A 225,685-nucleotide genomic window follows, 5' to 3' on the forward strand; every position below is an offset into this window, starting at 1 on the left:
CAGCTACTGCATGACGTAAAGGTAGCGGCCCGCATTGCCACGGTCAATCCCGAAAATGTACCTGGATCGGCCCCGATGCCGAAAGGCCCCTCAAGCGTCGGCCATTTCCGGTGGCGAATGAACCGCCCTCTGCGGAAGATTGCTGCGAACGCGGTATTTCGAGGAGCACGGCATGTCGGAGATCCAGATCGTCAAGATAGATGAGGGTGGCGTTAACGCCCGTATCCTCGCCAAGGAGGCCAAGGCTGATTTTCGGCGCGTTGAAGCTGCCAGCCTGAAAATGCCTACACGCTTCACCAGCGCCGAGGGCAAACGTTTCTTCGCGCGGCTGTTCAATACCCTGCAACTCAACACGCACTTCATCTCGGTAATTGCTCGTACCCGGCTGGACCATGAGGACGTGGCCAAGATCGAGAACACCATCCGCGCCCAGATGGACACGGTAAGTGAGAATTTGAACAAGGCCATCGATGGAGCCGAAGTGCTCTTCAAGGCGCACGCCATCAACAGCACGGCGACTTACGACACTGTACCGCTGGATGTCGAAGTTCATGTGCTGTCGTCGAGTGGCCGCCGCTTTCTCGAGGTGCTGGGGAAGCTTGACCAGTTGATGCCATTGTTGCAGACCCTGGAAATCCACGAGGTGATCACCACCCAGGCAGTCGATATCCAGCGTGCCAGCCTCAAACGGCAGGTGCGCGACATCGCCAATGGTGCGCGCAATTTCGCCATGGGTCTGCGACGGCGAATGAATGCCATGGGGGGGCGCGATGGCGAGGGCCGAGGCATGGATGTCCGGCAGGAGGCCGTCGCGGTAGATAGCACGGAAAAACCTGGGGAAGAAGGCGGCGGGGAGGTCGAACCGGCAGCGATGAACTCCGACACACGATTATCCGAAGCCTTGGAAAGCGACCAGCCTTCAGTTGGCGAGTAGCAGCGATATCTGCTACTCGTCCCCTTTGCTGTTTCCCCCGAGCCGAAATCAACAACTATGTAGATGCAAATAACAACATAAGACACCCTGTTTTGATACTTCGGAGACCGTCATTCTTGTTGATTAAGAGGACAACATGATGGCGGTAAAGAAAAAAGACTCCGCTGGTCTGGCGAAGCACCTTGGGGGCAACCTATGCGAGCGGCGCAAACAGTTGGGATGGACACAGGAAACAGTCGCGGAGCGGGTCGGCGTGGATGTCGAAACCGTCTCGCGCATTGAACGCGGAGCACATCTGCCATCGCTGCCTACGCTAGACAGGCTTGCGATTGCGCTGCGCTGTTCTGCTGGTGACCTGTTGTCGAAAGAAGGACCCGCCGAGGCCAGCGAAGCTGCGGCCTTTGGCGCATGGATTTTCGAACTGGGTCCCGATGATCGGGCATTCGTTATGTCGGTAGTGCGGAATTGTTGTGAACACTTGAGTAAACGCTCGAAGTAGCAAGTATTCCTGCCGACAGGAGGAATACAGGGTACTCAATGGCGTGTGGGACGCACTTTTACGGGGCTCTGCGAGATGTCGCCAGCACAAGTCATGGCCATTTCCGCCAAGGCAAGCTTGATCCTGGCCGGATTTACCCGCGATCCGGTTTTCGGGTCGCAACCTTGATCGCGGCGAGTCGGAATGGGTTTGCTACCTGTGCCATCTCCAATCGCTGGCTGGCGCGGCCTCTTTAGGCGGGCAGGTTCCGGAGCTTCTTGCGTCTGCCCACGGACGCCCATATTGTGTAGTCAGGTTCTATGTCAGCCTGCCCTGGCGCCATGGGCACCTTTACCGCTCTCGTGGCGGCGTTGCAGTCGATACCTGCCTGTTACCCGACGATCCGCTATCGCGTGTGCCGCGCGGCGCAGTGGCGGATCGGCTGACTTTTCCCGACCCGGACGCCCTTGGCCGTCATGGGATCGAATTCACTTTCTTGCTCATCCTTCCATGCTGTGCGACCGGGGCGCCCGCAGCATGCTGTCGAGTTCAGCGTTCCCTATCGGCTCGCGCCATCCTGACCTAGTGCGGCCACAACAGAGCAGGTCATGTTCGTTAACAGCGTCTGCTGCAACGAGGTCCGATCATGCCCAAAATCCGCTCCAGGGTTTCCGCTACGGCGGCGACTTCCAACACTTTTTCAATTTCGCCCATGACGCCGACTGCGGTCCTGAAGTTGCCCGAGACCGGGTTCCTGCGTCAGCCCCAAGTACTGGCTTTCGTGCCCATTTCAAAATCAACCCTATGGCGGCGCATCCAGGCGCGCACTTTCCCGTGCCCGGTCAAACTCTCGGAACGAGTGACCGTCTGGCGCGCCGAAGATATCCGCCGCTGGATCGCGCAGCAGGGGGCGCCGGTCTGATTCCCGAATCAAGTATGGGAGATTGGCTCGTAGCGGCGTCGTTTGCGCCGCAACCGGGCCGCTACCGATCCACCGCATAACGCATGTATGCCGTCTCCGATCGGGGCGTCTGTCCCGAGCACGGCGCTCTTGATCTGATGACGAAATCCCGCACCTTTCCGGGCGATTCCGCCTGGCAATGGGGGCGTCGGTGCTTGAGTATTCGGAAAGATGTCGGTCGACAGATGATGGGAGAAGCAGGTCATGCAAGACAACCAGGAGGTCAGCAAACACCACGAAAATGCATTGCAATCGGTTGAGATGCTGCGGGCCGTTATCGGCGGCGATACCTACGAGACGGTAGCCGTGCGTTTCGGTATTTCGCGCACGGCGGTGGAGCGGCGCATCAAGTCGGTCGCCGTCCAACTTACCCAGCTAGTGGGCGTGGACGGTCTCAAGGAAGAGGGCGCCGCATTTGTGCGCCGGCTGCGCCTGCGTCGCGAAGCCATCCTGGTTGCGCTGGCGGGATTCGAGCCGCTGCCGCCGGTCGGTGCCCGCCCGGCGCGGGTATTGTCGGCGCCGGAGGTGGCCCAGGGCGCGGTGCGTATCAAGGGCCGTACCAGTCGCACCTGGCACGACCTCGCCCTCTACTACATGCTGTTTGCCACGGGCCTGCGCCCTCTCGAAATCGCCCGGCTTGAGGTGCGCGACTACCTGCATGCCGACGGCAGCGTGTGCCGTGAATCGGAATTGCGTGCCGAGGCGGCAATCAACGGAAAATTGAGGCCACTCTATTTCAGTAGTTGCCGGCTCGATGATGCGCTGACAGCCTATTTCAGGGAGCGCTGCGATTGTGGGCACGGCGTCGGGGTGCCGGACTGCTACCGTGGATTACGTGCGGACAGTCGCTTGTTTTTGTCGCCCTGCGGTGAACCCTACCGAATTGCGCCGAACAACGGCGCACCAGGGCAGAATCGGTTTGTCTGCCGGGCGCTGCTGGAGATTTACCGCAAGTTGTTCCGCTACGCCGAACTCAAGGGCCTGAGCGCCCAGTCGGCACGTCTGACGGTGATGTCGCGGATGTATGAGCGGGGTGCGGACGAAGATCAGGTCGGTGCCATCCTGGGTATCGGTGAGCGCAGCGCGGTGCGGGAACTGCTACCCCGGCCGAAGCCGACGTTGGCGGAATTGCTCGACGAACTGGTTTAAGTAAGGTCTGACCGCCATGGACCTCCAGCGCTTTGCCATCAAGGGCCGCGTAATCGGCGCCGATGATTCACAGTTGCAGGAAGCTTTGGCCCAGGTTCATGACACCCTCGAACGGCCACGCTGTCTGTGCATGCCGGGTGGGGTGGAAATGTACGTGGCGCGCCACAGCCTGTTCGTAGTCAAACGCATGCCGGACAGCGGCAGCGCCCACCATCCGGGTTGCCCGTCTTATGAGCCGGAGAGTCAGCAATCGGGCTTGGGCGAACTGCTGGGCGAAGCGGTGCTGGAAGCTGAACCGGGACGGGTCGAACTGCGCGTGGATTTTCCGTGGACGCGGGTGATCGGGCACAGCGTGCCGCGCGGTGAAGCGCAGGAAGTGGCGGAGGTGGGCGTGCCGCGGCGGCGCATGTCACTGCGCGCCTTGATGCACTTCCTGTTCGAGCGCGCCGGATTCAATCGCTGGAGTCCGGCCATGGCCGGCAAGCGCAACCAGGGAGTGCTGCGTAAATACCTGCTCGATGCAGCCGAGGAAATCACCGTCAAGGGCGTGCCGCTGGCCGAGCGCCTGTATGTCCCCGAGCCCTTCAGCGAATCCGGCAAGGCCGAAGCCGCCCAGCGCCGCCGCGAGAAGTTGGCGGTGCTGGGTCCGCGCGACGGCCAGGTGCCGCTGGCCGTCGTCATCGGAGAATACAAGGCCAGTGAGGCAACAGCCCAGGGACACCGGGTCTGGATTCGCCACATGCCGGATGCGCCCTTGCTGATCGCCGGACGTACTTGGGAACGTATTGAACGGGTCTTCGCACCACTGTTCGAGGCCCGCGATGCCGACATCCGCCACTCGGTGAGGCTGGTCATGGCGGCACTGATCTGTGCCCGCCGTGAACACACCTACGAGATTGATTCGGTAAGCCTGATGCTGACGAGCGAGCAGTGGATACCGATCGAGGGTGTGCATGAACTTCCACTGATTGATGCCCTGGTCGCTCAGCAGCGTCGCTTCGTCAAGCCGCTACGCTACGATGCCCGCAGTGCCGCGCCATTTCCGAATGCGCTACTGCTGGATACCGGGCCATCACCCATGCCGCTGCATGTGCTGAGCGTGTTCATGAACCCCAAGGAGCGGGCGGTGAAGGAGAAAGCAATTGCGAGGGTGGGAGAGATGGCCTGGGTATGGTCGACAGATCAGGTGATGCCATCCTTGAAAAGCATTTCTGATTCACGCTGACGGGTGTCGGCGATTGCGCCATAGGCGGGCTGGTCGATCAGCAAGCGTTGAGGAGAAACTGACGCCATCACTCGTTCACGCAACTCCTTTCCTGCCTTGAAGGCGGGAACCCATTTTGCCGGTACTGCTACTGGCTCACCTGTTTTTGGATTACGTGCCTGGCGGGGTGTGCGGTGGTTCAGGTAGAAAACGCCGAACCCGCGAATCTCAACCCGGTCACCGTGAATCAGCGCCGTATGGATGGCACCGAGAATCTCTGTTACCGCCATTTCAGCATCCTTCTGCACCAGTTGAGGAAAGCGTTCGGCGAGTAGGACAATGAGTTCGGAGCGGGTCATGGCGATATTTTAAGACCGAGGTGACCTTCGGCCAAGGGGATGCTTTTGCCGTAAGTGTTTCCGTAGGGGTTGAAACGGAGGGAAGTCGCGAGAGCATGAATTGTCGAAATATCCCGACCTTCATGGAGGAACGCCGTCATGGCCCATCTCAACCCACACCCAGTGATTGCCATACAGGGTGGCGGCATCACACCCACCCTGCTCGGGCAAAGCCCTGCCCGTATTCCGACCGGCGGTAAAATCCGCGCTGGTATCAAGGTGCTGACGAAGAAAGCTGCCGAGCAGCCCAAGGCCAAGGCGATCTACGACCAGGGCGTAGCCGCTGGCCAGTCCTTCGAGCAGATCGAACGCACTATCTCCGAGGTGCTGCCCGCCCTCAAGACGCCACTGGTGCCGCGCAATGTGCCGTGGTTTACGGTGCGGGGCCAGGATTTCCCTAATCCTGAAATTGCCGCGCAAATTCTGGCGGCTTTTGGCGAGAATCGGGGCGAGGGGATGCACCTGTATCGCTTCCCGGTGGTATTTCCTTCCGACTACTGGCAGACCGTGATGCCGCACGAACTGGCAGCCTGGGGGATGAACGACAAGCACTACTGGTCGCAATACTCGGCCGATGGCCGGGTGCGCCATTGCATGTGCCATGCGCCGGTACCGGTGGACGATACGGGGCGGCGCACGATCCGTCTCTTCGGTGGGCGCAAGACCGTGGTCCGCGAGGAGAATAACGGCCTGTGCGAACCGGAGGCCTGCCGCGAGTACCAATCGCGTCAGTGCAACCTGACCGGGCGATTCCTGTTTTTCATACCTGGCATCCGCTCGATCAGTGCTTTCGAATTGCACACCAACAGCTTTTACGCGATGAATGCGGCGATCCAGAAGTTCGAGACTGTCGGCTTTCTGCGCGGCGGGCGTATCTCCGGTTTTCTCGATCGGCAGCGCACGCCGTTCTATCTGACCAAGAGGTTGATGGATGTCGCCCATATTGACGAGCAGGGCCGAGCCGTGCGCGTACCACAGTGGATCATTGATCTTGAGGCACCGGTGGACGTCACTGCCTTGCTGCGCGATAACGAGGACATCGAGACGGCCCTGCTGCAGGCGCAACTAGCGACGCAGGTGCTGCAAGTCAGTACGGTCGAGGCCTCTGCTGAAATGGCGCAATCTGATGAGGGCGAGGTCCGCTCATCCCCAATGGTCGATGCCTCGCCTGGCGACGAACTGCCGCTCCAGAACGGGCATCCCAGTTTCGAGCAACTGATGGCACGGGTGCTGGCTTATAACATCGTTCCTGAGCAGTTCCGGGCCTATGCCGACCGGCGCTGGGGTCCTGGCTGGAAGATCAACCCGCATGGCCGTGCCCGGGCCTGGAATGAGCTGGAGCGCTACGACAACGATCCACAGGGCTACCGCGACAAGATCGAAAGCGAAATGCAGTTGGCGTCGCGCGGGAGAACAGCATGATCCGCATCGCGCATTTTTCCGATCTGCACTACGGCACCAAAAATCGGGTGGAGGCGGATCACTGCTTCGGCGCCGCCATCGATCGGGCCATTGCACAGGAAGTAGAAGCTGCCGTGCTGTCGGGGGATGCCATTGACCATGCACTGGACTTACACGCGCCGGCCGCCGAACGACTGTTCGCCCAAGTGCGGCGACTGGCCGACCATTGCCCGGTGCTGATGTTGCAAGGCACGTTTTCGCACGAGCCGCCCGGTACCTTGGCGATTTTCAAGCTGCTGGGCGGACGCTATCCGGTGCATGTGGCCGAGCGTATTGAACAAGTGGCACTTACCGCCCAGGGCCAATGGCTTGTTTCGACGGACTGGTGCTTCGAACAACTGCCGGCCGGTACTCGTGCCTTGTTCTCCTGTGTGCCGACGGTGAACAAGGCGGTGGTCGCCGCAACGGTTGGTGCGGCAGACGCGGCGCAGGCCGTTGGCGAGCATCTGGCCGTCCTCATGCGCGGTTTTGTACCGATTAATCGGGCCGCACGGTTGCAAGGTCTGCCCACCATCGGTATCTCGCACGGCACCGTATTCGGCTGCCTGAGCGAGCACGGCGTGCCAATGGCCGGCTTCGATCATGAATTCACCACCGGGGCGCTGTTCGCAGCCGAGGTGCAGGCCTTCATGCTCGGTCATATCCATCGACATCAGTTCTGGGAGCAGGAGGGTAGGGCCGGGCGGCAGTGCATTGCCTATCCCGGTTCTATCGGCCGTTTTCATTATGGCGAGGAAGGCGAGAAGGGATTTCTGGTATGGGAGGTGGATGCCAATCAGGTGCGCTGTGCACTGGAGCCAACGCCAGCGCGACGAACGGTCGACGTTGTGTTCGACGGCAAACCAGACCTCGACGCGCTCCGCGCTGCCGTCGCCCGGCAGGACATAGCCGGTGCGTTCGTGCGCGTGCGTTGGACTGTTGCCGATGAAGATCGTCATGAAGTCGACCGTAGGGCAATTGAGCGCTTGCTGGAGGGGGCCGCTGAAACCAAGTTGGAAGGGCGCATCGTACCGGTGGTACGGACACGGGCAGCCGGTATCTCGCAGTTGGCGCATTTGGCAGACAAGGTGCGGGTATGGGCGCAGGTAACCGAGATCAGAGTGGAGCCACTGCTCGACTGTCTTGAGGCGCTGGCAACCCAGAACCCTGAACAACTTGCTGAACGTTTGCTTGACGGTGGTCGTTGCGCGCCTCCGCTGCATGCCTGTGATGAGGCGAGACCTATGCCAAGTATTCCGCTACTGGATCTCTCACACGGTGACGGGCTTCAGCCGGTAACACTGGAACTGTTTTGAAGTACGAGTATGTGCCCCTGGGGGGTTACGTTGTGGTTGTGGCGTATTCCAGAAACTCCACGAGAGGAGATCGGGCTTCATCCCAACGGCGCCGATATCCTTCCGGCCTTTCCCGATGATTAGCGGCGGTCAGATAGAGTCGGCGTTTGGCTCGTGAAATTCCGACGAAAAATGCCGAGCGCTCATCGGCACGCTTGCCAAAGAAAGTTTGTTCTTCAATGCCCAGCATGATCACGCTATCGAATTCCAGGCCTTTGCTTTTGTGAATGGTCATAATTCGCACAGCGCTATCCTCCGAGAATCGTGACAGGGCACCCGCTGCATCCGTATCGAGGGCAAGAAGGTCGGTGATCCGATCCAAGGTTTGTGCGATGACTTCCTCCAGACGGTTGCCTCGCTCGTAGTCTGCCGATAGTGCTGCTAAGGCTTCCTGTCCTAGAAGTGCGAGGAAACTGTCAGCAAGTTTGAGTAGGGCTGCGGCGTTGTGCGCGACGGGACCCTCTTCGCGAACCTGATTGCGTGCGCCATCGATATGGCGATTCCAGCGTGCTCGCAGGTCGTAGGCGGTGTCCTCGTCCACTCCTGTGGCAAGGAGCACGTCCATCAAGCGACCATAGGCATCCGGCTCTCGCTCGCCCGCCACGACGGACAGGAAGTCGACGATGAGCCGTGCCGCCGGCTCGACGGACAAATCCTGCAAATTTTGTTCGTTACGGAACGGTAGGTGGCGGCTCGCCAACTCCGCCATCAGCCGGTCAGCGTAGAGGTCTGGGAGTTTGGACACCAGCACGGCGATTTCAGAGGGGGGCATGCCTTCGTCGGTGATCCACGCTTGGATCAGGTCGGCCAGTGCCTCGGCTTCCGCTTGGCTATCGGCGAATGCCAGGACATCAACCGAGCCGTCTTTGCCTGCCAACTCGCTATCCGGTATAGCAGCCTTGGGGTCCATTATTTTGACCATCGCATTCTGTATGCGACGCAGACGTGGCTGAGAACGGAAGTTCTGATAAAGGTTGAGGGGGAGGGCCTGAAAGTCTTCGGCGAATGCCTGGAATACGCCTTCGAGCGCGCCAGCCCAGCCCATGATGCGTTGTTTGGTGTCGCCGACAGCAGTCAACGGAATGCCAGTACCGAGAAAGGCGATTCGGATGAGCTGGTATTGCGGATCGGTACAGTCCTGAAATTCGTCGAGGAAGACATGGCTGTAAGTCTGTCGAACGGCATTGCGCGCCACTTCGCTGCTCTGAAGGATTTGCACCGCTAGGGGCACCATGTCCTCGAAGTCGATCTGACGTCCTTGGACTCGTGGTGAGCCGATCGAGTAGTCTGGATCCAGCGCATTCCGACCGGTCAGCACGGGGCGAAAACGATCGATCAGTCGCTTGGCAAATGCATGAAAAGTATGGCTGTCCAAACGCGCAGCAAGTTCAAAGCCACAGCGCCGACGTACTCGATCCTTGAGATTGCGACTGGCGTCGACCTTGAATGAGATGGCGAGGATGCGCTGCGGATAGCGACAGATGCCGGTACGCAGTAGAAAGTCCGCACGCTGCGCGAGCATCTCGGTCTTGCCGGCCCCGGGGCCAGCCGTCAGTGCCAGGCTGCGCTGGGATTCACGTGCTGCGGCCAGCGCATTGGGTTCCAGTTTCAGGCCGTCGGATGGTTGCCAGCGATCAGCTTTGATCACTCCGGGAGTCCCTTGAGGCGTGCCTCGACCGCATCAATTAGTCGGGCGACCCGTGGCGGCATGTGGTCGACCAAGTCTTTGTCACTGAGTTCGGCCATGGCCGCGAGGTGTGCAGCCGGCTTGCTGCCAAGTTTGAACCGCTGGTGATAAGCAGCAAAATGCTTCTGGTGTTCAGTGTTGTATTGCTCTATGCCATGGTGTTTCTTGCCCAGCACTGCAGTCAGCGTAGATGTCTCGGGTTCAGCAAGTTCTGCAGCAGCCAACTCGTACGCCGCGCTGTACCTACGCAGCATCGCAAAGTCTAGGTCGAGCGGGGATGAGAAAAAAATTGATTGTGTTTCGAGCCAACTCAACCATTGTTTTCCAGACTCGGATGTCATCACCTGATCGGTGCCGTTCCATTCGGGGAGGGCTTCGATGCTTGTCTTTGATAGGCCTTTGATCGGTTTGCCCAGCGCAAGGATCTGCTTGGCGGCATAGCGCACGCGGCCCCATCCGCCCTGATAGCGCCCGAGATCGAGATCCAATAGCGTCACGTAGGGAATGTCCAACCCATCAAGAAGTCGCCAGAAATGGTTGACGTGCCGGCCGCCTAGCGGCACGACCGAAATTGAGGTGTCGTCATCGGCAAGCCCCTTGGCCCGCAGCATGCGGGGCAGGACGATCTCTTCGCTGTCACCTTCGCCGAGGACGACCAGCCGAGAAAAATACAACTCAGGGAAGGCTTGCACCGCTTCCCGGACGAATTTGTGGGCTTCGTCTGCGGCGTCCGGCATGATTATCGACTTGACTACGGTCTGGCGGTCCCCATTCAGGCGAAGGTAGCGGATGTTCTCCGGCGCAACGCGCTTGAGTAGCGATGGCGCATGAGTGGCGACGACGGCTTGGGCGTCATGATGCTCGGAGAAGGTGGTCAGCGCCTTGATCACCCGACCCAGATAATGGGGCGACAGACTGTTCTCAGGCTCTTCCATCGCGACTAGGGTGAACACGGCAGGTCTCAGCTTGTCCACATCGAATGCGTCGAGTTTGCCGTCCAGGACTTCGCGACCGATTGCCTGGATGGATAGGACCAGTGACACGTAGAGCAGGGACTGCTGACCGTCGCTCAAGCGCGAGAAGTCGACGATCTGCTCACCATGTCCGGGCGTGAAACCGACTGTCAGGTGACGCAGGAGGTTGTCGATTTCGTTGCGCTCGAACGAAACACTGGGTTTCGTGTAGTAGCTTCCTTTGTGCAAGGTGCTCCAGTGCGCGGACAGGTGTGCGCCGATGCCGCCTACCGCTACGTTTTCTGCCAAAGCTTCGCTGATGTTCTGGGTCAGGCCGGCAATTTCGTCGCGTTCGGCCTGCCAATCGGCGGCACGCAAGGCGCGCCCCAGCAAGGAGTTGGCTGCATAGGAAATATGGTCGCTAGGGTCGCGTCGAGCTGGGAGGTAGTGCACCTGGATCGCATTGCGATCATGCTTTTGCACCGCCACCATCTTGACCGGCTCTCCGTCGGTGTCGACCTGGATCACATAGTGCAGGGTCTCTTCAATGTCGCCATCATCGTCCAGTTCAGCGTTCAGGCGAAACCGTACCCGGGGGACACCGTCGACGGACTCCAACTGCATGTGGGCGAAGTGCCCCGGGATAGTGGCATGTTTGCCCTTGGAATTCTTGAGTTCGGGAAACTCGAACTGTGCTTCGATCCACAGTGTCAGTGGTCCGATATCGCTCTTGGCAAGGTCCGCCGGGGTAACGTGAAAGTCGCTTCTGCGCACCCGCCGCAGCGCCGGATCGAAACCGAATAGACGTGAGAGCGCTTGAAGCACCGCTGTCTTGCCAGTCCCGTTGGGGCCCAGTAGGAAACTCATCGCTGACAAATCAATAATGGTCGAGGTCGGGCCGAAAGATTGGAAATTGTTGATCCGTAGTTGTGTGAGTTTCACGCTGTTCCCAAGTTGAATATTTTGATTGCATTGTAATCAGCGATGGTACAAGGACCAAAGGAGTCTTTGTCGGAACTGGCAGCTGCCAGTCGGGGTTGAAGTCGGGAAGCACTGGCGGATATTGGTTGCTGTCATCTTCCTGGGAAAAGCCGGCATGCAACCGCTTTCACTTACGCTTAAAGGCTTTCGCGGTATCCGCGCCGGTCTGGGACGCGATGTCCTCTCCCTGAATTTCGAGCAACTGGCCGACGGTGCCGAACTGGTCGCCATTGCCGGTCCTAACGGACGCGGCAAGACAACGGTGATGGAGAATATGCACCCCTATCTCACCATGCCCTCGCGTGCGGCGACGGCGGGTCCGGGTAGCTTCTCCTATTACGATCACGTCTGCCTCCCGGAAAACGAGAAGGACTTGGTGTGGTCTCACGCTGGCCGAACCTACCGTTCGCAGGTGGTGATCCGCCTCAACGGCCGGCGCAAGACCGAAGCATTCCTGTTTGCACTTTCTGACGACGGTGCGTGGAAACCCATGGCATTGGAAGATGGCACCGTTGCGGACGGCAAGATGGAGACCTATACCCGCTGTGTCGAGGCGATCTGCGGCAATGCCGACACCTTCTTCACGTCGGTGTTTTCCGCTCAGGGAAAACGGCAGTTGAGTGCCTATCGCACTACCGAGATCAAGACGTTGTTGGCTGATCTGTTGGGGCAGGAGGAAATCCGGGCGCTGGGCCAGAAAGCAGCCGAAACGGCGCGGCTACTCAAACTTGGTCTGGCGGTAATTCGGCAGGAGCAGTCCGGACTGGATGATGATGCGCAACGCATCGCCGGAGATTTGCGACGGCTTGAGGGCGCTACGGGACGCGTCGCCCAGAGTCTGGCGGCACGCCAAGGGGCTCTGGCGACTCTGGAAGCGGCCCGAAGTCAGCATGCGCAATTGGCGGCCGAACGAGAGCAGTCACTGAGTGTTGAGCTGCGTCGGACGCAGCTTCAGGGCGAATGCAGCGCGGTGATTCAGGCTGGTACCGAGGCCATAGAAGCCTTGAAGGGCCAGGAGCAGGGCGAGGCTCAGCGCCTGGAGCGACTGGAGCAGCGTATCGCGCAACGCCTTACCCAGGACCTCAATCGCCGGCAGGCTTTGCACAATCGGCGCCACCAATGCCTCAAGGTGTTGGCCAGTACATCGACCGTGCAGCATGCCAAGGCCCGTCTGCCCATGGCCGAACACGCCCTGTCGCTGCACCGGGCTCAGGTCGCCCACTGGCGCCAGCAGACCCAGCACCTGACCCAGTGCAAAGCTTCCGAGCGCCTGATCCTGCAGAAATTATCAGGGATCGAGCGCGAGGCTGGGCAGGCGGCGCTCAAAGCCGAAGAATTGGCGCGGCGCTTCGGCCTTGCCGGGGTGGTGCCTTGTGCCGGTAGCGACCTACAGGGGCAATGCCAGCTCTTGGCGGATGCGCGGGAAGCACAGGCTCTGATTCCCAGTGCTCAGGCCGCCATCAAGCGCCTGGCAGACCAAAAGGCAGCGGCACAAGGGGAATTGGCGGCGCTTGGCGGGCAGTATGAAGGGATTGCTGCCGCGCCCCAGAAGCTAGCGTGGGCTGAACATCGTGCCGAGGTGGCCGACGTGAGAGGCTCGCGGTATGCGGTACTGGCAGCCATGGCGGGAGAACAGGCCCGGGCGAAGAGCGCACTCGCCGAGATTGAGGCGGAGTTGGCTGCGCAGGACGGCGAAACATCGTTCTGCCAGCAAGAGGCGGAAACACCGGATGAGTTGGCCGAGCGCCAACAAATTGGTGCCGCACGGCAGGCGATTGCAGCCCAACACGAACAACAGGCCAAGCACTACCGCGCCACGCTGGACCGGCTCAAGCAGGTGTTGGCGACCTTGCCTCCATGCTATGACGAGCAGCGTCTGAGCGAGTCGCGCAGGAACATGGAAGAAGCTGCGCAGTTAGTCGCTGCCGCCGAACAGAATTACCTGAGCGCCGTGCGGGACGCCGAAAACTTCGCGGCCTTGGCGCAGCAGGCAGCAGCTTTGGCTACCCGCCGGGCCCAGGTGACGAGCCGTGTCGCCAAGGTCCAATCCGAGTTGGGTAAATGGACCTTGTTTGCCAAGTGCATGAGCAATGATGGCTTGATTGCCCTGGCCATTGATGATGCCGGACCGGCCTTGGCGGGACTGGCCAACGATCTGCTGCTTGCTTCCTACGGTTCCCGTTTCACGCTCTCCATCTTGACGCAGGTGGAGACCGTCAAGGGCGAACAGAAGGAAGGTTTCGATATTCAGGTGCACGACGGCGACACTGGCGAAAGCAAAAGCGTCAGCCTGATGAGCGGTGGCGAACGGGTGTGGATCAATGAGTGCCTGATCCGGGCAGTGGCACTGTATCTCGCCCAGAACACCGGACGCTGTTATGGCACCCTGTTCTCGGACGAAGCCGATGGGCCGCTGGACCCCGAGCACAAGCGAATGTTCATGGCGATGAAGCGGGCGGTGCTTTGTCTGGGGGGCTATCAGCGAGAGTTCTTTGTCTCCCAGACGCCGGAACTGACCGCCATGGCTGATGTCGTGATCAATTTGGAAGTCTGCACACAGATGCCAGCATGAACAATCCTCTCCGCAGTCCAATTTTATCTGTGTGTTCGTTTTAAGCATTTTATCGGCTGGGTGTTAATTCTTCACCAGAATAATCATCAGTTAATCGAAGTTCTGTGAAAGTCAGGAGATATAAGTGTCAGATTGGATCGGGTAAATGTTGGAAAAAGCAGGGCGTCAGCCTGTCGGCCCAACGCCCCCCAATGGAGCTGCTCGATAGTCGCCTCCTCAGTCGGCTCTCTTCTCGTCCGCCGTTTGGTCGACGTGGTGCCCTACTACGATGTTGCCTGCATTGAAACGTTGATCCAAATACACCGCTTCGATCATCTCATTGGGTACACAGATTTCGAGGTTGCCAAGTTTCTCAGTTAGCGTGTCAATGTTTGTCCAGTCGAGGCCTGGCTCATGGAGACTGTCGTAAACAATCTCGTCCTCGCCGGCGAACAAGTTCTCCCGACAGCGAAATACCTGCAGGAATAGTTCGCCTAGGGGCCGGTCATAGCCGGCCACCACCAATACGGCTCGGCCCTCGTGCATGAGCCGGATGTGATGCCGACTCATGAGGCCAGTTCCGGCATTTCGAAAATCGGCAGGCCGTCAATTACGGCTGCTTCGCTGTCGAATTTCAGCCAGACGATGCCGGCCAACTCGGCGACCTCGAAAATCGCGGCCAGGTCGGTTTCGATCGGGATGCTGTGGCGCGGCGCACCGACGTAGAGGATGCCGCCGCAGTCGGTTGGATAGGCGTTGACCGACAGGTCGTTGTCGGCCAGTTTCAGGCGCGTGTTCGAACTCAGATGCAAGAGCGAAATTGCGGCCAGGGGTTCAGCCTGTGTTCTCAGGCATGTCACGGAAGTGTTTTCCATGCGGGTCTCCTCCTTTTTTAGAGCGTGTCGACCTGGTCTTCGAGTGCTGGCCAGTTTGACGGTGGTAAGTCATGCCGCAGTCGCGGCAACGGAACCAACGCAGGTATCCGAGCGTCCCCAGGGGGACGCCATCACCTGCGCAAAGCGGGCAATATGAAGTGGAAGTCATTGATTCTTCCCCTTCACAAAGCAATTATTGAAGTCCGACCCGGTTGCCTCAGAGAAGCACATCCAGATCGGGCTCAGCACGGAAAGCGGGCGACTCATGACGCTAGATCAACCCAAGTTCGGCAAACGAAACGACTTTGTCACCGGCCACGATGAAATGGTCGATGATCCGCACGTCCACCAGGCTCAGTGCCGATTTCAGGGTTTGCGTCAGCAGTTCATCGGCCCGCGAGGGCTCGGCTTCGCCCGAGGGATGATTGTGGGCCAGGGCCAGCGCTGCAGCATTTCGGGTCAGCGCTCCCTTGACCACTTCCCGGGGATAGACGGAGGTCTGGGTCAGGGTTCCCCGGAATAGTTCTTCAGCCTCGATCAGGCGATGGTGGGCATCCAGATAAATCACCAGGAACACCTCATGCTGCAGGCCAGCGCAGTGCAGACGTAACCAGTCGCGCAGAACTTGCGGTGAGGCCATCACCGGGCTGTCGCACATCTGCTCGCGCAAGTCGCGCAACAGCAGTTCGCGCGCCACGTCCAGGCGGTGGGCCAACTCAGTTTCGGGCAGGTTGCCCATGCCCATGTTGGCAACGGCATCGCTGACATGCAAGGGTAGGGCACTCGATGCGCAAACTGTGGGCGCGAGTAATTCGCGGACGAGGTCGGCGCGGGATAGGATAGACATATTCATGGCGTTCTCCTCTACAAATGGGAAAAGCGGGAACGCCGATCCCGACGGGGACGAGGTCCCCGCGTGGGATGATGGTGTGGACTAATGTACAAATGACAGTCGGCAAGACGAATGAGGCAGGTATCGACTGCGACGCCGGCCAAAAACCGGGTGGCATTCCACAATGGAATGTATTTAGGCTTGGCTAGTTTCTCGCATCGGGTTCTGGGCTTCAATGGGCTGGTAGGGACGCCATGCGCAAGCCGGTCGGATTCCGGTCGATTATGTATAGCGTTATCGATGAGGGTGTCGTGCGAAAACTATGCCCCATAGCCTTGCTTTGGCGACGTCAGCGGAAGACGCGCGGCTCGATCGTCGCGCCGCACATGAAGGCGAGGTAGGCGCCGGCCTGGCCGATATCCCGGAAACTGGCGACGACTTCTTCGCGCCGGAGTACGTCCCAGGGACGTTCGGCATTGGCTGATGGCTTGATGCTCAACTCGGCTTCCCGATAAGCGTCATGGCGGTACAGGAAGTTGCCGGATGCCCAGTCAACGATAGCCAGGATGCAAGCACACAGAATGGCGCTGCCGCCCTGTTCGCCAGGCTCAATCAGAAGTGGGACTTTCAGGGTTCCGATCGAGCGGCCAATCCGGCCGACGACATCGTGCTCTTCCAGCCAGGGTTCGCCGGTAAGCGTGTCGCCCAGAATCAGACGGATCTTTCGTTCGTGAGTCCGACAGGACTCGATAACCTTGGCGGCCCGGGCATCGGTGCCTGGATCGAAGTAGGTTGTGCGCGTCAGCGGCGATTCGCTCCAGGCCTGGACGGCATGGCAATACCTCTCGTAGCCAGCGAGGGTGGCATAGTCCTCGTCCGTGAAGGCCAGGTCTGATCGGTTCAGTTTTCTGGCGATCTGATCGGCATGATCGCGGGCGTTGGCAAAGCCGAAGCAGGAGTAGCCCTCGCCGCAATCGATCACATAGAGTTGTTGTTCGGCATTAATGCTGACCTTGTTCATCTCGGGTTCCTTTCAAAAACCCGTGGCGCCCGTTCCCCACAGGGTGTGAGCCCCACGGGGTACTGGGTAGTCGGCTGTCTGTTGAATTGGCAGCCGATACGTCAGCCGCGTCTCAGGCTGCTTGGGCGGCCGGTTGGAAGCGTTCTTCCTGGGCTGCGTCATCGGAAATGACGACCATCTGTTCAGATACCAGACGATCCAACTTCAACAGCAGGGCGTTGGCGTGCTCCTGATCATCAGGGCACAGGGAAGGACGCAGTTGCCGGACTTCTTTTTTCATGCGGAGAAGTTCTTGGGCGATGGCGCATTCGGCATGTGCTTCGATGGCATTCAGGATTTCAGTAATGGTTCTCATCAATGGATTCCTTGCTTAAAAAGGCCGGCATGCAGGGCAAGACGGCGGGCGGGGGGGTGAAAGCGTGGCGAGCAGATTTCGCGGCAGGTGCGTTCGTCTTGCCGGTGCTTACGGGCATTTAATGGATAGGGTGGGATCGGGACGAGCGCTGCACGTGCCGCTCGATGAAGCGGGCGTGGGCGTTCGGCGATCAAGATGCGACTGCAACTGCTATCGCGTTGCAGGCCGGGACGATATGGGTCCAGTGCTTCTCGGGTCAGGCAGCCGTGCGCGTTGTTTTTGCGCTGGGCGCAGCCTGAGTTTCAGTGGATGCGGGTACTTGTTCGGCCGCTGATGCAGCCGTCCGTTGGTTGAAGGCTGTGCGCGCCGTTTGGAACTCGGCTTCCCGAGCCAGGCGGCGAACTTGGGCGATGGCCGGTTCTTTGGCTACCCCGGGCAGGCATTCGGCGGCGATGTCGCTACCGTGAAACCACAACTTCTGCAGACCGCGCAGTGGCTGGATGAACAGCCCGACGCACAGCCAGCGGACGAACTGACCGATCCGTTTGTGGCGCGTTTGGCGGGCCTTGTGCTGGCGCAGGGATTCCCGGCAGCACAGGTAGAGCGCCAGATGGCTGCGCTTCATTTCAGGATCGGACTCCAACTGGGCCAGAACTTCGCTAGCGATGGCCGGATCCCGGCCGACGCGCTGGTAGAAACCAACCCAAGCACGTTCTTCCTCGGATTCGAGGCTGGCGCGCCGCGGACGAGGACGGGACTTCTCGATTGACATGGTGTTATCTCCAAAGGTGAACAGAGGGAACACCTGTCCCCGGTCGGGGAAGCGGTAGACTCCCCGGGGTTGCACGGACATGTGGCGCTGTTAAGCTGAATGCCCACACGAGACAAGAGGTGCCAACACCATGCTGCGTGCAGGCGACGTACTACGGTTCACGCCCGACGAAATCGAGGATTTCCGAAAACTCGGACTCGACTTCGATGGGGCGCGAACACCGGACGACATCGAACAGGCATTGACCCGGTGGGCCGACACGCTGAACGACGAACGTCCGAATCTGCTGGAAAAAATCGCTGCGGAACTGGCTAAGGCCAAAGGCATCCAGTTACCCGCACGCTTGACGCGGGTACGCTGATACAGCCTTGCTGTTCTCCTCGGCAATCTTGATCCAGCGGTCGGCAATCCGGTCCAGATAGACCAGATCGTCGGCTTCGATCTCGCCCGACTCTCGCAAGCGGGCGATGACCTCCTTGACCAGGGATGGATCGTCCTTGGCCAGTTGAATCACGGTGGCGGCAATGCGTCGGCGGTAGAGGCTGATCGGCATGATCAGGCTCCCATCGCATGAGGCTCGGAAGCGCCGCCGGACCGTCCGGGGATGATCGGCAGCGGCTTCAACAACGCCGGGATGGCCGGTGTGCGTATGGCAGGCCGGGCATGCCCGGAACCACCTAACAGCACAGCAACTGGGCGCGACGTTTGGGTCACAGGGGTTGCGAACATGGTGTTCTCCTTCGGGAATGAAAGGGAACACCTGTCCCTGGCGGGGAACTTGGGGTTCCCCGTTCGGGATGCTCCGCCCGGATCGGCAGAGCGGCTCAGGACATGCCTGGTGGCATGTGCAGGATGACGGCCTACGAGTGCCTTGGGTCAATGCAGATCAACCCGAAGGTCGAACGGCGGCGAAACACAACATTCGGCCCGAAGGCTGAACATGACTCTCGGCCAAGTAAACGGCCGGTCCCGACGGTAGTCGGGTATTCAGAAGGCAGGTGACGACTGCGACGCCAGCGAGGCCGGACTTCAGGGCAAGCAGAGTTGCCGATGAAGGCTGTGCAGACACGATGTCCGCAGAAAGCCCTTACAGTATTGCGCTGTTTTCGTCCTTGGCTCAAGCCTGCCTAGCCTTTTGCCACCTGCAAGCGCCCGGCGCTGAGATCGCTTTTACTCGGGATTATCGTTTCCGAACCGTCCAGCCATAGGGGAAAAGGATGCGTTCATGAGCCTGTTTGTCGAACGAAAGGTAATTGATGGTCAGTAAATGGGAAGGAACCACCATTTGTTCGGCCAGTCGCGCCTCAAACTTGGCGATGGTCATCTTTTCGGCATTCGGGATTTCCCCCGGTTCGACTGCGTAGTCCTCATCCTCCAACCACATGATGCTAGTACCGCCGCAATGGATTGACTTAAGTCGATACGTATTGGCAGCACTATCGGGAGTCGTCGCGACATCAACCACCACAGGGTGTTTTCTGCCAGGGGTCGAGTAGAAACGGCCGGCCTCGGGAAGCAGACATTCGGTGATAAAGTCAAAGCTGGACGAGAGGTTTTTATGCTGCTGGAGGGCGAATAGATCCTCGAACCTGCGGGCCTTGAAGTCTTTTCGGAGTTTTGCCTTGGGGTCGAAGAAGACCTCGAACAGCATGCCGTCCAGTAGCGCTTTTCGTTTCTCGGGTTTCGCCGCCTGGGTCCGGGCGGCGAAGTCGCTCAGGTAGGCAATGGCACTGTTCGATCCGCCGCATGCCGCCTGATAGATGTTCCGCCCGAGAACGAAGAGAGAGTCCAGCGACGCCTTGTTGGCGATATCGGACAAGAACCCGTCAATAGCCGGATTCTGCACTGGCCAAGTCAGGCTTTTCAGAGCCTTGATAATCCGATGAGATGCTTTGGCTTCGTCGGGCACGAACAGGCCGTCGCTGAGCGCGCTGTCGGAGTAGTCGTCAATGCGAGCCCCAAGGCTCAGGTTGAAGTAGAACTCGCCGGATAGCGAGGTATGCTCCCAAGAAATCTGTTTTCCATGTGTGGCGGCACTGAGCGTGTTGCGGACCCGCTTGAACATGTTCTCGATCGAACAGTCGGGAGTGGCAATATGTTGAAGTAATGCAGCGGTATACGCCCCATTGCGTCCGTGCCCATCGCTGGCGGTTTGGCCTGGCGAAGTGGCATAGGCGATCAAGGTCCCTTTGGGGGCATACACGGGGGCCAGGCCGCGGGTTGCCGCCGAACGATGCCAGGCCCGTTCGAACGGATTGTCGCGACAGGCATCCAGGATGGTGATGCTGGTCGACGTTGCCGCCTTTTCCATGGTTTCGATGACCCGGTTCAAGGGCAGCGAAGAGTATTTGGCCTCAACTTCCCCGGCGGTATCGGTGTCCACCGCCGCCAGATAGTTCTCGCCTTCGATCTGCATGCCATGCCCGGCAAAGAAGAAAAGGCCGACATCGTTGTCTGGCAGTTCTCCCTTGAATCGCTTGAGGGCTCGGTCCATTGCCGCGGCTGTGCAGTCGATTTCTTTGATCACCGAGAAGCCACAAGCCTCGAGCTTTGCGGCAACATCCTCGGCGTCGTTGACGGGGTTTTCGAGTTCGCTGGCATCCTCGTAGGCGCCGTTGCCGATGACGAGGGCGGTTAGCCGCCGACTCATGAGTTCGCAGTCCGAATTTCCGCCAGATCCAGCAATTCACCGACCGAGATGCTTTGGCTGTAAGCGCAGGGGATCACCCAGGTCCCGGCGAGTGGCAGTTCTTGTACCGTGATCTCGTCCGGCGCATGGAAAGCCTGGTTGAGTAACTGCTTGTGAACGTAGTGGTCCCCGTAGTGGCCGCCACATTCACAAACCGTCATGAAATACGAGTCGCCGGCAGTCATGCTGTGACGAATGACAAAATTCGGATGATGCTTGAGGATTTCACCAAGCAATCCCGCTGGCAGTTCCTCCACGTAGCTCAACAGGAACCCATCTTCCTCCTGCTCTTCCTTGGCGGAAAGATTATTGGTGGCCAAGGCGGCGACCATGTTCTCCTTGCCGCAGAGGTTGCATAGCTGCATGGCGCTGATGAGGAAGAGGGGGGCGCTGACTGAGATTCCGTCGATGGTGTCCATGATTCTGGTCGAGCATGAAAGCGCAGAACTATAGCCCAGCGACATCGGTGAGAGCCAGTCCGATTAAGGGAAATCCGGATTTTGTTACTTCAGTTATTTCATTGAGGTAGGGCGACGAATGCACTGAGGTGACTGGGGCTACCGATATGGCCTGAAGATGTCAACGAGAACCTCATTGGTTACGTTAACGTCATTGGCTCAACGGTCATGCAAATTGAGTTATCAGCTTTCTTTTCAAGCCTTGTGGCGCCGGTAAGAGAAAGAAATTGGTCAACAACATATAGGACTTCGGTTTCACCAAATGACGATCAAACAATTGATGCAGCTTTGCTATGCACAGGGATTGGATGGTAAGCAAACGGATATTTGTGTGAAAGGTATTGCAGTAAATCTGCTGTCACCAAAGATGCCTGTGACGGCCATCGACATGGACTCCCCGGAAGATTTGCTGCGGATGATGAAAGGCGCAGACTCAGCGCATATGTTTGTTGAAGGCGGTACTTGTCATTTCAATGCGCTTTATTCGGTCGCCGAGAATTTTCCGACGCCCAGAATTTACTTCATGAAATCGCACCTTCTCGATGAAATTGGTCGGTTGGGCCTCTTCCTTGAGCGCCATGGATTCAAACTACCTGTTGTCAATACAGCAAAATTCTCGGAACTTATCGAAGATAGGGAGTACGCGAGCCGCTACCACCGTTGGCACGAAAGCTGGGAGGCCAAGAGCAAAGCGTTTCGGGGTCTTGTCGCAGGACGGGTCGAAAATACGGGGGTTGAAAAGGGCATGTGGCTTGCTACGGATGGTTGCTTGATATGCGGAGAGGAAACCGACTATATGTCGACGGGGACGCTTATCGGTGCAAGTGGTTTGATAATCGGACTCCGCTTGTGCAAGCAGCACGAGGATGAAGCCCGAGATCACGCATCGCTCATCGAATACATCGCAAAGAGAATGGGCGTTCCCGCCCCGTTCTTCTCTAACATGAAACTCGTCAAACATACGAACGAGACATTGGCCATGTCTTGCCTTGCGGTTCAAAACGAGCTTGAGTGTGACATCGAGAAGGTCGACGAGAAGACAATTACTGCGGTTCGACGAACCGGGTTTCGCATCATTCTCAGACAGGATGCACTGGATGATTATGCCTACATGATTCAAGATCCAAATGGAAAGCCAATCTCGCGGATTGACTCAGCCAATCACCATGCGGTCGAATATGGTCCCGACCATGTTCATCGGAACCTCAGCAAATCGAAAAAGAATCAGGTCGATTCAAGTTTCACTTATGGGTTTGTATTGGCTGACCTCAAAGCGATCAAGACGTTGGTTGAAGAAGCGGAGTCGCACTCGAAGCCGCATTGATACCCAAAGAAAATCCCCACAGTCTTTCGACCGTGGGGGTAAGGTTAATCAAGCAGTTTGCCGCAGATCTTCGGTGTCGATTTTCCCGATGCCCGCCTCATCTTTGTCCAGGTCGAGTTGCCTGAGCAGTTCGCGCTGCCGAATCAATAGATCGGTCAGGCGGCCTTCATACTCGAAGGGGCGGGTCAGTTCCAACCGAAGATCCTCCAGCCTCTTTTGCCGGGTTGCCAACAGTGTCCCGGCATCGGTGTGGTGCTTGGCTATCGATTCCAAAGCACCAAGCAGGGCGGCGACGAGAGCCGGACCCGTTTGATAGGGATCGGCCTGGTAAAGGCAGTGCCCGGACAAGTAGAGATTGGGCACTTCACCGCTCCGGGTGGCTCGCACACCGAGATCGAAGCCGCCGAAGCGGCCGACGACGCGTTCGATCGGGCGGTTTGCCGTCTGCACTTCGTCCTTCGCGGACTTCACCAGGCCGCGCAGCGCCTCGCCCACGGCATCGGCGCCGACAATCCGCCGGCGGCCGAGTTCCAGGGCGAGGCCCTGGAAGGTTGGGGTTTCAACTCGTTCCAAATCCTGTGCATAGAGCGCGATCTTGTTTTCCAGCGCCTCGATCATAATCGGCAACCGGCTCACCTCGCCCTCATTGGCAAAGCGCTGGTTGCGCCACACCGAGAACAGCGTCGAGAACTTGGCTACCTCCGCGTCTACACCGGCTTTCTCGATCACCAATGGATTGCCCGAGGCCAAGGCTTTCACCTCGGCGTAGGACAGGGCCGTCAGTTCTACATCTTCCAGCGAACGGATTCCCTTGTCGCCGGCCATGACTTGAGCGATGAAGCGTGCCTTGGTTTCCAGCGTCTGCCATGAGTAGCTGTCGAAGCTTTGCTGGGTGACGTAGCGGAAGATTTCCACTTCCTCGCTCAGGTTGCCCTGGCGCAGGATGCGGCCCTCGCGTTGCTCAACATCGCAGGGACGCCACGGGGCATCCAGGTGATGCAGGGCCACGAGGCGCGTCTGCACGTTGGTGCCCACCCCCATCTTGGCGGTGGAGCCCAACAGCACCCGCACCCGGCCTTCCCGGACCGCCTTGAACAGCGCAGCCTTCTGAGCATCGCTCTCGGCGTCATGGACGAAGGCGATTTCCTTCTCGGGAATGCCCGCTGCCATGAGCCGCGCCCGCAAGTCGTCGTAGACGCTGAACGTCTTGCCGCCCTTGGGGGACGACAAGTCGCAGAATACCAACTGCGCACCGCGGAAATCCATCGTGCGCTGCCAGATGGCATGGACTTCCCGCACGCAGGCGGCGACCTTGCCGTTCTCGTCGAAGCGCGCCGTCGGTGCCACCAGCCGGAAATCCAGCGCGGCCTTGCGGCCGTCGGTGGTCACCGCCAGCATGTTGTCGTCCTTCGGATCGACCTCGCCGTTGCGGATCGCCTCGGCGCGCAACACCAGGGTCTGCACGAAGGCCTTCAACGACGGGCTGGCCGGGCAGGCGACGACTCGCGGCTTGCCGCCACGCAACTTTGGCACCGGCAGGTCCAGCATTTCCGCCGTGCGGATGTCGGCCACTTCGCCGAACACCGCCATCAGTTCGGGCACGTTGATAAAACGTGCGAAGCGCGTGTGCATGCGGTAACCGCTACCGTCCGGCGCGATTTCCAGCGCCGTCACGCTCTCCCCGAAGGTCGCCGCCCAGGCATCGAACTGTTGTAGCCCAAGTTCCTCCAGCCGCTTGGGCTGCAGGTAGCGCATCATCGTGTGGACTTCGGCCATGGTGTTGGCCACCGGTGTTGCCGTCGCGAACACCACGCCGCGCTGCGCATTGCCGTGGCGCTGCATGGTGTAGCGCGTCTTCAGGAAGAGGTCGAAGGCGCGCTCCGAACTGGTCAGCGGCAGGCCTGCCACCCGGGTCATCTTGGTGAACCGGTAGAGGTTCTTGTGCAAGTGGGCTTCATCAACGAACAGCCAGTCGATGCCCAGTTGCTCCCAGGTCAGCAGATCGTCCTTCTTGCTGTCGGCGGACAGCTTTTCCAGCCGGACCTGCCAGCTTTTCTTCATCGCCTCGAGTTGCTTGACGATCCGGTTCGACCGGTCGTTGCTCTTCTCGGCGCGTACCGCCATTTCTATTTCATGGATGATCTCCTTGATGTAGCCCTCGGTGAATTGCGGCGACAACTTGATGCGCTCGAAGCTCGAGTGGGTTATGGCCACCGCATCCCAATCGCCCGTGGCGATGCGTGACACCAACTCGCGCCGGCGATCGCCCTCCAGGTCTTCCTTGCTTGCCATCAACACCGAGGCGTTCGGGTAGAGCCGGACGAACTCCGCGGTGTATTGGGCCAGCATGTGATTAGGCACCACATGGCAAGGCTTGTTGGCGAACCCCAGACGGCGCAGTTCCATGCTGGCAATGACGCAGACCGCCGTCTTGCCGGCACCGACCACGTGAAAGAGGCCGGTATTTCCGGACTGCACGATGCGCCAAACGGCATCCGGTTGGTGCGGATGCAGATCGAAGCAGCGGGAGAAACCCGGCAACTTCAGGTGCGAACCTTCGAAGTGGCGCGGCCGCGTCGCATTGAACAGATCGTTGTAGATGCGGCACAAGCGCTCGCGGCGTTCAGTCTCCGAAAAGGCCCAGGTTGCAAAACGTTCTTTGACCAGGCCCAGTTTTTCCCGGGCGGCCAAGGTTTCGTCGGCATTGACGTAGTACTTGTCGGTCTCCGGGTCGCGGTCGCGCACCGTAGGCACCTGGACGTTCAGCGCGCACTGCACCAGTTCGATGGCGTTCATGCGCGAGGTGCCGAATTCCTGGGTTACCTTGACGTTCTGCCGGGCTTCCCACTCGCTGTACTTCACCGACCAGGCACCAGCCTCGGCCGAGTAGCCCACTTGGCAGTCCTTCAGTTCCAGCACTTCCTGGACGAAAGTCTCGACGTCATGGGCCGGAACCCACACCGCGCCCAGGCGCGGCTCGATGGCCGCCGGCGGCAGATCCTCGGGCTGTACCCGTTCCAGCGCCTCGACATTGCGCCGATACGCCGGTCCCGACAGCGCCGCCTGTTTGAGCTTCGTTTTCACGTTTCCCGACAGGTAGTCGTCGGCGGTCTTCCAGTCCCCATCCATCGGGTCCAGGAAAATGTGGCCGGCGCTGGCAAGCATAGCCATGACTTCGGCTTCCGGTGCTTCCAGCAGCCCGGCCATGTAGGCCGGATCGACCCGGCCTCGCCACTGCACCGAGGCGGCCAGTGCCTCGCTCGGTTCGCCTGCACGATCGGGTTCGACTACGCGGCTCAATGTGCGCTGGGAGAACAGCGCCGCCTTGCGCGCCGTGCCCGATTCCTCATCGTAGTGCTCCAGGGACAGCAGCAGCGGATAGTCCGGGTCGCGCCGAAATGCCAGCGCGTTGGCCCGGGCCGTCAGGCAGCCGTACTTGGCGACGAAGCGGTCGTAGGTGCCGTTGAGCATGGCCCGCTGGTGACCCAGACGACCATTGTTCTCGTCCTCCAGTTGCGCATCAAGCAGGGTCCGGGCATGGTCGCGGATCGCGCACATGCCGGTGATCCGGCCCCGCTGCGTGGCATTGAGTTGGTCATGGACATCGACCAGTTCGCCACCTTCGACCCGATGCACCCGCCCTTGATGCAGACGGAAGCTACCGGGACGGGCACCGGCTTCGGCCGGCACCACGACACGTAGCGGTGCCGTTGCGTGCTTAACCGGCTCGAAGACGCCGGTGGGCAGCAAGGCGATGCGCTCGCGCAGGGCCGCTTCCAGGTCGCCCTCGAAAACTGCCATCGGGACTTCCTCGTAGCCGTTGCTCTCGCTACGGATGCGACCGATGCAGAACTCGGGGTGCCGCATGTACCATTCGTTGATCGGCAGGTAGCGATTCGGCGGTGCCAAAGGGTGCCTCAATTCGTTCGGCACCGCGGTGATGTCCAGCCACTCGGCTTCGACCGTCTCCGAGCGTTGCCGCTTGCGCAGGAACAGGATGTCGGTCTGCACCTCGGTGGCGGCGATGCCGGCGAAGGCACCTTTCGGTAACCGGATGGCCCCCAGCAGATGGGCCTGGCTGGCGAGATACTGGCGTACCGTCTCTTGCCGGGACTCCATCGTGTGGCTGCTGGTGATTAGGCAGACCAGCCCACCGGGGCGTACCAGGTCGATAGCGCGCCCGAGAAAATAGTTGTGGATGTTGTAGTGGGCATAGGCCCGGTTGCTCTGGTCGGCGACCTGGTACTTGCCGAAAGGAACGTTGCCGATCACCAGATCAAACCAGTTCTCGGGCAGCGGCGTTTTCTCGAAGGGAGCGATCCGCACGTCCGCGCCGCCGGAGGCATAGAGCGCCTGGAGGATGCGACCCGAAAGGCGGTCGATCTCGATGGCGGTGACGGTGCTGCACCCGGCCAAATCCTCCGGCATGGTGCCGATGAAATGGCCGATGCCGGCAGCGGGTTCGAGCACGCGGCCGCCGCTGAAGCCGAATCGATGTATTGCCTGCCACATGGCCTCGATCACGTGAATCTCGGTGTAGTGGCTGTTGTTCACGGAGGCCCGCCCAGAGGCGTAATCCTCGGCTGGCAGCAGGTCCTGCAACCGTCGGGCGCGTTCGGCCCAAGCGGGCTCGTCCGTATCCAGGTTGAAACTCGCCGGCAGACCGCCCCAGCCGGTGTAGCGCAGGAGGGCCTGGCGCTCTTCCGCACTGTGTATGCGGTTCTCGTTCTCCATCCGTTGCAGGGTGTCGATGGCCACCAGATTGGCCTCGAACTTGGCGACGGCGCCGACCGGATAGAGCCGGCCGGCACTGGTGAGGCGCGGCCACAGGATGCGTGGTGCGGCCTCGACGACCTGGCTGGTCGTGCGCCAACTGGCGCGGGCAACTATGGCAGGTTCGGGCGTCTCGATCTGAGTCGCTTCGATGCATTCCGCCAAGGCCGCGTCCACCGTCGGAATGACGATGGGGATTGCCAGTTTCGGCAGGGTAGGGGGCTCGGGCTCGTCCGGATCGAATCCGGGCAGCCACATGGAAGGCGCAGTGGAACGACGGGCCATGGGTGTTCTCCAAAGAAAAATGAGGAACACACCGCTCCCGGGGGAGGTGTGCTCCCCGGTGGGATGGCAAAGGCATGGCGTTGACCGATGGTTTGGTCACGGACAGGCGCGAGGAAACTGCATCGGACTTCAAGGTGAAGTCGACGGCGTGGGCAAATTGGATGTGCCTGGGTTCAGGGAACCGGTCGACGGGCGTCGGCAGGCATGGGTCTCAGTTCGGGATGAAGTGCGGACCCCGGACAGGGCGGCGGTGAATCGTCATGGCAGGCAGGTAACGACTGCGGCGCCAGCGAGGCTGGCTTCAGGGTGATGGGTTTCGCCGTGAAGGCTGTGCGGACACCATGCCCGCGGATAGCACTTGCAGTTTGGCGGCGAGTAAGTAAGGGCTCAAGAGTGCGGTGAAAGTTGCCAAACTCAAGCGCCTCTAATTGGAGGGGCTTTTCCGTCATAATTCCCGACAAGACAATCCAACAGGGAAATCGGGAGCAACGATGACGATCGTCAGGGAGCACAATTTCACGCTAGCCACTGCGCGCCACGTCTTTTTGCATCCATCTCGTGGCGTAATTTTTACCGCCGACGGTTTACCGCTGGCCGAGGCCGAAAAAGTAGGATTCTCGCCGTTGATTATGTACGGCGTTTCCTTACCAGGATTGCCGGATATTGCCGTCCGATTTGTGCGCCTCGACGCCCCGCGCCCGATCATCGATGTTCTGACCGAGTTCTGGGATTGCCTGCCGGAACTGCGAGGTAAGCCCGAGCGTTTGCGAATCAGCCGCAACTGCGCGGCCGCCGACCAAGGCTTTATCGAGGTGCTTCAGGGCGCGGGCATCGCGATCGATGTCGCCGCGTCAAACGATAAGTCTCATGCTGCGGTACTGCGAAACGCACAGAAGGACGCCAGGCAACTTCAGTTCTACTTGCCGAAATCGCTAGATGAACTCCACCAAACCGCAGACAAGGCTTTCCGTTTTCGTTGCCAGCATTTCAGCAAGGTCGCCCAGCGCGAACTCGCCAACCAGTGGAAAGTACTTCCGTTCGTTGAGCCAAAGGTCGACGTACCCGACAACATGGACTGGATACCGGGGGATTGGCTCTCTGCTTGGCAAATGAACGTCCCGGCAAACCTCCCGCGCTACTGGGACGCATCGAACGATCCAAAACTGAGAAACTGGCTCTTCTCAGGCGATGCGGATGATGCGATGGCCGATCCGAACAGCGGGGATATCCCTGCTAAGGAGCCTACGGAGTATTTCGATAGCACGGCAAGCAAGGAGGTCAGCAGCATGATCCAATGCTGGCCAGGTGGCAAAAAGGCAATCGCCGATTCGATCGAGGTCACCGTCAAGGAGATCAGTTGGATGATCGCCGGGCAGCAGGCTCTGCCGCCGGAAAAATTCGACCGCTTGCTGGATATCCTGGGTTTCCAAGCCAAGCATGAATATTACGAGCCAAGCAAGCCGTGCATTCTGATTGCCGAGATGGGAAAGCACGCACGAGAAGCCTACCTTGCCTTGACACACGGCGGAGACCTGGCGCTTTCCATCGACGCCGTGCCGGATCGAGGCGTACCGGACCCAAGTTGGCAGTACCTGACTTTTGCTGCCCATGGAAACCAGCCGAGCGTCATCATGGTCCCGCGAGGGAGCAGGGTCAGTACACAGATGCCTGACTACTTCATGAACTATACCGGGACACAAACAATTCCCGAGAATGTCTACCGGGACATCGTGGCAACATGCGCGGCCATTGGGCGGAAGCCAGCCCAGAACGTCGCGTTGACGAAAGGCCTTTACCAGCGGCATAGCGAAACCTTCGATGGACTTATGCGATCTTCCCGCTACTACTAATCGGGCTCCGTGATTTTCCGATTGATGCGGTCCTCCTGTCACGTACGCCGGGAAAGCCTATCGTTTCTGATTTTTTCCATATCCGATGAGTTGTTCTGATTCAGACTGGGTCTTGTAAATAAACGATCGGATGAGACGCTGGGGGCATGGATACCTCTGCGACTCGTTTGATCGGCCCGCTCTACCACGGCACCCGCGATACTGCCGCCCGCACCATCTTGCGCGAAGGCTTCCGGCGTTCGCGCTCCCGCAGTTACACCGGCACTGGCATCTGCCTGAGCGAGTCACTTTCCATCGCCTACGAATTCGGGATGTATGAGACGGGCGGTTGCGTACTGGAGGTGCGACTGGCGCCGAATGCCCGCTGGACGGATCAACTGGACAGCAAGGCCACAAGCCGGGATGTGTGGGACGAGTTTTTTTCCGAGTCAGGCATGGATGCGGTGCGCAACTTCGGCGGCAATGTCTGGGTGGTGTGGAACCCGACCGTGCTGGTGTCCATCACCCGCTTGAGCTACCGCGAAGCGATCCGGTGCCTGTGCGCCGAGTTCGATGAGGATGGGCCGCAGTGTGGCTACAACGGCGTCGTTTCCGACTACGCGAACCTCTGGTGGAAGCAGGATGCCACCGACCCGAACCTCACGCGGTTTCCCGATCATCGCCAGCAGTTGATGGGGCGCCTGAAACGCTTTGTTGGCCGCACCCACTCGACGAGCGCCTGATATGCCTCTGGAAAAAAACCTGCGCGATCGGATTACCTTGGAGGAGCGCATGGCGCTGATCGAGGTCCGTCACCTGCTCGACAAGGCACAGCAGGCGTGGAATCGGATTGAGAGCGGCAAGCAGTGCGAATTGAACGCCGTGCACCACGATGAAAACTCGCTGGCCCACTGCCTGCAGTGGGGCACGCAGGCGGTGGAAGAAATGATGGAACTGACCAAGGGCGCAGGCAAGCTAGCCAATACTTGACGGGTGCCCCGAGGGGGCGGGGGGCGTTTTTCGGTCCGGGCATGCCCTTGAAGGCCGCCCATCCCGCGAGAGCATGAAGGTATCCCACCGCAGGAGACCCTCATGGAAACACCCGCCACGCCCACTTTGCCGCTGCGCCTCATTGTTCAGGGCAAGAACCCCCGCGAATACTTCGATCCCATCGAAATGGCCGACCTCGAAGCTGGCCTACGCGCCGCCGGTCGCGTCGTCCAGCCCATCATCGTCCGTCCCATTCCCGGCACCGATCTGTTCGAAATCGTGGCCGGCGAGCGCCGCTGGCGGGCCGCAAAGAACGTCTTCGGCGACGACTACGACATGCCGGTGGTGATCGAAGCCCTCAACGACGAAGAGGCCGAGGCCATCGCCGTCATCGAGAACCACCACCGCGCCCCGATGTCCCATGCCGAGGAAGCGCACGCTGCCAAGCGCCAGTTGATGCGCCACAAGGGCGACAAGGAAGAGGCGGCGGCGAGCCTGGGCTGGAAGCCCGAACTGCTGGAACGTCGGCTGGCGCTGCTGACCTGCACGCCAGCCGTGCTCTCTGCGCTCACCTGCCGCCAGATTCAACTCGGCCACGCCGAACTGCTGGCTGGCGTCCCACCTGACAAGCAGGATGCGGTGCTGACCGGCGTCCTTGCGCACAAGGTACCGGTGGGCGTGCTGAAAGAGCAGTTGGGCTGCTTCGCCCGCCAGTTGTCGGCCGCCATCTTCGACACTGCCCCATGTTCGGCCTGTCCGCACAATTCCGCCCGGCAGGCGGGGCTGTTCGATGAATCCCTCGGCGAAGGCTACTGCCAGCACCCCACCCACTATGACGAACTGACCCTGCTAGCCGTCGAGGCCAAGGTCCAAGGCCTGCGCGACCAGTATCCACTGGTCCACATCGTGAAGGCGACCGATGGCAGCGCCTATCTGCCGGTCGCGGTGGACGGCGAATTGGGTGTCGGCGCTGCGCAGTACACCGCCTGCCAAGGCTGCGCCTCGTTCGGTTGCGCGGTGTCTGCGCTGCCTGGCAGTTACGGCGACGTGACCCACGCGCAATGCTTCTACGCGGCCTGCCACACGACGAAAGTGGCGGCTTGGCGTAAGGCGCAACGCGAGAGCGGGCAAGAAGCCCCTTCAGGAACCGGCAAGACGCCGGCCAAGGGCAAGCCATCCGGCGCGGTGCATCCTGCTGCCACTGTTGCGCAGCCTTCGAACCAGACCCCGCAACGGGTGAAGGACTACCGCGTTGCCCAATGGCGCAAATGGGCGGCGAGAGAACTGATGGCACAACCTGTGCGCAACCGGCGCGTGATGATCGCGCTGGCCCGCGCCGGCCATGCCGGCGATGTCCGCACCGCCGAGTTCGGACAGGTCGCCCAGCGGATCGCCGGGCCGTGGGTAGTCGACCGCCTCGACTTCGCCACCATCCTGCCCGAGGCCGAGGCCATCGACCCGCAGCATCTGGAGCAGTTGATGCTGGCGGTCACCGCCTCGGCGGCGTTCGGCGTCGGTTTGCGCGATCTGGAAGCCTTGCTCAACTACCTGGAGGTCGACGAGGGGCGCCACTTCAAATGGAACACCGAATTCCTCGAACTGTTCACCCTGAGCGAACTGGAGTCCCTGGCCGGCGAGGTCGGCCTGAAAGCCAAGATGGGTGCGGTTTTCAAGCTGGCGCGGGCGAAGAAGAAAGGCGACTTCATCAAATCGCTACTGGCCGTGCCGGGATTCGCCTACGAGGGTACCTTGCCCGTCGTCATGCAGTACCCGCGCCGCGCCGTTTCAGCAGCGTCCATCGTTCAGGCAAACGACGACCTCGCGGTTTCAGCGGTCGAGTCTGCCGAAGAAGCCCTTGCTGCCTGAGCGGCTCAGCCACTGGCAAACCCCCAATGCCTTCGTAGCATGGTCTCGAAGGCATTTCTTTTTTGAAGGAGCGTGACATGACGATGTTCAAAGAGCTTTACGAATTGGCGACCAGCGCTGCGCTGACGATGGTCATCAGCGCCGACGAGAAGAGCGGGCGGATGACGATCAACGTGGTCCCGAAGCCCAAGATGGACGTGGACGAGCCGGCCCTGACCAAGGCATTGAGCCTGACGGCCACGCCGGACGAATTCGATGCGGAGTTCGTCGGGGTGTTGAAGGGCTACCGCGAGGTTCGCCAGAGCCTTGTCGAACAGGCCGAAGCGACACAGGAAGTGCTGCAAGCGGCCAAGGCGGCATCGGCTAAGAAGGCGGGCGAGGCAATGACCAAGGCGGTCAAGCCAGCCCCCCAAGCCGCCGCGCCGAAGGCCCCGGTCAAGGCGCAGACCGACACCGCCGATGACTTGGGCGATGACGACGCCGGGGCCGCTGGCCGCGCACCGCAACCGAGCGCTGCAACTACTGCCGACAGTGCTTCTTACGATCTGTTCGGCTGAGGTCCGGCCTTGAAAACGGGCAAGGAGGCGAGAGACTGATCGCAAGGGCCTCCCGGTGGGAGGCGCCAGACGACAGGAGCCAAACCATGACGATTGCAGTCAATGAAATCCGGCGGGTCTTCCGCTACAACGGTGTGCAGTTGCCCGATGTGCCGGGCATGGAGCCAAAGGAGGTCCGCGACCTCTACAGCGCCCAATACCCCGAACTCATCAGCGCCGAAATCGAGGCGGGAGATGTCGTGAATGGGGTGCAGGAATACACCTTCCGCAAAGCGGTCGGGACCAAGGGCCGGACCGGTGGCGAAGGCGAACGGCTTGCCGCCCTCAAGGCCGCTGTCGCGGTCGAGATTGAGGGCCGCACGGACGCCACCGGCAAGCTCGCTCAAGCCCTGACCCGGCGCGGCACGCAGGAGCGCGGTAGCGCTTGGGGCGCCTTCGTTTTGCGCACCCGGCGCGATGGGAACGAACGCCAGACGGCCCGCATCCTGCCGCCCAGCGACATGCTGGCACCGCTGCCATGATGGCTCTCGTTTTGCCGCGCATCGGCCCGCAGGTGCCGCGCAGCATCGCGCCGGGGCCGCTCTTGGCGGCCAACGCCATGGTATCGCGCTTCCTGATCGAGGCCGAGGCCTTCGACGAGGCCGACATTCCGGTGACCTGGAGCGACTCTCTCGACGCCTGCCGGCAGGCGCTCGATGGCTGGCTCAAATGCCAGATCGGCGCGCTGCATTGCCTCACGCCGCGCTTTGCACTGCATATGGTGTCCCGCGATGGCGAGTCCTACCGCTACTACGGCAGCCAGCCGCCCAAGGACTTCGACTTCAATGCGGTGGAAGCATCGTGGTGCGAATACCACGAGCAGGAATGGCCGGTGGGGGCGGGGCTGGAAGCCTTGAGCGCCCGCCTGCACGGCTTGGGCACGGTCGTTCTGCATGTGTTGTGCCGCCAGAGTGCTTTCGTCTATCCGCTGTTTACGCCCGACATCGCCTGTGACGTGGCGACCTATCTCTACTGGTGCGGCGAGGATGATGAGGAAGCCGCCCTCGATATGAACTGCGGTGAGGACGAAGAAGAACGCGAGGCGATGCGGGCCGAGATGGTCACCAAGTCCATGCTGGAGGCGTCTTTTCCCGCATGGACACGGCGCTGGCCGCGTGGGCTGGAACTGGCGCAGTGCGCCCGCTTCCTGCGCCGGGCGACCAAGCGTCTGTCCGATCCGGGCGCCAAGGCCACTGCCGAGGATGCGCTGGCGCTGGCTACCTTGGAAATCGACGACAGCTTCCGTCCCGACATGGAGGGTGAGTTCGTTGGTTTCGGCGCGGTGCTGTCATGGCGCGACGGGGACGTGACCACCCGTATCTACGACGATCTTCTCGAACTCGCCCATCAAGGCGAATACTACGAGCACATGGGCGAGGTCCAAGTGCCGTTGGACGACCCCGCTGCCTTCGGTGCGTGGCAGCAGGCGATGGCCAGCCGCTTCGCGGCCATTCGGCTGATCGACCGCTTGATTCATCACCTTTCGGCAGGAAACTGATCGTGGAGGTAACGACCATGAACCAAGCCGAGTTTTTCATACAGGCCCCGAGTGCCGGCACCGTGCATCTGCGTCGGGCGGTCCTGATCTACGACGGCCAGCAGGGCAGTGCGCTGGCCACCGTGCATGACATTGAAGAGGTCGATGGCGAACCCGTTATCGGTGCCGGGCAGGCAATGACACCGCGTGCGGCGATGGACCTCGCCAAGGCGCTGCTCAAGCGCGCCGCCCACGGTGGTTTCCTGCCGGAGACGGTGCTCTACATGGATGGCGACCTGATCGTCTGGTGGATGCCGCCGGCCCGCCGCCACATCGCCTTTCGCGTCGACGCGGAACAGGCAGAGGCCTTCGGCGGGCAGGAACGCGGGGAGAGCGTGCCACATCCGGGACTAGTCTTTGCAGCATCCAGTCGTGTCTGGCGGGTCTGGGCGGTGAAGGGGGCAGGGCGCCCGACCCCGGCCACGGCCTTGTTCCAAGTGCCGTACTTCAACGTCAACGTGCAGGGCAACATCTGCCACGGCAACGCGCCGGTGCCCGAGGGCACCACGGTCGAGAAGATCGCCGCGTGGAACGATGCCTTCCTGCGCAGCTATTTCACCCACCCCAACGGCCCCGGCAAGCTGATTCGCTATCGCGGTGGCGCTTACACCTTCTGGCGGGACATGCTCGACGGGCGATTCCAGCGCTTTCCCGAGCGAGTGCTGGTCGATGTCAAAACCACGCTGGGCGGGCTACTCGGCCTCACGGAGGAGGCATGATGGATGTGCGCGACCTCGCCTTGCAAGCGGTCTGCCCCGTCATTGCCGCACCGCGCTTCGGCCCGTTGCCCGACATGGCGAACGGCCAGCGCATCATCCTCGCCGCCAACGGTGTCTTCGTGCAGGTCAAGCTCGACTGGCTGGACTGCATCCAGCGGCTCTCGCCCGCGCTGCCGATCACGCTGCCCTACGGCGGCATCGAGGAGCGGCTTGCTTTCACTTTCGGCGTATTGCCCATCCGGGTGATCGAGGCCTTCATCGAAGCCGCTCGCCGGGGCCTGCCCAACGAAGTGGCGGGAGCGCTGATCTACTCCCGGCGCAACCAAAGTCTGCGGCTCGCGCTGTGCGAACCCATCGAGGTATCGCCTCACCAGATCGATTACCGGGTGCCGACGATGGATGCCGACGAAACGCTGGCCGTGGACCTGCATACCCATGGCTACGGCAGCGCGTTCTGGTCGGCCAAGGACGATGGCGACGATCAGGGCATCAAGGTGGCCGGCGTGTTCGGCTGTCTGCACCAGCCCAAGCCGCAAGCCCTGTTTCGGCTGGTGGTCAACGGCAGGTTTCGCCCTTTGCCCCATCCGTGGCAGGCCGACACCGACACGGCGTGTGACGTGGCGCCTGACCTTGAGTCCGGCCTGCTGCGCCGGATACTGAATTTCTACCAAGGAAGGAGGTTCGGACCGTGGAACACCTGATCGATCCCGCATTGCTCGACCGTCGCGTCAGTATCCATCTGGGCGGCGTCGGCGGCAACGGTGCCCAGATGGCGGCCTGCCTCGCTCGCCTCGACATCGCCATGAAGGCGTTCGGCCATCCCTACGGCCTGCACGTCACCGCTTTCGACGCCGACCGGGTGAGCGAGGCCAATGTGGGCCGGCAACTCTACAGCCCCGCCGACATCGGTAGGCACAAGGCCATCGTAACCATCCACCGCCTGAATCAGTTCTACGGGCTCGACTGGATCGCCCATCCGACGCGCTACGAAGCCTTCGAGACGAACCGCTATTCGCCGCTGAGCGCCGACATTCTGGTGAGTTGCGTGGACAGCCGCTCGGCGCGGCGGATTCTGCATGAGGCTGTATTCGATGGCGGCGGGCGCTATCGCTATTGGCTAGACCTCGGCAACACCGAGGCGAGCGCTCAGGTGGTGTTGGGGCAGGGGCCGCGCCGGGCAAAGGGCGAGGTAAACCTGCGCCTACCCTGTGTCACCGAACTGTTCCCCGAACTGTTGGACGCCTCGGTTCCGGATGACAACCGGCCATCGTGCTCGGTTCGTGTGTCGCTGGTTTCCCAAGGGCTGTTCATCAACGATGTGGCGGTGCGCTTCGCGGCGCAGTTGCTCTATGAACTCTTCTCCAAGGGGCGGCTCGACCAGCATGGCGTGGTGGTCAATCTCGACTCGAAACGGACCGGCCCCATCGAGGTCGATCCGAAGACCTGGGCACGCTTCGGGTGTGTCATGGCGGACGAGCGTCAGGACGAGGAAGAAGCGGTCTGAGTGCAAAGGGTCAGGCATTCAACGATGAATGGACGGGGTGAGGAATTGGTTATAAACTAGTCAGGTGACTAGTTTATTTGGAGGTCGTCATGAATACATGGCCAGTTCAGGATGCAAAAGCGAGATTCAGTGAGTTTCTGGCAGCTTGTTTGTCGGAAGGGCCGCAAATGGTGACCAAACGCGGGACGGAAGCTGCGGTGCTCGTACCGGTTCAGGAATGGAAGCGCCTGCAAGCGGCGGCGCGGCCTAGTTTGAAAGCGCTTTTGCTGTCCGTTCAGGCTCGCGGCGAAATCGGAATACCGCCACGGGGACGAGCCAGGCGTCGCAGTGTTGCCGAGATCGGGTGAGCGGTGTTTCTTCTCGATACCAATGTCGTCTCGGAACTGCGCAAGCCGAAGCCACATGGGGCCGTCGTGGCGTGGCTGGAATCGGTCGACGATGCGCACTTGTTTCTCTCTGCCGTTACCTTGGGTGAAATTCAGGCGGGCATCGAACTGACCCGTGAGCAAGACGCGGCAAAAGCATCGGAAATCGAGGCTTGGCTGGCGCAGGTCGCATCGGCCTACAATATCCTGCCGATGGATGCGGCAGCTTTCCGGTGCTGGGCAAAGCTCATGCACCGCAAATCGGATACGTTGTACGAGGATGCCATGATTGCAGCGACCGCGTTGGTTCATGGCCTTACCGTGGTGACCAGAAATACTGCCGATTACAAGGCGATAGGTATTGAGACCTTCAACCCATTCCAATGTTGGGGGGCTTAGGGTGGCGCGCTGTTTCCTCGATCACATCACCGTTACCGCCTTCTCCCTTGACGCAGGCGCTGCCTTCGTTCTTGAGACCCTTGGTGTTTTCCCGCAGGTCGGCGGCGAGCACCCGCGCATGGCAACCCACAACCTGTTGCTGCGCCTCGGCGACTCCACGTTCCTTGAGGTTATCGCGCCAAATCCTGCGGTCCCTGCGGCTTCGCGGCCTCGCTGGTTTGCCCTTGATAGCATCGGCTCTCAGTCGCCGCCGTCCCTCTCCACGTGGGTGGTTCGCACTTCAGATATCCGTGCCACTGTTGCCGCCTCCTCCGAACCACTTGGAAATGTCGAGCCCATGAGTCGTGGTGCGCTCAACTGGTTCATTACCATTCCCGCTGACGGTTCAGTTCCGCTGGACGGTATTGCGCCGGCGCTAATCGAGTGGCACACCGATGTTCATCCCGCCGCCAAGCTTGAAGATAAGGGGCTCTCTCTTGTCAAACTTGAGATCATGCACCCAAACCCCGACCGTGTCTCTCGGTTGCTTTCATCGCTGGAGCTTGATGCTCCGGTATCCGTGCTGTCGGCGCCGTCTGGTGAATCGGCGCGTTTGGTCGCGCACATCAACACACCCCAGGGGCTTCGTCTCCTGTCTGCCCACCAACCCCTCGTTCCAGGGGACCGCCGGCAAGCTGCGCTTGCCGGTTCGCTCCGGGCTGCGCCCTCCGCCGGCCCCTGAACTCAAACGATGGATGTGCCTTGGGGCAGTTGGGCCTGAATTAAGCAAGCGAGAGGTGATCTGTGATTGACCATCCCATCATCAAGCAGTTTGAAGCGCATGCTGAATTGCTGGACATTAGCGGCAGCGCCGAAGCCATCGACGATGCCGTCGTCCAGTTGGCCATCTGGATGGATACCCTGGAACTTGCCGAGGACGATGAGGCGCTACTTTGTCGCATCGGGGGAATCCTCTACCGGGAGGGATTGCGGCGCCGCATGGAAAGCTGAAGGAACTCCAAAGGCAGGAAAAGCGGGGGCGGGGAAGTTTCCCAGTTCCCCGTTTCGTTTTGAACGGGCCGCATGGCCCCAGTTCAATGCCCTCCGGGTGATTTTTCCGCATCGGATGTGCAGGGCAGGCTGTCTTTTGCCTGGTCCTTCAACGCCGCTTGTCGTGGCAGTAGCCCACCTAAATAAGCGCCTGCCGCCCTAGCGCGATTGTGTCCGGCCAGCCGGGCGGCCGAGAGTCTTGCCGCCGCGTCCTCCTCGGGAGGCACATCACCGCCGCCTCGGACCGGTGGCGTCCCGCCAGCCTTGGTCGTGTAGTGGTCGATCATCGCTTCATGGCGTAGCCCGTGCGCCGTGGCACCCAGGCCGTCCGCCGTGATGCCGAACTTCGCCATCACATAGTCGAAGCGCCGCAGGTTGTGCTTCAGACTGTGGCGAGGATCGCCCAGATGCGCCTCCTCTCCCGGAACGACTGCCTGGGCGAATTCTAAAGCTGCGATGCGTTGCTCTGAATCCAGTGGCACAAAGCGCCGCCTTCCACCCTTCGCGCCTTCCTTGATTCGCATGTAGTTGTCGGCCTGCCTTTCCCCGGGTGGCAGGCCTGTGGCTTCGAAAGGCACCACGCACAGATGCGGGCGGATCATCACTGATTCCTTGCGGCGCAGTCCGAACGTCCGGATCAATCCCAATGAAGCGCCGACGTAGCGGTCGAACGCAATGACCTGTTCAACCACGGCGTCGATATCGATGCTTGCCGCCGTCCAGCTCTTGTCGCGCTGAGCGTTTTCGTCGCGCTGATATTCATTGGGCGAGAGGCCGTAGTAGGCCGGCGACCGGATGAAGCCAGGTTTGCTCAGCCACAGCGCCAGTCCACGTAGGAAGCTCAGATAAGTCTGGATTGTCGCCGGAGCGAGTCTCTCTTCGCGCCAGACGGCGACGATGGCCCGGATGTGCCGGTCACCGAGATTACGGGGATCGGGTACGGTGGCGAAATTGGCCTTCACCTTGAGGTCTCGGAAGAAACGGCGCAGGAAGTCGGCCCGTTCCTGTCGTGTCTTGTGCGAGACCGTCTTGTCGAGCGCGGTGTGCTGCGTGTTGAACAGTTCCAGCAGCACATCGAGCACCTGTAGCGGATCGGCCTTGCCCGGCCGGTAGCGGCTCAGAATCTCGGTGGGCGTGAGTGAAGCCCACTCCTGACGGCGTGCTGGTTGGTGTTGGGCAGCACGGCCCGAGCCAATGGAACCTTGAGCCCGGCGGCGGGAATGGGAAGCGTTAAAAGTAGACATGGCAAATCTCCGAAGCGAGCCGTGCGCTGTCCCGTCAACCCACAGCAGATGTATTGGGTGGAATCCATCGGTTCGTTGCGGGCGCAGATTCCGTCGCGTCCGCAAAACGTGGTCGAGTGCTTCGGCACGGTGTGCGACCACGAGCACGCCACACCTACCCAGGGATTGCCGGTGTCGCGCCTTATGCACGGCCTCCGGCTCGGTCAGTCTTAAAAATGAAACGGTGATCCGTCCGCTTCCGCATTTCTGCGTTCGACGGGATTGGTGATGCAGCCTCGCCTCGAAGGTGGGGACAACATCGGCGCGAAGGTCTGGCCTTGCGCTACAGGGGGATCAGTCCTCGATTCGTAGCGTCATCCATCTGCATGGGTCCGCCCCTGACCGAAAGTCCAGGGCAGTACAGGCGTACGAGCGGCTTCACACGCGGAGCCCAAGAAGGCTTACACGACGTGTGCTGCGCAATGCGCGTGCTCGAACGATGACGGGGAACAGGGGCGTGGCATCGGGTGCCGGCCGTTTGAACCGAACGCAAGACACGCCCTCAAGGAGCATTCGACAGGGAACTGCCGGCAAGGTCTAGCGTTGCACTACGTTTGGAACAGCTTCGGGCAGGGTCTCAGGGACCGTGCCAACCCGACTCAAGGTCGGGGCTGAAGAGGCGGGTAACGACCGCAACGCCTTTTGCTCCGCGATGGAGCAGGCCAGGAGGCCTCGGGAGCCTGTAGTTCACACCTTGAGCGAGAGTAGGTCAATGGGGGAACCAGGTAACGGCCCCCAGATGCAGGGGCTTGCGGATGGCACTTGAAACCGAAACACAGGGTGCGTTTATTTTTCAGGCGAAGACCGGAGCGAGGCCAAATAAGGGCTTGACGGGCGCTAACTCGGCCTCTGGTTACCACCGTGAGCGTTTCGACTTCTTGCCGCAGTTTTCCCTGGGATAGCCGCTGGAAATGTGGCCTTGACGTACCCCGATCCAGTGAGAGCGTAGTGCGACGCGGAAGGCGCTTGGGCACCCGGCGCAGGAACTTGACTTTCATCGCAACTCAGGTCGACTGGACTTCGAATATGGTCGAGGCTGATTGCGATAGCCGGGGTAAGCAGAGCGGGTTTCGCGTGGACGGACCGTATCGGGATGCCGATGCTGGCCGCTCGCAAATCTATAGAGGAGCCTCACATGGACTATATCGTCAGAGCGGTGGATGTCGGTTTCGGCAACACCAAATACGTTAGTAACGTGGTCGGCAGCGATATTCGCTGTACCAACTTCCCCTCAGTCGCTTACCCAAGCATGCGCGAGCCCTCGGGGCAGCCCGGCTACGAGCGGCGCAAGACGGTCGCGATCCCGGTCAATGGTCTCTTCTACGAGGTCGGCCCAGAGGTAGAACTGGCTGCGGACACGTTCCGCGCAACCCAGATGCATGATCGCTACACCGAGACGCCGGAGTACACGGCGCTACTGAGGGGGGCGTTGGCCTTGATGAAGCAGCCTGAGATCGATCTGCTGGTCGTGGGGCTGCCGGTGGCGGCGCTCACGACCAAGAAGACGGCCCTCGAGAAAGCCGTGACCGGGACGCACGATATCGGCAATGGCAAAAACGTGGTGGTTCGCAAGGCGCTGGCCATCGCCCAGCCCCAAGGGGCATTGGTCGACTTTGTCGAACAGCACGGGAAGACGACCACCATCGAGCGGGAACAAAGCCTGATTCTCGATCCGGGTTCGCGCACTTTCGACTGGTTGGTGGCTAGAGGTATGCGCTTGGTGCAGAACAAGAGCCATTCAGTAAACCGAGGAGTCTTCGACATCCTGCAGGCTATTGCGGCTGAGATCGGGCATGACATCGGTACGCCTTACAACGATATCGAGGCCATCGATCTGGCCTTGCGTACCGGAAAGAACCCGGTGATTTACCAGAAGCCCTACGACATCTCGCGGGCCATGCCCATGGCGCATTCGATCGCCCAGCAGGCCGTGGCCTCGATGATGCGCTGGATCGATGCGAGTTACAGCTTCCAGAACATCATTCTGGTGGGCGGTGGCGCCTATCTCTTCAAGAAGGCGGTGAAAGAGGCGTTTCCCAAGCATCGCATCCTCGAAGTGAAGGACCCGCTACACGCCAACGTCCGGGGCTTCCAGATTGCCGGCATGAATCACGTGGACAAACTCTTCAGCGGTACAGCCACTGCGACCCATGGAGGTGCGTGATGAACGAGAAGAAAACGCTGGAGCACGAGACGATCCGCTTGTTGTTCGAGTTGGACCGGGCTGACGACACGCAACTGTACGACGACCTGATCCGCTTCAAGAAGGGAACAAAGCGGATCAACCGGTTGCGGTTGCTGGCGCGTGAAGGGGTGATCGGTCAGTTGAGCCTCTCCGGGGGCGGAATGGTGCCGCGCCTGGTTCAGGTGGCCGGTGCGAACGGTCCAGCCGCAGAGTTGCCGGCGGCACCGGCGATTGCCATGCCGCTCGCCTCGGAGGTGTTCGGCGAACCGATCACCGATCATTGATCGAACTTTGCGGATCAGGAGGATATTCATGAATCAGAAAAACTTTCGGGTCATCCATGGTTGGGTGGACGACATCCTGATGGATCATGCGCCCAGCGGCTATCGGCTGCGAGTTAGACAGGACGGCGGGCAAGTGGCCGATCTCGCTTTGGATCAGCCGGTTGGTTCGGTGAAGATTGAGGACGAGGTGAGCATCGTGGTCGCAAACTCGCGACCGGGCCGGGTGTTGGTTCTTATCGATCACACGACGGGCGATGGGGCGAACTTCCTTCGCGAAGGGAGACGCCGGCGGCCTGGCGAAGGTGAACTGCTGCTAATCTTGGCGACCGCCGGGTCCTTGGCAGTCGCCTTGGGATGGGTGGCCCTGCCAGCCTCGCTGTGCTTCGTGGTGCTTTACTGGCTGGTGACGTACCGAATCCCCGAGGCGAACAGACGGCGCGCTGCGGCACGGATCGATTACCTGATTGACCGGGAGTATTGCCGCTGGCACGCGATGCGGACCCGTAAGGGGAGCGTGCCGTGAGCGCCAATTGCCAGCCACGCTCCGGCCTGCGCGAGAGTGTCAGTGCATCGGAGCTTGCCCAGATGGGTGTCTGCGAGCGCTTGGTGCTATTCGAGCATCGTTATGGTCAGCGGCGCTCAGCTCAACAAAGAAAGGACATGGCTCAAGGGGGGCAAGAGCACCGGCGATTCTTCCGGGAAGGGCGGGTACAGCAGCCGGTACGCAAGGGGCCGTGCTTCATCGCCACCTTGGTGTATGGCGAGGGGTATGAGGTTTCGGTGCTGCGAGCGTTTCGCGACCAGGTGCTGTGTCGCTCAATGCTTGGCCGAGGTGTGATCCTTGCCTGCTACCGTGCGGCTCCGGTCGTGTGCCGGATGCTCGTGGGGCATCCGTGGCTGATTCGGCTGATGCACGCTTTGCTTCGTCCCATGGTCAAGATAGCCGCAAGGCTATACCGGCGGAGGGCAGGCGATGATTGAACAGACGATTGCTGGTGGCATGTTGATCCTCTTGCTAATCTGGGTGCTTCATCGCTTGAAACGCCAAGGGGATCAAGCTTGGTTACCGCGGGAGTTGCGACGGTCGACGCATGTCTATGCAGAGCAGCTATTCCGGGCACGTGGTCCAATAACCCTGACGGCGAAGGTCGACCGTGGATACCGTGATCCTGCCGGGATCATTATCCTTGTCGAACTGAAAAATCGGCAGCGTGACTGCGTATCCCCCGCCGACGTGATCGAACTCTCGGCGCAGCGGGTGGCTGTTATGGCGGAGACAGGAGGGCGGGTGGCCTTGCATGCCTATGTGATTGTGCAAGGACCATCGGGCCGCCGCGTTGCTCACCGAGTCGGATTGCTCGATGTTGGCGAGGTGAAAGCGTTGATCCAACGGAGGGAAGCGATTCTAATCGGAAAAGCAACACCTCGATGTTCGCGCTCAGTTCATTTGTGCAGTGGGTGCGGTTTCCGGCGACGGTGCATGGATCTGCCGTTGTTTAATGGTCCCTGAGGCGGCTTTCTTGCGAGCCGCCAGTGCTTTCTTGGGAGGTGTGTTCTTGGTGTCTGAGTCTGCAGCATTCGTCATATGGAGAGCCGCCAGTCGTGTCAAATGCTTACCAAGAATCTTCCAGGCAGCCTGCATTTCACGTTCGTAAGTATGCCGTTGATAAACGCGCTTCGTACGATTCTCTTCGATATGATTCAGACAATGCTCGACGACATCGGGGAGCACATGTAGCTGAGTCATGATTGTGGCGCCAGTTCTCCTCAAGTCATGGGGTCCCCATTTTCCACCTGGTAGTGTCAAGGCAGAGGTAGATTTGCTGCGCCGTTTCATCGGCTCGCTACTGCGTTGCCTATCCCCTAGCTGCTTGGTAATCGACTTGCTGGAGAGTGCCTTCTTCTTATCTCGGCCCGGGTAGACCCACGCAATATCGGGGTCGCTGACTGCTTTTACTTTGCGGAAGTGTTCTACTGCGAAATCTGACAGGCATACTTCGTGAGGTTTGCCATTCTTGGTTTCGGGGATGCGCCAGCGTCTGTTGTCAAGGTCAATGTCAGACCATTTTGCGCTCGATAGCTCCCCGATTCGGCAGAGCGTTGCAAGGACGATCCAAACTGCAGCCTCTGTTTGCGGCATCAGTCTTGCGGTGGGCAATTGGTGGAACAGTGTTTGAATTTCGGTTCGGCTCAGAACGCGTTCACGTTCAGTGTCCGGGCCGCCGATCTTGACCTTTCGGATACTCGCGGTTGGGTCGGCTTCGATGTAGTCTCGATCAACAGCAAACCGGAACATCTGCCGAACTAAAGAAAATACAAGTTTGGCCATCCGGTTTACGCCTCTTGCTAACAGAGGATCGGTGACCAGTGTGATGTGCCCTTTCTTGACATCCGTGACGAGGAAGGCGCCCAACTTCGGAAGCACATCTTTCTCGAACATCCGCCGGACTTCTTTACCCCCATCTTTGCGACGTATCAGATCGACCTCGGCCCAATGCTCGAATAGCCCTTGGACGGTGAGCCTAGCCTGCTGGGCGACAATTTCGTCAAGCCTCTTCTGTTGTTTTTCTACTTCTTCCAACTGGTCGACTTTGACCTTGAGTCGTTCCGCTTTGCGGCGTTCTGTTGGATCGTATCCACCGTCAACCTCTACTTTTAGCCGGTCTCGTTCGGAGCGGATAGATGCGAGAGACAATTTGGGCCAAGCACCGACAGAGATTTGCTTCACTTTGCCATCGAAGCGATAGCGCCAATCGAAGTAAACCGACGCCCCGTTAGAACCGCAGCGTACCGACCCAATAAGGCCACCATCTTCGCGAAGTTTCTTGCCATGGTCCTTGTTGCCAAGTGCCTCAAGTTCCTTGACGGTCAGCTTACCCATGCTTGCCTCCTTGTCGGGGATGGGTTAGTGGGGTAGAATTCCCCCCACATTTCCCCCCACAGATTTGCCGGATGTGGTTGGATTGTATGGGACGATACTGGAATGGTAAAGGTGTTTTTCTACATACAAAACAATGTGTTGAGATGGTTTCTGGGATGTCGTTGGATGCTCTGGGATACGCTTTTACCCTGATGGGGTGCAAGGGGTCGCGAGTTCGAATCCCGCCGCCCCGACCAAGAGAATCAACGAGTTAGGCCAATCTTCGGATTGGCCTTTTTCGTTTCTGGGGTTTCAAGTGCAAGATCAGGGAACAATCTCCCAAAGTTATGCTTGCCTCATTGAGCTCGTCGCTCCCAGTTTTGGCGAATATTGCCGCATAGCCAAAAAAATCCCGGCCACTTCGCCAAACCTCATGGTTTGGCGAAGTGGCCGGGAAACTTGATCTGCGTGGTATTTGTCAGTTCAGGTCTTTGGCAGGGTGTGGTTCGATACCCCGCTCAGACCGTTTGCGCCGTGATTAAAACTCAAAGTTTCCAGGAGCTGCGACGGCACAGCCCTGGTTTTTGACAAGCACGAGATTCCGGCTGATCGCTGCGGCGCCTGCATCGGGATCGATGCCAATCATCGCATCGGTACCAACGGTTTTGCAGGTGACGTAGCCGCCGGCAATAGGGTTTGCGCTGGTGATGCCGACGGATTGGAGGAGCTGGGTCAGCACGATGCGGTCGATGCCAGGCTGGAAGTCGGTGATGGTGTCGACGCCGTCGCGCAGGCTGGTGAACACGAACTGGTCTGCGCCGGTACCGCCGGTCAGGGAGTCGGCGCCGATGCCGCCGGTGATCACGTCGTCGCCTGCCGTGCCCGTCAGGGTGTCGCGACCTGCAGTGCCGCCGATCTGCTTGAGCAGATTCAGGCCGATGACAACCGGATCATGGTCAGACGAGCGATAGACCGTGTTCGTGTAGTAGTCCGGGCCGCAGGTGGTGCAAGCCGGCTGCTTGTACTCGAGGTTGTAATCAATGATGGCCGGCTCGTCGGCGTTGATACGCCAGTGGGCGGCTCCGGCAATCTGGGCACTCAGGCTGGGGGTGGCCAGGGCGTGATCGAGGTAACCGGCTTCCCCATCGAAGACGTAGGAGTAACCCAGGTTGTTGAAGCGGTCGACCTGATTGACATAGCCGGCAGCGGTGAAGTCCAGAATCGGGTCTTCCTTGCCGTAGGCGTTGAGGTCGCCAATGACGATCACGTCGGCATCGCCGCTGCTTGCCTGGAGGCCGGCAATGTAGGCGCGCAGTGCCTGGGACTGTTCGGTGCGAAGTGCATTCCAGCAACCTTGTCCATCGCCTTGATCGGCATCATCGCCGGAGGTTGGGCAACTGCTCTTCGACTTGAAATGATTTACCACGACGCTGAACTTCTCGCCATTGGCGGCAGAGAAAGTCTGGACCAGTGGCGGGCGGTTGTGGATTGTGTTGCTGTCGCTGACGGCGGCGCCCACGGTGCTGACTTTTCCTGGCTTGTAGATCAGCGCGACGCGGATGGCATCAGTGCCGGTGCCGCCATTGGGCAGGGCGACGCTGGCGTAGGTCCCGGCTGCGGTGGCGGCATTAAGTGCGTTGACCAGGTCGAGCACGGCTCCGTTGCCATTGTTCTGGATTTCCATGAGGCCGACGACATCGGCGTTGAGGGCTTTGATGGCGTTGACGATCTTCGCCTTCTGGCGGGCAAATTCGGCAGCATTGTCGGCGCCGCGGCAGTTGTTAGCGGCTGTAGCACCACCCAGTGCACAACCCAGGCCAGTCAGGCCTTCGGCGTTCTGGCCGTTGGTGAAGGTGGTGAAGTAGTTGAGAACGTTGAAGCTGGCCACCTTGACGTTGCCGCCGACCGCTTCCGGCGCCGTCGTCCGCGGATTGGTCCGGCTGATGACCGGTGCTTCCGTTGGCTGGATGCGGTAGTCGCTGAGGCCGGAACTGGTGCTGGTTGCCAGGCCGTAGTCGATGACGCCGGTCAGGCCATCGATAGTGTCGCCGGCGCGTACGGTGTTGTCGTTGGCCAGGTACGGGGTCGGGTTGACGTTCTGCAGGCTGGAGCCGTCATCAAGCAGGATGCGGCGGCGGGCATTGTCGTCGGCCATCGCCAGGGCTTCGGCGCTGCCGGCCGGGTAGCGGTTGGTCGGCTTTTCCAGGCGGCCATTGGCTGAAACCGTGAGTTGGCCGTAGCGGCCGAGGAAGTAGTTCTGGCCGACGGTGAGTGGGCCTTCGATTTGGACCAGCATGCCTTCGACATGCTCAAGATCGCCTTCGACGACTTCCGGGAAGGTGATGGTGGTCGGCGCGATACTGAGGCCGGAGGCGAGCACGGTAACTGCCGGGCTGGTGAGTTCGGTCAGCGGGTTGGCGACAGCCCCGGCCCCGGTGCCGACGGCGTATTCGGCCACCGTGGCGGCGACGCGGACGCGTTGTCCAGGCAGTACGGTGGGCGCGGAGCCGGTATAGACGTAGATGCCTTCCGAGGTGGTTGGATCGCTGTCTGGCGTTTCGTCCTGCATGAAGAAACCGCTGTTGATGACCTTGGTGACGACGCCTTGGGTTGTCACCTTCTGGCCAACCAGCTGGCTGGTCGTGCCACTGCCCTGGATTGCGTGGATCGCAGTGATGCCGCTGACCGTGACATTGACCGTGCAACTGGCGGTCTGGGCATCATCGTTGCCGAAGTTGACGACGACGGCGTAATTGCCGGCCGCCAGACTGGCGGCAGCATTGAGCGCGACCGAGGCGCTGGCACCGTCGGCTGAAGCGCTGGTCAGGGTTCCGAGCGTGAAGCCGGTCGGGGCGTCGGTGGCGAGGCTGGCAGTATTGACGCGGCTATCGGCGTCGGTGGCGGAAAGCATGATGCTGCCGGCTTCGCCCTGGGCCAGGCTGGCGGCGGGGCAGGTGGTGGTGATGGGCTGGTTAACTTCGCCGCCACCGGTGCCGTCGGCGCTGATCATGATGTCGTCGATGCCGACCCACTCGTCGCTGCCGGCAGCGTTGGTGGTCATGATGCGAAGTTGAAATTGCGCCTGGTCGTTGGCGGCGGCGGGCAACATGACGCTGACCGGGGTGACCTGGGTGGCGCTATTGGCGGTCGTTGCGTCAGCGACGTAAGCGGCCGGGACGTTGATGAAATTTCCGCTGCTGCCTACGCGGTATTGCAGGGCGACTTGCTGGATTGCGTTGTCGGCCGTGCCATCGATATCGCGCAGGTTGAAGGCAACCTGGATGTTCTGGAAACCGGTGGTGTTCAGATGGATCTGGATGAAAGGCGCGTCGGCGGTGCCCGAGCCCTGCAGCGCAATGGTCGGATTGGCGAGTTCAAATTCGGCGACGCCGCCGTTTGAAATGCTGGTCGAAGTCTGGTTGGCGATGACGTCGACGGGCGTGGCGGCGCCGTCGGCCAGAATGCTCTGCGGGTCGGTGCCGGTTGCTCCGGTCAGGCTGTCGCCGCGGTAGCCGATGATGCCGGGTACGCCGTTCCAGTTGCCGTTGGCACTGATCAGGCTGGTATTCGACCAGTTCTGGCTAAAGGGCAGGGATTGGTAGGTGGCATCGGCGAAGGCCGGCGCCATGGCGGCGACCAGACTGGCGGCGATGATGTTGCGGGCGAATTGATGGGGGGCTGAAGGGCGAATTTTCATGGCGTGTCACTCATGGCGAATATTGGATGGGCCGCCTGGGCGGGGAGAAAAGTCAAAAAAATGGCCCCCGCAGGAGCCATTCTCTGAATGCAGTGCTGATCAGGCGGCTTGGGAACGGCGGCGGGCGACCACACCGATCAGGCCAAGACCGGCGAGCAGCATGGCGTAGGACTCGGGTTCGGGAACCGGGAGGTAAACGATGGATCCGTAACCTGACTGATCGTCAACGACGTTTCCACCGCTCAACATGTCGTAGGCAACGTAGGCCTCAGAGGTATCGCTGAAGCCGGGAATGACACTGAACCCCAGCGTGCTGGTTGTGACCGAATACGAGAGGCCAAGAAAGCTCCCGTTCAGAAAGCTCACATCGGGCATCGCGTCGGCATTGCCAAACGTGTAGGTATTGCCGAGGAAGCTCAGGCTCAGGCTGTTCAGGCTGCGAATCTCGAGATTGACACCGGCCAGGCCAAGGTCATCGAAGCTGAAGTTGCCGGTGAAGCTTTCGCCGATCAGCGAGCCGGAATCCATCATTCCGGAAAAGCTGTAGGTAGCGGCCTGGGCTGCCGGCACGGCAGCGCACAGCAGGGTAGCGAGGGCGGTGATGCGAAGTAACTTGGACACAAGAATCTCCTGAGAGCAGAGCGGCGGGGCGGCATTTGAAAATCGGCCAAAATTTCCGGTTGACCGTGGAAGTGGCGGGACTTGGGCAGTTGCCCGGTCCGCGCCGCACGCCGAGGCAAAAAACCGCACGGGCCGGGCAGCCCGTGCGGTTTCACCGTTATGGATCAGCGGCTGCTGCGGCGACGGGCGACGCCGGCGATCAGACCAAGACCGGCCAGCAACATGGCGTACTGTTCCGGCTCGGGAACGGCGGTGACGGTGAATTCACCATTCAGCATGCCGGTCAGGCTGGCATTGATCGGCCCGGTGGCATTCATGTGGGAACCCTGGGATGCGGACAGGGTCAGGATGTCGCCGGCATTAGCCGTGAAGGCAAAGGAGACGTTCTGGTCGGCATACTGGTTGGTGTTGAAGCTGCCCAGCAAGGTGCTGCCGTTCATGACGCGAATACTCGTCTGGAAGGAGCCGGTGGCGCCGGCAAGGCTGTTTACCGATTGGGACAAGCCAGCAAAGCTGACATTGACGATCGAACCGATATCGCTGCTGTCGGCGACCACTTTCAACTGGATGGTTTTTTCCACCGCGACAGCCATGCCGAAGTAGTTGATGGCGTTGGCCGAGTCGAAGCTGACCGAGGTCGATAGATCGAGAGTCTGGCCATTGAAGAAGCTGCCAAAGGCCGAACCGGCATGGGTGTAATCCGTGCTGGCGTCGATCCCGGAAGCCATGGTCAGGACATCGCCGCCACCGGAAAGGTCGTCGCCTTCATATTTGAACGCTTCGAAATTGACCATGCCGCTATAAACGCTGGAAGCGGTGTAGCTCTGGACTTCGAAATGGGCCGCCTGGGCGGAGACGCAGCCTACCAGCAGCAGGGCAGCGACGAGAGGTTTGAGTAGATTGGTTTTCATGATGAGGTTCTCTAAATAGGGTCAGTTGGTCAGTTCTTGACGATGCGGTTCTGCGGGCCGGGGGCAACGCCGCTCGGGTTGGCCTGCAGGTACTTCTCGAAGGCATCGGTATCGACTTCGCCACCAAGGCGGTCGGTGCCGTTCTTGAGGACGATGAAGCCGTCGCCGCCATCAGCCAGGAAGCTGTTGACCGTGACGCGATAGCTGGCAGCGGAATCGACCGGCAGGCCGTTCAGGGTCAGCGAGGTGACGCGGGCGTTACAGGCATTGGCGGCGGTGTAGGCGTAGCTGAAGCCGTTGGAGATCTGAAGGATGCGTTCCTGAGTCTGGCCGTTGCAGCCGACGAACTGGGTTTCCAGTGCCGTCTTGATCTGCGCGCCGGTCAGGGTCAGCGTCACCAGGGAGTTGCCGAAGGGCTGGACGGTGAAGGCGTTGCCGTAGGTCACGGCGCCGTCGTAGGCAAAGCCGGCGGAAGCCAGGTTATACGGCAGATCGGCACGGATGCCGCCCGGGTTCATCATGGCGATGACGGCACCGCCGGTCGCAGCGCTGGCCGTGGCGGCCAGTTGTGCATCAGCAATGACGTCGCCAAGGGCGGATTCGCCGGCGGCGTTGTTCGTCTTGGTAATGCCTGCCGTGATCTTGCCGATAACGCGGCTGGCCGGGACGGCGGCAGCAGCATCGTAGTGGGCGACGAGGTCGGTCAGGGCCGGGTCTTCGGCGGTCGCCACACCGGTGCCGGTGACCAGATTGGTGGCAGCGATGCTCAGGACGTTCTTCGTCTTGGTGTCGATGACCATGTCAATGTCGGTCAGGTTGCGGCCGTACTGGCCGGCCGACGTGACGCGAACCGGCTGGCCGTTGCTGTTGTTGATCAGGCAGTTGTAGGCAGCGTGGGTGTGGCCGGAGATCACCAGGTCGACTTCCGGATGCAGGCGATTGACGATATCGACGATCGGGCCGGAGATGCCGGTGCAATCGTTGATGGTGGACGTGGTATCGAAACCGCCTTCGTGGATCAGCACGACGACGCTCTTGATGCCCTGGGCTTGCAGGGTCGGGATCAGTGCATTGACGGTGTTGGCTTCGTCGCGGAATTCAAGACCGGCAACGCCGGACGGCGAGACGATGGTCGGCGTGGCTTCGAGGGTCATGCCGATGAAGGCGACCTTGTTGCCGAGGAAGTTCTTGACGCCGTAGGCCGGGAAGACGGTGCTGCCGGATTCGGTTTCAACGACGTTGGCCGACAGGAAGTCGAACGTGGCGCCGGCGAATTCGCCGTTCTTGAGGTCTTGCGGCAGGCCAAGGCCCGAGAATGCGTCGGTCGGGTGGTTGCCGCCCTGTTTCATGCGCAGCAGTTCGGTCTTGCCTTCGTCGAACTCGTGGTTGCCCACCGAGTTGAAATCGATGCCGATGCGGTTCATCGCTTCGATGGTCGGCTCGTCCTTGAACAGGGCGGAAGTCAGCGGGCTGGCGCCGATCATGTCGCCGGCCGAAACGACGGCGTTCAGGCTGTTCTGGGCGCGCAGGGCCTTGATCTTGGTGGAGAAGCGGGCGACGCCCGGGTTGCTGGACGAGCCTTCGCCAGCCTTGATGTAGCCGTGGAAATCGTTGAAGCCCATCAGCTTGACCTTGATCGAGTTGCCGATGCCGGAGGCCTGGGCTGCGGCCATCAACTTGTTACGCTCGATGGCGCTGATCTTGCCGGTCTTCAGAAGATTGAAGGTGACCGTCGAAACATGCGAAAGAAAAGTGGCCTGGCTGCCCCACTGTTGTTCGTCGTCGAGAATCTGGTCATCGATAGTGCAGGTACCGGACACGGCGCGATTGGTTACGCCGGAGTTGTAGGTGCCGAAGGTAACACTGGTCGAAGCGTCGGGGCAGGCGGCGAAGGCCGGTGCGGCGAAGGCACTGGCCAGAACGAGGGCCAGGGTGGAAAGTTTGAACATGAAAATCTCCTTGGGGCAGCGGCCAATCATGGATTCAGCCGGCTGTTTCAAATGTGGCCCGACCGAAGCGACAAGCCCCGGTCGGTTGTCGTGGGGCTTAGCGCTTGCTTTGGCGACGGGCGATCACACCCATCAGGCCAAGACCGGCGAGGAACATGGCGTAATTCTTCGGCTCGGGGACGGCGGTGACGCTGAATGCGGTGGTGTTCAACGCTTGCCCGGTGAATTCGCCGCTGCCTGCCATCGTCCAGTTGGCGTTATTGAAAACCAGCGGTGCGTAGGCGCCAAAAGTGGCCAGGCCAGCACGGGTGGCGGCGTATTCACCAAAGTCGGCATCGTTGCTCAGAGCGGTGGCATTGAGGCCGATCGTCAGGCCGGCGTTGGTAATGTTGGCCAGGGCGCTGTTGGCTTCGGTGGTGATCGCCGTCAGAAAGGTAGTCGGTGCAGCAGCGCTGGTGCCGAGGAATGCGTAGAAGGTTTCATCGCTCTTCGACAGACCGAGGTTGGTGCCGGTGCCGGCAGCCACGCTCAAGGTACCAATAGAAGCCGAGATGACGTCAGGCGAGGCGTCGATTTCGAGGAAGCTGACGACGGTGCCGGCGGCGATGGTTTGGGTGCCGGAATTCCACACCAGTGAGTGCTCGTTGGTGTCGTTCCAGGCGGAACCGTTCCACTCGTTGTCGCTGAAGTAGACGGAGGTGTTGGCGGAGATATCCTTGAGGGCAACGATGGCCCAGCTATCTTCGTCGGCGTTGAAAGATGTGAAGGCGATATCACCAGCCGACAGTGCAGCGTGAGCGTTGATGCCGGCCGCAGCCAGCAGAAGAGCGAGAGCAGTCTTGCGAATCATGGCATTCCCCAGAGTTTTGGTTGGTTGACGTATTCCGGATACGAATCCGGATGGGCCAAGAATAGGGAGTCGGCATGACAGGCGTTGATACGCCATGCCTGATAGATATGATCTGAACGGACTAGTAAACGGTCAGCGTTGCAACAAATTGGCGGATGGCGATATGCACGGATGCCAATCGACGTGGCGCTGTTTTGGCTGGCCCGAAATTGTGTGCCTCAGTGGGCCTGCTGACCGTAGCGGGCCATGATTTCACCATGCTGTCGCCATAGGCGACGCAAGCCTTCAACGCCGAGATCTTCGCTGCTGCTCGCTTCGAGGCGAAAGAGCAGAATCATCATGGTGCGCAATTCCTGGCAGATTCGCGGATCGATGCTTTCGTTGCGCCAGGCGGCCTGGTCGCTGTCCAGAAAAAAGCGAATTGACGCGCGATTGCCCAGGTCGACACCACATTGAGGGGCAAGCTGAGCGATCAGCTGGCGCAGGGCCTGCATGTCTTCGGGCGGATACTGGGTGTCGGAAACTGACTGTTGCATCGATATCTCCCTTCGTCGTGGCCGGTGCTGGCGCGATGGCACTGTGTCCAGGGAGTATTGCGACCTCAAGTTTCAGCCGTATGAAGCGCGGAGCGGAATTCAACTGGTATATTTACCTGTCTTTAACACGCCTGTAATGCTGGCTTCCTACGATAATAAGATTTTGTAACGGTTCAAATTGATGCACACCCGATTCGATAGTGCTCTGAAGCAAGGCTCGGTTTTTCTGCTCCTGGCAGTTTTGCTGGGTGGGTGTTCCCATCCGGCCTATCGGGACGGCCTCGATTTCATGGCGGCCGGCAAGAAGGAGGAGGGGGTCGCTTCTCTGGAAAAGGCAGCGCGTGATCGTCCGCGCGATGCCGAGATCAAGGCGGCAATGATTCGCCACAAGGGCGAGTCGGTCGATGCCTATCTCGATGATGCCGATCGTCAGCGCTCGGCCGGCAAGCTAGATGCTGCCGAAGCCGCTTACCGTCGCGCACTGGGTATCGATGGAAGGAATACGCGGGCCATCCAGGGCCTCGAACAACTCGCGGTCGACCGAAAAAATGCCGCCAATCTGGCCCAGGCCGAACAGTTGTTGAAGAAGGGCGACCTGCTCGGTGCCGAGCGCGTGGTGCGTACCGTACGGGCCCAGGACACGCTCAATCCGGTGGCGCGCAAGCTGCAGCAACAGATCGATGTGTTGCGCGAGAAGGAAATGAATCCGTCGGCCAACCCGGCCGTCAAGGCGGCGCTGGCCAAGCCGGTCGTGCTGGAATTCCGCGATGCGACACTGAAATCGGTCTTCGAAGTGCTTGCCCGTTCGTCCGGCCTCAATTTCGTGTTCGACAAGGACGTCAAGGGTGACACCAAGGTGACCTTCTTTGTCCGCAACAGCCCGCTCGAAGACATCCTCAATTTAATCCTGAAAACCAACCAGCTGGAAAAGCGCCAGCTCAATGACAACAGCTTCCTGATCTACCCGAACACGCCGGCCAAGGCCAAGGAGTATCAGGAACTGGTGGTGCGCAGCTTCTATCTGGCCAATGCCGACGTCAAGCAGGCGCAGATACTGGTCAAGACGGTGGCCAAGAGCAAGGACGTCTTTGCCGACGAAAAGCTCAACCTGCTCATCGTCAAGGACACGCCGGACGCCATGCGGCTGGTCGAACGGTTGATCGAGTCACTCGATCTGGCCGAGCCGGAAGTGATGCTGGAGGTCGAGATTCTGGAAGTTACGCGTAGCCGGTTGAACGAGATTGGGGTGGATTGGCCGGATTCGGTTGGTTATGGCGCTCTGCAGCAGACGATCACGACGACGACGAGCACGGCCGCCGGAATTTTGCAGAACGTCGTACCGGGCGGGACGCTGACACCCGGCTATATCAGTCTCAAAAATGCTTCCGGTCTGACCAGCTTCGTCGCCAACCCGGGCTTGACGCTCAATCTCAAGGGCCAGAACAGCGATACCAACGTGTTGGCCAACCCGCGCATTCGCGTCAAGAACCGCGAGAAGGCGAAGATTCACATCGGCGACAAGCTGCCGATATTCACCACCACCTCGACGGCCAACGTCGGCGTTTCGGCGTCGGTCACCTATCTCGATGTTGGCCTCAAGCTCGACGTTGAATCGAATGTCACGCTCGACGACGAAGTGTCGATGAAGGTCGGGCTGGAAGTGAGCAGCATCGTCAAGGAAGTGTCCGGCCCCTCCAGTTCGCTGGCTTATCAGGTCGGCACGCGTAGCGCGAGCACCACGCTGCGTCTGAAAAATGGCGAAACCCAGGTGCTGGCCGGGTTGATCAACGACGAGGAGCGCAAGTCCACCAGCCATATCCCGGGGATTGGCGAAATTCCGGTGGTTGGTCGTCTCTTTGGCAGCCAGCGTGACACCTCGGTCAAGACGGAAATCATCCTGCTCATCACGCCGCGCGTGCTGCGTAACATTCATCGGCCGGACTTCGGTCAGCCGGCCTTGCCGTCGGGTACCGAAGCGGCCGTTGGTTCGGCGCCGATGATCATCAAGTCGCAGGGTCCGAAGTCGCTGGCCGTGGCGCCGCGCGGCGGCGTCGCAGCGGCCGGTGGTGGCGGGCCACGTTTTGGCGCGGAAGTCGTTGATCCTGGGCAGCCGGTGCCGCCGCCCGTTTTCGAGGGGCTCCAACTTGGCGGGCCGGCAGAGGCTATCGCTGGCGCCGAGGTCGATATCAGCGTCATGGCGCCGGGGCAAACCAGTGCCTTGATGGTCGATGTGGCCTACGACTCGACGCTGCTCGAGGTGGTTCAGCCGGCGGCGGTATCGCCCGGACGGATACTGCTGCGCGTTGATCAAGGGCACGGCAGCCTGCGCCTGCGCGTCCTGCCGGGGGCCAAGGGCGATACCCGGATCGACGTGACCGGGGCGACGCTGGAAAGCGGCGAGCCTTACTCCGGGGCTGCCGTTTCGCATGCGCTCAAGCTGAACTAGCCATGATCGGCAAGCCGGGCCGGGGTTTCACGCTGATCGAACTGGTCATCACCGTCGCCATCGTCGGCATTCTGGCGATGACGGCGATGCCGATGATCGAGATGACGGCCAAGCGGCAGAAGGAAGTCGAGTTGCGGGCCGCCTTGCGGGAAATTCGCGGTGGCCTGGACGCCTATCGACGGGCCGTCGACGAGGGCAAGCTGGAGAAAAAGGTCGACGAAAGCGGCTATCCACGTCGTCTCGAAGACCTGGCCAAAGGCGTCGAAAACGTGCAGGACCCGAACAAGGCCAAATTGTATTTTCTGCGCCGCCTGCCGCGCGACCCGTTTGCCGATGATCCGGCACTGCCGGCGGAATTGACCTGGGGCAAGCGCAGCTATGCCAGCCCGCCCGATGCGCCGGTTGAAGGCGCCGATGTTTTTGACGTCTATTCGCTGGCCAAGGGCGTTGGCCTCAATGGCACGCCGTACCGGGAGTGGTGAGGCATGAATTCCCGTAAAAAAGGCTTCACGCTGATCGAACTGCTCGTCGTCATGTCGGTGATCGCCACGCTGCTCACCATCGCCGTGCCACGCTATTTCCAGCATCTCGACCGGGCCAAGGAAGCCTCACTGCGCGAGTCGCTGGCAGTCATGCGCGATGCTGTCGACAAATATCGCGGTGACACCGGGCGCTACCCGGAAACGATTGAAGAGCTGGTCACCAAGCGCTACCTGCGCAAGGTGCCGCCCGACCCGATCACCGAAAGCACCGAAACCTGGGTCATCGTGCCGCCGCCGGACGAGCCGGGCCAGCGCAAAGTCTGGGATATCCGCAGTGGGGCTGAAGGGCAGGGCCTGAACGGCAGCGATTATTCGACATGGTGATCTGCCACGGTCAACCGGAGTTTTTGGCCAAAAATGAAATCGGTCGTCAGGCTGGCTTTACCTTCCTCGGCGTGATGTTTGCCGTCGCCATCGCCGGCATTGCGCTGGCCGGGACCGGCGCACTGTGGCAAATGGAAAGCCGGCGCGAGAAGGAAAAGGAGCTGCTGTTCATCGGCGAGGAATACCGTCGCGCCATCGGCAGCTATTACGGCAAATCGCCCGGCGCCGTAAAACAGTTCCCGAACAAGCTCGAAGACCTGCTGCAGGACAAGCGCTACCCCAACCCGACCCACCACCTGCGCCGCCTCTATCGCGATCCGATGACGGCCGATGGCGAGTGGGAGCTGATCAGGCAGGAAGGCCGCATCATGGGCGTCGCCAGCCGCTCCTCGGACAAGCCGATCAAGGTGGCGGGATTTGCCGCCGATCAGGGTGATTTCGAGGGCGCCGCGAGTTATACCGAATGGCGATTCATCAGTAGCGGCGGGGGGCAGCAAGCGAACGCCAATCCCGAGGCACAAGCGGGGGGCGCTCTGTCATCGCCGGAACGCTAGCCACCCGTGGTGCCGTCTCCGGAATGCAACATTGCTTCGCTAAAGTAGCCGGCATTTCATTCTGATGCTGCGGTCATCGCAGACCAAGGTCGATTCATGAGCAAGGGAATAACCCGCCAATCCGCACCCGGCGCCGGGCGCTCGGCAATGCCGGGCAATCTGCAATTCATTCTCGATCAGGGCATTTCCCTGCTGCAACAGGGGCAACTGGCCCCGGCCGAGGTGTACTTCCGGCAGGTGTTGACGGCCGTGCCGCAACATCTCGATGCGCTGCAGTTTCTTGGCGTCATCGAATACCAGAAAGGGCGCTTCGCGGCCGCGGCTGAACTACTGCAAAGTGCCATTGATCTGGCGCCCGACGCCCCGGGTTTGCACTGCAACCTGGGCCTGGCGCAGCAGGAACTCGGCCACCCTGAACAGGCATTGGCCAGCTACGACCGGGCGCTGGCCCTGATGCCGAAATTCGTCGAAGCGCTGAACAATCGGGGCAATGTCCTGCGCCAACTGGGGCGGCTCGCCGAATCAGCCGCCAGCTACCGGCGCGCCCTGACCTCGCGGCCGGATTTCATCGAAGCGCTCTTCAACCTCGGCATTACCCAGATCGCCCAAGGCCAGGCCGACCAGGCTGTGACTCCGCTGGCGCGCTGCCTGCGGCTAGCACCGGGGCATCTCGGCGCCTGGGGTCAGTACGGCGTCGCCCTCATGGTGTTGAACAAACATGCCGATGCCCTGAACTGCTTCGAGCGTATCCTTGAGCACACGGCCAACGATGCCGAGGCGCATTACTGGCGCGGCAACGCGCTGCTCGCGCTGGGGCGCCCAGACGAAGCGCTGCTGGCCTACGGCAATGCGGCGCATCTTCGCCCCGATATTCCTGAAGTCCACTACAACATTGGCAATGTGCTGCTCGATCAGGGCCGGGTGGAAGAGGGCATAGCCGCCTTCGACCAGGCGCAGGCTCGCCGGCCGGCTTTCCCCGAGGCACTCTACAACCGCGGTGGCGCCGAACAGGACCTCGGGCGCTACGACGATGCCGCGGCCACCTACGAGCACCTGCTGACCTTGGTGCCGGACCATCGCTACGCCCTCGGCCGGCTTTTCCATTGCCGGCAATTCGTCACCAACTGGCGGCGCCACGCCGAACAGCGCAACGCCTTGGTGGCCAGCGCCGACGGCGTCGTCCGCGACATGCCTTTCCCTTTCCTTGCCGTGAGCGACGATCCGGCGCTGCAACTGCGCTGCGCCCAAGCCTACACCGCTGCCAAGTATCCGCCAGCTGCCACCCCGCTGTGCAGCGGCCAGCCCTACGCTCACCAGCGGATTCGTCTCGCCTACGTCTCGGCCGACTTTTGCGAGCATGCCTTGAGCTACCTGCTGGCCGGCGTCTTCGAGGCGCACGACCGGGGCCGCTTCGAAGTCTGGGGCATTTCGCTGAAGCCAGGCGACGGCAGCGCCATGGCCACTCGGGTAGCTGCCGCCTTCGAGCATTTTATCGACGCCTCGGCCCTGAACGACAACGAAGTCGCCCGCCTGCTGCGCGACCTGGAAATCGATATCGCCATCGACCTCACCGGCCACACCCAGGATGCCCGCACCGCCATCTTCGCGGCCCGGCCGGCACCAGTGCAGGTCAATTACCTCGGCTTCCCCGGCAGCATGGGCGCGGCCTACATCGACTACATCATCGCCGACGACTTCGTCATCCCTGAGGTGGCGCGCCCTCACTACGCCGAGCAGGTCGTTTATTTGCCCGAGTGCTTCCAGGGCAACGACGACCGGCGCGTCATCGATGCTCAGCCGCAAACGCGCGCTTTCCACGGTCTACCGGAAAAAGCCTTCGTTTTTTGTGCCTTCAACAACACCTACAAACTGACGCCGGAATTCTTCGATATCTGGATGCGCCTGCTCGCCGCCGTGCCGGACAGCGTGCTCTGGCTGGCCAGCGCCGACGCCAGCGTGCAGCGTAATCTGCGCGCCGAGGCCGAACGGCGGGGCGTCGCGCCCGAACGCCTGGTCTTCTCGCCGCGCATCCGCTATGCCGAGCACCTCGCCCGCCTGCAACTGGCTGACCTCTTTCTCGACACCTTGCCCTTCAACGCCGGCACCACGGCCAGCGACGCCCTGTGGGCCGGCGTCCCGGTCCTCACCTGCGCCGGCCGCGCCTTCTCCGCGCGCATGGCCGGCAGCCTGCTGCGCGCCCTCGGCCTGCCCGAGTTGATCACCGGCAGCTTGGCTGCCTACGAGGCGCGGGCGCTCGAACTCGCAGTAAATCCGTCTGTCCTGAGCGAGCTCCGGTCGCGCTTGGCCAGCAACCGGACGACCCATCCGCTGTTCGACACCCGGCGCTTTACGCGCCACCTCGAACAGGCCTACCTGGCCATGCAGCAACGCGCCGAGGCCGGGCTGCCACCGGATCATCTGGTTATCGCTGCCGAGCCATCGCCAGCCTGATGCCTGGCCGGATTTCCGGGGATGGAGTCAATGCCGTCAAGGCGCGCCTGATCGTGAAGCAATCCGGCTCCTGAGCGGCCTTCGTGGCCTGGTCGACCAGGCCGGCTGTGCCGCCGGTGAATCGGTCTTCAGCCTGACAGCTGGGCGTGCAAGTTGGCTACCGGCAAGTGACGGATGGACCTCAGCATGCGCAATTGTCCGGCACGCATGTTGGCGGGTACGTCATCGCGATGTTCAAACTCGGCCATGACTTTGTCTGCGGCGGCGATGATGCCGTCTACCAGTCGGGAGATTTCACGATTGGCGGTTTTCTCGGGAAGTTTTAGTGCTTCGGCAAATTGAAATAGATGCTCTCGCCGGATATTCCGGAAGCTTGTCGCATCACCGATGGGGAAAGATAGCTCGATGTCTGGCCAGGTTGGCCCTTGATTGACTAGTTCCGGTCGTGCCCAGGATGCCGTGCTCAGAAGATCATAGTGGGGCGCCAGGGAATAGCCTTCGTGCCCGGCATGCAGGGATATATTCTTGAGATGCGCATCGTGGTTGCCGATGAGGACATTGAACAGCGCCCATCGGAATAGGGCGATCCGGGTGGGTGCCTTGGCACGGCAGATATTTACAACATCATTGAGTGCCTTGGCGCCCGACATTGTGTATTTTGAGCCAGCCGACAGCGAGAGGAGCTGAGCAGCGTCCAGAGCATGACGGCGGACCAGGGTGCCGTTGACCCAGGCTCGATCGAACCGCTCGACAAGATAGATGCATGAAGGCAGGTAGCGTAATTCGACAGGCGGGACATTGAGCTTCAGTTCTTGCGCAACTCGGGCGCAGAACCACTCATTCACTGCGCTGGCTGGGTAATACTCGCTCAGCGCATCGGGTTTCAGGATGTGTGTTGAGATCTGCGAGCCGACCGGGTCGAAAATCTCACCGCCTTCGTTGACGACGACTGGCAACTTTTCCTGGGCGCCGGCCAGCGACATTTTCTTGGGTGCATCCGATCCTAGCGGAACATGGGGCATGGCAAGGATTCGAGCCTGCAATTGCTCATCGGTCAGCCGATTGAGACCAGGTTCTGCCAGGGAGTCACCGGGTTTGAGTAGCGTCAAGGCCCCGGCGGACTCGCTGCCAAACCGTTCGAGCAGACGCCAGGCATCCCATTCGCCCTTTTCGAGTGAGGCAACCAGCCGCGTGCGCGCCATCTCTTCCGGGAGAAGATTGTCAAAAAACCACTGAACCGGACGCTCGGTCCCAGTATCCACAATTTCTGCAGCTTGCAGCGGCAAACGAGGGGCAATGGGATATCCGCTTGCCTGCCAGGTGGTGTCATATTGAAACGACCAAATGCCGGTGTTTTCGCAGAGACGACCGATGCGCTCGGCTTCGATATAAACGTCAAGTTCCCGACTCATGGACGGACTCGCGTGCGCCGTGGTCTGGATTGCTCATCAGGCAACGTGATCTGGCCGACACCGGGGGGAAGGGAAACCTGCAAATCCAATCCCAGTTCATCCAGCAGGGTAAAGAGCATTTTGATGGCGGCAGTCGGATTGCCTTGCTCGAGACGGCGCAACGTAACCGGTGACGTGCCGACCATCGCCGCCAGGTCTTCAGCTGGAATCCGAAGGGCTGTTCGTGTCTCGCGCAAAACGGCGCCAAGTGCGCCGGGTGACTTGAGGGCTAGCATTGGTGTACTCCGTATCGATCAATTTCTGACGATTGTACTGCGCATATGGGTTGATTTAAAGTTATCGAAAGTTTTCTTACTTTAAGTGTGGTTGTGACCAGTTGTTTTTTCTATCGTTTAAATTTTAACGATAATAGAAGGTCATCAAAACAAGAGTCGGACCCTCGACGACATTTGTCGACTCAATGTCTTGGCAGTTGTCACCGTTCTGCAACAACAGGGTAACCAAGAGAGGCTAGATTCAGGCGCTTAGCAAAAATTTACCAGTGAACTGTCATGCGCCTCGCCAAATCCGTCGTTCCCATCGTACTTTTCACGGCTGTTGCCTCGGCACAGGCATTCGAGGAGGGGCCGGCGGTGCCCGAACGGCTGGCACCGGTGTCGGCCAAGGTCCGCCAGCGGGCTTTGCCCGAAGACTTTTCGGCGGTCGGAAAGGCTGCGTGGGAAGACAGCCGGCCGGTGGTGGCATCATCGACGCGCGACCTGCTTGCCGCCGTCAAGGCCAGCCAGTTCGATGCCGTCAAGACCTTGCTCAATGACGGCGCGCTGGCCAACGGCGCCGATGAACTCGGCGAGCGGCCGCTGCTCGTAGCCATCGTTGGCGAACATGCCGAAATCGCCCGCCTGCTCATCCAGCGCGGGGCCAGCCCCAACGTCAAGGGTCCGGAAGGGCGGACTCCGCTGGCCATGGCCTCGGCTGCCGGTAATCCCGGCCTCGTGCGTATCCTGCTGCTGGCCGGTGCCGACATCGACGCGCGCAGCGACAATCGCGCCACGGCCCTGCATGAGGCCGTCCGCTTTGATCACCCGGAAATTGTCCGCCTGCTGCTCACCGCCAGCCCCGACCCCGAGCGTTACGACCGCGAGGGCCTGCATCCGCTGGCGCTGGCTGCGGCGCTCGGCCGGCTCAACTGCCTGCTGACTTTGCTCGACAGCCAGATAGCGCCCGATCAGCCCGACCGCAAGGGCCTCACCGCGCTGTACTGGGCGCGGCGTTACGACCAGGCGCTGGCCGAAAGCCTGCTCGTCGAGCGCGGCGCCAGCCGCGAAGCCTGGCCCATCAACCTTGACTGATCACCCGCTCATGGACGCGCTGGTTACCCTCACGGCAGTCGATCTTGAGCGTTTGCTGATTACCATCGAATCCTCGCAACAAGTGCATCTGCGCCACCAGTATTTCCTTTGGTCGCAGGGCGTGCTGCAAAGCTTTCTGCCGCATGAGGCGCTGATCATCGGTCATGGCGAATACGGAACGCCGGCCTTTCGCTACGAAGTGCTCGGGCGTACCCAACTGGCCGGCGACCGGATGCCGGGCAGCGATTTCGACAAACTGGTCGGGCTGGCGCTCGATAGCTGGCAGCATGGCGGCTACGTCCCGAAAGCCTTTGGCGGTGACCGTAACGGAAGCGGCATTTGCCCGGTTGGTCAGCTGCTCAAGCGCTTCTCCATCGGCCACGCCATGGCCCACGGCACCCGCGAGTTCACCGGTGACACCTCCGGTTTCTTCGTCTTTCTCAACATGCCGGAAGCGCCCGGCCGGCGCCATGTGTACTTCGCGCAAATGCTCATGCCCTACCTGCACACCACGCTGCACCGCATGCTGACGCAGGAAAAAAACGCGCCCGAACTGCCGGTCCGCTTCAACACCCGGCTCAGCGGCCGCGAGGCCCAGGTCATCTCGCTGGTGCGCGACGGCATGACCAACCAGCAGATCGCCGGCACGCTCGAACTCAGTCCGCTGACCGTCAAGAATCATATCCAGAACATCCTGCGCAAGCTCGAAGTCTCGAATCGCGCCCAGGCCGTCGCCAAGGCCGTCAAGGCCCGGCTGATCAGCGATCAGCCGGGGACTTAACGGCAATCCCACGGTCAACCGGAAATTTTGGCCAAAATTGAAATTCACCATGACGCCAGACCTCCACCTTTTCCAGATCTATTACGACGACGCGACCCGGGCAGCCATCGATCCCGATTTCCAGCCGCTCGACAATTCGCGCAACGAGCGCCCGGACTGGTTCGAGTACTGGCCGATCCACAACAACCTGCAGCGCCAGCCGCTCGACGACGACAGCTATTACGGCTTCTTCTCCCCCAAGTTCCGCGACAAGACCTGGCTAACCGGCGCCAAGGTTCGCGCCTTCATCGCGGCGCAGCCGGGGGCGGACGTCTACACTTTCTCGCCGACACCCGACGAAGCCTGCTTCTACGCCAACGTCTTCGAACAGGGGCAAAGCGCCCATCCCGGACTGGTCGAGGTCGCCCAGGCCTTCTTTGACGACATCAAGCTCGGCGTCGATCTGCGTCGCGTTGTCATGGACGTGCGGACCAGCGTCTACGCCAACTACTTCGTCGCCCGCGGCAGCTTCTGGCGGCGCTGGTATGCCATCTTCGAGCGCTGCCACGCCCATGCCGAAAACCCTGCCTCTCCGCTGCACGAAAGGCTTTGCGCCGTCACCCGCTACCGCACGCCGGTGCAGATGAAGATATTCCTGATGGAAAGAGTGGTATCGACTCTGCTCGCCACCACGCCCGGCCTCAAGGTCGTTAACTACCCCCCGTTCGAGATGCCGCTCAGCGAAGAAAGCTGGCTGCCTTACTTCGACAACCTGGTGGCCATGGATGCCAGCAAGCTCGCCTTTCTGCACACCGGCAACGAGATTTACATGACGGCCTTTCGCAACACGCAAAAGGCCGTGTGGAGCACCCTGCAGCGCAAGTTCGCTCAGGGAAAATAGGCGCGCTGCCCGACGGCGAGGGCTGTGGCGGGGGCTGTGCTCTGCGGCGTCCTGCCGAATGGACGGAAACCCCCAGCCAGCCCCGAATGCCGCCAATGTTTCAGATTATGACAACGAGCCCTACCCGGGCTGAGCCAATCGGACTAGTTCCCTAGTCCGATTGGCGGGTCAAAAAGCCCTGCCGGCGCCGTATCTGGAGTCATCTTGCCCTCCTAAAGTGGCTGTATCAGCAAGGTTCTGCCCCGGGTGAAAAACTGCTTCCCACGGTCCGTGAGCGTGGGCTCCCGGCTGGCAGTGACCAAGCTGGTCGTTCTTTGCCTTCATCCGCTTCGCTCTGGAGCACAGTCAATTTTTTCAAAAGGGGTTTTCAATGAAGTTTTCTCTCAAGACTCTCGCTGCTGCCGTCGTCATGGCTGCCGCTGCTACCGGCGCTCAGGCCGATATCATTACTGGCGCTGCCGGCAATGGCGAACTGTTCTTCAACATTTGGGATGCCAACGGCTCCTACACCCGTGGCCTGAATGTCCAGATCAACACCTTTGAAACCGGTTTGGCTGCAACTGGTAACGTTGACATGATGTGGGCCTCTGACAACCTGCTGAACAACTGGTTGGCCACTGCCGATGTTTCGACGCTGAAGTGGAACGTTGTCGCCAACGACACCCAGTCTGCCAACCGCCTGCTGACCACCTACACCTCTCCTGAGATGGCTGCTACCGTGCAAAATGATGTGATTCGTACGGCTGGTTCGAACGTTACTTCGTTCCTTAACACCGTCAATCCGATCATGGCCAATACGGCTGGTGCTTCGATGACTGCTGCCGTTGGTACCCCTGGGTATGCTGGCGTTTCCACTTTTGGCGAAAAAATCAACAATAAACTGAATTTCAGCAGCGCCGGCACTCTGGCCAATGACAGCTTCTCCAGCGGCCTCGGCTTCATGCGTATCGATGCATTGGTTGGCGGTTCCGCCAAGTCGGTTTACAACGAATACCTGGACGGTAGCACCGCTGTCAACGTCTGGCTCGACAGCGCCAATACCCTGCACATCGGTGCCGTGGCTGCCGTGCCGGAACCTTCCGAGTACGCCATGCTGCTCGCCGGCCTTGGCATGATCGGCTTCATGGCTAGCCGCAACAAGCGCGCCTAAACACACCCTGATGCCTGCCGACGCCGTCCTGGCGTCGGTTCTTTTGTCTTTTGGAGAATCCCATGCAAGTCAAGAAAATCGTTTCCCTGTGCGCCGTCGCCTTCACCGCCATGGCTGCTGGCCAGGCCCAAGCCGCCCTGAGCGCTGCCGAGCAGCTCATCGTCAATGACGCTGTCAGCAACGGCCGCGTCCTCTTCATCTCCGGCGCTTCCGCCACCCAGAAGGGCTTTGGCGGCATCATCAACTCGATGTTCACCGGCACCACCATCCGCTTCGCCAACACCACCGCTTCCTCCAAGGACTTCGAAGCCGTCGCCGGCAAGCTGGCCGCCGGTGCTGGCGCCTGGTCCAACCAGAACGTCATCATCATCGACCGCGTCAAGGGCGGTTCGGTCTTTGGCGTCGATCCGGTTGCCCGCGCCACCGCCATCGAGTCGCTCGATGTGACCTCCGCTACCTGCGGCTCGGCCGGTGCCGGTACCTCCGCTTCGCCGTATGTCTGCTCGGCCACCCCGCTGGCCGGCTACATGGTGCCGGACGCCGGCGTTTCCGACGTCGCTCCGAGCCTGTTCCAGTCTCCGTACAACACCGAAGGCGAAACCGCTGCTGACTCCCTGAGTGCAACCGAATTGGCCGAGCTGGTCGCCAACCCGATCTACGCCCTGGCCTTTGGCGTGCCGGTCACCAAGAACGTGCCGATGATCAACCTGAACAAGGCTGCCGTCTCCGCCATCATGACCTACAACGTCGGCACCTGGAACCAGGTCGACGCCTCACTGCCGGCTGACGACATCGTCGTTTGCCGTCGTGTCCCGGGTTCCGGCACCCAGGCTGTCGATAACATGTATTTCGGAAACTATCCCTGCAGCGCCGATAGCAACGTTCCGGCCGATCGCTACGCTTCCGGCGCCTGGGATGACGCTACCCGCAAATTCACCGTTACCGGTGGCACGGGTGGCCTGGTGGTCATCGAGAACTCGACTTCCGGCGACGTCGTCAACTGTCTGGACAAGGCTGTGACCGGCGGTACCTTCGCCGGCAAGGATCGCGATGGCCATGCCGTCGCTGTCGACTTCGGTGCTGGCGGCCACAAGGCCATCGGCGTGCTGTCCATGGACAGCCTGGCGAAGTCCAAGACCACCGGCAACTGGCAGTTCCGTTCGCTCGACGGCGCCGGCACCATCACCTGGGACAACACCGCCAATGCACCGGTTACCTCCGGCACCGGCAAGTTCCCGACCCTGGCCAGCCTGATCGACGGCACCTGGGACCTGCAGGGCTGGATCTCCTTCCAGGTCCCGACCCGCACCACTGGCGCCAAGGCTGATCTGGCTAATGCATTCCTGCTGCAAGCCCAGAACCCGGCCATCCTGGCTTCCATCACCGACCTGAAGAACGTTGCCGCCGCCATCCCGGGTGGTGCGTACTCCGGTGCCCAGGTGCTGCGTGCCCAGTATCTGGGCAACAACCAGTGCGCCCCGCTGAACCGCAACTACTAAGCGCCTGACAGACATTTTCCGCCCTTCGGGGCGGGAATGCTTCTGCCAACGGCCCACGGTTTTCCGTGGGCCGTTTTTTCTTGTGCTGCTGCCGTCGCCTAGTCCGATCGGCTCATGTTTTATGCCCCCTGTTTCACAGGGAGGTAACGTCGCCTGTCGATAATCCTCGGGCTATGCATGTCTACAAAATTCTCCTTTCCGCCGGCCTTTTGGGCGCGGCCTCCCTCGTCCTGGCGGCACCGGCTCCAGGCGCTTTCGATCTGCTTGAGTTTTCGGTTGAGGGTAATACGGTGCTCGACGAAGTCGAGATCGAGCGCGCCGTCTATCCTTCTCTCGGCCCTGGCAAGCTGGTCGCCGATGTCGAAAAAGCCCGTGCCGCGCTTGAGGCGGCTTATCAGCAGCAGGGCTACTTGTCGGTTTCCGTCGTCGTTCCCGAGCAGTCGGTGGCGAGCGGCGTTATCCGCCTGCAGGTCATCGAGGGTCAGGTCGAGCGCCTGAAGGTCAGCGGCAATCAATACACCTCGCGCAGCGATCTGCGCGCCGAGGTGCCGGAAGTGGCGCCGGGCAAGGTGCCGCATTTCCCGACCATGCAGGCCGAGCTGGCGCAGGCCGGCCGTTTGGCCGACCGCCGGGTGACGCCGCTGCTGCGCCCCGGTGCGCGCCCTGGCACGATGGAGGTCGAACTGGCCGTCGAGGACGAATTGCCCTTGCACGGTAACGTCGAGCTGAACAACCGGCAGAGTCCGGATACCTCGCTGACGCGTCTGGAGGCCGGGGTGCGCTACACCAACCTGTTCCAGAAGCAGCATAGCGCCGGGCTGAATTATGTGGTTTCGCCGGAAAAGCCGGACGAGGTCAGTGTGCTGGCTGGTTTTTATAGCGCCCCCTTGAGTGCGACGCGCTCGCTGTCGGCCTTTATCCAGCATTCGAACAGCAATATCGCCTCGGCGGTGGGCAGCAATGTGGTGGGCAAGGGCACGACGCTCGGTGCACGGATGTCGTTTACGTTGCCGCAGCCGGCCGGCATTGCCAATTTCTTCCATTCGCTGTCGCTGGGTCTTGATTTCAAGGATCTGGCCGAAACCCAGAATGCGCTGGGCGCTGACCGCAAGGAAACGCCGTTGCGCTACATGCCGTTGGTGGCGCAATACACCTTCAGCCGTTTTGGCGAAACCGGCGAGTTCGCCGGCAATCTCGGGCTGGTGGTCAACACAGGTTACGGCTCGCGCGATGTGGATTGCCAGGGCGTGCAGATGGAGCAGTTTGCCTGCCGCCGGGCCTATGCCCGCCCCGGATTTTCGGTGGTGCGCGGCGACCTGAGTTATTCGAAGCGCCTGCTCGGCTGGGAAGGGCTGGCCAAGCTCGATTTCCAGATTGCCGGGCAGCCGCTGGTATCGCCGGAGCAGATTCTGGCCGGTGGCATGGATACCGTGCGCGGATATTACGAGGGTGAAGCCGCCGGTGATGTCGGCTGGCGTTTGCGCACCGAGGTCAAGACGCCGACCTTGTTTGAAATTGGTGGGGCAGGCTTGCGTCTGCTTGGTTTTGTCGAGGGCGCGCAGGTCTGGCTGAACAGCCCGTTGCCCGGGCAAACCGATGAATTCACGCTGGCCAGCGCCGGCATCGGCCTGCGTTTGAAGGGTAGCAAGGGCGGGCCGCTCGTCGTTGTCGATATTGGCCAGGCACTCAAGGATGGTCCGCGAACCACGTCCGGAACGCAGCGCGTGCATGCGCGCCTGGGTTACGAGTTTTAGACCGGGCACAGAAAGAACAGGAATCAGACATGAACCACGGTATCTATCGGCTGGTCTTCAACGTCGAGCGCAACGCCTGGGTGGCGGTAGCCGAGTGTGTGCGCGGACGCGGCAAGAAGAGTGCACGCAAGCGGGTAGCGGCCGTGGTTCTCGGGGTGGCGGTTTCGTTCGCGGCGCTGGATGGCGCCTGGGCGGCGCGGCCGGTAGCGGCGCAATTGCCGGTGCCGTCGGCATCCCGGCCATTCGTCTTTGCCGGTTCGGTCGATGGTGGCCAGCCAACGACGGCGATGATCAACGGCATCAACACGATGACGGTGACGACGCAGAGCCGCATGCTCGGCCTCAATTTCGACAGTTTTAACCTGGGCGAAAATGCCGCCTTCGAACTCAAGCAGCCGGATGCGCTGTCGCGCGCCCTGTTCCGCATCTGGGACAGCAACCCCAGCCAGATTTTCGGCAAGGTGACGGCCAACGGCCAGCTTTACCTGATCAACCAGAACGGCATCCTGTTCGGCTCCGGCTCGCAGGTGAACGTCGGCGGCCTGGTCGCCTCGGCGCTCGGCATGTCGGACACCATGATGAACCGGCTGCTGACCAACGGTCTGCCCAGCGCCTCGGGCGACAGTCTGACCTTCAACTACGAGGGGAAAGTCGGCGATTTCAAGTCGACTGTCGTCGTTGAGACCGGCGCCACGATCAATACCCGGGACGGCGGCAAGGTAGTGCTGATTGCGCCCCGGTCGGTGACCAACGAGGGCAGCATCGGCGTCGACGGCGGCGGCAGTGCCGAAACGATCCTGGCGGCCGGCGGCAAGGTCATCCTGACTGTGCCAAGCGATCCCAACCTGCGCGGCATCCTGGTCGAGACCGATTCGTTTACCGGCAAGGACGACCTGGGCATCAGCACCACGCTGGACGGCAAGGTGACCAACGCGACCACGGGCAACGTCAATATGGGCCGGGACGGTGTGGTGACGCTGGCTGGCCTGATTGTCAATCAGCAGGGTGTCGTCAATGCGACCAAGGCAGTCAATCTCAACGGCACGACCATGCTGGTTTCGGGAGTGACTGATACCGATTTGTTGACCATCAACCAACGAGGCAGTGTTGCCGAAATCGACTGGGTCAGCGGTTTCAGCATTGCCGCTGGCAAAAAGATAGAGGTTGTCCAGTCATCGGCAGGCGACGTTCTTTACAACTATGTCCGCGATGAGGACAGATCAAAGATTGATGGCTTGACGCTGCCACTGGCCGGCAACCCGTCGTTGCAATTGGCCAATAGACCGACGGTGACACTGGCTACCGGACCCGTGGTGCAGTTGTCCGGAAATACAACCCTGACGACAGATAATCCGACTTTGGCGGTGGCCAAGGATCAGCAGCTGACCCTGGCCAGCGACGTCCAGGTAACGCTGAGCGACGGCAGAACGGTGATCCTGGCCAAAGGTACGGTCGTAACGATTCAGGAAGATGTTGCGCAGAGCGTCACCTTGTCCGGCGACAAGCTACAGGCAGCGGCCGGCAACACCATGGCTTTGGCCAACGATTCGACAGTTATTCTGGAAGGCGCGCCGACGACAACTTTGTCGGACAAATGGCGCATCGATCTCAAAGCCGGTGCTCAAATGACGGTGTTCTCGGCCTGGGCCGGGAAGATGGTCAGCAAGACTGACAGCGGGATAGTGGCTGACACCAAAGTCATTCTGGGCGATCAAGCCACCGTCGCCACGAATGGAGATTTCAGGGTCAGGCTGGCTGACGGTTCATTGGTGACACTGGCTTCAGGTTCATCGGTCAATCTAGCGGGCGGCTCCCAAGTTGCATTTGCCGATAACGCAAATGTGGTGGTGCAGACAGGGTCGAAAATGGTTCTGGATAGCACCGCGCTGGTTGCCCTCTCGGATAAGTCGACAGTCCGGTTGAACGATGGTTCGACGGTCAACATGGCCGATGGCTCGTCCTTGAAGTTGCCTGCTGGCTCGACGGTGAGACTGTCCGATGGGTCGAATGTAGTCGCCTTGACGGGAGGGCGCTCCAGTATTGACGGCACGTTAACTGCCAATGGTCAGTTTGTCCTGGTCAACGAATCGGGGATCGATTTTGGCCCGAATGCCCGAGTCTCGGCGAATAACTTTGTTGCTTCGGCGCTCGGCATGAATCCGGATATCGTCAGTTCCGGCCTGCTTGGTCAGAGTGACGTGCTGGCTCGTTCTTTCTACCTCAATCGCAACTACGCAACTTTCGACAGCAACGACAATGTTGCCGGTGTCGCTGCCAAGACACGCGCCTTGAACGACTTTCGCCGTGCCACGGTGAATGTTGAAAACGGGGCAACAATCTCAAGCACCAGCGGGGGCTATGTCGTCCTTGCCGGTGGCAGCGTCAACCAGGGCGGAAGCATCAGCACACCGAACGGCCAGACTCTGCTCGCTGCCGGTGCAGACGTTTACCTGAAGCCGAATTATTCGTCTGTGCTTCGCGGCTTTACGGCGGAAGTTAACCCGTTGCTGATCAAGGATGCCAACAAAAGTGGCATCAACTCTCTGGTTGCGCTCTCCCGGGGCGCAGATGCAAATGCCGTGACTAATACTGGCTCGATTTCGACCAGTTTTGGCGACATCTCGATGGTCGGCCACCAGATACTGCAAGCCGGTTCGATCTACGCTTCCACGTCGGCGTTGGCCAACGGATCGATCAACCTGAAGGCGCGCGACATGGTGCTGATTGATTACGTGATCGACGCCGAAACCAAGGATATTGCCGACAGCAGTTATTTCCAGATTGCCCGAGACTTCAACGTCGATGGCGTGCTGGCCTACGACCCGAAGCATACCAATTCAGCGAAAGCGACAAAGTTCATCTTTGGCAAGGATGGCGGCACGGTCATCTTCACCGATGGCAGTCGTACCGAGATTGCCATTGATGGCAGCAACGGCAAGACCTTGACCGCTAGCCAGCATTTCGTCACTTCGTCGGTGGCAGTGCAGGGCAAGAAAATCATTGTTGGTGACGCCGATATCGAGGCCAAAGGGGGGAATGTTGATTTCCGTTCGGCTGCGACGTTCAGCGATAGCAATGCCTTCGTGATCGACACGATGACACCGGGCGTCGAAGCAACGGCTCAATCCGAGGTCGGCATCTACGTGGGCGACGGCGCGAAGATCGATGTTTCCGGGACCAGCGCGCAGAAGTCGGTTCGCGACCTGTTTGTTGAAGTCGAGTTGCGTGGCGACAACTTTGCCGACAACACGGTCCAGCGCAATGGCGTGCTGCGTGGTCAGAAGGCCTGGGTAGACATTCGCGATGCGGTCGAGATTGCCGATGTCAGCAGCTATTTCAACAACGTCGGCCTGACGGCCAACGAACTGGCGGCCAGCGGTGGCAAGGTCTCGCTGGTGTCGACTGGCAACGTCATCGTCAAGAGTGGGGCGACGCTGGATGTCTCTGGTGGCGCGATCAATTTCGCGGCGGGAAGTGTCGAGGAGTCACGGGTATTGGCCGGACGCAAGTCCTATCGGCTGAACGATGCGCCGGTATGGGCCGAGTATTTGTCACTTACTACGGCAACGCGCGACGAAGTTGCCTATGTCGAAGGCAAGAGCGCTGGTACCGTGGATATCCGCGGCAATCGCCTGGCCATCGACGGGCAGTTGCAGGCAAAGACCACGGTGGGTACCCGCCAGCGCGAGGTCGGTGACCCGGCGAGCAGCCGCAGCGCGATTCCGCTGGGTGGGAAACTGATTGTCAAGGACGGTGGTCAGCACTACTCGGCGGTCATTGGCGAGAAGGACACCGAACAAGAAAAGCAGAATAAACGGGACGCTGCGTTCGCTACGGCCCAGATTGTTTTCGTCAACGGTGCGGCTGATGCTGCCAGCGGGCTGGGGCAGGATAGCGCCGGGCCGGACAAGCTGGCGTTGTCGTCGTCGTTGGTTGATGCCGGTTTCTCCCGTTTCTCGATCACCAGCGATGGCCGCATCGACATTCCGGCGGATATTTCGCTGAATCTGCCGGCTGGTGGCAAATTTGCCGCGGCCGGTCGCCAAGTCTACATGGCCGGCGACATCAGCGCGCCGGGGGGTAGCATTGAGCTGAGCACCCGTGATCTGGGCCAGTCGGTCCCCAATGCGCCGGCTATCGGGGAGGTCGCTTACTCGAACCTGGTCGTTGCCGATGGTGCCAGCCTGTCAACGTCTGGTGTCTGGGTGAACGATTATCTCGACGGCGAACTGAGCACCGCGCCGCTGGCCATGAACGGCGGGAAGATCGTTCTGAATTCGGCGCACGACCTCGATATTCGGCATGGCAGCAGTATTGCTGTCGACGGTGGCGGCCAGGTCAACACCACGCGTTCCCTCAAGAAGGGCAATGCCGGATCGATAGCGCTGACCAGCGGCAGCGGTTTCGGTGAATTCGGGCTGGGCAACAGCCTGTTCCTTGATGGCACCCTGTCGGGGATGGCGCTTGGCAAGGGCGGGTCATTGTCGATTACCTCGTCGCAGGTAAAGCTGGGCCATGCCGAAAGCGTCGATACCCGGACGTGGACTGATGCCCTGCGGACCGCCGAAGGTCGCCAGGGCTTCGCGGCGAAGGCCGATCTGGTCGACCGTGGCGGCTTCTACAATTTCATTTTTACCGGAAAATCCGGGTTGACCGTGGAAAAGGATCAGGTCGTCAAGGCCGATCCTCTCAACTGGTCGCTGCTCGCCGTCGGCGACTACTTCAAACGACCGACTGGTAGCAGCATCGCCTCTTTTGCCGCTACGCAGGTTCTGCCCGAAGCACTACGCTCGGGGACGACGAGCATCAGCCTGACGACGACCGATATCTACAGCGGGCGTCTGACCGTTGCCGAAAACGCCTATGTCGGGGCTTCAACCAAGGGTAGCGTGAAACTCGAAGCGGCCGGTCAGATGACGGTGCTGGGTACGCTGGAAGCGGCTGGCGGCACGATCAAGCTGGGTCGCGCGGAAATGACCAGTGATCTGAATGCGGCGGTCCAGAATGCCCTGATCGATGCCGGCAAGAAACAGTCCGAATCGATCTACCTCGGCGAGAACAGCAAGTTGCTGGTCGGCGGCACGACGGTGCTCAATGCCGATACGCAACAAGCGCTGGATGCAGGAATTTCGGCCGGGCAACTGCTGGCTAGGCAAGCCTATCGGGGCGAGGTACTGGCCGGGGGGACGGTGAGCATTGATTCCGGCCTCGGCTACCTGATCATGCGCGAAGGCGCGCTGATCGATGTTTCGGGTGCGACCGGTACGCTGAATGCAGCGACGGCAACGGCCACCGGTTATACCTATGCGGCGCGTTCGCTGGGCAGCGCTGGTGGCACGGTCAGCCTGGCGGCTCACAGCGGCATGTTCCTCGATGGCAACTTCAAGGCCCGGGGCGGCAAGGATGCGCTCGGCGGTGTCTTCAGTCTGCGCTTTTCGGCCGACCCGGTGAAGACTGAGGTCAACCCGTGGGGGGCCGGCGTCGGACAGACTCAGGAAGTGATTGACGCGCTGACTCAAGGGCGCGTGCTGACGGTTTATCAAACGGCTTCCACCGAAGGAACGGCTTCTACCGATGAAAAGAGCGGCCGGGAAAACCATGCTGGGTTGTGGCTGAAGAGCGGTATTAGCGCCGCCGAATATTTGGCCGGTACCGCCGTGCTCGATGCAAAAACCTACAACGGCAAGGCGGCGCTTGATGTCGCACTGTTGCAGGATTTCGGTTCGGTTAACGACGCGGCTTTCGGTTCCTGGTATCTGACCAGCCAGAGCGACATCGTGTTTGCCGGCACGGTTGAGGCGACGGTCAATAACCATCTCAGCATGAATGCGGCGAACTTCAGGGCCGCCGACGATACGACCGATCTGAAGCTGACGGCGGCCACGGCGCGCATCGGCAATTTCCGCGACGGGGCCGGCGCTGCCGTGGTGGCCGGGACCGGCCTGGCCGATGCGTCGATCACTGCCCGCGACATCGGGCTGGTCGGTACCTTCAGCTGGAGCGGCTTCGATGCCAGCACCTTCACCAGCACCGGGGCCATCCATTTCGACAGCGTCCAGAACACGGTGAAGAACCGCACCGACGGTCGTTTGTTCAACGGCCAGATGACGGCTTCCGGCGCGCTGACCTTCTCGGCCGCCCGCCTGAGCCCGTCGACCTATGGCGATTTCCGTATCGACCTGCTGGCCGATCCAAAGGGCAGCATTGCCATCACACGCCCGGTGGATGCCTCGGCTGACGTATCGCTGTCTCCCTACGGTCGACTGGAATTTTCGGCCAAAACCATAAACCACGAAGGTACGATTTCCGCCCCCCTCGGCGAGGTTGTCTTCAATGCCCCGGGTGGCACGGTGACGCTGGCGGCGGGGAGCAAGACCTCGGTGGCGGCGGATCGCAGCCTGCTCTTCGGCGCCACCGGCGAATCGGGAAGCAGCTGGAACTACCTGGGTAGCGAAATCGAGGCTCTGCCGTCCAAGGGCATTGTGATCGATGCCGCCGAGTCGAAGGTGCTGAGCGGCGCCGAGCTCGATCTCTCGGGCGGTGGCGAGGCGCTGGCCTGGGAATTTACCGCCGGTCCGGGCGGCAAGAACGATGTGCTCAAGGGTTCGACGACCTTCGCCATCGTGCCGGGCTGGAACGGGGTCAGTGCGAGCGATGCCGAACTGCTGGCTGGTTATGCCACAACCGATGACGGTTCGTTGCCGCTGTTGAAGGTGGGCGATGCCGTCTCGCTGGGCGCCAACACGCTCGGCCTCGGTGGCAGTTATGTGCTGCTGCCCGCCCGCTATGCAGTGTTGCCCGGCGCTTACCTGGTGACGGTGAAGGGCGGCAACGACAAGGTGCTCGCCGCTGCGGAACGCCAGGCCGACGGTTCATGGCTGGTGGCCGGCGCGAGTGCGGCACTCAATGCCGACGGCTCGACGACGGCTTACTCGCAATCACATCTGACTCTCGAATTGGCGAGCAGTGAGGTGGTGGCCAGCCGGGCCAAATACACGCTGACGACGGCCTCGTCGTTCTTCTACGATCAGGCCGGCGTTCGTCTGGCCGGCGATGCCGGTCATCTTTCGGTGGTCGGCCGCAGCAGCCTGGAATTCGACCCCAGCGTCGTGGCCAAAACCGTGGCTGAAATCAGTGCCGCTGACGGGCGCAATCGCGCCGCGCAAGGGCTGGCGCTGGATCTTGCCGCGCCCAAGCTGTATGTCAGCAATCTTGGCAATACGCCGGATGGTTATTCGGTGGTCGATCCCTCCAAACTCCAGGGTGTGACGATCGCCAGCCTGCTGCTCGGCGGCGTGCGCACGGAGACGGCTACCGGTACGCAAATCGACACCATCGCCAGTTCCGTACTGATCAACAACGATGGGAACAGCCAGGGCGGAACCGCACTGAGCGCCGGCGAGGTGCTGGCGACGGCCAGCGAGACGCTGACCGTGGCGGGCAACAGCAAGATCGATTCGGCTGGCGATGCGACGGGACGGGACATCGCGCTGACCGGTGACGGCGCCTTCCTGCGCGTTGCCGAAGGCAGCCAGGTCAAGGTCAGCCGGAGCGGCGTCAATCGCCTGCAGGGCGATTTGACGGTCGAAAGTACTGCTGCTGTGGCTGGCGAGTCGCTGGTATTCGACGCGACGCGCGGCAATGAGCTGGCCGGTATGGTTTCCCCGGGCAAACGTCTGGCTGACGGTTCGCGCGATGGTGGCGGGGCGGTAAGCATCGGTGCCGGCCGGATCAACGTGGTGGCCGACAATTCGGCGCCGACTGAAGGCGTCACGCTGAAGAAGACCGATCTGGAGCGGTTCGCCAATGTCGATCAAATGCGCCTGGTGAGCTATTCGACGCTCGACCTCTACGGCGATGCGACGCTGGGATCGGCCACGCTCAAAGAACTGGTTATTTCGGCTGCCGGCATCGCCGGGCACGGCATTGCCGGGCTCGGCGATGACGCCAGTGTGGCCAATATTTCCGCCAAACGGGTGGTGTTCGAGAATGCCAATCCCGAGGGTGCGCAGTTCGTCGCCGGCGCGGCGTTAGGCAGCGGTAAATTCAAGGTGGATGCCAAGCAGATTACTTTTGGCGACAACGCGACTGCAGCGATGCGCAAGGCAGGCAGCAGCGGCTTCAAGATCGCTGGCTTCGATGCTGTCGAACTGAAGGCAAGCGGTGACGTTGCGTTTGCCGGTCGCGGTGTGACTCGTGTCGAGAGTGGCCGGATCGATGCCAAAAAACAACCCGTCGAAGCCAAACTCGACATCATCGCGGGACGCGTGACCAGCACAAGCGGGGCGGATCATGCCCTGACAGCCAGTGGTGCAATGTCTGTCCAGCGCCATGAGAGCGCCACGACGCCGACAACGACAGCCGGCCTCGGCAGCAAACTGGAACTGGCTGGCAAGAGCGTCACGGTGTCCGGTCACATCGATCTGGCGGCCGGCGATCTGACCTTGGCCGGCACGAAGGGTGTGACCCTGGACAACGGCGCACTGGTCAGTGCCGCCGGTGCCGCCGTGAAGTTTGCCGATACCACGGCTTACGCATCGGGTGGTCGCATCACGCTGAAATCGACGGAAGGCAATGTCCAGGTTAACGAAGGGGCCGTTGCCACGGTTTCCGCCGATGCCGGCGGTGGCAATGCCGGCACGATCCGCTTGCTGGCCGAAAAAGGTACCGTTGACGCTGCGGCGAAAACCCTGCGCGGCAACGCGGCCAGCGGCAAGACACAGGGCAGCCTGGTGGTCGATGCAGCATCGGTTGCGCTTGATCGCCTGGCCAATGCGGTCGTCGATTCATCCGGCAACCGCCATCTTAGCGAAAGCTGGGATGTCCGTCGCCGGGTTGGCGATCTTGTGCTGAATGAACAGATCAAGGCACATCAATTCCAGTTGTCGGCTGATGCCGGCAATATCGGCATTTTCGGCACCATCGATGCGTCCGGTAACAAGGGTGGTTCTATCGGTCTCTATGCCAACCGGGTGAGCGATACCGATGGCTCGAATGCCGTCGGTGGCAAGGTTGAACTGCATGCCGGCAGCGCCCTCAAGGCCAATGCCACCGAAGTGGTCGGTGGTGGCGATGGCACGGCAGGCGAGGGCGGTTCGGTGACCATCGGCGTCAGTGCGACGAAGGCCGAGGACGAATTGGACACTGAGATCAATTTCTTGGCCAAGGATGGCGAGGTTGCAGCTGCCAGCATTGATGTCTCGATGGCTACAGGCAGCAAGGCAAGCGGTGGCCGCGTGACGTTCCGCGCGCCGCGCCAGGACAAGTTGGGCACGCTGGTCGATGGCAATGGGGCAGAGATCGTCGATAGCGCTGCCATCGCAGCGCTGGTGACAACCAGGCAGGGGGCAGCCAGTACCGATTACCTGTTGGTAGGGGTCACCAACCCCAATTCGTTGGCAAACGGGACAGTGATTTCCTTCAATGCCTATGCCGCATCGAAGGTGGGCACCACGGTGACCGTGGGCAGTAATAGCAAGGTGGCACTGGTCAATGCCGATGGCACCGCACTGGCCGCCGGCGCGATCAAGGCAGGGCAGGGCGTTGTTGCCATCTACGACAATGGCGTCTTCAAAATATCGACCGCGGCCGAAGTAGATACCGGATCAGCCAACAAGTACAGCCTGACACCGGCCGTTAAACCGCTGACGGCTGCTGATTTCCAGAACCCTGGTTACACGGTGACATTCCGTCCAAAGAGCAACAATACCGCCGCATCTACGCTGGAAATCGTGTCGGCCGATACCAAAAAGACGTCGGTCGAATTGAAGAATGCTGACGGTAGCGTGCTGAAGTCCGGTGATCTTAAGACGGACAGGTTGGTGACGGCGGTCTATACGGTGGTCAATGTCGATGGACAGAGTAAGGGCGAGTTCAGGCTAGTCAATGACGTGCCACTGGCTTCGGCACCCGTCGTCGGGTCGAGCATGGCCAAGGTGAAACTGGATGGCAACGTTCAGGGCGCGGCTACTGTTGCGCTGGAGGCGGTACGGGTGACGCGCAAGACCGGCGATTTCGTGCTCGGTACGGCCGAGCAGGCTGCCTTGCTCAAGACCGCGAGTGAAGTGTCCGCGCTCAAGGGGGCAGCCTTTGTTGAGGCCACCGACCCCGACAAGCGCCTGGGTACGGTCTTCCGGGTGGGCGAGGAAATCCGGGCGACCGGCAACTTGCTGGTTGGCAACGACTGGAGCTTTGCCAAGACCAGTGCGGCCGGTGCAGTTGGCGCTCTGACGCTGCGCGCTGAGGGCGATTTGCTGGTCAGCGGAACCCTGACCGACGGCTTTGTTGCGAACGGTTCTGGAACCAACGTGGTGCCTGATATCTATCGCGATGCACGCGTCGGTAGTGGCGTCGATAGCTGGTCGTTCCGGCTCGTTGCCGGGGCGGATGCCGATCAGGCTTCGCCGCTGGGAACGGATGCTTCGGCCACCACTGGCAGTGTCGTGCTGGCGGATAACAAACTGATCCGTACCGGCACGGGCAGCATCGATATTGCAGCTGCGAAAGACATTGAGCTTGGTGACAGGGCAGCGATTTATACGGCAGGTGTGACCGATACGACGGCCCTTGATGGCTTTAACCCGGCTTTCGTCAATAACAACTACACAGCCAAGGGTGTGTACTCGGCTTTCCTGACTGGCGGTGGCGATATTTCGCTGAAGGCCGGTGGTTCTATCGAGGTTGAAAAGCCTGCCCTTACGTCGGTCTATCAGGGCAACCCCAACGAATGGCTAATGCGGGTTGGCGGCAACAAGAACCTGCAATGGTGGTCGCGAGTGGCTTCGTTCCAGTCGGGTATCGCCGCGTTCGGCGGTGGCGACATCAGCCTGACGGCGGGGGGCGATGTCAGCAATGCCATCGTTGCTATTCCGACCAGCGGCCGTGTGCCGACCGTGGATGGCGAGGCGCAACCCGACCGGGCGTTGATCATGGGCGGTGGTGACCTGAGTGTGCAGGCGCAAGGCTCGATCATCGGCGGGATGCTCTATGCTGAAACCGGCAAGGTGACGCTGACTGCCGATTCGATCAAGCCCTATGTCATCGTTACCACCAACAGCAATGGCGATCTGATTGACAACAATTTCTACACCACCGTTGCCATCGGTAACAGTACCGTTGATGTTGTTGGCCGGCAGGACGTCGAACTGGGCAATGTGTACAACCCATTGTGGGCCAACACGAACTGGCTCTACAACAGCACCTACACGACGGGCGCCAAGGCGACGTCGGGGTTGGTCACGGTGACCGGTGACTATAACGTTCGCTTGGGTACCTTTGGCGAGCGTTCAGCTCTCGATGTCGTCTCCCTGGCCGGCGATGTCGGCCTGAAAGCGCAGGATACGGTTTACGGGGTGACGGACAGCGAGACCCATCGGCTCATGCCGGCGCAGGTCAAGGTGGCGGCCCTGAGCGGCGACATCAGCGGATCGGTTGTCCAGGTGCCGGGTTTGTCGGGGCAACTGGATTTGCTGGCCGAGGGTTCGATAGCGTTTGATGCACCGGTCCAGCAACTGGATCTGTCCGAAAAGTATTTGCCGAGTGTCCGTAATCCAGTACTTGTCAACGGTTTGCTCGGTGAGACCGGCTTTGTCCTGCTAGGTGTGCTGAATTCAGGAAGCGCCCTCGAGAAGCATTCGGCAACGAACTGGCATGCCAACGATAACGAGCCGAGCCGCATCGTCGCGTTGACCGGAGATATTGCTGATCAACGCGCAACCAACGCGATCGACGACAAGGTGCACCTGTTCAATGAGGCTGTCGTGATTGACGCGGGCGGCGACATCAAGAACATGAGTCTCGATATTCAGCATAACCATGCCGATGACGTTAGCGTCATCAAGGCAGGGGGCGACATCCAGTACGACTACAAGACGGTGACCGATCCGAGGAATCTGCCCACGCCAGTGACCGAGCCACTCAAGGGAATACAGGTTGGTGGCGGTGGTTCTGTCCTGGTTCAGGCCAAAGGAACGATCGATCTGGCCGATACCCAGGGCATCGTGACGCGCGGCAACCTTGACAATCCCTATCTGCCGGAGGGGGGCGCCAATATTCTGGCTATCGCCGGTGGCACGCCGGACTATCAGGGGTTGTACAGCGAACTGGCCTCGGACAGAACAGAACTGGTCAACCTGATTTCCTCTGGCAAATCCTATTCAGCGGCTGAGCTGGCCAGGAATGCGGGCCTGCAGGCCACCCATCAGAAAATCATCGATGGCGAGGCCGTCAGCGATGCCGAAGTGCTCGACGTCTTCTACGCCAAACTCACCGAGTTTGGCCGGGTTGCCCAGAATACCGGCGACCAGTCGCAGTATGACAAGGGGCGGACGCTGGCAGCAGCACTGTTCCCCGAAGAGAACATCGGCAAGGGCGACCTCCTGCTTTCGATGAGCCAGATCAAGACCGAGCAGGGCGGCAATATCCAGATGCTCGTTCCGGGAGGTAGTACCGTTGCCGGCGTGGCAGCGCCTTCTTTGTCGAAAGCGGCTTCGGATCAGGGCATCTTTACCATCAACGGCGGCGATATTCTGGCCTATGTTGCCGACGATTTCCTGGTCAATCAGTCGCGGGTGTTCACGCTCGACGGCGGCAACATCATGATTTGGGCAAATCGGGGCAACATCGATGCCGGTAGCGGTGCGAAGACGGTGAACTCGACACCGCCGCCGGTCCTGGTCGTACGTAACGGTCAGATCGTCCTTGATACAGCCAACTCGGTGTCGGGTTCGGGGATCGGGGTTCTGGCGTCGCGCGACGATACGCCGGCCAGCGACATGGACCTGTTCGCACCGGAAGGGGCAATCGATGCCGGCGATGCTGGTTTGCGCAGTACCGGGAACATCACGCTTGGCGCGCGGGTGGTACTGAACGCGACCAACATCCAAGCGGCCGGCGGGGTCAGCGGGGCTCCGGCCCCGGTAGCGGCGGTTGCTCCCGTTGCTGCTGTAACTACACCGACAAACAACGAAAACAAGGCCCTCGAAGATGCCGCGCCATCGGCCGGCAAGCGGGATGGGGCGGGCGGCATGTTGACGGTTGAGGTGCTCGGCAGCGAACCGGCTGCCGACCCTGCCCTGCTCGAGGAAGAAGAACGCAAGCGCAAAGCACGGGCACGTGCGGCGGGGTAGCACGGCTGTAAAGAACAACTTTCATAATCGATAGATCAACCCAATAACTTTGAAGACGATGAGAAACTTTGCACACTGGATGATGGCGGCCGCGAGCCTTTTTGCCCTGAACGCACACGCCGCCGACGGCTTCAATGCCGACGACTGGGCGCACAAGCAGAAGACCGTGATCGACACGACGGCCGAAGGCGTTGAATTGAAGCTGGGGGCCACCCAGTTGCCGCTGGCCTTGCGCCTGCACACCGGAAATTTTGCCTTTGCCGAAGCCAAGCCGGACGGTAGCGATCTGCGCGTGACGGCTGCCGACGGCAAGACGCCACTGCGGTTTCATATCGAAAAATATGATTCGACGAACGAACTGGCGGTGATCTGGGTGCAACAGCCCAAGCTGGCCCCGTTGGCCAAAACGGACGCGGTCACGCTGCTCTGGGGTAATGAAAAGGCGGTAGCCGCCAGCGATGCCAAGGGCAGCTACGATGCGGCCCAGAATCTCGTATTGCATTTCTCCGACAATGGTCCGGTACAGGATTCCACGGTCAACCGGAATAATCCGCAAAATTTGACAATCAAACCCGTCGCTGGTCCGCTCGGTGACGCAGCCAGCCTGGATGGCAGCACGACGCTGACGGTTCCTGCGTCTCCATCGCTGAAGCTGATTACCGCCAATGGCCTGACTTTCACGGCGTGGGTCAAGCCGGTGGCCAATGCTTCCGGTACCTTGTTCCAGCAAAGCGAAGGCGGCAAGAGCCTGGCCTTGGCGCTCAAGGGCGGCAAGCTGGTAGCCGTGGTCAATGGCAAGGAATTCCCGTCGAAGGCGACGGTGCTGGCCGATACCTGGCAGCACGTGGCGATGACGCTGATTGGGGGCAAGCTGACCTTCTACATGGAAGGCGCCGAAGCTGGCACGGCCGATATCGCGCTCGACGACACGGCTGGCGATATCCAGATCGGTGCCGGTTTCCGGGGTGAGCTGGATGAAGTGACGCTGGCCGCGACCTCGCGTTCGGCCGATTACATCAAGGCCCTGCATGGCAGCCAGCAACCGGACAGCCTGATGTATGGCGCCGAGGAAGAAGAGGCGGGCGGGGAGGCCTCCTACGTCGGCATCCTGCTCGGCGCACTGACAGTGGACGGCTGGATCGTCATCGGCATTCTCGCCGTCATGGCTGTCATCAGCGCTGCCGTCATGATTGGCAAGACCCTGTTTCTGGGCAAGGCGGAAAAGGCCAACGGGGCCTTCCTTAATCGCTTCCGCGACAATCCGCGCAAGCTGCTGCAACCGGATTCGATGGATACCAAGGCGCTGAGCGAAGACGAGGCGATGCGCCATTCGACGATCTTCCGCCTTTACAAGATTGGCATTCAGGAAATGCATCATCGCTTCGACACCCAGACCAAGAGCGGTGTTGAAAACAAGCTCTCCGATGCGGCCCTCAATTCGATTCGCGCCGCCATGGATGCCGGGCTGGTCCGCGAAAATCAGCGCCTGAACAGCCAGATCGTGCTGCTCACCATCGCCATTTCCGGCGGCCCCTTCCTCGGCCTGCTCGGTACCGTGGTTGGCGTCATGATCACTTTTGCGGCGATTGCTGCGGCTGGCGACGTCAATGTGAACTCGATTGCGCCGGGTATTGCCGCCGCCCTGGTCGCCACCGTCGCCGGTCTGGCTGTGGCGATTCCCGCCCTGTTCGGCTACAACTGGCTGGCCATCAAGATCAAGAATGTTTCGGCCGACACCCAGGTGTTCGCCGACGAGTTCTTGACCAAGTCGGCCGAGCTGTACGCCGTCTAAGCGGGAACGAGCCCGATGCACGTTCAGGAAGACAACCAGCCCTACGACGAGATCAATGTCACGCCGATGCTCGATCTCGCCTATGTGCTGTTGGTCATTTTCATCATCATGACGACGGCCTCGGTGCAGGGCGTCAAGGTCGAGTTGCCGAAAACGGTGGCCAGCACTAGCCTGGCCAAACCGGGTACCAAGGCAGTGACGGTGGCGCGCAACGGCGACGTCTTCATCGATGCCTACCCGGTGACCATGGAGCAGCTGGATCTGCGTCTGGCGCAGTACATGGCAGCCAATCCAGCGCTGTCGATTGTCATCAAGGGTGATGGTCAGGCCCAGTACGCCAAGGTCATGGAGGTCATGGAGCTGCTCAAGCGCAACGGCATCACCGATCTCGGCCTGGCGACAACGCGGGCGCAGAGGTAGGCCATGCACGTTCAAGCGGAAACCAAACCCTACGACAGCATCAACGTCACGCCGATGCTCGACCTCGCCTATGTACTGCTGGTCATTTTTATTCTGATGACCACCGCCTCGGTGTCGGGGATGTCGATCAACCTGCCCAAGCCGTCGAACAAGCCGAGCACCGAAAAGCACGAGATCAAGATCATTCAGATCAAGCCGGACGGCTCCCTGCACCTGAATGGTGTCGGCGTCACCGTCCGTGAACTGGAGGTCCAGCTCAAATCGACCATGGCGCGCGATCCGAAGGCATCCGTCGTCCTCAAGGGCGATCCGGCGGTCAATTACGCCCGCGTCGTCGAAGTGCTCGATCTGACGGGGGCGATGGGCATTGGTGCGGTTGGCCTTGTGACGGCGAGAATTGGTAACTGACAGTCATGGAAACAGAGATCAAGTCGCCGCGGCGCTGGGTAAGTATTGTTGTGATCGCCGTGCTTGGTGCTGCGCTTATCGCTCTTGTCACCTGGGGCATCATGACCTTGATGGGCGGGAAGTCGGGCAAACCGCGCAAGCCGCCGGTCGTTACCCTGCTGCCGGATAAACCACCACCGCCTCCGCCACCGCCCAAGGAAGAAAAGAAGCCCGAGCCGCCCAAGGAAAACAAGGACGTCAAGATCGAGCCGCCCAAGGAAGCGCCGCAGCCGGCGCAGAACGAGCCGCTGAAGATGGAAGGCGCGGCCGGCGATGGCGACAGTGCCTTCGGGGCCGGCACGGTCGGCCGGGAATACGCCGGCGGGGCGATTGGTGGCGCCGGCATGCAGGGCATGTACGCCGGTCGCCTGCAGCGCCATCTGCAGGAACAGCTGAGCCGCAACCGCAAGCTCAAGGAATCCGACTATCGCGTCACCGTGCGCGTCTGGCTGCGTCGCGACGGGTCGGTCGAGAAAGCCGATCTGGCGCAAAGCACCGGTAACAGCGGGCTGGACGAACTGCTCCGCGAAGCCTTGCTGCAAGTCGCCGCCATGCGCGAAGCGCCACCCGAGAACATGCCGCAGCCGATCCGCATACGCATCACTGCCCGCGGCGCGCCCTGATTACGAATTGAATTGAAGAAACCACGAGAGAAATCCATGAAATTCACGCAAAAACCTTTGCACAAAGCCATGGTCGGCGTCTTTGTCGGCTTGCTGGCGGCTGGTCAGCCGGCGTTTGCCGACGACCGGGAATCGCTCGAAACCCTGCGCGAAACGACGCTCAACTTGATCGATGCGCTGGTCGAGCAGGGCATTTTCAGCCGCGAAAAGGCCGATGCGATGGTCAAGGCTGCACAGTCCAAGGCCGCGAAAACAGTGACCCGGGAGAAGTCAAAATCGGCCGCGCCGGTCCGCGTCCAGTACGTACCGGAAACGGTCAAGAACGAGATTCGCGACCAGCTGCGCCAGGAAGTCCTGGCCCAGGCCAAGGCCGAACGCTGGGCCGAACCGAATGCCGTGCCGTCGTGGCTGGATCGGATCAAGTGGGAGGGCGACATTCGGGTCCGCTACCAGTTGGAGGAGTTTGCGAAAAGCAATGCTTCGCCCGACGATTATTTCCTTGCGCTGACATCTTCGCCCGAAACAACCCGGGCCGCCGGCTTCATTCCGGTTTCGGCGAATACCCAGACTGACCGCGAGCGTTTCCGTGTGCGAGCCAGACTGGGTATGCTGGCCAAGGTTTCCGATGACTGGAGTGCTGGGGTCCGCCTGGCGACGGGCACGACGAGCGACCGGGTGTCGACGAATCAGACAATGGGACAGGATTTCAACAAGTATCAGTTCCTGGTGGATCGTGCATACGTGAAATACGATCCGGTCGAATGGATGTCAGTGACGGGCGGACGTGTCCCGAATCCCTGGTTTTCGACTGATCTCGTCTGGGACGAGGATCTGAATTTTGAAGGGGTTGCGGCGACGTTCAAGCCCAGTTTTGCCAATGGCGATTTTCGCCCCTTCCTGACCATCGGTGCCTTCCCTCTACGTGAGGACGGCCCACCATCAAAGAGCAGTCGATGGTTGCGCGGCGCACAGCTCGGCGCCAAGTGGCAATTGATGCCGAATAGCCGCTTGAGTTTCGGGGTAGCGCTATACGATTATGAGAATCTTGAGGGCCGGCCGGAAACGCAGGCAAATTACCAAAGCTATCAACTTGGTGGATCAGCTACCTACGGCCAGTATGAATATGGCTCAGGCCTGCGTCAGAAGGGCAATACGCTGTTCGATACGGCTTACCAGTCTGATACGAACAGCATCTGGGGCCTAGCCTCCAAGTTCCGCCCGGTCAATCTGACCGCCTCGCTCGATCTGGCCCACTTCGACCCGGTCCATGTCGTGCTGACAGCCGATTACGTCAAGAATACCGCTTTCGATCGCAGCGAAATCCAGCGTCGGACGGGGGTTGCGCTGACCGATGGCAAGGATTATGGCTATCTGTTCAAGCTTGCTGTCGGCATGCCGAAACTTGAAAAACGGCATGACTGGCAGGGTTCCTTCGCTTACCGCTATCTTGGTTCCGATGCCACGGTCGACGCCTTCACGGACTCCGATTTCGGCCTTGGTGGTACCAACCTCAAGGGCTACCAGCTGGGCCTGAACTATGGTGTCGATCAGAACGCCTGGCTGTCGTTGCGCTGGATGTCGGCCGAGTCCATCGAATCCTTCTCGCTTGATCCGGCCCATCGTTTCGGGGTCGATCTTCTTCAGGCTGACGTCAATGTGCGCTTCTAAAACAAAGCTGTCGGCGCTGTTGCTGGTGGCAGCGTTGGCTGCAACGCCGGCGTTTGCGGCCGAAAAAAAAGCCGACCCGAACAAGGGTGAAGTGCGCCGTTTGCAGCAGATGCAGCGCCAGTTGGAGCGGGAGAAGACCGAACTGGCCGAGCAGAAGGCGGCCGCCGAAAGCGAGTTGGGGGACGTGCGCAAGAAGGTGGATGGCGAGTCCCGTCGGGCTGCCGCCTTGAGTCGCGATGTTGGCGCCCTGCGTGCGGCGCGCGATGCCACTGCTGCCAAGCTGGCCGAAACCGAGGCCGAGTTGCGCAAGACCCAGGAGGCGCAGCGCGCCGCAGAGGCCGAAGGCAAGCGCCTGCAAGCCGCTCTGGCGGCCGAGAAGCAGCAACTCCAGGTATGCACCGAGCGCGGTCAGGAGTTGCGCAAAGTGAGCAATCAGGTGCTGGATCTTTACGAAAAGAAAAGTTGTCTGGACAGCTGCTTGCAGGGCGAGCCGTTCACCGGCCTGAAGCGGGTCGAGATCGAGAACGCGGTCGAGGACATGCGCGAGAAGCTGGATAGCCAGCGCGTCGGCTCATGAGCGTCGGCGTTCTGGAGCGGGGCTTGTCTTTTCCGGGGCCGGTCGTGGCCCGTGCCTTGCCGTTCGCGGTTTTCATCGGCCTGATGGCGGTCGAGCCGTGGTTGGCCGCGCAGTTGGCGGGGATGATCGACCCGCGCTGGTTGTATGGCATTCGCGCTGCCTTGGTGGCTGGTCTGCTCGTCGTCTTTTGGCCGAGCTTCACCGAACTGACTGCGGCGCGTCGTCCGTCCGTTCAGGAAATCTGGCTGGCCCTGGCGGCTGGCCTGTTGGTTCTGGGCATCTGGTTGTTGCTGGATTCCGGTATTTTCGTGCTCGGCCAATCGGGTTCCGGATTCGAGCCGCATGCGGTCGATGGCAGCATCGACTGGTCGCTGGCCTTGATGCGACTGGCCGGTTCGGCGCTGGTGGTGCCACTCATGGAAGAATTGTTCTGGCGCTCGCTGGTCATGCGCTGGCTCGAAGAGGCGGACTTTTCGGCGGTCGACCCGGCCCGCATCGGCCTGCGCGCCGTGCTCTTGTCCAGCATCGTTTTCGGGCTTGAACACAGTCAGTGGGCGGCCGGCATGCTGGCTGGCCTGGTCTATGGTTGGCTTTATGTGCGTAGCGGCAATCTGTGGGTCGCCATCGCGGCACATGCCGTGACCAACGCTGGCCTGGGGATTTGGGTGCTGGCGACTGGCGCCTGGTACTTCTGGTGAGAAGCGTGGCGGAAATCTAAATATCATCATCCGGTAATGTTGGTGGAATATCCTGACCGGCTGTGAATGCAAGCAAATGGGCGAGAGATGTCTGCAAGAGTTCTGGTCGTTGAAGATGAGCCGTACGTCAACGAGTTGATCACGATTAACCTCAAGTACGCGGGTTTTGAGGTGCATGCCGTCGACAGTGCCGAGGCCGCCTGGCAGGTTCTGTCGTCGAACGCGCCCGATGTGTTGCTGGTGGACTGGATGCTGCCCGGCATGTCCGGCTTTCAGCTGATCCGCCATGTCCGCGCCGATTCCCGCTGGCGTGAAATTCCCGTGATCATGCTGACCGCCCGCAGCGAAGAGGTAGACAAGATTTCGGCACTTGAAATCGGCGCCGATGACTACGTGACCAAGCCATTCTCGCCGCGCGAACTGGTCGCCCGCGTCAAGGCGGTGATCCGTCGGCGCGATCCGAAAATGCTTGAAGGCTCGGTTGAAATCGGCGGTTTGCGCCTGGTGCCCAATTCGCGCAAGGCGTTGGCCGGCGAGGAGCCGATTGGTCTGGGACCGACTGAATTCCGCTTGCTGCATTTCCTGATGACCCACGCCGAGCGCGTCCATAGCCGCGGCCAGTTGCTCGATTATGTCTGGGGCGGTCGTTCGCACATCGAGGAGCGGACGGTCGACGTGCATATCCGTCGCCTGCGCAGCGTTCTCGAAAACCACGCGCTGGACGGCATGGTGCAGACCGTGCGCGGCATGGGCTATCGCTTCTCGATCACCCCGGATGGCAACTAAGCCACAAATCCTAACTTTTTGATTTTGGCTAGAATTTCCGGTTGACCGTGGGATCGCTCTGAAATCCGCTTAACTACCCTGCATCCGACGGTAATGCGCGACGACCAGCGGCACGTAGCGCCGGGTTTCGGCGTAGGGCGGCAGGCGGCGGCCATGGCGGATGACGGCGTTTTCGCCGGCATTGTAGGCGGCCAGCGCCAGTTCCAGATTGTTGTCGAACAGCGCCAGCAGATCGCGCAGGTAGCGCGCACCGGCGCGGATGTTTTCGCCGGGGTCGAGCAGGTTGACCGTGCCGTAGCGTTTGGCCGTGCCAGGCAGCAACTGCATCAGGCCGGTTGCCCCTTTGGGTGAAACGGCGCCCTGGTTGTAGCCCGATTCGACGGTGATCACCGCATGCAGCAGCTTGGCATCGACGCCGGACTCGTTGCTGGCGCGCATGACCGAATCGTGAAAAGGGCGCTGGCCGTAGGGCAGGGCGAGCACGCCGCGTGGTGCGCGCAAGGCGGTGCGGGCCGGTTCGAAACGGTCGGCCAGTACCAGGCGGTAGCGCTTGTCATCCGGAATGTTGCTGAGGTGCTCGACACCGTCCTCGTCGACAAAGCCAAAAATGCCGCTGGCCGCTTGCGCCTGCAGGGGGGCAAGCGCGGTGACGGCAAGGCAGAAGAGGGCTGAGTTGAGGCGCATGGTCGAATCATAATCCAGTTGTCCGCCCAGCTTAACCTGCCTGTGTTACCGGGAATTGACCGGCGGGTAACCGGGTTCCGCCAGTGCAGCGTCATGGTCGTGTAACGCAGCTTGCATAGTATTATTCCCTGGATACCTAATCTCCCTTGGCGAACCCGTGCTGCATAAACTAACTTCCCGAATCCTTGGCCGCCTTTTCGCGCCCGGTGCCGTTTCCCGGCTGCGTCAGCGCGGATTTACCCTGCTTGAACTGCTCGTCGTCATGGTCATCATCGGCCTGCTCGCCGGTTATGTCGGGCCAAAGTATTTTTCGCAGATCGGCAAATCGGAAATCAAGGCGACGAGGGCCCAGATCGACGGCCTTGAAAAGGCTCTCGACCAATATCGTCTCGATGTCGGTCGTTACCCCAATACCGAGCAGGGACTGGCCGCGCTGACCAAACGTCCGGCTGGCGAGAGCCGCTGGCAGGGCCCCTACCTCAAGAAGGAGGTGCCGGCTGACCCGTGGGGCGCCGCCTACCAGTACGCCCAGCCCGGAGAACACGGCGACTTCGATCTCTTCTCCTTTGGCAAGGATGGCAAGGCCGGCGGCGAGGACGAAAACGCCGATATCACCAACTGGTGAGTCGCGGCTGACAATGGATTACGACGTGATGGCCGTTTTTCCCGGTCGGGGTGTTTGCCGACTGACGGTGGCGGCCGAATCACCGGAACTGCTTGGCGCGGCGCCGGCCTTGCAGGGCGGCGTCATCGTCTCGTCGCGGCCGATTGGCCAGCGCAGCGGGCGGGCGCGCGGTGGCAAGTTCCCGCTGCCGCTGTTTACCCGGCAGATGCTCTCGCTGCTCAAGGCCGGACTGACCGTCGTCGAAGGCCTGGAGACGCTGTCCGAGCAGGACCAGGGCTCGGCGACCTCCGATGTTCTGAGCCGTTTGCTCGGCCACCTGCGTGAAGGGCAGTCGCTGTCGACGGCCATGCAGCATCACCCCGAGGCCTTTCCCGATCTATACGTGGCGACGGTCAGGGCCAGCGAGCGCACCGGCGACATGCCCGAAGCGTTGCAGCGCTACATCGTTTTCCACGAAAAACTGGCTGACCTCAAGAAGAAAATCGTCAGCGCCGCCATCTACCCGGTCTTGCTGATGTCGGTCGGGGCAATTGTTACGCTTTTCCTGCTTGGCTACGTCGTGCCACGCTTTGCCCTGGTTTTCGCCGATAGCGGGCGCGATCCGGAGGGGCTGTCCAGCCTGCTTTTCGCCTGGGGCGGCTTTATCAACAACCATGCTGCGGGGCTGGCAATTGGTGTCGCGCTGGGCGTCGCCGGTCTGGTCGGCCTCTTTTCGTTGCCACCGGTGCGCGCCGCCGTCGCCCGCGCCGCCTGGCGTGTGCCGGCCCTTGGCGAACGTATCCGGCTGATCTTCCTGGCCCGCTTTTACCGGACCACCGGCATGCTCTTGCGCGCCGGCATTCCCCTCAAAACGACGCTCGGCATAGTCTCTGACATCCTGCCCGTGGCCTTGCGCGCTGGTTTGCTGCAAGCTGTGGCCGACATCGAACAGGGGCGGCCGTTTTCGCAGGCGGCCGAACGGGGCGGCCTGACCACACCGGTCGCGCTGCGCATGATTGCCGTCGGCGAGCGCAGCGGCCAGCTCGGCGACATGATGGAAGCGGTCGCCACCTTCTACGACGAGGAAATCAATCGCCTCGTCGACATGTTCACCCGCCTCTTCGAACCCTTGCTGATGACGGTGATCGGCGGCGTAATCGGCGGCATCGTGCTGCTCCTTTACATGCCGATCTTCGAACTGGCCGGCAATTTTCAGTAGAGTAAACGATGAATTCACCAAGAGAGGCCCACTTGTCGATGGAACGCCAGGAACACGATGTCCTGCTCGGCGAGGCATGCCAGCTGGCGGCGGCCGGGCGTGGCCTGCCGGCGGTGATGGCCGCCTTGCAAGCCGATTTCGGCCAGAGCGAAGAGGCGGCCGGGGAATTGACGGCCCTGGCCTTCGGCCTCAATGCGATCAGTCTGGCCGAGCTTTCCGAACACTCGCTGGCCCTGTCGCTGGCACCGTTTGCTGAATTCATCCGGCGTCAGGCGCTGGTCCTCGAAGCCGGCGATGCCTACCTGATCGCCACGCCGAACCCCTTCGACGTCACCGTGCGCGACTGGCTGGAAGGACTGGTACCGCTCGGCAAGCCGCTGCACTGGCGCCTGGCGCCGCCATCGGTCTTAACCGCCTTCCTGGCCCGCGAAGAAACCCGGGTCCGGGCGCTCGACGGCAGCCTGAGTGGCGAGGGCGGCCAGATCGCCATCGGCTCGGTGGCCGAAGACCTCTCACTGCAACGCATTTCCGAAGACGGCAGCGCCGTCGTCCGGTTGCTGCGGTCGACGCTGCATGATGGCCTGAAAGCCGGAGCCAGCGATATCCACGTCGAGGCCAACAATCGCGGCCTGGCCATCAAGTACCGCATCGACGGCGTGCTCAATTACGCCGGGTCGATCGACGGAACCGATACCGCCGAACAGATGATTTCCCGCGTCAAGGTGCTCTCCGAGCTCGACATCTCCGAACGCCGCGTGCCGCAGGACGGCCGTTTCAAGGTCAGTTGGCAGGACCGCGAGATCGATATCCGCGTCTCCATCATGCCGAGCATCTGGGGCGAGGACGCCGTGTTGCGCGTGCTCGACAAGCAGGCGCTGACCGATCACCTGCAGGGCCTGCGTCTCGATGCCATGGGCTTCGACGCCGATATCATGGCGCGCATCCGCCGGCTGTCCAGCGAGCCCTACGGTATGGTGCTGGTCACCGGCCCGACCGGTAGCGGCAAGACGACGACGCTCTACGCGGCACTGACTGAAATCAATGACGGCAAAGACAAGATCATCACCATCGAAGATCCCGTCGAGTACCAGCTTTCCGGCGTGTTGCAGATCCCGGTCAACGAGAAAAAAGGCCTGACTTTCGCCCGCGGCCTGCGCTCCATCCTGCGTCACGACCCGGACAAGATCATGGTCGGCGAAATCCGCGACGCGGAAACGGCGCAGATTGCCGTCCAGGCGGCACTGACCGGCCACCTGGTGTTCACCACGGTGCACGCCAACAATGTTTTCGACGTCATCGGCCGCTTTCTGCACATGGAAGTCGACCCGTACAACCTCGTTTCGGCGCTCAACGGCGTTGTCGCCCAGCGCCTGATCCGCACGCTGTGCCCGGCCTGCATGCAGCCGACGACACCGACCGGCGAAGAACTGACCGATGCCGATATTGGCACGGTGGCCGGTGCCGACTGGAAATTCCGCCGCGCGGTCGGCTGCGGCACCTGCCGCGGAACCGGCTATCGTGGTCGCAAGGCCATCGCCGAACTGCTCGTCCTCAACGACGAAATCCGCGAACTGATCATCAGCCGCGCCCCGATCCGCCAACTCAAGGAAGCGGCACGCCGTAACGGCACCCGCTCGCTGCGCGAAAGCGCCCTCGACCTCGTCCGCGACGGGATAACCAGCCTGGAAGAAGCCAACCGTGTCACTTTCGTGGCTTGACCGCCTGACCCTCTTCATTCACCCGCAGCGCGTCGTTCTCGAACGGCAGCCGTGGCGCGGTGCGCCGTCCAGCCAAGCGGCCGAGGTAGCATCGCCGGCGCCGGGCGAAGCCGACTGGCAGCCGGTGCTGGTCGCTGCCGATGCCCTGCTCAAGACCGCCGGTAAGGGCGCAGCTTTGCGCATCGTCGTTGCCGACCATCTGGTCCGTTACGCCTTGCTGCCGTGGAGCGAGATGCTTACCGGCAAGGCGGCCCGACTCGACATGGCCCGCGCCCTGTTCCGCAACGCGTTGGGCGAACGGGCCGCGGCGCTGGACATCGCCCTCGACCGTCCGGCCTTCGGCAAGAACGGCATTGCCGCCGGTATCGACCGCCAGTTGCTGGCCGGCCTGCGCGCTGCCGCCAAGGCCCGGCGCCTGCGCCTGAACAGCGTGCAGCCGCGGCTGATCGCCGAACTGGCAGCGCAGCAGACACAGTTGAACGACGGCTGGCTGGCCTGCCTCGACCTCGGCTGGCTGACGCTGGCTGGGGTTCGTGACGGCGAGATTGCCAGCCTGCGCAATCACCGCGCCAGTACGACGGAGCCGGCCATTCTGGCGGGTGAGCTGGCCGGCTTGCTGGCCGCCGAGTCTGCTACGGTCAACGGGAAAAAAGTGCTGATTTCAACATCTGCCGTCGCTGCCCCAAAGCTCACCGGCGGCTGGGAAACGACGCTGGTTACGCCAGTCACCGGAGGCGCCCATGCGTGATTTGGGCCTGGATTTTCAGCCGCGCCGTCCCGGCCTGCTGACGGTTGTCCTGCTCCTTGCCGGCGTGCTGCTTTGCGCCGACGCCTGGTTCGAAGACCGCACGCTGCTCAGTCAGCAGGAAGAAGTTGAAGCCAGGCTGGCCCAGGCCAAGCGCCGGGCTGACCGGGTCGATGCCGGCCGCCGCGACAGCCGCCCGGAAAATGTTTTTTCGGCTGAGGAAGGCAAAACCCTGCGCCAGACCATCGGCCTCATCCGCATCGACTGGGAAAAGCTCTACCGCAGCATCGACGCGGCAACCGGCGAGGACGTCGCGCTGCTCGCCATCCGCCCCAGCGCGGCCGGCAAGGCGGTGCAGATTTCCGGCGAGGCGCGCAACATGGCGGCGGCGCTGGCCTTTGTCGAAGCCCTGCGCCGCGAACCGCTGGCCAACGCCGTGCTGCTCTCGCACCAGATCAAGCAAAGCGACCCGCAACAACCAATCCTCTTCGAGATTGCCGCAACATGGCTGACCGGTTCCTGAACCTCCTGCTCGGCCGCCTGCGCTTTGCCGCGGCCAATTTGCCGGTGCTGCCGCTGATCGCCTTTTTGCTGGTCGTTGCCGCCGCGCTGACCCATATTGTCGTGTTGCCCGGTCGTGAAGCCGCCATCGAAGAAGGCGAACGCCGTCTGGCCAGCCTCGAACGCAGCGCCCGCCGCGCCACGATGGAAAGCCAGACCGAGCGCGTGACCCCGGAAGATACGCGGCAGCGCCTGCTCGACCGTTTCCCGAGCGAGGACCAGCTAAATGCCGAGCTTGGTAGCCTGCTTGAGCTGGCGAGCAAGGAAGGCCTGCAAATTCCGACCGGCGACTATCGCCTGGTGCCGGGCAAGGACGGCTTGTTCGACCGCTACGTGCTGAATCTGCCGGTCAAGGGCAGCTACCAGACCATACGCCGCTACGTGGCGGCGGTGCGCCAGGCGTTCCCCGATCTGGCCGTCGAGGACATCAGCCTGCGCCGCGAAAACATCGGCAGCGCCGACGTTGAGGCGCAATTGCGCTTCATCCTCTTCGGCCGGAGGAAGGCGGCATGACGCCGAAACAACGCTGGATCATCCTCGGTGGACTGCTCTCGGCCACCCTTGTCGCCGGCTACCTGATTGACGACGAACCGGTGCCGGAAAAGAGCAAGCGCAAGGGTGGTGTCGCCAGCAAATCAGTCGTTTCGTCGCCGGCGGAAAGCCGGCGGGCCGGAGCGAAGGTGCTGCCGAGCGAACTGGCTGCTGCACCCCTCAATTTTCCCGAGCCTGCGCCGCTCAAGGCAGCCGAGGAGGGCAAGACGGAGGAGGGCACCAAGCCCATCGACCCCTTTCGCAACAAGAGCTGGTACGTCGCGCCGCCGCCACCCAAACAGCCCAAGCCGACGGCCCCACCGCTGCCTTTTCAGTATCTCGGCAAGCTCAGCGAGGCGGGCGAAACGCGTGTCTTCCTCAACCATCAGGGCAAGCACATCATCGCCAAGGTCGGCGACGTCATCAATGGCACGTACAGCGTTGAAGAGATTTCCGGCGGCCAGATGACTTTTCTCTACCAGCCGCTGAAGGAAAAACAGGTGCTGGGCATCGGCTCCGACAAGTAAGGCGGAGCCGTGCTGGAGAGCGTCCCGCACTGTTGTGCGGGACGGTTCAGAAGCTTACTTTGCCTGGCGACGACGGGCGGTAAAGACGATCAAGCCAAGACCCGCCATGAGCATGGCCCACGACTCTGGTTCCGGCACGGGCGCCGTGTAGCCGGCGAGGTCGGTAGCGCTGACCTTGTAGGCGTGCAGGACACCGGGCAGCAGCTTGTAGTCGCTGTTAAGCGTGGCGCCAGTTGCATCGGCGGTGCTGATGCAGCCGGTGGTCTGGCCGAGCGGGCACTGGATCGAAGTGGCATACGGATCAGCATCGCTGAAGCGGAAATAGACGTCGAACTGCTCATTTGAGCCATTCTGCGTGACGCTGTAGTCGTTATCGGTGCCGGCCAGCATCAGGAAGCTGCCATCGGCCAGCTTTGGTCCGATGGCCAGGCCTTCCCATTTTTCCGGCGACTTGTTGCCGAGAGCGGACAGGGTGTTGGCATCGAGATCGAGGAACTTGGCCGATTTGCTGACCTTGGTGTAAACAGCGCCGACAGCATCGAGATCGATGTTGCTGACATCGGTCGCACCGGTCAGATCGATCTTGTAGACCTCCTTGTCCGCCGTCGCCAAGGTGGCGCCGACTCCGATACCCCGGTTGTTGCGTTCAAGCACATAGAACTCGTGATCATTGATGGCGACCAGCGAGGAGATGCCTTGCCCCTGGCCAGAGCGCTTCATGTCGTAAGCGTACTGGCCGACGGCGTTGCCGGTTTCGATGTCAAACTTGACGATGCGATTGACGCTGCCATTGCTGCCGCCTTCGTCGAGCATGGCGCTTTGCAACATGGCATAGGCGTACTTGCCGTCCGGGGTGATGGCCAGGCCTTCAAAGCCGCGATTGGTGCGCTTGCCGGCCGTGTTGCCGGCATCGCTGGCGTAGTTTGGAATGCCGCTGACCGTATTGCGCGGCTGCAGATTGGCCGGCGTGGCGAAGGTGCGGAGAAGATTGCCGTTGCGGTCGAATTCACGCACCGACGGGCCGTACTCGTCAGAAACCAGGAAGTTGCCGGTCTTCGGATTGACGACGAAACCTTCCGGGTCCATCGACAGGCCGAGCGTGCTGGTTGGGCTCGGGGCGATGCCGTTGAGCGAGCTTCCGGCATTGTTGAAAACAATGGTTTGCTTGATCTGGAAATTGGAGATGGCGCCGGTGTTGTAATCGACGTCGAGCGAGAAGCGCTGGACGCGGGTGTCGTAGTTCAGCGTGCCGCCGCCCGGGCCGCGGTCGGACAGGCCCCACCACTCGTTGCGGTTGGTGTCGTAGTAAATGTCGGAAAAATAGCCGAGGCGGCCGTTGTTGACCGTGGTGCCACCGGACAGGTCAAGCATGCCCCCATCCAGGGTCAGGCCATTGACGAAAGTCGGGGCGGCCTGGGCGGCGCCGGCGAACAAAATGCCCAGCAATGCGATTGTTGGTTTGAGTTTCATGATCTCTTTTTGAGGTTGGGTGTTGTCGAAAGTTGGATGCCGGAAATTGAACGGGCGCCACCAGACGGTCGCACCTGACCAGCATTTTTTCGCCGGCATTCCCCCTTGTCTGACTCTATGTCTGCTTTATTGCCGGAATATGACAAAAGCTGTCATGGTCAATGATCCGGTCATTTTTTGTGCCCGGCCTTGTAAGGGTTTTCCTTACCCATTTTTCATTCCCTGGCAGCCTTGGGCTGTATTAGGATGTCATGCGGATGGCTGCCACGGTCAACCGGAAATATCCCCCAAAATCAGAAGGAGACAAAACATGAAAAGACCCAATATTGCGTCGCCGTTACCGGCCGTCCGCTGCCTAAGCGCGCTGATCATGCTGCTCGGCGCCGGTGCCGCCCAGGCCGATCGGTGCGCCAGCCTGATCCAGGCTTTTGGCAATCAACTGGCCGATGTCAGCTGCGTCGACAGCGCCGACCTGACCACCGCCAACCCGGCAACGACCCCGGCCAACAACTCGCTGCCCGGCCTGCCGGCCTTTGCTTTCACCCCGCAGACCGACCGCGCGACGATTTCGCCGGACGCCGCCAATCGCCCGCCGATCACCGCCCCGGTGCCCGGCGTCCAGCTCAACGCGCGGATCGCCAGTGACCCGACCGGCCAGGCGCGCTTCCTGCTGCGGCTGCCGGCCAAGTGGAACGGTCGCCTCGTCGTCGCCGGGGCATCCGGCACGCGCAGCGAATTCAACGGCGACTTCGCGTGGAGCGACTACGTTGTCCAGAAAGGCTATGCCTACGCCTCGCAGAACAAGGGCGTGCTCAACCTGAAGTTCAGCGACGCCAGCGACCCGCTGGCCTGCCGCCTCAACCCGACATCGCCGCTGTGGGTCCAGTTTTACGATAACGGTCCGGGTCAGGAATTCACCCGCTGGCGCGACTACATGGTGCTCGCCTCCAAACTCGCCCACAAAGGTGCCGCCGCCAATTACGGCAAGAAACCGCGCTACACCTACGCCGTCGGCACCTCGAACGGCGCCTACCAGGTTCGGCGAGCCGTCGAGTCGGCACCGGACTGGTTCGATGGTGGCGTCGATTGGGAGGGTACTTTCGTCGACGAAGGTGGCCCGAATCTGCTGACCGATCTGCCGACGGCCGTCCTCAACTTCCCCGATTACGTCGCCAGCGGCATGAGTTCGACCAGCACCGCCGCCAAAAACATCCGCGGCGCTGGCTATCCGCCCGATCTGGGCACTGGCGCCACCTCGCTGTGGTCGATGAATTCTGCCTCGTTCTGGGAAGTCACTCTGTGCCAGTGGCAGAAGCGTCTTGATCCCACCTACGACACCTACGGCAGCGGACCGGAGAACTACAACTACATCGGCCGCCTGCCGGTCTCCAATGCCGACGACAAAGTTGCCGAATTCGCCACCACCGGCCGCATCCAGCGTCCGCTCATTACCGTCGCCGGCACCATGGATGCGCTGCTGCCGATTGATCACCACGCCCGCGCCTACGCCCGCAAGGTGGCCGAGAACGGTGGTGAGCGGATCGATGACGACGACCATCATCGGCGCCATCACCACCATGATCGCAACCCGGCCTACCGGCTCTACGAGGTGCAGAACGGCAACCACATCGAGACCTACAAGCTGACCCTGCCGCAGCTGGAATTCATCCAGCCGCACGCCCAGCGCGCTTTCGATCTGCTGGTCAGTCACGTCGAGCAGGGCAAGGCCTTGCCGCCCGACCAGTGCATAGCCCGCGGTGCCGCCATTGCCGACGCGCCGGCTCAACCAGGGCACTGCGCCGAACTGCTGGCCCCCTGATCTGACGCCGCCATTTCTGGCGGCAAGCGCAGCGGCACTTTCTCCCGGTGGGAGGAGGTGCCGTTTTTGCAATCTATTGTCATATTTTGTTCACCGGGGGGTAACGGGGAAGCACTATATTTCAGCTGCTTGAGTGAAGGAGAACCCCCATGACGCGTGACGAAATGATCCGATTGCTGGTCCTTGACCGCCTTGAATACCGGGATGATCAGGCGCGTTATCTGCACCTGCAAGGGGTACTCGAAAACGGTTTTCGTGGCTTCAGGAAGTTGTCAGACCATGAACTGGCGGCCGAGATTCAGGCGCTCGGACTGGACAGCCAACTCGATGCCACCGACGGGCTCGATGACGATCTCGATGGGTTTGCCGACGACGGCCTGTTCGACTCCAGCCTGTCGGTCGGTCACGTGTTCATCCTCAAGCAGTCGGCCGACTTCTCGCAATAAGCCGTCAGGCTGGCCGCGGGGAATGCACACCTCGATCTGTATCGCCACCTGCCAATTTCACTGACATTTTCCGGCAATGCTGTTGTAATTCTCCGGCGCTAGGCTGGGCTACCTTCATCTCCTCCAGGCAGCTCTCATGACCACTCGCACTCCGACCCAACGTCGCCGTTTTCTCCGTCATTTCGCCCTGGGCAGCGTCGCCGCCTCGACCGGTAGCCTGCTGCCATTGCGCGCCATGGCCCACGGTTTCGATGCCGACGACTTGTTCTCCGATGAGCTGCGCGCGCTGGCCCACTTTCCGCATCGCCAAAAGGTCAGTTTCGAACACGGCGTCGCCAGCGGCGACCCGCTCGCCCGCAAGGTCATCCTTTGGACGCGCGTTACCAGCGAGCGCGGCGGCATCGTTCCGGTCAAGTGGGAAATGGCCCTCGACGCGGCCTTCCGTCGCGTCGTCCGCGCCGGTATCGCGCTCACCGATGGCCGCAAGGATCACACCGTCAAGATCGATGTCAGCGGTCTGAAGCCGGACACCGTTTATCACTATCGCTTCGCTGTCGGCCATACGGTTTCGCCGACCGGTCGCACGCGCACCTTGCCGGTGGGCAGCGTTGCCAAGGTCAAGCTCGCCGTGTTCACTTGCTCCAACTTCCCGGCTGGCTATTTCCACGCCTACCGTGAAGCGGCGAAGCTCGAAGGCATCCATGCCGCCGTCCATCTCGGCGACTACATCTATGAATACGGCCGCGATGGCTACGCATCGACCGATGCCGCCGCGCTCGGCCGCGAAGTGCTGCCGGCCGGCGAGCTGCTGACGCTGGACGACTATCGCCAGCGCTACGCCCAATACCACACCGATGCCGACCTGCAGGCCGTGCATGCTGCGATGCCCTTCATCAACGTCTGGGACGACCACGAGATCGCCAACGACACCTGGAAGGATGGCGCCGAGAACCACGATCTGGCCAGCGAGGGCGAATTCACCGTCCGCCGCGCCGCCGCGTTGCAGGCTTTCCATGAATGGCTACCGATTCGCACACCGGACCCGCGTCGACCGCAACAGATCAACCGCAGCTTTGCTTTCGGCAATCTGCTGGCGCTGCACATGCTCGATACACGCGTCATCGCCCGCGACCAGCAAATGGAATACGCCAATTACTTCGGCAGCGACGGCAGCTTCGACGTCCAGCGTTTCGCCGCCGATCTGGCCGATACCGACCGCCAGTTGCTCGGTGCCGAACAACTGCTCTGGTTGCAGGATCAACTCGCCGGTTCCGGCGCCACCTGGCAGATGCTCGGCCAGCAAGTGCTGATGGGCCGCATGAATATCCCGGCGCCGCTGGTCCTCGGTCAGATCAGCTTCTCCGCCTACTCCGCGCTGGTCTACAAGGCGCAAACGGCACCTGCCACGTTGACGCCGCAGGAACAGTTCATCCTCGCCCAGCCGGCCATTCCCTACAACCTCGACGCCTGGGACGGCTACGCCATGGCGCGCGAAACAGTGCTGGCCATGGCCAGAGGGCTCAACAAGAACCTCGTCGTGCTGGCTGGCGATACCCACAACGCGTGGGCGAGCGATCTTGAGGACTACCAGGGCAATGCAGTCGGCGTCGAGTATGCCGTCGCATCGGTCTCCTCGCCGGGTCTCGAGGAATATTTCCCGAGCGAAAGCCCGCTCGCGGTGGCGGCCGGGCTGGAAGCCATCATCGGGCCACTCAAGTACGCCAACACCGGCGACCGCGGCTACATGGTGGTCACCGCCACGCCGGGAGAGTGCCGTTGCGACTGGCGCTATGTCAGCACTGTCAAGGCAGAGGAATACACCATGCTGGCCGGCAAAGCGCTGCGCACGCTGCCTGGTGCCGCCAACCGGCGCCTGATTCCGGTCTGATGGAGAGGGCGTGTTTGCAGCTATTTCAAAATGGGCCGATTTTCCCGGTTGACCATGGAATGCCCGGTCCGTTGTCCTGTCCGGGTCGGATACATTCCTGAATAGCCAAGACTTCGCTTGCAAACAATAGTAAACTGGCGGCTGTGCGGCATTTTTGCCGCCGGTTGCACCCATTAAAAAAACCGGCAAATGCCGGTTTTTTTAATGGGTGGCGTTGAAAAATTGTTTCAAACAAATTAAATTGTCGCCACCTATTTATATAAGGAAATAATCATGGATATTTCTACGCTTACCGTTGCTCAATTGCGTGATTTGCAGCAGCATATTCCGGCCGAAATCAAACGTCGCGAAGCCCAGGAAAAGATTAATGTCCTGAATGAATTGCGTGCCTTGGCCAAAATCCATGGTTATGCCATAGAGGATTTGCTCGGCAAGGAAGTCAAGGTCAAGACGACGACCGGTAATAAGGTCAAGGTTAAATACCGTCATCCGCAAAATGTCGAACTTGAATGGACAGGTCGCGGTCGCAAGCCGAAATGGGTCGAAGCCTGGGTGGCCAATGGCGGCACATTGGATAATTTGCTGGTCTGATCATGCGTATTCTGCTGAGTAACGACGACGGCTATTTTGCGCCGGGGCTTGCCGCTCTGGTTGAGGCGCTGCGCAGCCTGGGAGAGGTTGTCGTCGTTGCTCCCGAGCAGAATCGCAGCGGCGCCAGTAATTCGCTGACGCTGGATCGGCCTTTGTATTTGAAAAAGGCGGCCAGTGGTTATTATTTTGTAAATGGCACGCCAACCGATTGCGTCCATTTGGCCGTCACTGGCATGCTGGATGATTTGCCGGATATTATCGTTTCGGGAATTAATAACGGCGCCAATATGGGCGACGATACGATTTATTCGGGTACTGTTGCTGCGGCGACCGAGGGTTATTTGCTCGGCATTCCATCCATCGCCATTTCCCTGACCAATTTCGAGGGAAATAATTATGCGACGGCCGGCCTTGTCGCCCGTGAATTGGTCGAGCGCTTTATCCGCGACCCGATCAGGCAACCGGTGTTATTGAATGTCAATGTCCCGGATATTCCCTACGCTGAATTAAATGGCATGGAAGTTACCCGTCTTGGCCGTCGTCATAAAGCCGAGCCGGTGGTGAAAATGACCTCGCCGCGCAATGAAACCGTTTATTGGATCGGCGCCGCCGGCGCGGCCGCTGATGCCGGGCCAGGTACCGATTTCAACGCAATCGAGCGTGGCGTCGTTTCGATTACCCCGTTGCAGATCGATCTGACGCATGCTGCCCAGCTGCCTTCGATTCGTCAGTGGATGAAGTGAGTAACGGCGTGTTGCAAGGTATCGGCATGACATCGCAGCGCACCCGGACGCGGATGATCGAGCGCCTGCGCGAAAAGGGTATCCGCAACGAAACCGTCCTCAAGGCGATGGCTGCCGTCCCTCGTCACGTCTTTGTCGAAGAGGCCCTGGCTTCGCGGGCCTACGAGGACACCGCCCTGCCGCTCGGCATGGGGCAGACCATTTCGCAGCCCTATGTCGTGGCGCGCATGATCGAGTTGCTGCTCAATGGTCGAAAGACGCTGGGCAAGACGCTCGAGATCGGTGCCGGTTGCGGTTACCAGGCCGCCGTGCTGGCGCAGTTGACCAACGAAGTCTATGCCGTCGAGCGGCTGGCGCCCTTGCTCGAAAAAGCCAAGGCCAACATGCGCACCCTGCAGCAGTTCAATGTTCGTCTCAAACACGCCGATGGCCAGTTCGGTTTGCCAGAGGCCGGGCCGTTTGACAGTATCATCGTCGCAGCCGCCGGGGCCAGTGTGCCGCCTGCACTGCTTCAGCAGCTTGCGCCAGGTGGGCGCCTGGTCTTGCCAGTCGGGGCTGCAGAGCAGTATCTTAGCTTCATAGAACACACGCCCCAGGGATATGTCGAAACCCGGCTCGATGCCGTGCGTTTCGTCCCGCTACTTTCAGGAACGCAATGATTCGAATCGTCGTCGCACTATTTCCCGTCCTGCTCCTGACTGGCTGTATCTCCCAGCAACCGGTACCAGCGGTTGATCGCTCGATCTCCAGGGCTGCAGTCCAGCCGGCCGGCCCGGGGTATTACACGGTCAAGCGCGGTGACACCCTGTATCGGATTGCGCTGGAGCACGGCCAGGATCATCGCGATATCGCCAACTGGAACAATATTGCCAATCCGTCATCCATCAAGGAAGGCCAGATCCTGCGCGTAGCACCGCCGGGTGCCGTGGCCGAGCCTGCCACTGATGGTGCGGCAGTGACCAAACCGATTGACGTTGGCGTCGCCGTCGAATCGCGGTCGCTTGACCAGCCGGCCGGCGGAAGCATTGTCGCAGCCCAGCAAAACGGCACATTGAAGCGCGAGCCGCGGGTCGGCAAGGAGCCTTATTCTGATGAAGCCTACGCCCGCCTGAACAAGGTCGGCGGCGAACCCGCCAAGCCGGCCGAGATCAAGCCGGAAGTGAAACCCGAGGCGGCACCGGCCGTTGCCACCGGCCCGGACGACGTGCCGTGGATGTGGCCGACATCGGCCAGACTCTTGGCGCCGTACAGCGAGTCCAGTAACAAGGGTCTCGATTTCGCCGGCAAGGCCGGTGATCCCATCCTGGCCGCGGGTGATGGCAAGGTAGTCTATGCCGGCAGCGGCCTGCGCGGCTTTGGCGAACTGGTCATCGTCAAGCACAACGCCACCTACCTGTCGGCTTACGCCCACAACCGCAAGATTCTCGTCAAGGAAGGCCAGCAGGTCAGCCGTGGCCAGAAGATCGCCGAGATGGGCAATACCGATGCGGACTCGGTCAAGCTGCACTTCGAAATCCGCAAACAGGGCAAGCCGGTCGATCCGGCTCAGTATCTGCCGAAAAGATGAGCGATATCGGCGAGGGCTTGGATGACGAGTTCGAGGGGCAGCCCGATGAATCGGTCCTGCTGTCCGAGCCCGAGGTCGCCATCCCCGAAATCGAACTGCTCGAGGACGTGACCCAGCTTTACCTGAGCGAGATCGGTGCCAAGCCCTTATTGACTCCGGAACAGGAACTGGCCACCACGCGCCTCGTCCGCGCCGGTGATTTTGCCGCCCGTCAGCGCATGATCGAGCACAACCTGCGGCTCGTCGTGAATATCGCCAAGCACTACCTGAATCGGGGCATCCCGCTGCTTGACCTGATCGAGGAAGGCAATCTCGGCCTGATCCACGCGCTGGAAAAGTTCGACCCGGAACGCGGATTCCGCTTTTCCACGTACGCCACCTGGTGGATACGCCAGAACATCGAGCGCGGCATCATGAACCAGTCGCGCACCATTCGGCTGCCGGTGCATATCATCAAGGAAATCAACGTCGTCCTGCGCGCCATGCGCCACCTGGAATCGGCCGACAAGCGGGATTCGACAGTGGAACGCATCGCCGCGCTGATTGACTGGCCGGTCGAGGACGTAAGACGCACGCTGTCGCTCAACGAACATATCGCCTCGCTCGACGCACCGCTCGACATCGATCCCAGTCATACCATCGCCGAAGTCATCGCTGACGATGGCGGCAGCGATCCGGAGTCGTTGCTGCAGTTGAGCGAAGTTGGCACCTTGGTTGATGACTGGCTCAGCCAGTTGACCGAGCGCCAGCGCTCAGTCATTGAGCGTCGCTACGGCCTGAGTGGGGCCGATGTGGCGACGCTCGATGTCATTGCCCACGATCTGGCGCTGACCCGCGAGCGGGTCCGGCAGATTCAGATGGAAGGTCTGGATCGCCTGCGCAAGATCATCAAGCGCGGCAATATCTCTCGCGATTCTCTGTTGTAGCAGCGCACATCCGGCCGCGGATTTCTTCGGCCAGCTGGAAAACCGACATGGCGTAGAAGCTCGACCGGTTGTAGCGCGTAATCACATAGAAATTATCGAATCCCAGCCAGTATTCCGTCTCGCGCCCCGGTGAGACGAGGTCGATCAAGGCAGCGGTCGTTTGCGGGTCGATGTTGGCCCGGATGCCTTTGTCGGCCAGGTCGGCGACCTTGAGGCTGGGGCGGATGCCGGCCTGAATCAACTCCGGTTCTGGCGTGCCCGCCGTCATGGCCGGCACGGCGATGGGCTGCCCGGCTTGCCAGCCATGTTGTTCGAGAAAGCGGGCGACGCTGCCGATGGCATCGTCGACGCTGTTGCCGAGATCGACGCGCTGGTCGCCGTCGAAATCGACGGCATAGCGGCGCTGGCTGCCCGGCATGAACTGCGGGATGCCGATGGCGCCGGCAAACGATCCTTTGACGGCCATTGGGTCGAGACCGTTCTCGCGGGCCAGCAGCAGGAACTGCTCGAGCTCGGTCCGGAAAAAATCGGCTCGCCGCGGGTAATTGAAAGCCAGCGTGGACAGCGCCTCGAAGACACGGAAGCCACCCGTGTTGCGGCCGTATTCGGTCTCGACGCCGATGATGGCAACGATGATTTCCTCGGGGACGCCGTAGAGGGCCGAGGCCTTGGCCAGTTGCCCGGCATTTTCCTGCCAGAAGCTGACGCCGCCATCGATGCGCCGCTCGTTCAGGAAGCGCGGCCGGTAGCGTTCCCACGAGCGCTGCAGCGGCGAGGCGGGCGGCTGGATGAGCTTGAGGACCGTGGCGTTCGGGCGGGTCTGGGCGAACTGGCTGATCAGCTCGTCGGCCTTGAAGCCGTGGCGCGTTTCGAGGTCGCGGGCAAATTCGATGGCGGCCGGATCGTCGGCGAAGGTCGGCGTGTTCGGCTTGGCATTTTGCCCGGCATTGGCCAGCGTAGTCAGGGCGGCGAGGAGCAGCGGGGCAAGCGTCAGTTTGAGGTTCATCATCGCAATCGCGCGATGGCGTCGCGCAGTGTTTTCAGGTGTTTGTCGGTGTTGCCGTAGCGCGCTACAAGGTAGGCGTCGACCACGCGCTGGAAAGGTTCGGCCAGTTCGGGGCGTTGGTCCCGAACACGTCGGGCCAGGTCCAGAGGGGTTTCCCAAGGGGAGCAGTCTACCTTTCTTCGGGCCAGATGTCGCAGCGCCTTGTGCCACAGACGAACGACCGGGTCGCTTTCCGGGCGTTTGTAGAGCGCCCATCCCATGAGGCCGGCGACGAGCAGACCGCAGGTGCTGCCGAGGGCGATGGCCAGGCTGCGCCAATCGGTGTCGGGCAGGCCGAGTCGGGCGAGCAGTTCGTGCTGGCGTTGCGGATCGTAGCCGAGGATATTCTGGTTCCAGGCGTTGTTGATCGCCTCCCAGCGATAACGAAGTGTGCGCACCCAGTCGGCGCGCCATTGAACGAGCGCCGGCAGCGGTTCGCCGAAACCCAGCGCATCGGCGATGCCGGTTTCGATTCGGCTCGGCGACACAGCGGCCGTCGGGTCGACGCGGACCCAGCCCTTGCCGTCTAGCCAGACTTCGGCCCAGGCGTGGGCATCGGACTGGCGAACCACGAGGTATTGATCGAGCGGGTTGAATTCGCCGCCCTGATAGCCGCCGACGACGCGGGCCGGAATGCCGGCGGCGCGCATCAGCGTCACGAAGGCGGCGGCATAGTGTTCGCAGAAGCCGCGTTTGCTCTGGAAAAGGAAATCGTCGATGCCGTGCCGGCCGAGAAGCGGTGGTCGCAGTGTGTAGGTGAAATCGGCCGCGAACAGCGCGAGGGCCTTGGCGATGATCGCCTCCGGTGGGTTGCCGGCGCGCCATTGGGAAGCCAGGGTGCGGGTCTGCGGATTGCCTTCGGGCAGGGCGAGGTTGCGGCGTAGCACCAAGGCGTCTTCGCTCGCGTTGAAGCGGTAATCGAGGCTGGCCGATAGTCGAAAGCGTTGGCGCTCGTTGATGGCATTGCGGCTGACTGCGGTCAGCGTGCCATTCACCGCAATTTCGGGCGGCAGTTCGGCCGGCGCGTCGAGGGCCAGCAGCCAGCGCTGGTTGTGCGCCTCGATCGTCGTTTCATAGGCGATGGCTGGCGAAATACGTTCCACTTGAGGCGCCGGGTGGCGACCTTTGTATGGCTGCCAGGTCGTACCATCGAACTGCTCCATGACCGGGCCGCGCCAGTAGAGCTTTGGCCGGGGCGGTAGCGGCCCGTCGAAGCGAACGCGAAAGGCGATGTCGGCGCTCTGGACGAGCTCGGCTATGCTGCCCGGCGACATGCTGTCGGACAGCCCCGTCTTGCCGGCGTAGGCATCGGTTGGCAAGCCCCAGAGCGGCCCGGAAATGCGCGGAAAGAGCAGGTACAGCACGAGCATGAAGGGAATGGCCTGCATGCAGAGTACGCCGGCATAGCGCAGCGTGTCGCGCATCTGGCTGGCCGGGCCGCCATGCAGGCGGATCAGCGTTGCCGTGACCAGCCACATCGCGGCGAGCAGCCAGAGGCCGGTCGGGATGCTTTGCGAGTACAGATAGTGGGTGAGCAGCAAAAAATAGCCGAGGGTGACGACGACCATCGCGTCCCGCCGCGACTTGAGTTCGAGCAGTTTCATGGTCATGAACATGACCAGCATGGCGACCCCGACATCGCGCCCGAACAGGGTGTGGAATTCGAGCAGGATGCCGGCACTGCCGGCGCCGACCAGCGGAATCAGTATCCAGCGGCCGGGCAGGCGCCGGTCTTTCCACCATAGCCAGACGGCCCACAACAGCAGGGCGCTGGCCACCGCGCTGAGCCACGGCGGCTGATGCATGAAATGCGGCGCTGTCGTCGCCAGCGCCGTGGCAAAAAGCCAGGGCGTGGCGTGGCGGTCGAGGGCTTCGCGGGCCGGTGTGCTCATGGCTGGCAGAGGGCAAGGGCTTCGAGGCAAAGCTGGCGATGCCGCTCGCCGCTGCCGGTCGGGATGTCGACGCCGGGCAGGCGCAGGCCGTAATGAGCGTCGGCCGCATCGGCGGCGAGCACCCAACCGGTCAGGATGCCGATGCGAGTTTCATCGCTCAGCACCGCATCGGTCAGTTGCCAGTCAAGCATCAGCTCGACCTGCGCGCCACCGGCAAATTGCTTGATCAGCAGCGGGCCTTCGCCGGCATTGCGGGCGCTGGCTTTCCAGGCGACGTGGCGTGGCGAGTCGGCCGGCTGGCGTTCGCGGAATCCAGCGAAATCCTCTTGCCCGCCGTCGCCGCTCCGTTCGCCGCCGAGCATTGTTGGTGAGGAAACGGGTAGCGGCGCGGCAATCGGCTGCGGATAAACCAGGCAGCGCATGGCCGGTTGCAGGTAGGCCCAGGCGGTGAACAGGCCGAGCGGGTAGCGCGTCGATAGCCGGATGCGCGGCAGGTCGAGCCAGCCGCGGGTTTTGGTGCTGACCGGAATATTCAGTTTTGTGTTTTTTTTCCGGTTGACCGTGGCAAACACCGGATTGCCGCTTTCGGCCTCCAATTCGAGTCCCAGGCGTGGCGTGGGGCGGTCGTTGTCGAGCGTGATCTGAAAATGCGCCGTTTCGCCGACAAAAACCGGTCCGCTACGTCCCGGCGTGAAGACCAGCCCGTGCAGGTTGCGAAAGGTGTGGATCATGCCGACGATGCCCAGCCCGGCGAGCAGGAATACCAGCGCATGGCCGAGCGCCAGGTTGTAGTTGATGGCGCCGATCAGCATGACGATGAGCGCCAGTGCGTAGAGCAGGCCGCCGCGCGACGGGATGATGAAGACGCGCCGCTGGCCAAGGCGCAGCGGTGCAGTGCCGTCGCTCTGCCAGCGAAACAGTTTTTGCTGCAGGGTGGCGACGATGCTCACGTTTTTCAGGGAATGGCGACGCTGCGGATGAGGGCGGCGATGTCCTCGGCCAGTGCGTAGCCGCCACCCTGTGCCGAGCGCAGGCGGTGCCGGGCAACGCTGGGGAGAACCGCCTGCACGTCGTCGGGCAGGACCATGTCGCGCCCGGCCAGCCAGGCCCAGGCGCGGGCGGCGGCGAGCAGAGCGAGGCCGGCACGCGGTGATAGGCCGTGCTGGAAAGCGGGGTTCTGGCGCGTCGCCTCGACCAGCGACTGGACGTAATCGATGAGCGGGCCGGCCGCGTGGATGGCCGACGCTTCCTGCTGCAAGGCTGGAAGGTCATCGGGCGTGAGCAATGGCGTCAATTCCTCGACGCGGCGCCGCTGGCCGCCGGCGGCGAGCAGGGCGCGTTCGGCGGTGCGGTCCGGGTAGCCGAGTTCGAGGCGCATGAGAAAACGGTCGAGCTGCGATTCGGGCAGCGGAAAGGTGCCGATCTGATGTGCCGGGTTCTGCGTCGCGATGACGAAGAAGGGTGTCGGCAGCATCCGCGTCTGGCCCTCGGCCGTGACCTGGCCTTCCTCCATCGCTTCAAGCAGGGCGCTCTGGGTTTTCGGCGTGGCGCGGTTGATTTCGTCGGCCAGCACGAGCTGGGCAAAAACCGGGCCGGGCAGGAAACGGAATTCGCTTTTATCGCGCTCGAAAATCGAAACGCCGGTGATGTCGGCCGGCAGCAGATCGCTGGTGAACTGGATGCGCGAGAACTGCAGACCGAGCAGCCGGGCGAGCGTGTGGGCCAGCGTCGTCTTGCCCATGCCGGGCAGGTCTTCGATGAGCAAATGGCCGTTGGCCAGCAGGCAGGCAATGGCCAGCCGGATTTCATGATCCTTGCCGAGGATGATCCGGCCGGCCTGCTCGAGAACGCCATCGAATGCCCGCGGTCGACCGGCGAGGCCGGAAAGTGTGTTTTTGAACATCATATGATTCCGCTGTGTCAGTCCGAACCCATTCTAATGCTTGAAGCGGCGCGATGAATGGGACGATAATGACAATTCGACGTGCGCCGTTTTGTGCGCCGCTTCGCAGAGAGAGAACAAGTGACGACCACTGCCATCATCACCCATCGTGACTGCCAGTTGCATGACATGGGTTCGCATCACCCGGAATGTCCGCAGCGTCTGACCGCCATCAACGATCATCTGATCGCCCAGGGGATCGACGCCTATTTTGTCTACTACGACGCGCCGCTCGCCACCTTTGAACAACTGATGCGCGTCCATCCGGCGTCTCATCTCGAACGCCTCAAGCGCGCCTCCCCGGAAATGGGCGTCGTGCACCTCGACCCCGATACTGCGATGAATCCGCACACCTGGCAGGCTGCATTGCGTGCCGCCGGTTCGGGTTGCCTCGCCGTCGACCTCGTCATGAAGGGTGAAATCGAAAACGGCTTCTGCGCCGTGCGACCGCCCGGTCATCACTGCGAAAAAGCAAATCCGATGGGTTTCTGCTTCTTCAACAACATCGGTGTTGCCGCCAAACACGCCCTTGTTGCCCACGGGTTGGAGCGTGTCGCGATCATCGATTTCGACGTTCACCACGGCAACGGCACCGAAAACTGCTTCGCCGGTGACGAACAGGTGCTGATGTGCTCCATCTTCCAGCACCCGTTCTATCCGTACTGCGGTACCGACAAGCCGGCTGCCAACATGTGCAATGTGCCGCTGGCCTCCGGTTGCGGCGGTGAGGAATTCCGCGACGCAGTGACGCAGGTCTGGATGCCGCGCCTGCGCGAATTCAAGCCGCAGATGATCCTGATCTCGGCCGGCTTCGATGCCCACTTCGAGGACGACATGGGCAACCTCAAGTTCCTCGAAAAAGACTACGCCTGGGTCACCGATCAGCTTAAAGCGCTGGCCGCCGAAATGTGCGAAAAGCGCATCGTCTCCATGCTCGAGGGTGGCTACGTGATGACCTCGCTGGCGCGTAGCGTTGGCGCCCATCTGCGTTCGCTGGCTGATCTCTAGCCACTGTTTTCTTTCGGAAAAAGAACAGGGTGGGGTAAAATCCCGCCCTCTTTTTCATGTTTCCAACGATTAACCGGACAAATCCATGGCGTTGATTGTTCAAAAATACGGCGGTACGTCGGTCGGTAATCCCGAGCGCATCAAGAATGTCGCCAAACGCGTTGCCAAGTTCCAGGCACAGGGCCATCAAGTGGTGGTGGTCGTTTCAGCAATGAGCGGCGAAACCAACAAGCTGATTGCGCTGGCCAAGGAAGTTCAGGCCACTCCCGATCCGCGCGAGCTGGATGCCATCATGTCCACCGGCGAACAGGTCACCACCGGTCTGCTCTCCATGGCGCTGATGGACATCGGCTGCAAGGCCAAGAGCTACACCGGCGGCCAGGTCAAGGTGCTGACTGACAGCACGCACACCAAGGCGCGCATCCTGTCGATCGACGAAACCAATATGCGCCGCGATCTCGATGCCGGCCACGTTGTCGTCGTCGCCGGCTTCCAGGGCGTCGACGAGCACGGCAACATCACGACGCTTGGTCGCGGCGGTTCCGACACCTCCGGCGTCGCCCTCGCGGCTGCGCTCAAGGCCGACGAGTGCCAGATCTACACCGACGTCGATGGTGTCTACACCACCGACCCGCGCGTCGTGCCCGAAGCCAAGAAGCTCGACACCATCACCTTCGAAGAGATGCTGGAAATGGCCAGCCTCGGCTCCAAGGTGCTGCAGATCCGCTCGGTCGAATTCGCCGGCAAGTACAAGGTCAAACTGCGCGTTCTTTCCAGCTTCCAGGACGAAGGGGAAGGCACGCTGATCACTGTTGAGGAAGACAAGAACATGGAACAACCGATCATTTCCGGTATCGCTTTCAACCGCGACGAAGCCAAGCTCACCATGCTCGGCGTTCCCGACACCCCGGGCATCGCCTACCAGATCCTGGGCTCGATCGCCGATGCCAACATCGACGTCGACATGATTATCCAGAACGTCGGCCACGATGGCACCACCGACTTCTCCTTCACCGTGAACCGCGGCGACTACGCCAAGGCCCAGGGCATCCTGGAAGGTGTCAAGGCCAAGCTCGGCGCCCGTGAAGTCACCGGCGACAACAAGATCTGCAAGGTCTCGGCCGTCGGCGTCGGCATGCGCTCGCACCCTGGCGTTGCCTCCAAGATGTTCAAGGCCCTGGCAGACGAAGGCATCAACATCCAGATGATTTCCACCTCCGAAATCAAGATTTCCGTCGTCCTCGACGAGAAGTATCTGGAACTGGCTGTCCGCGTCCTGCACCGCACGTTCGGTCTCGATCAGTAAGTTTGACCAAAGGGCGCGGAGGCTATATCATCCGCGCCTCTTGATGGACACGTGGCCGAGTGGTCGAAGGCACACCCCTGCTAAGGGTGCATCCGGGCAAAACCTGGATCCAGGGTTCGAATCCCTGCGTGTCCGCCAACTATATGTTTCAGGCGGAATCAAGAAGTAGCAAAAGCCCCATCCCGTCAAGGTTTGGGGCTTTTTGTTTGTGTCATGTTGTATCAGTTTGTGCCTTGACAGCGCAGCGATTGGCGGGGCAACATCCGGGGCTATTCCCGCCAAGCGCGAAAGTTGCCCCAAATGCCGCTGACCGAAATCGCCATAAAGGCCGCCAAGCCTGCCGAGAAAATAACCCGGCTGTACGATGAAAAGGGGCTGTACCTCGAAATCTCGCCGGCTGGCGGTCGCTGGTGGCGCTTCAAGTATTCGATTGGCGGGAAGGAAAAGCGGCTTTCGCTTGGCGTCTATCCAGAAGTCAGCCTCAAGGACGCTCGAGCAAAGCGCGACGAATACCGGCAGATCGTGGCCGCTGGCAATGATCCCGGTGACAAGAAGAAGGAAGCCAAGCGCAAGGATGCCGGCGCTCAGTCATTCGAGCAGATCGCCCGGCTATGGTGGGGACATTGGCGGATAGGCAAGAACGAGCGTTACGCCAACTACGCTATCACACGGCTGGAAACGGATGTATTCCCGGAGCTTGGGGCAACTCCGATCAATAGTGTCACGACGCGCAATATCATTGACTGCGTGCGCAAGATAGAAAAGCGCGGCGTAAGCGATCTGGCCTACAAGCAACTCGACAAGATCAGCCAGGTATTCCGCTATGCGATTGCGAACGAACTAGCGGAACGCAATCCGGCCAAGGACGTTTCCCCGTCCGATGTTCTCAAGCCGGTCAAAGCAACAAACCTTGCCCGCATACCATCGAGCGAACTGCCGGCCATGCTCAAGAAGATAGACGAGTACGACGGGAAGCCGGTGACGGTGTTTGCGCTAAAGCTCATGGCGATGACCTTTGTACGGACAAGCGAGCTAATCGGCGGGAGATGGAAAGAAATAGACGGCGCGTTCTGGCGTATTCCCAAAGAGCGAATGAAGATGAAATCGCCCCATATCGTGCCGCTATCGACGCAGGCGGTGGTTTTGCTGGCCGACTTGAGGAAGATTACCGGGGAAGGCGAATTGATGTTCCCTGGCGAGCGCGCAGGAGCCATGTCGAATAACACAATCCTTTATGCGCTGTACCGGATGGGCTATCGGTCACGGATGACAGGCCACGGATTCAGGGGATTGGCTTCGACCATCCTGCATGAACAGGGTTTTCCGCATGAGCACATTGAATTGCAGCTTGCCCATTCTGCCCGGGATGAAGTGTCGGCGGCATACAACCACGCGCTTTATCTGGAGCCTCGGGCGAAGATGATGCAGGCTTGGTCGGACTATCTTGATGCGCGCCGGGCGGAAATAGCCGGATAGTTTTGTATGCGCCATCAAGCAAAATGCGCAGTCGTTTGCACTCGGCCTCAAGGTCGCGCTTCTGCTGCACCACATGGCCAAATGCTTCTTTCGCTCCTTCTTCGGCCAGTCGCATCTGCTCAATCTCCTTCGCCTGCTCTGCGATGGTTGCTTCTAGGTCGGCTCGGGCTAGGGTGGAGAACGTAACAAGCTCACTTGCGCTCATGCTGTAGTAGTCGATTACGCAATCTACTGTCACTTTCTTCGCCCACTGTACTACCTGCTCTCTGGTTGGTGTGGTCATTTCTTAAAGCACCCCCATGAGAGAACGAAGTTACCTCGTTTGGTGGCATTGTCTGCCAGGGCATTTCCGGCCCCGATACATGCGGATTGCGAGGTGAACTCTTGAGATATTCCGGCTGCCCCGCTGTTTATTGTCGGGCTTGTTGAAATAAAGATGATCAAAATGAAGGTGCTCACGGCCATGATATTGTCACCTCTCTGACCGGGATTTCCGGCACGTTGTGTTTGCTAGTTGCGCAACCTGCTCTTTCAGCGCGGCGTTTTCTGCTTGGAGAGACTCAACTTTCGATTGTGGAACTGGACACTGTTTACATTCTTCCCCTCGCCAACCATAAGTATCGTGGTTGTGACAGTGCCAGTCGTGCGCTTGTTTTGTCGCTTTCATTTACTAATCTCCTTAATCGCTAGTTCAGACCAGCTTCCTTGACCTAGCTTTACTAGGTGTGGCTCTTTTTTGAATACCCCAATACCAAACTTTGTGGCCTTTTCTCGCGTTGATACAAATCTCAATCCAGCCCCCTTGTAATACCAGCGGCTTGAGTTTGACGGTACGGCCCGCACCTCAGTTATAGCAACTCCGTCTTTCCATACTAGGTAATGCCTCTCTCCTATCTTTTGATATACAACGAAGCCAAAACCCTCGCCAAGATTGACTTGGCGAAGTCCGGGGTTGGTGTGAATCCAATGGCTGCTGCTCATCTCACTTCTCCTGTTTCGGTGCTGCTGCGCGGTCGATCCGTTCAATCTCTGCCAAGATCAACGCGCCGGCCCTAACGAGGTCTTGGCGTTTGGTTTTAGGCTTGAACCAAGTAAGCGACCAATTAGGCTTTGGCCAGATGTTCCAAAGGGCTTCTTTCGGCCATTTCCCAGACCCAGATAGCACATAACATCCGGCCGCCACAGCTATTTCCCCGGCGATGTGCTGGTCGTCGTGGTCATTTGTCCAGCCTTCCACTGACTTCTGGCGATACCTCTCGGCCAGAACATCGAGTGCCGCCGTGGTCGGCACAGCATCCCGCTTGCCTTGCTCGACTTGTTGTTTCAGGGCTTCGATTTCAAAGCGGAGTATCTCAACAGCCTCGAATGAGCAATATCCACCTTCCGGGTCAATCATCATGTTTCCAACCGTGGTGGGCTGGTAACGCGTTTTCAGAATCCTCGCTTTCAGTTCTGGGCTCACAGGTATTCCCTCCATTTGCCATCGTCAATCTCATCAGCAATTCTGTTGCCGCCAACTGCTGACCAGTTTCTACTTAGCTTCGCAATAGCCTCCGCAACTCGCTGCTCAATGTCTGCGGTGTTGGGTGGGCTGGTGAAAGGTAGTTGCTCGTCTTGAAACGCCCAGTGCGTAGGCTCCTCTATTCCTGATGCACTGAACCACGCCAAGCCATTGATGTGGGGCATTTCGTAACTTTCCTGCCAGTACTCCCACACACCATCAAAGTCAAGCTCACGGAGGTTTCCTGACTCACCAAAGCGTGCAAGATACAAAAGTCGTTTGTTATCTCTCGGTGCGGTGTCGATAGGCTGCCAAACCGGCTTCCGCTTACTCGAAATGACGGGAGCGGGGTGGGTGAAGATAGCCGTAATGCACTCTGGCATATATTCTTCAGCATCTTCTTTTGTGATAATTGAGCAATCAGCAAATGATCGCTCTGACGGAGTTACCGTCGATCCGTGTGCAACGTAACCGACCGGCTCCGCATCCTTGCTCAGTTCTGCGAGTAGGGTGTGGGCGAATTGCAATATCTCGGTATTGTCTTCGCAGTTTCCAGTGAATACTTCGTCTGCAACCCGCAGCGCGATTTCGTCTATCTTGTTCATGTCCGGTTTCCTTTGTTCAAATATTGAGCAACCTTCGTAGATCGCTGAGCTGCAACGGTTTCCGCTGTCGCCTAGTCTGGAATATTGGACATTTCACGGATTAGGCGACAGTTTTGTCGTCTACTACTAGTTGTGCGTCAAAAACCACCCGTTTGAATCTCTGCCTCGGCATGAGCAAATTGGCGCTCTTCCTCGGCCGCTTCCATGCGGGCAATCACCCGCTCTACCGCCGCTAGCGCAGGGCCGCAGCACTTCGCCCGCGCACCTTCCGGGCCGTGGTCTTTCACCAGTTGCTCGGCGAACCAGTCATTCAATCCCGGTCCTTTCAGCTTTATCGTTGCCATGCGCATTCCTCCGTAATTTGCCGCCCAACATTTCAGTCAACGCGGACCTTCGCGGCTACGCCGCTCGGCCCGTTACTGCCAGCGTTCGGCGTCATGCAAATAGGTCCATCGTTTGCGCTCTGGCCTTCTTCGTTGCGTAGGCCGTTTTTGCGTGGTGGTGCTTGTCGTAGTTCAGGTGACACCGCTGGCACATTGCACGCAGGTTTTCCGGTTCGCAGTTCTCCGGCGTGTGGTCAAGGTGCGCTACGGTCAACACAACTCGGCTTCCTGTTTCCGGGTGCGGCTGTCCGTTCTCTGCTTTGCAGTCCGGAAAATCGGGGCTTCCCTCGCATTTGTTGCCTGCGCGCTCCCGAATGCTGGCCGCAATCTGCTTCCAGTCTTTCGGGTAGCGCACTCTGTTTTCTGGCCGTATTGGCATTTCTTCCTCCGTTCAATCTGCCGCCGAACCCGTCGCTCCAGCGGGACCGGGCGAAGAGCCGCCCGGCCCCTGAGCTAGTGCGTTGTGCGTCAAAGCAGCGTCCCGCATCGGCCGCACTGATCGCGCAGCTTCATCGGCTTCTCGTCGTGTATTCCGAAGATGCCGCGCCGCTCGCCTTCGTCCGTCTGGAGCCCGTAGCAGTGCCCCTTGGCGCTTTGCCGCGTCTCGGCCTTGTGGTAGCCGAGCAGGCACATCACGCGCTGCCAAAGCGGCATGCTCTTCGGGAAATGAGGCATGCTCTCGTTTCGCCACTTAATGTCGTCACCGTCCATCGTTTTGCTCTCCGTAGTTACCGTTGCCGCACAACTGGTTCATCGAGGCGACCGGCCTGACGGCCGTCGGGTTATCTCAGGCGTTATTTAAAAATCCCCGCAGCCTGCCGTACCTGCCCAGCTTTCCAGCGAGTGCAGCGCACGGACAGCTTGACCGGTTCGGCCAACTTACCGGCGCGAACCATGCGCCACACGGTAGAAGGCGATACGCCGAGAATCGTGCAAACGACCTTGATCGTTATGTGCGCGGTGTCGGGGAGATTGTCGAAGTTCATGCTGCGTCCTTAAGTCCAAGTCGTTCCAGTTCTATGGCCACCATTTCTACATTGGCCGCGTCGACCAGTTCAAAGCGCCTGAACTTGATCAGCCTGTCTTCACAGCGTTTGAGCAGCGCCAGCGCATCGTGGACTTCGCTGGCTTCGAGCAGGATTCCGGCTTCCAGCTTCTTGCTGATTTTGCGAATGGCCGAAATATCGAAGTCAGGCATGAGGCGCTCAATCAGCGCAACGAATCCATTGATGGCGTGATCGATGCGGGCAAAATCATTGTCCGCGTAGTGAATCCGCGTGATGGCGTAGCCACGGTGCGCGTCGACCTCGCCGGACAGCATTTCGACAAAGGATTTCCGGATCGGGGCAAGCCATGCTTTGGCCTGGGTGCGTGTGGGCGGCTTCTGCTTCTCAGCCTTGAATCGGTCGCAGGATGCGAGGTAACGCGCCCTTTCCTTTGGCTGCAGGTTTTTGATGTACTTACTCATGATCGCCAACCATCCGATAAGTCCACGGCCTTTGTGATTTATCCACGCTTGCCTCTTTGCTATAGACCATTTCTGCCAGGCGCAGGCAAATTGTTGCCTGGCTGATTTTGGTCGCAAGGTGGATGCCCATTTGCGTATTTACCCCGTTTCGAAGGCAGTCCTCTATGGCTAGTTGATTGGCCACCTTCTTGTTCAGCATGTGGTCAAAGCACTTCGGGACGAAAGCAGGGCGGGCCGGCTTAAGTCGTGCGGCTTCCGCTTCAAATCTCGGCTTATCGCGGTACTGCTCGACGCGATAGATAGTTGAGATGCCGGGAATGCTTGGCTTTGATCCGGATAGGATTGTGGCGATTATGCTCATGCTGTCACCAATTCATTTGGTAAATAGATAGCCCTTGCCTTTACACCTATCGGCGTTGGGTTTTCGGTCTTTGTGTCGGTGTTTAAACGCCATGCAAGCAATGTTCTCCACGCATCCTTACTATTCGGAACAACCACAAGTTCGCCGCCGTCGTAAAGACGGGCAAGCTCACCATTCGAACGCCGGTAGTATGGAGTGCCGCGAGAAATATCAATTGCAACTTGCTTTGTGACGGCAATGCACAGTCCGCTTCGGCATATATCGCGCGCCTCTGCTTCGTCGTAGAGCCCAGCCTTGTTGATGCAATACGTGTAGCCTTTGCTATCCGGATTCCACCAGCAAACATGTTCTACCCATTTTGTTGAATGCCCGATGTGGGCGATAAGGTATTGGCTCATGATGCGGAGCCTTTCGCGCTGGCGATGGCAGAATCAAGCGCATCCAGAGCATCATCGAACCGCCTGTCCCATCGGCAATGCAGGTCGCAAAGTTCAGCAACAGATGCAGACGCGGCCAGCAGTTCGTCGCGCTGCTTCACTAGATTCGCTGCATGTTCATCGGCGCCGAACAGGTGATTCATCAGAGGCTTGCCAAGATCCTCTAGTCGGTCCGTGCTGATACCGACGCAGGCATTCACGCAAGCGCGAGCGCGGCGATATTGCTCTTCTGTCAGCAAAACCGGAGTCCGCCCGTTTTCATATCGCGCCAGTTGGTCGAAATCGTACTGAAACATTTTGTCAGGCATCACTCAACATCCTCAAGCGTCCGCGCATCAACCCCGAACGCCTTTGCAATCGCATCGGGATCAAACGTCGAAACAGGTGGCACCATCCACGCAATGCTGTCGCAGGCACTTGATCCGGCCTCGCGCTCATGGCCCAGCGTGCAATCGCCGGCCGGGTCCGGTTCGAATCGATGGCAGTTTCCCGACGACGGGCATGGCGTTGATTTCTCCAACAGGCTGAATTTGATCATTGGTTAATCCCTTGTTCGTGTGAAATGTGGCACTGCCAGGCTTGCGTCAAATTGCCGGTATGCGGCGACAGGAATACCGAACTAGCGCGGACCCAGCCCGCCCGCTCAAGAACCCGCGCCATCCGGTAGTTGTCCGCCCGAGTGCTGCACATCACGAAGCGAATGCCGGCATCAGCCAGCGTCTTCATTTGATGAGCCTTGAGCGCGTGGCCGTGGCCCTGCCCTTGGTATTTCTGGAATACCTTGAAGCGGTAGCACATGGCCACGGCGCGGTTGGTCGGCATGGTTGAATAGCTGTATTCGCCGTGTTCGGTGCGGATGGTCGCGGAACCCATTTCATTCGGTCCTGATAACAACCATGTTTCCCTGCGTCGGGAAGTTGTCTTGTTCGCATTCCGTCACAAACAGAAAATCAATGTCTGCGCCGCCTCCATGTTCGTGCGTTGAAGCTGAAGCAACATGCACAGGCCAGTGATCTGGCGCATCCTCAAGCGCCTCGCGTAGTTGCTTGACATTCATGATCAAGCCGCCTTCTTGAACGCCAGGGCCATCGGTTCAAACTGGAACGTGAGGCGCTTGTACATTTCGCGGGTGCGGCGTACATCGTCGGCGCAGTACGAAATGACTTTCACCGGATCAACTGGCCACGTTGCTGCAACCATTGATCCGTCGAAATCGCCCTTGCCAGGAATGCCAAATGCCTTGCATAGCTTGTCCATGCTGGCGCGTTTTTCCTTGTCGCTTGACCACATAAGCATGGTGTCGGCGACTTCGCTGCTCCACAGCTTTGCATCGAATGCCTTGAGCAACGAGACGGGAGGGCGAACTCCATTGATGATGCTGCGGTGCTTGATGAACGGCAGATCAAAGCCGATCAAGTTGTGACCGACGAACGTAACGGTAGACATAACCATTCCGTGATGCGCTTCGATGCTGGTCAGCGTGGTCAGGTGGTCGTAGAAGTTCGCCAGCATGGAAGCCTCTGACGGTGCCGTATCAACGCTAACGCTGAACACTTCGCCATCGTCCAGCGCGTAGCAGATGCAGGCAATTGAACCGTACAGGCCAGAGAATCCGGTTTTATGCACGGCTTCTTTAACGGCCTGTTCCTTGTTCTCGTCCATCCACTTGGCGATGGTTTCCGGCTTGCTGTAGTTGGCTGGCGGCTTGATGTTGGCGGCGATTTCGGCGATTACTGCTGGGTCCGAGGAAGGGATTGTCTCAATATCCAAATAGACTAGGGGCATTTTGTTTTCTCCGATTACCAGGGTACGTCGTCGCCAAGGTCTTGCTTCTTGGCCGGGGCTTGTTTCTGTCCGTCGCGCTCTTTCGGCTCGAACATGCTCACCATTCCGGTGAATCCAACGGGGATGCTGTCGATAACGTCGAACGGGCCTTTGTCGTTTTCAAAGACAACGCCCATCTTGTGCCAGCGTTCTTTGCCGTTGCTGCTGGTTACTTTTGTTGCGAGTTCGTATTTGATGTTTGCCATGATTAAGCCTGTGATGTGATTTCGTTTTGAATGGCCGTTTTGCGCTGGTCCTTGGCCTGCTCAAACTTGGCCTGTGCCTTGGCGTCGGAAACATGCTCTGCGGCCTTGTACGCAACGCTAAATGCCTTCTTGAGCGCATCCATGTCTTTGGCGTCGCTGATCGTCGTCAGAAAGTCGGCAACCGTGTTATCGGTAAGCGTTACTGGTTCGCGTTTCGGTGCCGGCTTGCTGCCTGCGTTTCCGTCGTCATCCTCTGGGGCGATCCCACATGCAGCCATCAAGCTATAGCGACGGGCGTATGTTAGTGCCGATCCATAACCCTGCGGATCATTCTTCGCGGCTGGAACGTGCAGCTTTCCGGCGCTCATTTGTTCGCCTGATTTATGGATGAACAGCGTTTCTACGGTAACGCCGCTTTCGCTTTCGTGGCACGGCTGCATGAGCATTATTCCGTTATCGTTCAGACCTTCGATAACAGCTTCAACGCAGGCCGATAGATCAGCGTAACGGCTTTTGAAGTGCGGGTTCGTGCTGGACTTGAGCGCAGGCCCGAAAGCCTTTTGCGCCTTTACCAGTGCTGCGGAAATTTGTTTCATGCGGCTAACCTCTCTTGTTCGTTGAACAGATCAGCATCCGATACCGGGTAAAACTCGCTGATCTTGATGCCCAGGTGATAGGCCACTAGCGAAAGCTCGTCTGCGCTGAGTACGTCAATCAGCTTGCCGAGGATTTCAACTAGCATTTCGTGCTGTTGTTCGTGGTTCATGCTGCTCTCCGCTCGGCCCAAACCATGTTCTGCTCGTTGAACAAAAGCTGTTCTGCGGTCGGCAACAGAAGCCGCTCAACGATGACGCCGTGAATCATGGAAATGGCCGTCGATGCTTCCCGAACAGTGCGCTCATTGCTGACAGTGAAATCAGTCAGGGCAGTGAATGCTTCGGAGAGGTGGCCGCAAATCTGCTTCAACTCTTCCGGCAGAATCCGGCAGGAGAGCATGGCGTAGAGGCGCTCGGGGTCGTTGGCCCACGATTCGGCCATGGCATAGGCGCGGTCGGATTGTTCTTTTGTCACGATCATTTCCCCCGGTACAAGCAAGGCGTTTGAGCAACTGAAACGGCGTCCTGATAATCCATTTCGCTGACGACTGCCCATCCAATGCAGACCACGATTGCGCAGATAACGGCGCGGATGTTGTCGCTCACTGGCTGGCGACGGTAGCGAGAGTAAAAGGTCATGATTTCCTCCTTGTTCGTGCTGGATGTCCGTGTCCAGCTATCCCGCATTGCTGCTGTCGATGTGCCGCTATTTCGGCCTGATCCGCTATGCGCTGTCGGTCGGTTTTCACAGCGCAGGACACTGGATTTACACACCGGATGTTCCAAGAACCGGCCAATGTCCTGCGATGTGGCGACTCTTTCGAATCGCTCGGCTCGCCTTCCTCTTCGCTAATCCACTTGGGAACCGTCAGCATTGGCTTGCTAACTCGAATCAGGCGTATATCTGCCGCGTTGTCATACTTCCAATTTGTACCGGTCCGCGATGGTCTGCGGATGGGTGCCACTAGGGCTAAAGAGCGGTGTTGCTAAATCTTCACTAACAAGGCGCTTATTGGCCTTGGTGGTGGAGACTTTTCACATGTCGACAAATAGATTCACCGACCCCGGCTCGTTGCCTTTATTTATGCGGGTAGCTACAGCCCTAAGATGCGCATCAAGACCATTGAATAGAGCGGGCAATTCGCTGTCTTTCCATCCTTGAGACTTTGTGTGGCAAAGCTGGTCACGAACAAACTCATCAAGGGCGTTGAGTACGGCCATGCGGCCTTCTTCGATGAATTCTTGAATGCTTACGTGATTTGTCATCTCGTTCTCCTTGGTTGGTGCTGCTCTGTGCTACTTCCTGATTCGCTGCGGTGTTTTCGCTGCGTTGGATGAAATATAGCAACGCTACATTACAGAGTCAATAGCGTTGCTACAGATTATTGATAAATTTTTAACGGTTGATTTTTTGGCGTAAAAAAACCGCCCTGGGGCGGTTGGTTGTTGGTTATTGGTTTCCTACTTTGATGAGATCTTCGCTTCTTCGATGTTTGCCACGATTGCCGCCGCAATTCCCTGGGCCATTTTTGCTATTGCTTTGTGCAAAGCCTCGGCGACATTATCGATGCGGCGCATTGCATCATCCTGATCAGCCCACTGATATGCCTCGTCTGCCGGATATACCAAGTAATCCTCTATCTTGTAGCCTTCCCCGTAATAGGCCCGGTCTCCATAGGCGCAATCGTCTGTTTTCGCTGGCAAGTATAGGCAATAAACAACATGCGCGAACGGTCGATATGTTGAGCTTTCTGGTCTTGACTGAATGCCCACCTTCTCGAGATAGATGTGCAGGATCGGCTCCCCTTGTCCAATCTTCGAATATTTCACATCCCAAGGTTTCACCGGATTGATTGCCGCCAGGACCGGGGTAACAGCGATTCCGTTCGTTTTTAATATGGCCGACACCTGGCCGCCTAGCTCTTCATTCAGGCGCAGGTTTGATCTGACCAGTACATCGCTCAGGCGTTCGCTCATTGAGCTGTTTCGCGCAGCCGAAACCATCCATAGAAAGCCGCCAGCCATTGAGCTTTCCATGCGGTACTTGATCGGCTCTGGCGTTCGAAGCATGGAAATTGACAAGTCGTCGGCGTGGCACAACGATTGCGCGGCTACGAAGAAAAATATCAGAATTTTCAGCATCATCATAATTTCAGTTCCCGTGAATTTTTACCTCTCCATCATAAGCTATTGGTCATACGTTCGGTCTGCGATAATCCGTCAGCCTGATGATGATTGCGTTTGCTTCGCTAGCGGGTAGTCGCGCGCCACATCCTTTGCTTTCTCAAGCATTGCAACAAGACCGAAATCGTCAGTTTCATTCAGTAAAAAAATTATTGAATCGATACGCGACTCGCGCACAGTTTTTGTCTTGATATGAAGAACTGACGCCGATTCGGCAGCTTCAAGCGCAAGGCGCTGGCTGATGTCCTTGAGGTCGCAGCCAAAACCCTTGGCATAAATCACAGCCGCATCCATATTCATTGGTCTATGGGCTGTGATGTGCTGGTTGATCATCGAATCGCCGCCTTTTAACTTCCATGTGCGAGCAAATTCTGCGCGGGATATGCCGCGTTCTTTTTTGAGGATTTCGAATCGCTTTCGTAGCTCTTCGCCCTCTTGTTCCTTGGTCCAGGTAGTCATATAGCGATGCTGCCGAAAATAATCTGTAGCATGGCTTGCAAATGGTCTGTAGCGTTGCTATAGTTTGTCGCATGAACGCTATTCAAAAATCCTGTGAAATTGTCGGAAGCCAAAAAGCATTGGCGGATTTTGTCGGGGTAACACCAGGCGCGGTCAATCAATGGATGTCCGGTTTGAGACCAGTTCCGGTTGAACGATGCCCAGCTATTGAGCTTTCCACGTCTGGCCAAGTAACCCGCCGTGACCTTCGCCCGGACGACTGGCATTTGATCTGGCCCGAACTCGTCACAGACGAATTCCCTGTTCCTGTTTCTTCTAAGGCTGCCTGACATGTCTATGAACTCCGTTCGTTGCGATGCAGGCAGTCTCTTTTTTTTCGCCAAATTTCATACAGGAAAGTACCGGAAACATTTATTCCGGCTCTTTCCGGTAGCTGGAGACCGTGATGAATGCACGCCTCAATAACGACGGCCAGCAGATGACGCTCGATTTCGAGCCGTCCCTTGTGGAGCGCCATTCTTCGGCACTCAGTTGCGTCCGCCAATGCGCCTACAGCCTGCCAAAACGGAATCTCAAATGGATCGCCGGAGAGATGGACCTTTCCGAATCTGACCTATCGAGAAAGCTGGCGCAGAACGAAAACGACTCGCGCCGATTCACCCTCGATGACTTGGAGTCGTTCGTCGAAAAGACGGGCGACAAGACGCCGATTTTATACCTGGCCGCCAAGTACCTCGCAGACCAGCAAATGCTCAAGCAGGCGGCCATGCAAAAGCTGATGCGCGAGCTTCCCGACTTTATGGACCTTGTGAAAACACTCGTACAGGAGAAAGCGTAATGAACAACTTCTTCGACTTCTCAATCAGCGAAATCATTTTCCTGTGGTGCTTCGCGTCGCTGTGTATCGGCCTGTTCCTTGGCCGCGTAATCCATGCAGGTTACGGCCAATGATCTACGCAGCAATCGCGCTACTAGCGTTCGGCGTCGTGATGCTGGTCGTTGGCGTAAGCGCCATGCTCGACGGGTGCGACGAATGACCGACTTCTACCACCCATCAACGCCAGTCAGCCATGCCGCTTTCCGTGAAAACACCGAGAAGCATGGAATGCTTGGCGTCAATACGATACCGGCGCTGACGCTGTGCTGCGGTTGTGGAAAGCGGCGCACGACTCGCACTGGGTCATTCAACAAGCGCGGCGCGTTCAAGTGCCATGGGTGCGGTAGCAAGTGATGAATCGGCTAGCCAAGGCCAAAAAAATGCCCACGTTGGCGACCTTGCAGGGTCCGTGGGCGGTGAATCTCATGGAGTTGAGTATGACAAAGTATCTTGATTTTATCAAGCGCAAGGCAACAAGCGACCCGGCAACCGGGCTGTCTGTTGTTCCTGCGCTCAACCCGATGCTACACCAGCACCAGGCCGACATGGTGAAGTGGGCATTGCATCGTGGGCGTGCTGCAATCTTCGCTGACTGCGGGCTTGGCAAAGGTCCGATGCAGATGGAGTGGGCGACCCGGCAGCCGCATGAGTGCATCATCGCCGCACCGCTGGCCGTCGCGCACCAGTTCGTTCGTGAATCTGCCAAGTTCGGTATTGACCTGGCCTATGCCAAGGATCAAGCAGGCATCACCAAGCGCATCACGGTTACGAATTACGAGCGGCTGGAAAACTTCCATATCGAGCAGTTCGGCGCTGTCGCTCTGGATGAATCCAGCATCCTGAAGAATCAATCCGGCGCGTACAGCACATGGATGATTGAGGCATTCAAGGATACGCCGTTCCGGCTGTGTTCTTCTGCCACGCCAGCCCCTAACGATGTGATGGAACTTGGCACGCAAGCCGAATTCCTGGGCGTGATGACTCGCGGCGAAATGCTCGCCATGTACTTCACGCATGACGGTGGAGATACGTCTAAATGGCGCGTTAAGGGCCATGCGCAGGCCGCGTTCTGGTCATGGATGGCTTCATGGGCCGTGATGATCCGCAAGCCGTCAGACCTTGGCTATAGCGACGAAGGATTCACGCTGCCACCGCTTCACATGCACGAGCAATGCGTATCGGTTTCTGCGCCGACAACTGGCTTTCTGTTTGCGGTCGAGGCTCAGACATTGCAAGAGCGCCAACAGGCTCGGCGCGACTCAATCGAGGATCGCGTCAGAGCTTGCGCCGACATCGTGAATGCCAGCAATGAACCATTCCTCGTCTGGTGCAACCTGAACAGCGAATCCGAGGCGTTGAAGCTGGCTATTCCTGGCGCAGTCGAGGTGTGCGGTTCCGATACCGACGAACACAAGGAAAAGGCCATCGCCGGATTCTTGGATGGATCAATCCGGGTTCTGGTTTCCAAGCCGAAGATCATGGGACTTGGCCTGAATTTCCAGCATTGCGCTGACATGGCCTATGTCGGCCTGTCCGACTCCTACGAGCAGCTTTACCAGTCCATTCGCCGATGCTGGCGCTTTGGTCAGACTCGCCCGGTCAATGTCCATGTGATCACCGCCGAGACAGAGGGCGCCGTGGTTTCCAACATCAAGCGCAAAGAGCGCGAAGCCGAGGAAACCTACAACAACATGATCGAGCACATGAAGGACTTGAACGCCGCTGCACTTCACGGCCAGACGGTTCGCAACAAGAGCGAATACGCCCCATCAATCCCCGTTCAAATTCCTTCCTGGCTGGAGGCTGCATAAATGACCACCGTACTCAATCAAGCATCTGGCGATAACTGGACTCTGGTCAATGGCGATTGCGTTGAAGTCGTCAATTCCCTGCCGGAAAACTCGCTTCACCTGTCTATCTTCTCGCCGCCCTATGCATCGCTCTACACCTACAGCAACAGCGACCGCGACATGGGCAACAGCGCGAACGACAAGCAGTTCTACGAACATTTTGATTACCTGATCGCCGGCCTGCATCGCGCCACCAAGCCGGGGCGCATCGTATGTGTCGACGTGATGAATATTCCGGCCATGAAAGAGCGTGATGGATACATCGGGCTCAAGGATTTCCGGGGCGATGTTATCCGGGCCTTCCAGCGCCAAGGATTCATTTTTCACTCTGAGCATTGCGCATGGAAAGACCCGCTGATCGAGGCGACCCGAACAAAGGCACTCGGCCTGATGCATAAGCAGCTTTGCAAGGATTCGACCCGCAGCCGGGCCGGCATCCCTCAATACCTTCTGGCATTCCGCAAGGATGGAGAAAACTCGGAGCCAGTCGCGCACATTGACGGCCTGACAGAGTTTGCCGGCGAGAACCCGCCGACGCATGGAACGCTATCGCATGAGCGTTGGAGGCGTTACGCCAGCCCGGTATGGATGGATATAAATTTCAGCAACACGCTCAACGCCAAGGCCGCCCGCGACAACGACGACGAGCGCCATGTATGCCCGATGGCACTTGATCTGATTGAACGCGCCATCCAGCTTTGGAGCAATCCAGGCGATGTTGTTTTCGACCCATTCTCTGGTGTCGGTTCGACTGGATACCAGGCTATCCGAATGGGCCGAAAGTTCGCTGGATCTGAGCTGAAGAAATCCTACTTCGATCAGGCCGTGAAGAACATCGGATCGGCCAAAGCCAACCAGGGCGCTTTGTTTGAAAGCGAGGCCGCGTAATGGCAAATCAATGGCTGCGTCTCTATTCAGAGTTCGCCCATGATCCAAAAATACAGCGCATGAGCGAGGCGTTACAACGTCGTTTCATCATGCTTCTTTGTATTCGTTGCAGTAACGGCGAAGTAACGTTACATGATGACGATGTAACGTTTCAACTCCGTATCAGTAACGAAGAGTGGGCAGAAACAAAGTCTGTTTTTATCGACAAAAATCTGATCGATGAAAGCAATAATCCGGTTGCTTGGGATAAGCGCCAATTCGCCTCAGACTCAAGCGCACCAAGGGTTGCAAAGTATCGGGCGAAGCAAAAAGAAGTGTGTAACGTTACAGTAACGCCGCAGATACAGAACAGAACAGATACAGATACAGAAGAAAAGAAAGAACAAAAGACTAGTCGCGCTCCGCGCTTCGATGCGCAAGCGCATCTTGTCAGCTTGAGTGTTGATGATTCGATTGCTGCTGACTGGCTTGCGCACCGCAAGGCAAAGAAGGCAACGGTAACGCTAACCGTTATCGACGGAATCAAGTCCGAGGCTGCAAAGGCCCGTATCGCTCTGTCAGACGCTTTGGCTATGTGCTGTCAGCGTGGCTGGACTGGATTCAAGGCTGAATGGGTTGCTGAATCAGTCGGCTATCAGGCTCCTGCAAAAACGCAGTACCAGATCAATCAAGAGGCAACTGGCCGCGCTCTCTTTGGTGACACAAGGAAGGAAACTGAGCCGCGCCTGATCGTTGGCGAGGTGGTTTCATGAGCCTGCCAGCAAATTGGATTGATCGAATATTCAACCGGATGCTTGGCATCTACGGGGCGCAGTTCAAGTCTAAGTTTTCAGTTGTTGTTGATGGCGTTGATGTTGGCATCGCCAATGCAAAGGAAACCTGGGCAGAAGAGCTTGGCAACTTTAACGACAAGCCGGAAGCCATTGCTTACGCATTGGACCATCTTCCAGTTGATCACGCTCCTAACGCTTTGGAGTTCCGCGACATTTGCCGCCGCGCTCCTGTAAAGCAAGCCCCGCAACTTGAATACACGCCGACCGCTGAAGACAAAGCCCGTCATCGTGAAATGTCGCACAAGGCAACGGCAGCGGTAAAGCAGAAAGAGTTCGACGGTCTGCTATGGGCAAAGCGCCCCAAGTCACAAGTTGCGCTGAACGCAGTCTATGACGCTAAGAAACACGCTAACCGATTCCCCGCGCTGGCTGCTGTGTTTGATCGGCTAGTAACGGATGGAATCGCAAGTTCAACCGGCGCGTTGATCAAGCGTTGGGATGGTTGCCAGTGGGTGAAAGCATGAAATACATCGTCACCCTAAAGCGCAAGCAGACCACGAACGCGGCGCAGAACGCACGGAAGATGCGCGTCGAGGTAAATGCAAACAGCGAAATCGAAGCCAAGGCAATCGCGCTGTTCAAGGATAACAAAGTAAATTATTTCACCGCTGAATCTGCGAGGCGCGCATGAACAAAAAGCCTCCTTTCAATCAACCTTGCTGCAAATGCGGTGAGCAATCTGAATTGCTTTATTTTATCGTTCCATATCCGTCTTATTGGTGCTGGAAGTGCTGGAAGAAAAATCATGATTAAGTATCACGGACTTCCTATTACTCCTGCGTCATCGGCATACGCTGCAATAAACAAACGGCACGCATTTGTTTCTTTTGCGCATCCAGATCAGCTGGGAATCGCTGTTGAGTGCTGCCAATCGTTCGCCATAGATAACGGAGCTTTCACGGCATGGAAAAGCGGGAAAACTCCAGATTGGGACGAGTTTTTCGATTGGGCAGAGGAAATTTCATACCTTCCGTCGTGCGATTTCATCGTAATTCCGGACGTTATTGATGGGGAATTGAATGACCAAACAAGGCTTATCGCCCGTTTCCTTCAGCGGTTCGGGAGTCGCGGATTATCCGTTGGTGCGCCAGTGTTCCACATCCACGAACCTCTTGAACATGCCGCATATTTGTCCCGTGCATGGGACCGCGTGTGTATTGGTTCTTCAGGAGAATACGCAGAAATCGGAACACCAAAGTGGTGGAACCGCATGAATCAGGTTATGACCGCAATGTGCGACAAGCAAGGCCGCCCAAACTGCAAGATTCACGGATTGCGCATGCTCGATCCTGATGTTTTTACCCGGTTTCCATTTGCATCTGCCGACAGCACAAATATAGGCCGGAATATCGGGATAGACCAAAAGTGGAAAGGTACATATTCCCCAGCTTCTAAGGATGTTCGCGCAATCGTAATGGCTGACCGAATTGAACAACGGAACTCAACAGATAGATGGGATTCGCAGCCCGTTCAAATGGAGTTGGTTGCATGAACGACCTATTCGCATCAATCGAAGAAGCCAAAGACGAGCGCCAGGCTATCCAGATGGCCGATGGAATCACCACGACTGCGGACGAGTTACACCGCTTCGAGGTAATCACCATCGTTAATCGTTACTTTCCGGACGGCGATCCTAAACCATTCTTCGCGGAAGTCGAGAAGAAGCGCGGCAAGGAATCAGCCGACAAACCCGCGCCGACTGCCGCAAGGAATGGGCAAAGCGTAGGGAGGTGGCATGACTAAACCTGCCTACTACAACGAATTCGACAAGAACGCCGCGGCATGGCTGCGCGAACTGATCAAGGCTGGGCACATCGCCGATGGCGATGTTGATGAAAGGAATATTCTCGATGTACTCCCAAGCGAACTCCGCGGATACACGCAATGCCACTTCTTTGCCGGCATCGGCGTTTGGTCATATGCCCTTCGCCGCGCCGGATGGTCAGACGACAGACCTGTTTGGACCGGTTCCTGTCCTTGCCAACCTTTCAGCCAGGCAGGCGACGGACTTGCGTTTGCTGACGAGCGGCACCTATGGCCGGCGTTCCATCACCTCATCAAAGAGTGCAGACCTGAATGCGTCACTGGTGAGCAAGTTGCAAGCAAAGACGCAGATGCTTGGATCGACCTTGTACAAGATGACATGGAAGGCCTGGATTACGCCTTCGGGGCGGTCGCGTTCCCGTCTGCGAGCGTCGGCGCTCCGCACATCCGAGACCGGACTTACTGGGTGGCCAACGGCTACAACTCGGGACTGGAAGGACGGAAAGCAATGCGACAACGTGCCGTTGAATGCTTTGCTCGGACGGGTGGCGTGGATGGCGGGTTGGCCGACATGCACGGTTCAGGATGCGTCTCGCGGCGCGAAGGATTCGCGGCCATGGGATACGGGACGGCCATTGAATCAGATCGTGGCGTTATCGGGGTGGACAACTCCGTCTGCATCGGACGGGGAGCGCGGCGGGACGATGACACCGAACATGACGGGGAGCAGCTTGACGCAGCTCGCCACATTGACGGGACCGGCCCGACTAACGGCCACTGGCGAGATGCTGATTGGCTCTACTGCCGGGATGGAAAGTGGAGGCCAGTTGAACCCGGCACATTCCCGCTGGCTCATGGGGCTCCCGCCAGAGTGGTGCGATTGCGCGGTTACGGCAATGCAATCAATGCCATCGAGGCGAAAACGTTTATAGAGTCGTTTATGGAAATTGCAGCATGAACGCCCACTACCTAACCAAAGAGCGCGACCGCATCAAAGACCGGCTTCAGTTCATCGATGCGCTACTGGACAGTACGAAGCCAGATCCGAAGCCAGACGATCCCTACGAATGCCAGCAATACGACGCTACCCGTCTATGCCGATTCGACCGCCGCGCACTGGACCGCAAGTGCGACGGATGCCCGAGAACGACGGATCGTGACTATCTTGAATCGCAGGGGCTATGGGTTCCCGGCGTGGCGTATGAGGTGACGGAATGAGCAAGCGCGAACGGATCTACCTTCGCGTTCAAAAAGGGATGCTGGTCCCTGCCGACAGCTACGCCGCATCGAAACTCAGAGAGCGTGGGTATGCCGTCAATGATCTTCTGGCCGCCGAGTTGGTCAAGCCGCGCAATCCAAAGTTCAACCGCCTGGTTCATCGTATCGGGCAGTTGGTCGTGGCGAACATCGAAGCCTTCTCCGGGCTCGACGCGCATCAAGCCATCAAGCGCTTGCAGATCGAAGGAAAAGTCGCCTGCGAGGAAATCGGTATCAGCGTGGCGAACTACGGGATGGTCATCCAGTTGATACCGCGCAGCCTATCGTTCGAGTCGATGGACGAGGGCGAATATTGCCAGGCCGCGCGCGGCATCTGTAGAACTGTTGCCGAACGCTACTGGCCGAGCCTTACCGAAGACCAGATCGCCGAGATGGCTGAAAGCATGGTGTCGGAATAATGCCCCGCTGCCGCCACTGCTCAACACTATACAAGCCAGCCCGCCCAATGCAGCCCGGCCGCGTCTGCAACTCCATTGAGTGCCAGGCAAAGCACGCCGAGAAAAACATCGCCAGCCAGCGCAAGAAGCGCGCACAGGCCGAGCGAGTAGCCAAGGCCGAGGATCGCAAGGTTATCAAGGCCAAGTTGCTCGACATGGAACCCAAAAGCTACTGGTGGAAGATCGCCAAGCGTTGGTTTCATCTTTGGGTCAGAACCCGCGACGAAGGAAAAGAGTGCATTTCCTGCGACACGATCCTGATCAAGACCGGGAAAGTCGGAGGCGACTACGACGCCGGCCACCGCCGGTCAGTAGGAAGCGCCAAGCATCTTGAATTCGACGAGCGCAACGTTCATGGCCAGTGCAAGTACTGCAATGACAGGCTGACCGGAAATCCTGATGGCTACAACGCAAAACTACCCGGCCGCATCGGGCAAGAAGCATACGACGCGCTGATGGCTGACCAGATGCCGCGCAACCTTTCCGCCGACGATTACAAGCAGATCGCCGACCGCTACAAGAAACTACTCAAGGAGCTAAAGAAATGATCAGGCCATCGATACAAATCCCCTGGCATATCGCCCGCGCAACTCGCGCAATGATGGCCACGACGATCATCGCGCTTGAGTTCATAGGCGATTACTTCACGACTTGGGCAGCAGTCTATGGGGCGAACAAGTGAGCGTCCTCCCATCCCACAAATACGGCGACCCGCTCCAAGTCCTGATCAACAAGGAAAACGCCGTAGAGAACCGAATCAAGGGCTGCGCCGGCTGCAAGCATCTGACCTACGACGCCAGCGGAGACAGGATTATCACCAGTTGCGACCGCAGCCGTAAGGTCGGCCGCAAGGATGTCAGCAAGTGCCATTCCGAACGAGCGAGGCATGGATGCGAGGGAGCGAAATAATGGGCCATGAGTTCGACGACGAATGCGCCTGCATCCATTGCGGTTTCGATGGTGCTGAGTGGTATTGGTGGCGCCACAACACTTACGAAGGACAGGCGTCAGACGACGATAGTCAGCCAGATTGCAAGCCAGAACGCCGGCATCTGCCGAACACATACACCGGAACGGGAGAGTCCGAATGATGAATGAACCGCTATTCAAGTCCGCAGATGATGCGCTGCGCTTTGCTTTCTGCTACTCCGGCCAGTCATACGACCGACCAACCATGAACCGGATGGCAGACGGACCGCACAGAGCAGGCAAAGGACTCGTCGGCCTTGATGGTGCAGCACAGGCTGGGCTAATTCGCTCTGAACTGAAAAGCCTTGGCGGTTTCGTTCTGTCCATCATCACGGCCAGCTATGCGCCGACAACGTACCCATGCGAATGCGGGTCTGCATGTTGCAGCGGACAGCGCGTTAATCTCGAATGGGCAGAGGCAATCACGGCGATAACCCAGGCAGCGGCCGGGCGTGTGTCGTGTGGGTCGAACATGCGACTGCGCCGCACTATCGTAGCGAACTGCTTCCTGCGAAAAGGAGAGCGCAAGCCAATCGGAGACATGGCCGATTATTGCGGAGTGCATCGTGATACGGCTAGCGACCACAACGCGAAGATTGCGCTTTGGCTGCTTGGGATGCGCGGCAAGGAAGCTATCACTGGCGAGATTGAGAAGGCAAAGGACGCAGCGCACCGGGCGTTGATTGATGCCGGGTTCGTTGGTTATTTGGATGTGGCTTGACATTCCGCAAACTGTGCGGATAATCCGCTCCTATCTGACAAGTTGCAAAATTGTCACTAAGCCCCGCAGGCCACAAGCCGAGCGGGGCTTTTGCATTTAGCGTTGCGTCTCTCCTCCTTGATACCGCAGCCACCAGCGCGCAAGCGTAGCCGGATGGTGGCGACCACGAAGGATCGCCATGAAGATGCTAAAGCCACGATTGGCAACGCTTGACACGAGGCGAACCAAGGTCACAACAGCAGACCTCGCCTCAACGCCTCGCATGAGAGGCAGGGCATGGATGACACGCCGGGCTCGTTGGCTGAGTGCGAATCCTCTGTGCGTCATGTGCGAGTCATCCAGCCGCGTTACCGCAGCAACTGAGGTTGATCACGTCATCCCGCTGTGCAATGGCGGGCAAGACGACGAGAGCAATTACCAAAGCCTTTGCAGCGCTCACCACAAGGCGAAGAGCGCAGGCGAGGCGAAGACAAGGGCTGTGCGCTGATCGTGCAGCAGCGGAGCACAGCGATAGCGTGACGAGGCGGGGCGTAGGTAAATGTCTGGAGCCGTTCGACCCGGACACCGCACGGTATCTCATTCGCGGAAAATTTCCCCTCCCTAGTCTAATCAAATGAATCATGGAGCAATCAAATGGCAGGAGTCAAAGGGCGCAGTGGTGGCAAGCGTCCTGGCGCTGGCCGTAAGCCGAAAGAGCCAGACGTAATCGTTTCACCGGCGTTGCTGACGAGCAACCCGACGCAGTTCCTGACCGCGTTGATGAATGACTCCGCTGCTGACATAAAGGTTCGCGCCGACGCTGCCAAAGCGTTGCTTGCCGCAGAGCTACGGATGGCAGAAAACAAGGGAAAGAAATCAGAACTGGCTGACGCCGCCGCGAAGGCCGGAGCCGGAAAGTTCGCATCTGCAACACCGCCGAAACTCATAGCGGCGAACGGCAAGAAGGTTTAACGAATGCCGGAGTGGACAACGTCGTGCCCAGATTGGGCAGAGCGCCTCACGGCTGGACAAAGCATCATTCCGCCGCCGATCTTTCCGGAGCAGGCAGAGCAGGCGCTGGCGATCTTCCGCGAGTTGAAGATTGTCGATGCCCCTGGAAGCCCTACATTCGGCGATTGCTGCGCGCAATGGGTGTTCGATCTGGTTGCATCGATCTTCGGCGCCTACGACCAAGAAAGCGGCCGGCGCCTGATCACGGAATGGTTCATCTGCGTTCCGAAGAAGAACAGCAAATCGACCATTGCGGCCGGAATCATGATGACGGCGCTGATTCTGAACTGGCGGCAGTCTGCCGAGTTCGCAATTCTTGCCCCGACCATTGAGATCGCCAACAACAGCTACGGCCCGGCGCGGGACATGGTGCAGAAGGATGATGAGCTTGATGCGCTGATGCACGTTCAGACGCACATCAAGACAATATCGCACAGGGGCAGCAACGCAACGTTGAAAGTTGTGGCCGCTGACTCGAACACAGTAGGCGGCAAAAAGTCGGTTGGAACGCTGGTTGATGAGGTTTGGCTGTTCGGCAAGCAATCGAACGCCGAAAACATGCTGCGCGAAGCAATCGGCGGCCTGGCATCGCGTCCGGAAGGATTCGTCATCTACTTGACGACGCAAAGCGACGATCCGCCGGCCGGTGTGTTTCGCCAAAAGTTGCAATATGCACGCGGCGTTCGCGATGGAACGATCATTGATCCGTGCTTCGTGCCGGTCATCTTCGAGCATCCGCCAGCAATGGTTGCCAGCAAGGCGCATCTGCTTGTTGAAAACTTGGCGCTGGTCAATCCGAACCTGAACTACTCGGTTGATCGCCAGTTTCTTGAGCGCGAGTTCAAGAAGGCAAAGGAAGGCGGAGACGAGTCGTTCATTGGATTCATGGCCAAGCACGGCAATGTCGAAATCGGCCTGGCGCTGCGCTCTGATCGTTGGGCTGGCGCTGAATTCTGGGAAGCCGCTGGAACTGGCCCAGTAACGCTTGAAGAAATAATAGATCGCTGCGACGTCATCGATGTTGGACTTGATGGCGGCGGCCTTGATGACTTGTTCGGGCTTTCCGTGGTCGGCCGCGACAAAGAGACTAGGCAATGGCTGTCCTGGTCGAAAGCATGGGCGCATCCGTCCGTTCTTGAGCGCAGGAAGTCGGAGGCGCCACGGTTCAATGACTTCGCCGCTGATGGAGACTTGACGCTAGTGAGGCGGATCGGCGATGACGTTGAAGAAATCGTCAGCATCATTTCGCAGATTGAAGCATCTGGTTTGCTCGACAAGATCGGATGCGACCCGGCCGGAATCGGTGGCGTGCTTGAAGCTCTGGCAGAAGCCGGAATACCAGAAGAAAAGATCATCGGCGTATCTCAGGGCTGGCGATTGGGTGGGGCGATCAAGACCACTGAGCGAAAGCTGGCAGAAGGCGTACTGATTCATAGCGGGTGCCGGCTCATGGCGTGGTGCGTTGGCAATGCCAAGGTTGAGCCTCGCGCCAATTCGATACTCATTACCAAGCAGGCCAGCGGGTTCGCAAAGATTGACCCGCTGATGGCCTTGTTCAATGCCGTCTCTCTGATGTCGCTGAACCCAGACAACAACCGAATCACTCAAGGCTTCGTTATCCTATGAACGCAAACACAGCATGGAACGACGTGCAGCGCCGCGCATCCGTGCCGGGTTCGCCGATCTTAACCAAATGGAAAGCCGAGCGCGAAGCATCGCGTAGCATTTCGAACGTCACGTATTCGCAAGAGGTAATGGAATCTTTTGGGGTTCTTCCGTCCGCCTCCGGAATGGTCGTGACACCAGTATCGGCAATGCGTGTTGCGGCCGTGTTTGCCTGTGTCCAGAAGATCGCAGGGGCCATTGCAACGCTGCCGATTCATGCCTACAAGACGGAAGGCGACATCAAGTCTCGCCTGCCGCGTGATGACCTATGGTTCAAGCTCAACGAGCAGCCGTCTCCGCAATTTACCGCCGCATCACATTGGGAGGGCGTCAGCATCGCTCAATTGCTGCGCGGCGACTCTTACACATGGATTCGGCGCGGACTGAACAACAGCATCCGCGAATTGCTACCGATGCCGTGGGGCTGCGTCAGTCCTATTCGACAGCCTGACGGCTCGGTTCGGTACTACGTCTCGCTTCCTGATTACGGCATTCAGACGTGGCTTGGTGCTGATGAAGTCCTGCACTTCCCAGGCTTCGGATTCGACGGCATCAAATCCATGTCGGTGATTTCCTACGCAGCTAAGGCGGCTGTCGGGAATGCCATGGCGATGGACGAATACAGCGGCAGGTTCTTCGCGGACGGGGCGCATCCGTCAATCATCCTTTCCGCTGCTGGGAAGATGTCTCCAGATCAGGTTACGGCGCTGCAAAACGCATTCCGCAACAAGTACGCCGGAATTGACAACGCCCACCGCCTGCCGCTTGTTCTGACCGAAGGAATCAGCGCCAAGGAAATTAGCCTTTCTGCCGAAGATGCGCAGCTTCTTGAGGCCCGCAAGTTCCAGGTCATCGACATCGCCCGCGCCTTCGGCGTACCGCCGCACATGATCGGCGAAACATCGGCGTCGACTAGCTGGGGCTCTGGCATAGAGTCAATGTCACGCGGGTTCGTCACCTACACGCTGCAGCCGCACCTTGTCCGCATTGAGCAGGAATTGAACCGCAAGCTGTTTCCGCGTGATACCGGGAAAACGCTCCAGTTCGACCGCGACGCACTGATTGAAGGCGACAGCAAGGCACAGGCCGAATACAACCGTGCCGCGCTTGGCGGTCCAGGGGCAGGTTCGGGCTGGATGACTGTCAATGAGGTACGCCGCAGCAAGGGGCTGAAGCCTATCGATGGCGGCGATGTTCTGTTCGACCCCAGCAAAGTACAAGCCGCACCAAAACAGGAAGCACCGAAATGAAAAACATCCTTCAGCTATACAGTGACAATGCACAGCGCGAAAAGCGCCCGGTCAATGTCGTCAAAAACGAATCTGTTTCGGCGATTTATATCTACGACGTCATCGATTCCTACTGGGGCGTCAGCGCCAAGGATGTTATCTCGGCTCTGGCTAATGTTGGGTCTGATGAAGAGGTTCATTTTCGCATCAACAGCCCAGGCGGCGACGTATTCGAAGGCCGTGCCATCATGGCCGCCATCCGGGCGCATAAAGGCAAGACTATCGCCTTTGTCGATAGCCTGGCTGCCTCTGCTGCGACCAGCGTTGCCATCGCCTGCGATGAAGTTGTCATCTCGCAGGGCGCATTCTTCATGATCCACAACGCTAGCGGAATGGTCTGGGGCGATAAGACCGACATGCGCGAAGTTGCCGATCTGCTCGAAAAGATTGAGGGCTCAATTGTTGCTGACTACACCGGCAAGACCGGAAAAGAAGAGCAACAGGTAATCGACTGGATGGATGCTGAAACGTGGTTCTCTGCTGATGAAGCAGTAGCGAATGGATTCTGCGACAGGATCGCCGAAACGAACAAAGCCAAGAACACATGGAACCTGTCGGCATTCTCGAAAGCGCCGAAAGCCCTACTCGAACCACCCGAACAAGAACCAGAAATCGAACCCGCTCCGGCGGGCTTTTTTTCGTCCGCCAAAAACGCCAACCGCCTGAAGCTGGCCCTGATTTAAGCGCCTCTCGCGCCTGAAACCGCCTCGCGTCGGTCACGCGAACGAAAGCCATCCATCCGGGTGGCTTTTTTTATGGAGCATCACCAATGAAAAACATTCAAGTCTTGCGCGAGAAGCTGTCCAACCTCGCCACTCAAGCCAACCACCTGATCAACGAAAAGGGCGACACCGTCTGGAACAAAGACGAACAGGCTCAATTCGACGGCTACACCGCCGAAATCGAACAGATCAAGGCCCAGATCAAGAGCATCGAAAAGATGCGCGAACTCGAAGCCGACGAATTCTTCAACTCGGCACCGAACAAGATCATCAAGCCTGGTCAGGAAGACATGACCATTGACGCCCTGGCTGCAGTCGCTATCTACCTGCGCCACGGCAACAACGTCACCGCCGAGCAGGCTGTCGCCATCCGCAACGCCATGTCGACCACCACCCCGGCTGAAGGCGGCTACACTGTCCCGGCTGAAATCGCCGCCATGGTCATTGAAAAGCTGAAGGCATTCGGCGGCATGCGCGAAGTAGCCACGATCCTTTCGACGGAATCCGGTAATGCCCTGAACTTCCCGACCTCTGACGGCACTGGCGAAGTCGGCGAAATCGTTGGCGAAAATGCAGCCGCTGCAGCGGGCGACATCACATTTGGCACCATTGCTTTGCCGGTGTTCAAATACAGCTCCAAGAAGATCGCACTTCCGGTCGAGCTGATCCAAGACAGCGCCATTGACGTTGTTGGCTTCGTCGTCAATCGCCTGGCAACCCGCATTGCTCGCATCCAGAATACGCACTTCACCGTTGGTGGTGGCACGACCGTTCCTGATGGCGTGATTCCGAAGTCGGCTACCGGCAAGACTGGCACAACCGGACAGACCTTGACCGTCCTCTATGATGACTTGGTCGACCTGAAGCACTCCGTCAATCGCGCCTATCGTCGCAACGCCCGTTACATGATGAATGACCTGTCCGTTGCCGTTGTGTCCAAACTCAAAGACACCACCGGCCGCCCGATCTGGACGCCTTCCATCACGCTTGATGCACCGGACATGCTCAACGGTTATCCGGTTGCCATTAATGACGACGTGGCTGTCATGGCAGCCAATGCCAAGTCCATCGTCTTCGGCGATCTGTCGCAATACACCATCCGCGACGTGGCAAACAGCACCAGTATTCGCCGCTTCGACGATTCCGCCTTCGCGCTGAATGGTCAGGTTGGTTTCTGTGGCTGGACTCGTTCAGGCGGCAATTTGCTGGATACGGCGGCGACGAAGGTTTACGTCAATTCGGCAACCTAATTTAACCAAGCCCTCGAAAGAGGGCTTTTTCTGGAGCCTGACATGGCACGAGCAAAGAAATCCGACGCTGAGTCGGTAAATGACACTGGCGCTGAGTCGGTTGCAGAAAAATCGGGGCGGGCGCTGGTTGATCTTCCAGCCTACGAATTGAAATCCGGCGACTACGCGACGTTGCTCGCCGATGTTGCAGATGCGCTTGAAAGCATTGGCGCATTCGACACGCAAGCAATCGAGGTGAAAGCATGACCGTAAAACTGTTGATGGACTGGCCAGATAGCCGGGATGGAAAAAACTACCTGGCCGGAAATTTGCTGACGACTGACGCGGGCACTGAATCCGGGCTTGTTGCCGCAAAAATGGCGACGAGCACGCTTACTGGCGGAACTGCTTATGTTCCGCCTGTTGAGCAAATCCAGACATCGCCGGTCATGGCTTATAAGACTCTCACCGGGGAGATTGAATTAATTGGCCCGGATGGGCAGCCTATTTCTGTCGGCGGCGGTGGCATCAACCCAGACGCCACCGGAACGCTCGCTGGCCGCTCTGCGCATGACGCAGAAGCAGTTGGTTTTGTTTATCTGGCAACTGATCAGGTTCCCGCCGAATACTATTTCCGCGAAGGCGCTTCCGGTAATTGGTCTGCTGCAGTTGAGGTTCAAGGCCCAACTGGCGCAACGGGCGCCACTGGTCCGCAAGGACCGCAGGGTATTCAAGGTGCAACCGGGCCGCAGGGGGCTACTGGCGCTCAGGGTACGCAGGGTATTCAGGGGGCCACAGGCGCAACAGGCCCCGCTGGCGCAGATGGCGTTACTTTTGTGTCTGGAACAACCGCACCAAATAACGCAGATGGACGCCCCGATGGGACTGTCTACGTGCGATACACAGCTTAATTAAGGGGATAGGACATGCTTACAGATTGGGTAAAACAAGCCGTCACAGCGGGCGGAACAGGTAATCTAACCCTCGGCTCTGCTGACTCAGGTTTCATTGACTTCAACACAGGGGTTGGGGTTGGTCCACGATTCACGTACTCGATAGAGGATGGGGCGAACCGAGAGATCGGAATCGGCTATCTGTCGGCAGCGACGACGCTAGTACGGCAGTACGTGCGGGAAACGCTTGTTTCTGGCACATACGATAACACCACCCCCTCACCCATTACGGTGACCACCGCAGCGAAGGTGACCATATCCGCGACCGCTCAAAACCTCGTGCAGAGCTTCCCGAGGGTATGGGGAACGTCAGCGGGACAGCGAAGGCAATTGGGAAATCCGGCACACCACCAAACAACGTTTGGGACACTGGCGATGACCGCAAATATTCTGTACGTCATGCCGTTTCTCTGGCGTGGCGGCTACCCAATTAGCACACTGTACGCCGAAGTAACAGCAGCGGCGGATACAAAAAATTGTCGGCTTGCCCTCGCGGATATTGGCGCGGATTGGGCGACTACGACCGTGCTTGCGCAAACTGGAGATGTTTCTGTCGGGGGGGTGGGGATGATTTCAGGAGCGGTAACACCACTACATCTTTCTCCCGGCTGGTATCTCGGCATGGTCGTTAGCGATGGTACGCCAACGTTAAGGTCGATGACTACTTATGACGAAACACCGTTCGGGTGGCACGCTACGTCGGCACCATTTAAGGTGACAAAGATGCTGGTGGCAAAAACTTACGGGACCATCGGTCCAACGGTTGATTTATCTGCGGCCAGTGTTACTACGTCCGACAGTGATGCGACAATGTTTGGTATGTGGGCAGGTGAATAATGACCTTCGGAACCGGCACGCTAGGCACAGGTTCGCTCGGGGCTTCTGACGCCGTAAGCGCCCCACCATCTGACGCGATTACGCTGACTGACCTTACTCAGAAGGTATTCCAGCGAAACGGAACTAGCGCAGCAATATCGGTTAGCGGGACATATACAGGGTCGCCAACTGCTATTGAAGCTCGCGTCGTTCAGAGCGGCACATCTACTGAGGTTGTGACATGGACCACGCTTGATGCGGCACCTGCTGGTGGAGCATTCACTGGAACCATTACGACACCGCAAGGTGGTCCGTATAACGTTCAGGTTCGGTTCTCGAACGACACTGCTGTTGTGTCTAACGGGTCTTATGCGTGGAACGTGGGCATCCTTGCGTTGCTTGTCGGGCAAAGCCAGCTTGTCAATTGGTTTGATGTTGGCGTGCATTCCGCCGTCGCAGGGGCCTATCGTCAATCTGGCTCAGTCTATGGGGGTTCGGCCGGTTCGTGGTCGGCAATGCCAACCACGGGCAACGGAGCCAACGAGTTCGCTGCACAACTGATCGCGCAGTATGGGGTCCCGGTTGGCATGCTCGGCTACGCCTCGGGCGGAACGTTGATCTCGCAATGGGACCAATCTACCGACACGCTGCCGAGACATGCAATTAAAGCCGTGCAGGACTGCGGCGGTGCGGTCGAATACATCCTGTGGGCGCAGGGCGAGGCTGACGGCTCATCTGGCACTGCTCAGGCGACGTATGAAACGGCGCTGACGAACGTTATCGCTAATTTTCGCGCACAGATTACGAACCGCAGTACGAAGGCAAACCTGCCAATCGTTTTGAGCCTTCTTGGTCGCGGAACTAGCATTGGAACAGATGCACAAGCGTCGGCAATCCGCGCCGCGCAGTTCGCCATTGCCGGAAGCGTTTCTGATGTTTATATCGGCGCTGAAACGCTTGATATACCGCTAGCCGATGCTGCGCATTACTCTGCGGCAGGCTACGTCACGCACGGCAAGCGCATGGCGCAGACCGTCAAGTATTTGCTCGGTGACGCGACATATCATCGTGGTCCGTCTATAGCCAGCGCAGTAGTAGTTGATGCAACGACGACCGATGTCACTATCTCGCATCGCGGCGGTACTGACTTTACTCCGACAAGTGCAATCGTTGGCTTTGAGATTGATGATGGCGGGTCGATTATCGTTCCGTCAGCGGCTGTCCGGCAAAGCGCCTCGGTTGTGCGCCTCACTCATGCCTCTCTGTCGTCTGGTTCTCCGACGGTTCGGTACGGCTATGGGGCAGACGGTGGTGACACTTACGCGTCGACAATCTCCAACATCCTGGTGGATAACACCGCTCTGACATTGCCGCTTGAGCAGTCCCCGCAGAACGTGGCTATATCCGCATCAACCTCTGGTGTTTTCGTCAAAATTTCCGGTGTATATCTGCCGTCAATTTCTGTGCATGCGAAAGTTGCTGGTGTGTACAAGCTGGCGAATGAAATCCACCTGAAGCAGGCTGGCGTCTATGCTCCTATCTGATTTCTAATCCCCTCTGCACCATGCTTCAACTTTCGCCCACTCCGAAAGGAGCGTGATCCGCCGTAACGCCGTGAGGCGACCGTTCCCGCAGCCGGAAACCAACCAACCGCCCCATGGCGGTTTTTTTACGCCCATTGGAAGTTCACATGATCAAACTCATCACCGCGCCGAGCGTTGAGCCGGTGACGCTTGACGAAGCAAAGGTCCATTGCCGCATTGACGGTGCCGAACTTGATTCTCTGCTGAATATCATCATTCCGGCCGCCCGAGAATCGGCAGAGCATGAAACCGGCCGGGCTCTCTGCACGCAGACTCGGGAACTTGTTGTCGATAGCTTCGATTCAGATTTAATCCTGCATGGCGCGCCGATTCAGTCCGTCACGTCCGTTAAGTATCTCGACAGCGCCGGAAATGAGCAAACTCTGGCTGGAACCGAATACCTTCTCGACAAAGACAATGAACCGGGCTGCGTTGTGCTGGCCTATGGGAAATCATGGCCGGAAACCTACGCCGTGCCGAATGCTGTCCGCGTGCGGTATGTCTGCGGGTATGGCGATGCATCGGCTGTTCCGAAGGCGATCAAGCAGTGGATGCTGCTCGCTATCGGCACGATGGCAGCGCAGGCTGAAACGATGACCGTGGCGCAGGCAACCGCATTGCCGGACAGATTCTGGCATCGCCTGCTCGATCCGTACCGGGTGTTTTCGTGATGATCTCTGCCGGCCATCTTACCGAGCGCATCAACATTGAGCAGCGCCCGACAACTCAGGATGCCATTGGGCAGCCGGTTGAAACATGGTCGCTGGTTGCTGCGGTATGGGCGTCGATTCGTCACCCGTCCGGGCTGTCGGCGATCAAAGCAGACGCGGACGTTTCAATCGTCAAGGCTTCGATCAGGATTCGTTTCCGGGCCGGCATTGACGCTGGAATGCGCGTTGTTCATAGCGCGACGATTTACGACATCAAGGCCGTGCTGCCGAATCGGGCAGGCGGGTATGTTGATCTGGTTTGCGAGGTGATCAAGTGATTTTCACGCATAGAAACGCGCTAAAAGCCCACGTTTATGATGCCGACTCAGGGTGTGACGTGGAGAAGGTTGTCAGTATCGATACCGAAACAGGCATTGTTGAAACCGTGGCAAAAGGCCCTATTCGCGTTGGTAGCGACGGGAAAGTTGTGACAGAAAAGAACAAATTCAGATCAATCTATCCGATTTTCGGCGGGTCTCCGCTGGCGCAGTTGTTTCTTTGCTACGGCAAGGTAAATCCACTTAATGAACGATTAGGCGGTGTTTGATGGGCATGAAAATCTCGATGAACGTAGCAAAGTTCAAAGAGGATCTGCGCGCCACGGCTGATCGCCTGAATCGGGCAACCCGCCCGGCGGCTCAAGAGGGCGCCGAAATAATCTACCGGCAGGCAAAGCTCAATTGCCCTGTTTCAGATCATGCCCATATGTTCCATGGCACAAATGCCGTGTACGGCCCGTACCCCCCTGGCAACCTGCGCAATGCGATCTATCAGGTATTCAGCAAGGACAACAGTTTCAAGGATGTCTCGACCTATCACATAAGCTGGAATGCCGACAAAGCGCCCTATGGTTTCATGGTTGAGCTTGGGACAAGCCGCATGCCGGCGCAAAGTTTCGTCGGCCGCGCCATCAGTGAAACTAGATCAAATGTGCGCGAGGCAATGAAGCGCCGATATCTCGAAGAGGTTAGTAAATGAGCATAGAAGCCGATCTCAAGCAGCTTCTTGTGGCCATCAACCCAAATACCTGGCCGGATGTAGCACCGTCCGGTGCTGCCACGCCATACCTGACCTGGCAGCAACTCGGCGGTGCCTCTGTTCGCTATGGCGACAACACGGCCGATAGTCGCTGGCCGCTCATTCAGATCAACGCCTGGGCAAAAACAAGGCTTGAGGCAATCACCCTGATTCGGCAGGTCGAAGATGCCCTATGCGCGTCTTCAGCATTCCAGGCAGAGCCGCAAGGTGAGCCGGTTTCGACATACGAGCCAGACACAAAGCTGTACGGCAGCATTCAGCGTTTCGAGGTATTCGGCGCAAGGTAGCCGAACGCACCACCAACAAGCCGCCTCCGGGCGGTTTTTTATTGCCCTTCGGGGCGCATTCAACCGCTTAACGGCGGTTTTTTTTCGTCCATAGAAAGGCTTCATCATGGCAACTCTTCCTTCCGGTACCATCCTCGCCGTCGCGTCCGCGTTCGCTGCGGCAAAAACCGTTACTGCCGTCAGCAATGCGGCAGAAGCATCCGTTTCATGTACCGCTCACGGCTATTCGGTCGGCGACATCCTGCAGCTTTACTCCGGCTGGGGCCGCATCAATCGCCGCGCCGTCCGCGTCAAGAGCGCCACGACCGATGCTTTCGTTGCCGAGTTGATTGACACCTCGAACACCGAATTCTTCCCGTCCGGTTCCGGCGTCGGCACCGTTCGCAAGGTGACGACATTCACCCAGATCCCGAAGTATCTGAACCCGACCCAATCTGGTGGCGACCCGAAGAACGTTTCCGTCCGTTTCATGGACGAAGACACCGACACCAACCTGAACGACGGCTTCAACGCCGTGACGGAATCGTTCGAAATCGACGCCGATCAATTCGGTACGGCTTCGTACAACGCCCTGCGCACCTTGAGCGACGTGCAGACCGACACCATCCTGAAAAAGACCCTCAAGACTGGCGCGATCATCTTTACCCCTTGCACCGTGTCGCTCAACGAAAACCCGAAGCTGTCCAGCGGTTCGATCATGACCAACGTCGTATCGGTCAACGGTAACGGCCGGATTACGAGATATTGATCCGAGCATCTCCACAAGCCCCAGAAATGGGGCTTTTTTACGCCCCTTCGAACGTATGCGGAGCGGGTCTTTTTCTTCTGACTGAGAGCTAAAAATGGCCGCAAAAATCATCCTCGGTGCCAAGCCGAAAACATTCAAGCCCATCGATGTTGCTGTCACATTGCCTGACGGCTCCGACGGCATGGTCCCGGTAACGTTCAAATACCGTACCAAAAGCGAATTCGGCAAATGGCTGGACGGCGCAACGTCGAAAGCCAAGGCCGAGCAAAAAGAAGGCGAAACAAAAGAATTCTCGTGGGAGAAGTTCTACGAGACGAACACTGACATCGCCGTCGACCAATTGCTGTCGGCGATTGATTCATGGGGCCTGGATATTCCGCTCAACCGCGAGTCGCTCATCCAGCTCGACAACGAAATCCCGGCCGCTGTCGTCGCTATGCTTTCCACCTATGGCCTGGCCTGCCGCGAAGGCCGCCTGGGAAACTGAAGGAAGCCACTCGCGCCCTGCATTACCGCATCCCTTCCGTAAAGGAGTTGGAAGGGACTGGCCTGACGCAGGAAGACTACGCGCAAGACCCATTCGATGTATGGCCGGAAAACTGGCCTGCATTCGAAGTGTTCGGCGCAATCAGAACGCAGTGGCGGACCGGAATGGCAGGGCGTGAAGGACTGGATTACAACGTCCTGTTCCGCATCCTTGATGACAGATTCAAGGATTGCGATGAGTGGCAGTCAGCATTTGCGGATGTTCAGGTAATCGAAGACGAGGCGCTGTGTGTTTTCGCAGAGCGTCAATCAGGCTAACCCGCTTCGGCGGGTTTTCTTTTTAGGGGTGGTTGATGTCCGATCTCAAAATCCAGGGCGAGGTACAGCTAAGTTCGGAAGGTGCCGAAGCTGCGCTAGAAAACCTTGGCAACAAAGCAGAGAAGATGGCCAGCCGCCTCCAGACAGAGGCAGGAAAAGCCGGCCAGGCTGTTGATGGTATCGGTAATGGTGCTGCTGAAAGCGCCGAAAAATTCACTCGCGCAGAAGGCCGAATCGTCGAGTCCATCAAGCGGGCAACGACCAACCTTGAACTATTCGGCAAGACAGCATCGCAAAAGCTCGAATTCAAGATTGACCAAAAAGGGCTTGATGCCAGCAAGTTCGAGCCGCTTCTCGCCAAGATGCGCGAACTGGAAGCCGCGCAGGTTCGAGTTGCTACGACTGGCCGTTCGTTCGGTAGCGGACTGCAAAACACCAGCTATCAACTGCAAGACTTTATCGTCCAGGTGAATGGCGGAACGGACGCAACCAAAGCGCTTGGCCAGCAGTTGCCGCAGATGCTGGTTGGCTTCGGTGCAGCCGGCGCTGCTGTTGGCGTGCTTGCTGCCGCGCTGCCGAATCTGGTTGCGGCCTTCTCAAGCTCTGCCGGTGGAGCCAAAGACTTCAAAGAAGCCATGTCGGATTTTGACAAGGCGATTGGCGACGTTGGCGCAGCGACCAAGACGTTCGACATGGACAAACTCTATGAGGAGTTCAACAAGTCGAGCGCGGCTGTCCGTGCCGCCACCATCGAGCAGCTCAATTTTCAACAGGAATACATCCGCACCACGCAGATGGTTTCGTCAAAGAAGTTCGGCGAATCGCTTGGCGGCCTTGGTGACTATTCAACGCTGGATAAGCTCGCCGGCTCGTTTGGTGGAACCGGCCCCGAAAAGCTGGCCAAGCAGCTTGGCGTAACGCTAGACACGGCCAAGAACCTGATGCCGGTGATTGCTGGCCTGAAAAGTGGCACAGAGGACGTTGGCCTCGCCTTCAATCAGTTCGGAACAACCCTACTCGGCGGCAACGCCAAGGCTGTCGAGCTCGCCACGACAATGGTGACGCTGGCCAAGTCAGAAAAGGACGCCGCATCGGCCGCATCCTCGTTGAGCGAGGCGCAAGCCAAGATGTCTAAGGGCCACGTCCAGACCAAAAAAGAAGCAGAAGAAGCCAAGGACGCCCGCAAGTCAGCGATCAAAGACGCCGAAGCCCTGGCCGCCGTCATGGACAAGCTGACCGGCCGCGATACCGGGCTCGATGCAACCTACTGGAAAGACCTTGAAACACTGCATTCTGCCTATTCAAAAGGCCGGCTATCCGTTGATGAATATCGGGAAGCCGTCGGCAAGCTGACCAAGGAACAGAAGTTCGCCAAAGATGCCGCCAAGGCCGAAGCAGACGCACTGAAAGAGCGCAGCAAGTGGCTGGATGAATGGGCCGATTCACGCGCCAAGGAAACCAAGGACATCGCAGATCAGAACGCCAAGGCGCAGGAGTATTTCAACAACCTTGGCCTGACCAAATCGGCACAGGAAGAACTTGCCGCCTCCAAGCTGGAATTGGTTGCAGCCGCAAAGGAAGAGTACGCCGCCAATCTGGAAAACGCCGCAGGATATGCCGGCGAGTTCAAGGACGCCTATCTCGAAGCCGCCGAAGCCGCTCGCAGTCAAGCCGCAGCCTTGCGTGATCTGTCCGTTCTGAAACGTCAGACGGCCGCCAAGGAAATCGCCGTCAATGAGGCAAACGAAGCCTCGAAGGCGTGGGGCAAGTTCGCCGACGACATCGAGCGTTCGCTGACTGATTCGCTGTTCCGGTCTTTCGAGTCCGGCAAGAGCTTTGGCGAGTCGTTCGCCGACTCTCTCGAAAACACGTTCAAGACGATGGCGCTCAAGTTCGCCATCAACTACGTGGTCAACGGGGCGGGCCAGTTGGTTGGCATGGCCGGTAATTCGGCGATCAATGCCGTCCGTGGAACCGGGTCGTCAAACAACGGCAGCGGAATAAATTACCTTGGTGCAGCCAACAACCTTTCCACGGCAAATTCTCTCTATGGCGCCCTGGCTGGCCTGTCTGGAACGACGGTTGGCGCTTCAGGTGCCTCGCTTATCTATGCAAATGGCGTCGGCATGGTTGGTGGGGATTCCCTTGGTGCATTGATTGCCGCAAATGGCTCCTGGTCCGGCGTTAGCACGGGTGCTGCGGCTGGCGGAAGTTCGGCCGCTGGCGGTTCTGCGGCCGGCGGATCAAGCGCAGCCGGCGGCGTAGCAACCATTGCATGGGTTGCTGCCATCGTTGCCGGCATGTGGATGTCGTCCGAAGCCTGGAAGGCCGGTATCCGCTGGGAAAACTACGCCAAACAGGCCGATGTTGCGCTGTGGGACGCTGAGGTCGCTATCCGCGCCGCTCACGATGAGCCTGCCCGCGCCATCTTCGGCGATGACTTCGTCAACTCTCAGTTTTACGCCATCATGGGCGGCGGATCGCTCTCGGCACAGATCCACTACGGCATTCAGAGTGCGTTGTTCGGCTCAAAGTACCAGACGGGAACCCAGACTGCCGGCACGTTCAGCGAGTCTGGCCAGGGATTTTATGGCGCCTATGGCGTCAACATGAAAAAGACAGGTGGCCTGTTCAGTGGTGGCCGCGAGTGGACTGAGTGGCACGCTCTTCCTGACGACATAGATTCCATCATGGACGCTGTTTATCGCGGCGTCCGCAACTCTTTCATCATGCTCGGGGAGACTTTCGATGACACCTCCCTGGCAGCAAAGATGCAGGGCTTTGTCTATGAATTTCAGTCTGGATCTACCGACATTCAGCACGTAGTCGAATCGGCAACTATTGGTCTTTCCGAAACCATAGGCGCGATTCTTGTGCCTTCCATTGATTCGTTGCGGGCAAGTGGCGAGTCATGGGTGACGGCATTCGAGCGAATCATTACCGAAAGCAGCGCCGTAAGTCGCGTGCTTGACTTGATGGGCCGCACCATGTCCGGAACGTTTGGCACCAACAACCTGGACGGCGTTCTGAAAGCATCCGATGCGCTGGTTGGCCTGTTCGGTTCAATCGAAACATTCAACACGGCATTTACCTCGTACTACGGCAATTTCTACTCGCAGCAAGATCAGGTTGCGCAGGCATGGGAAGAGATGTCGACCTTGTTCGACAAGCTCGACAAGACCATGCCGACCACCCGTCAGGGGTTCCGTGATCTGGTCGATTCGCTTGACCTTTCGACAGAGGCTGGCCGCACGGCATTTACTGTCCTGATGGGGCTGCAAGGTGCCTTCGCGTCACTGACGCCGACCATCGAAGAGGCTACCGCCGCCGCGGCTGCTCAAGCCAATTCGGCGCGTGAAATGCAGGCCAGCCAGATTGCCCAGTTCTACGACTTCCAGCGCTCCGCTGCCGAGCAGTCGCTGAAGAACGGGCAGACGGCAGCGCAATTGGCCGCTTCGACGGCATCAAGCCTGATTTCATCGTTCGAAGCCATTGTCGACAACCTCGACGCCTACCGCGCCAGCCTGTTGTCTGGTTCTGGCTCGCTGTCTCCGGCCGATCAATACGCCGAAGCCAAGCGCGCCTACGAATCAACGGCATCACAGGCCAAGCTAGGCGACATCAACGCTGCCAACAACCTACAAACCTATGCTGACGCCTTCCTGGCCGCGTCGATGCAGATCAGCACGGCAACCGGGTATGCCCGCGATTTCGCGTCCGTAGTCGGTACGGTAGATGCTGTTACCGGCATTGCCGAGCGACAAATCCCGATCGCGCAAAGTCAGCTTGATGTAGCCAATGAGCAGCTGGCTACATTGACCGCCATGCTCGATTCCATGAACGGCGGGCAAGCGCCCGTAATGGTGGCTAATTACGGCCAGGCAGCAACCGATTGGGCCTCGTTCTTTTCGACAACGGCGGTTGGCGATGTGGTCCAGAACGCGGCCGGCGCGATGCAGCGCATTTCTGAATCAATGGGCCTATTCATTGACAATACAGGTGCCGGTTTCACCTTCAGCTCGAGCGATAGCCCCTACGCGCTGGCCGGCGAATCGGCGGCATGGCGCGATGAAATGCTGCGCCGCTATGGCGCATGGTCGGTGCCTTCGTTCGCATCCGGTGGCACGCACTCGGGCGGATTGCGCCTGGTTGGCGAGAACGGCCCGGAAATGGAAATTACCGGTCCATCAAACATCGTCAATAGCGATCGTACCGGCTCGCTGATGGACAACTTCGAAAACATGGTGGCTGAACTTCGAGCCCTTCGTCAGGAAGTGGCAACGCTCAGATCAGAAACGCGCTCAGGCCATGCCGTCATCGCCTCGAACACGAAGAGCACGGCGAAGAGCCTTGAGAAGTTCGACATCGATGGAATGCCGGAAGTGAGAGCAGCATGAAACTGATTCGCCCTTCGGCGGTAACTGACGCCATTCTGCTTTCCAGCAACGTGCCAGAAAACGATTTCGGAGTATGGGAATCAATCTATCCCTATGCGGTTGGTCAGTCTGTGATCAAAGGACATCGCATCTGGGAATCCGTCCAGGCGGCCAACCTGAACCACGACCCCGAAACATCGGGCATTACATGGTGGATCGATGCCGGCCCGGTCAATCGCTGGGCCATGTTCGATGGCGAGGTTGGCACGGCTACGGTGGCTGACGAGAACATCACGATCACGCTGCAGCCTGGCCGCATTGATTCCGTTGCCTTGCTTGGGGTTGATGCTTCCGTGGTCACTGTCACAATGCGGCTCGGCGCCACCGTCATCTATCAGAAGGTCACTTCGATGATTGATGACTCGGGAATCACTGACTGGTTCGATTGGTTCTTCAATCCGATTGAAGCAAAAGACTACGCCGTGATGACCGATATTCCGGTGTTTGGCGAGGCAACTCTCGAAATCATCATTTCGAAGCCGGTTGGTCAGGTTTCCTGCGGCATGTGCATCATCGGCCTGAAATCGGAGCTTGGCGGAACGATGCGGGGAACGTCACTTGGCATCAACGACTATTCCAAGAAAACGGTCAACGATTTCGGCAATGCAACGCTGGTTCAACGCTCGTTCAGCAAGCGCATGGGCGTCAAGCTGATTCTGCCGAACGGCGATGTCGACCGAGTTCATGCCGTGCTCTCTGCGCATCGCGCTATGCCCGTCGTCTGGATCGGCTCAGACCGCTATTCATCGACGCTCATTTATGGGTTTTATCGTGACTTCGAAGTCGACGTCGCTTACGCCTATGACTCCTATTGCACTATCAACATCGAAGGGATGATCTGATGCCTATCACAGCCTTGCCGGCGCCTCCGTCGCGTCAAGACCCGGTAAACTTTGCAGCGCGTGGCGATGAATTCATGGCCGCGCTTCCAGTGTTCGTCACTGAAACAAACGATGCTGCGGCAACAGTTAATGCCCAGCAGATCACGGCTGTCAGCGCAGCATCAACGGCGACCACAAAGGCTTCCGAGGCAACATCCGCCCGCGATATTGTAATGGCCGCCGCGAATTACAAGGGGTTGTGGACAAGCCTTTCGGGTGCCCTTGCTATTCCGGCCAGCGCGTTTCATTCCGGCGCCGTCTGGTTGCTCAAGGAAAGCGTTGCCAACGTCGCCACCGAAACACCGGGCGTCTCGACCAAATGGCTCAACGTCACCCCGGCTAGCGGATTGGGTACCGCTGCGTATGCTGACGAAACTGATTTTCAGGCCGCCATCGGGGCGTTGACCGGATTACTGCGTAGCGCTGGCGATGGGAGTATCAGTGCTGCAACGGCCGCCCAGATCGTGGCGGCTATCGGGTCTGTCTATGTTGCGAATGCGGCGCATGCGTCATCTGCCGACTCTGCAGACTCTGCCACCACCATCATGGATGGCACCGTCAGCTCTGCCGCCAAGATTGCCAACGGAGTCATCACCTGGGCGAAGCATGCCGCAATGACCACCGGAAAGTTGATCGGGCGCTCCACTTCAGGTGGTGGGGCTCCGGAGGAGATCGCCGTCGGTTCCGGGTTGTCGCTCGTTGCCGGCGTTCTATCTAGCACGCTAAGTCTTGGAACGTTGCTCGCCTCAGCCGACGGATACATGATTTTTTCAAACGGGTTAATCCTTCAGTGGGGAGACACCGGGGTCGGGGCGAATGGTCTGGCCTCTATCGTGTTCCCGATCTCTTTTACGACATCGGTTTATTTCCTTGGCTCGAAAGCGCATTACTCGACTGTGGTCAGCAACAGCGTCGATAACTACTCGCTGCATCTTAATGGTCTGTCTGGGTTCGACTATTACCGGGACAGTGGCGTCAATTCAAAATGGTTTGCGCTAGGAAAATAAAATGCCCATGAAATATTCCCCTGCCACAAATGGCTTTTACCTATATCCGTTGCAAGCGTCGGCAACTCCGCCGGATGCAGTTGATATTTCGGATGAAGAATATGCTGCGCTTCGGCTTGGGCAGTCATCTGGAAAGACCATTGTTCCCGGCGGCGATGGTCGGCCATTTCTCACCACCATGCCTGCAATTCCGCATTCCGTATCATCGCTTCAGTTCATGGATCGTTTTACTGAAGTCGAGCAACTCGCCATCGTTACGGCAACTATGAGCGTGGCGCAGGTAAAGCTCTGGTATGACCGGATGCTCTGCGCTGAAGAGATCGTATACAAGGACGCCCGCACGTTGGCTGGATTGCAGGCACTTGTTGCTGCCGGCCTGATCACGCAGGCCCGCATGGATGAAGTCCTGCCACCTGAGTGGCGATAGCGCACTCAATCAAGCCGCCTCCGGGCGGTTTTTCATTTCAGGGAAAACAAAAAATGGCAGAACCAACCGCAACCAGCGCCGGAATTAGCCTGACGATGCTATCCGTGGCGCTACTTGGGCCGATGGCTGGCCCTTATGCGCTGATCGCCTTTGCGGCACTAGCCGGCGCTCTGTGGCCGCTATCGACAACCGAAACGGCATCTGCAGCGGCCGGCGCATGGTTGCTGCTGCGCTGCATGTTGACCTCTGTCGTCCTGACCGTGTTTCTCTCGAGCATCGCCGAGCGCATGTGGGACTTCCCGGTCAACGAGTCGCTTGCTCCGGTTGCCTTCCTGATTTCAGCCCTCGGCAACGGCTGGCGCCCGGTTCTGGATGCGTTCGGCCTGGCCGTTGCTGCCCTTCTAGGCAAGTTCGGCGAGGGCAAAAAATGAACCACTACGCCGTTCTGATACTGCACGAAATGCTGTGCGCCGCCATCTTCTTTTCAGTGTTCTGCCGGTCAGTGAAAAGCAGCGAGAAGGTCCGCGCCGACGTTCGCGCCGCCTTCCTGTTGCTCGGCACGGTGGCATGCGTAGGAATGGCCGCGCCATTGGTCTGGGGGCTGGTACCTGACCTGTTCGTCCTTTCAATGCTGGCGGCCATTGCGTTCGTTCAGATCGTGACTTCGCGGCATTGGCATGCCGGGGTGCCACACAGCTATTACCGGCCGGAATGCGCCCCACGGCTGCGCCGATCAACCGACTACGCAGGAACAGAACGAAGGGTTCGCCATGACCACGCAAATCACGCTTGATGATTACTGGATGGGACGCGACAAGGATTACGCCTCGTCGCTGACCGATGCCATCCGGTTCAACGCCGAAAACACGGTTTCGCTCGTCAATCGGCTGCTGTTCTCAGCGACGAATGCCGGCGTGCTACTTGTGGCTGGCAAGAGTAACAGCCTGGTCAATTCCGGCTGGCGGCCTCCTGCGGTCAATCAGGCCACGCCGAACGCGGCCAAGCGGTCCCGGCACATGACCGGGCAGGCCTGCGACATTCACGACCCGGACGGGACGCTCGACAAGTGGTGCGCTGCCAATCTTCCGGCGCTGGCCAAGGTCGGGCTATGGATGGAACACCCGAAGGCAACGCCGGGATGGTGCCACTTGCAGACGATCCCGCCGAAATCAGGAAATAGGATATTCATCCCATGAACCCGCTGCAGTTGATCCCAGACCCCTACCGCTTCGCAGCCCAGGCGCTCGCCGTCGCGCTGGTGATTGGAGCCCTGATCGCCTTCGGTTGGTCAAAAGGGGCCGACCATGTGCAGACCAAGTGGGACGCCGAGAAGGGCCGCGCACTGGCCGCCCAGATCGTCGCCGAGCAGACCGCTCGCCAGCGCGAACAATCCATGATTTCCCAGATACGAAAGGCCGAAAATGACGCGAACGACCGGGAAGAAAAACGCCGTGCTGCTGTCGCTGCTGCTGGTGACTCTGCTGACAAGCTGCGCCTCGCCCTCAACACCATCCGCAACGGCCTGCCCGGAAATTCCGCCGATGCCTGCCGTGCGACAGCCGATGCCGCCATTGCCGTATTCGGCGAGTGTGCGGCTGAAGCTGGAAGCCTGGCGGACAAGGCTGGAGGCCACGCAAGCGACGTCCAGACCCTGAGTGAGTCGTGGCCGAAATGACCAACAGCATCCCCCCATTTCCGAAGGCGGCGACCGTCCGCCAGATGCGCGAGTACTTCGAGGCCCACGAACGCGCCGGCCGCGCCGACTGCATCGTCATGGGCCGAATGATGTGCTTTTCAATTCCGCCGCTCGGGCCGGACACGTTCGACGAGAAGCGCCGGCATGTCTATACCAACCTGATCCCGGAGTAACTGCCATGCCTGCACAAGTCGTGAATTTCGCTCAATGGAAGGCCGCGCATCCGCCCGCGCTGATCTGCTGGAATCATGGGCTACAATGCTATCTGGCGTGGCATGATTTGTGGCTAAAGGTTTTGTTCCAGCGCAAGCAGTAGCGGGGCAACATTCGGGGCAACTCGAAATCGCTAATTCTGTAGAGGCTTGCAGATAGGTCGATTCTGGCGGTTATATGAATCCCTGCGTGTCCGCCAACTATCAAGCAAATACGCCCCTTTCGGGGCGTTTTTGTTTTCCGCTTCCGAGGAAATTTGTTAACGCATGGGCGTATTGGATATTTTTCGCCTGATTTGAGTTTTTTGAGTTAGTCGAAAAATTCATCAGAGATCGGCGGCTCCTTGATGACTGTCGTCTCAAGGCTCGCATGTGGTTGGCGCTGAATTCCGAATCTGGGTTCGATCCCTCCATAGAAATGTTCCAATAATTCGTCACTTATTTGCATTCGACGAATATATGGAACATACTTTCTCAGCCATGCGCCACGACACTCACACCCAACGTGTCCTTGATCTGGTCAGCCAGAAGGGAGTGCTGCGTCCAGGCGATCTCAATACTATCGGGGCTCCCAGAGTAGTTCTGACGCGCATGACGGCCAATGGCCTGCTGGAAAAGGCTGGGCGTGGCATCTACCGACTACCAGACGCTCACGGTTCCGAGTATGAGAGCCTGATCACCATTGCAACCAAAGTGCCGCAGGCGGTCTTCTGCCTGCTCACCGCTCTGCAGTTTCATGAACTGACCACCCAACTGCCGCGACAGGTGTGGATTGCCATGCCGCGTGGCAGTCATACGCCGAAGATCGATTACCCGCCAGTCAAGATGGTTCAGTTTGCTGGTGAAGCCTATTCCGAAGGGATTGAGGTCGTTGAGCGAGATCAGGTCAAGCTGCGCGTCTACTGCGTGGCCAAGACTGTTGCCGACTGTTTCAAACATCGCAACAAGGTCGGACTCGACGTTGCGCTGGAGGCGCTGAAAGATGCGCGCGCAAAGAACAAGGCCTCGGCCGATGACCTCTGGCGTTTTGCCAAAATTTGCCGGGTCGCCAACGTAATGCGCCCGTATCTCGAGGTGGTGGAATGAACAAGGATCTCGCCGCATCGGTCCGGGCACGGCTGCTGAATGTTGCCAAGGCTCAGGGTGCGGACTTCAACCAAGTGCTTGTGCGCTTCGCACTGGAAAGAATCCTCTACCGGTTGAGCCAGTCAGCGCACGCCAATCACTTTTTGCTAAAGGGTGCGTTGCTGTTCACTCTCTGGTACGACATGCCACACCGGACCACGCGGGATGCCGATCTGCTCGGCTTCGGGCCAAGTGACCTTGAATCGATCGCGCAGACATTTCGTGACATTGCCAGCGTCGAGGTTGAGGACGGCATTACTTTTGATCCGGCATCAGTAAGTGTCGAGGAGATTCGCAAGGATGCGGGGTACGCCGGCGCACGGGTATTGATTTCCGGCCAAATTGCCAAGGCACGCTGCAAGACGCAGATTGACATCGGGTTCGGTGATGCGGTCACGCCCGGCCCGGTTAACGCCGTCTACCCTGTGCTGATTGCAGACATGCCGTCACCTCGGTTGCGGACATACCCGGTCTATACTGTCATCTCGGAAAAGCTGCACGCCATCGCCTTGCTTGGCATGACCAACAGCCGGTTGAAGGATTACCTGGACCTGTGGGTGTTGCTAGACCGCGAGGCACTGAATGCCAATACGCTCGCGAGAGCGATCGCCGCGACCTTCGTCCGGCGTGGAATGTCCATTCCGGCAATCTTGCCCGTTGGCCTGACGGACGAGTTTGCTACTGACTCATCGCGCAAGGCCATGTGGCATGCTTTCCTGAAAAAGAACGAGATCACCATGACGCCACTTTCTGAGGTGGTGGCGAAACTTCGGACAATACTGGAGCCAGCACTTGCTCAGGCCGCCACATTCTCCGATGCGATATGGCTTGAAGTGTGAGCCTCAAGTCGAGAATGCCATTCAGCAGGTCTGTGTGGCATTAACAAATGGTTTGTTATTGAAAATGTTCGTAAATGAAAATGTAGTCCGCCAGTGCCCAAATTTATCTTGTGCATTCCGCCAAGCAATACAAGGCTGCTTAAGGCTCCGATTATTCGGGGCTTTTTGCTTTTTTGGGTTGGTAATCACCCTACGTTTGGGCGCAGGATAAATTCTGGTGGAAGCAGTCATACAAGCCGTCGTCGAAGAGCCGCCTTTGAATCTCGGTTTAGTTGCCCAATTGCAGATTCAATTTTATCGGCTAAGCACCTACGCGGTACTGAATTTTCTCGATGATCCTGCCATGTTGGCCTTCGTACTCTGTTAAAGCGTGCAAAGGTCCAAATTACTTACTGGATAAGCCATTTCTCTGCAGTCACAAACGGCTACAAAACACGGGAAGACATATTTCTTTCGCAGGCCTAGAGTGTGTACGGTGTTGTGCGGTGCACAAAATCTGTAAAGGATATGAATATGGTTCCCGACTACATGCAGAAATACACAGACCTCCGGATTGGGCGGCTGTCGTTTCACCAGTTCATGGAATTTGTCGATGAAATCTACTGTATGGGCCACACCAACGGTAGCTTGTCCGCGCAAGCCGAGTTGCTCAAACGGATCAACGGTCAGATCGCTTCGACTGGTCCGGCATGTGATTCGCAGATAGTGCCGTACGAGTCGGTTTTCTAGACTCGCGGCGATCAATTGGTCTGCACGCGGCCATCTTGTAGCATCAATGTTTGGAGAGTAGATTAAGAAAGTATCGAAGGGAGATATCCATGCGCTACACCATCCTTCTGGCACTTCTGCTTGCATCCACTGCATCCCAGGCCGACGTCTTTACCTGCCACACGCGTTCCGGAGAAGTTGTCTATTCCGACGTTCCGTGCGACAAGGGAGCGATAATCGAAAAGATAAGCCCGAGCGAGTCGGTATCAGACCCGGTTGCCGCCCAGAAAGAACTTGAGCGACAAAAGGCCTATACCGAGCGGCAAGCCGCAGAAAATGCACGGGCAAGAGCCGCCGCGCCAATGCCGGCAATCCTTCCGGATTACTCCAGTCCGCCTCCTTCATGGCCACCGCCGACGCCGTTGTCGCCGTCATCGTCCGGGCAATCGGCAACACCGCCAAACACGCGCTGAGACAAGCTTTCTCTCGAGCACTCCTCAAACAAAAAAAGCGCCTTTCGGGCGCTTTTTTGTTACTCCGGGCTGTCGCTCTATGGCCTGGCGAAGATATTCCGGTCGAACGTCAGGTTATCGAAGGCGGTTTAGGTCCAGGGCAGGCCGTTGGCTTGCGACGAGAGACGTACCTTGGCGATGTTGCGGTTGGGCGAGGAAATGCTCAGCGGATGCCAGTGGCCAAGGAAGTTGGCATCGTGAACCCCCAACTGCGTCAGCACTTTGCCCAGATATTTGCCGGTTGTCGGCATTGCCCGAGCCTTCGGGCGAGTCCATCGCATAGGCCCAGACACTGACCGATTGCTGCAAATGGGAAAAAGTCGCTTCGAGGGCGCCGTAGCGTGCATCGAACCAGGGATAGGAGGGATCGGCCTCGATGATGGTCAGGACATTTTTTCAGCTCTGGCCTCCACCCCACGGCATTTCTTTGGCAAAGGCAGACCACGTGCGTGGCGGATAAGTCACGCTGGCAAAGGTAACGCCCGAGCCGGCGTAGGTTGAATCAACAGCCGTGCCGCTGGCCACATCGTCAAAAGTGATGGTGATCGTTCGCCAGATATTGGGTGGCGGGCGAAATGGAGGACGCTGTGAAATGACGCCGCCGAGCTTGATCGCATTGTTGGTGAAGTCGGGCATGAGAAACGCTCACTTTTCAGTGATGCACAAATCTGCAAAGCGGCACACTTGCTACAGCAATGAAATCTGCCAAGTGTGTTTTTTTCCAACGATTGTCCATACGAAAAGCACAGAACAATCGCTTTGGCATTCAACGAGAAGCTGTACTAAACACCGCAAGCGCAGACGTTTTGGCCAATCCGGATGCCACGGTCAACCGGAAAAAATGGCCAAAAATGAAATGGCCAGCGGGCCCGCCTCAAGCCATTGCCGGCAACGCTGCGCTGAGATTCAATTGTTTGTCGTGATAGACCTCGAGCGTAGTGCGGTGGGCGACGCTGACCAGCGTACACCCCGGCAGCCTGTCGACCAGCAGCTGGTACATATGGGCTTCCGTCGCGTTGTCGAGGGCGCTGGTCGCTTCGTCGAGGAACAGGATGTCCGGCTTGAAGAGGAGGGCGCGGGCGAAGGCCAGACGTTGCTGCTCACCGGGCGACAGGCGATGCCCCCAGCGCGCTTCTTCATGCAGATGCGAAGCGAATTGCGGCAGGTTGCAGTCGATCAGCATCTGGCTGCAGGTCGCATCGTCGACCGCGCTGGCTGGCAGCGGGTAGGTCAGTGCGGCTTTCAGGGTGCCGTCCGGCAGGTAGTTCTTTTGCGGCGTAAACATCACGCGTGCCGTGCGCGGCAGGCTGATGTGCCCCGAGCCGAACGGCCACAGGCCGGCGATGGCGCGCAGCAGCGTGCTTTTGCCGGTACCCGACGGGCCGCGTAACAGCCAGCGTTCGCCGGGGGCGAAGGCCATCGCATCAACGTTGGTCAGCGGCTTGCCATCGGGCAGGGTGAGGGCGATGTTCTCGCCTTCGACGCTGGCCGATGGCGACTGGTTGTCGAATCCAATGCCCGTGGGCGGTGCCTGGTTCAAGGCGGTATCCATGCCGTTCAGACGCTGGACGACGGCGGAAAGCTGGAAGAGGTCGCTGTAGGAGCGGGCAAACCAGGCAATGGCCGCGGCCGTTTCGGCAAAGGCCGAGACATCCTGCATCAGCGTGCCGATGCCGAGTTCTCCCGACAGCACTTTTGGCGCAATGGCGATGATCGGGACGAGCAGCGAAACCACAGCAAAGCTGCCCGACGCCATATTCAGGAAGATGTGATAACGCATCAGGTCCGACCAGTTGCGCCGGATTTCCGAGAACAGATGGCCGAGGCGGCTCTGTTCGACGGCCTCGCCTTTATAGAGCGCGATCTGTTCGGCGGCGTCGCGCACCTTGGACAGGGCGAAACGAAAATCGGCCTCGACCTTGTGCTGTTCGACCGTCACGCCGGCCAGCTTGTGCCCGGCCAGGTGCGTGACGATGGTCTGCAGAACGCCCCAGACAATGGCCAGCCAGAACATGTAGCCGGGGATGGTGATCGAGCCGTCGCCGATGGCGAAAGTCATCGGCCCGGCCGTGTGCCAGAGAATCCAGCCCATTGTGCCGAGGGCGCCGAGATTGGCGACGAAACCCAGCGACAGCTGGATCATCAGCTTGACGTATTCGGTCATGTCCTGGGTTAGCCGCTGGTCCGGGTTGTCGAGCATGTTGTCGCGCTCGATCCGGTAATAGCTGCGGTCCTTGAACCAGCGCCCCATCATGTTGTCGGTCAGGCTCCACCGCCACTTCATCTCCAGCGCCTGCTCCATGTAGCCTCTGATCACGGCGACGGCAACGATGAAGGCGATGGCGACGAAGAGCAGCACGAGGTTCGAATTGAAGGCCGCCGTGTCGCGGTTCTGCAGGGCATCGTAGAAGCCCTTGGTCAGTTGCGTATTCCAGGCCATCAGGCCGGTGTTGAGGGCAACCAGCGTGAGCAGGAAGGCGAGCAGAAGCCAGGCATTCTGGCGCCCCTTGGCATGCAGCCAGAAAGGTTTGGCAAGGCGGAAAATTTGAGCGGTGCGAGTCGTCATGGCGCGTCGGTCTGGGTAATTTGTCGGGTTGGCTTGGAGGCGGAAGGCAGCCCCCATAAAATGGCCGGAAGTATGAACGAATGGTATTTGATTGGGATAATGATGCGTGCAAGACACGGATATTTTGTCAGCCTGCTTGGCTTCCTGGCCTTGGCTACCGGTTCGGCTGCCCAGGCGACTGCCGACGGTCCCGACCACTACCGGGTCAGCGGGCTTGCCTCCGGCTCCGGGCTCGTTGTGCGGGCCGAACCGGCTTTGGCATCGACGCCGGTCGGCAGCCTGCCGGCGGCTGCCGACTGCCTGCGCAGCCTGGGCTGTCAGGGAGGGCTGAGTTACCAGGAGTTCGCCACGCTGTCCGCCGCCGAAAAGCAGCAACGAGCCGCGGCGAATCCCCGCTGGTGCAAGATCAGCTACCAGGGCATCACCGGCTGGGTAGAAGGGCGCTACCTCGCCGAGTCCGGTTGCGCCAGGCTGGTGCGAAGCGAGGGTCGGTCAGAAAAGCTCGACCTTTCGGCCGGCACCAAGGTGATCAAAGCCACCCTGCGCGGGCGGCAATTCGTCGATTACCAGCTGACCGGCCACGCCGGCCAGAAGCTCGATGTGTCGCTGGCCGCCGCCAACGGTCAGCAATATTTCAACCTCAATCCGCCGGATTCCGAATTGTCGATGTTCGTCGGCAACCTCTCGGGTGGTCGTTTTTCCGGCCCGCTGCCGGCCGATGGCGTCTATACGGTGCGCGTCTATCTCATGCGGGCGGCAGCACGGCGCCATGAAAGCAGCCGTTACACCCTGAAACTCGGTTTATCCGGCCAGGCGTTGGCACCAAGGCCGGCGAGCAGCGACGCGCTGATTGCCGGCACGCCATATCATGCCGCGGCCACGCTACCATGCGCCTACAGCTCGACGGTGGCCAGCCTGCGCTGCGACGCCTTCGTCATTCGCCGTGGTTTCGATGGCGCCGCCACGCTGGAAGTCCGTTTGCCGCCCGGCGCGCTGAGTGCAACGCGGCGCATTCTCTTCATCAAGGGCCTGCCGGTCGCCGCGGATTCGCCCGATACGCTGACCCACACCCGGCAAGGCGATGTGACGACCATCCGCATCGGCACCGACGAAATCATTGAAGTGCCCGATGCGCTGATCGTCGGCGGCTGACTTCCACGGTCAACCGGAAATTTTGCCCAAAATTCAAAGCGGACGTTTGGCCGGCGCCGGGTACCAGTCGTCCGGCTTCACCACCTTGGCCTGCGCGGTGTCGGCGAGGTAATGTGGCGACATGATCTGCACGCCGTATTCGTTGAAGACATCCTGGATATTGGCGTGGAGCTGGCTCAGCACCTCGGCGCGCGGTCGCGGGCTGTGCGGGATAGCCTGGGCAACCAGCCGGTATTCCGGATAGAAATCGGAAAGGTTGGTCTGAAAGACGACGGGCGGTGGATTGTCGAGAATCCCCGGAGTCCGCTTCGCCGCGTCGATCAGCATGGCTTCGACCTGTCGCCACGGCGTGTCGTAACCGATGGTGACGGTCGTATCGACGACATAGCCGGCGCCATCGACGGTGCGCGAGTAGTTCTTGGTCACCGCCCCGGTGATCATTGAATTGGGCAGCGTCAGCTCTTCGCCGAGGCCGGTGCGAATGCAGGTCGTGAATATGCCGATCTTCACCACCGTGCCTTCATGCTCGCCAATGCGCACGTATTCACCGGCCCGGATAGTCCGCGTATAAGTCAGGATCAGCCCGGCCGCACCCTGACCAACAACACTCGATGCGCCAAGAGAGATCATCAGGCCGAGCAGCACGGACAGCCCCCGGAATGCCTCGGTCTGGGCGCCCGGCAAATAAGGGTAGGCCATGGCGATGGCAAACAGCCAGATGCCGATGCCGAACAGCCGCCGCGTCGTCGGCATGGTTTCCGGTTCCAGCCAGCTGACCGGCGCCCCGGTATGCGACACGCGCTCGAAAAAACGCCCGAGGAAACCGATGAAAACACGGGCCAGCATGAAAATCACCAGCGCCACGCCCAGCCCGGGAATCGCCCCGAGAATGCTCTCGAGCAGGCTGCCCGCCACGTTCAGCAGGTAATCGTTGAGGCGCTCGCCCCACGGCCGGGTGTACGGGAAACGCGAGAGCACGAAACTCAGCCATTCATAACTCAGCAACAGTACCACCAGCCAGCGCAGGATGATCAGAAGGCGGCGCAGGAAAGGAATCAGGTATTCGCCCTCGATCAGCTGCAGGTTGCCGATTTTCAGGGTCTCCACCTTGCGCTCGGCCCGGCTCAACAGCGCGTTGGCCAGCCAGCCGCGCAGCCGGCTCAGCGTCCACAACAGCAAGCCGAAGACCAGCGTGGCAAGCGCCGTGGCGCCCAGCGCCTTGAGCAGCGACTCCATGTTTCTCGACTCCCGCGTCTCGGCCACAATCTGCTCCAGTCGCCGCGCCGCCTGCCCGGCGACCGCCTCCGGTGTTTCCTGCAGCAGCGGGTCGGCATCGCCGGCCGTGATGACGAAAGCCAGACGATCATCGAGCACGATCAACTGCCCTTCGGGATTGGTCCTGATGGTGACGACCAATTCGCCGCCCTGACGCAAGGCCTCCTCGATCACCGAGCGGGCTCGTGCCGCGCGCACGGCCGGCGTCGCCCCGAGAAAGTGGGCGCGGAAGACCGTCAAAGTGCGGTTGAAAACGATCAGGCTGGCTTCCGCTGTCGCCGCCTCGGTGCCATGCGCCTTGGTCTCCGGCGCCGGCGTTGCCCAGGCCACGCCAAGCATCATGACGGCCGTCAGGAATAGTCCAAACGCACGCAGGGCTGCTCGCATTTCAAGTCTCCATCGAAATCGGGCCGGGCTTTTCTTCGCCGGTCATCGTCATGCATTCTAAGTTCGTCGGCATAGGCAGCGTCAAGCCTCAGCCTCGCCGAGGGCCAATGATGCTGCGTACCGGCGCTTTTCGCCGGGTGACAACTGCTTGATCCGGTATTCCGCCTTTGAGGCCGATGAACGATCAGGATGGTTTTCGTAGCCAAGCAGCCGGAGCGGCGGGTGCGAGCGCGTATAGCGGGCGCCGGTGCCGGCGCAATGAGCGGCGTAGCGAACAGCCACGTCCACCGCGATGCCGGTATAGATGCTGCCATCGACGCACTCGATCATGTACAGAAACCAGGGCTTGCTCATGCTTCAGTCGAGCGGGCCAGGGCGCTGCGGATGCGCTCGATGGTCACCTCGACCGGCGCCTGGCGGGGCACGTCGAGGCCGAGATCGCGGGCGATGGCATTGACCTTGGCCGGGTTGAGCGGAATGCCGCCGCGGTCAACCGCCGCAATCAGCTGGCGGGCCCGCGCGTAGTCGGAAAGCGGGGCGGGGCGGCCGAAAAACAGCGCCCATATGCGCGAGAAAAGGCCCGTCGGCCGGCGTGATCCCATACACTTGCTTCTGGATAAAAGCTGAAGGATACATGGATGCAGCTGGCAACGAAGATGGAACGGACCAGGAGCGTACGAACTTGAGCGAAGTGACAATCAGCCGCAGCATGCTCGCCTCAAGCGAGTTGCCGATCTACAACGGTGTTTCGATGGCCAGAATCACGCTGGTCGGCGATGCCGCCTTGGCCGAGCGGGCCCTGGCCGCCTTGCTGGCGGTGCCGGCCATCGGTTTCGATACCGAGTCGAAACCCACCTTCCTGAAGGGCGAGATTTCCACAGGACCGCACCTCGTTCAACTGGCCACCGACGAACACGTCTATCTTTTTCCCGTCGTCGTCGCCGCCAACCATGATGTGCTGCGGCAAATCCTCGCCGCCCAGAACGTACTCAAGGTCGGCTTCGGTCTTGGTAACGACCGCAGCGCCCTGCGTTCGCGCCTGGGCATCGAACTGGCCAATGTCCTCGACCTTGGCGAAGCCCTGCGCGGGCCCGGTCATCGCGGCACGGTCGGGGCAAAAGTCGCCGTCGCCCACTACTTCGGTCAGAAATTCCAGAAATCGAAAAAAGTCGGCACCAGCAACTGGGCCAGTGCGCGCCTCAACGAGCGCCAGTTGCTATACGCTGCCAACGACGCGCATGTCGCCCTGCAAATCTACCGTGCCTGGCTACGCGACCCGGAGCGCCTGACGCAAACCGTGCCGGCCCCGACAACTCAACCAAGCTCAGGAAACAAAAATCATGGCTGAATCACTGCCCATGCTGTCATTGCTGGAAACCCGCGTACTCGGCACCCTCGTCGAAAAACAGCGCACCGTGCCCGACACCTATCCGCTCTCAGTCAATGCGCTGCTCGCCGGCTGCAACCAGAAAACCAGCCGGAGTCCGGTCATCGATGCCAGCGAGAGCGACGTCGTTCAAGCCATCGATGTCCTGAAAGGCCTCTGGCTGGTCAATGAAATCAGCGGCAGCCGGGTCAGCCGTTTCGAGCACCGTCTCGAAAAGATACTCGGCGTGCCCACCCAAGCCTCGGCGCTGCTCGCCGTGCTCATGCTGCGCGGGCCGCAAACGGCCGGCGAACTGCGCCTCAACTGCGAACGCCTGCACCGCTTTGCCGACATTTCGTCGGTCGAAGCCTTCCTCGAAGAACTGGCCAGCCGGGAAGAGGGCGCCCTGGTCGTTGAACTGCCGCGCCTGCCCGGATCGCGCGAAAACCGCTGGATGCACCTGCTTAGCGGTGAGCCGGAAATCGAAGCCATGCTGCCGGCAAAGGCGTCGCATACGCCCAACCAGGAAATTGAGGAATTGAAGGCGAGGGTGACCGCGCTCGAAACCGAGCTGACTGAAATGCGCGCCCGGCTAGACGCAGTCGGCGCATGAAACCCCGCCATCCAGGCAGTCCCGGCCGCATCCGCATCATCGGCGCCGCCAGCGGCATCGGGGCGCAGGATCGCGCCTGCGAAGACGGCCCGGTCGCTTTTCATCGTTCGCAAGCCTGGCACGAACTCGAACATCACCCATTAATCGACTGGGGCAAGACACTGTTTGCCCCGCAAGGCGATCATGCCTCGATCACCGGACGAATCGCCGCGCTGTGCCGCAATCTCGCCGACGAAGTCGCGCTCGCCCTGCGCGCCGGCGAGTTTCCGGTTGTCATCGGTGGCGACCACTCCGTCGCCATTGGCACCTGGAGCGGCGTTGCCCGCGCCATTGTCGAACCGATCGGCCTGCTCTGGATCGACGCCCATCTCGACAGCCATACCCCGGAAACCAGCTACTCCGGCGCCATCCACGGCATGCCGCTGGCCTGCCTGCTCGGCCGTGGCGATAAGCGCCTGCTCAATATCGGGCTGGAAGGCACCCAGATCAGCGCTGCCCACACCGTTGTCCTCGGTCCGCGCAGCTACGAACCGGAAGAACTCGAATTCCTGCAGCGCATGCAGGTGCGCATCATCGACAGCGACGAAATACTCCGCCGTGGCTTTGCCGCCTGCCTCGACGAAGCCATCGCCATCGTCGCCAGCGCCCCGGCCGGTTTTGGCGTCACGCTCGATCTAGACGCCATCGACCCACGACTCGCCCCCGGCGTCGGCAGCCCCGAACCCGATGGCCTGGTCGTGCACGATGCCGTCGAGGCCATGCGCCGAATCGGTGGCCTGCCCGGGCTGAAAGCCCTCGAAATCGTCGAATACAACCCGGACCGCGACCGCCATGGCACAACGGCCGGGCTGATCTCCGATTTGATCGGGGAATTGCTGCCGCCGGGTAGCGACAGGTAGTTCGCCGGCGCGACCGGCGTTGAGCATTTGACCGTCGCTCCCTCTCAACCCGATATCCCATCGCCGGCCAAGTGTCATTGGAATGCAACACGCGTCGGATATTGTTTCAGGGTTGGCTGCGTCAAAATGACGCAAGCGTTTCTTATTTATGGCGGCAAATTGTGAAGATAATCACGGATTAGTCTGAATGGGCTGTTGCTGGTGTTTGCCGGACAAGTAGAATTCCGCCCGGTCTGTTCATGCATATTGAATGGTCTGTCAGCTTCGGCGGGGTGAAAACCCCTTCTTTCATTAGTGTGGTCGGCTATCCTGGGTAAAAATGCTGCAGTGCAATGTGGTAACATTTCAAGAATGATGTCATGCCGAAAAATCCTGATCGCATCTGCGGCCTTAGTGCTCGTTCATGCCCCCGTTGCGGTGGCGAACGAGGGCGATGTCGTCAATCTGAGTGCCGCAGTCACGATGATGCATGACAACAATATGTTCCGTCTGTCGCCCAACGCCAACCCGGCAAATTACGGGCTGGAGGGGCGTTCCGACACCATCACCATGACTTCGGTGGGACTCAACCTCAACAAGACCTTTGGCCTGCAGCAACTGATCGGCAATATCAGTTTTGCCGACACCAGTTACAAGCGGAACAGCTACCTCGATTTCCTGGCCCTGAATTACGACGGCAAGTGGCTGTGGGCCGTCGGCACCCGGTGGACGGGCGAACTCGCGCTTGATCGTACCGAGTCGCTCAACACTTATTCCGACTACACCTCCAACAACTATCGGGCGCGTAACGTTCGCCTGATCGAAAACGAGCGCTTCACCGCCAACTACTGGTTTCACACAAGCTGGGCCGCCTTCCTCGGCCTGTCGCGCAACAGCGTGACCAACGAGCAGGCTGTCCTGGCCGAAAGTGATTACGAAGCCAGTGGCTTCAACTACGGCATCCGTTTTCGCCCCGTTTCCGGCAACACCGTTGCGCTGCGCGTCAGGCAGCTCGATGGCAGCTACTCGAATCGCCAGTTCAATACTGCCGCGCAGGCCGACAACGGTTTTTCGCACAACAGCGTTGAGCTTGACGCCAGCTGGTTGCTCACCGGCAAAACGCAACTGCGTAGCCGGCTCGAATACCTAGAACGCAAGCATGACCATTTTGTCTCGCGCGACTTCAGCGGCTGGGCCGGTAACCTTGATCTGGTCTATGCGGCGACCGGCAAGACTAATTTTACCTTTGGCTACAAGCATGGCTTGGCTGCATTCCAGCTATCCACCTCCAGCTATTACGAGCTCGACGAACTTAACCTCGGCGCCCGCTGGGCCGCTACCGACAAAATCTCCACCAGCGCCCGCCTGGGCTATGGCAAGCGCAGCTATCACGGCGAAATAGCGCCGCTGCCGGCCGGTGTCGAGCCGCGTCAAGACAAAACAACCCGGGCCGGCCTCGATATTGGCTACCGGCCCGTACGCTGGTTTGAAATCAAGGCCGGCATGAACTTCGAGAAGCGCAACGTCAACGACGACCGCTACGACTACAAAGACCGCACCACTTTTGTCTCGCTCAGCGCCCAGTACTGACGTGACCAACGCCATTCAAGAATCCGCTGCAACCAATTTTAAGGTGACCCTGTGAACAAGCTCAAAACCATCTCTGCCATCGTTCTTTCCAGCCTGGTACTTGGCGCTTGCGGCGATCGTCCGCCCGAGAAAAAAGCCGCCAGCCAGGTGGCTGTAAAAGTGAATGACGGTGAAATCTCCGTTCATCAGATCAATTTCGTGCTGCAGCGCACGCCCAACATTCCCGCCGCCAAGGCCGAAGCTGCCAAGCGCCAGGTACTTGAAAGCCTGATCGACCAGGAGCTGGCCGTGCAGCAGGCCATGGAAGCCAAGCTCGAGCGCACGCCGAACGTCATGCAGGCCATCGAAAGCGCCCGCCGCGAAATTCTCGCCCGCGCCTTCATCGAACAAAAGGTTTCCAAGCAGGCCAAGCCCTCGACCGATGAAATCCACAAGTTCTACAACGATCACCCTGAGCTGTTTGCCAACCGCAAGATCTACCGCATTGAAGAAGTAGCCTTCTCTGCCACGCCGGAAATCATTGCCGGCGTCAAGGCGCAACTGGGCAGCGGCAAGACCTCCGTTGCTGAAGTCGTCACCGGGCTCAAGGCCAAGGGTGTTGAAGTAGCCGGCGGCGTCAGCGTCAAGGCGGCCGAGCAACTCGCCCTCGAACTGCTGCCGCGTCTGGCCCAGGCCAAGGATGGTCAGGTCCAGATGATCGAAAACCAGGGTCGTGTCGCCTTCATCACCGTGCTCGCCAGCAAGCCCGAGCCGATGGATGAAATCAAGGCCCAGCCCTTCATCGAAAACTTTATCAACAACAAGCAAAAATCCGACGCCGCCCGCAGCACCATGAAAGAGCTGCGTGAAAAGGCCAAGATTGAATACGTTGGCGAATTTGTCGCACCGGCGCCAGCCGTTGCTGCCGCGCCTGCACCTGCCGAAGCGCAGCCAAAGGCCGCTGCCTCCCCAACCGAGGCAGCCGTCAACAAAGGCATTGCCGGTCTCAAGTAAAGCGGAAACCAACCATCCATGAGCTACCTAAACAGACTTCTCCTTGGCATTCTCGTCACCTTTGGCCTGATCGCCGGCGCGCACGCGCAGGGCAAGCAGGTCGACTACCGCCTGGGGGCCGGCGATGCCATCAAGATCAGCGTCTTCCAGAACCCGGACCTCACCGTTGAAACCCGCGTTGCCGAAAGCGGCGCCGTCACCTATCCGCTGATCGGTGCCGTGCAGCTCGGCGGGCTGTCGATTGCCGATGCTGAACTGGCCATTGCCAACAAGTTGCGCGAAGGCGGCTTTGTGCAAAAGCCGCAGGTCAACATCCTGCTCATGCAATTTAAGGGCAACCAGGTTTCCATCCTCGGCATGGTCAATCGCCCGGGCCGTTACCCCATTGAAACCGGCAACACCCGCCTGACCGACATGCTGGCCACGGCCGGCGGTGCCATTCCCTCCGGCGGCGCCGATGTCATCATTCTTTCCGGCCTGCGCGACGGCAAGGCCTACCGCCAGGAAATCGACATCCCTGCCATGTTCATCAGCGGCAACACCGATCTTGATATTCCGGTATTGGGCGGCGACATCATCTACGTTCATCGCGCCCCCGTCTTCTACATCTACGGCGAAGTCCAGCGCGGCGGCTCCTATCGCCTGGAGCGCAACATGACCGTGCTGCAGGGCCTGGCCCAGAGCGCCGGAACGACCATTCGCGGCACTGAGCGCGGCCTGCGCATTCACCGTCGCGGTCCGGACGGCAAGATACAAATCATCTCCCCGGAAAAGTCCGATCTCATTCAAGCCGACGACGTTCTTTATGTTCAGGAAAGCTTCTTCTAAATAGATACCGATCAACGCGTCATCCCCGCGAAAGCGGGGATCCATAACCAGAACTGGATTCCCGCTTTCGCGGGGATGACAAAGCCGATTTAAATCTGCGTCTCTCCAAGAAGATCACCGAAAGCCCCGCATGACTTTTCAGCAATTCCTCCTCATCCTCTGGGCGCGCCGCAAGCTGGCGTTGTCGATTTTTGGCGTCACGGTGATGACCACGCTGGTCATCAGCCTGATCCTGCCGAAGGAATACACCGCCACTACCTCGCTGGTCATCGATGTCAAATCGCCCGACCCCATCGCCGGCATGCTCTTGCAGGGCATGATGACGCCCGGCTACATGGCGACGCAGATCGATATCATCAACAGCGACCGCGTCGCCACCCGCGTCGTCAAGCTGCTCGGGTTCGAAAAGAGCGCCGATGCAGTCGAGAAATGGAAGGAAGCCAGCCAAGGCAAGGGCACGCTGGAAAGCTACTACGCCGAATTTCTGCAAAAGAAACTCGACATAAAGCCCTCCCGCGAGAGCAATGTCATCAATGTGAACTTCTCGGGCGCCGACCCGATGTTTGCCGCTGCGGTCGCCAACGCCTTTGCCCAGGCCTACATCGACACCTCCATCGAAATGCGGGTCGAGCCGGCCCGCCAGTACAGCGCCTGGTTTGAAGAGCGCCAGAAAGGCCTGCGCGCCGGTCTGGAAAAAGCCCAGTCCCGCCTTTCCGCCTATCAGCAGGAAAAAGGGATCGTCGTTACCGATGACCGCATAATGGACAACGAAACGGCCCGCCTCAATGACCTGACCATGCAGCTTTCGGCCGCCCAGGCCCAGCGCGCCGATGCATCCAGCCGGCAAAAGAGCGGCACCAGCGAGCTCTCGCTCGAAGTGCTGCAAAACCCACTGATCCAGAGCCTCAAAGCCGAAATCGCCCGCGCCGAATCGCAGCTTTCGCAAATCGGTAGCAACCTCGGCAAGAACCACCCGCAAGTCCTGCAGCTTGAAGCCCAGATTGAAGAACAGCGTCAGCAACTGCGCCAGGAAATCGGCCGCATCTCCGGCGGCAATGCCGTTGCCAGCAAGTTCGGAGTCGTCAAGCAGGACGAACTCAAGAAGGCAATCGAGGAGCAGAAAAAGCGCGTCCTCGCCATCCGCTCCGAGCGTGACGAACTCAGCGTTCTGGTCAATGACGTCGAAACCGCCCGCCGTGCCTACGAGGCCGTAGGCCAGCGCATGACGCAAACCAACCTCGAAGGCCAGTCGCAGCAGACCAACGTACTTGTGCTCAGCCCTGCCACCGAGCCGACTCAGCACTCCCGCCCCAAGGTTTTTCTAAACGTGCTGGTCTCCATCTTCCTCGGCGGCATGCTCGGCGTAGGCGCTGCGCTCGTCCTCGAGCTCAGCCAGCGCCGCATCCGTTCAGCCGAAGACCTCACCCTGGCGCTCGACCTGCCAGTGCTGGCCGAACTCGATTCCGCGCTGCCCAAGGCAAAAAGAGGAATTCGATTTTGGGCAAAAAATCCGGTTGACCGTGGCAATCGCGAACCCGCTCTCAATACCGGCAATCAGCCAGCCGCAGCGAAGGCCTGATCAGAGATGAACGCAATGACCGAAAAACTCGACACCGGCGCCGGCCGCTCCATTGGCGCCATTCTCATCGACAACGGCCGCCTGACGCCGGACGCCGCCGAGCGCATCCTCAAGCTGCAAAAAGAGCAGGGCCTGCGCTTTGGCGATGCTGCCATCCAGCTTGGCCTGCTCACCGAAGCCGACATCCAGCAGGCGCTCTCCCGCCAGTACGACTACCCCTACCTGATGCCCGGTGATGACCGCGTCAGCGAAGAAGTCGTCGCCGCCTTCAAACCTTTCAGCCCCATCGTCGAACAATTGCGCGCCGTGCGCAGCCAGCTCATGCTGCGCTGGTTTGACGCCGAGATCGGCCACAAGACAATGGCCGTCGTCAGCGCCGGCAGGGCAGAAGGCCGCAGCTTCACAGCCGCCAATCTCGCTGTCGTCTTCTCTCAACTCGGCGAACGCACGCTGCTCATTGATGCCGACCTGCGCAACCCGAGCCAGCACAATATCTTCCGCCTCGAAAACAAGCTCGGGCTTTCCAGCCTGCTGGCCGGCCGTGCCGAACTGGCTGAAGCCGTCATCCGCATCCCCGGCCTCATCGATCTTTCTGTTCTGCCGGCTGGCGCCACCCCGCCCAACCCGCAGGAACTGCTGGCCCGCCCGGTCTTTAATGCGTTGATGGCCACCGCTGCCGGCCAGTACGACATCGTGATCGTCGACACCCCGGCCGGTGCAGAAACCGCTGACAGCCAGACTATTGCCGCCCGCACCCGTGGCGCTGTCGTCGTCGCCCGCAAGGACATGTCCTCCGCTCCCGCCCTGCAAGCCTTCGTCACATCGCTGCAACACAGCGGCGTTGCCGTCGTCGGCGCCGTGCTCAACAACGGGTAGCCAGCATGTCGTTCAGTTCATTCTCGCTTTGCTCTTCGGATACGCGTTTCCGCCAAAGAAACAGACGTTCCTCCGTCTTGTGCAGCAAAAAAACCGGGGGTTATCCCCGGTTTTTGCGAGATGCACTGTCTATGACATTTCATTTTTTGGCAAGATTTCCGGTTGACCGTGGCATTCGTTCACCAAAGGTCCGGCAATGAAATCCACAGCAGACAAAGCGCTGGCACTCCCGGCGCAATCCCGCCCGGCGATCGCCGAATGGTTCCCCATTTTCATCGGCCTCATCGCACTCTACGTGCCTACCTGGGTCGACCTTTCCAGCACCATCTGGGCCACCGAAGCTCAGGCGCACGGCCCCATCATTCTCAGCGTCGCCCTGTGGTTCTTCTGGAAACAACGCCTCGTTATCCACGATATGCCGGTAGCGCCCTCAAAGGCTGGCTGGCCACTCTTCGTCCTTGGTCTGCTGCTCTATGTCATAGGCCGCTCGCAAGACATCCTGATTTTTGAAGTTGGCTCGCAAATCATCGTCATCGCCAGCCTGCTCCTTATCATGCGCGGCTGGGCAGCCTTGGGCGCCGCCTGGTTCCCGCTCTTCTTCCTGCTCTTCATGATCCCGCTGCCCGGCGCCTTCGTCGATGCGCTGACGCTGCCCATGAAGATGGCCGTCTCATACGTTGCCGAAAACGTCCTCTACTGGGTGGGCTATCCGATCTCGCGCACCGGCGTCATTCTGCAGATCGGCCAGTACAAACTGCTCGTCGCCGATGCCTGCGCCGGCCTGCAAACCCTATTCACCCTTGAAGCCCTCGGCCTGCTCTACCTCAACATCGTTCGCCACGACTCGTTTTTCAGAAACGTCGCACTGGCCATCCTCATCATCCCCATCTCCTTCACCGCCAACGTCATCCGTGTCATGGTGCTGACACTGATCACCTACCACTTTGGTGACGCAGCAGGGCAGGGCTTCCTGCACGGCTTTGCCGGCATGGTGCTGTTCATCACTGCACTGCTGATCATCATGGGTGTTGATTCGCTGCTGCAACTCGGCGAAAAGCGCTGGCGTGGGCAGTCTGTCGTAAACAAGGCGCAAGCATGAACCTCCCGGTCCGCAACATCATCCTGCTCGTCCTCATGCTGGTCACCGCCGGCCTGGCTATCGCAATGCGGCCAACGCACAAGATCGCTGATCAAGGTCCAAAAATTGATTTGGAGAGCATGATTCCGGTCAATATTGAGGGATGGCATGAAGAAAAACTCCCATCAATTCAAGTAATTGACCCCCAGCAAAAGGCATTTCTCGACACGATTTATAGTCAGGTTCTCTCACGCACCTATGTGAATGAACAAGGCTACCGAATTATGCTATCGATCGCCTACGGTAGTGACCAAAGCGACTCCATGAAAGTTCACAAACCCGAAGTTTGCTATGCGGCTCAGGGATTTCAGGTCGAAGACCATCGAATGGACAACCTGATACTTGATCAAGGTTTGTTACCAATCAAAAGGGTGCTCGCACTTCAGGGAAATCGTATCGAGCCAATAACCTACTGGGTCACCGTCGCAGACAAAGTGGTACGCCCCGACATAACGCAAAAACTGGTTCAAGTTGCTTATGGACTTAGCGGAGAGGTACCCGATGGCATGCTGATACGTGTATCGAGTATCGATCACGACCAGAACAACGCTTATAAAAAACAAGACGAGTTCGCTAAAACTCTGCTTTCAAGCCTTACTCCGGAGTCAAGGCTGCGCCTCTCCGGTGGCTTGAAATAATCGCCGCGGTTGAAACAGATCCATGCTGAAAAATATCGGTTGGATGACTGTTTCCACTTTGATGCGCTTGGGTGCCGGCTTCGTGCTATTCATCATTCTGGCGAGAAAGCTAGGGCCGGAAAATTTTGGTCAATTGGCATACTGGCTGGCATTTTCAAGCTTGCTCGCACTATTGGTTAACTATGGTTTTGGCCTCCAGTTACTACGGGAAATAGGGCGAGATCCAAACTCTGCGGCAAGGGTGTACAGCGCTACCCTGGCGGCAAAGCTGGTATTGAGCGTGTTGATCATCGCAGTCGGATTAATTATCGGCCTGCAAGAAAGCGTGCCAACGGCGATATTCTGGTCACTGCTTGTCATGGCTATCGCAGAGTCCTTCGCTGAACATATCAATTTTGTTCTGCGTGCCCTTGGCTATTTTGACAAGGAAGCGCGTTTTGCACTGTTTACATCCGCGTTAAATTTTTTCGGTGTTTTACTGCCGCTACTTGTCTTCGGAACAATAACCGCGGTAGCTGTCGGCTTTCTTGTCTCGCGTTGTGCCACCTTGTTGCTTAGCTGGCGCCTTGCCTTGCCATTTTTACCCGTTCTGCAAAAGCCGAACAATTGGTCGTTCGCCGACGTTTTGAAAACGTTGCGTGAAGGTTTTCCGTATGCCGCGGATATGGCAGTGAGTACGCTTAACTCGACTTTGGATGTCATTCTGCTCAGCTACATGACATCTACGAAAGCCGTGGGTCTTTATCAAGCCGGATTGAAATTAATGCAGGGGGCAAATTCTATTGCGCCCATCGTAGGCAACGTTTACACACCTCATATCGCATCAAAACAGATGCAACAAGCTGACTGTAGTTCGATAGTTAGCAAGTTGATTCTGAAAATGAGTTTGTTAGGTGGTGGACTCGGAGCAGTTTTTGCAATTGGAAATGTGTGGATTACTGATCTGCTATTTGGTACGCAGTACTCACAGCTTACAACGTTATTACCTTGGTTTGGCTTGGCGCTGATTGTACGATTTGTGGCTGCCGGATTTGGAATTAATCTTACTGCCCACGGTTTGCAAACCATTCGAGTTTTTGCCAATGGATTTGCATTACTCGTTCTCATAACAGTGGCCGTGATCGTTATACCGATTTATGGCGCAGTGGGAATGTTAATAGCGTTTGTTTGCGCAACTTTGTTAGTAGGTGGGCTGTATTTCTTTGCGCTATTTAAGCAAGGTATCCCAACAGGAATAAATATTCCAAACGCCAGCGTGATTTTTATTTGCTTTGTGCCGATAGCGCTTCAGATTTTTTTAAACACGCATTGATTTTTAAATAAATAATTAAATACAGGGCTGTGCTGTGAGAAATGAATTAGTGGTTGGTCTTTTATGGCATTCGTTAACATCCGACAATCTCGGTGTTCTTGCGCTTACCGCATCGCAAATAAAGATAATTGATGCGGCGGCTGAACGCGCGGGTGTAACGGTTAATTATCGAATTTTTGGTACGGTAGGCGAAAAGCCTGCACTTGAATTGAACAACCGCTGTGAAATTGGCGCGCCATTCAAACCGAAGAGAATTCTCCTTGGCCAGTCGGAGTTTCTAACACAGATCCGTGAATGCGATCTTGTCTTTGATATCGGTGAGGGTGACAGTTTTACGGATATCTATGGCGGTGTTCGTTTTGTTTTGCAGATTGCGTCCAAAATTTCAGTGCTGGCTTGCGGGCGGCCGCTCATTCTTAGCCCGCAAACTATTGGCCCGTTTGAAAAAAGCTGGACTCGACGGCTAGCAGCCATGGTGATGTCTCGCTGCCGTCGTGTCTATGCAAGGGATCATCTTTCAAAGGCTTATCTGACCTCGCTGAATATTGTCAGTAATTCGGGTGAGGCAATCGATGTTGCGTTCCGCCTCCCCTATACCAAGATTGATCAGGTTAGAGCAGGGGGAAGAATCGCTGTCGGTATCAACGTGTCGGGTTTGATGTTTAGTGGTGGTTATACGGGCACCAACCAGTTTGGTTTGACGGTTGATTACCCGGTCTTTATTCGCTCGCTTCTGACCAAGCTTCAGGAACGAGGAGATTGCGCCGTGACTTTGGTCCCCCACGTGCTGACCGATTCGATTGCTGCCGAAGATGATTATGCAGCCAGCCTCGCGCTCGCCAAGGAGTTCCCCGGTATTGCCGTGGCTCCCCGGTTTTCTACGCCGAGCGAGGCCAAGTCTTACATTGCCGGGTTTGATTTCTTCTCCGGCGCCCGTATGCATGCGTGCATCGCGGCTTTTTCCAGCGGTGTGCCGGTGGTACCCATCGCGTATAGCCGCAAATTCATTGGGCTGTTTTCGTCAGTGGGTTATGACGTCGTTGGTGACTGTCGCGAGATCGGTAACGAAGCGCTGCTAAAGATGGTTCTTGATGGCTTGGACAATTTGCCGGCGCTTCGCGAGAGAGTCGAAGAAGGCAATCGAAGAGCATTGGAGCGCCTGGCCGGCTACGAGTCGTTTGTCGAACAAACGCTGGTGGAGTTGCGCTGATGGCTGAGACGACCCTTTCCGGGATCGTTCACGGGCACTTGTGCTCGGGCTGCGGCCTCTGTTCGACATTGATCGCCGACAATAAAGTCTCGATGGTGATGAGTCCGGAAGGGTTCTTGCGGCCGCAAATTAGCAAGAGACTCACCGTTGAAGAAAATGCCATCGTGGCCAGAACCTGTCCTGGAAACTATCTCGAACATGAGCCAGGGAACGTTCCATACGACTCCCTCTGGGGCCCGGTGGTTTCAGTACGAACCGGTTTTTCGCTTGATGAAGAAGTGCGTTACCAAGGATCTTCAGGTGGCGCAATTTCAGCACTGCTCATCCATTTGCTGGAGTCTGGTGCCGTTGATTATGTGGCTCATGTGGCAGCCTCTGAAACAGACCCTCTGAAAAATGAAGTCTGTTTGAGCCGTACCCGTGCTGAGGTCTTAAAAGGTGCCGGTTCCCGTTACGCACCTTCTGCGCCGCTTGAAAATATAACTGCCTTGCTCGATCAACCAGGGAGGTTTGCTTTTGTCGGCAAGCCTTGCGATGTCGCTGGTTTGCGTAATCTCGGCCGAGTCGACAAGCGCGTTAGCGAAAAAGTGGCTTTCTGTATTGCCTTTTTTTGTGCGGGCGTTCCGAGTCAACGTGGCACGCTCGAGGTTCTAAATAAGCTCGGTGTTGCGCGCGAAGAATTGGCCAAGTTTTCTTATCGCGGAGAGGGTTGGCCAGGCAAGGCCAAAGCAGTGACTCATGATGGACGAGTCAGCGAGATGGACTACGCAACCTCCTGGGGCACGATCTTGAATCGTCATCTGCAGTTCCGTTGCAAGATTTGTCCGGATGGCACGGGCGAGTTCGCGGATATTGCCTGCGCTGATGCATGGTATGGAAAAGACGGTTACCCCGAGTTTGACGAGCAGGCTGGACGTAGCCTCATTCTGGCGCGGACAAAACGCGGAGAAGACCTGATAGCTGATGCCATGCAAGCCAAGGTTATTGGCGGCGAGCCTTGTGATCTTGATCAGGTAGCGTTGATGCAGCCTTATCAGAAGGAGCGCAAATCAGCTTTGCTGGCCAGGTTGGCTGGAGTGTTCCTTAAGGTCGGTACTTTGCCTCGGTTTCGAAATATAGGGCTTGCAGCTTGTAGCCGGCGAAATAGTTTGGTGACGAATTTGCGTAATTTTGCTGGCTCTTACCGAAGAGCGCAGGATCGCGTTATCGACAGCAGATTCAGGGATTAATGCCATGGTTTTTGCCAGCGGATTGAGGACTACAAGTTCAACTCCATTGTTTCTCATTGCAATGGTAGTCGTGGCCTTGTTTTTTGGCCTATTGGCTGCAGTATTGCCTTGGTGGATAGTCGTTGCATTCCTGTTGCTCCCAATGCTGATTGGGATTGCGGTTTTGTTTCCTGAGTATGGACTGATTATTCTTATTTTAATGATTTCTGGTTTGGTCCCTGAGGGATTAATGCCGAGCATTAATGTTGGACCTGGAAAAGTTCTAGGTACAGATTTGGCAATATTTGGATTGGCTGTCGTTGCTTTAGTGAAAGCATCATCATTGCCTGGTTATTTGGATTCTAGATGGCTGTACTTGAGGCCAGTGTTGCTATTCATGTTGCTAACCATTTCTGGAATGATCATTGGAAATAAATTCTACGGATCCCCAATTAAAGATGTGTTCACGGAGGCACGATCTCAAGTGCATTGGCTGATAGCGTTTATTGTCATTTACCTGACAACCGATCGTATCCGATTGAATAGAGTTATCTGGGGCTTGGTCGTTGTTGGCGTTGCTGTTGCCTCTGCGGTGGTCGTGCAGTTTTTGACTGGTATTAGCATTATTCAAAATGCCCGCGTAGAGGATTTGGTGTCTGGTGCTACACATTACCAAGACATCACCCGCAGTACAGCAGGAGGGGCCATCTATCTGATTTTGCTCCCAATGTTTTACCTTATCGCCCGTGTATTGACGGGGAGCATTAATTTGATCTTCCCGGTTTTTTTGTTGCCCGTACTGGCTGCTGGCGTTGTGGTTAGCTTTGGTCGGGCTATTTGGATAACGGCTGCCATTGGTTCTTTAGGATTGGCATTTTTGCTCAAAGGATCAAAAGGATTAGCGCAGATTTCCGTAATTTTGGTTATCGGAGTTGGTGCTGCTTTGGTTGGCCTTTCTATTGCGAAGCCACAGGTTATTGAGGCTGCGTACGAGCGTGTTGTCAGCACTGCTGGTGAAGGTGCCAAAAATTCTTCTCTAGGATGGCGGTTTGAGGAGGCAAATTTCGCGATTAACAAGATCTTATCTAGTCCGATTGCGGGAATTGGCTTTGGCACTGCCTATAAACCACGATTGGATCCTATGGCAGACTGGTCGCAGGTTCGGTATATCCACAATTCCTACTTGGGGCTTTGGATGAAGCTGGGGATTTTGGGTTTATTTTCTGCGATTTTAGCCATTTATATTGTTGTTACAAAAGCATATTGTCTTTATAAGAGTACAAATGAACCAGAATATCGTTCCCTTGCAGCGACATTATTAATTGCGTTCATTGTTCCGGTATTGACTTCATTTACTCAGCCCGAGTGGTTGGTCTCTACAGGTATATCGTTCTTTGCCATAGTGATCGGCTTGCTTGTTTCAGTGGACAAGCACATTTCAATGAAAGCAGTTCGATGAATCCAAAAGTTCATATCGTTTTGCTCAACTGGAACGGCTGGGAAGATACAGTCGAGTGCCTGGAAAGCGTCTTAAGGCTGGATTACGACAGTTTCAAGGTGGTGGTTTGCGACAATGACTCTAGGGATGGATCGCTTGAAAAGATCAAAGCGTGGGCTGACGGAGAGCTTGCTGCTCCGCTTTCTTCACCATCCTTGGCTACCTTGACCTTTCCACCTCTCGTAAAGCCTGTCAGTTACATCGAGTATTCACGCCTGGCTTCTGAGCAAGAGGCTTTGAGGGGGCAGTCTGCAAAACTAACGCTTATTCAAACTGGCTCGAATCTTGGTTTTGCTGGCGGCAACAACGTGGGTGTCCGCTATGCGTTGGCTCAAGGCGCTGATTATGTCTGGCTATTGAATAATGATACGGTTGTTGATTCCGATGCTTTGGCAAAGCTGGTGGAGAGGGCATCGGTTGATAAGGATGTGGGCATCGTAGGGTCGACTCTTCGGTTTTATGGCGACCCGGAACGACTTCAGGCCTTGGGGGGCGCAACTTTTATTCCCTGGCGCTGCCGCGCTCAGCCAATTGGTATTGGCTCGCTGTATCGCGAAATATCTCCTGCCCAGCAAGGGGAGATTGAGCAACAGACTGCTTATGTCATCGGTGCTTCGATGCTGGTCTCCCGTTCTTTTCTTGAGACTGTCGGCCTGATCTCAGAGGACTACTTCCTTTACTACGAAGAGTTGGACTGGGCTCGTCGGGCTTCGGGAAAGTTCAAGTTGGCGTACGCACCTGAAAGCCATGTTTTCCACAAGGTAGGTGCCGCGGCGGGAAATGGTTCGCTCTTTTCGCTCGGTTATATGTTCCGTAGTCGTTTACGTTTTATGAATACATTTTTTCCACATCTGATGGTTACCACGCGGTTTTGGCTTTTGGTTGATGGTGCAAAGGCGGCGCTCAAGGGGCGTTTGCGTGAAGGGTTGCTGGCTGCTTCTGTGGCTTTTTCGTCTGTAAATTCCATCAAGCAGCCTTAGAGAGCCTATTTATGCGTGTTTGTCTTGTAGGACTCCATTTTGCCGAATACACGACTCGACTGGCCCTTGCGTTAGCTGAAAACCACGACGTCTTGTTGATTTTGAGCGAGCCGAATTTTGCAGGTGAGTTGGATGGCGTTTTACCTGAGAAGCCACCGCGCCTGACTCTTGCGACCTTACCCCACCGCATATCGCCCAAGGTGATCTTGGGGAATACCTTTGAATTGGTCGGCCGGATAAAGGCATTTAAGCCTGACGTGATTCATTTGCAGGAGGTTACCCGCGACTATCAGGTCTTTGCTTTGCCATTTTTGAAGCGTATCGCGCCAATCGTCGGCACGGTTCACGATCCTTCGCCACATAGTGGCTTGGAGGCCAAACGGCATGCGCGTAGTCGTCACCGATTCTATGAGCCTTGGTCGAGAAGTTTTTATGACCGGGCTATCGTACACGGAGAAAGTCTCGCCCTCGATCTGAAAGCTGCGGTGCCAAAAATGGATCTCGAGCGGATATTCGTTATTCCACATGGACCGCTTGGGCCGATGACTGTCCCGAAGGTTAAGCCTGAGAATGGCAATCTTTTGTTCTTCGGCCGAATCCATGCCTACAAGGGCTTGCGCTATTTCATTGAAGCGGTCAAGGATTTGAAGGCTCGAGGGTATAAGGTCAAAGGTGTAATCGCAGGTGAGGGTTCAGATCTCCCACCCTATCGCGACGAAATTCTTAACGAGTCTGCTTTCGAACTGATTGAGGGTTATATACCGCGGAGCAGATCGTTTGAGCTGTTTGAGCAGGCTCAGCTTGCTGTTTTACCTTATACCGATGGGACGCAGAGTGGTGTCGCAGCCTTGTCATTCGGTTTTGGTCGCCCGGTTGTGGCTACACGCGTGGGTTCTTTGCCCGAATTGATTTCCGATGGTGTTACCGGCGTACTCGTCGAACCCAGGAATGCGAAAGCCTTGGCTGACGCAATTGCCAGGCTTCTGGAGAATTCAGCAGCCTACGATGCCTTGGTGCAGGGGGTCACAGACAACATATCTGGGCCGTTTTCGTGGAAGAGTATCGCCGACATGACCGTTCGTGTGTACGAGGGAACATGCTCTGAAAGTGTTCGCTTGGTTAGTCAGTATGAGTAAGCCAGAAGGAAAAGTGGTGCTCATGCTCGGGACCGATTTCGGTTCTATGGGCGGGATGTCAGCGGTTATAAATGTCTATTTGCGCTCCGGTTTTCTAGATAAATGGAAGATTCTGTACGTGCCGACACATCGTGACGGCAGTAGGTGGTTGAAGCTGAGAACTGCTTTTGGTGCTTGGTGGCGAGTGCTAATTCTGGCGGTAAGGGGGAGAGTTGCTGGCGCGCATATCCACGTTGCTGCTGGCGCAAGTTTTTGGCGGAAGAGTTTGATCGTTTTGCCCTTATTTCTATTACGCGTGCCGGTTATCTTTCATATCCATGATGGCGAGTTTTCGGATTTTTACCGGTCGCAATGTGGTGTTATCGCAAGGTATTTTGTACGAAATATCCTCGAACGTTCCTATGTGATTGCATTATCGAGTAGCTGGGTTAACGAATTAAAGGGAATTGCACCCAGGGCGGTTGTGGTGTGTATTCAAAATCCCGTGGAATTGACTCCGGTTATCGATCGAGATGGCCGTAATATGGATTCAATTACTGTACTTTTTCTAGGGCGCCTCTCGAAAGAAAAGGGGGTCTTTGACTTGCTTGAGTCTTTTGCGGCGATTCAGAACACCTCGGTCAAGTGGAAGTTGATACTCGCCGGTAACGGCGATCTGCTTGGCGTTCGGCAACTTGCTGATGATTTAGGGGTGAGCGCCATGGTTGAGCTTACCGGGTGGGTTGGGTCGGAAAAAAAGGCTGAATTGCTGAACAAGGCCGACATGCTTGTGTTGCCTTCATATTTTGAGGGGTTGCCAATGGCGGTACTCGAGGGCATGGCATCTGGATTGCCTGTCGTTAGCAGCAGAGTTGGTGGTATACCCGATGTGGTGCAGGACTCGGTTAATGGGCTCCTTTTTGCTCCTGGAGATATCAAGGCGCTGTCTTGTTGTTTCGAGATGTTGGGTGCCGATCTTTCGTTTGCTAGGAAATTGGGACGTGTAGCCAGACTATGTGCAGAGAATGATTTTTCAGTCCAGGTCGTAATTGAGCGGCTGGAAAAATTATATCAGGATGTTGGTTTTAAGAAAAATTAACGAATATAAATAATTTCACTCAGTTTTTCTTTGGAAATATACCCGTGCATATGTTCAGAATGTTTTTTTTGTTAGTGCTAGTGGCTGGTCATCTTGTTTTTGCGCAAGATGTATTTGCGAATAGTGCTGAATTGGTGCGTCGGAGTGCGGTGTTGCAAAATGCTGGTTTTCCTAGGCTCTTTGCTATGGCTTTTATGGAGCAAGGTATAAACCGGCCAGAAGTTCAGGCGCAGCTTGCTAAGTACGATATTGTTATCCTCGGATTTCGACCGAAATGGGAGCAAACCACTCATGCATCCATTCAAAGTGTTGTTAAATCTATCAAGAGATTAAACCCGAATATTCTGTTGGGAAACTATTCAATTCTGAGTGAAGCCTGTATCGAATATAAAGATGTTACAAAGGAACGAACGGCAATACTCGATATTCAGCAATGGTGGCTGACCAAGGCCGATAGCACTAGAGTCAGCTTGAATCCAAAGACGTGTAGGCTGGAAATAAATTTCACCGAATTTACCAAACCAGATCCATGGGGGAGGCGCTATCCGGAATGGGCAGCAGACTGGTTCTATAGAGAGTATTACTCTGGCGTTCCAGAATTTGATTTCTGGTATTTTGATGCGGTTCGTTTTCGCACTTGGATAAAAGAGGCTGATTGGAAAGAGGTGGGAGAGAATCAGCGCGGTGACGATAGTTCTTTGTGGCCGGTATATCGGCGGGGCCAAGCTGCACACTTCAAGGCGGCGCAGAGGTTGTCGCCAGATATGTTGTTTATAGCGAATACAGATAACAATCTTTCGTCAATGGAATATAAAGGTGTTTTGGATGCTGCTTTTCTTGAGTGTTTAATGGGCAAACCATGGTCTTTCGAAACCCGAAACGGCTGGCAATCGATGATGAACCTTTATCGCTCGGTTAGCAATAATCTTCGTGGGCCTAAGACCACAGTATTCGGGGTATGCGGAAATCCGAATGACTATAAATTTTTCAGGTATTCCTTTGCGTCGAGCTTGATGGGGAATGGTTATTTTTCATTTGCAAATTCGGATATATATGGCATTCCTCCTTGGTTTGATGAGTACAACGTCGATTTGGGGCATGCAACGGAAATGCCACCTCTTGCACCGATCAAGAGTGGCTTGTTTAAGCGCACATTTGAAAACGGGCTGGTTCTGGTAAATCCGACGGATAAATCAATTACGTTTGCCGTTCCTCCGGGATATCGCCATATTTATGGTCAGCAAGATTATTCGGTAAATAATGGCCAAGTTGTTAATCAGGTGGTTATTCCTGGAAAAGATGGATTGATTTTGGTAAAGCAACTCTAAGGTTTCAAGTATTAAGGGGACGATGTGTCTAACGATTTAATCGGAAAATTCAGCGTTGTTATTGTTAACTACGGCACGCCAGAATTGACGTTGAAATGTGTGAATTCGATATTGCAGTACAGAATTGCTGCTGTTGATGATTTGACAGTTGTGGAGAACTGCTCGCCAGATGGGTCGAAAGACCTATTAACAAAAAGTTTGCCGGAAGGTGTTGGACTGGTTATTGCAAAAAAAAATTTAGGTTATTCAGCAGGTGTTAATTTGGGGGCGTCGAATGCGAAGCGCGATTTCATATTGATTCTAAATCCAGATACCTATTTTATTGATCAGAGCATTGCTCAAGCGCTGGATTTATTTGTGAAAGATTCTTCTGTTGGCCTAGTGGGGCTGGACCTTACGTACCCAAGCGGGGAGAGGCAGTTTTCGGCGCGGCGTTTTTATAGCGTTCTGGATATTGTCGGGCGTCGTTCGCGGTTGGGTCGTTATTGGCCGCTCAAGCAGATGGTTGCCAAACACATGATGATCGCGGCATGGGAAAAGGCTGTCCCGTTTGATGCTGATTGGGTGATGGGCACTGGTTTCCTGATTCGGCGCGCCTTGTTTGAAAAGATCGGACGTATGGATGAGTCTTATTTTCTCTATATGGAAGATGTTGATTTGTGCGCGCGGGTTTGGGCCGAGGGGCTTCGGGTGGTTTGCATGCCGAATGTCCGTTTGATTCACGATCATCAGCGTTCAAGTGGCGCCGGCCCTTTGAGTGGTGCCGGAAAGATGCACCTCGCCAGTTTGAAAACTTTTTGGCAGAAGTATCGGATTCCGCTGTTTTGTCCGCCGGGGGTTAAGCGGATTTTTCGTGCGTGATATTTGGGTTCATCCAAATTCTTGATTTATAGGCAAATTTATTTTTGTGTATTTCGTTGAAATTGAGTAAGGGAGTTTACTTGTGACTATTCTGGTTACCGGCGCCGCCGGCTTCATTGGCAGTAATTTCGTATTGGACTGGCTGTCCGAGTGCGATGAACCCGTCATCAATCTCGATGATCTGACCTATGCCGGCAACCTTGAGAATCTCGCTTCGCTCGATGGCGATGCGCGGCATATTTTCGTCAAGGGCAGCATCGGTGATTTCGATCTGGTGTCGAAGCTGCTGGCCGAGCACCAGCCGCGGGCGGTGGTCAATTTTGCTGCCGAATCGCACGTCGACCGCAGCATTCATGGTCCGGAAGACTTCATCCAGACCAACATCGTCGGCACTTTCCGCCTGCTTGAAGCGGTGCGGGCTTTCCACGGTCAACTGGAAAAAACGGCCAAAAATGAATTCCGGTTTCTCCATGTGTCGACCGACGAAGTCTATGGCTCGCTGGCCAAGGATGATCCGGCCTTTACCGAAACCCACCAGTACGAGCCGAACAGCCCGTACTCGGCGAGCAAGGCGGCGAGCGACCATCTGGTGCGCGCCTACCACCACACCTACGGCCTGCCGGTGCTGACGACCAATTGCTCCAACAATTACGGTCCTTACCACTTTCCGGAAAAGCTCATCCCGCTGGTCATCCACAATGCCCTGGCCGGCAAGCCGCTGCCCATCTACGGCGACGGTCAGCAGATTCGTGACTGGCTGTATGTCAAGGATCACTGCAGCGCCATCCGCCGCGTGCTTGAAGCGGGCAAGGTCGGCGAGACCTACAACGTCGGCGGCTGGAACGAGAAGCCGAATCTGGATGTCGTGCATACGCTGTGCGCCATCCTCGACGAACTGAGCCCGCGCGCCGACGGCAAGCCTTACGTCGAGCAGATCACCTACGTCACCGATCGGCCGGGCCATGATCGCCGTTACGCGATTGATGCGACCAAGATCGAGCGCGAACTGGGCTGGAAGCCGGCGGAGACCTTCGACACCGGCATCAAGAAGACGGTTCAGTGGTATCTCGATAACCAGGCCTGGGTAGCCAATGTGACAAGCGGCGCTTACCAGAATTGGGTCGGCAAGCAGTACAGCGCTTGATCATGAAAATTCTTCTGACAGGCAGTAACGGCCAGGTTGGCTTTGAACTGCAGCGGGCCTTAGCGCCGCTGGGCGAGGTGGTTGCCGTTGATCTTGCGGACTGCGATCTGTCCAGCACCGACGCCATCCGCCAGTTGGTTGCCGAGGTCAAGCCGCAGGTGATCATCAATCCGGCGGCCTACACGGCCGTGGACAAGGCAGAAGCTGAGCCGGTGCTGGCCCGGGCCATCAACGGCACGGCGCCCGGTGTCTTCGGGGAGGAGGCGGCTCGTCTTGGCGCGCTGGTCATTCATTACTCGACGGACTATGTCTTCGACGGCAACAAGACCGGCGCTTATCTCGAGACCGATGCGCCCAATCCGCAAAGCGTTTATGGCCAGACCAAGCTGGCTGGCGAGCAGGCTTTGCAGGCGAGCGGGGCGGATTGCCTGATTTTTCGCACGAGCTGGGTGTTTGGCGCGCACGGCGCCAATTTTGCCAAGACCATGCTGCGTCTGGCGGCCGAGCGCGATGGCTTGAAGATTGTCGCCGACCAGTTTGGTGCGCCGACTTCAGCCGCGCTGCTGGCTGACGTGACGGCACAAGTGCTCGGGCGCTACCAGCGCGAGGGCAGGGCGGGCTTCCCGTTTGGCCTCTATCACCTGGTCGCCGCTGGTTGCACGACGTGGCACGAATACGCCCAGACGGTGGTGCGCGCTGCCTTGGCGGCCGGCAAGCCGCTCAAGCTGACGGCCGAGGAGATACTGCCGATTACCACGGCCGATTACCCGCTGCCGGCGCCCCGGCCCAGCAATTCCCGGCTCGACACCAGCCGCCTGCGCCAGACCTTCGGGCTGGAACTGCCTGATTGGCAACGCGGGCTGGACCATGTTCTGCAACAAATTCTCTGATTCAAGGACACATCATGCGTAAAGGCATCATCCTGGCTGGCGGTTCCGGCACCCGTCTCTACCCGGTTACTCTGGCCGTTTCCAAGCAGCTGCTGCCGATCCACGACAAGCCGATGATCTACTATCCGCTGACGACGCTGATGCTGGCGGGGATTCGCGACATCCTGATCATCTCGACCCCGCAGGACACGCCGCGCTTTCAGCAATTGCTCGGCGACGGCAGCCAGTGGGGCCTCAATCTGCAATATGCCATCCAGCCCAGCCCGGACGGCCTGGCCCAGGCTTTCATCATCGGTCGTGACTTTGTCGGCAATGGCGACAGCGCACTGGTGCTTGGCGACAACATTTTCTATGGCCACGAGTTTGCCAACGACCTCGGCGCAGCCGGCGCCCAGACCAGCGGCGCCACGGTCTTCGCCTACCACGTGCATGATCCGGAACGTTACGGCGTGGTCGAGTTCGACGCCGCCGGGCAGGCGATCAGCCTGGAAGAGAAGCCGAAGGTGCCGAAGTCGAATTACGCGGTGACCGGCCTTTATTTCTACGACAACCAGGTGCTCGACATCTCCCGCGACCTCAAGCCGTCGCCGCGTGGCGAGCTGGAAATCACTGATGTCAATCGCGTCTATCTCGAGCGCCAGCAGTTGAACGTACAGGTCATGGGTCGCGGCCACGCCTGGCTCGACACCGGCACGCATGAAAGCCTGCTCGACGCCAGCCAGTTCATCGCCACGATCGAAAAACGCCAGGGCCTGAAAGTGGCGTGTCCGGAAGAGATTTCATTCCGCAAGGGCTGGATCGATGCCGGCCAGCTCGAAAAACTGGCCCAGCCGATGATCAAGAACCTTTACGGCCAGTACCTGATGAGCGTGCTAAAGGAACGGGTGTTTTGATGATTGCGATGCCGACTGCAATACCTGATGTGATCGCACTTGCACCCCGGGTTTTTGGCGACGACCGCGGCTTTTTCTATGAGAGCTATAACCAGAAGGTCTTTCAGGAGGCCACCGGGCTGGATGTGACCTTCGTCCAGGACAACCACTCCAAATCCGCCCGCAACGTGCTGCGCGGCCTGCACTATCAAGTGCAACATCCGCAAGGCAAGCTGGTGCGCGTGGTGCAGGGTGAGGTCTACGATGTTGCGGTCGACATCCGCAAGGGCTCAAAAACCTATGGCCAGTGGGTTGGTGAAATCCTCTCGGCGGACAACAAACGCCAGCTGTGGATCCCGCCCGGCCTGGCGCACGGCTTTGTCGTGCTCTCCGAAACGGCTGAGTTTCTCTACAAGACCACCGATTACTACGCACCAGCCCACGAGCGCTGCATCGCGTGGAACGACCCGGATCTGGCGATTGACTGGCAACTCGAAGGCGAACCATTGCTCTCGGCCAAGGATGCGGCGGGGCAGCGGTTTAAGGATGCGGTTGGGGAGTGATTGGGGAGCCCTTCCCTAATACGCCTGGAAACGGATAATTTTACGGTGGTATATACTTGGTATATCAATCGTTGTTGGAGGTGCTCAAATGCAAACTGCAAAATTATTCCAGAATGGTCGTAGCCAGGCGGTTCGGTTGCCCAAGGCCTTCCGTTTTGAAGGAGTGAGCGAGGTGCGCATCGAGCGCGATGGTGATCGGGTTGTCCTCAGTCCGGCATCCCGGCCGTCCATCGAGGGGCTGATTGCGGCGCTGGATGAGTTTGATCGCGAGAACCCGATGCCCGAGCGCGAGCAGGTCGCCGCGCCCGATCAGCGCGAATCCTGGTAACGGGGTTTTCAGCATGCGTTTCATGCTCGATACCAATATTTGCATTTACGCGATCAAGAACCGGCCAGCGGAGGTGCTGCAGGCCTTGCGAACGCATGAGGCGGCTGGCATCGGGGTGTCGAGTATTACGGTGGCAGAGTTGTTTTTTGGTGTCGAAAAAAGTGGCTCGATAAAAAATCGCCTGGCGTTGCAGCATTTTCTGGAGCCGCTGGAGATTGCGGATTTCGATATGACCGCAGCGCAGGTTTATGGTGCGGTAAGGCAGCAACTGGAGCTTGCCGGAACGCCGATTGGCCCACTGGATACGCAAATCGCTGCTCATGCGCTGGCGCTTGGGGTGACCCTGGTGAGCAATAACCTTCGGGAGTTTTCTCGGGTCAAGTCGCTGCAGGTTGAGAATTGGGTTGACGCTTGAATATCCCTTGCTCAACTTAAGCCAGATGATTTCATTTTTAGCCAAAATTTCCGGTTGACCGTAGCAATCAACGTTTTTCATAGGTGCAGATTTTCATGACCAAGATTCTCCCCGTCGTACTCTCCGGTGGTTCCGGCACGCGTCTGTGGCCGCTGTCCCGCGAGAAATACCCGAAGCAGTTGCTGCCGCTGGTCGGTGAACAGTCGATGTTGCAAGCCACGGTAGCCCGCCTCGGTGGCCTGGCCGACATGGCGGGGCCGCTGCTGGTCTGCAACGAGGAGCATCGCTTCGTCGTCGCCGAGCAAATCCGCACCCTTGGCCTGCAAGGCTCGGTCCTGCTCGAACCATTTGGCCGCAACACCGCCCCGGCCCTTGCCCTGGCTGCCCTGTGGGCCGTGCGTGATGGCGAAGATCCGGTCCTCGTCGTCATGCCGGCCGACCACGATATCGCCGACGGCGCCGCCTTCCGTGATGCCGTAGCGCGCGCCGTTACGCTGGCCGCCACCGGCGTCACCGTCACCTTCGGCATCACCCCCGACTGCCCGGAAACCGGCTACGGCTACATCCAGCGCGGCCAGGCCCTGGCCGACGGATCCGGCGCCTACAACCTGAACCGCTTTGTCGAAAAACCTGACCGCCAGACCGCCGAAAGCTACCTCGACTCCGGCGACTACCTCTGGAACAGCGGTATTTTCGTCATGAAGGCCTCGGTCTGGATCGCCGCCCTCGGCCTCTGTCGTCCCGACATTCTGACGGCCTGCCAGCAAGCCCTCGCCGGCGGCAAGACCGATGGCGATTTTGTCCGCGTCGATGTCGACGCCTTCAAAGCCTGCCCCTCCGACTCCATCGACTACGCCGTCATGGAACGCCTGACCACCGGCGGCGCCGGCCTGCCCAAAGCCGCCGTCATTCCGCTTACCGCCGGCTGGTCCGACGTCGGCGCCTGGGATGCCCTGTGGAAGGTATTGCCCAAATGCGGCGAAGGCAACGCCACCCGTGGCGACGTCATGCTCGAAAACTGCCGCGATACTTTGGTCGTCTCGGAAAGTCGCCTCGTCGCCTGTATCGGCGTCAGCAACCTCGTTGTCGTCGAAACCGACGACGCCGTCCTCGTTGTCCATCACGACGCCACACAAGACGTCAAAAAGATTGTCGACCGCCTCAAAGCCGACAAACGCAGCATCGCCCAATGGCACCGCAAGGTCTATCGCCCCTGGGGCTGGTACGACGGCGTCGATTCCGGCGAACGCTTCCAGGTCAAACGCATCGGCGTCAAACCGGGCGGCACCCTGTCACTTCAAATGCACCACCACCGAGCCGAACACTGGATCGTCGTCAGCGGCACCGCTCGCGTGACCAAAGGCGAGGAAACCTTCCTCGTTACCGAAAACCAATCCACCTACATCCCGCTCGGCGTTACCCACCGCCTGGAAAACCCCGGCATCGTGCCGCTCGAGATGATTGAAGTGCAGTCCGGCAGCTACCTGGGCGAGGACGATATCGTACGTTTTGAGGATACCTACGGGCGGAGCTGAGGCGGCGGGTTTGGGTGACTGATCGAAGGGGGCCATAAACCACGCCGGTCCGGAGATTCTGGCCGGACGGTGGTTTTCGACATCGAAAGGTCATGACATTAGTCTGTTCGGACTATTGTTGCGCTGCAATATCGTGACTAACATCCGTCCAACATAATTTTCAATGGAGTTGTCATGAAAAAGACCCTGGTTGCACTGGCCTTGGCCGCAGCTGTTCCGGTCGCGGCTCACGCGACTTCCTACGATATCGAAGAAGTCCTCAAGTTCACTGCGACTTCTGATACCGCCACCTTCCTGCTCTCCTGGGAAGATCTGGTTGCTACCAACACCAAGAAGGGGTGGACGACCGAAGTAGATGGCAAGTACTCCCTGTCTCTGTTCGACACCGTGAGCAAGTCGTTTGTCTTCAAGGACAAAGATTTTGATCTTGGCGACACCAGCGGCGTTCTGTCCGATACCTTCACCCAAACTTTTAGTTCGCTGGTTGCCGGCACCAAGTATCGTTTGAACTTTTCCGGTAGCTGGAATGGCCCGAATGGCGTGAACTGGTCTTCGTCGACGCCGTCGGTCAGCGTGGCCATGGCGCCGGTTCCTGAGCCGCAAAGCTATGCCATGTTCCTGGCTGGTCTCGGCATCATCGGCGCTATCGTTCGCCGCAAGAACATCTGACCGTAAGCATTTAGCATTAGAATGCCGCCTTCGGGCGGCATTTTTTTTGACTGTAGGGGGCAAATAGTAGTGGTAAAGGGAATGATTCTGGCAGCAGGCCAGGGGACGCGGGTTCGTCCATTGACCAAGGATTGGCCGAAGCCGATGGTGCCGATTCTCGGCAAGCCGGTCATGGCCTACCTGATCGAGCATCTGGTGCGCTACGGCATCACCGAGATCATGGTCAATGTGGCGTATCACCACAAAAAGATCGAAGAGTATTTCGGCGACGGCCGGCGCTGGGGCGCCAATATCGGCTAATCCTACGAAGGCGTCGGCGACCACGGCGATATTCTGCCCAGGCCCAAGGGCTCGGCCGGCGGCATGAAGGCGATTCAGGATTTCAGCGGCTTTTTTGACGAAACGACGCTGGTGATCTGCGGCGATGCCATCGTCGATCTCGATCTCGATATCGGGGCGGCATTGTTCGAGCACAAGAGCAAGGGCGCCCTGGCCAGCGTGGTGACGCTGGAGGTGCCGAACGATCAGGTGCAGAACTACGGCATCGTGGTGACTGACGATGATGGCTAGATCGAATCCTTCCAGGAAAAGCCGAAGCCGGCCGAGGCCAGGTCCAATCTGGCGAGTACCGGGATCTATATTTTCGAACCGCAGGTGCTCGATCTCGTGCCGTCGGGTGTCGAGTTCGACATTGGCAGTCAGTTGTTCCCGCTCATGGCGGAAAAGGGCTTCCCGTTCTATGCCCAGAGTCGTTTCTTCAACTGGATCGATATCGGCCGCGTCACGGACTACTGGTCGGTGCTGCAACGAGTGCTGCGCGGCGAGGTGGCCGAGATGGACATGCCGGGCAAGGAAATCAAGCCCGGTGTCTGGGTTGGCCCGAATGTCTCAATCAATTGGGACAGTTCGAAGATCGTCGGGCCGGTCTATATCGGCTCGAGCGTCAGGATCGAGCCAGGCTGCTCGGTCATCGGCCCCGCCTGGATCGGCCACGGTAGCCATCTCCGTCAGGGGGCCAAGGTGATACGCAGCGTGCTCTTCGAATACACACGCATCGGCGAGGGCATGGAGTTCTCCGAGATGATCGTTTCGCCTCGCTATTGCGTCGACCGGGCCGGCGAAACGACCTATGTCGGCGATGACCGCTGCAAATTGCGCTGGGGCGATGCGCGGGGGTGATTTGTAGCAAAGCAGGGCCCATCTCCACCTCTCGAAGCGAGGAAGCAGCGATAATCCTGCCTGTTGGTACTGGGTGTTTTTAGAGGAATGATATGGACGCAGACAGCATGACAACGATTCAGCCTTGGGTACGCAGCCGTTTCTGGCTGGTCGTTGGGCTGCTTGGTGTGTCTGCGCTGTTTGTCCTGGGCGCGCAGCCCTTCGCTGTCGGGATCATCCCTTCGCCGTTTGACAAGCTGGCGCATGCCGTGGTGTTCGGTGGCCTTTTCCTTGTTCTCGATAGCGCACTGGCGTTGCCGCTCTGGCTTCTCCTGACCATTCCCTTGGTGCTTTCGGCGGGCGATGAGTTTCACCAGATATTCCTGCCGGGGCGCCAGCCTGGTCTGGATGACTGGTTGGCGGGCTTGTGCGGCGTCGCGTTGGCCGCCTGCTGGCGTCATTTCCGGCGCAGCTGATTGCTCGGTGTTTCCTATCCGAACTCGTAGCTGGATTCGGGGAGCCCGTTATTGGCGATATCTTCTAGCTTGCCTACGGCCTGGGCGCGATTACTGACGTTGATCTTCTTGAAAATCCGCTGCAGGTGGTTTTTGACCGTAAACGAGCTGATTTCGAGGATCATGCCAATTTCGATATTGGTCTTGCCGTTGCGAACCCATTCGAGAATCTCGATTTCACGGGTACTCAGACCCGATTTGATCAGCGAATTGATCAGCGTCGGCGCGGTAACCTGGTCCGGTTCATGGATCGGCAAGCCATCGGTTTTTCTGACCGCTGCATCGACATGGGGGAGAAGCAACTCGAAAAGCCTTCTTTCCTGCTCGTTAAAACTGCCGTCCCGTCGGAGCAGGATGTACAGGTGATCAGCCTTGAAGCGCGTGTCGGGAATTGCATGGAATAAAATATGTTTCATTTCATGCAATTCGGAGTGAAGGATTGTTACATCAATATTACTGCTACTTACGCTTGACATCGATGCCGAGGTGACTCGACCGCAACCTGCAACCCAATGCAGGTGAATGCCGTTCCTGAATTCGCGGATGGAGTCGTGCAGAGGTTTTGCGCCACGTATTCCCGGTATGCCGGAAACGATATCGTAGTGATAGGTTTCTCCGCCGATCGCGCCGCTGAAGCAAATGATAACGTCATGCTGAATTGCTTCCTGGAAATCGCCCTGAAGCCACAGCAGCAGCTGAAAATGGCTCTGGATCGACAGCGAGTTGTGCATGATCCGAACGATCAGTTCCGGGTCGAATTTTTTATGGACGGATGCCATGTAATTATTTTTTGTCCCTGATTTTGAGTCGCCATTATTACGTTAGTCTTTATTTTGTAATGTCGACTATTTCACGAAAAATTCAAATGCTGCAGTGCGGCATCGTGTTGCACTTGGGATACAATTTGGCTTGGTTAAACAGTCGATAAGTCTCCGGTTAATGCTATGAACATTTTGTCCTCCTCGCGCTTCGGTGGCGTTGCGTCGAATCGCCCGTTTATGGGTATGGAACGGGTTGGCGGGGCATTGTTTCGACTTTTTGAGTCGTTGGTTGATCCCGTTACGGTCCTTTCCACCCTTTTTGGGCTGATGTTGTGGTTTCGCGACGATGAGTATGCTCACTATGCAGTGCTTGGAGTGCTCGTTTTTTCGCTGACCTTTCCGGGCAAGAGCCTGATTCAGGAGACCGTACGAGGCAGCATCCGCGAAGTTCTTATCAGTTGGTTGGGGATAGCTGCACTGCTGATTTTTTTCGGCCTGGCGACTGGGCTTTACACGCTTTTTCCAGAAGAAGTTCTGTTTAATTGGCTCTGGATGGCCCCGGTTGCCCAGTTGGCTGGCCATTTTCTGTTCCGCGTTACCATGCCTGCAGTCCTCGCCGCGAATGGCTTTCCGAAGCGGGCTGTGGTGGTTGGCTGCAACGAATTGGGCCGCCATCTGGCAACCGAGATTGATCGTCACCCGATGCAAGGCATCAAGCTGAGCGGATATTTCGACGATCGCGACGTCGAGCGACTGGACATGGGCACTGGCCGCCTGATCGGCCGTTTTTCCGATGTTGCTGACTACGTCAAGGCCAACAAGGTCGATCTGATCTACCTCGCCTTGCCGATGGCGACGCAGCCGCGAATTCTTTCGCTGCTCGAATCGCTCAACGACACGACGGCTTCGGTTTATTTCGTGCCGGACATATTTGTTACCGACCTGATCCAGGCACGCATGGATGCGGTTGGCCGGATGCCGGTGGTTGCCGTCTGCGATACGCCTTTTTCCGGATTGAACGGTATCGTCAAGCGTTTGAGTGACGTCGTTCTCTCCTCCCTGATCCTGATTTTGATTTCGCCGGTCCTGCTCGTTGTTGCCGGTCTGGTCAAGCTGAGTTCACCCGGCCCGATCATTTTCAAGCAGCGGCGCTATGGCCTCGATGGCGAGGAGATCATGGTCTACAAGTTCCGCTCGATGAGCGTGTGCGAAGATGGTCCGAACGTTCCCCAGGCACGCAAGGGTGATGCCCGCGTGACGCGAATCGGCGGCATTCTTCGCCGGACGTCACTCGACGAGCTGCCGCAGTTCATGAACGTCTTGCAGGGGCGCATGAGCATTGTCGGCCCGCGACCGCATGCCGTCGCTCACAACGAGATGTATCGCAAGCTGATCAAGGGCTACATGGTTCGCCACAAGGTCAAGCCGGGCATCACCGGCTGGGCGCAGGTCAACGGCTACCGTGGCGAAACGGAGACGCTGGACAAGATGCAGGCGCGTATCGATTACGATCTCGAGTATTTGCGCAACTGGTCATTGAATCTCGATCTTTACATCATTTTTCGCACCGTCCTGCTGGTTTTCAAGGACGCGAGCGCCTACTGAGGCGGGGCCGATGACTTTTTCGGCTTCCGGGCAGAGATGTTTGCCGGCTTTGGTTGTGCTGGGCTTGCTTGCCCCCGTGCTCAGCCATTCGGCGGAGGTTGTTGCACGCGGCGATAGCCCGCGCGTAAAGCTTCGGCTGGACAAGCGGCCGGTGGCGCCAAGCCCGTTTCGCCTGGAGATTCAGCGGGCGGACTATCGGCTGAATACGGGTGCGGTGACCGAAACGCTGGCGCCTCAGAGAAAAGGCTCGGCGCTGTCGGCCATGATCGATCGCCACGCCAATGCCAAGGGGCTCGATCCGGCGCTGGTCCATGCGGTGATTCGCGCCGAGTCTGCCTATCGTCCCGATGCGCTGTCGCCGAAGGGGGCAATCGGCTTGATGCAGGTCATGCCGGCGACCGGCAGGCGTTTCGGGGTCAGCGATCTCGAAGTGCCGGAGCGCAATCTGCAAGCCGGCACGACCTATCTTCGGCATTTGCTTGATCGTTTTGACAATGTGTCGCTGGCGCTGGCGGCTTACAACGCGGGCGAAGGGGCGGTGAGCCGCTTTGGCAACAAGATCCCGCCGTATCCGGAGACGCAGGGCTATGTTCAGGGAATTCTTCGCTCGTACCGGAAGGATCTTGGTCTGGATGCCTCCATGCCGACCCTTTATACAGATGGTGTGCGTCTCGCAGCAGACGATCTGGCGCCGTATCGCCTGGTCAATACCGGCCGGTATTGAGGACTGGTTGACCTTCCGGTAATGGTTTGGGGCGGTATTTTCGTCCGGCCGGCGGAATGGTGGTGAGGTCTTTTATAATCGCTCCCTTCCATATCCCATGAATGGCAATCAGACACCGGTTTTGACCCCATGCACATCGGCGGTATTGCGTTGTTGTGGGGCTCGCCTGGTCAATGCAGTCAATGAATTCCGATCCCCATGAAATTCTCGGTGTTTCGCCCGGAGCTGCCCCGGCCGAGCTGAAGCGCGCCTATCGGCGGCTGGCCATGCGCTGGCATCCGGATCGGAGCGATCATCCGCAAGCGACGGAGCGTTTCAAGCAGATCAGTGCGGCGTACGAGCAATTGCTTGCCGTTGATGCCGATGATGTTGAAGAGGCTGTGGCGCCCCAGGCCGAGCCGGATGAGAGCGCGGCGAGGGCAGCGGATATTCGGCTCAACCTCGAGGTCAGTCTGGAAGAGACTGCTTCGGGTTGTCGCAAGACCATCCATTACACGCGTGGCAACGCCTGCCCGACCTGCGAGGGTACGGGCGAACACGGCATGTCCAGGACGCGCTTTTGCACTGCCTGCCATGGCAGTGGCCGGGTGCATGATGCCAAGCGCAATCTCGTGCGTTGCGAGGAGTGTGGCGGGCGCGGGCTGTTTACCGAGCGTATTTGCAAGGATTGTGGCGGCAGCGGCCGCGAACTGGCAGAGGTTAGCCTGGAAATTCGTGTACCGCACGGCATGTTGCCCGGTGACGAACTGCGCCTGGCGGGGCAGGGCGAGCCGGAGGATGAGGAGCTGCTTGCTGGCGATCTTTACTTGACGATTGTCATCCGCACTCATCCGCTTTACCAGTTGCGCGGTCGCGACCTGCATTTCCGGATGCCGGTCAGCGCGCTGGCCATGATGGCCGGTGGCGAAATTGATTTGCCATCACTGGCCGGCGTGATCTGTCATTCGCTGGAGGCCGGCGCGGCTGAGAGCAGGCAGCTACGGCTGGCCGGCAAGGGCTATCCGGGGCGTGGCAAGAGTCACGCGGGTGATCTGGTGGTCGACCTGGAACCGGTCTTTCCGAGGAAGCTCAGCGCCCGGCAACGCAAGCTGCTGTTGCAGGCCAACGCGGCGCTGCTCGACGATGCGGATGAGTCGCTACCGGAAATTGCTGCTTGGCGGAACGCTCACTGCATCGAGTAGGTAGTCCGCTCAGGGTTGCGGATGCGAATTGAAATTAAAGCGTTTTTTCGTGTCGACCGTGGCAATCGACTGTAGCGGCAGGTTCTGCCAGAGGATATCGCCGGTGGCCGTTTCCATCAGGCTTGAAAGCGCCTCATCGCTCGCCGGCTGGCCGTTGCCGTCATGGCATTCGGCGAGAAATTGCGCCAGATCGCGATCATTGAGCAAGCCGATACCTAGCGTCGTTTCGAGCAGGATGCTGCCTTCTTCATCGAGATAAATCGCCTTGATGTCGCCGGCCGGTTCACCGGTATGGCTGACAAAGGACTCGCCTTCGCGGCGGAACACCCACGGGGTATAGGCCAGTTCGACGAACACCCGTTGCGGGCCGTTCTGCAAGAACCAGCAGCCTGACTCGTCACAACCATACTGCCGGTTGATGAAGTTGATCAGGCCGCTGTGCGTCACTCGCTCTCCCTGCAATCGCCAGTCGCCCCGCCGGTCGAGCGACAACCAGTCGTAACAGGCGGGGACGTTGGGCCACTTGGCGATGGCAGAGAGATCGACTGTCATCAGTCTTCGTAGGCAGACATCGGCGGGCAGGCGCAGTTCAGGTTGCGGTCGCCGTACACATCGTCGATGCGATTGACGCTCGGCCAGAACTTGTTGGCAGCCACCCAGGGCAGCGGGAAGACGGCCTGCTCGCGGCTGTACGGATGCTTCCAGTCGCCGTCGATGACGTCCGCCTGCGAATGCGGGGCATTCTTGAGCGGATTGTTGTCGGCTGACCAGACGCCATTTTCGATCTGGCGGATTTCCTCACGAATGCTGACCAGGGCTGCGATGAAGCGGTCCAGTTCGGCCTTCGATTCGGATTCGGTCGGCTCGACCATGATCGTGCCGGCCACCGGGAAGGATACCGTCGGCGCATGGAAACCGTAGTCCATCAGGCGCTTGGCGATGTCGGTTTCGCTGATTCCGGTCGCCGCCTTGAGCGGGCGGATGTCGAAGATGCACTCGTGCGCCACGCGGCCGTTCTTGCCGACGTAGAGCACCGGGTAGTGCGCCTTCAACTGCTGGGCAACATAGTTGGCGTTGAGGATGGCGACTTGCGTCGCCTTCTTGACGCCTTCGCCGCCGAGCATGGCGAGGTACATCCACGAAATGGTCAGAATCGAAGCCGAACCGAACGGGGCGGCAGAGACCGCGCCTTGACCGGCGTTGACGCGATCCGCCGCACCGGTGGCCGCCACCGCGTGGTCGGCCATGAACGGCGCCAGATGGGCCTTGAGGCCGATCGGTCCCATGCCCGGTCCGCCGCCGCCATGCGGGATGGCGAAGGTCTTGTGCAGGTTCATGTGGCTGACGTCGGCGCCGATGAAGCCGGGCGAGGTCAGGCCGACCTGGGCGTTGAGGTTGGCGCCGTCCATGTACACCTGGCCGCCGTTGGCGTGCACGATGGCGCAGATGTCGCGCACTGCTTCCTCGAAGACACCGTGGGTGGACGGGTAGGTGATCATCAGGCAGGCGAGGTCGTCCTTGTGTTCCTCGGTCTTGGCCTTGAGGTCGGCGACATCGACGTTGCCGTTTTCGTCGCAATCAACGACGACGACCTTCATGTTGGCCATCTGGGCCGTAGCCGGGTTGGTGCCGTGGGCCGATTTCGGGATCAGGCAGATGTCGCGATGGCTGTCACCGCGACTGGCGTGGTAACGCGCAATGGCGACCAGGCCGGCGTATTCGCCCTGCGCACCGGAGTTCGGCTGCATGCAGATGGCGTCGAAGCCGGTGACAGTTTTTAGCCATTCGGTCAGACTGGCGATCATTTCAAGGTAGCCAATGGCCTGGTCACGCGGCGCGAAGGGGTGCATGCCACCGAATTCGGGCCAGGTGACCGGAATCATCTCGCTCGTCGCGTTGAGCTTCATGGTGCAGGAACCGAGAGAGATCATCGAATGGTCGAGCGCCAGATCCTTGTTCTGCAGCGACTTGAGGTAGCGCAGCATCTCGTGTTCGGTGTGGTGCGTGTTGAATACCGGGTGCTGGAGCACGGCGTCGCTACGGATCAGCGCGTCGGGCAGGGCGGAGTCGGCGGCGGCGACCTGGGCGTCGATGACGTCCATGTCGAGCGTGACCTGGGTAATCAGCTTGAACAGCGTGGCAACATCGTTGCGCGTCGTCGTTTCGTCGAGCGAAATGCCGAGGACGCCAGCCGAGACGCGGCGCAGGTTGTAGCCGGCGGCCAGTGCGTCGAGGTAGACAGTTTCTGCGCGGGCGCCAAGATCGAAATGAACGGTGTCGTAGAACTGCTTGGTCAGCAGGCTGACGCCTGCGCGCTTGAGGCCTTCGGCAAGAATGGCGGTCAGGCGATGGATACGGCCGGCGATGGTGCGCAAGCCTTCGGCGCCGTGGTAAACGGCGTACATGCCGGCCATGTTGGCCAACAGCACTTGCGAGGTGCAGATGTTGGAATTGGCTTTCTCGCGGCGAATGTGTTGCTCGCGAGTCTGCAACGCCATGCGGTAGGCGGTCTTGCCGCGGGCATCTTTGGACAGACCGATGATGCGGCCCGGCATCGAGCGGACGAAGGCTTCGCGGGTGGCGAAGAAAGCGGCGTGCGGGCCACCGAAGCCCATCGGGATACCGAAACGCTGGCTGGAACCGAGGGCGATGTCGGCACCCATGGCGCCCGGCGATTTAAGCAGGACGAGGGCCATGAGGTCGGAAGCGACGGCAACCGTCGTGCCCTTGGCCTTCAGCGCAGCGATGGTCGCGGTCAGATCGCGGACTTCGCCGTTGTCGCCCGGGTACTGGAGCAGGGCGCCGAAGAAATCTTCACTTTCGATTTTTGGGCCATTTTCCGGGTTGACCGTGGCAATGACCAGTTCGAAGCCGAAATAGCCGGCGCGGGTCTTGACGACGTCTATGGTCTGCGGGAAGCAGTTGGCATCCACCAGGAAGCGGTTGGATTTGGACTTGGAAACGCGGCGTGCCATGGTCATCGCTTCGGCGGCAGCGGTGGCTTCGTCGAGTAGCGAGGCGTTGGCAATCTCCAGCCCGGTCAGGTCGACGACCATCTGCTGGAAATTCATCAGCGCTTCAAGACGGCCCTGGGCGATTTCAGCCTGGTAGGGCGTGTAGGCGGTGTACCAGCCCGGGTTTTCCAGGACATTGCGGACGATGACCTTGGGCGTCAGCGTGTCGTAATAGCCCATGCCGATGCAGGACTTGTTGACGACATTCTTGCTGGCGATGGCCTTGAGGTCGGCCAGCGCTTCATGTTCGCGGCGCGGCGCGGGCAGCGGCAGGTCGTCGGGTAGACGGATGGCAGCGGGGACGGTCTGGTCGATCAGCTGTTCGAGGCTGTCGGCACCGATGGCGGCGAGCATGGCGGCCAATTCGGTCGAGCATGGGCCGATGTGACGGCCGATGAACTCGTCGTGCTGCTCGAGGGCGGAAAGGGGAAGATTCAACGGCATGGGAATCCTTGCATGGAAATACTTGAATACGTCATCCCCGCGCAGGCGGGGATCCCGTGCTTTACTTTTTCTCGGTTCCCGCTAATACGGGAACAACCTGCAGCTTTCAGGCGGCGTCGGCGACGGCCTGGTAGGCAGCAGCGTCGAGCATCTTGTCCAGATCTGCGGCGTTGTCGGGTGTTATCTTGAACAGCCAGGCAGCGTAGGCGTCCTGATTGACCGACTCCGGTGCGTCGGCAGCAGCCTGATTGACTTCGGTGACTGTGCCGGAGATCGGAGCGTACACGTCAGCCGCAGCCTTGACCGATTCAACGACGGCGATTTCCTTCTCGGCATCGAAATGGGCGCCGACTTCCGGCAGTTCGACAAAAACCAGGTCGCCGAGGGCTTCCTGGGCGTGGTCGGTAATGCCGACGGTGACGGAGCCGTCAGCGTTGAGCAGCATCCATTCGTGGGAGGCGGCGTACTTGAGGTTGGCGAGGACGTTGGACATGGTTTTCTCCTGAATGGGTTGAATTAGATGACTGCTTTGCCGTTGCGGGCGAATACGGGTTTGGTGACCTTGGCCTTGAGCGCCTTGCCACGGATATCGACTTCGACTTCGTCGCCGATTTGCACGCCAAGCGGCAGGCGGGCGAGGGCGATGGATTGCTGGAGCGTCGGCGAGAAGCTGCCGGAAGTGATTTCGCCGTCGCCCTGCTTGGTCGTGACTTTCTGATGGCCGCGTAGTACGCCCTTGTCGAGCAGGATGAGGCCGAGAAACTGCTTCTGCTGACCATTGGTGACCAGTGCTGCCTTGCCGACAAAATCGCGGTCGGTGTTGAGCGAAACGGTCCAGGCGAGGCCGGCGTCGAGCGGCGAAACCGTCTCGTCCATATCCTGGCCGTAGAGATTCATGCCTGCTTCCAGACGCAGCGTGTCGCGGGCGCCGAGGCCGCAGGGCGCTACGCCAGCGGCATTGAGCTTGTTCCACAGCGCTTCGGCTTCGCCGGCCGGCAGCATGATTTCGTAGCCGTCTTCACCGGTGTAGCCAGTGCTGGCGATGAAGTACTGATCGACTTCGGCGGCGAAGAAAGCCTTCAGGCCTTCGGTCGCCGCCTTGGCCTGCGGCAGCACTTCCCAGACCTTGGCGCGGGCATTCGGACCCTGCACGGCGATGATGCCGAGGTTGTTGGCGCCATCGCGGCGCTGGGTGATGGTGACATCGAGCTTCCATTCGGCGACCTTGGCCTGCATCCAGGCCAGATCCTTCTCGGCGGTGCCGGCATTGACGACGATACGGAAGCGCGTGTCGGTCAGGAAATAGATGATCAGGTCGTCGATGACGCCACCGGCTTCATTGAGCATGGCGGCGTAAAGCGCTTTGCCCGAAACCTTGAGCTTGGCCACGTCATTGGCGACGAGGCGGGAGAGAAAAGCGCGGCAATCGGCGCCGACGACATCGACCGGGCACATGTGCGAGACATCGAACATGCCGCAGTTTTTGCGGACCGCGTTGTGCTCCTCGATCTGCGAACCGTAGTTGACTGGCATGTCCCAACCACCGAAATCGACCATTCGGGCATTCATTGCGCGATGGGCGGAATTCAAAACCGTTTTCTTCAGCATATCAATCCTTTGCGAGCGTCTATTAACGTCGGTTCTAGAAACGGAAAAAGGGTGAAACGAAAGAATGGTCTTTCGTTTCACCCCTCTGTCCTCGATACCTGAGAGATTTGCCCCATCGGTGGATGTCGGCAACAGCCGCCATCGCTCTCCAGAGTTTTTTGGCTTGCGCCGTGTTCCGCGGTCCTTTTGCCTGAGCGTTTTCGGGTGGATTTGCGCCTTCGGCGGCAGACGGATCTGCGCTCTCCCACGGAACGGGAGGCACTATAACGGGATGCAGCGGTCAGATCAACCTGCTGCACTGCACAAGGGGCTCGGGGCATGGCCTCCTTCATGCTAGAATCTTCGTTTGCCTTCAACTGCTTACCCGTGACGCCAGCCAATTTCGATTTTCATAGCCACTCCATCGTTTCCGACGGCTTTCTGCCACCACAGGTGGTGGCGCGGCGCGCGGCGGGCAACGGGGTTGATCTGTGGGCGCTGACCGATCACGATGATCTTGGCGGTCTGTTCGAAGCACGGGTAGCGGCTGAAGAGGCGGGAATGGGCTTTGTTAACGGCGTCGAAATCTCCATCGAATGGCGCGGCGTGCCGATTCATGTCGTCGGTCTCGGTTTCGATCCGGCAAACCCGGCATTGAGCGGAGGCCTCGACGAACTGCGGGTGGGGCGTATCGAGCGGGCCAAACGGATGGGTGACGCACTCGCCGCCATCGGCATTCCCGGCGTCTATGAAGGCGCACTGTGCTTTGTGACCAATCCGAGCCTGATCTCGCGTGCTCATTTCGCGCGCTACCTCGTGTCCATCGGTATTGCCCGTGACGTGCCGGGCGTATTCCAGCATTACCTGGCGTCGGGCAAACCGGGGTATGTCGATCATCGCTGGGCGACCCTGAATGAAGCCGTCGGCTGGATCAACGGCGCCGGCGGCGTGGCGGTTGTCGCGCACCCGGCGCGCTACAAGATGTCCGGCGCCGACATGCGCCATTTTCTCGATGACTTCAAGGATGTCGGTGGGCAGGGCATCGAAGTGACCTGCGGCAGCCATTCGCCGGATCATGTCATGCATTTCGCCCGTCTGGCCCGGCACTACGCATTTCACGCCTCGCGTGGCTCTGATTTTCACGGGCCGGAAGAAAGTTATGTCGATCTCGGCAAGCTTCCACAATTGCCGGAAGACTTGAAACCGGTTTGGCGCCTGGTGGTTTGAGCATGGCTCGCGTCGTCAATATCCACCCCGAATCGCCGCAGCAGCGCCTGCTCGCTCAGGCCGCCGACTTTATCCGTAAAGGCGCCATCGTCGCCCTGCCGACCGATTCCTGCTACGCCCTCGGCTGCCATCTCGGTGACAAGGAAGCGCTGGATCGCATCCGCCTGATTCGCCAGATGGATGAGCGCCATCATCTGACGCTGATGGTCCGCGATCTTTCCGAAATCGCCCATTTTGCCCGGGTCGACAACGCCCAGTATCGTTTGCTCAAGGCGGCGACGCCGGGCAGCTACACCTTCATTCTCGAAGGCTCCAAGGAGTTGCCGCGCCGGGTCATGCATCCGAAGCGCAAGACCATCGGCCTGCGCGTGCCGGATCATCCAGTGGCGCTGGCTTTGCTCGAAGAGCTGAACGAGCCTTTGCTGACGACGACTCTGCAATTGCCGGGTGACGAGTTTTCGCTGACCGAAGGATGGGAAATACAGGATCGCCTCGATGACCAGCTCGAGCTGATTCTCGACTGCGGTCCTTGTGGTACCGAACCGACGACGGTCATCGACCTGACCGGCGCTGCGCCGGAGCTGATCCGGGCTGGTCGCGGTCCCCTTGAACTGTTCGGACTGGGCTGAGATGCTGGATATCAACGCTATCATCCAGACCATCGCGATTCTTGCACTGCCGCTGGTTTTCGCCATCACCTTGCATGAAGCAGCCCACGGCTACGCAGCGCGCCATTTCGGCGATCCGACTGCCTGGCAGGCCGGGCGGATCAGCCTGAACCCATTGCGTCATATCGATCCGGTCGGCACCATCCTGATTCCCCTGAGCATCCTGCTGTTTTCCGGCGGCAATTTCCTGTTCGGCTACGCCAAGCCGGTGCCGGTTGATTTCAGTCGTTTGCGTGATCCGAAAAAAGACATGTTCTGGGTTGCCGCCGCAGGTCCTGGTGCCAATCTCCTGATGGCCTGCCTGTGGGCGCTGGCCTTCAAACTTTCGTGGCTGCTGCCGCAGTTTTTCAGTACGCCGCTGGCGCGCATGGCCGAGATGGGCATTCAGATCAATTGCGTGCTCATGGTGCTCAATTTGTTCCCCTTGCCACCGCTCGATGGTGGGCGGATCGCCGTCAGCCTGCTGCCGCATTCGTTAGCATGGAAATTCGCCAGGCTTGAGCCCTGGGGCTTTCCGATTTTGCTGGTGCTGCTGTTCACCGGTATCCTCGGCGCAATCATGAATCCGCTGGTCAATGCGTCAGCCTGGGTTATCGCACTCATTTTTGGTCTCTACTAAATAAAATATGTACGCAGAACGTGTTCTCTCCGGCATGCGCCCGACCGGGTCGCTGCATCTTGGCCACTACCATGGTGTTCTCAAAAACTGGATCGAACTCCAGCACGAGTATCCCTGCCTGTTTTTCGTTGCTGACTGGCACGCGCTGACCACGCAGTACGATAATCCGCAGGGTATCGAGAAGGCGTCGATGGACATGGTGGTCGATTGGCTGGCTGCCGGTGTCGATCCCAACCAGGCGACGCTGTTTGTCCAGTCGCGGGTGCCCGAGCACGCCGAACTGCACCTGCTGATGTCGATGATGACGCCGCTCAGCTGGCTCGAGCGCGTGCCGACCTACAAGGACCAGCAGGAAAAGCTGGCTGGCAAGGATTTGACGACCTACGGCTTTCTCGGCTATCCGCTGCTGATGAGCGCCGACATCCTGATCTACCGCGCCGACAAGGTGCCGGTTGGCGAGGACCAGATTCCGCACGTTGAATTCACGCGCGAGCTGGCTCGTCGCTTCAATCACATGTACGGCCGCGAACCGGGCTTCGAGGACAAGGCGCGCGAAGCCGTCAAGAAACTGGGCAGCAAGAAGGCTCGCCTCTATGAAGAGATGCGGACCCGCTTCCAGCAGAACGGCGACCGCGATGCCATCGAACAGGCCAAGGCCGTGCTCGACGAAGTTCAGCACCTGTCGATGGCTGACCGCGAGCGCCTGTTCGGCTACCTCGAAGGTACCGGCAAGATGATTCTGGTTGAGCCGGGCTACCTGCTGACCGAAGCCTCCAAGATGCCGGGGCTGGATGGGCAGAAGATGTCCAAGTCGTACAACAACACGATCACCATGCGCGAGTCGGAAGACTCGGTGTCCAAGAAAGTGCGCAGCATGCCGACCGATCCGGCCCGCGTGCGCCGTACCGATCCGGGCGAGCCGGCCAAGTGCCCGGTTTGGCAGCTACATCTGGTCTATTCGAACGATGGCTGCAAGGAATGGGTGCAGCAGGGCTGCCGCACGGCCGGTATTGGTTGCATCGAGTGCAAGCAGCCGGTGATTGACGCCATCCTCAAGGAACAGGCGCCGATGCGCGAGCGCGCACAGGTCTATCTGGATGATCCGACCCTAGTCAAGAACATCATTGCCGACGGCTGCGAGAAGGCCCGCGAATACGCCCGCGAAACCATGCGCGACGTGCGCGAAGCGATGGGGCTGGAATACCACTGATGTACGGTTATGACTGGGAAACACTGATCTGGCTTGGTATTGGTTTTGGTGGCCAGGCGCTGTTCATGATGCGCTTCGTCATCCAGTGGTGGAGCAGCGAAAAAGCCAAGATGGTCGTCATTCCGGTCTCTTTCTGGTATTTCAGTCTGGCCGGCGGCATCGTGCTGACCATTTACGCCATCCATCGCAAGGATCCGGTCTTCATCTTCGGGCAGGCGCTCAGCCTGGTCATTTACGTCCGCAACCTGCATCTGCATTACAAGGGCAAGGGCCGCCCCGCGGCCTCCTGAGCGCATGAGCGACGTCCTCGAAGTGCTTCCTGTTGGCGAAGTCGAGCCGCTAGCCCGCGTTTACGGTCAGCCGCTGGAGCAGATGCCGCTTGACCTGTACATCCCGCCAGATGCGCTGGCCATCATGCTCGATGCCTTCGAAGGGCCGCTTGACCTCCTGCTTTACATGATTCGCCGCGCCAACATCGATATCCTCGATATCCCGATGGCGCCGCTGACCCGGCAGTATCTTGATTACGTCGAGGCGATGCGGGCGAGCAATCTCGAACTGGCCGCCGATTACCTCGTGATGGCGGCCATGCTCATCGAAATCAAGTCGCGCATGCTGCTACCAAGGCCGAAGCTGGGCGAGGGCGACGAGGCCGAAGATCCGCGCGCCGAGCTGGTTCGCCGGCTCATGGAGTACGAGCAGATGAAGCTCGCCGGCCAGAATCTGAACGCGATGCCGCAGGCCGAGCGCGAGTTTTTCTGGGTCGAGACGTTGGTCGAGAAATCGCTACTGGTCCGCCGGCCGGAAGTCTCGGTCGATGACCTCAAGGAAGCCTGGATGGCGGTTGTTCGCCAAGCCGGGCTGAAAAAGCATCACCAGATCGGGCGCGAAGAGTTGTCGGTGCGCGAGCACATGGGCATCATCCTGCGCGCATTGCAGGCCAAAGGTGGCTTCGTCCAGTTCGAGACCCTGTTCGATCCCGACATGGGGGTGCCGGGTCTGGTCGTCCATTTCATTGCCATGCTTGAACTGGGCCGCGAAAAACTAATCGAAATCACCCAGACCGAAGCCTTTCAACCCATTTACGTCCGAGTGCATCAAGGTGGAACCGAGTCAGGTCAAGAGAGTGCTTGAGGCAGCGCTGCTCGCCGCGCGCGAGCCGATGTCGCCAAGCGATATGAAAAAGATGTTCGACGAGGATTTGTCGACCGATACCCTGCGCAAGCTGCTCGACGAGTTGCGCGAGGAATGGGCCGAGCGTCCGGTCGAACTGATCCAGCTCGCCTCCGGTTGGCGCTTCCGGACGCGTCCGGAATACCTGCCTTATCTTGAGCGCCTGAACCCGGAGCGGCCACCGAAATACTCGCGCGCCGTCCTCGAAACGCTGGCCATCATCGCCTATCGTCAGCCGGTGACGCGCGGCGATATTGAGGAAATCCGCGGCGTCGCAGTCAATACCAATGTTGTCAAAACGCTGGAAGAGCGCGGCTGGATCGACGTTGTCGGTCATCGCGAAACGCCAGGCCGGCCGGCCCTGTTTGCCACCACCAAGCAATTTCTCGATGATCTGGGATTGCGCAGCGTCAGCGAACTGCCGCCGCTGGAACAAATCGCCCAGACACTGGAGCTGAACTATGAAAACCAATAAACGCACACCTCTCCGTTCCGCCAGCAAGCCGGGCGGATTTCAAAAAAGGCCGGAAATTCCGGTTGACCGTGGCAACCCTGCGCCGCGTGGTCGCACCACCCGCAATGCTCGCGAAGAGGTGCCCGAGGCCGAAGAAGTGGTCGAGGCGCCCAAGCCGCGTCGCCGTGCCGCGCTGCCGGCAACCGGCCGGGCCAGTCGGGGCAATATCGCGCGCAATGGCAAGGCGGTCGTCGAAGCCAAACCGGAGCGTCTGCAAAAGATTCTCGCCCAGGCCGGTGTCGGTTCGCGTCGCGAAATGGAAGAGTGGATTGTCGCCGGTAAGGTCACCGTCAATGGTGTCGTGGCGACCATCGGCCAGTCGGTCGTACCGACCGACAAGGTCAAGATTGGCGGCCGGCTGATCAATATCCGCTTCACCGGCAGCACCCGCCCGCCGCGAGTCCTGATGTATCACAAGCCGGAAGGCGAAATCGTTTCGCGTGACGACCCTGATGGCCGTCCGTCAGTTTTTGCCGCGCTGCCCCGTATGCGCGGCGGTCGCTGGATCAATGTCGGCCGTCTCGACTTCAATACCTCAGGTCTGCTTATCTTCACGACGTCCGGCGATCTGGCCAACAAGCTGATGCATCCGAGTTCGGAACTGGTTCGCGAGTATGCCGTTCGCGTGCTCGGTGAACTGACGCTCGAAGCACAGCAGCAATTGCTGCATGGCGTTGAACTTGAGGATGGCCGAGCCAATTTCGGGACCTTGCACGACGGTGGCGGCGAAGGCGCCAACCACTGGTATCGCGTCACCATTTTTGAAGGCCGCAACCGCGAAGTGCGTCGCATGTTCGAGGCGGTCGGTGTTACGGTCAGCCGCCTGATCCGAGTGCGGTACGGCCCGTTTGTTCTGCCGCCGCAATTGAAACGGGGCATGGCGCGCGAGCTCAAAGAGGTAGAAATCAAAATGCTGCTGCGCGACCTTGAAAACAACGCGCCAGCGCCCCGAAAGGGCCCTGAGAGCACCTAAATCGATTGTCGAAGGGGAATAAATCCGTTATAATTCACGGGTTTGTTCCTCCCGTCGTTTTTGGCGGGGCATCTTTTTTTTCATGAGGTGGGCGTTTCGCCCATTTTTTATTTGTGGCTATGGATTTAAACACGCTGCTGGAAACGACTGTTGTCGGTCTGGGTTATGAACTCGTTGATGTCGAGATGTCGCCGCGTGGGCGGACGATTCGTGTCTTCATCGATGCGCCTGGTCGTGCCACGGGGATCGATGTCGAAGATTGTGCCAAGGTCTCCAATCAATTGACGCGCGTTTTTGAGGTCGAAAACTTCGATTTCGACCGTCTTGAAATTTCTTCGCCTGGCCTCGATCGTGTTGTCAAGAAGGCCGAAGACTTCGAGCGCTTCGCTGGTCAGGAAATCCAGATCAAGCTGCGTATACCGCACGGTGGCCGCCGGAACTTCCAAGGCGAGCTGCTGGGCTGCAAGGATGGCAAGGTTGGTCTGCGTCTTGCAAAAGATGATGTGGAACTGGAATTTAATAATATCGAGAAGGCACGACTGGTGCCTCGTTTCGACTGAAGGACTAGGAGGTTTTAGCCCATGAGCCGTGAAATATTGCTGCTGGTTGATGCACTCGCCCGCGAAAAGAATGTCGCCAAGGAAATCGTTTTTGGCGCCCTTGAGCTGGCCCTTGCGTCGGCCACCAAGAAGCGTATCCATGACGAGGCCGACGTTCGCGTCTCGATTGACCGTAACACGGGTAGTTATGAGTCCTTCCGTCGCTGGCAGGTTGTGCCGGACAACGAGTACGTCAACGAGTATCTGCAGATTCCACTGTCGGAAGCCCAGAAGGATGATCTGGACATTGAGTCCGGCGACACGCTCGAAGAAAGCCTTGAGCCGATCGATTTTGGTCGGATCGGCGCTCAGGCCGCCAAGCAGGTTATCCTGCAAAAGATTCGCGATGCCGAGCGTGAGCAGATCCTGTCTGACTTCCTTGATCGCAAGGAGCATGTCGTTTCCGGCACCATCAAGCGCATGGAGCGTGGTAACGCCATTGTCGAAGCAGGCAAGATCGAAGCCCTGCTGCCGCGCGACCAGATGATTCCCAAGGAAAATCTGCGCATCGGCGACCGCATTCGTGCCTATTTGCTGCGTATTGACCGCAATGCCCGCGGTCCTCAGATCATTCTGTCGCGCACCGCCCCTGAATTCATCATCAAGCTGTTCGACATGGAGGTCCCGGAAATTGCCGATGGCCTCATGGAACTGAAGGCCTGTGCCCGCGACCCCGGTCTGCGTGCCAAGATCGCCGTCAAGTCTAATGATCCGCGTGTTGATCCGATCGGTACCTGCGTCGGTCTGCGTGGCTCACGCGTTACCGCTGTGCGTAACGAAATCGGCGGCGAGAATATCGACATCGTGTTGTGGTCGGCTGATCCGGCCCAGTTCGTGATTGGCGCCTTGTCGCCGGCCGAAGTTTCTTCCATCGTTGTTGATGAAGAAAAGCACGCCATGGACGTGGTGGTTGACGAAGATAATTTGGCTATCGCCATCGGTCGCAATGGTCAGAACGTTCGTCTGGCCTCTGAATTGACCGGCTGGACCATCAATCTGATGACCCAGGACGAGTCAGCCAAGAAGTCCGAAGCCGAATATGCCGTGACCCGTGTCACGTTCATGGAAAAGCTGGACATCGACGAAGAGCTGGCCGATCTGCTGATTGAAGAAGGTTTCTCTTCGCTCGAAGAAGTGGCTTATGTTCCGCTGGCCGAAATGCTGGAAATTGAAGGGCTGGACGAGGGGATCGTCAATGAACTCCGCAACCGTGCCCGCAATGTTTTGCTGACGGAAGCGATTGCAACCGAAGAGAAGCTGGAAAATGTTTCCGAAGACCTGATGGGTCTGGAGGGAATGAGCAAGGAATTGGCCGCGAAACTGGCAGGTCACGACGTCAAGACTCGCGATGATCTCGCGGAGCTGGCGGTAGATGAATTGACGGAAATGACCGGCATCGACGACGAGCGTGCCAAGGGACTCATTCTGACGGCACGGGCTCACTGGTTCGAGTGAGCAGGAGGTAGCAAAATATGTCTGCAACAACAGTTTCACAATTTGCCGTTGAACTCAAAATGCCGGTCACGGCCCTGCTCGAGCAATTGAGCAAGGCTGGTGTGGGCAAGGAGAGCGCCAACGACGCGCTGAACGATCAAGACAAGGCCAAACTGCTCGATTATCTGCGCCGGGCACATGGTGACGAGTCGAAGACCAAAATTACGCTGACGCGCAAGTCGACTTCTGAAATCAAAGCGACCGATTCCCATGGTCGTGCCCGCACCGTTCAGGTCGAGGTCCGCAAGAAGCGTGTTCTCGTCAAGCGGGAGCATGGCGAGCATGCCCCTGAGGCAGAACTCGAAGGGCTCGAGCTTGAGTCCGAGTTGCCGGTGGTCGAGCTAGTGCCCGAACCGGAACCTGTTCCTGAGCCCATCCCGGAACCAGTGGTTGAGATTATTCCTGACCCGGTGGTCGAAGTGCCGGTTGAGGTGCCAGTTGAAACGCCGGTCGAACCGGTTGTCGAGAAGACCGGGCCGGTTATTCTGGACCGCGCTTTGATTATTGGCGAGAAGGAGCTGAAGGCCCGCGAGGTCGAATCCCGTCGCTATACGACACTGCGCGAAATTCAGGAACGCGAGCTGCGCCAGAAGCAGGCGCGTGAAGCTGAGCTGGTCCGTATGCGTCAGCAGGCAGAGGTTGCTGCCGCCGCCGCCAAGGTCGCAGAGCAGGCCAAGCAGCAATCAGCTGCTGCAGCCAAGGCGGGCGAAGCTGCTGCTCCGGCTGCCGCTGCCGACAAGGGTACCTTGCACAAGAAGCCGGATGCGCCGGGCAAGAAGGGTGATAAGGGACGTGCTGCCGACGACGGCAAGAAGAAGGGTGGTCTGAAGACCCGCGGTTCCGATATCGGCAACTCTTGGAAGAGCGGTCGTGGCGGTCACAAGAAGTCGCACAAGGATGACGATGGTCAGGGCAGCTTCCAGGCGCCGACCGAACAGGTCATTCGTGAAGTTCATATTCCCGAAACCATTTCCGTCACCGATCTGGCCCACAAAATGGCCATCAAGGCCATCGAAATCATCAAGGTCATGATGAAAATGGGTTCAATGGTTACCATCAACCAGGTTCTGGACCAGGAAACGGCGATGATTGTCGTCGAAGAAATGGGCCACAAGGCGTTCGCCGCCAAGCTGGATGATCCGGATGCCTTCCTCGAAGAGTCGGCTGATCACAAGGATGTGCCGCTTGAGCCGCGTGCTCCGGTGGTGACTGTCATGGGTCACGTCGACCACGGCAAGACCTCGCTACTCGACTACATTCGTCGTGCCAAGGTTGCTGCTGGCGAAGCCGGCGGCATTACCCAGCACATCGGTGCCTACCACGTTGAAACCGATCGTGGCATGGTTACCTTCCTTGATACCCCGGGTCACGAAGCCTTTACGGCCATGCGAGCCCGTGGTGCCAAGGCAACCGATATTGTCATCCTGGTTGTGGCGGCCGACGACGGCGTCATGCCGCAAACCAAGGAAGCGATCCACCATGCCAAGGCGGCCGGTGTGCCGCTGGTGGTTGCGGTCAACAAGATCGACAAGCCGGATGCCAACGCCGATCGCGTCAAGCAGGAACTGGTTGCCGAAGGCGTCATTCCGGAAGAGTACGGCGGCGATTCGCCGTTCATCTCAGTGTCTGCCAAGAAGGGTACCGGTATCGACGAACTGCTCGAACAGGTACTGCTCCAGGCTGAAGTGCTCGAGCTGAAGGCGCAGAAGGATGCGCCGGCCAAGGGCCTGATCATCGAAGCGCGTCTCGACAAGGGGCGTGGTGCCGTGGCAACGATGCTCGTTCAGTCCGGTACGCTCAAGCGCGGCGATGTCGTGCTGGCCGGCCAGGTCTTCGGTCGCGTCCGTGCCATGCTGGACGAGAACGGCAAGCCAATCAATGAAGCAGGTCCATCCATCCCGGTCGAAATTCTCGGTCTGTCAGATGTGCCGGCCGCTGGTGAAGAAGCAATCGTGCTCACCGATGAAAAGAAGGCGCGTGAAATCGCGCTGTTCCGTCAGGGCAAGTACCGAGACGTCAAGCTGGCCAAGCAACAGGCAGCCAAGCTTGAAAACATGTTCGTCCAGATGACGGAAGGCGAGGTCAAGACCCTGCCGCTGATCGTCAAGGCCGATGTGCAGGGTTCGCAAGAAGCCCTGGTCCAGACGCTCGCCAAGCTGTCGAACGAGGAAGTTCGAGTTCAGATCATCCACGGTGCCGTCGGCGCGATCAGCGAATCCGACGTCAATCTGGCGCAAGCTTCCGGGGCGGTCATCATCGGCTTCAACATTCGTGCCGATGCCGGTTCGCGCAAGCTGGCCGAAACCTTCGGCGTCGATATCCGTTACTACAACGTGATTTACGATGCGGTCGATGAGGTCAAGGCAGCGCTGTCAGGCATGTTGTCGCCGGAGAAACGCGAACAGATCACCGGTATGGTCGAAATTCGCCAGGTCTTCCAGGTGTCCAAGGTTGGCGCCATCGCCGGCTGTTACGTGCTGGAAGGCTTCGTCAAGCGCAATTCCCGCGTCCGTCTGCTGCGCAACCACGTTGTTCAGTGGGATGGCGAACTCGACTCGCTCAAGCGCTTCAAGGACGACGTCAAGGAAGTTCGTTCCAACTTTGAATGTGGTCTTTCGCTGCGCGGCAATAACGACATCATCGTTGGCGACCAGCTGGAAGCTTACGAAATTCAGGAAGTGGCACGATCGCTGTAATGAAGAAAAAAGGATTTCAGCGTAGTGATCGGGTCGCGGAGCAGGTACGCCGCGACCTTGCCGATCTGATTCGGACTGAATTGAAGGATCCGCGCGTCGGCATGATTAGCCTGACGGCTGTCGAGCTGACGCCGGATTACGCCCATGCCAAGGTGTTTTACGCGACGCTCAATTCCGAGCATCTGGAAGAGATCGAGCGCGGCCTGAAGCGGGCGTCCGGTTTCCTCCGCCGCGAACTGGGTCGTCGTATCCATATCCATACGTTGCCGGAGTTGCATTTTGTTTACGACAACTCCATCGAGCACGGTGCCAGCATGACCTTGTTGATCAATCAGGCCAACGCGCTGAGCGATCAGACGCCGGAAGACTAAGCATCCCATGCAAGTCAAGAAGACCTGGAAACAGGTCGATGGGGTGCTGTTGCTCGACAAACCCATCGGATTCACCTCCAACGACGCGCTGCAAAAGGCGCGGCGCCTGTACTCGGCTGCCAAGGGTGGCCATACAGGCACGCTTGATCCTCTGGCAACGGGCTTGTTGCCACTGTGTTTTGGCGAGGCGACCAAATTTTCGGCCGACTTGCTTGATGCCGATAAAACCTATGAAGCCGTTCTCAAGCTGGGCGTCACCACCGATTCCGGGGATGCTGAAGGCAAGGTGACGGCGACTTCCACGGTCAACACGGAAAAAGCAGCAATTTTGAAATTGCTGCCGCAATTCACCGGCGATATTCAGCAGATTCCACCGATGCATTCGGCGCTGAAGCGTGATGGTCGCCCACTCTATGAACTGGCGCGCAAAGGTATCGAAGTCGAGCGTGAGGCGAGGGCGGTGACGATTTACACCATTGATCTGCTCGACTTTGCCGGTGACTCGCTGACGCTGCGCGTGGCGTGCAGCAAGGGCACCTACATCCGCGTTCTTGCGGCTGATATCGGTGCGGCACTCGGTTGTGGCGCGCACCTGTCAGCCCTGCGCCGGACCCGCGTCGGCGACCTTGATCTGGATGGCGCCGTGACGCTAGTTGAGCTTGAAGGGTTCGACGAAGCAGAGCGAATGACGCGCCTGAAGCCGGTCGATGCGCTGTTGCACACCTTGCCCATCCTGACTGTCGAAGGCGAGGCGGCGCAGCGTTTCAGTCACGGTAACCCTGTTGACTTGCCGGCCGGCCTGAGCGGCAAGATCCGCGTCTATGAGAACGGCAAGCTGATCGGTATCGGCGAACCAGGCTCGGGGGATCGTTTGTGGCCAAAACGGCTGGTTCAACTTGCTGATTAACTGATATAATCCAACGCTTTCCGTCGCCAACGGAAAATTTTATCCACTGGCGCTGGCTCTATCAAACCGGGGCGGCGTCGTTATCATGAAAGAGAGTTTGAAATGGCATTCACTACTGAAGTCAAAGCCGGCGTTGTCGCCGAATTCCAGCGCGCCAAGGGCGATACCGGTTCTCCGGAAGTCCAGGTCGCTTTGCTGACCGCCCGCATCAATGATCTGACACCGCACTTCAAAGAGCACAAGAAGGATCACCACTCCCGTCGTGGTCTGCTGCGCATGGTCAATCAGCGTCGTAAGCTGCTGGATTACCTCAAGGGCAAGAACATCGATTCTTACCGTACCCTAATTACCAAGCTCGGTCTGCGCAAGTAAGCCAGATCGACGCCACGAAAGAGCGGCCCGGTATATCCCGGCCGCTTTTTTCGTTTTTTGCTGTGCTGTTTGTTGTTGTCTATTGTAAGTTGTTGATAAATCGTTGTTTATTGTGTTGAGAGTGAAAGGAAAATATGTTCAATATCGTGAAAAAAACATTCGCCTATGGTGCCCATCAAGTCACCATCGAAACCGGTGAAGTTGCCCGCCAGGCTGGCGGTGCCGTTCTCGTTTCCATGGAAGAAACTGTAGTTCTGGTTACCGTTGTGGCCGCCAAGAGTGCCAAGCCGGGCCAGGATTTCTTCCCGCTGACCGTTGATTACCAGGAAAAGACCTACGCTGCCGGTCGTATCCCCGGTGGTTTCTTCAAGCGCGAAGGCCGTCCTTCCGAAAAGGAAACCCTGACCTGTCGCCTGATCGATCGTCCGATCCGCCCGCTGTTCCCGGAAGGCTTCTACAACGAAGTCCAGGTCATCGCTACGGTGATGTCGCTGAACCCGGAAATTGACTCCGATATCCCTGCCCTGATCGGTGCCTCTGCTGCCCTGGCCATTTCCGGCGTGCCGTTCAACGGCCCGATCGGTGCCGCCCGCGTCGGTTACATTGACGGCCAGTATGTTCTGTGCCCGACCCTGAGCCAGCTCAAGGGTAGCCAGCTTGACCTCGTCGTTGCTGGTACCGAAGCCGCAGTGCTGATGGTTGAATCCGAAGCCGACCAGCTGTCCGAAGAAGTCATGCTCGGCGCTGTCGTGTTCGGCCATACCGAAATGCAGAAGGCGATCAACGCCATCAACGAACTGGTTGAAGAAGCCGGCAAGCCGGAATGGGAATGGCAAGCTGCACCGAAGGACGAAGCGCTGGTTGCCAGCCTGTCCGCTCTGGTTGCTGCCAAGCTCGAAGAAGCCTACAACATCACCGTCAAGCAAACGCGTAGCCAGGCCGTCAAGGTCATCCGTGCTGAAGCCATTGCCGCGCTGTGCCAGGGTGAGGGTGCTCCGGACGAGAACACCGTCGGCAACCTGTTTCACGAAATCGAAGCTTCCATCGTTCGCGGCCGCATCCTGAGCGGTGCCCCGCGTATCGACGGTCGCGACACGCGTACCGTGCGTCCGATCACCATGCGTTCCGGCGTCCTGCCGCGCACCCATGGCTCGGCCCTGTTCACCCGTGGCGAAACCCAGGCGTTGGCTGTAGCCACGCTGGGCACCAACCGCGACGAACAGATCATCGACGCGCTGGCCGGTGAATACCGTGACCGCTTCATGCTGCACTACAACATGCCCCCGTACGCCACCGGCGAATGCGGTCGCGTCGGTACGCCGAAGCGTCGCGAAATCGGTCACGGTCGTCTGGCCAAGCGCGCGCTGCTAGCCGTGCTGCCGAAGCCGGAAGATTTCTCCTACTCGATGCGTCTGGTTTCGGAAATTACCGAATCCAACGGTTCATCCTCGATGGCTTCCGTTTGCGGTGGCTGTCTGGCCCTGCTGGACGCCGGTGTGCCGCTCAAGGCGCACGTTGCCGGTATCGCCATGGGTCTGATCAAGGACGGCAACCGTTTCGCCGTGCTGACCGACATTCTGGGCGACGAGGATCATCTCGGCGACATGGACTTCAAGGTGGCCGGTTCGACGACCGGTATCACTGCCCTGCAGATGGACATCAAGATCCAGGGCATTACCAAGGAAATCATGCAGGTTGCCCTGGCTCAGGCCAAGGATGCCCGCATCCACATCCTGAACCTGATGCAGGAATCTGCTGCCGGCCCGCGTGAAGAAATGTCGGCCTACGCCCCGCGTCTGTACACGTTCAAGATCAATCCGGAAAAGATCCGCGACGTCATCGGCAAGGGCGGTGCTGTTATCCGCGCCCTGACCGAAGAAACCGGCACCACGATCGACATCCAGGACGACGGTACGATCACCATCGCTTCGAGCAGTGGTGAAGCTGCTGCCGCTGCCCGTGCCCGTATTGATGCGATCACTGCAGAAGTCGAAATCGGCAAGATCTACGAAGGTACCGTGCTCAAGATTCTTGATTTCGGCGCAATCGTTTCCGTACTGCCGGGCAAGGATGGTCTGCTGCACATCTCCCAGATCGCTCAGGAACGTGTCAACAAGGTCGAAGACTACGTCAAGGAAGGCCAGATCGTTCGCGTCAAGGTTCTCGAAACCGACGACCGTGGTCGCGTCAAGCTGTCGATGAAGGCTGCTGCTTCTGAAGAAGGTACTGCGGCTGCCCAGCCGATTGCCGCAGAAGCTGTCGCTCAAGAGCCGCAGCAATAAGCTTCAGCATTAGCTGAACGTACAAAGGGCGCCTTGCGGCGCCCTTTGTTTTTTGGCATTTATTTCCGGTTGACCGTAGCAATGCCAATAAAGGCGAATTACTTCGCCATCTGCTTTTCCTTGAGCTCGTCCAGAGTCTTGCAATCGATGCACAGCGTTGCCGTCGGGCGGGCTTCCAGGCGCTTGATGCCGATTTCGACACCACACTTGTTGCAGAAGCCGTAATCGCCACTTTCGATGCTGGCGAGCGTCTCATCGATCTTTTTGATCAGTTTGCGTTCGCGGTCACGGTTGCGCAATTCGATCGCCATGTCGGTTTCCTGGCTGGCGCGATCATTCGGGTCAGCAAACACCGTAGCTTCGTCCTGCATGGTATGAACCGTGCGGTCGATATCCTCGCCCAACTCCTTTTTGAGCGTCTCGAGAATCTTGCGGAAATGCGACAATTGTTTCGCGCTCATGTAATCCTCGCCAGCTTTGGGCTGGTAGGGAGCGAAGTGTTTGTGGAGCAGTTCTTCTGCCATGTTCTTGTGCGCCTAGTGACCAAAAAAGCGATTAAATATCATGAAGACAGCCTGTGGGCAAGGATTCTTTCTTTCGAAAAGATAGGCTCTTGATCTGGTGCGGTTTTCCGGCCGGTGATAGAATGCCGTCTCTCGTGTCGGGGCGTAGCGCAGCCTGGTAGCGCATCTGCTTTGGGAGCAGAGGGTCGTGAGTTCGAATCCCACCGCCCCGACCAATTTTTCTAGATTCACCCTCAAGTGCCCGTAGCTCAACTGGATAGAGCAGCTGCCTTCTAAGCAGCAGGTCGGGGGTTCGAGTCCCTCCGGGCACACCAATAAATTCATTGAAAATCAATGTTTTAAAATGGCATTTTCGAATCTGAGAATGCGGTTTTTGACAATTAATTTTTTGGTTGTGGATCAAGCTTGGCACAAATAATACCGCTGAATACCGGCCTTTCCCGCTTCGTACTTGGTTTTCAGGGATCAAAATTGGTACTTATGCAAGTGCTGATTGTCAATGCATAGGGTATCTGCAGTTCCTGATTATGCACGTGTGCACACAGGCCACTGTTTGCAAACGATCTTTACAAAAGATTTACTTGCAATACCGAAAAATGGTCAATAGAATTGTTGGCAGGTACTAGCAATACCGAAGGTTAACCCTCTCTCCTCCGCTGCACTGGGGACACTGAAAATGCTACGGTGACTCAAAAGGGAAAACCCCAAGCTTAGAGATTGCGTGATGCGCGCGTAAGAGCATCAAAAGAGTAGTGCAGCACTCTTGGTGCAAAAGTCTCTAATGTCCTCTTACGCAAATTTTCCGGCTGCATCAGCCGCAATTCCGTCGGTTCTACCCCACCTGTTAGAAAAGTTTGGCGGCGCGACTCTGGTTTGTTTTTCAGTGGCGTGCTCAATTCTTGGCATCGCTGAGCAAACAGGTCGGAATCTTCACGCTAGGCATAAATTTCCTGTGCCTACTGTTCGCGTTGGTGGTGCTCGCAGGGTTCCGCTTAGCGCACTGGCTGCTTTCGTCGATGCGGCTGCGCGAGGCGCGCGGGTCGACTTTGAGGCGGAACTCGCCACTACTCCAGCCCCCGTCGTTGCTCAAATCAAAAAAACAATTGGACCACGGGGTGGAACTCGAGAAGAGAGGGCCGAGGCCAACGCTATGGGTATCAAGGTTTCGGAGCTTCGTCGGAATAAAGTAGTCGCATCTTCAGAGGAGATGGGACGTGGGTAATAAGACTCTTATCCCGAACCTTACCTCCATTGGCAGGGTCGTGTTGTATCGCACAGTTTCCATCATTGGGCGCCAGTTTGATTTATTTGAAGGGGTATAAATATGAACCCCAATGTTCCCAAGCTACCAGCGGCAGTCAACCTAGTGAAGGCATTCAATGAAACGCCACCAGAGCCTGATTTTGTCTTGCCTGGCCTTGTCGCTGGCACCGTAGGAGCGCTGGTTTCGCCAGGCGCCACGGGCAAAAGTTTCTGGGCGCTTGCTATCGGTGCGACTGTTTCCGGTTGCGTCGACATCCTAGGCATTGGGATTGAAAAAAAGGGGAGGGTATTGGTCGTCTGCGCGGAGGACCCCGAAATCATTTTAGAGGCGCGACTGCACAACCTGGCAAAAAATATCTCGATTGGAGATCGGTTGGCAGTCATCGAGCGATTGGATGTGATGCCGGCTATGGCATTGGGCATCGATTTCTATTCCGATGCCGGCCTTTCGTGGGCGCAAGCAATTATTGAGAGAGGTCGCGACTGCCGACTCATCGTTATTGACACACTCAGTCGCGTTCACTCCGGCGAAGAAAACGACAGAAAGGATGCTGCAAAGGTCATGCGGGTGCTGGAGCGAATCGCAGCAGCAACTGGTGCAGCTGTTGTGTTCTTACACCACATTACCAAGTCAGTTGCCCTTGGCGGTCAGGGTGATCAGCAGCAGGCAGCGCGAGGGTCATCCGTATGGATCGATGAAAGTCGGTGGGCGGGATTTCTAAAGATTATGGATGGAGCTGAAGCTAAAAAATGGTCTGTTGATGAGGAATTGCGGCGCAATTTTGTTCGGTATGGGATCAACAAAGCAAATTACTGTGCCCCGATCATGGATATATGGCTTAGACGAGATGTTGGCGGGGTGCTGGTCCCAGCGGATCTCACAAAAACGACTCCAAGTACCAAGCGAGCTAACAGCACCAAAAAAACGGAGGCCGGTGATGAAAAATCATGGCTATAGCAACAATCCTGTTATCGCACCTGCGATTCTTTCCCGTCTGGCAATTTTTTCCTCATCGTTGCATAACATTCAGGAAAGTGAGGTTGAAATTGAAAATACATGGGGAAAAGTCAAAGTTAGCGGTCGGCTTGGGGGGGTGCATCGTCGAATCCTCGATTCTTCGTTTGCAGTGGCGGAGGATCGGAAAGAGATGCAAACCGGTCAGGTTGCTCTTTTGATCGACCCCTACAAACTGTCGAAAGTTAGCAAGGTAAAACTTAGTTCGACATGGCTGGATAAAATATTTAGGGATATGCGTGTCGCGACAGTGACTGGCCATGGCCGTAACGGTGAACGTTTTGAAGGTGGCATTATTTCTGAATGGAAGGAAGCGAAGAAAAAAGCAAAGCTACCTGGAGGGATGCTGCAGGGCGAGCGTTCCTTCCGTGTTCTGATCGTCTCTGCTGCGTGGATGCGAATCTATGACACTTCTCTGGTCATGCGTTATAAATCGCTACTGCCAACGCTTCACGAGATATCAAATGGTGCAGCTTATTCCTTAGCGCTTTTGGTCATCACCCACCGCGAATTCAACCAGCCGCTGGAAAAAGCTCTCAGGGACATTCGGGCATTGCGAGACGGGATGTCTGATCGTGCCTGTCGGAAAGTAAAAAAAACAGTTCGCGACGAATTGGCAAAGCATTTCGACAGACTTCGAATTGCAATCAACGAAAACGATACGGTGGTTTATAGGCAAATCGATGAAGTTCGATTTTCCAACTTTGCGGAACCTTTGTCGGTGGTGGCGGAACCTTTGTCGGTGGTGGTGGAACCTTTGTTGGCGGTAACGGCACCTTTATCGGTGGACCTTCAAGAGTCTTCAAGAGGCTCTCAAGAGAGGCGTGCCGCTGCCTGACGACGCGGCTCGCCCGCCCTTAACAACTACCCGCGGACCTGCGACCATGACACACACCAACCCCAAAGCTTCCAGCAATAACCCCAACCCCAGTTCCGCCCCATCCGGGGCGGTTTTAGTTCAGCAGCAAGGATGGGAAAGCGACCCCCGCCGACATCGGCTGGGCTGCCGGTTACTCCGTCGTGGTGGCAAAATGAAATTCTCCGATCTGCGACCCCCAAAGCCCAATGAAAGTATTATCGACTGGATGGTTAGGGCAGGGCTGTCGCCCACCCCACAAGTCGCCTGCGAGGGGCTTCTGGTGGCTACCAATATGAAAACAATCAGGGACGATCTCCTAGCAGAGATCAGCGCAAATCCCGACCAGTACAAGGATTTTTCTATCTAATGACCACAGCGCCCCGGATGGGGCGCAACCCACCTCACGGAGTGGAGGGAAGGGTGCCATATTTCTTGCGCCAGTGGTAGAACGTGGCATCCGAGATGCCTATCTTTCTTCAGACTTCTTCAACGGGCGTCCCGACTTCCGCCCTTCCACCTATAGTTACCGTAGCTTCTCTAAACTCTAAAAGCTTGCCACCAAGTGTGTAGATAGCGGTTAGCGTAAGCCTCTTCCAATGCATCCGTCAAAGCTTCTGTACGCAAAGAAATATCGTTCAGAAGACGACTGTCTGCCGATTGTGTATTAAATGCGCTCTGGTCAAAGTTTTTCAGCGTAATACTGCGCCTAAACTGAGTCACAGCCTTTGGTTCGATAGCCAAAACGGATAAGGGCTTGCGTGCGATTGCAGAGCTAACCCGCTCAATTTCTGCTACTAGCGAACGGGCCTCGTCTTGGTTGTGGCCGGGTGCCTGATGAAAAGAGATTGATCGGCTTTCAATTTCCAAGATGCGTTCAACCAGCTTCGATTTGAGTTCTCGAATCTCTTTTTGACGCTCCCTGGTCAGGGTGAGGTAATGAACTGTTACCCATCCCACAACGATGAGCCCCCATGTGACGACCTGTGTTGCCAATTGAGTCTCCTGCAACACTAATCGTCCGGCGAAGGCTCGTTTCCGTGCTCGATGTATTCCTCAATCTCTTCAACAAGACTTCGGTCAGCAGAGTGAAAGGAGATGTACTGGCGAATTTGCTCCGCAGCAAAACCATTGCGAACGAGTCCACCGAAAGCCTCCTCCAAAAAAGAGGAGCCGTAACCACGGACACCGTCCAGTTCTACGACAATAGCTTCTCCCGCCTTCAGTGCTGGAATCAGGATGGCATCACGGAATGCAGCGCCGCTGTATGGGCCATCGTCTACATAGCGCCCTGCTGGGTAACGCGAAAAATCCCGAGCCACGTTAATAACACGTGCAGGCATTAGAACAACTCCCGTTGAATGATCGGAACTTTCCATTGAATCAAGGTGCCCATGATGCTACCTGTGAAGTCTTTAAGCACAACTTTGCCATCGTGGAAAGTATAACAGCCACGGTTGCTGAAGATGCGCAAAGCCCCTCCATTCGTGTCCTGGACAGCCTCCAACAATTGCTTCAATCCCTTTCCACGGTAGCGCTTCCCTGTTCGTGAGACAGAGTCCTCAACAGCCTTCTCGATGATGCTGCTATCGCTACCGGCCTTTCCGGCTGACTTAATGCGTTCCCAGATGCCAGGCTTTTTCGTCGGAAGAGTATTAGGAATGCCTACCCCCAAGTCACAGAACACAACGGTAAGGAAGTCGTCTTTCTCCTGAGAGAACATCCACCAGTTTTTCTGAATATCCTGGTAATCCAATCCATCTGGACGAACGTCGATGTAGGCATGGTGGTGACAGTTCGTCATCGCTTCCGTGATCCCTCGGAACAGGCTACCGAGAAGAGTTTCAGCAACTCGCCCTTCGTACGAGCCGAGGATATTTTCGTATTTCTGCCCCTCGACTTGATGCCCTGAAGCGTAACGCCAATGAATGACATCAGAGAATGAGGTGTTGATCCGCTTGTGGTAGTGCATCAAGTCATAAGCACCGATTTGCTTGAGAACCTGAGCGACCTTCACGTTGCGCGGCGGCTTGCACCGAACCGGCATCTTCCCTCCGAGCAACTCCTTACATCGATGAAGCTCAGAAAGAAATAACAAAGTCCCACCTGACCACATCTTTGCGGTCAGTGAGAAATCAAGCAGAACCTTAGCCTTATCTACAACCAGCAGTTGCCGAAGATTGCCCAGGAACGTTAGTAACTCATGCCTGTTTCCGTTTCCTGAAAGCTCAAAGTGCTTTGGAGCCTGCAATACCTTGAAGCCTGCCAGACCACGTCGAGAAGGCGAAAGGTCTCGCCGAGCCTTTTTCCATTTGAGCCGCAGAATTCGCCTTGCCCGACGAAAAAGGTAGAGCTTTCGCTTGGCACTCAGTCGCTTCACACAGGCTCCATGAACAATGAATTCGTCATTTTCGCATCAAGCGACTGATGTTGCACATACCAACACTAATTCAGGAAAACTATTCAGATTGAATCAGTGAACGTACCGATTTGGTGACGAGACTATCTGGATCAATGCGCTTGCCCTGCTTGAGCATGTCGTAGAGAAAACTGACGTAGCTATCCATTGTTTGTTGATCCTTGAGTAGCAACTTGGCAATGTCACCATGAGAACTCATAGCGCGAACTACAGCTCCCATCACTGCACCAGGCAGACTTCCCTTGAGTGCGTCCGAACGCGGGTTGTTCTGAACTTGAGCCATGACAATCTCGTTATCACTCAAGATAGATAGCGTCTGATCGGCGAAGATTGCTCGATCCTTGAGAGGAGTCGCCTCTCCGAAAAGACTATTGAGCTTCAGAATGATCTCTTGGATGTACACCGGGACACCTCCGGGCTTGGGTGATCCTCCTGGCCCTATAGGCTTGAGGATAAGCTCATCCTCGTCGGGTTCGCTGCCGGATGTAGGGTCTTCCTTGCCCTTGATCTGATAGCCGGTCAGCAGCAGACCATTCAAGTCCACGGCTTCTGGCGCAATTCCATCAAGTCGCTTCGCCAACAGTTTGCTGAAGGCGGCAAAATTCTCCAGCTCCGGGTCGCCGAGATCAATCAGTTGGGCAATATAGGCATAGGTCCGTCCGAATCTGCTGAGCCCAGATTTGAACTCCATCAGGATGCCGATCTGCTCTTTGATCTGTTTGACGGTATGGTCAGCCGCCTTCATCGCGCCTTCATTCCCGGCCGCGTGAGCCTTTTGATAGGCGTTTTCGGCTGCCTGAGCTTCGTCGCGCAGAAATTTCAACTTGGCATTGAAGATGTCCGTTGGCTTTTGCGTGGCCGCATAGAGCGCTTTGTGTTGCGGCTCCTTGGCTCCGGCAATGCTTTTGATGGACTTGAACCGGGCCTCACGGAAGGCACCAACGTTCGAATCATCGTAGATACCCGCTTCATCCAGCCGATCCTTGATCGTATAGATGACGCTGAGGTTTTGAACTGAATCGATCTTTGCTCCGGCGTCGTACTTGGCAAAGGCTGCTCGGATACTCTCGGGGTCATTCACAAAATCGATTACGAAAGTCTGGTCTTTGCCAGGTGCCGTGCGGTTGAGGCGAGACAAGGTTTGGACGATCTCGACTTCGTTAGCTATCTTTTTGTCGAGGTACATTGCGACCAGCTTCGGCTGATCGAAACCAGTCTGGAATTTGTCCGCTACGAGCATCACGCGATATTCCGGGCGGTCAAATGCAATCCTTAGGTCATTGCTCGGCAAGCCCGGATTCATAGAGGTCTCTGTAAATTCCTCGGTCTCATCGATGACGAACTCCTCGCCGGCCAGCAGGGGATCGTCTGCATGAATGACCTGGTTGCCGGTTAGTTTTCCCGAGAACGCCACCAGAGCACGTATGCCTTTATGCTTTGGATTCTTATCAATATAGGCGTCAAAGCCCTTCTTGTAGCGCACAGCAGACGCCCGCGAACTGGTAACGACCATGGCCTTGGCTTTGCCGTCGAGCAAGTGTTCTACGCTCTTGCTGAAATGTTCGATGATGAATTGCACCTTCTGGGTGACGTTTGTCGGATGTAGCGCCATCCACTTAGCAAGCGCCCGCTTGGCTGCATTGCCATCTACCCGCTTTTCATCGACAAGCTGCTTCCCGAGATTGAAGGCAGTTTTGTAGGGAACGTAGCCTTGCAGAACATCCAGGATAAATCCTTCTTCGATGGCCTGGCGCATTGGGTATCGGTGGAACGACTTCGGCAGATTGTCCTTGGACGCCTTTTGCGAAGGATCGGTTGGACGACCAAAGAGCATCAATGTCGAATGCTTGGGGGTCGCGGTAAAAGCGAACTGGCTGACGTTTTTGGGGCGGACGCGAGATTGCTGAATTTCTGTGAGCAGCTCTTCGATGGTCATGTTTTCCATGGCCACCTTCGAAATCATTGCTAGCGTCGCCTGGAGCTTGGATGCCGTGGTGCCGGTTTGCGAGTTATGTGCTTCGTCAATGATGACGGAAAAGTTTTTGTCCTTGAGGGATTTCTCGGTGAGGATCGCCTCCATCGCGTAAGGGAAGGTCTGGATCGTCACTACGATGATCGGTACGCCCTTGAGCAACGCATCTGTGAGCTGCTGGCTCTTCGACTTGGAAGACTTCTCCCGATCAATTGCAGCAATCAGCCCTTTTTGGTGGTCAAGCTGTTGCACTGCGTCCTGTAGCTGGCTATCCAGCACATTCCGGTCGGTCACGATGATCACGTGATCAAAGATTGCCTTGCCGTCGTCGTGTCGTAGCTTGATCAAATCGTGTGCAGTCCAGGCAATCGTACTGGTCTTGCCGGAGCCGGCGCTGTGCTCACACAGATAGGCCATGCCGGGGCCGTTTTCCTTGGCATCGGCAATCATGGCATTGACGGCTGCCCATTGATGGAAGCGAGGAAAGATCAAAGTTTCCTTTTTCGACCAGTTGCCCTTGAGGTCGACAACGTCCTTCTTCTCCACATAGACGAAGTTGTGGAAGATGCGCAGCCAGGCGTCGCGCTTACAAATCTCTTCCCAGAAGTAGCCTACTGGGTATTCGCCGTCCTCGCGATCCGGATTGCCAGCATGGCCGTTCCTACCCTTGTTGAAGGGTAGGAAGAAGGTGTTTTGCCCAGCCAGCTTCGTCGCCATCTGGATTTCAGAATCCGACATCGCAAAATGTACGACTGCGCCCCGCTGGAATGTCAGGAGCGGCTCCTTACGGTTTGTCTTGAGGTCGACTGGCAGCCGGTCAGTTTTATACTGCTCAACAGCAGCAT

General features: G+C 58.6%; 228 protein-coding genes, 3 tRNA genes, 4 pseudogenes and 2 riboswitches (1 of these 237 running past the window's edge). Of the genes and pseudogenes, 166 read left to right on the forward strand and 69 right to left on the reverse strand.

The annotated features are described in order from the left end of the window. The first annotated feature begins 172 nt into the window (after nt 1–172). From WBK19_RS09865 to WBK19_RS09885, 5 genes are all read left to right on the forward strand, one after another. Nucleotides 173–934, forward strand: coding sequence for a DUF1845 domain-containing protein (locus WBK19_RS09865; protein ID WP_511289265.1), 762 nt, complete (start codon nt 173–175; stop codon nt 932–934). Nucleotides 935–1,070: 136 nt separating this feature from the next. Further along, nucleotides 1,071–1,433 (forward strand): helix-turn-helix domain-containing protein, encoded by a 363-nt coding sequence (locus tag WBK19_RS09870; protein ID WP_511289267.1) that lies wholly within the window; start codon nt 1,071–1,073, stop codon nt 1,431–1,433. Nucleotides 1,434–2,058: 625 nt separating this feature from the next. Then, complete coding sequence (locus WBK19_RS09875; RefSeq protein WP_511289269.1) at nt 2,059–2,334, forward strand: helix-turn-helix transcriptional regulator; 276 nt, start codon at nt 2,059–2,061, stop codon at nt 2,332–2,334. A gap of 243 nt (nt 2,335–2,577) precedes the next feature. Then, complete coding sequence (locus tag WBK19_RS09880; protein ID WP_511289271.1) at nt 2,578–3,522, forward strand: site-specific integrase; 945 nt, start codon at nt 2,578–2,580, stop codon at nt 3,520–3,522. Between the two features lie 16 nt (nt 3,523–3,538). After that, the gene (locus WBK19_RS09885; protein WP_511289273.1) at nt 3,539–4,747 is read left to right on the forward strand and encodes a DUF1173 domain-containing protein; all 1,209 of its coding nucleotides are present in this window, start codon (nt 3,539–3,541) and stop codon (nt 4,745–4,747) included. Nucleotides 4,748–4,815: 68 nt separating this feature from the next. On the opposite strand, the pseudogene WBK19_RS09890 reads toward WBK19_RS09885, so the two are convergent. After that, nucleotides 4,816–5,085: pseudogene (locus tag WBK19_RS09890) on the reverse strand (integration host factor subunit beta); the annotation flags it as partial. A 138-nt stretch (nt 5,086–5,223) separates the two neighbouring features. On the opposite strand from WBK19_RS09890, the gene WBK19_RS09895 reads away from it, so the two are divergent. Further along, the gene (locus WBK19_RS09895; RefSeq protein ID WP_511289275.1) at nt 5,224–6,546 is read left to right on the forward strand and encodes a recombination directionality factor; all 1,323 of its coding nucleotides are present in this window, start codon (nt 5,224–5,226) and stop codon (nt 6,544–6,546) included. Continuing rightward, the gene (locus WBK19_RS09900) at nt 6,543–7,880 is read left to right on the forward strand and encodes a metallophosphoesterase family protein (RefSeq protein WP_511289277.1); all 1,338 of its coding nucleotides are present in this window, start codon (nt 6,543–6,545) and stop codon (nt 7,878–7,880) included. Before WBK19_RS09895 ends, WBK19_RS09900 begins: the two co-directional genes overlap by 4 nt. Nucleotides 7,881–7,905: 25 nt before the next feature. Here the strand turns inward: WBK19_RS09900 and WBK19_RS09905 are convergent, their stop codons facing one another. Together WBK19_RS09905 and WBK19_RS09910 are read right to left on the reverse strand one after the other, a co-directional pair. Further along, the gene (locus WBK19_RS09905; RefSeq protein WP_511289279.1) at nt 7,906–9,567 is read right to left on the reverse strand and encodes a UvrD-helicase domain-containing protein; all 1,662 of its coding nucleotides are present in this window, start codon (nt 9,565–9,567) and stop codon (nt 7,906–7,908) included. After that, the gene (locus WBK19_RS09910; RefSeq protein WP_511289280.1) at nt 9,564–11,501 is read right to left on the reverse strand and encodes an ATP-dependent nuclease; all 1,938 of its coding nucleotides are present in this window, start codon (nt 11,499–11,501) and stop codon (nt 9,564–9,566) included. The genes WBK19_RS09905 and WBK19_RS09910 overlap by 4 nt, the downstream gene beginning before the upstream one ends. A gap of 154 nt (nt 11,502–11,655) precedes the next feature. On the opposite strand from WBK19_RS09910, the gene WBK19_RS09915 reads away from it, so the two are divergent. Then, nucleotides 11,656–14,112: a DNA repair protein gene (locus WBK19_RS09915; RefSeq protein ID WP_511289282.1), complete on the forward strand. Its 2,457-nt coding sequence runs from the start codon at nt 11,656–11,658 to the stop codon at nt 14,110–14,112. A 216-nt stretch (nt 14,113–14,328) separates the two neighbouring features. Here the strand turns inward: WBK19_RS09915 and WBK19_RS09920 are convergent, their stop codons facing one another. The 6 genes from WBK19_RS09920 to WBK19_RS09945 form a co-directional block, all read right to left on the reverse strand. Next, nucleotides 14,329–14,661 carry a hypothetical protein gene (locus WBK19_RS09920; protein WP_011288289.1) on the reverse strand — a complete coding sequence of 111 codons (333 nt, stop codon included), beginning with the start codon at nt 14,659–14,661 and terminating at the stop codon, nt 14,329–14,331. Beyond that, nucleotides 14,658–14,966, reverse strand: coding sequence for a DUF5983 family protein (locus WBK19_RS09925; RefSeq protein WP_011288288.1), 309 nt, complete (start codon nt 14,964–14,966; stop codon nt 14,658–14,660). Before WBK19_RS09925 ends, WBK19_RS09920 begins: the two co-directional genes overlap by 4 nt. A gap of 271 nt (nt 14,967–15,237) precedes the next feature. Beyond that, entirely contained in the window at nt 15,238–15,819 is a 582-nt protein-coding gene (gene radC, locus WBK19_RS09930) for a RadC family protein (RefSeq protein WP_011288287.1), read from the reverse strand. A gap of 328 nt (nt 15,820–16,147) precedes the next feature. Beyond that, on the reverse strand, nt 16,148–16,819 hold the full coding sequence (locus WBK19_RS09935; RefSeq protein WP_511289285.1) for a hypothetical protein: 672 nt from the start codon (nt 16,817–16,819) through the stop codon (nt 16,148–16,150). 112 nt (nt 16,820–16,931) lie between these two features. Beyond that, nucleotides 16,932–17,174, reverse strand: coding sequence for a hypothetical protein (locus tag WBK19_RS09940; protein WP_011288285.1), 243 nt, complete (start codon nt 17,172–17,174; stop codon nt 16,932–16,934). A gap of 256 nt (nt 17,175–17,430) precedes the next feature. Continuing rightward, the gene (locus WBK19_RS09945; RefSeq protein ID WP_511289287.1) at nt 17,431–17,946 is read right to left on the reverse strand and encodes a hypothetical protein; all 516 of its coding nucleotides are present in this window, start codon (nt 17,944–17,946) and stop codon (nt 17,431–17,433) included. Nucleotides 17,947–18,076: 130 nt separating this feature from the next. Between WBK19_RS09945 and WBK19_RS09950 the strand changes: the two genes are divergently transcribed. Next, on the forward strand, nt 18,077–18,307 hold the full coding sequence (locus tag WBK19_RS09950; RefSeq protein ID WP_011288283.1) for a hypothetical protein: 231 nt from the start codon (nt 18,077–18,079) through the stop codon (nt 18,305–18,307). Here WBK19_RS09950 and WBK19_RS09955 read toward each other — a convergent pair. The 3 genes from WBK19_RS09955 to WBK19_RS09965 form a co-directional block, all read right to left on the reverse strand. Beyond that, nucleotides 18,278–18,499 carry a hypothetical protein gene (locus tag WBK19_RS09955; RefSeq protein WP_041224392.1) on the reverse strand — a complete coding sequence of 74 codons (222 nt, stop codon included), beginning with the start codon at nt 18,497–18,499 and terminating at the stop codon, nt 18,278–18,280. The genes WBK19_RS09950 and WBK19_RS09955 overlap by 30 nt on opposite strands. A 627-nt stretch (nt 18,500–19,126) precedes the next feature. After that, nucleotides 19,127–20,596 carry a caspase family protein gene (locus WBK19_RS09960; RefSeq protein WP_511289289.1) on the reverse strand — a complete coding sequence of 490 codons (1,470 nt, stop codon included), beginning with the start codon at nt 20,594–20,596 and terminating at the stop codon, nt 19,127–19,129. Continuing rightward, on the reverse strand, nt 20,593–21,054 hold the full coding sequence (locus tag WBK19_RS09965) for a hypothetical protein (RefSeq protein WP_157037212.1): 462 nt from the start codon (nt 21,052–21,054) through the stop codon (nt 20,593–20,595). The genes WBK19_RS09960 and WBK19_RS09965 overlap by 4 nt, the downstream gene beginning before the upstream one ends. Nucleotides 21,055–21,355: 301 nt before the next feature. Between WBK19_RS09965 and WBK19_RS09970 the strand changes: the two genes are divergently transcribed. After that, nucleotides 21,356–22,417, forward strand: a complete 1,062-nt coding sequence (locus tag WBK19_RS09970) for a hypothetical protein (protein WP_511289291.1) — start codon at nt 21,356–21,358, stop codon at nt 22,415–22,417. Between the two features lie 48 nt (nt 22,418–22,465). Here WBK19_RS09970 and WBK19_RS09975 read toward each other — a convergent pair whose 3' ends face one another. Then, nucleotides 22,466–27,475, reverse strand: a complete 5,010-nt coding sequence (locus WBK19_RS09975) for a helicase-like domain-containing protein (RefSeq protein WP_511289293.1) — start codon at nt 27,473–27,475, stop codon at nt 22,466–22,468. A gap of 491 nt (nt 27,476–27,966) precedes the next feature. On the opposite strand from WBK19_RS09975, the gene WBK19_RS09980 reads away from it, so the two are divergent. From WBK19_RS09980 to WBK19_RS10045, 14 genes are all read left to right on the forward strand, one after another. Continuing rightward, complete coding sequence (locus WBK19_RS09980) at nt 27,967–29,325, forward strand: hypothetical protein (protein ID WP_511289295.1); 1,359 nt, start codon at nt 27,967–27,969, stop codon at nt 29,323–29,325. Nucleotides 29,326–29,471: 146 nt separating this feature from the next. Then, nucleotides 29,472–30,047, forward strand: coding sequence for a hypothetical protein (locus tag WBK19_RS09985; RefSeq protein WP_011288276.1), 576 nt, complete (start codon nt 29,472–29,474; stop codon nt 30,045–30,047). Between the two features lies 1 nt (nt 30,048). Beyond that, nucleotides 30,049–30,294, forward strand: coding sequence for a hypothetical protein (locus WBK19_RS09990; protein WP_011288275.1), 246 nt, complete (start codon nt 30,049–30,051; stop codon nt 30,292–30,294). A 102-nt stretch (nt 30,295–30,396) separates the two neighbouring features. Further along, nucleotides 30,397–32,160: a PRTRC system ParB family protein gene (locus tag WBK19_RS09995; protein ID WP_511289297.1), complete on the forward strand. Its 1,764-nt coding sequence runs from the start codon at nt 30,397–30,399 to the stop codon at nt 32,158–32,160. A 77-nt stretch (nt 32,161–32,237) separates the two neighbouring features. Beyond that, nucleotides 32,238–32,717 carry a PRTRC system protein E gene (locus WBK19_RS10000; protein WP_011288273.1) on the forward strand — a complete coding sequence of 160 codons (480 nt, stop codon included), beginning with the start codon at nt 32,238–32,240 and terminating at the stop codon, nt 32,715–32,717. Between the two features lie 86 nt (nt 32,718–32,803). Next, entirely contained in the window at nt 32,804–33,238 is a 435-nt protein-coding gene (locus WBK19_RS10005; protein ID WP_011288272.1) for a PRTRC system protein C, read from the forward strand. Beyond that, nucleotides 33,235–34,254 carry a PRTRC system protein F gene (locus tag WBK19_RS10010; RefSeq protein ID WP_511289299.1) on the forward strand — a complete coding sequence of 340 codons (1,020 nt, stop codon included), beginning with the start codon at nt 33,235–33,237 and terminating at the stop codon, nt 34,252–34,254. Before WBK19_RS10005 ends, WBK19_RS10010 begins: the two co-directional genes overlap by 4 nt. 17 nt (nt 34,255–34,271) lie before the next feature. Further along, nucleotides 34,272–35,012, forward strand: a complete 741-nt coding sequence (locus tag WBK19_RS10015) for a PRTRC system protein B (protein ID WP_011288270.1) — start codon at nt 34,272–34,274, stop codon at nt 35,010–35,012. Further along, a complete protein-coding gene (locus WBK19_RS10020; protein WP_011288269.1) occupies nt 35,009–35,713 on the forward strand; it encodes a PRTRC system protein A in 705 nt (234 codons plus the stop codon). The genes WBK19_RS10015 and WBK19_RS10020 overlap by 4 nt, the downstream gene beginning before the upstream one ends. Further along, nucleotides 35,701–36,516, forward strand: coding sequence for a PRTRC system ThiF family protein (locus tag WBK19_RS10025; RefSeq protein WP_511289301.1), 816 nt, complete (start codon nt 35,701–35,703; stop codon nt 36,514–36,516). The genes WBK19_RS10020 and WBK19_RS10025 overlap by 13 nt, the downstream gene beginning before the upstream one ends. Nucleotides 36,517–36,605: 89 nt before the next feature. Beyond that, nucleotides 36,606–36,863, forward strand: a complete 258-nt coding sequence (locus tag WBK19_RS10030; RefSeq protein WP_511289688.1) for a type II toxin-antitoxin system Phd/YefM family antitoxin — start codon at nt 36,606–36,608, stop codon at nt 36,861–36,863. Between the two features lie 3 nt (nt 36,864–36,866). Further along, on the forward strand, nt 36,867–37,280 hold the full coding sequence (locus WBK19_RS10035; RefSeq protein ID WP_011288266.1) for a type II toxin-antitoxin system VapC family toxin: 414 nt from the start codon (nt 36,867–36,869) through the stop codon (nt 37,278–37,280). A 1-nt stretch (nt 37,281) separates the two neighbouring features. Next, complete coding sequence (locus WBK19_RS10040; protein ID WP_011288265.1) at nt 37,282–38,001, forward strand: VOC family protein; 720 nt, start codon at nt 37,282–37,284, stop codon at nt 37,999–38,001. A gap of 62 nt (nt 38,002–38,063) precedes the next feature. Next, nucleotides 38,064–38,270: a hypothetical protein gene (locus WBK19_RS10045; protein ID WP_011288264.1), complete on the forward strand. Its 207-nt coding sequence runs from the start codon at nt 38,064–38,066 to the stop codon at nt 38,268–38,270. Between the two features lie 83 nt (nt 38,271–38,353). Here the strand turns inward: WBK19_RS10045 and WBK19_RS10050 are convergent, their stop codons facing one another. After that, entirely contained in the window at nt 38,354–39,553 is a 1,200-nt protein-coding gene (locus tag WBK19_RS10050; protein WP_511289304.1) for an integrase domain-containing protein, read from the reverse strand. Nucleotides 39,554–40,727: 1,174 nt separating this feature from the next. On the opposite strand from WBK19_RS10050, the gene WBK19_RS10055 reads away from it, so the two are divergent. From WBK19_RS10055 to WBK19_RS10070, 4 genes are read left to right on the forward strand one after another with little or no spacing between them, the layout of a single operon-like run. Beyond that, nucleotides 40,728–41,756, forward strand: a complete 1,029-nt coding sequence (locus WBK19_RS10055; RefSeq protein ID WP_041224390.1) for a PRTRC system protein D — start codon at nt 40,728–40,730, stop codon at nt 41,754–41,756. Further along, nucleotides 41,756–42,061: a hypothetical protein gene (locus tag WBK19_RS10060; RefSeq protein WP_511289306.1), complete on the forward strand. Its 306-nt coding sequence runs from the start codon at nt 41,756–41,758 to the stop codon at nt 42,059–42,061. Before WBK19_RS10055 ends, WBK19_RS10060 begins: the two co-directional genes overlap by 1 nt. A gap of 28 nt (nt 42,062–42,089) precedes the next feature. Beyond that, nucleotides 42,090–42,584 carry a hypothetical protein gene (locus WBK19_RS10065; protein ID WP_511289308.1) on the forward strand — a complete coding sequence of 165 codons (495 nt, stop codon included), beginning with the start codon at nt 42,090–42,092 and terminating at the stop codon, nt 42,582–42,584. Next, on the forward strand, nt 42,581–43,042 hold the full coding sequence (locus WBK19_RS10070) for a CFI-box extended C-terminal domain-containing protein (protein WP_511289310.1): 462 nt from the start codon (nt 42,581–42,583) through the stop codon (nt 43,040–43,042). Before WBK19_RS10065 ends, WBK19_RS10070 begins: the two co-directional genes overlap by 4 nt. Before the next feature lie 457 nt (nt 43,043–43,499). On the opposite strand, the gene WBK19_RS10075 is transcribed toward WBK19_RS10070, so the two are convergent. From WBK19_RS10075 to WBK19_RS10105, 7 genes are all read right to left on the reverse strand, one after another. Further along, nucleotides 43,500–44,942: a tyrosine-type recombinase/integrase gene (locus tag WBK19_RS10075; RefSeq protein WP_511289312.1), complete on the reverse strand. Its 1,443-nt coding sequence runs from the start codon at nt 44,940–44,942 to the stop codon at nt 43,500–43,502. Nucleotides 44,943–45,459: 517 nt separating this feature from the next. Further along, entirely contained in the window at nt 45,460–48,618 is a 3,159-nt protein-coding gene (locus tag WBK19_RS10080; RefSeq protein ID WP_511289314.1) for an ExeM/NucH family extracellular endonuclease, read from the reverse strand. 99 nt (nt 48,619–48,717) lie between these two features. Then, nucleotides 48,718–49,239 carry a PEP-CTERM sorting domain-containing protein gene (locus WBK19_RS10085; protein ID WP_511289316.1) on the reverse strand — a complete coding sequence of 174 codons (522 nt, stop codon included), beginning with the start codon at nt 49,237–49,239 and terminating at the stop codon, nt 48,718–48,720. Between the two features lie 164 nt (nt 49,240–49,403). Further along, nucleotides 49,404–50,150, reverse strand: a complete 747-nt coding sequence (locus tag WBK19_RS10090; protein ID WP_511289318.1) for a PEP-CTERM sorting domain-containing protein — start codon at nt 50,148–50,150, stop codon at nt 49,404–49,406. A 29-nt stretch (nt 50,151–50,179) separates the two neighbouring features. Further along, nucleotides 50,180–52,099 (reverse strand): bifunctional metallophosphatase/5'-nucleotidase, encoded by a 1,920-nt coding sequence (locus WBK19_RS10095; RefSeq protein ID WP_511289320.1) that lies wholly within the window; start codon nt 52,097–52,099, stop codon nt 50,180–50,182. Between the two features lie 97 nt (nt 52,100–52,196). Beyond that, nucleotides 52,197–52,949 carry a hypothetical protein gene (locus tag WBK19_RS10100; protein ID WP_511289322.1) on the reverse strand — a complete coding sequence of 251 codons (753 nt, stop codon included), beginning with the start codon at nt 52,947–52,949 and terminating at the stop codon, nt 52,197–52,199. A gap of 218 nt (nt 52,950–53,167) precedes the next feature. Beyond that, complete coding sequence (locus WBK19_RS10105; protein WP_511289324.1) at nt 53,168–53,485, reverse strand: hypothetical protein; 318 nt, start codon at nt 53,483–53,485, stop codon at nt 53,168–53,170. A 181-nt stretch (nt 53,486–53,666) separates the two neighbouring features. On the opposite strand from WBK19_RS10105, the gene WBK19_RS10110 reads away from it, so the two are divergent. The 5 genes from WBK19_RS10110 to WBK19_RS10130 all read left to right on the forward strand — a co-directional run bounded on the left by WBK19_RS10110 (nt 53,667) and on the right by WBK19_RS10130 (nt 59,802). Beyond that, on the forward strand, nt 53,667–55,931 hold the full coding sequence (locus tag WBK19_RS10110; RefSeq protein WP_511289326.1) for a secretin GspD/PilQ domain-containing protein: 2,265 nt from the start codon (nt 53,667–53,669) through the stop codon (nt 55,929–55,931). Between the two features lie 2 nt (nt 55,932–55,933). Next, nucleotides 55,934–56,413, forward strand: a complete 480-nt coding sequence (locus WBK19_RS10115; RefSeq protein ID WP_226495639.1) for a type II secretion system protein — start codon at nt 55,934–55,936, stop codon at nt 56,411–56,413. A gap of 3 nt (nt 56,414–56,416) precedes the next feature. Continuing rightward, nucleotides 56,417–56,797 carry a type II secretion system protein gene (locus WBK19_RS10120; protein WP_511289328.1) on the forward strand — a complete coding sequence of 127 codons (381 nt, stop codon included), beginning with the start codon at nt 56,417–56,419 and terminating at the stop codon, nt 56,795–56,797. Between the two features lie 23 nt (nt 56,798–56,820). Beyond that, nucleotides 56,821–57,351: a type II secretion system protein gene (locus WBK19_RS10125; protein ID WP_511289330.1), complete on the forward strand. Its 531-nt coding sequence runs from the start codon at nt 56,821–56,823 to the stop codon at nt 57,349–57,351. Between the two features lie 96 nt (nt 57,352–57,447). After that, nucleotides 57,448–59,802 carry a tetratricopeptide repeat protein gene (locus WBK19_RS10130; RefSeq protein WP_511289332.1) on the forward strand — a complete coding sequence of 785 codons (2,355 nt, stop codon included), beginning with the start codon at nt 57,448–57,450 and terminating at the stop codon, nt 59,800–59,802. 128 nt (nt 59,803–59,930) lie between these two features. On the opposite strand, the gene WBK19_RS10135 is transcribed toward WBK19_RS10130, so the two are convergent. Continuing rightward, nucleotides 59,931–61,214, reverse strand: coding sequence for a HipA domain-containing protein (locus WBK19_RS10135; protein WP_511289334.1), 1,284 nt, complete (start codon nt 61,212–61,214; stop codon nt 59,931–59,933). After that, nucleotides 61,211–61,489, reverse strand: coding sequence for a helix-turn-helix domain-containing protein (locus WBK19_RS10140; RefSeq protein ID WP_511289336.1), 279 nt, complete (start codon nt 61,487–61,489; stop codon nt 61,211–61,213). Before WBK19_RS10140 ends, WBK19_RS10135 begins: the two co-directional genes overlap by 4 nt. 276 nt (nt 61,490–61,765) lie before the next feature. On the opposite strand from WBK19_RS10140, the gene WBK19_RS10145 reads away from it, so the two are divergent. The 15 genes from WBK19_RS10145 to phoB all read left to right on the forward strand — a co-directional run bounded on the left by WBK19_RS10145 (nt 61,766) and on the right by phoB (nt 88,765). Beyond that, complete coding sequence (locus tag WBK19_RS10145) at nt 61,766–62,563, forward strand: ankyrin repeat domain-containing protein (RefSeq protein ID WP_511289338.1); 798 nt, start codon at nt 61,766–61,768, stop codon at nt 62,561–62,563. Then, a complete protein-coding gene (gene epsA, locus WBK19_RS10150; RefSeq protein WP_511289340.1) occupies nt 62,556–63,344 on the forward strand; it encodes an XrtB/PEP-CTERM-associated transcriptional regulator EpsA in 789 nt (262 codons plus the stop codon). The genes WBK19_RS10145 and epsA (WBK19_RS10150) overlap by 8 nt, the downstream gene beginning before the upstream one ends. A gap of 49 nt (nt 63,345–63,393) precedes the next feature. Beyond that, nucleotides 63,394–64,224, forward strand: coding sequence for a hypothetical protein (locus WBK19_RS10155; protein WP_511289342.1), 831 nt, complete (start codon nt 63,394–63,396; stop codon nt 64,222–64,224). A 370-nt stretch (nt 64,225–64,594) separates the two neighbouring features. Further along, entirely contained in the window at nt 64,595–65,374 is a 780-nt protein-coding gene (locus WBK19_RS10160) for a PEP-CTERM sorting domain-containing protein (RefSeq protein ID WP_511289344.1), read from the forward strand. A gap of 62 nt (nt 65,375–65,436) precedes the next feature. After that, complete coding sequence (locus tag WBK19_RS10165; protein ID WP_511289346.1) at nt 65,437–66,873, forward strand: hypothetical protein; 1,437 nt, start codon at nt 65,437–65,439, stop codon at nt 66,871–66,873. Between the two features lie 173 nt (nt 66,874–67,046). After that, nucleotides 67,047–68,627, forward strand: a complete 1,581-nt coding sequence (locus tag WBK19_RS10170) for a ShlB/FhaC/HecB family hemolysin secretion/activation protein (protein WP_511289348.1) — start codon at nt 67,047–67,049, stop codon at nt 68,625–68,627. 29 nt (nt 68,628–68,656) lie between these two features. After that, on the forward strand, nt 68,657–81,754 hold the full coding sequence (locus WBK19_RS10175; RefSeq protein WP_511289349.1) for a filamentous hemagglutinin family protein: 13,098 nt from the start codon (nt 68,657–68,659) through the stop codon (nt 81,752–81,754). 58 nt (nt 81,755–81,812) lie between these two features. Continuing rightward, a complete protein-coding gene (locus tag WBK19_RS10180) occupies nt 81,813–83,546 on the forward strand; it encodes a DUF2341 domain-containing protein (RefSeq protein ID WP_511289351.1) in 1,734 nt (577 codons plus the stop codon). 15 nt (nt 83,547–83,561) lie between these two features. Next, nucleotides 83,562–83,966, forward strand: a complete 405-nt coding sequence (locus WBK19_RS10185; RefSeq protein ID WP_511289353.1) for an ExbD/TolR family protein — start codon at nt 83,562–83,564, stop codon at nt 83,964–83,966. Between the two features lie 3 nt (nt 83,967–83,969). Beyond that, nucleotides 83,970–84,374, forward strand: coding sequence for an ExbD/TolR family protein (locus WBK19_RS10190; protein ID WP_226495627.1), 405 nt, complete (start codon nt 83,970–83,972; stop codon nt 84,372–84,374). A gap of 5 nt (nt 84,375–84,379) precedes the next feature. Then, nucleotides 84,380–85,036, forward strand: coding sequence for an energy transducer TonB family protein (locus tag WBK19_RS10195; RefSeq protein ID WP_511289355.1), 657 nt, complete (start codon nt 84,380–84,382; stop codon nt 85,034–85,036). A gap of 36 nt (nt 85,037–85,072) precedes the next feature. After that, entirely contained in the window at nt 85,073–86,704 is a 1,632-nt protein-coding gene (locus WBK19_RS10200) for a putative porin (RefSeq protein ID WP_511289357.1), read from the forward strand. Then, nucleotides 86,691–87,281, forward strand: a complete 591-nt coding sequence (locus WBK19_RS10205; protein ID WP_511289359.1) for a hypothetical protein — start codon at nt 86,691–86,693, stop codon at nt 87,279–87,281. Before WBK19_RS10200 ends, WBK19_RS10205 begins: the two co-directional genes overlap by 14 nt. Next, a complete protein-coding gene (locus WBK19_RS10210; protein WP_511289361.1) occupies nt 87,278–87,979 on the forward strand; it encodes a CAAX prenyl protease-related protein in 702 nt (233 codons plus the stop codon). The genes WBK19_RS10205 and WBK19_RS10210 overlap by 4 nt, the downstream gene beginning before the upstream one ends. An 87-nt stretch (nt 87,980–88,066) precedes the next feature. Next, nucleotides 88,067–88,765, forward strand: coding sequence for a phosphate regulon transcriptional regulator PhoB (gene phoB / locus WBK19_RS10215; RefSeq protein WP_494647412.1), 699 nt, complete (start codon nt 88,067–88,069; stop codon nt 88,763–88,765). Between the two features lie 69 nt (nt 88,766–88,834). On the opposite strand, the gene WBK19_RS10220 is transcribed toward phoB, so the two are convergent. After that, entirely contained in the window at nt 88,835–89,449 is a 615-nt protein-coding gene (locus tag WBK19_RS10220; protein WP_511289363.1) for a lytic transglycosylase domain-containing protein, read from the reverse strand. Between the two features lie 181 nt (nt 89,450–89,630). Here WBK19_RS10220 and gspG point away from each other — a divergent pair, with 181 nt between their 5' ends. The 7 genes from gspG to WBK19_RS10255 are packed head-to-tail and all read left to right on the forward strand — an operon-like array spanning nt 89,631 to nt 95,354. Beyond that, nucleotides 89,631–90,074, forward strand: a complete 444-nt coding sequence (gene gspG, locus WBK19_RS10225; RefSeq protein ID WP_511289690.1) for a type II secretion system major pseudopilin GspG — start codon at nt 89,631–89,633, stop codon at nt 90,072–90,074. A 28-nt stretch (nt 90,075–90,102) separates the two neighbouring features. Continuing rightward, a complete protein-coding gene (locus WBK19_RS10230; RefSeq protein WP_511289365.1) occupies nt 90,103–91,272 on the forward strand; it encodes a type II secretion system F family protein in 1,170 nt (389 codons plus the stop codon). Between the two features lie 8 nt (nt 91,273–91,280). Continuing rightward, entirely contained in the window at nt 91,281–92,990 is a 1,710-nt protein-coding gene (locus WBK19_RS10235; protein ID WP_511289367.1) for a GspE/PulE family protein, read from the forward strand. Then, nucleotides 92,971–93,738: a hypothetical protein gene (locus tag WBK19_RS10240; RefSeq protein WP_511289369.1), complete on the forward strand. Its 768-nt coding sequence runs from the start codon at nt 92,971–92,973 to the stop codon at nt 93,736–93,738. Before WBK19_RS10235 ends, WBK19_RS10240 begins: the two co-directional genes overlap by 20 nt. Beyond that, entirely contained in the window at nt 93,731–94,258 is a 528-nt protein-coding gene (locus WBK19_RS10245; RefSeq protein WP_511289371.1) for a hypothetical protein, read from the forward strand. The genes WBK19_RS10240 and WBK19_RS10245 overlap by 8 nt, the downstream gene beginning before the upstream one ends. Beyond that, nucleotides 94,240–94,809 carry a hypothetical protein gene (locus WBK19_RS10250; protein WP_511289373.1) on the forward strand — a complete coding sequence of 190 codons (570 nt, stop codon included), beginning with the start codon at nt 94,240–94,242 and terminating at the stop codon, nt 94,807–94,809. Before WBK19_RS10245 ends, WBK19_RS10250 begins: the two co-directional genes overlap by 19 nt. Further along, nucleotides 94,806–95,354: a hypothetical protein gene (locus WBK19_RS10255; protein WP_511289375.1), complete on the forward strand. Its 549-nt coding sequence runs from the start codon at nt 94,806–94,808 to the stop codon at nt 95,352–95,354. The genes WBK19_RS10250 and WBK19_RS10255 overlap by 4 nt, the downstream gene beginning before the upstream one ends. Before the next feature lie 54 nt (nt 95,355–95,408). On the opposite strand, the gene WBK19_RS10260 is transcribed toward WBK19_RS10255, so the two are convergent. Next, complete coding sequence (locus tag WBK19_RS10260; protein ID WP_511289377.1) at nt 95,409–96,824, reverse strand: esterase-like activity of phytase family protein; 1,416 nt, start codon at nt 96,822–96,824, stop codon at nt 95,409–95,411. Nucleotides 96,825–97,134: 310 nt separating this feature from the next. On the opposite strand from WBK19_RS10260, the gene WBK19_RS10265 reads away from it, so the two are divergent. From WBK19_RS10265 to rpoS, 8 genes are all read left to right on the forward strand, one after another. Beyond that, complete coding sequence (locus WBK19_RS10265; RefSeq protein WP_511289379.1) at nt 97,135–98,643, forward strand: 3-hydroxybutyrate oligomer hydrolase family protein; 1,509 nt, start codon at nt 97,135–97,137, stop codon at nt 98,641–98,643. A gap of 149 nt (nt 98,644–98,792) precedes the next feature. Further along, a complete protein-coding gene (locus WBK19_RS10270) occupies nt 98,793–99,089 on the forward strand; it encodes a hypothetical protein (protein WP_511289380.1) in 297 nt (98 codons plus the stop codon). Between the two features lie 136 nt (nt 99,090–99,225). Continuing rightward, nucleotides 99,226–100,977 (forward strand): alkaline phosphatase D family protein, encoded by a 1,752-nt coding sequence (locus tag WBK19_RS10275; RefSeq protein ID WP_511289382.1) that lies wholly within the window; start codon nt 99,226–99,228, stop codon nt 100,975–100,977. A 273-nt stretch (nt 100,978–101,250) separates the two neighbouring features. Then, entirely contained in the window at nt 101,251–101,568 is a 318-nt protein-coding gene (locus WBK19_RS10280; RefSeq protein WP_511289384.1) for an H-NS histone family protein, read from the forward strand. 2 nt (nt 101,569–101,570) lie between these two features. After that, nucleotides 101,571–102,311, forward strand: a complete 741-nt coding sequence (gene surE, locus WBK19_RS10285) for a 5'/3'-nucleotidase SurE (protein WP_511289386.1) — start codon at nt 101,571–101,573, stop codon at nt 102,309–102,311. 26 nt (nt 102,312–102,337) lie between these two features. Then, the gene (locus tag WBK19_RS10290) at nt 102,338–102,970 is read left to right on the forward strand and encodes a protein-L-isoaspartate(D-aspartate) O-methyltransferase (RefSeq protein ID WP_511269603.1); all 633 of its coding nucleotides are present in this window, start codon (nt 102,338–102,340) and stop codon (nt 102,968–102,970) included. Next, nucleotides 102,967–103,878: a peptidoglycan DD-metalloendopeptidase family protein gene (locus tag WBK19_RS10295; RefSeq protein WP_511289388.1), complete on the forward strand. Its 912-nt coding sequence runs from the start codon at nt 102,967–102,969 to the stop codon at nt 103,876–103,878. Before WBK19_RS10290 ends, WBK19_RS10295 begins: the two co-directional genes overlap by 4 nt. Then, on the forward strand, nt 103,875–104,804 hold the full coding sequence (rpoS, locus tag WBK19_RS10300) for an RNA polymerase sigma factor RpoS (RefSeq protein WP_511289390.1): 930 nt from the start codon (nt 103,875–103,877) through the stop codon (nt 104,802–104,804). The genes WBK19_RS10295 and rpoS overlap by 4 nt, the downstream gene beginning before the upstream one ends. On the opposite strand, the gene mltB is transcribed toward rpoS, so the two are convergent. From mltB to WBK19_RS10320, 4 genes are read right to left on the reverse strand one after another with little or no spacing between them, the layout of a single operon-like run. Continuing rightward, nucleotides 104,767–105,813 carry a lytic murein transglycosylase B gene (gene mltB, locus WBK19_RS10305; protein WP_511289392.1) on the reverse strand — a complete coding sequence of 349 codons (1,047 nt, stop codon included), beginning with the start codon at nt 105,811–105,813 and terminating at the stop codon, nt 104,767–104,769. The two genes, rpoS and mltB, sit on opposite strands and share 38 nt — an antisense overlap. Next, nucleotides 105,810–107,741: a transglutaminase TgpA family protein gene (locus tag WBK19_RS10310; RefSeq protein WP_511289394.1), complete on the reverse strand. Its 1,932-nt coding sequence runs from the start codon at nt 107,739–107,741 to the stop codon at nt 105,810–105,812. Before WBK19_RS10310 ends, mltB begins: the two co-directional genes overlap by 4 nt. Further along, nucleotides 107,738–108,691 (reverse strand): DUF58 domain-containing protein, encoded by a 954-nt coding sequence (locus WBK19_RS10315; RefSeq protein WP_511289396.1) that lies wholly within the window; start codon nt 108,689–108,691, stop codon nt 107,738–107,740. Before WBK19_RS10315 ends, WBK19_RS10310 begins: the two co-directional genes overlap by 4 nt. Before the next feature lie 5 nt (nt 108,692–108,696). Continuing rightward, nucleotides 108,697–109,644, reverse strand: a complete 948-nt coding sequence (locus WBK19_RS10320; protein WP_511289398.1) for an AAA family ATPase — start codon at nt 109,642–109,644, stop codon at nt 108,697–108,699. A 120-nt stretch (nt 109,645–109,764) separates the two neighbouring features. Between WBK19_RS10320 and WBK19_RS10325 the strand changes: the two genes are divergently transcribed. From WBK19_RS10325 to WBK19_RS10340, 4 genes are all read left to right on the forward strand, one after another. Beyond that, nucleotides 109,765–110,691 carry a histone deacetylase family protein gene (locus WBK19_RS10325; RefSeq protein ID WP_511289400.1) on the forward strand — a complete coding sequence of 309 codons (927 nt, stop codon included), beginning with the start codon at nt 109,765–109,767 and terminating at the stop codon, nt 110,689–110,691. Nucleotides 110,692–110,776: 85 nt separating this feature from the next. Next, nucleotides 110,777–111,997, forward strand: coding sequence for an aspartate kinase (locus WBK19_RS10330; protein ID WP_494647391.1), 1,221 nt, complete (start codon nt 110,777–110,779; stop codon nt 111,995–111,997). Nucleotides 111,998–112,042: 45 nt separating this feature from the next. Continuing rightward, a tRNA-Ser gene (locus WBK19_RS10335) sits at nt 112,043–112,135 on the forward strand. Nucleotides 112,136–112,297: 162 nt separating this feature from the next. After that, complete coding sequence (locus tag WBK19_RS10340) at nt 112,298–113,473, forward strand: tyrosine-type recombinase/integrase (protein ID WP_511289402.1); 1,176 nt, start codon at nt 112,298–112,300, stop codon at nt 113,471–113,473. 663 nt (nt 113,474–114,136) lie between these two features. Here WBK19_RS10340 and WBK19_RS10345 read toward each other — a convergent pair. From WBK19_RS10345 to WBK19_RS10455, 23 genes are all read right to left on the reverse strand, one after another. After that, on the reverse strand, nt 114,137–114,454 hold the full coding sequence (locus tag WBK19_RS10345; protein ID WP_511289404.1) for a hypothetical protein: 318 nt from the start codon (nt 114,452–114,454) through the stop codon (nt 114,137–114,139). Nucleotide 114,455: 1 nt separating this feature from the next. Beyond that, nucleotides 114,456–114,935 (reverse strand): hypothetical protein, encoded by a 480-nt coding sequence (locus WBK19_RS10350; RefSeq protein ID WP_511289406.1) that lies wholly within the window; start codon nt 114,933–114,935, stop codon nt 114,456–114,458. After that, nucleotides 114,932–115,579, reverse strand: a complete 648-nt coding sequence (locus tag WBK19_RS10355; RefSeq protein WP_511289408.1) for a hypothetical protein — start codon at nt 115,577–115,579, stop codon at nt 114,932–114,934. Before WBK19_RS10355 ends, WBK19_RS10350 begins: the two co-directional genes overlap by 4 nt. 137 nt (nt 115,580–115,716) lie before the next feature. Continuing rightward, nucleotides 115,717–115,923 (reverse strand): hypothetical protein, encoded by a 207-nt coding sequence (locus WBK19_RS10360; RefSeq protein WP_511289410.1) that lies wholly within the window; start codon nt 115,921–115,923, stop codon nt 115,717–115,719. Nucleotides 115,924–116,014: 91 nt separating this feature from the next. Next, on the reverse strand, nt 116,015–116,317 hold the full coding sequence (locus WBK19_RS10365) for a hypothetical protein (RefSeq protein WP_511289412.1): 303 nt from the start codon (nt 116,315–116,317) through the stop codon (nt 116,015–116,017). Between the two features lie 113 nt (nt 116,318–116,430). After that, entirely contained in the window at nt 116,431–116,673 is a 243-nt protein-coding gene (locus WBK19_RS10370; protein ID WP_511289414.1) for a hypothetical protein, read from the reverse strand. A gap of 83 nt (nt 116,674–116,756) precedes the next feature. Beyond that, the gene (locus tag WBK19_RS10375) at nt 116,757–116,948 is read right to left on the reverse strand and encodes a helix-turn-helix transcriptional regulator (protein WP_511289416.1); all 192 of its coding nucleotides are present in this window, start codon (nt 116,946–116,948) and stop codon (nt 116,757–116,759) included. Further along, nucleotides 116,945–117,430, reverse strand: a complete 486-nt coding sequence (locus WBK19_RS10380) for a hypothetical protein (protein ID WP_511289417.1) — start codon at nt 117,428–117,430, stop codon at nt 116,945–116,947. The genes WBK19_RS10375 and WBK19_RS10380 overlap by 4 nt, the downstream gene beginning before the upstream one ends. Next, nucleotides 117,423–117,791 carry a hypothetical protein gene (locus WBK19_RS10385; RefSeq protein ID WP_511289418.1) on the reverse strand — a complete coding sequence of 123 codons (369 nt, stop codon included), beginning with the start codon at nt 117,789–117,791 and terminating at the stop codon, nt 117,423–117,425. The genes WBK19_RS10380 and WBK19_RS10385 overlap by 8 nt, the downstream gene beginning before the upstream one ends. Then, a complete protein-coding gene (locus tag WBK19_RS10390; protein WP_511289420.1) occupies nt 117,788–118,189 on the reverse strand; it encodes a hypothetical protein in 402 nt (133 codons plus the stop codon). Before WBK19_RS10390 ends, WBK19_RS10385 begins: the two co-directional genes overlap by 4 nt. Then, nucleotides 118,186–118,536: a hypothetical protein gene (locus WBK19_RS10395; protein ID WP_511289422.1), complete on the reverse strand. Its 351-nt coding sequence runs from the start codon at nt 118,534–118,536 to the stop codon at nt 118,186–118,188. The genes WBK19_RS10390 and WBK19_RS10395 overlap by 4 nt, the downstream gene beginning before the upstream one ends. Beyond that, nucleotides 118,536–118,766, reverse strand: a complete 231-nt coding sequence (locus WBK19_RS10400) for a hypothetical protein (RefSeq protein WP_511289424.1) — start codon at nt 118,764–118,766, stop codon at nt 118,536–118,538. The genes WBK19_RS10395 and WBK19_RS10400 overlap by 1 nt, the downstream gene beginning before the upstream one ends. Then, nucleotides 118,763–119,101: a GNAT family N-acetyltransferase gene (locus WBK19_RS10405; protein WP_511289426.1), complete on the reverse strand. Its 339-nt coding sequence runs from the start codon at nt 119,099–119,101 to the stop codon at nt 118,763–118,765. The genes WBK19_RS10400 and WBK19_RS10405 overlap by 4 nt, the downstream gene beginning before the upstream one ends. Nucleotide 119,102: 1 nt before the next feature. After that, nucleotides 119,103–119,285: a hypothetical protein gene (locus tag WBK19_RS10410; protein ID WP_511289428.1), complete on the reverse strand. Its 183-nt coding sequence runs from the start codon at nt 119,283–119,285 to the stop codon at nt 119,103–119,105. 2 nt (nt 119,286–119,287) lie between these two features. Then, entirely contained in the window at nt 119,288–120,013 is a 726-nt protein-coding gene (locus WBK19_RS10415) for a 3'-5' exonuclease family protein (RefSeq protein WP_511289430.1), read from the reverse strand. Nucleotides 120,014–120,027: 14 nt separating this feature from the next. After that, a complete protein-coding gene (locus tag WBK19_RS10420) occupies nt 120,028–120,258 on the reverse strand; it encodes a hypothetical protein (RefSeq protein WP_511289432.1) in 231 nt (76 codons plus the stop codon). Between the two features lie 2 nt (nt 120,259–120,260). After that, entirely contained in the window at nt 120,261–120,854 is a 594-nt protein-coding gene (locus WBK19_RS10425) for an ERF family protein (RefSeq protein ID WP_511289434.1), read from the reverse strand. Continuing rightward, nucleotides 120,851–121,024, reverse strand: a complete 174-nt coding sequence (locus tag WBK19_RS10430) for a hypothetical protein (protein ID WP_511289436.1) — start codon at nt 121,022–121,024, stop codon at nt 120,851–120,853. The genes WBK19_RS10425 and WBK19_RS10430 overlap by 4 nt, the downstream gene beginning before the upstream one ends. After that, the gene (locus WBK19_RS10435; protein ID WP_511289438.1) at nt 121,021–121,329 is read right to left on the reverse strand and encodes a hypothetical protein; all 309 of its coding nucleotides are present in this window, start codon (nt 121,327–121,329) and stop codon (nt 121,021–121,023) included. Before WBK19_RS10435 ends, WBK19_RS10430 begins: the two co-directional genes overlap by 4 nt. Nucleotides 121,330–121,331: 2 nt before the next feature. After that, complete coding sequence (locus tag WBK19_RS10440) at nt 121,332–121,493, reverse strand: hypothetical protein (protein ID WP_511289440.1); 162 nt, start codon at nt 121,491–121,493, stop codon at nt 121,332–121,334. A 396-nt stretch (nt 121,494–121,889) separates the two neighbouring features. Beyond that, on the reverse strand, nt 121,890–122,120 hold the full coding sequence (locus tag WBK19_RS10445) for a hypothetical protein (protein WP_511289442.1): 231 nt from the start codon (nt 122,118–122,120) through the stop codon (nt 121,890–121,892). 195 nt (nt 122,121–122,315) lie between these two features. Beyond that, nucleotides 122,316–123,002, reverse strand: coding sequence for a hypothetical protein (locus WBK19_RS10450; RefSeq protein ID WP_511289444.1), 687 nt, complete (start codon nt 123,000–123,002; stop codon nt 122,316–122,318). A 72-nt stretch (nt 123,003–123,074) separates the two neighbouring features. Then, on the reverse strand, nt 123,075–123,497 hold the full coding sequence (locus WBK19_RS10455) for a hypothetical protein (protein WP_511289446.1): 423 nt from the start codon (nt 123,495–123,497) through the stop codon (nt 123,075–123,077). A gap of 71 nt (nt 123,498–123,568) precedes the next feature. On the opposite strand from WBK19_RS10455, the gene WBK19_RS10460 reads away from it, so the two are divergent. The 46 genes from WBK19_RS10460 to WBK19_RS10685 all read left to right on the forward strand — a co-directional run bounded on the left by WBK19_RS10460 (nt 123,569) and on the right by WBK19_RS10685 (nt 157,752). Then, nucleotides 123,569–123,826: a transcriptional regulator gene (locus tag WBK19_RS10460; RefSeq protein ID WP_511289448.1), complete on the forward strand. Its 258-nt coding sequence runs from the start codon at nt 123,569–123,571 to the stop codon at nt 123,824–123,826. A 116-nt stretch (nt 123,827–123,942) separates the two neighbouring features. Then, on the forward strand, nt 123,943–124,335 hold the full coding sequence (locus WBK19_RS10465) for a hypothetical protein (RefSeq protein ID WP_511289450.1): 393 nt from the start codon (nt 123,943–123,945) through the stop codon (nt 124,333–124,335). Nucleotides 124,336–124,811: 476 nt separating this feature from the next. Next, nucleotides 124,812–126,185: a helicase-related protein gene (locus tag WBK19_RS10470; RefSeq protein WP_511289452.1), complete on the forward strand. Its 1,374-nt coding sequence runs from the start codon at nt 124,812–124,814 to the stop codon at nt 126,183–126,185. Beyond that, nucleotides 126,186–127,112, forward strand: coding sequence for a DNA-methyltransferase (locus tag WBK19_RS10475; RefSeq protein WP_511289454.1), 927 nt, complete (start codon nt 126,186–126,188; stop codon nt 127,110–127,112). Then, the gene (locus WBK19_RS10480; protein WP_511289456.1) at nt 127,112–127,864 is read left to right on the forward strand and encodes a phage replication initiator YdaU family protein; all 753 of its coding nucleotides are present in this window, start codon (nt 127,112–127,114) and stop codon (nt 127,862–127,864) included. The genes WBK19_RS10475 and WBK19_RS10480 overlap by 1 nt, the downstream gene beginning before the upstream one ends. Beyond that, nucleotides 127,861–128,409, forward strand: a complete 549-nt coding sequence (locus tag WBK19_RS10485) for a hypothetical protein (protein ID WP_511289458.1) — start codon at nt 127,861–127,863, stop codon at nt 128,407–128,409. Before WBK19_RS10480 ends, WBK19_RS10485 begins: the two co-directional genes overlap by 4 nt. Further along, nucleotides 128,406–128,576, forward strand: a complete 171-nt coding sequence (locus WBK19_RS10490) for a hypothetical protein (RefSeq protein ID WP_511289460.1) — start codon at nt 128,406–128,408, stop codon at nt 128,574–128,576. The genes WBK19_RS10485 and WBK19_RS10490 overlap by 4 nt, the downstream gene beginning before the upstream one ends. A 39-nt stretch (nt 128,577–128,615) precedes the next feature. Further along, nucleotides 128,616–129,437 carry a hypothetical protein gene (locus tag WBK19_RS10495; protein WP_511289462.1) on the forward strand — a complete coding sequence of 274 codons (822 nt, stop codon included), beginning with the start codon at nt 128,616–128,618 and terminating at the stop codon, nt 129,435–129,437. Continuing rightward, nucleotides 129,434–129,688: a hypothetical protein gene (locus WBK19_RS10500; protein ID WP_511289464.1), complete on the forward strand. Its 255-nt coding sequence runs from the start codon at nt 129,434–129,436 to the stop codon at nt 129,686–129,688. The genes WBK19_RS10495 and WBK19_RS10500 overlap by 4 nt, the downstream gene beginning before the upstream one ends. Continuing rightward, entirely contained in the window at nt 129,681–130,667 is a 987-nt protein-coding gene (locus WBK19_RS10505) for a DNA cytosine methyltransferase (protein WP_511289466.1), read from the forward strand. The genes WBK19_RS10500 and WBK19_RS10505 overlap by 8 nt, the downstream gene beginning before the upstream one ends. Beyond that, nucleotides 130,664–130,927 carry a hypothetical protein gene (locus WBK19_RS10510; protein ID WP_511289468.1) on the forward strand — a complete coding sequence of 88 codons (264 nt, stop codon included), beginning with the start codon at nt 130,664–130,666 and terminating at the stop codon, nt 130,925–130,927. The genes WBK19_RS10505 and WBK19_RS10510 overlap by 4 nt, the downstream gene beginning before the upstream one ends. After that, nucleotides 130,924–131,385: a hypothetical protein gene (locus WBK19_RS10515; RefSeq protein ID WP_511289470.1), complete on the forward strand. Its 462-nt coding sequence runs from the start codon at nt 130,924–130,926 to the stop codon at nt 131,383–131,385. Before WBK19_RS10510 ends, WBK19_RS10515 begins: the two co-directional genes overlap by 4 nt. Further along, entirely contained in the window at nt 131,385–131,972 is a 588-nt protein-coding gene (locus WBK19_RS10520; RefSeq protein WP_511289472.1) for a recombination protein NinG, read from the forward strand. Before WBK19_RS10515 ends, WBK19_RS10520 begins: the two co-directional genes overlap by 1 nt. 130 nt (nt 131,973–132,102) lie before the next feature. Then, entirely contained in the window at nt 132,103–132,333 is a 231-nt protein-coding gene (locus WBK19_RS10525; protein WP_511289474.1) for a hypothetical protein, read from the forward strand. Nucleotides 132,334–132,511: 178 nt separating this feature from the next. Beyond that, the gene (locus WBK19_RS10530; protein WP_511289476.1) at nt 132,512–133,114 is read left to right on the forward strand and encodes a hypothetical protein; all 603 of its coding nucleotides are present in this window, start codon (nt 132,512–132,514) and stop codon (nt 133,112–133,114) included. Between the two features lie 325 nt (nt 133,115–133,439). Next, nucleotides 133,440–133,601 (forward strand): HNH endonuclease, encoded by a 162-nt coding sequence (locus WBK19_RS10535; RefSeq protein ID WP_511289692.1) that lies wholly within the window; start codon nt 133,440–133,442, stop codon nt 133,599–133,601. A 146-nt stretch (nt 133,602–133,747) separates the two neighbouring features. Continuing rightward, nucleotides 133,748–134,065 (forward strand): hypothetical protein, encoded by a 318-nt coding sequence (locus WBK19_RS10540; protein ID WP_511289478.1) that lies wholly within the window; start codon nt 133,748–133,750, stop codon nt 134,063–134,065. Nucleotides 134,066–134,068: 3 nt separating this feature from the next. Then, entirely contained in the window at nt 134,069–135,730 is a 1,662-nt protein-coding gene (locus WBK19_RS10545) for a terminase large subunit (protein ID WP_511289480.1), read from the forward strand. Next, nucleotides 135,727–137,019, forward strand: a complete 1,293-nt coding sequence (locus WBK19_RS10550; protein ID WP_511289482.1) for a phage portal protein — start codon at nt 135,727–135,729, stop codon at nt 137,017–137,019. The genes WBK19_RS10545 and WBK19_RS10550 overlap by 4 nt, the downstream gene beginning before the upstream one ends. Continuing rightward, the gene (locus WBK19_RS10555) at nt 137,016–137,741 is read left to right on the forward strand and encodes a head maturation protease, ClpP-related (RefSeq protein WP_511289484.1); all 726 of its coding nucleotides are present in this window, start codon (nt 137,016–137,018) and stop codon (nt 137,739–137,741) included. The genes WBK19_RS10550 and WBK19_RS10555 overlap by 4 nt, the downstream gene beginning before the upstream one ends. An 86-nt stretch (nt 137,742–137,827) precedes the next feature. Then, complete coding sequence (locus tag WBK19_RS10560; RefSeq protein WP_511289486.1) at nt 137,828–139,030, forward strand: phage major capsid protein; 1,203 nt, start codon at nt 137,828–137,830, stop codon at nt 139,028–139,030. Nucleotides 139,031–139,072: 42 nt separating this feature from the next. Beyond that, a complete protein-coding gene (locus WBK19_RS10565) occupies nt 139,073–139,276 on the forward strand; it encodes a hypothetical protein (RefSeq protein ID WP_511289488.1) in 204 nt (67 codons plus the stop codon). Continuing rightward, entirely contained in the window at nt 139,273–139,920 is a 648-nt protein-coding gene (locus WBK19_RS10570) for a hypothetical protein (protein ID WP_511289490.1), read from the forward strand. Before WBK19_RS10565 ends, WBK19_RS10570 begins: the two co-directional genes overlap by 4 nt. Nucleotides 139,921–139,935: 15 nt before the next feature. After that, nucleotides 139,936–140,799, forward strand: a complete 864-nt coding sequence (locus WBK19_RS10575; RefSeq protein WP_511289492.1) for a hypothetical protein — start codon at nt 139,936–139,938, stop codon at nt 140,797–140,799. 359 nt (nt 140,800–141,158) lie between these two features. After that, nucleotides 141,159–142,322, forward strand: a complete 1,164-nt coding sequence (locus tag WBK19_RS10580) for a sialate O-acetylesterase (RefSeq protein ID WP_511289494.1) — start codon at nt 141,159–141,161, stop codon at nt 142,320–142,322. A gap of 146 nt (nt 142,323–142,468) precedes the next feature. Next, a complete protein-coding gene (locus tag WBK19_RS10585; RefSeq protein WP_511289496.1) occupies nt 142,469–143,032 on the forward strand; it encodes a head-tail connector protein in 564 nt (187 codons plus the stop codon). Next, nucleotides 143,032–143,349 (forward strand): phage head closure protein, encoded by a 318-nt coding sequence (locus tag WBK19_RS10590; protein WP_511289694.1) that lies wholly within the window; start codon nt 143,032–143,034, stop codon nt 143,347–143,349. The genes WBK19_RS10585 and WBK19_RS10590 overlap by 1 nt, the downstream gene beginning before the upstream one ends. Beyond that, nucleotides 143,346–143,618 (forward strand): hypothetical protein, encoded by a 273-nt coding sequence (locus tag WBK19_RS10595; protein WP_511289498.1) that lies wholly within the window; start codon nt 143,346–143,348, stop codon nt 143,616–143,618. The genes WBK19_RS10590 and WBK19_RS10595 overlap by 4 nt, the downstream gene beginning before the upstream one ends. Further along, nucleotides 143,618–144,049, forward strand: coding sequence for an HK97-gp10 family putative phage morphogenesis protein (locus WBK19_RS10600; RefSeq protein WP_511289500.1), 432 nt, complete (start codon nt 143,618–143,620; stop codon nt 144,047–144,049). The genes WBK19_RS10595 and WBK19_RS10600 overlap by 1 nt, the downstream gene beginning before the upstream one ends. Further along, nucleotides 144,046–144,396: a tail completion protein gp17 gene (gene gp17, locus WBK19_RS10605; protein ID WP_511289502.1), complete on the forward strand. Its 351-nt coding sequence runs from the start codon at nt 144,046–144,048 to the stop codon at nt 144,394–144,396. Before WBK19_RS10600 ends, gp17 begins: the two co-directional genes overlap by 4 nt. 106 nt (nt 144,397–144,502) lie before the next feature. Next, entirely contained in the window at nt 144,503–145,144 is a 642-nt protein-coding gene (locus WBK19_RS10610) for a phage tail tube protein (RefSeq protein WP_511289504.1), read from the forward strand. 94 nt (nt 145,145–145,238) lie between these two features. Continuing rightward, a complete protein-coding gene (locus tag WBK19_RS10615; RefSeq protein WP_511289506.1) occupies nt 145,239–145,631 on the forward strand; it encodes a phage tail assembly chaperone in 393 nt (130 codons plus the stop codon). Nucleotides 145,632–145,678: 47 nt separating this feature from the next. Continuing rightward, entirely contained in the window at nt 145,679–145,948 is a 270-nt protein-coding gene (locus WBK19_RS10620; RefSeq protein ID WP_511289508.1) for a DUF1799 domain-containing protein, read from the forward strand. A gap of 35 nt (nt 145,949–145,983) precedes the next feature. Further along, entirely contained in the window at nt 145,984–150,345 is a 4,362-nt protein-coding gene (locus tag WBK19_RS10625; protein WP_511289510.1) for a hypothetical protein, read from the forward strand. Beyond that, a complete protein-coding gene (locus tag WBK19_RS10630; protein ID WP_511289512.1) occupies nt 150,342–151,226 on the forward strand; it encodes a hypothetical protein in 885 nt (294 codons plus the stop codon). Before WBK19_RS10625 ends, WBK19_RS10630 begins: the two co-directional genes overlap by 4 nt. Beyond that, nucleotides 151,226–152,272, forward strand: coding sequence for a gp53-like domain-containing protein (locus WBK19_RS10635; protein WP_511289514.1), 1,047 nt, complete (start codon nt 151,226–151,228; stop codon nt 152,270–152,272). The genes WBK19_RS10630 and WBK19_RS10635 overlap by 1 nt, the downstream gene beginning before the upstream one ends. 7 nt (nt 152,273–152,279) lie before the next feature. Next, entirely contained in the window at nt 152,280–152,699 is a 420-nt protein-coding gene (locus WBK19_RS10640; protein ID WP_511289516.1) for a hypothetical protein, read from the forward strand. A gap of 53 nt (nt 152,700–152,752) precedes the next feature. After that, complete coding sequence (locus WBK19_RS10645) at nt 152,753–153,130, forward strand: hypothetical protein (protein ID WP_511289518.1); 378 nt, start codon at nt 152,753–152,755, stop codon at nt 153,128–153,130. Next, nucleotides 153,127–153,492 carry a hypothetical protein gene (locus WBK19_RS10650; RefSeq protein WP_511289520.1) on the forward strand — a complete coding sequence of 122 codons (366 nt, stop codon included), beginning with the start codon at nt 153,127–153,129 and terminating at the stop codon, nt 153,490–153,492. The genes WBK19_RS10645 and WBK19_RS10650 overlap by 4 nt, the downstream gene beginning before the upstream one ends. Further along, nucleotides 153,470–153,895, forward strand: a complete 426-nt coding sequence (locus WBK19_RS10655) for a hypothetical protein (RefSeq protein WP_511289522.1) — start codon at nt 153,470–153,472, stop codon at nt 153,893–153,895. Before WBK19_RS10650 ends, WBK19_RS10655 begins: the two co-directional genes overlap by 23 nt. Further along, nucleotides 153,892–154,374, forward strand: a complete 483-nt coding sequence (locus tag WBK19_RS10660) for a DUF2514 family protein (RefSeq protein WP_511289523.1) — start codon at nt 153,892–153,894, stop codon at nt 154,372–154,374. The genes WBK19_RS10655 and WBK19_RS10660 overlap by 4 nt, the downstream gene beginning before the upstream one ends. Then, on the forward strand, nt 154,362–154,568 hold the full coding sequence (locus tag WBK19_RS10665; RefSeq protein WP_511289525.1) for a hypothetical protein: 207 nt from the start codon (nt 154,362–154,364) through the stop codon (nt 154,566–154,568). Before WBK19_RS10660 ends, WBK19_RS10665 begins: the two co-directional genes overlap by 13 nt. A gap of 498 nt (nt 154,569–155,066) precedes the next feature. Next, nucleotides 155,067–155,693 carry a type IV toxin-antitoxin system AbiEi family antitoxin domain-containing protein gene (locus tag WBK19_RS10670; RefSeq protein ID WP_511289527.1) on the forward strand — a complete coding sequence of 209 codons (627 nt, stop codon included), beginning with the start codon at nt 155,067–155,069 and terminating at the stop codon, nt 155,691–155,693. After that, nucleotides 155,690–156,571, forward strand: a complete 882-nt coding sequence (locus WBK19_RS10675; protein ID WP_511289529.1) for a nucleotidyl transferase AbiEii/AbiGii toxin family protein — start codon at nt 155,690–155,692, stop codon at nt 156,569–156,571. Before WBK19_RS10670 ends, WBK19_RS10675 begins: the two co-directional genes overlap by 4 nt. Nucleotides 156,572–157,084: 513 nt before the next feature. Then, complete coding sequence (locus WBK19_RS10680; protein ID WP_511289531.1) at nt 157,085–157,300, forward strand: hypothetical protein; 216 nt, start codon at nt 157,085–157,087, stop codon at nt 157,298–157,300. A gap of 89 nt (nt 157,301–157,389) precedes the next feature. Continuing rightward, on the forward strand, nt 157,390–157,752 hold the full coding sequence (locus WBK19_RS10685; protein ID WP_511289533.1) for a DUF4124 domain-containing protein: 363 nt from the start codon (nt 157,390–157,392) through the stop codon (nt 157,750–157,752). A gap of 128 nt (nt 157,753–157,880) precedes the next feature. On the opposite strand, the gene WBK19_RS10690 is transcribed toward WBK19_RS10685, so the two are convergent. The 3 genes from WBK19_RS10690 to WBK19_RS10700 form a co-directional block, all read right to left on the reverse strand. Further along, nucleotides 157,881–158,042, reverse strand: coding sequence for a hypothetical protein (locus tag WBK19_RS10690; RefSeq protein WP_511289535.1), 162 nt, complete (start codon nt 158,040–158,042; stop codon nt 157,881–157,883). Between the two features lie 145 nt (nt 158,043–158,187). Next, nucleotides 158,188–158,427, reverse strand: a complete 240-nt coding sequence (locus tag WBK19_RS10695; protein ID WP_511289537.1) for a hypothetical protein — start codon at nt 158,425–158,427, stop codon at nt 158,188–158,190. 238 nt (nt 158,428–158,665) lie between these two features. Further along, on the reverse strand, nt 158,666–160,357 hold the full coding sequence (locus WBK19_RS10700) for an ABC transporter ATP-binding protein/permease (protein WP_511289539.1): 1,692 nt from the start codon (nt 160,355–160,357) through the stop codon (nt 158,666–158,668). A gap of 99 nt (nt 160,358–160,456) precedes the next feature. Between WBK19_RS10700 and WBK19_RS10705 the strand changes: the two genes are divergently transcribed. Further along, a complete protein-coding gene (locus WBK19_RS10705; RefSeq protein WP_511289541.1) occupies nt 160,457–161,509 on the forward strand; it encodes an SH3 domain-containing protein in 1,053 nt (350 codons plus the stop codon). A 33-nt stretch (nt 161,510–161,542) separates the two neighbouring features. On the opposite strand, the gene WBK19_RS10710 is transcribed toward WBK19_RS10705, so the two are convergent. The 3 genes from WBK19_RS10710 to WBK19_RS10720 form a co-directional block, all read right to left on the reverse strand. Next, a complete protein-coding gene (locus WBK19_RS10710) occupies nt 161,543–163,171 on the reverse strand; it encodes a mechanosensitive ion channel family protein (RefSeq protein WP_511289543.1) in 1,629 nt (542 codons plus the stop codon). A gap of 81 nt (nt 163,172–163,252) precedes the next feature. Next, nucleotides 163,253–163,525, reverse strand: a complete 273-nt coding sequence (locus tag WBK19_RS10715; RefSeq protein WP_511289545.1) for a GIY-YIG nuclease family protein — start codon at nt 163,523–163,525, stop codon at nt 163,253–163,255. Beyond that, nucleotides 163,522–163,773: a hypothetical protein gene (locus tag WBK19_RS10720; RefSeq protein ID WP_511289547.1), complete on the reverse strand. Its 252-nt coding sequence runs from the start codon at nt 163,771–163,773 to the stop codon at nt 163,522–163,524. The genes WBK19_RS10715 and WBK19_RS10720 overlap by 4 nt, the downstream gene beginning before the upstream one ends. Nucleotides 163,774–163,862: 89 nt before the next feature. On the opposite strand from WBK19_RS10720, the gene WBK19_RS10725 reads away from it, so the two are divergent. From WBK19_RS10725 to WBK19_RS10865, 29 genes and pseudogenes are all read left to right on the forward strand, one after another. Further along, nucleotides 163,863–164,519, forward strand: a complete 657-nt coding sequence (locus tag WBK19_RS10725; protein WP_511289696.1) for a 3'-5' exonuclease — start codon at nt 163,863–163,865, stop codon at nt 164,517–164,519. Further along, the gene (locus WBK19_RS10730) at nt 164,512–165,150 is read left to right on the forward strand and encodes a YceH family protein (protein ID WP_511289549.1); all 639 of its coding nucleotides are present in this window, start codon (nt 164,512–164,514) and stop codon (nt 165,148–165,150) included. Before WBK19_RS10725 ends, WBK19_RS10730 begins: the two co-directional genes overlap by 8 nt. Next, nucleotides 165,147–166,049 carry an arginase gene (locus WBK19_RS10735; protein ID WP_511289551.1) on the forward strand — a complete coding sequence of 301 codons (903 nt, stop codon included), beginning with the start codon at nt 165,147–165,149 and terminating at the stop codon, nt 166,047–166,049. Before WBK19_RS10730 ends, WBK19_RS10735 begins: the two co-directional genes overlap by 4 nt. A gap of 393 nt (nt 166,050–166,442) precedes the next feature. Then, entirely contained in the window at nt 166,443–167,618 is a 1,176-nt protein-coding gene (epsL, locus tag WBK19_RS10740) for an XrtB/PEP-CTERM-associated polysaccharide biosynthesis outer membrane protein EpsL (protein ID WP_511289553.1), read from the forward strand. A gap of 51 nt (nt 167,619–167,669) precedes the next feature. Next, the gene (locus WBK19_RS10745) at nt 167,670–168,611 is read left to right on the forward strand and encodes an EpsD family peptidyl-prolyl cis-trans isomerase (RefSeq protein WP_511289555.1); all 942 of its coding nucleotides are present in this window, start codon (nt 167,670–167,672) and stop codon (nt 168,609–168,611) included. Between the two features lie 18 nt (nt 168,612–168,629). Beyond that, nucleotides 168,630–169,439: a polysaccharide export protein EpsE gene (gene epsE / locus WBK19_RS10750; protein ID WP_511289557.1), complete on the forward strand. Its 810-nt coding sequence runs from the start codon at nt 168,630–168,632 to the stop codon at nt 169,437–169,439. A gap of 130 nt (nt 169,440–169,569) precedes the next feature. Then, on the forward strand, nt 169,570–171,018 hold the full coding sequence (gene epsF / locus WBK19_RS10755; RefSeq protein WP_511289559.1) for a chain length determinant protein EpsF: 1,449 nt from the start codon (nt 169,570–169,572) through the stop codon (nt 171,016–171,018). Between the two features lie 6 nt (nt 171,019–171,024). Next, the gene (gene epsG, locus WBK19_RS10760) at nt 171,025–171,894 is read left to right on the forward strand and encodes a chain length determinant protein tyrosine kinase EpsG (protein WP_511289561.1); all 870 of its coding nucleotides are present in this window, start codon (nt 171,025–171,027) and stop codon (nt 171,892–171,894) included. 196 nt (nt 171,895–172,090) lie between these two features. After that, nucleotides 172,091–172,993, forward strand: a complete 903-nt coding sequence (gene xrtB / locus WBK19_RS10765) for an exosortase B (RefSeq protein WP_511289563.1) — start codon at nt 172,091–172,093, stop codon at nt 172,991–172,993. Then, nucleotides 172,990–173,670 carry an exosortase-associated protein EpsI, B-type gene (gene epsI / locus WBK19_RS10770; RefSeq protein WP_511289565.1) on the forward strand — a complete coding sequence of 227 codons (681 nt, stop codon included), beginning with the start codon at nt 172,990–172,992 and terminating at the stop codon, nt 173,668–173,670. The genes xrtB and epsI overlap by 4 nt, the downstream gene beginning before the upstream one ends. 22 nt (nt 173,671–173,692) lie before the next feature. Next, a pseudogene (locus WBK19_RS10775) lies at nt 173,693–174,628 on the forward strand (oligosaccharide flippase family protein); the annotation flags it as partial. 388 nt (nt 174,629–175,016) lie between these two features. Continuing rightward, nucleotides 175,017–176,192 (forward strand): polysaccharide pyruvyl transferase family protein, encoded by a 1,176-nt coding sequence (locus WBK19_RS10780; protein WP_511289567.1) that lies wholly within the window; start codon nt 175,017–175,019, stop codon nt 176,190–176,192. Further along, the gene (locus WBK19_RS10785) at nt 176,192–177,421 is read left to right on the forward strand and encodes a Coenzyme F420 hydrogenase/dehydrogenase, beta subunit C-terminal domain (protein WP_511289569.1); all 1,230 of its coding nucleotides are present in this window, start codon (nt 176,192–176,194) and stop codon (nt 177,419–177,421) included. The genes WBK19_RS10780 and WBK19_RS10785 overlap by 1 nt, the downstream gene beginning before the upstream one ends. A 4-nt stretch (nt 177,422–177,425) precedes the next feature. After that, nucleotides 177,426–178,859, forward strand: a complete 1,434-nt coding sequence (locus WBK19_RS10790) for an O-antigen ligase family protein (RefSeq protein ID WP_511289571.1) — start codon at nt 177,426–177,428, stop codon at nt 178,857–178,859. Beyond that, complete coding sequence (locus tag WBK19_RS10795) at nt 178,856–179,878, forward strand: glycosyltransferase family 2 protein (RefSeq protein ID WP_511289573.1); 1,023 nt, start codon at nt 178,856–178,858, stop codon at nt 179,876–179,878. The genes WBK19_RS10790 and WBK19_RS10795 overlap by 4 nt, the downstream gene beginning before the upstream one ends. An 11-nt stretch (nt 179,879–179,889) precedes the next feature. After that, on the forward strand, nt 179,890–181,014 hold the full coding sequence (locus WBK19_RS10800) for a glycosyltransferase family 4 protein (protein ID WP_511289575.1): 1,125 nt from the start codon (nt 179,890–179,892) through the stop codon (nt 181,012–181,014). Further along, the gene (locus tag WBK19_RS10805; protein ID WP_511289577.1) at nt 181,007–182,092 is read left to right on the forward strand and encodes a glycosyltransferase family 4 protein; all 1,086 of its coding nucleotides are present in this window, start codon (nt 181,007–181,009) and stop codon (nt 182,090–182,092) included. Before WBK19_RS10800 ends, WBK19_RS10805 begins: the two co-directional genes overlap by 8 nt. A 50-nt stretch (nt 182,093–182,142) precedes the next feature. Further along, nucleotides 182,143–183,420, forward strand: coding sequence for a putative glycoside hydrolase (locus tag WBK19_RS10810; protein ID WP_511289698.1), 1,278 nt, complete (start codon nt 182,143–182,145; stop codon nt 183,418–183,420). A 24-nt stretch (nt 183,421–183,444) separates the two neighbouring features. Then, nucleotides 183,445–184,281, forward strand: a complete 837-nt coding sequence (locus WBK19_RS10815) for a glycosyltransferase family 2 protein (protein ID WP_511289579.1) — start codon at nt 183,445–183,447, stop codon at nt 184,279–184,281. 82 nt (nt 184,282–184,363) lie between these two features. Further along, nucleotides 184,364–185,425: a dTDP-glucose 4,6-dehydratase gene (gene rfbB / locus WBK19_RS10820; protein ID WP_511289581.1), complete on the forward strand. Its 1,062-nt coding sequence runs from the start codon at nt 184,364–184,366 to the stop codon at nt 185,423–185,425. A gap of 2 nt (nt 185,426–185,427) precedes the next feature. Continuing rightward, entirely contained in the window at nt 185,428–186,315 is an 888-nt protein-coding gene (rfbD, locus tag WBK19_RS10825; RefSeq protein ID WP_511289583.1) for a dTDP-4-dehydrorhamnose reductase, read from the forward strand. A gap of 14 nt (nt 186,316–186,329) precedes the next feature. Further along, the gene (rfbA, locus tag WBK19_RS10830) at nt 186,330–187,208 is read left to right on the forward strand and encodes a glucose-1-phosphate thymidylyltransferase RfbA (RefSeq protein WP_511289585.1); all 879 of its coding nucleotides are present in this window, start codon (nt 186,330–186,332) and stop codon (nt 187,206–187,208) included. Beyond that, nucleotides 187,208–187,750 (forward strand): dTDP-4-dehydrorhamnose 3,5-epimerase, encoded by a 543-nt coding sequence (gene rfbC / locus WBK19_RS10835; protein WP_511289587.1) that lies wholly within the window; start codon nt 187,208–187,210, stop codon nt 187,748–187,750. The genes rfbA and rfbC overlap by 1 nt, the downstream gene beginning before the upstream one ends. Nucleotides 187,751–187,838: 88 nt before the next feature. Next, nucleotides 187,839–188,078, forward strand: coding sequence for an antitoxin (locus WBK19_RS10840; protein WP_226494921.1), 240 nt, complete (start codon nt 187,839–187,841; stop codon nt 188,076–188,078). 13 nt (nt 188,079–188,091) lie between these two features. After that, a complete protein-coding gene (vapC, locus tag WBK19_RS10845; RefSeq protein ID WP_511289589.1) occupies nt 188,092–188,493 on the forward strand; it encodes a type II toxin-antitoxin system tRNA(fMet)-specific endonuclease VapC in 402 nt (133 codons plus the stop codon). A 95-nt stretch (nt 188,494–188,588) separates the two neighbouring features. Next, nucleotides 188,589–190,028, forward strand: coding sequence for a mannose-1-phosphate guanylyltransferase/mannose-6-phosphate isomerase (locus WBK19_RS10850; protein ID WP_511289591.1), 1,440 nt, complete (start codon nt 188,589–188,591; stop codon nt 190,026–190,028). Nucleotides 190,029–190,202: 174 nt separating this feature from the next. Next, the gene (locus WBK19_RS10855) at nt 190,203–190,697 is read left to right on the forward strand and encodes a PEP-CTERM sorting domain-containing protein (protein ID WP_511289593.1); all 495 of its coding nucleotides are present in this window, start codon (nt 190,203–190,205) and stop codon (nt 190,695–190,697) included. Nucleotides 190,698–190,778: 81 nt separating this feature from the next. Next, nucleotides 190,779–191,876: pseudogene (locus WBK19_RS10860) on the forward strand (nucleotidyltransferase family protein). Between the two features lie 107 nt (nt 191,877–191,983). Then, nucleotides 191,984–192,331 carry a VanZ family protein gene (locus WBK19_RS10865; RefSeq protein WP_511289595.1) on the forward strand — a complete coding sequence of 116 codons (348 nt, stop codon included), beginning with the start codon at nt 191,984–191,986 and terminating at the stop codon, nt 192,329–192,331. Nucleotides 192,332–192,345: 14 nt separating this feature from the next. Here the strand turns inward: WBK19_RS10865 and epsA (WBK19_RS10870) are convergent, their stop codons facing one another. Next, nucleotides 192,346–193,149 (reverse strand): XrtB/PEP-CTERM-associated transcriptional regulator EpsA, encoded by an 804-nt coding sequence (epsA, locus tag WBK19_RS10870; RefSeq protein WP_511289597.1) that lies wholly within the window; start codon nt 193,147–193,149, stop codon nt 192,346–192,348. A 309-nt stretch (nt 193,150–193,458) separates the two neighbouring features. On the opposite strand from epsA (WBK19_RS10870), the gene WBK19_RS10875 reads away from it, so the two are divergent. From WBK19_RS10875 to WBK19_RS10885, 3 genes are all read left to right on the forward strand, one after another. After that, entirely contained in the window at nt 193,459–194,736 is a 1,278-nt protein-coding gene (locus WBK19_RS10875) for an undecaprenyl-phosphate glucose phosphotransferase (RefSeq protein WP_511289700.1), read from the forward strand. A 10-nt stretch (nt 194,737–194,746) separates the two neighbouring features. After that, nucleotides 194,747–195,460, forward strand: a complete 714-nt coding sequence (locus WBK19_RS10880) for a lytic transglycosylase domain-containing protein (RefSeq protein ID WP_511289599.1) — start codon at nt 194,747–194,749, stop codon at nt 195,458–195,460. A gap of 182 nt (nt 195,461–195,642) precedes the next feature. Next, nucleotides 195,643–196,641 (forward strand): DnaJ C-terminal domain-containing protein, encoded by a 999-nt coding sequence (locus WBK19_RS10885; RefSeq protein WP_511289601.1) that lies wholly within the window; start codon nt 195,643–195,645, stop codon nt 196,639–196,641. A gap of 9 nt (nt 196,642–196,650) precedes the next feature. Here WBK19_RS10885 and WBK19_RS10890 read toward each other — a convergent pair whose 3' ends face one another. From WBK19_RS10890 to gcvT, 4 genes are all read right to left on the reverse strand, one after another. Continuing rightward, entirely contained in the window at nt 196,651–197,193 is a 543-nt protein-coding gene (locus WBK19_RS10890; RefSeq protein ID WP_511289603.1) for a DUF2946 family protein, read from the reverse strand. Further along, nucleotides 197,193–200,099, reverse strand: coding sequence for an aminomethyl-transferring glycine dehydrogenase (gene gcvP, locus WBK19_RS10895; protein ID WP_511289605.1), 2,907 nt, complete (start codon nt 200,097–200,099; stop codon nt 197,193–197,195). The genes WBK19_RS10890 and gcvP overlap by 1 nt, the downstream gene beginning before the upstream one ends. 106 nt (nt 200,100–200,205) lie before the next feature. After that, a complete protein-coding gene (gcvH, locus tag WBK19_RS10900; RefSeq protein WP_511289607.1) occupies nt 200,206–200,592 on the reverse strand; it encodes a glycine cleavage system protein GcvH in 387 nt (128 codons plus the stop codon). 23 nt (nt 200,593–200,615) lie between these two features. Beyond that, the gene (gene gcvT, locus WBK19_RS10905; RefSeq protein ID WP_511289609.1) at nt 200,616–201,707 is read right to left on the reverse strand and encodes a glycine cleavage system aminomethyltransferase GcvT; all 1,092 of its coding nucleotides are present in this window, start codon (nt 201,705–201,707) and stop codon (nt 200,616–200,618) included. 75 nt (nt 201,708–201,782) lie between these two features. Continuing rightward, nucleotides 201,783–201,869: riboswitch (glycine riboswitch) on the reverse strand. A gap of 6 nt (nt 201,870–201,875) precedes the next feature. Continuing rightward, a riboswitch (glycine riboswitch) is annotated at nt 201,876–201,964 on the reverse strand. A gap of 61 nt (nt 201,965–202,025) precedes the next feature. Here gcvT and WBK19_RS10910 point away from each other — a divergent pair. From WBK19_RS10910 to pnp, 15 genes are all read left to right on the forward strand, one after another. After that, nucleotides 202,026–202,913, forward strand: coding sequence for a 3',5'-nucleoside bisphosphate phosphatase (locus WBK19_RS10910; protein WP_511289611.1), 888 nt, complete (start codon nt 202,026–202,028; stop codon nt 202,911–202,913). A gap of 2 nt (nt 202,914–202,915) precedes the next feature. Further along, the gene (locus WBK19_RS10915; protein ID WP_511289613.1) at nt 202,916–203,542 is read left to right on the forward strand and encodes an L-threonylcarbamoyladenylate synthase; all 627 of its coding nucleotides are present in this window, start codon (nt 202,916–202,918) and stop codon (nt 203,540–203,542) included. A 10-nt stretch (nt 203,543–203,552) separates the two neighbouring features. After that, nucleotides 203,553–204,200, forward strand: a complete 648-nt coding sequence (locus WBK19_RS10920) for a site-2 protease family protein (protein WP_511289702.1) — start codon at nt 203,553–203,555, stop codon at nt 204,198–204,200. A 7-nt stretch (nt 204,201–204,207) separates the two neighbouring features. Next, entirely contained in the window at nt 204,208–205,410 is a 1,203-nt protein-coding gene (locus WBK19_RS10925) for a tryptophan--tRNA ligase (RefSeq protein WP_511289615.1), read from the forward strand. Continuing rightward, nucleotides 205,410–205,700 (forward strand): lipid-A-disaccharide synthase N-terminal domain-containing protein, encoded by a 291-nt coding sequence (locus tag WBK19_RS10930; protein WP_511289617.1) that lies wholly within the window; start codon nt 205,410–205,412, stop codon nt 205,698–205,700. Before WBK19_RS10925 ends, WBK19_RS10930 begins: the two co-directional genes overlap by 1 nt. A 4-nt stretch (nt 205,701–205,704) precedes the next feature. Next, nucleotides 205,705–206,544 (forward strand): segregation and condensation protein A, encoded by an 840-nt coding sequence (locus tag WBK19_RS10935; protein WP_511289618.1) that lies wholly within the window; start codon nt 205,705–205,707, stop codon nt 206,542–206,544. A gap of 28 nt (nt 206,545–206,572) precedes the next feature. Then, nucleotides 206,573–207,058, forward strand: coding sequence for an SMC-Scp complex subunit ScpB (gene scpB, locus WBK19_RS10940; RefSeq protein ID WP_494648981.1), 486 nt, complete (start codon nt 206,573–206,575; stop codon nt 207,056–207,058). Further along, complete coding sequence (gene rluB / locus WBK19_RS10945; RefSeq protein ID WP_511289620.1) at nt 207,045–208,070, forward strand: 23S rRNA pseudouridine(2605) synthase RluB; 1,026 nt, start codon at nt 207,045–207,047, stop codon at nt 208,068–208,070. The genes scpB and rluB overlap by 14 nt, the downstream gene beginning before the upstream one ends. A gap of 119 nt (nt 208,071–208,189) precedes the next feature. Next, nucleotides 208,190–208,630: a ribosome maturation factor RimP gene (gene rimP / locus WBK19_RS10950; RefSeq protein WP_511289622.1), complete on the forward strand. Its 441-nt coding sequence runs from the start codon at nt 208,190–208,192 to the stop codon at nt 208,628–208,630. 21 nt (nt 208,631–208,651) lie between these two features. Further along, nucleotides 208,652–210,124 (forward strand): transcription termination factor NusA, encoded by a 1,473-nt coding sequence (gene nusA, locus WBK19_RS10955; RefSeq protein WP_511289624.1) that lies wholly within the window; start codon nt 208,652–208,654, stop codon nt 210,122–210,124. Between the two features lie 17 nt (nt 210,125–210,141). Then, on the forward strand, nt 210,142–212,859 hold the full coding sequence (gene infB / locus WBK19_RS10960; protein ID WP_511289626.1) for a translation initiation factor IF-2: 2,718 nt from the start codon (nt 210,142–210,144) through the stop codon (nt 212,857–212,859). Beyond that, nucleotides 212,859–213,230, forward strand: a complete 372-nt coding sequence (gene rbfA, locus WBK19_RS10965) for a 30S ribosome-binding factor RbfA (RefSeq protein WP_494648929.1) — start codon at nt 212,859–212,861, stop codon at nt 213,228–213,230. Before infB ends, rbfA begins: the two co-directional genes overlap by 1 nt. A gap of 7 nt (nt 213,231–213,237) precedes the next feature. Continuing rightward, on the forward strand, nt 213,238–214,137 hold the full coding sequence (truB, locus tag WBK19_RS10970) for a tRNA pseudouridine(55) synthase TruB (protein WP_511289628.1): 900 nt from the start codon (nt 213,238–213,240) through the stop codon (nt 214,135–214,137). A gap of 102 nt (nt 214,138–214,239) precedes the next feature. Next, nucleotides 214,240–214,509 carry a 30S ribosomal protein S15 gene (gene rpsO, locus WBK19_RS10975; protein WP_226494947.1) on the forward strand — a complete coding sequence of 90 codons (270 nt, stop codon included), beginning with the start codon at nt 214,240–214,242 and terminating at the stop codon, nt 214,507–214,509. 134 nt (nt 214,510–214,643) lie between these two features. Beyond that, on the forward strand, nt 214,644–216,791 hold the full coding sequence (gene pnp, locus WBK19_RS10980) for a polyribonucleotide nucleotidyltransferase (protein WP_511289630.1): 2,148 nt from the start codon (nt 214,644–214,646) through the stop codon (nt 216,789–216,791). Nucleotides 216,792–216,889: 98 nt separating this feature from the next. Here the strand turns inward: pnp and dksA are convergent, their stop codons facing one another. Then, nucleotides 216,890–217,315, reverse strand: coding sequence for an RNA polymerase-binding protein DksA (gene dksA, locus WBK19_RS10985; protein WP_494648925.1), 426 nt, complete (start codon nt 217,313–217,315; stop codon nt 216,890–216,892). A 138-nt stretch (nt 217,316–217,453) separates the two neighbouring features. Here dksA and WBK19_RS10990 point away from each other — a divergent pair. The 5 genes from WBK19_RS10990 to WBK19_RS11010 all read left to right on the forward strand — a co-directional run bounded on the left by WBK19_RS10990 (nt 217,454) and on the right by WBK19_RS11010 (nt 220,819). Next, nucleotides 217,454–217,530 (forward strand) — tRNA-Pro (locus WBK19_RS10990). A 22-nt stretch (nt 217,531–217,552) separates the two neighbouring features. Next, nucleotides 217,553–217,629: transfer RNA gene (locus WBK19_RS10995), tRNA-Arg, on the forward strand. A gap of 1,010 nt (nt 217,630–218,639) precedes the next feature. After that, nucleotides 218,640–219,536 carry a helicase RepA family protein gene (locus tag WBK19_RS11000; protein WP_511289632.1) on the forward strand — a complete coding sequence of 299 codons (897 nt, stop codon included), beginning with the start codon at nt 218,640–218,642 and terminating at the stop codon, nt 219,534–219,536. Continuing rightward, nucleotides 219,517–220,431, forward strand: coding sequence for a hypothetical protein (locus WBK19_RS11005; protein ID WP_511289634.1), 915 nt, complete (start codon nt 219,517–219,519; stop codon nt 220,429–220,431). The genes WBK19_RS11000 and WBK19_RS11005 overlap by 20 nt, the downstream gene beginning before the upstream one ends. A 46-nt stretch (nt 220,432–220,477) precedes the next feature. Continuing rightward, nucleotides 220,478–220,819: a hypothetical protein gene (locus WBK19_RS11010; RefSeq protein WP_511289636.1), complete on the forward strand. Its 342-nt coding sequence runs from the start codon at nt 220,478–220,480 to the stop codon at nt 220,817–220,819. Nucleotides 220,820–220,859: 40 nt separating this feature from the next. Here the strand turns inward: WBK19_RS11010 and WBK19_RS11015 are convergent. The 5 genes and pseudogenes from WBK19_RS11015 to WBK19_RS11035 form a co-directional block, all read right to left on the reverse strand. Next, a pseudogene (locus WBK19_RS11015) lies at nt 220,860–220,973 on the reverse strand (transposase); the annotation flags it as partial. Between the two features lie 16 nt (nt 220,974–220,989). Further along, nucleotides 220,990–221,445 carry a hypothetical protein gene (locus WBK19_RS11020; RefSeq protein ID WP_511289638.1) on the reverse strand — a complete coding sequence of 152 codons (456 nt, stop codon included), beginning with the start codon at nt 221,443–221,445 and terminating at the stop codon, nt 220,990–220,992. A gap of 17 nt (nt 221,446–221,462) precedes the next feature. Then, complete coding sequence (locus WBK19_RS11025) at nt 221,463–221,792, reverse strand: STAS-like domain-containing protein (protein WP_511289640.1); 330 nt, start codon at nt 221,790–221,792, stop codon at nt 221,463–221,465. Continuing rightward, entirely contained in the window at nt 221,792–222,829 is a 1,038-nt protein-coding gene (locus tag WBK19_RS11030; protein ID WP_511289642.1) for a hypothetical protein, read from the reverse strand. The genes WBK19_RS11025 and WBK19_RS11030 overlap by 1 nt, the downstream gene beginning before the upstream one ends. 79 nt (nt 222,830–222,908) lie before the next feature. Then, nucleotides 222,909–225,685 carry the 3' portion of a type I restriction endonuclease subunit R gene (locus WBK19_RS11035; protein WP_511289644.1) on the reverse strand. It continues 487 nt past the right edge of the window, so the window shows 2,777 of its 3,264 coding nt (coding positions 488–3,264); its start codon lies off the right edge, out of view — the gene reads right to left on this strand; it ends in the stop codon at nt 222,909–222,911.

The organism is Azonexus sp. (assembly GCF_049652925.1).
Lineage (GTDB): Bacteria > Pseudomonadota > Gammaproteobacteria > Burkholderiales > Rhodocyclaceae > Azonexus.

Excerpts from the sequence above, each read along its gene's own strand:
- WBK19_RS09865 (WP_511289265.1), top strand. The coding sequence starts at position 173 with ATGTCGGAGATCCAGATCGTCAAGATAGATGAGGGTGGCGTTAACGCC.
- WBK19_RS09870 (WP_511289267.1), top strand. The coding sequence starts at position 1,071 with ATGATGGCGGTAAAGAAAAAAGACTCCGCTGGTCTGGCGAAGCACCTT.
- WBK19_RS09875 (WP_511289269.1), top strand. The coding sequence starts at position 2,059 with ATGCCCAAAATCCGCTCCAGGGTTTCCGCTACGGCGGCGACTTCCAAC.
- WBK19_RS09880 (WP_511289271.1), top strand. The coding sequence starts at position 2,578 with ATGCAAGACAACCAGGAGGTCAGCAAACACCACGAAAATGCATTGCAA.
- WBK19_RS09885 (WP_511289273.1), top strand. The coding sequence starts at position 3,539 with ATGGACCTCCAGCGCTTTGCCATCAAGGGCCGCGTAATCGGCGCCGAT.
- WBK19_RS09895 (WP_511289275.1), top strand. The coding sequence starts at position 5,224 with ATGGCCCATCTCAACCCACACCCAGTGATTGCCATACAGGGTGGCGGC.
- WBK19_RS09900 (WP_511289277.1), top strand. The coding sequence starts at position 6,543 with ATGATCCGCATCGCGCATTTTTCCGATCTGCACTACGGCACCAAAAAT.
- WBK19_RS09915 (WP_511289282.1), top strand. The coding sequence starts at position 11,656 with ATGCAACCGCTTTCACTTACGCTTAAAGGCTTTCGCGGTATCCGCGCC.
- WBK19_RS09920 (WP_011288289.1), bottom strand. The coding sequence starts at position 14,661 with ATGAGTCGGCATCACATCCGGCTCATGCACGAGGGCCGAGCCGTATTG.
- WBK19_RS09925 (WP_011288288.1), bottom strand. The coding sequence starts at position 14,966 with ATGGAAAACACTTCCGTGACATGCCTGAGAACACAGGCTGAACCCCTG.
- radC (WP_011288287.1), bottom strand. The coding sequence starts at position 15,819 with ATGAATATGTCTATCCTATCCCGCGCCGACCTCGTCCGCGAATTACTC.
- WBK19_RS09935 (WP_511289285.1), bottom strand. The coding sequence starts at position 16,819 with ATGAACAAGGTCAGCATTAATGCCGAACAACAACTCTATGTGATCGAT.
- WBK19_RS09940 (WP_011288285.1), bottom strand. The coding sequence starts at position 17,174 with ATGAGAACCATTACTGAAATCCTGAATGCCATCGAAGCACATGCCGAA.
- WBK19_RS09945 (WP_511289287.1), bottom strand. The coding sequence starts at position 17,946 with ATGTCAATCGAGAAGTCCCGTCCTCGTCCGCGGCGCGCCAGCCTCGAA.
- WBK19_RS09950 (WP_011288283.1), top strand. The coding sequence starts at position 18,077 with ATGCTGCGTGCAGGCGACGTACTACGGTTCACGCCCGACGAAATCGAG.
- WBK19_RS09955 (WP_041224392.1), bottom strand. The coding sequence starts at position 18,499 with ATGCCGATCAGCCTCTACCGCCGACGCATTGCCGCCACCGTGATTCAA.
- WBK19_RS09960 (WP_511289289.1), bottom strand. The coding sequence starts at position 20,596 with ATGAGTCGGCGGCTAACCGCCCTCGTCATCGGCAACGGCGCCTACGAG.
- WBK19_RS09965 (WP_157037212.1), bottom strand. The coding sequence starts at position 21,054 with ATGGACACCATCGACGGAATCTCAGTCAGCGCCCCCCTCTTCCTCATC.
- WBK19_RS09970 (WP_511289291.1), top strand. The coding sequence starts at position 21,356 with ATGACGATCAAACAATTGATGCAGCTTTGCTATGCACAGGGATTGGAT.
- WBK19_RS09975 (WP_511289293.1), bottom strand. The coding sequence starts at position 27,475 with ATGGCCCGTCGTTCCACTGCGCCTTCCATGTGGCTGCCCGGATTCGAT.
- WBK19_RS09980 (WP_511289295.1), top strand. The coding sequence starts at position 27,967 with ATGACGATCGTCAGGGAGCACAATTTCACGCTAGCCACTGCGCGCCAC.
- WBK19_RS09985 (WP_011288276.1), top strand. The coding sequence starts at position 29,472 with ATGGATACCTCTGCGACTCGTTTGATCGGCCCGCTCTACCACGGCACC.
- WBK19_RS09990 (WP_011288275.1), top strand. The coding sequence starts at position 30,049 with ATGCCTCTGGAAAAAAACCTGCGCGATCGGATTACCTTGGAGGAGCGC.
- WBK19_RS09995 (WP_511289297.1), top strand. The coding sequence starts at position 30,397 with ATGGAAACACCCGCCACGCCCACTTTGCCGCTGCGCCTCATTGTTCAG.
- WBK19_RS10000 (WP_011288273.1), top strand. The coding sequence starts at position 32,238 with ATGACGATGTTCAAAGAGCTTTACGAATTGGCGACCAGCGCTGCGCTG.
- WBK19_RS10005 (WP_011288272.1), top strand. The coding sequence starts at position 32,804 with ATGACGATTGCAGTCAATGAAATCCGGCGGGTCTTCCGCTACAACGGT.
- WBK19_RS10010 (WP_511289299.1), top strand. The coding sequence starts at position 33,235 with ATGATGGCTCTCGTTTTGCCGCGCATCGGCCCGCAGGTGCCGCGCAGC.
- WBK19_RS10015 (WP_011288270.1), top strand. The coding sequence starts at position 34,272 with ATGAACCAAGCCGAGTTTTTCATACAGGCCCCGAGTGCCGGCACCGTG.
- WBK19_RS10020 (WP_011288269.1), top strand. The coding sequence starts at position 35,009 with ATGATGGATGTGCGCGACCTCGCCTTGCAAGCGGTCTGCCCCGTCATT.
- WBK19_RS10030 (WP_511289688.1), top strand. The coding sequence starts at position 36,606 with ATGAATACATGGCCAGTTCAGGATGCAAAAGCGAGATTCAGTGAGTTT.
- WBK19_RS10050 (WP_511289304.1), bottom strand. The coding sequence starts at position 39,553 with ATGTCTACTTTTAACGCTTCCCATTCCCGCCGCCGGGCTCAAGGTTCC.
- WBK19_RS10055 (WP_041224390.1), top strand. The coding sequence starts at position 40,728 with ATGGACTATATCGTCAGAGCGGTGGATGTCGGTTTCGGCAACACCAAA.
- WBK19_RS10060 (WP_511289306.1), top strand. The coding sequence starts at position 41,756 with ATGAACGAGAAGAAAACGCTGGAGCACGAGACGATCCGCTTGTTGTTC.
- WBK19_RS10065 (WP_511289308.1), top strand. The coding sequence starts at position 42,090 with ATGAATCAGAAAAACTTTCGGGTCATCCATGGTTGGGTGGACGACATC.
- WBK19_RS10075 (WP_511289312.1), bottom strand. The coding sequence starts at position 44,942 with ATGGGTAAGCTGACCGTCAAGGAACTTGAGGCACTTGGCAACAAGGAC.
- WBK19_RS10080 (WP_511289314.1), bottom strand. The coding sequence starts at position 48,618 with ATGAAAATTCGCCCTTCAGCCCCCCATCAATTCGCCCGCAACATCATC.
- WBK19_RS10090 (WP_511289318.1), bottom strand. The coding sequence starts at position 50,150 with ATGAAAACCAATCTACTCAAACCTCTCGTCGCTGCCCTGCTGCTGGTA.
- WBK19_RS10095 (WP_511289320.1), bottom strand. The coding sequence starts at position 52,099 with ATGTTCAAACTTTCCACCCTGGCCCTCGTTCTGGCCAGTGCCTTCGCC.
- WBK19_RS10100 (WP_511289322.1), bottom strand. The coding sequence starts at position 52,949 with ATGATTCGCAAGACTGCTCTCGCTCTTCTGCTGGCTGCGGCCGGCATC.
- WBK19_RS10105 (WP_511289324.1), bottom strand. The coding sequence starts at position 53,485 with ATGCAACAGTCAGTTTCCGACACCCAGTATCCGCCCGAAGACATGCAG.
- WBK19_RS10110 (WP_511289326.1), top strand. The coding sequence starts at position 53,667 with ATGCACACCCGATTCGATAGTGCTCTGAAGCAAGGCTCGGTTTTTCTG.
- WBK19_RS10115 (WP_226495639.1), top strand. The coding sequence starts at position 55,934 with ATGATCGGCAAGCCGGGCCGGGGTTTCACGCTGATCGAACTGGTCATC.
- WBK19_RS10120 (WP_511289328.1), top strand. The coding sequence starts at position 56,417 with ATGAATTCCCGTAAAAAAGGCTTCACGCTGATCGAACTGCTCGTCGTC.
- WBK19_RS10130 (WP_511289332.1), top strand. The coding sequence starts at position 57,448 with ATGAGCAAGGGAATAACCCGCCAATCCGCACCCGGCGCCGGGCGCTCG.
- WBK19_RS10135 (WP_511289334.1), bottom strand. The coding sequence starts at position 61,214 with ATGAGTCGGGAACTTGACGTTTATATCGAAGCCGAGCGCATCGGTCGT.
- WBK19_RS10140 (WP_511289336.1), bottom strand. The coding sequence starts at position 61,489 with ATGCTAGCCCTCAAGTCACCCGGCGCACTTGGCGCCGTTTTGCGCGAG.
- WBK19_RS10145 (WP_511289338.1), top strand. The coding sequence starts at position 61,766 with ATGCGCCTCGCCAAATCCGTCGTTCCCATCGTACTTTTCACGGCTGTT.
- WBK19_RS10155 (WP_511289342.1), top strand. The coding sequence starts at position 63,394 with ATGACGCCAGACCTCCACCTTTTCCAGATCTATTACGACGACGCGACC.
- WBK19_RS10160 (WP_511289344.1), top strand. The coding sequence starts at position 64,595 with ATGAAGTTTTCTCTCAAGACTCTCGCTGCTGCCGTCGTCATGGCTGCC.
- WBK19_RS10165 (WP_511289346.1), top strand. The coding sequence starts at position 65,437 with ATGCAAGTCAAGAAAATCGTTTCCCTGTGCGCCGTCGCCTTCACCGCC.
- WBK19_RS10170 (WP_511289348.1), top strand. The coding sequence starts at position 67,047 with ATGCATGTCTACAAAATTCTCCTTTCCGCCGGCCTTTTGGGCGCGGCC.
- WBK19_RS10175 (WP_511289349.1), top strand. The coding sequence starts at position 68,657 with ATGAACCACGGTATCTATCGGCTGGTCTTCAACGTCGAGCGCAACGCC.
- WBK19_RS10180 (WP_511289351.1), top strand. The coding sequence starts at position 81,813 with ATGAGAAACTTTGCACACTGGATGATGGCGGCCGCGAGCCTTTTTGCC.
- WBK19_RS10185 (WP_511289353.1), top strand. The coding sequence starts at position 83,562 with ATGCACGTTCAGGAAGACAACCAGCCCTACGACGAGATCAATGTCACG.
- WBK19_RS10190 (WP_226495627.1), top strand. The coding sequence starts at position 83,970 with ATGCACGTTCAAGCGGAAACCAAACCCTACGACAGCATCAACGTCACG.
- WBK19_RS10195 (WP_511289355.1), top strand. The coding sequence starts at position 84,380 with ATGGAAACAGAGATCAAGTCGCCGCGGCGCTGGGTAAGTATTGTTGTG.
- WBK19_RS10200 (WP_511289357.1), top strand. The coding sequence starts at position 85,073 with ATGAAATTCACGCAAAAACCTTTGCACAAAGCCATGGTCGGCGTCTTT.
- WBK19_RS10205 (WP_511289359.1), top strand. The coding sequence starts at position 86,691 with ATGTGCGCTTCTAAAACAAAGCTGTCGGCGCTGTTGCTGGTGGCAGCG.
- WBK19_RS10210 (WP_511289361.1), top strand. The coding sequence starts at position 87,278 with ATGAGCGTCGGCGTTCTGGAGCGGGGCTTGTCTTTTCCGGGGCCGGTC.
- phoB (WP_494647412.1), top strand. The coding sequence starts at position 88,067 with ATGTCTGCAAGAGTTCTGGTCGTTGAAGATGAGCCGTACGTCAACGAG.
- WBK19_RS10220 (WP_511289363.1), bottom strand. The coding sequence starts at position 89,449 with ATGCGCCTCAACTCAGCCCTCTTCTGCCTTGCCGTCACCGCGCTTGCC.
- WBK19_RS10230 (WP_511289365.1), top strand. The coding sequence starts at position 90,103 with ATGGCCGTTTTTCCCGGTCGGGGTGTTTGCCGACTGACGGTGGCGGCC.
- WBK19_RS10235 (WP_511289367.1), top strand. The coding sequence starts at position 91,281 with ATGAATTCACCAAGAGAGGCCCACTTGTCGATGGAACGCCAGGAACAC.
- WBK19_RS10245 (WP_511289371.1), top strand. The coding sequence starts at position 93,731 with ATGCGTGATTTGGGCCTGGATTTTCAGCCGCGCCGTCCCGGCCTGCTG.
- WBK19_RS10250 (WP_511289373.1), top strand. The coding sequence starts at position 94,240 with ATGGCTGACCGGTTCCTGAACCTCCTGCTCGGCCGCCTGCGCTTTGCC.
- WBK19_RS10255 (WP_511289375.1), top strand. The coding sequence starts at position 94,806 with ATGACGCCGAAACAACGCTGGATCATCCTCGGTGGACTGCTCTCGGCC.
- WBK19_RS10260 (WP_511289377.1), bottom strand. The coding sequence starts at position 96,824 with ATGAAACTCAAACCAACAATCGCATTGCTGGGCATTTTGTTCGCCGGC.
- WBK19_RS10265 (WP_511289379.1), top strand. The coding sequence starts at position 97,135 with ATGAAAAGACCCAATATTGCGTCGCCGTTACCGGCCGTCCGCTGCCTA.
- WBK19_RS10270 (WP_511289380.1), top strand. The coding sequence starts at position 98,793 with ATGACGCGTGACGAAATGATCCGATTGCTGGTCCTTGACCGCCTTGAA.
- WBK19_RS10275 (WP_511289382.1), top strand. The coding sequence starts at position 99,226 with ATGACCACTCGCACTCCGACCCAACGTCGCCGTTTTCTCCGTCATTTC.
- WBK19_RS10280 (WP_511289384.1), top strand. The coding sequence starts at position 101,251 with ATGGATATTTCTACGCTTACCGTTGCTCAATTGCGTGATTTGCAGCAG.
- surE (WP_511289386.1), top strand. The coding sequence starts at position 101,571 with ATGCGTATTCTGCTGAGTAACGACGACGGCTATTTTGCGCCGGGGCTT.
- WBK19_RS10290 (WP_511269603.1), top strand. The coding sequence starts at position 102,338 with ATGACATCGCAGCGCACCCGGACGCGGATGATCGAGCGCCTGCGCGAA.
- WBK19_RS10295 (WP_511289388.1), top strand. The coding sequence starts at position 102,967 with ATGATTCGAATCGTCGTCGCACTATTTCCCGTCCTGCTCCTGACTGGC.
- rpoS (WP_511289390.1), top strand. The coding sequence starts at position 103,875 with ATGAGCGATATCGGCGAGGGCTTGGATGACGAGTTCGAGGGGCAGCCC.
- mltB (WP_511289392.1), bottom strand. The coding sequence starts at position 105,813 with ATGATGAACCTCAAACTGACGCTTGCCCCGCTGCTCCTCGCCGCCCTG.
- WBK19_RS10310 (WP_511289394.1), bottom strand. The coding sequence starts at position 107,741 with ATGAGCACACCGGCCCGCGAAGCCCTCGACCGCCACGCCACGCCCTGG.
- WBK19_RS10320 (WP_511289398.1), bottom strand. The coding sequence starts at position 109,644 with ATGTTCAAAAACACACTTTCCGGCCTCGCCGGTCGACCGCGGGCATTC.
- WBK19_RS10330 (WP_494647391.1), top strand. The coding sequence starts at position 110,777 with ATGGCGTTGATTGTTCAAAAATACGGCGGTACGTCGGTCGGTAATCCC.
- WBK19_RS10340 (WP_511289402.1), top strand. The coding sequence starts at position 112,298 with ATGCCGCTGACCGAAATCGCCATAAAGGCCGCCAAGCCTGCCGAGAAA.
- WBK19_RS10345 (WP_511289404.1), bottom strand. The coding sequence starts at position 114,454 with ATGAGCAGCAGCCATTGGATTCACACCAACCCCGGACTTCGCCAAGTC.
- WBK19_RS10355 (WP_511289408.1), bottom strand. The coding sequence starts at position 115,579 with ATGAACAAGATAGACGAAATCGCGCTGCGGGTTGCAGACGAAGTATTC.
- WBK19_RS10360 (WP_511289410.1), bottom strand. The coding sequence starts at position 115,923 with ATGGCAACGATAAAGCTGAAAGGACCGGGATTGAATGACTGGTTCGCC.
- WBK19_RS10370 (WP_511289414.1), bottom strand. The coding sequence starts at position 116,673 with ATGGACGGTGACGACATTAAGTGGCGAAACGAGAGCATGCCTCATTTC.
- WBK19_RS10375 (WP_511289416.1), bottom strand. The coding sequence starts at position 116,948 with ATGAACTTCGACAATCTCCCCGACACCGCGCACATAACGATCAAGGTC.
- WBK19_RS10380 (WP_511289417.1), bottom strand. The coding sequence starts at position 117,430 with ATGAGTAAGTACATCAAAAACCTGCAGCCAAAGGAAAGGGCGCGTTAC.
- WBK19_RS10385 (WP_511289418.1), bottom strand. The coding sequence starts at position 117,791 with ATGAGCATAATCGCCACAATCCTATCCGGATCAAAGCCAAGCATTCCC.
- WBK19_RS10390 (WP_511289420.1), bottom strand. The coding sequence starts at position 118,189 with ATGAGCCAATACCTTATCGCCCACATCGGGCATTCAACAAAATGGGTA.
- WBK19_RS10395 (WP_511289422.1), bottom strand. The coding sequence starts at position 118,536 with ATGCCTGACAAAATGTTTCAGTACGATTTCGACCAACTGGCGCGATAT.
- WBK19_RS10400 (WP_511289424.1), bottom strand. The coding sequence starts at position 118,766 with ATGATCAAATTCAGCCTGTTGGAGAAATCAACGCCATGCCCGTCGTCG.
- WBK19_RS10405 (WP_511289426.1), bottom strand. The coding sequence starts at position 119,101 with ATGGGTTCCGCGACCATCCGCACCGAACACGGCGAATACAGCTATTCA.
- WBK19_RS10410 (WP_511289428.1), bottom strand. The coding sequence starts at position 119,285 with ATGAATGTCAAGCAACTACGCGAGGCGCTTGAGGATGCGCCAGATCAC.
- WBK19_RS10415 (WP_511289430.1), bottom strand. The coding sequence starts at position 120,013 with ATGCCCCTAGTCTATTTGGATATTGAGACAATCCCTTCCTCGGACCCA.
- WBK19_RS10420 (WP_511289432.1), bottom strand. The coding sequence starts at position 120,258 with ATGGCAAACATCAAATACGAACTCGCAACAAAAGTAACCAGCAGCAAC.
- WBK19_RS10425 (WP_511289434.1), bottom strand. The coding sequence starts at position 120,854 with ATGAAACAAATTTCCGCAGCACTGGTAAAGGCGCAAAAGGCTTTCGGG.
- WBK19_RS10430 (WP_511289436.1), bottom strand. The coding sequence starts at position 121,024 with ATGAACCACGAACAACAGCACGAAATGCTAGTTGAAATCCTCGGCAAG.
- WBK19_RS10440 (WP_511289440.1), bottom strand. The coding sequence starts at position 121,493 with ATGACCTTTTACTCTCGCTACCGTCGCCAGCCAGTGAGCGACAACATC.
- WBK19_RS10445 (WP_511289442.1), bottom strand. The coding sequence starts at position 122,120 with ATGACAAATCACGTAAGCATTCAAGAATTCATCGAAGAAGGCCGCATG.
- WBK19_RS10450 (WP_511289444.1), bottom strand. The coding sequence starts at position 123,002 with ATGATGATGCTGAAAATTCTGATATTTTTCTTCGTAGCCGCGCAATCG.
- WBK19_RS10455 (WP_511289446.1), bottom strand. The coding sequence starts at position 123,497 with ATGACTACCTGGACCAAGGAACAAGAGGGCGAAGAGCTACGAAAGCGA.
- WBK19_RS10460 (WP_511289448.1), top strand. The coding sequence starts at position 123,569 with ATGAACGCTATTCAAAAATCCTGTGAAATTGTCGGAAGCCAAAAAGCA.
- WBK19_RS10465 (WP_511289450.1), top strand. The coding sequence starts at position 123,943 with ATGAATGCACGCCTCAATAACGACGGCCAGCAGATGACGCTCGATTTC.
- WBK19_RS10470 (WP_511289452.1), top strand. The coding sequence starts at position 124,812 with ATGACAAAGTATCTTGATTTTATCAAGCGCAAGGCAACAAGCGACCCG.
- WBK19_RS10475 (WP_511289454.1), top strand. The coding sequence starts at position 126,186 with ATGACCACCGTACTCAATCAAGCATCTGGCGATAACTGGACTCTGGTC.
- WBK19_RS10480 (WP_511289456.1), top strand. The coding sequence starts at position 127,112 with ATGGCAAATCAATGGCTGCGTCTCTATTCAGAGTTCGCCCATGATCCA.
- WBK19_RS10485 (WP_511289458.1), top strand. The coding sequence starts at position 127,861 with ATGAGCCTGCCAGCAAATTGGATTGATCGAATATTCAACCGGATGCTT.
- WBK19_RS10490 (WP_511289460.1), top strand. The coding sequence starts at position 128,406 with ATGAAATACATCGTCACCCTAAAGCGCAAGCAGACCACGAACGCGGCG.
- WBK19_RS10500 (WP_511289464.1), top strand. The coding sequence starts at position 129,434 with ATGAACGACCTATTCGCATCAATCGAAGAAGCCAAAGACGAGCGCCAG.
- WBK19_RS10505 (WP_511289466.1), top strand. The coding sequence starts at position 129,681 with ATGACTAAACCTGCCTACTACAACGAATTCGACAAGAACGCCGCGGCA.
- WBK19_RS10510 (WP_511289468.1), top strand. The coding sequence starts at position 130,664 with ATGAACGCCCACTACCTAACCAAAGAGCGCGACCGCATCAAAGACCGG.
- WBK19_RS10515 (WP_511289470.1), top strand. The coding sequence starts at position 130,924 with ATGAGCAAGCGCGAACGGATCTACCTTCGCGTTCAAAAAGGGATGCTG.
- WBK19_RS10520 (WP_511289472.1), top strand. The coding sequence starts at position 131,385 with ATGCCCCGCTGCCGCCACTGCTCAACACTATACAAGCCAGCCCGCCCA.
- WBK19_RS10530 (WP_511289476.1), top strand. The coding sequence starts at position 132,512 with ATGATGAATGAACCGCTATTCAAGTCCGCAGATGATGCGCTGCGCTTT.
- WBK19_RS10535 (WP_511289692.1), top strand. The coding sequence starts at position 133,440 with ATGTGCGAGTCATCCAGCCGCGTTACCGCAGCAACTGAGGTTGATCAC.
- WBK19_RS10540 (WP_511289478.1), top strand. The coding sequence starts at position 133,748 with ATGGCAGGAGTCAAAGGGCGCAGTGGTGGCAAGCGTCCTGGCGCTGGC.
- WBK19_RS10545 (WP_511289480.1), top strand. The coding sequence starts at position 134,069 with ATGCCGGAGTGGACAACGTCGTGCCCAGATTGGGCAGAGCGCCTCACG.
- WBK19_RS10550 (WP_511289482.1), top strand. The coding sequence starts at position 135,727 with ATGAACGCAAACACAGCATGGAACGACGTGCAGCGCCGCGCATCCGTG.
- WBK19_RS10555 (WP_511289484.1), top strand. The coding sequence starts at position 137,016 with ATGAAAAACATCCTTCAGCTATACAGTGACAATGCACAGCGCGAAAAG.
- WBK19_RS10560 (WP_511289486.1), top strand. The coding sequence starts at position 137,828 with ATGAAAAACATTCAAGTCTTGCGCGAGAAGCTGTCCAACCTCGCCACT.
- WBK19_RS10565 (WP_511289488.1), top strand. The coding sequence starts at position 139,073 with ATGGCACGAGCAAAGAAATCCGACGCTGAGTCGGTAAATGACACTGGC.
- WBK19_RS10570 (WP_511289490.1), top strand. The coding sequence starts at position 139,273 with ATGACCGTAAAACTGTTGATGGACTGGCCAGATAGCCGGGATGGAAAA.
- WBK19_RS10575 (WP_511289492.1), top strand. The coding sequence starts at position 139,936 with ATGCTTACAGATTGGGTAAAACAAGCCGTCACAGCGGGCGGAACAGGT.
- WBK19_RS10585 (WP_511289496.1), top strand. The coding sequence starts at position 142,469 with ATGATCAAACTCATCACCGCGCCGAGCGTTGAGCCGGTGACGCTTGAC.
- WBK19_RS10590 (WP_511289694.1), top strand. The coding sequence starts at position 143,032 with ATGATCTCTGCCGGCCATCTTACCGAGCGCATCAACATTGAGCAGCGC.
- WBK19_RS10600 (WP_511289500.1), top strand. The coding sequence starts at position 143,618 with ATGGGCATGAAAATCTCGATGAACGTAGCAAAGTTCAAAGAGGATCTG.
- gp17 (WP_511289502.1), top strand. The coding sequence starts at position 144,046 with ATGAGCATAGAAGCCGATCTCAAGCAGCTTCTTGTGGCCATCAACCCA.
- WBK19_RS10610 (WP_511289504.1), top strand. The coding sequence starts at position 144,503 with ATGGCAACTCTTCCTTCCGGTACCATCCTCGCCGTCGCGTCCGCGTTC.
- WBK19_RS10615 (WP_511289506.1), top strand. The coding sequence starts at position 145,239 with ATGGCCGCAAAAATCATCCTCGGTGCCAAGCCGAAAACATTCAAGCCC.
- WBK19_RS10625 (WP_511289510.1), top strand. The coding sequence starts at position 145,984 with ATGTCCGATCTCAAAATCCAGGGCGAGGTACAGCTAAGTTCGGAAGGT.
- WBK19_RS10630 (WP_511289512.1), top strand. The coding sequence starts at position 150,342 with ATGAAACTGATTCGCCCTTCGGCGGTAACTGACGCCATTCTGCTTTCC.
- WBK19_RS10635 (WP_511289514.1), top strand. The coding sequence starts at position 151,226 with ATGCCTATCACAGCCTTGCCGGCGCCTCCGTCGCGTCAAGACCCGGTA.
- WBK19_RS10640 (WP_511289516.1), top strand. The coding sequence starts at position 152,280 with ATGAAATATTCCCCTGCCACAAATGGCTTTTACCTATATCCGTTGCAA.
- WBK19_RS10645 (WP_511289518.1), top strand. The coding sequence starts at position 152,753 with ATGGCAGAACCAACCGCAACCAGCGCCGGAATTAGCCTGACGATGCTA.
- WBK19_RS10650 (WP_511289520.1), top strand. The coding sequence starts at position 153,127 with ATGAACCACTACGCCGTTCTGATACTGCACGAAATGCTGTGCGCCGCC.
- WBK19_RS10655 (WP_511289522.1), top strand. The coding sequence starts at position 153,470 with ATGACCACGCAAATCACGCTTGATGATTACTGGATGGGACGCGACAAG.
- WBK19_RS10660 (WP_511289523.1), top strand. The coding sequence starts at position 153,892 with ATGAACCCGCTGCAGTTGATCCCAGACCCCTACCGCTTCGCAGCCCAG.
- WBK19_RS10670 (WP_511289527.1), top strand. The coding sequence starts at position 155,067 with ATGGAACATACTTTCTCAGCCATGCGCCACGACACTCACACCCAACGT.
- WBK19_RS10675 (WP_511289529.1), top strand. The coding sequence starts at position 155,690 with ATGAACAAGGATCTCGCCGCATCGGTCCGGGCACGGCTGCTGAATGTT.
- WBK19_RS10680 (WP_511289531.1), top strand. The coding sequence starts at position 157,085 with ATGGTTCCCGACTACATGCAGAAATACACAGACCTCCGGATTGGGCGG.
- WBK19_RS10685 (WP_511289533.1), top strand. The coding sequence starts at position 157,390 with ATGCGCTACACCATCCTTCTGGCACTTCTGCTTGCATCCACTGCATCC.
- WBK19_RS10690 (WP_511289535.1), bottom strand. The coding sequence starts at position 158,042 with ATGCCGACAACCGGCAAATATCTGGGCAAAGTGCTGACGCAGTTGGGG.
- WBK19_RS10695 (WP_511289537.1), bottom strand. The coding sequence starts at position 158,427 with ATGCCCGACTTCACCAACAATGCGATCAAGCTCGGCGGCGTCATTTCA.
- WBK19_RS10700 (WP_511289539.1), bottom strand. The coding sequence starts at position 160,357 with ATGACGACTCGCACCGCTCAAATTTTCCGCCTTGCCAAACCTTTCTGG.
- WBK19_RS10705 (WP_511289541.1), top strand. The coding sequence starts at position 160,457 with ATGATGCGTGCAAGACACGGATATTTTGTCAGCCTGCTTGGCTTCCTG.
- WBK19_RS10710 (WP_511289543.1), bottom strand. The coding sequence starts at position 163,171 with ATGCGAGCAGCCCTGCGTGCGTTTGGACTATTCCTGACGGCCGTCATG.
- WBK19_RS10715 (WP_511289545.1), bottom strand. The coding sequence starts at position 163,525 with ATGAGCAAGCCCTGGTTTCTGTACATGATCGAGTGCGTCGATGGCAGC.
- WBK19_RS10720 (WP_511289547.1), bottom strand. The coding sequence starts at position 163,773 with ATGGGATCACGCCGGCCGACGGGCCTTTTCTCGCGCATATGGGCGCTG.
- WBK19_RS10730 (WP_511289549.1), top strand. The coding sequence starts at position 164,512 with ATGGCTGAATCACTGCCCATGCTGTCATTGCTGGAAACCCGCGTACTC.
- WBK19_RS10735 (WP_511289551.1), top strand. The coding sequence starts at position 165,147 with ATGAAACCCCGCCATCCAGGCAGTCCCGGCCGCATCCGCATCATCGGC.
- epsE (WP_511289557.1), top strand. The coding sequence starts at position 168,630 with ATGAGCTACCTAAACAGACTTCTCCTTGGCATTCTCGTCACCTTTGGC.
- epsF (WP_511289559.1), top strand. The coding sequence starts at position 169,570 with ATGACTTTTCAGCAATTCCTCCTCATCCTCTGGGCGCGCCGCAAGCTG.
- epsG (WP_511289561.1), top strand. The coding sequence starts at position 171,025 with ATGAACGCAATGACCGAAAAACTCGACACCGGCGCCGGCCGCTCCATT.
- xrtB (WP_511289563.1), top strand. The coding sequence starts at position 172,091 with ATGAAATCCACAGCAGACAAAGCGCTGGCACTCCCGGCGCAATCCCGC.
- epsI (WP_511289565.1), top strand. The coding sequence starts at position 172,990 with ATGAACCTCCCGGTCCGCAACATCATCCTGCTCGTCCTCATGCTGGTC.
- WBK19_RS10785 (WP_511289569.1), top strand. The coding sequence starts at position 176,192 with ATGGCTGAGACGACCCTTTCCGGGATCGTTCACGGGCACTTGTGCTCG.
- WBK19_RS10790 (WP_511289571.1), top strand. The coding sequence starts at position 177,426 with ATGGTTTTTGCCAGCGGATTGAGGACTACAAGTTCAACTCCATTGTTT.
- WBK19_RS10795 (WP_511289573.1), top strand. The coding sequence starts at position 178,856 with ATGAATCCAAAAGTTCATATCGTTTTGCTCAACTGGAACGGCTGGGAA.
- WBK19_RS10800 (WP_511289575.1), top strand. The coding sequence starts at position 179,890 with ATGCGTGTTTGTCTTGTAGGACTCCATTTTGCCGAATACACGACTCGA.
- WBK19_RS10805 (WP_511289577.1), top strand. The coding sequence starts at position 181,007 with ATGAGTAAGCCAGAAGGAAAAGTGGTGCTCATGCTCGGGACCGATTTC.
- WBK19_RS10810 (WP_511289698.1), top strand. The coding sequence starts at position 182,143 with ATGTTCAGAATGTTTTTTTTGTTAGTGCTAGTGGCTGGTCATCTTGTT.
- rfbD (WP_511289583.1), top strand. The coding sequence starts at position 185,428 with ATGAAAATTCTTCTGACAGGCAGTAACGGCCAGGTTGGCTTTGAACTG.
- rfbA (WP_511289585.1), top strand. The coding sequence starts at position 186,330 with ATGCGTAAAGGCATCATCCTGGCTGGCGGTTCCGGCACCCGTCTCTAC.
- rfbC (WP_511289587.1), top strand. The coding sequence starts at position 187,208 with ATGATTGCGATGCCGACTGCAATACCTGATGTGATCGCACTTGCACCC.
- WBK19_RS10840 (WP_226494921.1), top strand. The coding sequence starts at position 187,839 with ATGCAAACTGCAAAATTATTCCAGAATGGTCGTAGCCAGGCGGTTCGG.
- vapC (WP_511289589.1), top strand. The coding sequence starts at position 188,092 with ATGCGTTTCATGCTCGATACCAATATTTGCATTTACGCGATCAAGAAC.
- WBK19_RS10850 (WP_511289591.1), top strand. The coding sequence starts at position 188,589 with ATGACCAAGATTCTCCCCGTCGTACTCTCCGGTGGTTCCGGCACGCGT.
- WBK19_RS10855 (WP_511289593.1), top strand. The coding sequence starts at position 190,203 with ATGAAAAAGACCCTGGTTGCACTGGCCTTGGCCGCAGCTGTTCCGGTC.
- WBK19_RS10865 (WP_511289595.1), top strand. The coding sequence starts at position 191,984 with ATGACAACGATTCAGCCTTGGGTACGCAGCCGTTTCTGGCTGGTCGTT.
- epsA (WP_511289597.1), bottom strand. The coding sequence starts at position 193,149 with ATGGCATCCGTCCATAAAAAATTCGACCCGGAACTGATCGTTCGGATC.
- WBK19_RS10875 (WP_511289700.1), top strand. The coding sequence starts at position 193,459 with ATGTTGTGGTTTCGCGACGATGAGTATGCTCACTATGCAGTGCTTGGA.
- WBK19_RS10880 (WP_511289599.1), top strand. The coding sequence starts at position 194,747 with ATGACTTTTTCGGCTTCCGGGCAGAGATGTTTGCCGGCTTTGGTTGTG.
- WBK19_RS10885 (WP_511289601.1), top strand. The coding sequence starts at position 195,643 with ATGAATTCCGATCCCCATGAAATTCTCGGTGTTTCGCCCGGAGCTGCC.
- WBK19_RS10890 (WP_511289603.1), bottom strand. The coding sequence starts at position 197,193 with ATGACAGTCGATCTCTCTGCCATCGCCAAGTGGCCCAACGTCCCCGCC.
- gcvP (WP_511289605.1), bottom strand. The coding sequence starts at position 200,099 with ATGCCGTTGAATCTTCCCCTTTCCGCCCTCGAGCAGCACGACGAGTTC.
- gcvH (WP_511289607.1), bottom strand. The coding sequence starts at position 200,592 with ATGTCCAACGTCCTCGCCAACCTCAAGTACGCCGCCTCCCACGAATGG.
- gcvT (WP_511289609.1), bottom strand. The coding sequence starts at position 201,707 with ATGCTGAAGAAAACGGTTTTGAATTCCGCCCATCGCGCAATGAATGCC.
- WBK19_RS10910 (WP_511289611.1), top strand. The coding sequence starts at position 202,026 with ATGGCCTCCTTCATGCTAGAATCTTCGTTTGCCTTCAACTGCTTACCC.
- WBK19_RS10915 (WP_511289613.1), top strand. The coding sequence starts at position 202,916 with ATGGCTCGCGTCGTCAATATCCACCCCGAATCGCCGCAGCAGCGCCTG.
- WBK19_RS10925 (WP_511289615.1), top strand. The coding sequence starts at position 204,208 with ATGTACGCAGAACGTGTTCTCTCCGGCATGCGCCCGACCGGGTCGCTG.
- WBK19_RS10930 (WP_511289617.1), top strand. The coding sequence starts at position 205,410 with ATGTACGGTTATGACTGGGAAACACTGATCTGGCTTGGTATTGGTTTT.
- WBK19_RS10935 (WP_511289618.1), top strand. The coding sequence starts at position 205,705 with ATGAGCGACGTCCTCGAAGTGCTTCCTGTTGGCGAAGTCGAGCCGCTA.
- scpB (WP_494648981.1), top strand. The coding sequence starts at position 206,573 with ATGTCGCCAAGCGATATGAAAAAGATGTTCGACGAGGATTTGTCGACC.
- rluB (WP_511289620.1), top strand. The coding sequence starts at position 207,045 with ATGAAAACCAATAAACGCACACCTCTCCGTTCCGCCAGCAAGCCGGGC.
- rimP (WP_511289622.1), top strand. The coding sequence starts at position 208,190 with ATGGATTTAAACACGCTGCTGGAAACGACTGTTGTCGGTCTGGGTTAT.
- nusA (WP_511289624.1), top strand. The coding sequence starts at position 208,652 with ATGAGCCGTGAAATATTGCTGCTGGTTGATGCACTCGCCCGCGAAAAG.
- infB (WP_511289626.1), top strand. The coding sequence starts at position 210,142 with ATGTCTGCAACAACAGTTTCACAATTTGCCGTTGAACTCAAAATGCCG.
- rbfA (WP_494648929.1), top strand. The coding sequence starts at position 212,859 with ATGAAGAAAAAAGGATTTCAGCGTAGTGATCGGGTCGCGGAGCAGGTA.
- truB (WP_511289628.1), top strand. The coding sequence starts at position 213,238 with ATGCAAGTCAAGAAGACCTGGAAACAGGTCGATGGGGTGCTGTTGCTC.
- rpsO (WP_226494947.1), top strand. The coding sequence starts at position 214,240 with ATGGCATTCACTACTGAAGTCAAAGCCGGCGTTGTCGCCGAATTCCAG.
- pnp (WP_511289630.1), top strand. The coding sequence starts at position 214,644 with ATGTTCAATATCGTGAAAAAAACATTCGCCTATGGTGCCCATCAAGTC.
- dksA (WP_494648925.1), bottom strand. The coding sequence starts at position 217,315 with ATGGCAGAAGAACTGCTCCACAAACACTTCGCTCCCTACCAGCCCAAA.
- WBK19_RS11000 (WP_511289632.1), top strand. The coding sequence starts at position 218,640 with ATGAACCCCAATGTTCCCAAGCTACCAGCGGCAGTCAACCTAGTGAAG.
- WBK19_RS11005 (WP_511289634.1), top strand. The coding sequence starts at position 219,517 with ATGAAAAATCATGGCTATAGCAACAATCCTGTTATCGCACCTGCGATT.
- WBK19_RS11010 (WP_511289636.1), top strand. The coding sequence starts at position 220,478 with ATGACACACACCAACCCCAAAGCTTCCAGCAATAACCCCAACCCCAGT.
- WBK19_RS11025 (WP_511289640.1), bottom strand. The coding sequence starts at position 221,792 with ATGCCTGCACGTGTTATTAACGTGGCTCGGGATTTTTCGCGTTACCCA.